A 230,686-nucleotide genomic window follows, 5' to 3' on the forward strand; every position below is an offset into this window, starting at 1 on the left:
TGATGCCGTTCCAGCTGCCGTTGTAGCCCACGCTAAGCGAGGTCATGCTCTGGTCGCTGTGCCAGTAGTTTTCTTTCACCAGACTCAGGGTCAGCGAGCCCAGCGAACCGCCCAGCGACTGATCGACAGTAGCCTCCTGACGGTCGCGGCGCCCGTCGGGGGGCGTCCAGTCGTCATCTTTGGTGTAAGAGTTCATCACATCCGACATCGTGGCGTATCCGTCGCTGTTGTAGCGATAACCGGCCAGCGAAAAGTGGGTGCCGGTGGTGGCGAAGTCTTTGCTGTAACGCACCCGCCAGGCGCGGCCCTGGGTGGACTTTTCCCCCTGCATGCGCAATTTCGCTGCGGTCACATCCACCGAAAACGCCCCGAGGTCGCCGATGTTTTTCCCGGTGCCGAGCGCCAGGGCATCGTAATACTGACTGGTCTGCATGCCGCCATAGAGGGTGATATCGTACGGCAGGCCGTAGATCCCGGTGCCCTGCAGGAACGGCGTTTTCTCCACGCTGTCGTCATAGCTGCGATAGCGTCCGCCGGTCAGGCTGTATTTGAATCGTCCTTCACGCTGCAACACCGGCACCGAGGCGTAAGGCACCACAAAGTGCTGCTCGCTGCCGTCGGTCTCTTTCACGGTGACGTTCAGATCCCCGCTGCCCCCGGTGGGGTAGAGATCGTTAATCTCGAACGCCCCCGGGGCGACATAGTTCTGATAGATCACATACCCGTTCTGGCGAACCACCACCTGTGCATTGCTGTGCGCTACGCCACGAATGCGCGGCGCGAAGCCTTTCATGCTGTCCGGCAGCATATCGTCATCCGAGGCGATCTGCGCCCCGGTGAACGACAGGCTGTCAAACACGTCCGACGGGGTCGAGCTTTGCCCGAAGGTGACGACGCTGCCCAGCGACAGGATGTTGCGCTGGGCATAGCTGTACACCGAGGATAAATCGCGCTGCGTCGAGTCATCGTCCCGGGTCTGGCTCCATGTGGTGTAGTTGCGAAAACGCCAGGCACCCAGATTCACCCCTGGACGCAGGTTCAGGTATTCGTTGCGCTGGTGACTTCCGTCATCCCCCCGGCTGTGGGTATCCCCGGCGGAGTAGCTGTAGTTCAGCAGAAACGCGTTGATGCCGTTGTCCATCTCTTCCGGGGGCACATACCCGTGCGGAACCGGGATGATGGCCGCCTGCGGGATGCTCAGCAGCAGCTGCTGCTGGCCGGGTCGGAAGGTGGCGCTGGCGTCTGGTAACCCAGAGAGATCGACACAGTCATCACCCTTTGTGACGCTGAATTTATCGCTCTGGATATCCAGGCTTTTGAGGGTCTCCACGGACAGGCAGGGCTGGAGGATGCTCTCTCCTTTTGCCGACTTTTGCAGGGCAAAGGTGATTTTCTTGTTGGCGATTTTGTTGTTATTCACATAGACATCCACCTGGTACTCCCCCGGCGCGATACCCGGGCCCGACTCGTACAGCGAGAGGTCGGGTTTGCCCTGGTCGGGGGCGTCGATATCAAGCATTGCCGGGTTGAAGTAGTCCTCCGCCAGCACCTGCTGCACGCCAAGGCCCAGCGCCGCACAGCCCAGCGCAATGCGCAGGGTGCGGGCATGGTTACGTGGCGCTTTGGTTGTATAGTCCCAGGGCATGGCGGTTCCGGCAGTTACTGGAGGCTGGCAGACCAGGCGTGGCTCACCGCGCCATAGTCGTTGATGATTTTCCAGCTGACGCGGGTAGCGCTGATCCCACCCGGCACGGCGAAATGCGCGTCGCTGTCGGGGGCGACCCAGCTGATGTTGTCGACTTTTTTGCCGCCCAGCGTGATCTCCTGGAAATTCATGTAAAACGGCGTCGGGTTGCTGACGATGAGATTGTTGCCCTGTTTATGCCAACGCAGTTTATCCGCCACCTCGTCCGGTTTACCGGCGATCCCCTCCGGGCGGTAGATCAGCTTAATGCGCGTTTTGATGGCAATTTGCAGGGTGTTGGTGTTCTCGTGATGCGCGGTGGACGGAATCGATTTGATGTTCAGCCAGTAGAGCGATTCGCGATCGGTGGGCAGATTGCCGCCGGTATGCACCACGCGCAGGACATTGTCCTGGTGCCCATCCAGACGGAACAGCGGTGGTGTGATCAGGAACGGCGCTTTTTCCCGGGCGTGATCCTGGCTCTCTACCCAGGATTGCACCAGGTAGTCGAGGTTATCGGGGTTAGAAATTCCCAGCGACGCTTCTTTTTTATCTCCCTGATAAATTAAGCGGGTCCCTTCAATAATGACCCCGGCGTGCGCGGCGGTTGTCATTAATAACAGGGAGGCGATCAAAACAGATTTACGCATGACGGGACTCTGAATCAAAAAGAACGGCGCCCGGTCGCATAACCAGGCGCCGCCTTATTAGTTATACATAACGGTAAAGGTGGAGACGGCATTAGCCGGGCCGGCGGTGATGGTGCTGCCGGTCTGGATATAGCGTGCGCCAAAGACCAGATCGTTGGTGGTAGTGCCCGACTGCAGCGTATAGCTGGTGGACGGGCTGTATAAGCTCAGTGGATTCTCGGTTTTGTCCAGCAGCTGGATACCGACACCGGTCGCCGCGCCGGTACCCGGCGTGACGGCCAGTACGTTGGCATTGGTGCTGTCAGCAGAGCCGCCAAAGGTGATGGCGGCGCTGGTGATGGTTTCCGGGCAGTCTTTCAGCTGAATGTCGAAACGGGTGGCCGACGTGGTGGAGCCCGAGCCGGTAAAGGCCGTTTGCGACACTTTGCCCAGGGAAACATCCAGCGGGCTGCTGACGCCGTTGACCACCTGACAGGCGGAATCGATGATTTCGCCGGTGAAGTTAATTTGCCCCTCGCCGCTGTTTGCAGCCCAGGCAGAGACAGAACAACATAACGCAGTGGCAATAAAAGTGCCGGTAACGATTTTACGCATAATAATTCCTGAATAAATGCCGGTGTTAATAACATCCGTTGTGATTAATTGATAAATAAAGGGGCGAAACTTTATTGGCGCTAATTTACGTAAGTTTTGGTTGGCTATTAACTACTGCCCTGGCCACTAATGATTTGAATTGGGGTTGTATTATTATTTTTTCTTTAATTACAGAGTGATGGCTTGAGATGGAGGGGAAAGGGGGCGCAAAATCGATAAGAGAAATGTCTGTCCGCCGTCACCTTATCGACGCTATAGTGTTAATAAGATGTCGCAAGGAGAGTTGTCGTGGATTATCGCAAAATTATCAAAGAGGTTGGGCGAGGCAAAAATCACGCCCGCGACCTGGATCAGGATACCGCCCGGGGTCTTTACACCCGGATGCTGAACGGCGAGGTGCCGGACCTGGAGATGGGCGGCATTTTGATCGCGCTGCGCATTAAGGGCGAAGGCGAAGCCGAGATGCGCGGCTTTTATGAAGCCATGCAGGCGCAAACCCTGCGCCTGACGCCCCCGGTTGCTAAGCCGATGCCGGTAGTGATCCCCAGCTACAACGGCGCGCGCAAGCAGGCCAACCTGACGCCGCTGCTGGCGATCCTGCTGCACAAGCTCGGGTTCCCGGTGGTGGTGCACGGCGTGAGCGAAGATCCGACCCGCGTGCTGAGCGAAACCATCTTCACCCTGCTGGGCATTGAGCCGACCCGTCACGGCGGCCAGGCGCAGGCGAAGCTGGACGGGCATCACCCGGTCTATATTCCGGTGAGCACCCTCTGTCCGCCGCTGGAAAAACAGCTGGCGATGCGCTGGCGCATGGGGGTGCGGAACAGCGCCCACACCCTGGCGAAGCTGGCGACGCCCTTTGCCGAAGATGCCGCGCTGCGCCTTTCCAGCGTCTCGCACCCGGAATATGTCACCCGCGTGGCGACCTTCTTTGCCGATATCGGTGGCAGAGGGCTGCTGATGCACGGCACGGAAGGCGAAGTGTATGCCAACCCGCAGCGCTGTCCGCAGCAAACGCTGATTGATGCGGCGGGTACCCGGGTGGTGCTGGAGCGTGGGGATGAGAACAGCAATGTCTCTCTGCCGCAGGCGAAAGATGCCGAAACCACGGCGCGCTGGATAGAAAGCTGCCTTGCCGGGCGCGAAGCGGTACCGCACTCCCTGAAGCTGCAGATGGCCTGCTGCCTGCTGGCGAGCGGCCAGGTGGAGACGGTCGATGCCGGGCTGGCGCGGGTTAACCAGAGTTTTTAAATAAAAAAAGCCCGTCCAGCGATGGACGGGCCAAAAAAACAACAAAGGGTCAATGAGGGTTGGAGCAGCCCGCCAGCGGACCGGCGAGCGGGGCAGAGATAAGGGTCAGGTTATTTGTAGATAACCGCAGTGCCGCTCAGTTTGTTGTTAGTGTTAGCGGAGGTAATGGTGTAACCAGTCGCGCCAGCTGCTTCTGCTTTCGCCGCCAGGCGTGCTTCCAGACCGTCCAGGGTGGTCGCGCCTTCCGCACTGACCACACCGATTTTGTTCATGCCGCTTGCCTGGGCCGCAGTCACAGATTCCGCAGCGAAAGCACCGAAAGACAGCGTGGTCAGGGCAAGAGCAGCAACAGCATATTTGATGGTTTTCATGGTTAATATCTCGCAGGTTATTCTGTTAAGGGGACGTTGTTCCATCGATGTGATAAGTATCACGCTTTTTTGCGAGAGATAAAATCGAAGAGAATTGACGTCATCCTTCGAAAAATTTGAATGACAAATAAGTTATTGAATATTAATAAATTCAATGAATGGATTTACGTTTCTTGCCGTTGCGCTTTACAGAAGAGGCGATGAGGGCACGTTTCGACAAACCAGGGGCTAAAATTCGTGCGCAAGCAAGTAATCGCTTGCGTGGCCCCGCAGCCGTCATGCCAGTCATCGCAGCTGGCTGTCTTTGGATCCTCTGCGATTATATCCTGCGTGGGATGCATTATGTGAATCTTTCTCCTGCTGACAGGCGATGCACAGCCGCACGCCGGGCACGGCTTTACGCCGCGCTTCGGGGATCGGCTCCTCACACTCTTCGCAGAATTTCAGGCTCTCGCCTCGCGGAATTTCGCCCCGCGCCCGGGCCACTGCGTCTTCAATGGTACTGTTGATCTGTTCGTTAACGGCGTCATCATTCGCCCAACCGGAAGCCATAAACCCCTCCTGACAGGTTATTGCGCTGTACAGTGACTATGGGGTCAAAAAACGTACAATCAAGGCAGGTGACTAGATTTCAGACCATTCGCGCAGCAGGTTGTGATAGAGATTCAGCAGGGAGAGCACTTCGTCACTTTCGCCGTGGCGGGCGCGCAGGGTCTGGATATTGCGGTCGAGGTCGAACAGCATCGCGCGCTTTTTATCGTCGCGGATCATCGACTGGATCCACATAAAAGAAGCCACCCGCACGCCGGCGGTCACCGGGGTCACGCAGTGCAGGCTGCTGGAGGGATAGAGCACCAGATCCCCCGCCGGGAGCTTCACGCTGTGCTGGCCGTAGGTGTCGTTCACCACCAGTTCGCCGCCTTCGTAGCTGTCGGGGTCGCTTAAAAAGAGGGTGGCGGAGAGATCGGTCCGCATCCAGCCGCTTTGCGGGTGGCTACGCACGGCGCCGTCAACGTGAAAGCCGTAGGTCTCCTGCTGCTGGTAGCGGTTAAACAGCGGGCTGGAGATCTGGCGCGGCAGGGCGGCGGCAAAAAAGAGCGGGTGCTGATTCACCGCCTGCAACACGCTGGCCTGCAAGGTGGCGTACAGCGGGCTTTGGGTGTCCACCTGCTGGTTGTTTTTTACCTGTGCGCCCTGGTTGCCCACCGTGGCGCGCCCGTCGATCCACGGGGCTTGCTCCAGCTGGGCGCGGAACTGCGCCACCTCATCGGCGTTCAGCACGCCCGGAATGTGATACATCATAAAGATTCTCCGTAGCGTGGGGCTAACGCCCCACGCGCTAACAGAAGTGCACTGAAACGTGGGGGGCAACCCCCCACGAATGATCAGAAGTGCATGTTCGCCGTTAACATAAAGGTGCGCGGTTCGCCCGGATGGTAGCGGTAACCGCTCTTGTTGATGGAGGCGACATAGTCCTCATCAAACAGGTTGTAGACGTTGAGCTGCATATCGAGGTTGCGGTTGACGCGATAACCCAGTTTGGCATCGGCCACCCAGTAACCTTCGGTAAACGACGGGGTACCCACCGCGCCGTCAGAGCCGCGGTGCATGCTGCCAATATAGCGGGCACCTGCGCCAACGGAGATATCATCCGTTGCCTGGTACTGGCTCCACAGCGTGAAGGCGTGTTCCGGGGTATACGGCAGGGAAGAGGTGCCATCCTGCGCCACGTTGTTGCCGGTGCGCACGCTGGCGCGCTGCTGGGTATAACCGCCGATCACCTGCCAGGCCGGGGTGATGTTACCCGCTGCCGACAGTTCATAACCCTCGACGCGCTTTTTACCGTACTGCGAGTAAGTGCCGTCATCGTTCTGCTCAACTTCGTTTTCGATGTCGGTGCGGAACACCGCCGCGGTCAGCAGGAGACGTTTATCCAGCACTTCCCACTTGGTGCCCAGCTCGCTGGTTTTGGCCTTCTGCGGCTTAAAGTCGGTGCGGTTGGCGCTGCTGCCGGTGCCACCCTGCGCCAGGGCGAAGTTATTACCACCCGGCGGCTGCTGAGAGATGGCGTAGTTCACGTAGATGTTGCCGTGCTCGGTCAGATGATAAAGCGCCCCGGCTTTCCAGTTCACCAGATTGCCCGAGGTGGCCGTATCCACGGTAGTCACCGGGGAACCTTTCGGGGTCCCGGCCGGGCAGGCGACCGCCCCGCGACCGGTGCCGCCGCAGACGCTGGCGCTGTCATATTCGGTGTGGTACGTATCGAGACGAATGCCGCCGTTGAGCTCAACATCACGGGTGATCTGCAGCGTATCAAAGGCGTAAATCCCGAAGGTATCGGTCTGGCCATTGGCATTGGCGCCGTTGTTGTTCAGGCCGCCAATATCGACGTTGCTGTTCGGGTGATAGATATTGACCGGCGGCGGGGTGATGGCGTCCACGCCGTAGTTGGTCTGGTTTTCACGGGTGAACTCCACCCCGGTGCTGATATCGTGGCCGACGCTGCCGGTATAGAATTTGGTCGTCAGGTTGGTCTGGTTAGTGAGGATCTTGTTGCTGACATCTTTGGTATTGGCGAGACGCGACCAGGTCCAGGTGTCCACGTTGTTGCGGTCAGGCTGGGTGATGTTGGTCGCACCACCCATCACGGCGGTCATCAGATAATCCTGCTTCACCCGGGACCAGCGCGTGGTGTTACGCAGGGTGGTGTTGTCGTTGAAGTCGTGCTCAAACCGCATCGTGGCGGTGTCGGACGTGGAATCGTCGTAATCGGAATCGGTGCCGTAAAAGTTGCTGGTGTCCACCTTGCCGGAGTGATTCAGCGCCGCAGTGCCCGCAGAGGGTGCAGAGTAGCCCGGCAGCCCGATGGTCGGAATGCCGCCGTCCGGGGTGTTGTGCTGGGTCACATGCAGGTAGTTCAGATAGAGACGGTTTTCCGTTCCCAGGCCAAAGGCGAGGGAAGGGGCCACGCCGTAGCGTTCGTTCTTGACGTTATCGCGCCCTTCATCGTGGGTCTTTTCACCCATCAGGTTCAGACGAAACGCCGAGGTATCACCCATCACCTGGTTGATATCGACCGTACCGCGGCGCATCCAGGCGCTGCCGATGCTGGCGGAGGCATCAATGCCTGAATCCAGACGCGGCTGTTTGCTGATCATATTGATCGAGCCGCTCGGGGCGCTACGTCCGTAATCGCTGCCGGATGGCCCTTTAATCACTTCCACCTGTTCGGTGTTGAAGGTATCGCGCGTCGTGGTGCTGATATCGCGAATACCATCAACGTAGATGCTGTTCGAGGTGTCCACGCCGCGCATGTAAACCGCATCGCCGGTGGTGGAGTTGCCGTTTTCACCGGCGAAGAACGCGCCCACGCCCGGGACGTTTTTCAGGGCATCGGTCAGGTTAGTGGTGCCCTGATCTTTGAGCACCTGCTCGGAGATTACGGTCATGGTGCGGGTGGTATCGGCCACCGGACGGCTGAATTTGGCGTCGGCGGACTTCTGCGGGGCATACAGCGAAGGCTGTGCCGCTTCGACTATCAGGGTGTCGTCAGCTTTATCGTTATTCTCCGCCGCAACTGCAGAAGCCACGGGAGTAAGACCGATACACAGACCCGCGAAAAAGGTCAGCGAGTTAAAGCTGTTCGGAACGTTGCGATTTTTATCCATATTGTTTAGCGACTTATAATTTTTAGTATTGAGTTTTCATTACGCTGTCAGGCAGGTCTGGGCCTGTTCCTGTGCCACGTGAATAACCGTAATGAACCTACAAATGATAATAATTGTGATAAATATTATCATTTGGCGTGACTTTTTATCACTGTCGCCAACAAAAGGAAATACGTAAATTTACATTGGCTGCTAAAAATCTTCACAAAGTGGAGTTTGGGCAAAAAATGAACTGCACCCCGGGGGATGCAGTATGCAGTGCAGAGAGAGGAACTATTTGTAGATGGTGGCGGTACCAAACATGGTGTTGTCGCCGCTGGCAGAGTTCACAACATAGCCTTTAGCACCCTGTTCACGCGCTTTTTCAGCCAGTTTATCCTGCAGGTCATCGAGATTTCTTGCGCCAGAAGCCTGCACGGTTCCGGCGGGTCTCAGTTGACTGGTATCGCCGCTGCTGAGTGATTCGATCGACCATGCAGCAAACGACGCACCTGCCAGTGAAGCGGCAGCCAGCATTACCAGGTATTTTTTCATAATCACTTCCTCTGATTGACAACGGGTGATGCACACTAAGTGTAGAACGGGTCAGAGTGTGATTTAGTGCAAAAAATTGATGATGATCTGCTTATTTTTTGAACAACATATTTTGACAATTCCATGACAAATCAGATACATACAGGTGACTGATTTTTGGTGGTTTATTCTGTCGCGCAGAGAAATATTTACCGTTGCGCCCGCAACGGGTATCTTACGCCGCTGTTTACAGGAGAACGCCATGACACCCGAAAAGCCGGGGTTGCACCCACGCAACCGCCACCGTAGCCGTTACGACATGAATGCCTTATGCGAAAGCTGTCCGGCGCTGCGCGAATTTATCACCCGGACGCCAGCAGGAGAGCCGACGGTGAACTTCGCCGATCCGCAGGCGGTAAAGACGCTGAACAAAGCGCTGCTGATGCATTTCTACGGTGTGGCCCAGTGGGATATTCCGGACGGCTATCTCTGCCCGCCGGTGCCGGGGCGTGCCGACTACATTCACCATCTCGCCGATCTGTTGGCGGAAGGCAATAACGGTGAGGTGCCGGCTCAGGCGACGATCCTCGATATCGGCACTGGCTCGAATCTGATCTACCCGCTGATTGGCGCGCATGAGTACGGCTGGCGCTTTACCGGCAGCGAAGTGGACACCCAGGCCTTCGCCAACGCCACCGCCATCATTAACGCGAATCCCGGCATGAGCCGCGCCATTCGTCTGCGTCGTCAGAAAGAGGCTTCGGCGATCTTCACGGGCGTGATCCACAAAAACGAACAGTACGATGCTACCCTGTGCAACCCGCCGTTCCATGATTCAGCGGAAACCGCCCGGGCTGGCAGCGAGCGTAAGCGCCGTAACCTTGGCCAGGCGGCCGACGGCGCGCTGAACTTTGGCGGCCAGCAGCAGGAGCTGTGGTGCGAAGGGGGGGAAGTGGCCTTTATCACGAAGATGATTACCGAGAGCGCCCAGTTTGCCCGCCAGGTGAAGTGGTTTACCACTCTGGTCTCCCGCAGCGAGAACCTGCCGCCGCTCTACCGCGCCCTGACCGACGTCGGCGCGGTTAAAGTGGTGAAAAAAGAGATGGCCCAGGGTCAGAAGCAGAGCCGCTTCATCGCCTGGACCTTTATGGATAACGCCAAACGCCGCCAGCGTTAAGCGTCTTTCCCCTCACCCTAACCCTCTCCCCACAGGGGAGAGGGAACAGTCAGGTACGGTTCTGGATCTGGGTGTTCTCCCCCGTCGGCGACGGCAGGAGCTGATACATCTGCACCGGCATCCGCACGTTAGCCAGGTCGAAGTGCTTTTTCACCATGCTGTCGAGGGCGAAGCGCACCGTCCACTGCTTCAGCGGCTGGGTGGTAAAGGACACGCGCAGGGTAAAGGCGGTGCTGGTCAGGCCGACAATCCCGGCAAATGAGGGCTCACCGATAATCAGCCCGCGAATATCTTCCCTTTCCAGCAGTTCATCCACCGCCGCTTTCAGCGCGCCCTGCGCTTTTTCGGCATCTTCATGCCTGTCCACATCGTAGTTCGCCACCACCGACCCGATGCCGCGCACGAAGTTGGCGAAGGTGGTGATCGAGGACCACGGGATGATGTGGTACGCCCCGGTATCCTGCCGCACCCCCACCGAACGAATCGACATCCGTTCCACCGTGCCGGTGAGCGGCCCGATGGTTACCAGATCCCCGGTATTCATCCCGTTTTCAAACTGAATAAAGATCCCGGTGATGATGTCTTTCACCAGCGTCTGGGAGCCAAAGGAGATCGCCAGCCCCAGGGCCCCGGCACCCGCCAGCAGCGGGGCGATATTGACGCCAATTTCCGACAGCACAATCATGATGGTAATGGTGCTAATGATCACCGCCAGTGCGTTGCGAAACAGTGTCAGCAGGGTGCGGGCGCGGGCGCTCGGCAGCGGGCGGCCATGAATATCCGAGGAGAGCCGATTCTCGATCAGGCTCGCCAGGATGGTCCAGCCGATGGCGGAGAAGAAGAGGATCAGCGCGATGCGGATCAGAATATCCACCGTCTTTTCACCCGCGCCGTTGTGCAGCCAGTTCCAGAAGTCGAACAGTCCCCAGGCGCTGAGCAGCAGCATGATGGCGATGCAGACCGTCAGGATCCGCGCCACCTTCAGCGAGACGCCGATCCAGCCGTTAAGCCGCTTCTGCAGCTCGGGGTAACTGCGCTGCACGTGCGGCGACAGGGTGATGGTTTTCGCCAGCCAGCGCGAAAGCAGCCCCGAGACGAACGCGGCAACGCCGACAATTGCCAGGCTGCGGAAGGTAGCTCCCATCATAAACTTCAGGCTGTTGCCCGGATCGAACAGGGAGAAGAAACAGAGTACGATAAAATAGGCGCTCGCCAGCCAGTGCCACACCAGGGCGAAGGCGCGAATAAACAGGCTGAAGAAGGCGAGAGAGCGGTCGGCAAGATGAAGCAACCCCTCGGTGATGGCGCGCTTGTTGTGAAAGATCAGGTACAGCGCCCAGACGGTGATGCAGAGCATAATCAGCACGTTTGCCAGGGCGCCAATCTGCACGTTGACCTGATTGGAGATAATCGGTACCGCCACCAGCAGGCCATAGCCAATGATGCCGCTCAGAAGGCTGAGGCGCAGCGACCAGTAATGCGCGGCGCTGTCGTTAATGGCGAAGGGACGCAGGTCGGGCACGCGGGGGCAAAATATCAGGCGCAGGATCGCCTTAAAGAACTCAATCAGCGCGAAGGCATTGAGGAACAGCGCCTGCTGGAAGGCAATGGTGGGATTGCCGGTGTTAAGGGACTCGCTCAGGATCTGGCCGATAAACAGGGTCAGGGCCAGCAGCAGCAGGTCGATAATAAAGGCCCCGGCGATGGTCAGCGGCAGGTGAATCCAGCTGCTGGTTTCCCGGTTCTTTTTGCGCCCCCAGCTGCCCATTTTGCGGTACAGCGGCCAGGCGCAGAGCCTCACCAGCCAGTAAAAAGCAAAGACCAATCCGGCCAGGATCAGGAACTGCTGTGCGGCGGCGGTGAAGGTTTGCGGGTTAAAGGCTTTATGCGGGGAGCCAATCAGGTTGCGGTAGAGCTGGGCGAAGCGTGTGGCGAGGGCGTCGCCATAATGGCGGCTGATATCGGTGACGTTCTCCAGCACCGTTTTCTCGTCGGCTATCTCCGGCGGGGTGATTTTGGGCACCGGCTCCTGAGGCGGCGTGGCGGCGACGCTGCGCAGCTGGCTTATCAGCTCCTGGCGCGAGGCGTCGTTTTCCAGCACGTCGGCAAGCGCAGAGTAAGCCGCCTTTTTCTGCTCAACGTCCGGTTCAGCCGGTGGGGGTGTTTGCGCCGTTGCGGCAGGCATGCCCGGCAGGCTGACGGCCTGGGCAGGCAGGCAAAACAGGCTTATCAAAAGCAGCAGGATCCAGGGCACGGTGTCCTCCGGTGACAAAAATGTGCAAAGTGATAAGTATAGAAGGCGGGCGGAAGCGGGGGGCTTTTGAGAGAATTCCGGGGGAAATCGTTGGAACCGTAGGCCGGGCAAGCGTCAGCGCCGCCCGGCGTAACATTACGAAACGTGCTGGAGGAACTCCTGCAAACGCTGGCTCGGTGGGTTCTCAATCAACGTCTGCGGATTGCCATCTTCGGCAATACGCCCTTTGTCGATAAAGATCAGACGCGAGGCCACTTTCTCGGCAAAGCCGATTTCGTGGGTCACAATCACCATCGTCATGCCTTCTTCTGCCAGGTCCTGCATAACCTTCAGCACTTCGTGGCGCAGCTCCGGATCGAGGGCAGAAGTTGGCTCATCGAACAGCATCATTTTCGGCTTAACCGCCAGCGCACGGGCAATCGCCACGCGCTGCTGCTGACCGCCGGAGAGCTCGGACGGGTAATGGTGCCCGCGCTCCGCCAGACCGACCTTCGCCAGCAGCTCTTTTGCAAGCCGCTCGGCTGCTGCTTTGTCGGCGCCGCGCACGCGCAGGGGGCCAAACATCACGTTTTCCAGCGCCGTCAGGTGCGGGAAGAGGTAAAACTGCTGGAACACCATGCCCGCTTCCTGACGGATCAGGCGCTCGTCCACTTTCGGGTCGTTAACCTTCAGGCCATCGACAATCAGATCGCCGCTGGTAATCTCTTCCAGCTTGTTGATGCAGCGCAGCAGGGTGGATTTACCGGAGCCGGACGGCCCGATAATTACTACCACTTCCCCGGTCTGGATAGTCAGGTCGATGTTGTGCAGCACCTGGGTCTGACCGAAGTGCTTGGAGACGTTTTTAAATTCAATCACAGGATTTTCATCCTTCTTTCAAGACGACGCAGCACGAAGCTCAGCGCCAGCGTAATAATCAGATAAACCACGGCCACGGCGCTCCAGATCTCCAGCGCGCGGAAGTTACCGGCAATGATCTCCTGGCCCTGACGGGTCAGCTCAGCCACGCCGATAACGATGAACAGCGAGGTGTCTTTGATACTGATGATCCACTGGTTACCCAGCGGTGGCAGCATTCGGCGCAGGGCCAGGGGCAGGATCACGTGGCGGATGGTTTCGCGACGGGAGAGACCCAGCGCCAGACCGGCCTCGCTGAAGCCTTTGTGGATCGACAGTACCGCACCGCGGGTGATCTCGGCGATATAGGCGCCGGAGTTAATCATGATGGTGACCACCGCCGCGCTGAACGGATCGATGCGCAGGTCGGTAAAGGCCATCGGCAGGGCGAAGTAGATAAACATCACCTGCACCACAATCGGCGTGCCGCGAATGACTTCGATGAAGACCAGTGCTACGTGGTTGGCTATCCAGCCGCCGTAGGTGCGGGCAAAACCGGCGACGAGGCCGATAATCAACCCGCCAACCAGACCGAGGACCGAAATCCACAGGGTCATTTTGGCGCCTTCAAGCAAGAGAGGAATGGCAGGCCAGATGGCGCTCCAGTCAAACTGCATGATGTATTCCTGTATACCGTGGTGAAAACAAAAAATGAGTCAGGGAGTTGACTCAAATTGTATGCCCGGTAAGCGCAAGCGCCACCGGGCGGTACAGTTCCTGTTTAACAGGCTGTTTTATTTAGGTTCAGTGCCGAACCATTTTTTATAGATTTCGTTGTAAGTGCCGTTCTCTTTCAGGGTTTTCAGCGCGCCGTTAACCTTAGTACGCAGCTCGTCGCTGCCTTTCGGGAAGGCGATACCGTATTCCTGAGCTTCCAGAGACTCACCGACCGCTTTGAACTTGCCGTTACCTGCGGTTTTAATGAAGTAGAGGATGTTTGGCGTGTCGTGCAGAACCGCGTCAGCACGGTTGGTGCCCAGTTCCATATAAGCGTTGTCGATGTTCGGGAACTGGCGCAGGTCTTTGGTTTTGATGTTTGCTTTCGCGTAATCAACAGAACCGGTACCGCTCTTCACCGCGACCACTTTGCCGTCGAGATCTTTCGCGCTCTTCACGTCGTTGTTGTCGGCTTTAACCATCACCAGCAGGCCGCTTTTGTAGTAGCCGTCAGAGAAGTCGATGGCTTTTTTACGTGCGTCAGTAATGGTGATACCGGCCAGCGCCAGGTCAACGTTTTTGGTTTGCAGTGCCGGAACGATACCGCTGAAGTCCATTGGCTTCAGGGTGTAATCCAGTTTCAGCTCTTTGGCGATAGCCGCCCACAGATCCACGTCAAAACCAACGTACTGGTCGCCCTGTTTAAATTCGAACGGTACGAAGGCGGTGTCGGTAGCAACAATCAGTTTCTTATCAGCAGCCTGCGAAGAGACCGCAAAAGCCAGGGTAAGTGCAGCCAGTGAAACTTTTAATACAGACTTCATAGCATTTCCTTTTATATCCACGGGGCGATCCCCTGCGAGAACGAACGGCTCTATGAAAAAATCGTGCCAACTTTACAAGGTGTTGTTTTTGCAAGGACGGTACGGATTTCATTGCACAAAAAAGGTAGCAAAGGCAGCAAATTGCACCATAACGAAGCACTGTTTTGGTGCAGCGAAACGCCATCACTAACGGTTATGCTATTTAGCGCAAATATTGACGAGAAAACAATCTTTCGTTAACGATTGTGTGAGGTGATTATTACAAACACTTTACTTTTGCGGTGGGGGAGGCGAAATGTCTGCACCATGAAAGTGCAAAACCCCCGCCGAAGGCGAGGGTCTGATAGCAAAATGCTATGGATTACTCGATGTTAGACTCGATGAACCACAGGAACTGATCCAGGTCGCGGGAGGCCGCGGTCAGGATGTCGGCGGTATCTTCGTCTTTAGCGTCGCCAATGGCTTTACGCACGTCGTTCGCGACCACGGCATAACGATCCGCCAGCTCTTTCAGGTGATCCTGAACGCTGTGGATATCCAGCGGGTAGCTTTTCAGTGGGGTTTTGCTGTTAATAACCTGTGTGGTGCCCAGCGCCACGCCGCCCAGCTGTACGGCACGCTCAGCCATGGTGTCCAGGTGAGTAGTCAGTGCGGTGCGGAAGCCATCCAGCATCTCATGCACAGCAATAAAGTTGGCACCGCGCATATTCCAGTGGGCCTGTTTAGTAATCAGGGACAGGTCAATAAACTGGATCACCTGGCGATTCAGCAACTCAATCGTCGCTTTCTTCTCGCTGTCTGACACATCGTTACGGGTATACAGCAGATTAGGTGCTTTTGTTTTTACCAGTTTAGCGGTAGGCATAATCTCATTTCCTCTTGATGTTGGCGTCCAAAGTTATTTCGAAATCAAGTATAGCACCGGCTATAGATAGCGCGACCGGGTGCTGCCTATCGGTTTAATAGTGAAAGCGTGGTTGTGATATGTAACTCATTGAAAAATAGAAAATAGTTATATTTATGCGTAAATTAATCTTATTTTTTAACGAGCTGGCGGGGAGTAAGACGATATTTCAGAATAATGACGGCCATTGCGAATAAGAATATTTCGCCGGAAACCGTTTCCCGGCGAAATAACACCTGCTAGCGGATATCCACCTCTTCGACTTTACTCTCCCGACGCAGGGTGAGGGTCGAACCCATCGAGGCGGCAATGATGGAGCAGAGCGCCAGCGTCTGGGTAAAGGTCAGGGATTCGCCGAGGAACACCATCCCGGACATCGCCGCCAGGGCAGGCTCCATGCTCATCAGCGTGCCGAAAATGCGCGTTGGCAGACGCGTCAGGGCAATCATCTCCAGCGAGTAAGGGAGGGCGGTGGAGAGCACCGCTACCGCCAGCCCCACCGGCAGGATCGACCACTGCCAGATGGACTCGGTGGCCTGGGCCATGCCCAGCGGAACGAAGATGATGGCGGCGATGAGCGAACCCAGCGCCACGGTGGCCGGGCCATGCTCCTCGCCGGCACGCTGTCCGGTGAGAATATAGATAGCCCAGCAGGCACCGGCCCCCAGCGCCAGCGCCGCGCCGGTGAGGTCAACATGCGACACGTCCTGGCCCAGCGGCAGCAGGAACCACAGGCCAAGTACCGCCAGCACCACCCAGATAAAGTCCACCGGACGGCGGGAGGAGAACAGGGCCACTGCCAGCGGACCGGTAAACTCCAGCGCCACGGCGATCCCCAGCGGCACCGTCTGAATCGACAGGTAGAAGAGGTAGTTCATCGCCCCCAGCGACAGCCCGTAAAAAAGCAGGGGCAGGCGCTGCTCTTTTTTGAAGCGCAACCGCCAGGGTTTAAAAATCACAACCAGGATCAGGGTGCCGAGCGCAATACGCAGCGCAGTCACGCCAGGGGCGCCTACCACCGGGAAGAGCGATTTTGCCAGCGAAGCGCCGCTCTGTATGGAGAGCATGGCGATGAGAATGACGATTACGGGCAACCAGACTGGCGCCCTGCGAGACAACCCAGGCATCCTTTCTCCTGTCAATTTCTGTCAAAGGAAGTAAAGAGAGGGAGTGTAAAGGAAATAACGCCGCGCGGTTGAGACTTCGTTGAAAAAAAGTCGTCGTAAATCCGTAAAATGGCGGTCATACGACAGGCTGATTTCTGTAACAGATTAGGAATTGTCTGGATGAATGTATCGTGACTGGCGCGCACTATTAGTGAAATGAAACACAAATGTGGTGTTTTTTGAATAAGATAGCTGCTGGTGGAAATGTTTAGTTACATGAAAACCCGCGTTAGACATCACGAATCACAAAGAGTTTCACAAGTTTTTTTGATATATTTAAAACTTACGGATTTACTTGAAGCACATTTGAGGTGGTTATGAAAAAAATTGCATGTCTTTCAGCACTGGCAGCTGTTCTGGCTGTTTCCGCAGGTTCCGCAGTCGCAGCGACCTCTACCGTAACTGGCGGTTACGCTCAGAGCGATATGCAGGGCGTGATGAATAAAACCAACGGTTTCAACCTGAAATATCGCTACGAGCAGGATAACGATCCACTGGGTGTTATCGGTTCCTTCACCTACACTGAGAAAGATCGTAACGATAACGGTGCTTACAATAAAGCTCAGTACTACGGCATCACTGCAGGTCCAGCTTTACGTCTGAACGACTGGGCAAGCATCTACGGTGTTGTGGGTGTTGGCTACGGTAAATTCCAGCAGACTGAAAACCAGGGCTTCAACCGCTCTGCAACCAACAGCGACTACGGCTTCTCCTATGGCGCAGGTATGCAGTTCAACCCAATGGAAAACGTTGCACTGGATGTCTCCTATGAGCAGAGCCGCATCCGTAACGTTGACGTTGGCACCTGGATCGCGGGCGTCGGTTACCGCTTCTAATCACTTCGGTGAGCCAGTAAAAAAACCCGCTTCGGCGGGTTTTTTTGTTTTTCTCCCTCTCCCTGTGGGCTGAGGGATCCCCACAAAAAAAGTGGCACGATCTGCTCCCTCTCCATTCAGGGAGAGGGCTGGGGTGAGGGGGAATATGCGACTGTGGTGGTGGTTCCGTTCACTGTATGTTTTGCGCTCCTCTGTCAGCCGCGTCACCTGTGAACGTGCTAAGTGGGCTTGCCGCCGCCCCCTTAGCAATCCCGGCTCCCGGCCAGGAAAATCGCCGCTTCGCGGTTCCCTCAGCTTATTCCTTTCGGCTATCGGGTCGGGCGTGATCCTACATCCCTGTAGGTCACGCCCTCTCGGCGCGTCCCTGCGCCTCGCCCCGGCCTGCGGTCAACGCTTCGGCGATTTTCAGCCGGACCAGGGAGTCGCTGTAAGTCGTTTATTATTCTGTGGTTATGTTATTGCTTTGAGAGCAAAAATTTACCGACTCTTCGTCTCAAACACATCCGTTCCCAGATGGTTGTAATCCACTTTCTGCAGCTTAAAGTTGGTCACATACACCGGCGGTGCCTTGTCGTTCGACAGGAAGCGGTACTTGTTGTCGATCTCTCTGGCGCTGATCCCCGTCCACTGCGAGAAGAAGCTTAAGAAATCATTCGCCGAGCGGCGCGCTTTGATAATGCGATGGGCCTTATCATCACTCGACAGCACCATAAACGGCACCTGGAAGTTCTGCTGGAAGGCATCGTCGTGCGCCAGATACTGCACCTCTTTTCCGCGCTCTTTGAACGCCAGCCCGTGATCGGAGAAATAGACCATCGAGAAACTCTCACCGGTATTTTGCAGCTGGGCATAAAGCTTGCTGAGCAGGTCGTCGGTTTGCGTCATGGTATAGAGGTAGCACGAGGTCTCTTTCGACTGCACGAACTCGGCGTATTTCCCCTGGGTGCGATCGCAGGCCTGCGGGTGCGAACCCATCAGATGCAGCACGATCAGCTGCGGCTGGGTACGATGGCTGCTGAAGACCTGTTCGGTCATCTTCAGTAACGCCTCATCCCGGGTGTTTTTATCCGCCTCAAAATCCCCGCTTTTCAGGAAATGCACTTCGTCCGCGCGTTTGGCGATGCTGGCGATGGCGGTATCGTACTCGCCAATCTGCCCCTGGTTGGAGAACCACCAGCTCTGGAAGCCCGCGCGGTTCGCCAGGGTGACAAAGTTATCCTGATACTGCGGCTTATTGTCCACCACCCGGTTAAGGGTCAGACCGAGCGACTTCTGCGTGGAACCGCTGGCGGCGATGTAGTCGGTAAACAGGGTGCCGTTAACCTTGCTGGCAAACGGAGTGTTATCCCAGTGGCCGCCAAAGGCACCCAGCGCGTCGCGGCGGGCGCTTTCACCGATCACCACCATATAGATGTGATACTTCGGCTTCACCGCCAGCACGTTCCAGGTGTCCTTCATCTGCGACAGCTCGGCCATCCGGGTCTGCTCTTCAACCACTTCCTGGTTGTTGACCACCACGTCTTTGACAAAGCGAAACACCGGATAGCCGGTATCTTTCAGCTTGAAGACGCCGCCCCAGGCCAGGTTCTGCACCGGGGCGACAAAAAAGGCCACCACGCTGAACACCAGGCACAGGCTGTCGATTTTGCCCCACGCGTTTTTAGGCTGCGGTTTACGCCGCACGGCAATCACGCCCAGCGCAAAAATAAACAGGGCGACGATATAGCTGTACCACGGGAAGATGGTGAGGATCTCCGTCGACTCTTCCATGTTGGTGGAGTGCATCGCCAGCAGGGTATTAAAGTTTGGCGCGCCGTAGGCCTGACCAAAGGGGAAATACATCGCCGCCACCAGGGAGCAGATCCCGACCACGCCTTTTTGCAGGCGCGGGGCGCAGAGCCACAGCAGATGCAGGACACAGGTGAAGGCGACGGCATACAGCAGGCTGAATTCGTAGCCCAGGGCAAAGTTAATCAGCAGCGACTGTAAAAAATAGAATCCCGTCCACGGGCTTAAGGCCCGGCTGCGGGTAATGAGCGTGTCTTTCAGGGTTAAATTCATAGGTCACTATCGTGAAAACGCCATGTGCTCACCCTGGCGCCAAGGGTCAAAACCTGCCTGAGAATGCGTAGAAGGGGGATTGAGGTCCGCATCTGCGAGCCGCAAAAAGTGCAGGGCTGCAAGAAGATAGAGCCAGCGAGGTATAACGTCAACAGATATAAAGGGGATGTTTTGCGAAGGGGGCTGCAATTCCGTAAAAAAATCGGGGAATAACCTTCCGCCGGAAAGTATAGCGGCGATAAATGACAGAAAAATGAAGCGGCGTACCGCGACGCCGCTTAGTGGGTGGGTTTGTTCTGCTCTGGCTTGCCGTTAATGATGTCGCAAATCATATTCAGCAGCATTAAGCGTACTTTAAAGGGAGAGTGGCTAAACACGCGCATACACCTCTTGAATTCGTTCATGATGACCTCCTGCGGGTTGATCCCTTCGATCCGTGAAGGGTGACTGCATTACATACAGATATAGCACAGGCTATATTATATGGCTATGGCTATATCGTTAATTTTTTGTGCTTGTCTACCGATGGTTTACAATGTCCGCTTATGCATTGATACGCTTGATGTGTCATCGGATTGAGGAAGCACAATGAACCGCCGTGCAGGTAAACCAACAACAAAAAAAATGACGCAACTGGTCAATGTAGAAGAGCATGTCGAAGGGTTTCGCCAGGTTCGCGAGGCGCATCGTCGCGAACTGATTGATGACTATGTGGAGCTGATCTCAGATCTGATCCGCGAGGTGGGGGAGGCCCGTCAGGTGGATATGGCCGCGCGTCTTGGCGTCTCCCAGCCAACGGTGGCAAAAATGCTCAAGCGCCTGGCAACGGTAGGCCTGATCGAAATGATCCCCTGGCGCGGCGTATTTCTGACCCCGGAAGGGGAAAAGCTGGCGCAGGCGAGCCGCGAGCGCCACCAGATTGTCGAAAACTTCCTGCTGGTGCTGGGCGTCAGCCCTGAGATTGCCCGCCGGGACGCCGAAGGGATGGAACATCACGTCAGCGAAGAGACGCTGCAGCAGTTCCAGGCCTTTACGCTGAAATATGGATCCTCCCCAGAATGACCCTGCCTGGCCTGCGGGCGCTGGCCCGCGATCGTTTCTTTCATTTACTGCTGATTGTTGGGGCTGGGCTCAGTTTTCTGGTGCCCTTCGCGCCTGAGCGCTGGCCTGCCGCCATCGACTGGCACACCATTATTACTCTCGCCGGGCTGATGATGCTGACCAAAGGGGTTGAGCAGAGCGGCTTTTTTGACGTGCTGGGGCGCAAGATGGTGCGCCGTTTCGCCACCGAGCGGCGGTTAGCGCTCTTTATGGTCTTCTCTGCCGCGCTGCTGTCGACCTTTCTGACCAATGATGTGGCGCTGTTTATCGTGGTGCCGCTCACCCTTACGCTGCGCAAACTGTGCGAGATCCCGGTTAACCGGCTGATCATCTTTGAAGCCCTGGCGGTGAATGCCGGGTCGCTGCTGACCCCGATTGGTAACCCGCAAAACATTCTCCTGTGGGGGCGCTCCGGGCTGTCGTTTGCCGCCTTTACCTGGCAGATGGCGCCCCTGGCGCTGGTGATGATGCTGACCCTGGCGCTGCTGTGCTGGTTTGCTTTTCCGGCAACGGCGCTGCGCTATCACAGCGGCAGCGCTTTAGCGCAGTCGAAACCGCGGCTGGCGTGGAGCTGTCTGGCGCTCTACCTGGTGTTTCTGGTGGCGCTCGATCTGAAGCAGGAGCTGTGGGGCGTGCTGCTGGTGGCGGGGGGCTTCCTGCTGCTGGCGCGTCGGGTGCTTATCAGCGTCGACTGGACGCTGCTGCTGGTGTTCATGGCGATGTTTATCGACGTGCATCTGCTGATTCAGGTTCCGGCCCTGCACGGCGTGCTGCAGAACGTCACCCATCTGTCGCAGCCGGGGCTGTGGCTGACCGCCATCGGCCTGTCGCAGTTTATCAGTAACGTGCCTTCCACCATTCTGCTGCTTAACTACGTCCCGCCGACGGCGCTGCTGGCATGGGCGGTGAACGTTGGGGGCTTTGGCCTGCTGCCGGGATCGCTCGCCAACCTCATCGCCCTGCGGATGGCAAACGATCGCCGGATCTGGTGGCGCTTCCATCTCTGGTCCCTGCCGATGCTGGTCTGGGCCGCCCTTGTCGGTTTCGGATTATTCCTTCTCATATAGTGCCATATTTGTCAGTTTTTCCTGGCAAATGTATAGCAACGTCCTAACTTTAGTGAGCGGTATAAATTGTGATACCGCTCACTAACAGGACGGATGCTGTTCTATGGCAGAAGAAAATCACTCCTCTGAAAACACCGATAATAAAGAGACTGAACGTAAACGCCCCGGCAAAAAGCCGCTGATCATTCTGGGGATAGTGGTGATCGTGATGGTCATCGTGGCGCTGGTATGGTGGTTTATGACCCGCAATCAGGAGACCACCGACGACGCCTTCACCGAAGGTGACGCTGTCACAATTGCCCCGAAAACCGCAGGCTATGTCACAGAACTGCGGGTACGGGATAACCAGCGGGTGAAAAAAGGCGATCTGCTGGTGACGATCGATCCCCGGGACACCGCTGCCCAGCGCGATCAGGCCAAAGCCCAGCTTGGTCTCGCCGAAGCCCAGCTGCATCAGGCTCAGGCGCAGCTTGCGCTCTCGAAGGTGCAATATCCCGCCCAGCGCGATGAAGCCAGCGCCCAGGTGATCAAAGCCCAGGCCGATCTCGCCAATGCCCAGGCGGAATACCGCCGCCAGCGGGGCGTCGATCCCCGCGCCACCACGCAACAGAGCATCGACGCGGCCAACGCCCAGCTGCGCAGCGCCCAGGCTCAGCTTGCCAGCGCCAAAGCCCAGCTTGAGGTGGCCTCCCAGGTGCAGCTGCAAATCCGCCAGCAGGAGACTAACGTCGAAGCCCGGGAACGCCAGGTCGAGCAGGCGCGCGCCCAGCTTGAGACCGCCGAGCTGAACCTCTCATACACCGAGGTCCGCGCCCCCTTTGACGGTTACGTCACTAAACGCAACGTCCAGACCGGCACCCTGGTGCAGGCGGGCACCGCGCTCTTCTCGCTGGTTTCGACCGATATCTGGGTGGTCGCCAACTTTAAAGAGTCCCAGCTGGAGCGGATGCGCCCTGGCAATAAGGTAACGCTGAGCGTCGACGCCTGGCCGGATCTGGAGCTGGAAGGGCATATCGACTCCATCCAGCAGGGGAGCGGCTCGCGCTTTGCCGCCTTCCCGTCGGAGAACGCCACCGGTAATTTCGTGAAGATCGTCCAGCGCGTGCCGGTGAAAATCGTTATCGATAAAGGACTGGATCCCAACATGCCGCTGCCGCTCGGTCTGTCGGTTGAACCGAAGGTCACCGTGGAATGACCGACCACAGCCACGAAAACTGGCGGCCCGCCAGCAACCCGTGGGCGGTGGCGATTGTCGTCACCCTCGCGGTGTTTATGGAGATCCTCGACACCACCATCGTCAACGTGGCCTTGCCCCACGTGGCGGGGTCGCTTTCGGCCAGCTACGACGAATCCACCTGGGTGCTCACCAGCTATCTGGTGGCCAACGGCGTCGTGTTGCCCATCTCGGCGTTTCTGAGCCGGGTCTTTGGCCGCAAGCAGTTCTTCCTGATCTGCATCGTGATGTTCACCGTCTGCTCCTTCCTGTGCGGGATCGCCACCGAGCTGTGGCAGATCATTCTTTTCCGCATCATGCAGGGCTTCTTCGGCGGCGGGCTCCAGCCTACCCAGCAGTCGGTGCTGCTCGACTACTTTAAGCCGGAAGATCGCGGTAAGGCGTTTGGCCTGTCGTCCATCGCCATCATCGTTGCCCCGGTGCTCGGGCCAACGCTCGGGGGCTGGATCACCGATAACTACTCCTGGCGCTGGGTGTTTTTTATTAACATCCCGGTGGGGATCGTGACGGTGCTGGCCATCTACCAGCTGCTGGAAGATCCGCCCTGGGAGAGCAAATCAAAAGAGAAGATCCCCATCGACTGGACGGGGATCGGGCTTATCGCGCTTGGACTGGGCTGCCTTCAGGTGATGCTCGACCGGGGTGAGGACGAAGACTGGTTTAACTCGAACTTTACCCGCACCTTCGCCGTGCTGACGCTGATCGGCATTATCGGGGCCATCTACTGGCTGCTGTACGCCAAAAAGCCGGTGGTGGATCTGCACTGCATGAAGGATAAAAACTTCGCCGTCTCCAGCCTGCTGATGGCCGGTATGGCGATGATCCTTTACGGCAGTTCGGTGGTGATCCCCCAGCTGGCGCAGCAGGATCTGGGCTATACCGCCACCTGGTCGGGGCTGGTGCTCTCGCCCGGCGCGATCCTCATCGTTCTGACCATTCCGCTGGTGCTGAAGCTGATGCCGATCGTGCAGACGCGCTGGATCATCGCCTTCGGCTTTACCTGCCTGGCGGTGTCATTCTTCTGGTCGCGCACGCTGACGCCGGACATCGACTTCGAGACGCTGGTGCTGTTCCGCAGCGCCCAGTCGATTGGGCTGGGGTTCCTGTTTGTTCCCCTTACCACCATCGCCTTTATCTCGATCCCCCGACAGTTGAACGCCGACGCCGCGGCGCTCTTTACCATGTTCCGCAACGTGGCGGGGTCGGTGGGTATTTCGCTCTCGACGGCGGCCATCACCGAGCGCTCGCAGGCCCACAGCGCCCATCTGGCGACGCACACCTCGGCGTTCGACGAGCCGTTCCAGCAGACGCTGCGCGAGATGGCGCAGGCGGTGCAGAACTTCACCACCCAGGTGGGCGATCCCGCCGGTATCGCTACCGGGCGCATGTACCAGGTGATGATCGAACAGTCGCGTTTCCTGGCCTACGTGGACGTCTTCACCATTCTGAGCGTCGTGGCCCTTTTACTGATCCCGTTTTGTTTGTTGCTCTCGCCGGTTAAGAGCGAGGGGAGTGCAGGAGCACACTGATGATTCGACGTTTAAGTCCCCTGATGTTAATGCTGATGCTGGCGGGCTGCGCCGTAGGGCCTGATTATCAGCAGCCCGTACCCCAGACCCCGACCCACTGGAACGATCCGGGTGACAGGGGCGTGAAATCGCAAGCCGCATCAAGCGCGACCAACCCTCGCTGGTGGAAAACCTTTGCCGATCCGCAGCTCGACAGCCTGATTGAGCGCGCCATCGCCGGTAACCTGTCGCTGCAGCAAACCGTGCTGCGCATCGCCGGCGCGAGGGAGCAGATCAACCAGGCGGGCGGGGCCTTCTTCCCGGCGGTGAACGGCAATCTGCAGGCCACCCGGCAGCAACTGGGGCTGGAAGGTGAGCTGAAATCCCACGGCGTCTACGACCAGCTGGACGACGTCGATCCTGAACTGCGCGGCGCGCTGGGGCCGCTGACCCAGCCGATTAACCTTTATCAGGGCAGCTTTGACGCCCAGTGGGAGCTGGATCTGTGGGGCAAAGTGCGCCGTCAGGTTGAGGCCGCTAACGCCCAGCAGCAGGCGGCCATCGAGCAGCGCAACGACGCCCTGGTGTCGCTGGAGGCGGAAGTCGCCCGCGCCTGGCTCCAGCTGCGCGGGGCCCAGAGCTCTATCGCCACCCTCAACACCCAGATCGAGAGCGCGCAGCAGACGCTGGAGCTGACCGACAGCCGCCAGCGCGGCGGCCTGTCGCCGCAGATGGACGTGGAGAACGCCCGCGCCCAGCTCGGCAACCTGGAGGCGCAGCTTCCGCAATATGAAGCCCAGGCGCGACAGGCGATGAACGGTCTGGCGATCCTGCTCGGCAAACCGCCGGGCGCGCTGGACGGCGAGCTGCAGGCCAGCAAACCGCTGCCCGCGCTGCCGGAGATTGTTCCCACCGGGATCCCTTCCACCCTGGCGCGACGCCGTCCGGACGTGCGGGAAGCCGAAGCCAGGCTTCATGCCGCCACCGCGCAGATCGGCGTCTCGGTGGCGCAGCTGTTCCCCAGCGTCTCGCTCAGCGGCCAGTTTGGCCTGCGTAACAGCGAAGCCAGCTGGCTGACCGACTGGAGCAGCCACTTCTACAGCGTCGGGCCGCAGGTCTCCATCCCCATCTTCCAGGGCGGTCGGCTGGTCTCCAGCGTGAAGGTTGCCCGCGCCCAGCAGGGCGCCGCCGTGCTGGATTACCGCCAGACGGTGCTCACCGCGCTGGGGGATGTGGAAAACGCGCTGGTCAGCTACCGCACCGACCAGAAGCGGGAAGCAGGATTAAGCAAAACCATTGATGCGCTGCAAAACGCCTTCGATCTGGCGAGCAGCAGCTACCGGCAGGGGATCGCCACCTTTATCGACGTGCTGGATGCCCAGCGCCAGCTGGCGCAGGCGCAGCAGCAGCGCGATCAGGCCCGGGTGCAAAGTGCGCTGGATCTGGTGGCGCTGTATAAAGCGCTCGGCGGCGGATGGGAGCCGTATCAGGAGGTGCAGTTGCCGGACTATGCGGTGTTTGGGGATGCGGTGAGGGGATGATTTCGCCCCGTAGGCCCGGCAAGCGTAGCGCCGCCGGGCATTGCCGCACGCAGCACTAACAGACAATAAAAAAGCGGGCTTCGAAGCCCGCTTTTTTGATTTTACATTCCGCAATCAGTTCAAACGAACCGGCATCCCGGAACGATTCTGAATCGCCTGATCCACAATAGTGGCATCCACATCCGGCTGACCGGTGATGGCCTGCACGTTGCTGGTCAGTGTCACTGGCACCGTCACGTTGTTATTGATCTGGTCTTCGCTGGTAGACAGCGGGTTATGCACTTCGAGGTAACGGCTGCCATCCGGCTCGGTGGTGGCTTTTACCGGCTCATTAATGAACTGCACGCGAGTCCCTACCGGCACGTTTTCGAACAGGAATTTGATGTCGTCGTTACGCAGACGCACGCAGCCGTGGCTCACGCGCAGACCGATACCGAAGTTGGCGTTGGTACCGTGGATCGCATACAGACGGCCAATGTACAGCGCATACAGACCCATTGGGTTATCCGGGCCAGCAGGAACAACGGCTGGCAGCGGCTCGCCCGCGGCGATGTATTCCGCGTGCATTTTCGCGGTTGGGGTCCAGGTTGGGCCCGCTTTCTTACGCTCAACTTTGGTGGTCCAGTTCATCGGGGTATCTTTACCCAGCTGGCCGATACCGATAGGCAGCACGATCACGGTATTGGTGCCTTTCGGGTAGTAGTACAGACGCATTTCGGCGCTGTTGATAACGATACCTTCATGCACAGTATCCGGCAGGATCAATTGCTGAGGAATGTTCAGCACGGTACCGCCTTTCGGCAGGTAAGGGTCAACACCCGGGTTGGCTTCCATCATGTTGGAGAGGCCGAGCTGATATTCTGCTGCGAAATATTCCAGCGGCTGGGTGTTGCCTTCTTCAATGGTCACAACCTGGTTCTGACCCACCAGACGGCTACCGTCGGTTGGCAGTGGATAGGTGACAGCAGAAGCGGTCTTGCAAAACCCTACTACGGCAAACGCCGCTGCAAAAAGCGAAGTTAATTTCATATTCATGGTGTGCGAGGTATCTGTGCCACTTGGCAGGTTATTAAAAGTCAGAACGGTTCAGGGAGCGCATTATATGTGCATTCCCCCCCGCATGGAATTCGGATGTGTACTAAATCACACTTTTTTCCGTTTCGTTAAAGTTTAGCGGCATGTTGTTACACGGGATCTCATTTCGGAATTGTGGCATAATGCCGGGTTTATCACACTTCTCGCAGGAATCTCCCGTGTTAGTTACCAGCAACGTCACTATGCAGTTTGGCAGTAAGCCGCTGTTCGAAAACATTTCCGTCAAATTTGGCGGCGGCAACCGTTACGGCCTGATTGGTGCCAACGGTAGCGGAAAATCCACCTTCATGAAGATCCTCGGCGGCGATTTAGAGCCGACCCTGGGTAACGTTTCTCTCGATCCAAACGAGCGCATCGGTAAGCTGCGTCAGGATCAGTTCGCCTTCGAAGCGTTCACCGTTCTTGACACGGTGATCATGGGACACGTTGAGCTGTGGGAAGTGAAGCAGGAGCGCGACCGCATCTACTCACTTGCCGAAATGAGCGAAGAAGACGGCTATAAAGTGGCCGATCTCGAAACCCTGTACGGCGAAATGGACGGCTACTCTGCCGAATCCCGCGCCGGTGAACTGCTGCTCGGCGTCGGTATTCCGGTTGAACAGCATTACGGTCTGATGAGCGAAGTTGCGCCAGGCTGGAAGCTGCGTGTTCTGCTGGCACAGGCGCTGTTCTCTAACCCGGACATCCTGCTGCTCGACGAACCAACGAACAACCTGGACATCGACACCATTCGCTGGCTGGAGCAGACGCTGAACGAGCGTAACAGCACCATGATCATCATCTCGCACGACCGTCACTTCCTGAACATGGTCTGCACCCACATGGCCGATCTGGACTACGGTGAGCTGCGCGTTTATGCGGGCAACTACGACGAGTACATGACCGCCGCGACCCAGGCGCGTGAGCGTCTGCTGGCCGATAACGCCAAGAAAAAGGCGCAGATTGCGGACCTGCAATCCTTCGTCAGCCGCTTTAGCGCCAACGCCTCTAAATCGCGTCAGGCCACCTCGCGTGCCCGTCAGATCGATAAAATCAAGCTGGATGAGGTTAAAGCCTCCAGCCGCCAGAACCCGTTCATCCGCTTCGAGCAGGACAAGAAACTGTTCCGTAACGCGCTGGAAGTGGAAGCCCTCACCAAAGGCTTTGACGATGGTCCGCTGTTTAAAAACTTCAACCTGCTGCTGGAAGTGGGCGAGAAGATTGCGATCATCGGCGCCAACGGCGTGGGTAAATCCACCATGCTGAAAACCCTGGTGGGTGAGCTTCAGCCTGACAACGGCACCGTGAAATGGTCTGAGAATGCGCAGATTGGTTACTACGCGCAGGATCATGCCGAAGATTTCGACAACGACCTGACCGTTTTCGACTGGATGAGCCAGTGGAAATCCGAAGGCGACGACGAGCAGGTGGTGCGCAGCTTCCTGGGGCGTCTGCTGTTCAGCCAGGACGACATCAAAAAGCCGGCGAAGGTGCTCTCCGGTGGTGAGAAGGGCCGTATGCTGTTCGGTAAGCTGATGATGCAGAAACCGAACATTCTGGTGATGGACGAACCGACCAACCACCTGGATATGGAATCGATCGAATCGCTGAACATGGCGCTGGAGATGTATCAGGGCACCCTGATCTTCGTCTCTCACGACCGTGAGTTCGTGAGCTCGCTGGCGACCCGCGTGATTGAAATTACGCCGGAGCGCGTGGTGGACTTCAGCGGTAATTATGAAGATTATCTGCGCAGCAAAGGCATCGACAACTAAAGCATAGCCCGGTGGCGCTACGCTTACCGGGCCTACGAATGTGCGGTCTGCCACGCCGGGCGGCGCATGCGCTTGCCCGGCCTACAATTTCGTGCAGATTTTGTAGGCCGGGTAAGGCGCAGCCGCCACCCGGCATTTTTCAGAGCACCCACTCACCCCCTTCAACCCCATTCACCAGCAGCTTACGTTTTTCCCCTACCGGTAACGACACCTTCAGCGCTTTCCATGCCGGACGATAATCTCCGCGCGCACCGACGTTCAGGTTAATGGTTGTGCCATCGCACACCATCTCCCACTCCACCCACAGCGCGTTGCCGCTCTGGTAGCCCCAGCTTTCGCCGTCGTCTTCAAACAGCAGGCCGGATGTCGTGCCCACGCCTTTCAGCGGGAATAGTTTCAGTTCGCGGGTATCGTCTTTCTCAGCGCTCACATGGGTAATGCGCTCGCTGAGCGGCAGACCGGCACCGGCGCGAACCAGCAGCGGCAGTTTTTCCAGCGGCGCGTCGCGGACGATCCACTGCCCGCCGGAGAACCACTCTTGGGAGTAAAAATCGTACCAGCCGGTTTCGTTATCCGGCAGCCAGACCCGGCGCTCGCGCTGCCCGGCTTCGACGACGCTTGCCACCAGCAGGTCGCGGCCCAGCAGGAAATCGTCGCACTCCTCAAAGGTCTGCGCATCGTGCTCGTGATCGAGGAACGTCGGGCGAAGCATCGGCTCGTCATCGGCGTGCGCCTGCCACAGCAGGGTGTAAAGATAGGGCAGCAGGCGATAGCGCAGCTCAATGGCACCGCGAATGGCCGGCGTGACGCCCGGATACATCCACGGCTCGTTAACGGTGGCATCATCATTCCACGAGTGAATGGTAAAGCGCGGATGCATCACGCCGTTTTGCACCCAGCGGACAAACAGTTCCGCGTCCGGCTTATCACCGGAGAACCCGCCCACGTCATGACCGACGTTAAACAGCCCCGATAAGCTCATCCCCACACCCATGCGGGTGTTGTAGCGCAGGGTGTCCCAGTTGGTGCGGTTATCGCCGCTCCAGGTCTGGACGTAACGCTGCATCCCGGCGCAGCCGGAACGGGAGATCAGGTACGGGCGTTTTTCCGGCGCGAAGCGCTGCTGGGCTTCCATCGAGGCGCGCATCATCAGCAGCGGCATCACCGGGCGAATGTGCTTGATGGCGATCTCCTTGCCGAAGCCAAAGCAGCGCGCTTCCCCGTCCCACACCTCGAACTCGTTGTTGTCGTTCCAGGTGGAGTCGATGCCCATCTCCAGCAGCTGGGTGGTCACCCCTTGCTGCCACCACTGCACGGTCTGCGGGTTGGTAAAGTCGAGGTGCGACCCTTCGTCATCCCAGAAGCTTGAACGTTCTGGCGCATCGGTTTCTGAATCGCGGATGAACAGACCGCTCTCCGCCACTTCGTTATAGCGCGGATGATCCTGTAGCAGGCACGGCTTGATGTTCGCTGCCAGCTTCAGCCCGGCATCGTGGAACGCCTGGCTCATCATCTTCGGCTGCGGCACCTTGTCGTAGTTCCAGTTGAAGACGTAGCGCTTGCCGTTGATGGAGGTATAGCCGGAAGAGAGCTGGAACGAGTCGCAGGGAATGGCGTGCTCTTCGCACAGGCGGATAAAGTTCATCAGCTGGTTTTGCGCGTCCGGGGCGTCGGTGTAGTGCATGGTTGACCCGCTGTAGCCCAGGCTCCATTTCGGTCCGAACAGCGTTTTCCCGGTGAGGCGCACGAAGGCTTTGGTGACGTCCAGCACCCGTTTGCCGGTAAAAATGTAGTAATCGATATCGCCCGCTTCCGCCTGCCAGCGGCGATAGGCGGTGTGGTAGTTGTCGATCTCGTTGCCCAGATCCAGCCAGCAGCTGCTCAGATTGTCGTAAAACAGGCCATAGCTCACGTCGTCCCGGCGGGTGATGGTGAACGGGATGTGCTTATACAGCGGGTCGGTGCTGACCGCGTTATAGCCCATCGCGTCCAGGTTACGCATCTCATAGCGCTTGCCGTTGCGCTGCAGATCGCCCGCTTTTTCGCCCAGACCGTAAAAACGCTCATCCTTGCGGCGGCTCAGGTAGTGCGCCGCGCCGTCGCCGTGGGCGTTCAGCAGATAGGCGCTGGTCGGACGGTCATTCACCAGCGGCTGCCACTCCCCGGCCTCGTTGCGATAGTGCCACTCCAGCCACAGCGGCTGGTGGACGGTGACGCGCAGCTGTTCGGTGGCAACGGTCAGCACATTGTCCTGCTGCGTCAGCGTCCAGGCAGGGCAGGTGAACCCGCTCAGGTCGTCGCGGCGGCGGCCTTCCCACGGCACATCCTGCTCCGGGGCGATGCTCCAGGTGCGGTCCAGCGCCAGTTCGCCTTTGCGTTTAATCAGCACCCGGAACAGATTTTGTTCCAGCACGTACAGGCACAGGCGGTGCTGCTCATCGACCAGCAGTTCCAGATGGTTCGCAGACTGTTTCTCGACGGTCCAGTTTTTCAGGGTTTTCATATGCAATACATCCACTATCAGGCGCGCTTGGCGCGACGTTCAGCAATAAATGCCACCAGGAAGAGAGCGCCAATCAGGTCGAAGAACCCCATGGCAATAAAGAGCGGGTTGAAGCCGATTTTGTCGGCGGTAACACCAATCAAAAGGGAGAAGAGGAAGCTGGCGATCCACGCCGCCGAGCCGCGCATGCCGTTGACGGTTGCCATCTGGCCCTTATCGAACGACTCCACCACCAGGGCGCTCAGCATGCAGGAGATGATCTGATGCCCGAAACCGCCGATGGAGATCAGCACGATGGTGATATAGGGGTCGCGGGTAATGGCCACGATGCCTAAGGAGATCATCAGAAACGCGCCGGTCACCGAGCTTGCCACCACCGAGTTAACGCGGGAGCAGCCGAACAGGCGGGTATAGAGACGGGTCAGGTAGCCGCTCGCCACGCTGCCGAGATCGGCGGCCAGGAACGGCAGCCAGGCAAACATCGCGATCTGCTTCAGATCCATGCCGTGCTCTTTGGCGAGATACAGCGGCACCCAGAAGCTCAGCACCGCCCAGGCCGGTTCCGCCATAAAGGCCGGAATGGCGATACCGTAAAAGCGCTTGTTTTTCGAGACGGTTTTCAGCGCGGTGAGGAAGGGCAGTTTGACCGCAGGCGGCTCGTTATCCTGCTTGATAAAGGCCAGCTCATCCTTGCTCAGGTTCGGGTGCTGCTCCGGGTTGTGGTAAAACGCCCACCAGAGGATCACCCACAGCAGCGCCAGCACGCCGGTAAACATAAACGCGCCCTGCCAGCCAAAGGAGGCGTGGGCAAAGTAGATGATAGGCGGGGCCAGCATCGCGCCGATGGAGAAGCCCACGCCCGCCCAACCGGCGGCCACGGGACGTTCCGCTTTCGGGAACCACTCGCCGATGGTTTTGGCGTTCGCCGGAGTGGCGGCCGCTTCAGAGGCACCCATAAAGAAGCGCAGGATCGCCAGATGCAGCCAGCTTCCGGCGCCCGCATGGAAGATACACATCAGCGCCCAGATCCCGGCACAGACCATAAAGCCAATCTTCAGGCCGATGACGTCAATCAGCCAGCCGCACAGAGGCTGGAAAATGGTGTAGGCAATCTGGAACGCGCCAACGATCCAGGAGTATTGCTCGGTGGTGATCCCGAGACTCTCTTTGAGTTCAGGCGCGAGAATACCCAACGAATTTCGGGTGATGTAGTTAACGGTCACGCCCATTAAGAACAGCACCAGCACGTACCAGCGCAGGTTTTTAATGACGCGACGGGTTTTGCTGGTCGCAACGGTGTTATTGATGCCCTGACTCATTTTACTCTCCACAAGACGGACGGTAGGGGGACGGAGGTTCAGGTGTCACACAGATTTTTTATCTCTTTGATTGTTATCAGTTTTAATGCTTAGTTTGGTATATAACTAGTATGGAAGTTGTGTGACAGGTTCACCTTAAGAGAGAAATCAGGCGGGCAAAAGCGCATTTTGTGCAACTTTTCTCATAATCGGCGTTCATTATTTGGCATTCTGGCTCTAATCCCAGTAACCATCTGTTAACTACGCTATGAAAATTTTTTCATTTCGCAAATGGAGCCAGATCACAAAATGGATAAAAGGCTAAGAATCGCTGAAATTGCCCGCCGGACCGAACTCTCTGTCAGCACCGTTTCCCGGGTGCTGGCGGGGAAGGCGAACACCAGTGAAAAGGCGCGTACCCGGGTGCTGGACGCCGCGCGGGAGCTGGGCGTGCTGGACGGGATGGCGGCGGGGCGTCTGCTGCTCAACAGCCTCGTGGTCTTTGCGCCCCAGCGCGCTTTTGACGAGCGGTCCGACATCTTTTATTACCGGGTGATCCAGAGCGTGAGTAAGGGCCTTGCCTCGCATGACGTGCGTCTTCGCTACTGCGCCCTCGAAGAGAATGACAGCGACGCGCAGCTGTTTCTTGCGCGCATGAACGAGCCGGACACCCAGGCCGCTATCCTGCTGGGTATCGACGATCCGCATATCCACGATCTGGCCATCGATCTGGGTAAACCCTGCATGCTGATTAACTGCCGCGACCGGCATATGCGCCTCCCTGCGGTCACGCCCGATCACCGCGCCATCGGCGAACGCGCGGCGGAATACCTCTTTGAGATGGGGCACCGCGAAGTGATGAACGTGCTGTGCCTGCGCCGCTATACCATGGAGCTGCGTCTGGCGGGGATCCGTGACGCCTGGCAGTCGCATAACCTGAAATTTAACGACAAGCGCGATCTGCTGGTGGCCCCGAGCTTCAGCGCCCGCGAAACCGAACAGCTGGTCAGCCACTGGCTCAGTGAACGCCAGGGAAAAGACCTGCCCACGGCATTTTTAGTCGGCGGGGATTTTATGGCGGCGGGGACCATCAACGCCTTACAAAAGCAGGGATTGCGCGTCCCTCAGGATGTGTCGGTGATGAGCATTGACGGCTTTAATCTGGCGGCGATTCAGGATGTGCCGTTAACGGCGGTGCATGTTCCCCGCGATGAACTGGGAACCGAAGCGGTGCATATGCTCCAGCAACGGCTGATGCGCCCGGACGCGCCGGTGGGGACGCTGCTGCTGAACGGCACGCTGACCGTGCGGGAGTCGGTACGGCGGATACGTCAGGGGAAAAGACGCACCGCCGTCGAACGGGAAGGGTTATACGACAGTTAAGCCATACCCAGCGCGCGCTTGCCGTGAATGTTCAGATCATCAACAGTGAAGCGCGACTGCCAGTCAGACTCATAATCCTCGCGCGGGAAATCGCCCGGCGAGGCGCCGGTTTCCAGCGCCGCTTTCACCTTCTTCGCGTAGGCGAGGTTTTTCTCGCACATCGGCGCCGCCGGAATGTACATCACGTTGCCCCAGCCCTGCTGGTCTTCAACCGGGGCCACCGAGTGGATCACATCGCAGTGCCACCACACGGAATCACCCGCTTCCAGCGCCGGAATGCTGGTCAGGGCTTCAATTAACAGCGGATGCCACTTCTCGGAAATCGGCAGCACGCGCCCCGGGGCCACGCCGCAGAGTTCATCTTCCGGCACATCGTCCAGCAGCGGACGCAGCAGAATGTAAGCCATCGCTTCCGGGATCGGCACCACGTGCAGCAGCCCCTGATTTGGGATCATGTCGGAGAGCGCCGTCCAGCCCTGGAAGGTGCGGAACACCGAGCATTTGGTGGTGTTGTCCACGGTGTACTCTTCCACTTCGGTGCGATGGGCAGCATCCCAGGGATCGTACCTGTCGATATTGCCGTCGAAGACGCGGGCGAAGACCTGCTGATAGGCCGGGAGCAGCCAGCGCTCCAGCGCGCCGGAGTCGGTGTGCGCCCCGAGGCCTTTAGAGGTAGTTCCCGGCGGACGGCGGCGAATGCGATCCGGGTAGATCACGCTCACGTCCGGGTTGAACCACTGCTTGCCGTTGCTCTCGAAAGTCCATAAACGGTTCAGGAACGACTGCACCTGGGCCATCTCTTCGCTCTGACGGGCTTCCATCTGGGCGTGTGACCAGTAGATCGGGTAGATCTCCGGACGGGAGGCGGTGAGGGAGCCAAAGAAGTTATCCCCCGGGCCTTTGTAGACGTCATCAAAACGGTTGAGATCCAGATAGTCGAGCATCGCGTTATCCCACGCCAGCGCCTTCTCGCGCGGGAAATGACCTTTGATCACCGCACAGCCCCGGCGTTTGACCGCCTCGCGCTGTTCCGGGCTGATGTTACCGCTCTGCACGTCCGCAAAGGGGATCACCGGCCAGACAGGATCGCCATTGCGCTTCAGGGTGTTAATTTCCGCCACGCGGCTGGCGATCCTGGCGCTCAGGCGATCGAACACGCCCTGCACGTCGCCAATCTGCGCCCGCAGCTCACGTTTCATTTGGCGGATGGCCGCTTTGTGGTCGGAAGGCAAGGTTTCACTGGTAAAGGTTAAGGTCATAACAGCCTCGCTATCTTTCATTCGAAAGTAAAAGTAATTACAAGTGATACTTTAGGTTAAAAATAAGTTAAAGCAAGTTAAATAACTTGATGAAGTGCACAACACGGAGAGAAAGAGGGGGAGAGCGCCGGAGATGACTCCGGCGGGGAAATCAGTTGCTGAAGGGCGGGGTATTGTCGAGGACGGCCTGAATCACGTTCAGCGCGCCCTGATGGTTGTTGTCATCGGCCTGATAGCGGGTGATGGCTTTGATGCTTTCGCCCGCGTTACCCATGGCGAAGGAGTAGTTCACAAACTTCAGCATTTCGGCGTCGTTACCGCTGTCGCCAATCGCCACGCACTCCTGCGGGGAGATGTGCCAGCGCTTCAGCAGGCGGCTCAGGCCGCTGGCTTTATGCAGGCCGGGGATAATCAGATCCACAAAACCAAAGCCGCTGGTCACCGGCTTCATAATGCCGTCGAGGGAGACGTGCAGGGCGTCGATCAGGTTTGGAATATCGCTGTCCGGCAGGTTCAGGGAGAACTTGAACAGCACGTCGTCGATGTCGCGATAGTCGCTGATGCGCTGCAGGCGGTGATAGTGTTTTGACATCAGCGCGATGAAGTCCTCTGGTGCCTTATCGCTGACGTAAGCACTTTCCAGCCCGCAGGCAACGAAGTTCAGGGAGGTATCCTTCAGCAGCTCGCCGATGACAATCTGCGACTCGTGCTTCGTCAGTTCACCGTGGAAAATCTGCTCGCCGTGATCGAACACCAGCGCGCCGTTTTCCGCCACGAAAGAGATCTGCGATTTCAGTTCCGGGAAAAAGGAGATGAGCTGGTAATACTGGTTGCCGCTGGCGACAACGAACTCAATATTACGGGCCTGAAGTTGCTGGAACTGCGCCTGAAAGCGGTCACGATCGTACTGCTTGGCGTCATCAAGAAAAGTTCCGTCCATATCGGTGACGATAACTTTAACGGTCATACATTGAGCTCCTGAATCACTGCGTTCGAAACATTCTAATAACAAGGTGACGTGGAGCACAAATTTAATTTTCGAATGAAAGTCAGAAAGCCGGGTGGCGGAGGTAAATGCAAAACGGCAACCTGGGTTGCCGTTTTTGATGTTTGCACCCTCTCCCCGTGGGAGAGGGCCGGGGTGAGGGCAACAGCGCGCGCTATTCCCCTCACCCTAACCCTCTCCCTCAAGGGAGAGGGGATCTCATTACAACGTATGCTCAGTACGCGCAATAATATCGTCCTGCGCATCCGGTGACAGGGCGGTAAAGAACGCCGAGTAACCCGCCACGCGCACTACCAGGTCGCGATACTGGTCCGGGTGTTTCTTCGCTTCCAGCAGCGTTTCGCGGGAGACGATGTTGTACTGGATGTGCCAGCCTTTATGCACCTCAAAGAAGGTGCGCAGCAGCACCATCAGCTTCTGACGGTCGCTGTCGTTATCCAGCGTTGCCGGGTTGAGCTTCTGGTTCAGCAGCACGCCGCCGAGGATCGCTTCGGTCGGCAGTTTCCCGACAGAGCCGATCACCGCCGTTGGCCCCAGATGGTCAGTACCGGAGGACGGGCTTGCCCCTTCGGCCAGCGGGGTATGCGCTTTACGGCCGTCCGGCGTTGCCATGGTGGCCGCACCAAACGGCACGTTGGCGGAGATGGACGAGGTCCCGGCGTAGTAGTTGCCGCCAATCGGGCCACGGCCATAGCGTGGGTTGTGGTACTGCTTCAGCTCTTCGATGTAGGTCTGATACGCCCGGGCCAGCAGCAGATCCACGCTGTCATCGTCGTTACCGTACTTCGGCGCGCCGTTGATCAGACGCTGGCGCAGCTGCTCGTGGGTCAGCCCCTCGTAGTCATCCGCCAGGGCCGCCGCCAGCTGCTGCTGACCAATCGCACCCTGTTCAAAGACCAGTTTCTTCACTGCCGCCAGGCTGTTGCCGAGGTTGGCGATGCCTACCTGCAGGCCGGAGACCCAGTCGTACTTCGCGCCGCCCTGCTTGATGCTCTTCGCGCGCTCGATGCAGTCATCCACCAGCGCCGAGCAGAGAATGTCGTGGACGTTCTCTTCCAGCATGGTGTCCACCACGTACTCAATCTCGATGGATTTGCGGGTGTAGTACTTAATCTGGCGATCCCAGGCGGCCATCACTTCGTCGAAATTGTTGAAGTTACCGGCAGAGAGCGCTTTAACCTGCGGCAGGAACACCTTGCCGCTGGTGGCGTCGCGACCGCCTTCCATCGCCGCCAGCATCACGCGGGCGAAGTTGATAAAGCTCATCCCGGTGCAGCGGTAGCCCCACTTGCCGCCAACGGCGGTTTCAATGCAGCCGATGGCGGCGTAGTCGTAGGCGTCGGCTTTTTCGATGCCGAGCTTGATGAACTCAGGGATCACGATCTCATCGTTGTTGAAGGCCGGCATCCCAAAGCCGCAGCGGATCACCTGCACGCAGGCGTCGAGGAAGTCGTTGCTCATGCCCGCGTGATAGCGCACGCTCAGGTTCGGCTGAGTGGAGCGCAGACGGCCGCAGGATTCGAGGATTGCGTAGGAGAGCGGGTTCACCGCGTCCATCGCCACATCGTTCACCAGGATCTGCCCGCCGATGGTGACGTTCTGGTACAGCGGGCTGCCCGCCGAGGCTTTAGAGTGCGAGCCGGAGCGGATCTTGTTTACTTCCAGCAGCTTCAGCCAGCAGCTGTGCAGCAGCTCGATGGCGTGTTCACGATCCAGAGACTGGTTCAGCTCCACGTCGCGGCGGTAGTACGGATAGAGATACTGGTCCATGCGGGCGAAGGAGACGGAGTGGCCGTTGGACTCAATCTGCAGGATCAGCTGGATGAAGTAGCACAGCTGTAATGCCTGCCAGAAGGTTTTTGGCGGTTCGTGGGCTATGACATCGCAGTTTTCCGCCATCGCCAGCAGCTCGTCGCGGCGGCTAACGCGGGTTTCGGTGGTGGCCATCTCACGCGCCAGATCGGCAAAGCGCTCGATATGCAGGCTCACCGCTTCCAGCACGATATCGATCGCTTTCAGGAACTGGTCGCCGTGCAGGTCTTCCAGGCAGGTAAGGTTGATGCGCGAGCGGCGCTCGTCCACCTTGTGGCGCAGGCCGTCGAGCCCTTTTTCCAGCACTAACGGGAAGTTTACCGCCAGGTGCGCGTCGCCGGAGGTCATGTTGCCTTCCGCTTTGATAATCCCGGTTTCCAGCAGGCCTTTCTGCTCGTCGGTGAACATGCCGTAGCAGCGATCCTGCACCGTCTGGCCGCGCCACCACGGGCAGATCTCATGCAGAACGCGTTTGTTCTCTTCGCTGACTGCAAAGCCCGCACCCGGACGGTCGGCCAGATCGTCGATCTCTTTTTCAATCCACGAGACGGTGTATTCCGGGAAGATCGGCGCGGCGCGCACTTCGCTTGCCTGGTTGCCGATAATCAGCTCGTCATGTTTGATCCAGATAGTGCGCTGCGCCAGGTGATGGGCCAGCGCCAGCGCGCGGCGAACCGGGATCGGCTTGTCCATGTGCTGCTGGTACATCTCGGTGTAGTGCTGGGCGCGTTCGGTACAGACCGGCGGCTTAACAATATGGACCAGGGCAGTTTTATGCGCCTTAATGCGATCGCTCAGGGTAGTAAGATTCAGCTGTGTCATAACATTATCCTCGTAAGGTCGCGGTTAACCCTTTCTGGGCGGCGTACTGCCGGGCAAAGTCCAGTAAAGCAGGATTATCGAGCGGTTTATCAGGGGCAGAGTAGGGTTGGCCGAGCAGTGTGTACTTGTTCATGCCCAGCGTGTGGTATGGCAAAAAATGGATGTCGCGGACGTTCAGTTCGTCGGCGGCAAAATTGGTAATGGCGGTAATCGACGCTTCATCGGCGTTAAAGCCCTGGATCAGCGGCACGCGAATGGTGAGCTGTTTTCCGGCGGCGGCCAGGCGCTTGAGATTCTCCAGCACCCGTTTTGCCGAGCCGTCGGTCCACTGCTTAAACACCGCCCCGTCGACGTGTTTCAGGTCGGCCAGGAACAGATCGATGTACGGTAACGATGGTTCGATATAGTGCCACGGCACGTGCAGGCAGGTTTCCACGGCGGTGTGGATCCCATGCTCATGGCTGGCCTGGAACAGCTGGCGCGCCATGTCCGGGTTCATAAAGGGTTCGCCACCGGAGAGGGTGATGCCGCCGCCGCTGCGATCGTAGAAAGGCTTATCGCGCAGGACGGTCGCCATGATCTCCTCCACCTGCTTATCTTCGCCGCAGACGGTGAGGGCCTGGGTTGGGCAGCAGTCGGTGAGGGCATCGAGGTGGGTATCGTCGAGTTTTTCGCGGTGGATCACCAGGCCATTCAGCGTGCGGTCGATCACCGCAGGCGCCACCTGCTGACAGAGGTTGCACCCCTCCAGGCACAGGCGAGCGTCGAACAGCAGATCCCGGGAACGGTCGCGGCTTTCCGGATTCTGACACCAGCGGCAGCCCAGGGAGCAGCCCTTCATAAAGACCACGGTACGAATTCCCGGGCCGTCGTGTGTCGAATAACGCTGAATGTTGAAGATCATAATGTCGCCTCTTGTTGCGTATGAAGATTAAATGACTTTCGAATGAAAGTTATCTTGACGCAAATCAACTCAGAAGCAGGTTTTGCCGTGGTAGGGTTACGGCATAGTCATTTTTGAGGATCTCATCATGGAACTGTATCTCGACACATCCGACGTTATTGCCGTTAAAAAGCTGGCCCGCGTGTTTCCGCTGGCAGGCGTCACCACTAACCCAAGCATCGTCGCCGCAGGCAAAACGCCGCTCGACGTTCTACTGCCTCAGCTGCAGGAGGCGATGGGCGGCCAGGGCCGTCTGTTTGCCCAGGTGATGGCGACCACCGCAGAAGGTATGGTGGAAGACGCGCTCAAGCTGCGCACCATCGTCGCCGATCTGGTAGTAAAAGTGCCGGTAACGGCAGAAGGACTGGCGGCTATTAAGATGCTGAAAGCGCAGGGCGTACCGACCCTGGGGACTGCGGTCTACAGCGCGGCGCAGGGGATGATGGCGGCGCTGGCGGGGGCTGAATATGTCGCGCCATATGTGAACCGGGTGGATGCCCAGGGCGGGGACGGCATTCAGACCGTGGCGGAATTACAGCAGCTGCTGACGCTCCACGTGCCGCAGTCAAAAGTGCTGGCAGCGAGCTTCAAAACCCCGCGACAGGCGCTGGACTGCCTGCTGGCAGGCTGCGAGTCCATCACCCTGCCGCTGGACGTTGCCCAGCAGTTGATCGCTTCTCCGGCGGTGGATGCGGCGATTGCGAAGTTTGAGCAGGACTGGCAGAACGCCTTTGGACGGACGTCGATCTAGTGGTATCGCCGGGCGGCGCTGCGCTTGCCCGGCCTACAAAAGCTGATTCGTGCGCGCTGATTCCCTCACCCCGGCCCTCTCCCAAAGGGAGAGGGAGCAAACACTAAAACGGCAACCTTTGGGTTGCCGTTTGCGTTAACCTCCGCACACCTCACACCCCGGATTACGCATCAGCTTCATCTCGCGGAACTGGCAGGTCATCGCGTCGTACATCACGATTTTCCCCGCCGCTGGCGTGCCGTAATGGGTCAGCACTTTGATGGCCTCCATCGCCTGCATCGAACCGATCACCCCCACCAGCGGAGCCATTACGCCGGCTTCCACACAGGTCAGGGCATTCTCGCCAAACAGACGGCTCAGGCAGCGGTAGCAGGGCTCGCCCTCGGCATAGGTAAAGACGCTGATTTGTCCTTCCATACGGATAGCCGCCCCGGAGACCAGCGGCGTTTTATGGGCGAAACAGCCCGCGTTGAGCTGATTGCGAATGGTGACGTTATCGGTGCAGTCGAGAACCAGATCGTGACGGGCAATCTGTTCAGACAGCGCAGGCTCATCCAGCAGGGCATCGAGCAGGGTGAACTGGACGTTGGGGTTGATGCGCGACAGCGACGCCCGGGCCGACACCACTTTGGGCTCGCCGAGGGTGGCATCGCTGTGCAGCGTCTGGCGTTGCAGGTTGGAGAGCGACACGGTGTCGAAATCAAGCAGCGTCATGCGCCCGACGCCAGCGGCGGCCAGATACTGCGCCGCGGCGCAGCCCAGTCCGCCGAGGCCGACCACCAGCACGTTCGCGGCCTTTAACGCCTCCTGACCGTCGAAATCAAAGCCGCGCAGCACAATCTGGCGATTGTAGCGCAGCATCTCGTTGTCGCTCAGTTCCATGCTCAGCCTCCGAACAGGGCGTTAAACGGCTCAACCTCGACCCATTCACCCGCTTCCACGTTGCCGCGCTCGCGCTCCAGCACGATAAAGCAGTTGCCCTGGCTGAAGGAGCTGAAAATATGCGACCCCTGATGACCGGTGGTGCTCACCTCCAGCTCGCCGTCGGCGTTACGCGTCAGAATACCGCGCTGGAAGTCGAGACGGCCCGGTGATTTTTTCAGCCGGGTGGCGGCGCGAACGCGCTGGCGGGCGGGCAGGCTTTGCGCCCGGTTGCCGGATAGCTTCGCCAGCAGCGGCTGCACCAGCTGATAGAAGGTGAGCGCCGCAGAGACCGGGTTGCCCGGCAGGCCGCAGAACCAGCTGTTCGGCAGCGTGCCGAAAGCGAAAGGTTTGCCCGGCTTGATCGCCAGCTTCCAGAAGCCGATCTCCCCCAGCTCGTCGAGGATGGTTTTGGTGTAATCCGCTTCGCCCACCGACACGCCGCCGGAGCTCAGCACCACGTCGGCCACGCGATCCGCTTCAATAAAGGCGGCGCGCAGCTGCTCTGGATCGTCAGGAATAATGCCGAGGTTAATCACCTCGCAGCCCAGCTGCTCCAGCATCAGATGCACCGCCAGGCGGTTAGTATCGTAGATCTGCCCCTCGGCCAGCGGCAGGCCCGGCAGCTGAAGCTCGTCCCCGGTAGAGAACACCGCCACGCGCACCTGGCGCACCACGGCAATCTCCGGGATACCCAGCGACGCCAGTACCGGCAGCTCGGCGACGGTCAGCTCCGTGCCCGCCGGGAAGACGGTTGCGCCCAGGGTAATGTCTTCCCCGCTGCGACGGATATTCTGCCCCGGCTTAACGCTGGCGGTAAAACGCACGCCGTCGTCGGTCTGCTCGGTCTCTTCCTGCATCACCACCGCATCGCAGCCCGGCGGCACCGGCGCGCCGGTCATAATGCGGATGCAGCTTCCGGCAGGCCATTCACCCTGGAAAGGCTGACCGGCAAAGGCTTTACCCGCTACCGGCAGCGCAGTGCCCGCCGCCAGATCCGCCAGACGCACGGCGTAGCCATCCATCGCTGAGTTATCAAAGCCCGGCACGTTCAGGGGCGAAACGATGTCGGCGGCGGTCACGCGGCCAAAACAGCGCAGCAGCGGCAGGGTTTCCTGCTCTGACAGCGGAGAAATTCGATTGAGCATCTGGGTGAGTGCCGTCTCAAGCGGCATCAGTCCGGCGGTAAAATCCATGGGTCACTCCAGCGGGAGAATAACGAAGGCGGCCATTATGGCAGAAAAGTGCCGTTAACTGTATGACACCATGGGCTTACCCTTTACATCACAGTGTCGTCTTTCTATATTCAAAAATTATATGAATCATAAGCCACGATAATGATATTTATAAAAAAAGCGGCAACTATCGGCCCAAAGGTGAAGTGAATGGGGAATGCAGTCATCGCAATCCACGGCGGCGCCGGGGCAATTACCCGGGCGCAGCTCAGTCAGGAGCAGGAGAAGCGCTACATCGAGGCGCTCTCTTCGATTGTGGAAACCGGCCAGCGAATGCTGGAGGCGGGCGAGAGCGCGCTGGATGTGGTCACCGAGGCGGTGCGCCTGCTGGAGGAGTGTCCGCTGTTTAACGCCGGGATTGGCTCGGTGTTTACCCGAGACGAAACCCACGAGCTGGACGCCTGCGTGATGGACGGCATTACCCTGAAGGCGGGTGCCGTGGCCGGGGTCAGCCATCTGCGCAACCCGGTGCTGGCCGCTCGTCTGGTGATGGAGCAGAGTCCGCACGTGCTGCTGGTGGGCGAGGGAGCCGAGAAATTCGCCTTCGAACAGGGCATGGAGGCGGTCTCGCCAGAAATCTTTTCCACGCCCGAGCGCTATCAGCAGCTGCTGGCGGCGCGCAGTGCGGGGGAAACCCGGCTCGATCATGCCGCCCCGCTGGATGAGTCCACCAAAACGGGCACCGTCGGTGCCGTGGCGCTGGATAAGGCGGGGAATCTGGCCGCCGCCACCTCCACCGGCGGAATGACCAACAAACTGCCCGGTCGGGTAGGCGACAGTCCGTTGCCCGGCGCGGGCTGCTATGCCAATAACGCCAGCGTGGCGGTCTCCTGCACCGGCACCGGGGAAGTGTTTATTCGCACCCTGGCCGCGTATGACATCGCCGCGCTGATGGATTACGGCGGCTTAAGCCTGGCCGAAGCCTGCGAGCGGGTGGTGATGGAAAAACTCCCGGCGCTCGAAGGCAGCGGCGGGCTGATTGCCGTCGATCGCGAGGGTAACGTGGCATTACCCTTTAACAGTGAAGGCATGTACCGTGCCTGGGGATACGCAGGCGATACGCCGAGCACCGGAATTTACCGTGAATAAGGGGAAGAGGGATGCCGCACAGCGATGAACTGGACAGTCAGCAGGTGCTGGCGGTGCACAATCTTAACGTCGCCTTTCCCGAGGAGCGGCAGACGATCCCGGCGGTAAAACAGCTCTCTTTTTCGCTCAAACGCGGCGAAACCCTGGCGATTGTCGGCGAATCCGGCTCCGGTAAATCGGTCACCGCGCTGTCGTTGATGCGCCTGATTGAACAGTCCGGCGGACTGGTCGAGTGCGACCGCCTGCTGCTGCGCCGTCGCAACGGCCAGGTAAGCGATCTCACCACCCTGAGTTCATCCCAGATGCGCAGCGTGCGCGGTGCCGACATCGCCATGATTTTCCAGGAGCCGATGACCTCCCTCAACCCGGTCTTCCCGGTGGGAGAGCAGATCGCCGAGTCGATTCGCCTGCATCAGGGGCTGAGCCGTGAGAATGCCCTGATGGAAGCCCGGCGGATGCTGGAGCAGGTGCGCATTCCCGAGGCGGACACCATTCTGTCGCGCTATCCGCACCAGCTCTCCGGCGGCATGCGCCAGCGGGTGATGATCGCCATGGCGCTCTCCTGTCGCCCGGCGGTGCTGATTGCCGATGAACCCACCACCGCGCTGGACGTCACCGTTCAGGCGCAGATCCTGCAGCTGATTAAAGTGCTGCAGGAGGAGATGGAGATGGGGGTGATCTTTATCACCCACGACATGGGCGTGGTGGCGGATATCGCCGACCGGGTGCTGGTGATGTACCAGGGCGAGGCGGTGGAAACCGGCACCGTGGAGCAGATTTTCCACGCCCCTGAGCACCCATACACAAAAGCGCTGCTGGCGGCGGTGCCGCGCCTGGGGGCGATGAACGGCAGCGATTTGCCGCGGCGTTTTCCGCTGATCTCTCTGGCCGAACCCGGCCATCAGGAGGCCGAAACCGAGCAGGATACCGTAGTGCCCGGCGAGCCCATCTTGCAGGTGCGCGACCTGGTGACCCGCTTCCCGCTGCGCGGCGGCCTGTTGAACCGCGTTAAGCGCGAAGTCCACGCGGTGGAGAACGTCAGCTTCGACTTATGGCCGGGCGAAACGCTCTCCCTGGTGGGTGAATCCGGCAGCGGAAAATCGACCACCGGACGGGCGCTGCTGCGGCTGGTGGAGTCCCAGGAAGGCACCATCACCTTTAACGGGGAACGCATCGACACCCTTCCCGCCGGGAAGCTGCAACACCTGCGGCGGGACATTCAGTTTATTTTCCAGGATCCCTATGCCTCCCTCGATCCCCGCCAGACCGTGGGCTATTCGATTATGGAGCCGCTGCGGGTGCATAACCTGCTGGACGGGGAAGCCGCCCAGCGGCGGGTGGCGTGGCTGCTTGAGCGCGTGGGGCTGAAGCCGGAACACGCATGGCGCTATCCCCATGAATTTTCCGGCGGCCAGCGGCAGCGGATCTGTATTGCCCGCGCCCTGGCGCTGAACCCGAAGGTGGTGATTGCCGATGAGTCCGTCTCGGCGCTGGACGTCTCCATCCGGGCGCAGATCATCAACCTGCTGCTCGATTTGCAGCGGGAGATGGGCATCGCGTTTCTGTTTATTTCGCACGATATGGCGGTGGTGGAGCGCATCAGCCACCGCGTGGCGGTGATGTATCTCGGCCAGATTGTCGAGATAGGCCCGCGTCGGGCGGTATTTGAAAACCCGCAGCATCCCTACACCCGCAAGCTGATGGCGGCGGTGCCGGTGGCCGATCCGGCCCATCGTCAGGCCCGGCGGGTGCTTTTGCAGGATGAACTACCGGGCAACATTCGCAAGCGAGGGGAGTTCACCGAGCGCGTGGAGTTGCGGGAGGTGAGCCCCGGCCATTTCGTTGCGCCGCCGCGGCAGGACAATGCTTTTTCGCGTTTATAACTCAGACAGCAGGGAACAACAGGAGAGTACAATGACAAAATTTGTTGCTCGCAGATGGCTGTTAGCCGCGAGCGTAACGGCAGCCCTGGCGGCCTCGCCGGCTTTCGCAGCAAAAGATGTAGTGGTGGCGGTGGCCTCCAACTTCACCACCCTCGATCCCTATGACGCCAACGACACGCTCTCCCAGCAGGTGGCAAAGTCGTTTTATCAGGGGCTGTTTGGCCTTGATAAAGAGATGCAGGTGAAAAATGTGCTGGCCGAAAGCTACAAGGTCTCTGACGACGGGCTGGTCTACACCATCAAGCTGCGCAGCGGCGTGAAGTTCCAGGACGGGACCGACTTCAACGCAGAGGCGGTGAAGGTCAACCTCGATCGCGCCAGCAATCCGGAAAGCAGCCTTAAGCGTTATAACCTGTATAAAAACATTGCCAGCACCGAGGCAGTCGATCCCACCACGGTGAAAATCACCCTCAAGGAGCCGTTCTCCGCCTTTATCAACATTCTGGCGCACCCGGCCACGGCGATGATCTCCCCCGAGGCGCTGAAAAAGTATGGCAAAGAGATTGGCTTCCATCCGGTGGGCACCGGGCCGTATGAGCTGGTGACCTGGAACCAGACCGATTTTGTGAAGGTGAAGAAGTTCGCCGGATACTGGCAGCAGGGGCTGCCGAAGCTGGACACCATCACCTGGCGTCCGGTAGTGGATAACAACACCCGCGCGGCGATGCTACAGACCGGCGAAGCGCAGTTTGCCTTCCCGATCCCTTACGAGCAGGCGGCGCTGCTGGGCAAAAACAGCAAGCTGGAGCTGGTAGCCAGCCCGTCGATCATGCAGCGCTACATCAGCATGAACGTCACGCAAAAGCCGTTTGATAACCCGAAAGTACGCGAGGCGATCAACTACGCCATCAACCGCGACGCGCTGGTAAAAGTGGCCTTTGCCGGTTACGCGACTCCGGCGACCGGGGTGGTGCCGCCATCCATTGCTTACTCCCAGCAGTATCATCCGTGGGAATACAACCCGACCAAAGCGCGGGCGCTGCTGAAAGAGGCGGGCTTCCCGAACGGCTTCAGCACCACGCTCTGGTCGTCGCACAATCACAGTACCGCCCAGAAGGTGCTGCAGTTTACCCAGCAGCAGCTGGCGCAGGTGGGCATTAAGGTGCAGGTGACGGCGATGGATGCCGGGCAGCGCGCTGCCGAAGTGGAAGGCAAAGGGCAGAAAGAGAGCGGGGTGAGGATGTTCTACACCGGCTGGTCGGCCTCCACCGGCGAAGCCGACTGGGCGCTGTCGCCGCTGTTTGCCTCCCAGAACTGGCCGCCAACCCTGTTCAACACCGCGTTCTACAGCAACCCGCAGGTGGATAAAGATCTGACCGATGCGCTGAAAACCACCCAGCCGGAAGAGAAAGCGAAGCTGTACAAAGATGCGCAGGACACCATCTGGAAGGAGTCGCCATGGGTGCCGCTGGTGGTAGAGAAGCTGGTTTCGGCGCACAACAAGGCGCTGACCGGGTTCTACATCATGCCGGATACCGGCTTTAGCTTTGACGACGCGGATCTGAAATAAAGCACTCATTCCCGCAGGTATCCGCCTGCGGGATGAGAGGAATGTGCATGCTGAATTATGTGATTAAACGCCTGCTGGGCCTGATCCCGACGCTGCTGATTGTCGCGGTGCTGGTCTTTTTATTTGTGCATATGCTGCCAGGCGATCCGGCGCGGCTGATTGCCGGCCCGGAGGCGGATGCCACGGTGATTGAGCTGGTGCGTAAGCAGCTGGGGCTCGATCAACCGCTTTACCGGCAGTTCTGGCACTACATCACCAGTGTCCTGCAGGGGGATTTTGGCACTTCGATGGTCTCCCGGCGGCCCGTGTCCGAAGAGATTGCCAGCCGCTTTATGCCCACCTTCTGGCTGACCCTTGCAAGCATGGCCTGGGCGGTGCTGTTTGGCCTGATGGCGGGTATTGTGGCGGCCGTGTGGCGCAACCGCTGGCCGGACCGGCTGGGGATGGCGCTGGCGGTTACCGGGATCTCCTTCCCGGCCTTTGCGCTGGGGATGCTGCTGATGCAGGTTTTCTCCGTGGAGCTGGGCTGGCTGCCCACCGTGGGGGCGGACAGCTGGCGGCACTATATCCTGCCTTCGCTGACGCTTGGCGCGGCGGTGGCGGCGGTGATGGCGCGCTTCACCCGCGCCTCGTTCGTCGACGTGCTGAACGAAGACTACATGCGTACCGCCCGGGCAAAGGGGGTCAGCGAGAAGTGGGTGATCCTCAAGCACGGCCTGCGCAACGCGATGATCCCGGTAGTGACCATGATGGGGCTGCAGTTCGGCTTTCTGCTCGGCGGCTCAATCGTGGTGGAAAAGGTCTTCAACTGGCCGGGGCTCGGGCGTCTGCTGGTCGATTCTGTCGACATGCGCGACTACCCGGTGATCCAGGCGGAAGTGCTGCTCTTTTCGCTGGAATTTATTCTTATCAACTTAGTGGTGGATGTCCTGTATGCCGCCATTAATCCGGCTATCAGGTACAAGTAAGATGCGACTGTTAAACTGGCGTCGGCAGGCGATGTTAAAGGCCATGCCGGGCCTCAAACCGGATCGGATCCGCACCCCGTGGCATGAGTTCTGGCGACGCTTTCGTAAGCAGCCGGTGGCGATGGCCGCCGGGCTGTTTGTGCTGCTGCTGATCCTGGTGGCGGTGCTGGCGCCCTGGATCGTCCCCTTCGATGCGGAGAACTACTTCGATTACGACCGTCTCAACGAAGGTCCGTCGATGATGCACTGGTTTGGCGTGGACTCGTTAGGGCGCGACATCTTCAGCCGGGTGCTGATGGGGGCGCAGATCTCGCTGGCGGCGGGGGTGTTTGCGGTGCTGATCGGCGCCGCCATCGGCACGGTGCTGGGCCTGCTGGCGGGCTACTACGAGGGCTGGTGGGACCGGATCATCATGCGCATCTGCGACGTGCTGTTTGCCTTCCCCGGCATTCTGCTGGCCATTGCGGTGGTGGCGGTGATGGGCAACGGCATGGCCAACGTGATTATCGCCGTGGCGATCTTCTCTATTCCGGCCTTTGCCCGCCTGGTGCGCGGCAATACCCTGGTGCTGAAGCAGCAGACCTTTATCGAGTCGGCGTGCAGCATTGGCGCCAGCGACACGACAATTCTGTTCAACCATATTCTGCCGGGTACCGTCTCCTCTATCGTGGTCTATTTCACCATGCGTATCGGGGTGTCGATTATCTCGGCGGCCAGCCTGTCGTTCTTAGGGCTTGGCGCGCAGCCTCCGACCCCGGAGTGGGGGGCAATGCTCAACGAGGCGCGGGCGGATATGGTCATCGCCCCGCACGTGGCATTGTTCCCGAGCATGGCAATCTTCCTCACCGTACTGGCGTTTAATTTGCTGGGAGATGGTCTGCGCGACGCGCTGGATCCGAGAATTAAGGGATAACCTACCAAATATTGTAGAACTCAATGTGAAAATGGTTGTTATTCAGTAAGTTATAAAATGCCGTGTAAAAGGTTTGCTGGAGTTAACGATTTGTAAAAATTATAATAATTAATGATTGAATAACGTTAAATATTGTAAGGATTACAATGAAAAAGCTTCTTTTATGCGGCATGGTTTTACTTTCTACCTCTTGCGCCGATTTCCAGAAAAACATGAGTGACGGGATGAAAGCGGTCAATTCGGCCCTGACGCCGAAATCTTCCACCGGCACGCAAACTGCGGCAGCGGCAAAACAGTCCGGTACCATCACCAACGAACAGTGCAAAACCAGCGTGGGGAAATCCCGTGACTATTTTGAACAGATTGTTGGCTTCAAGCTGAACGAGACCAACTCTTCGGGTTATACCTCGTTCTCCGAGACCTACAACCTGCGCATTTCCGATCGTAAAGACCGTTTTGGCGGCAACTTCGCTATCTGCATCATCTCTATCGATCCGCAGACCAACAAGGTCACCACCTTCTCAATGCCAACCTGATTCAGGCGTTGCGCCTGCATTTTGCCGGGTGGCGCTGCGCTTACCCGGCCTACAAAACCTGCAAAAACCTGCGAGCCCGTAGGCCCGTGCAAGCGCAGCGCCGCCGGGTGGAGGGATTAACCCAGGGCAGCGAGCAGCGCTTTTGCCGCGGCTTCGGAGCTGACCGGGTTCTGTCCGGTGATCAGCTTGCCGTCCTCGACAACAAATGAACCCCAGTTCGGGCCTTTCTCGTAGCGCGCACCCAGGGCGCTCAACTCATCTTCTACCAGGAACGGAACCACGTCGGTCAGTTCGACGTCGGCCTCTTCACCGTTGGTAAAGCCCGTCACCTTGCGGCCCTTGACCAGCGGCTCGCCGGATTCACTTTTAACATGGCGCAGCACGCCCGGCGCGTGACAGACGAAGCCGGTGGGTTTGCCCGCGCGGGTGAAGGCTTCAATCAGGGCGATGGAGGTCTGTGACTCCGCCAGATCCCACAGCGGGCCGTGGCCACCGGGATAGAAGACGGTGTCAAAATCGTCCTGACGCACGCTGTCGAGCTTGAGGGTGTTGGCGAGCGCCTGCTGTGCCGCCGGATCGGCTTTGAAGCGATCGGTCATTTCGGTCTGGAAGTCGGGGAGATCGCTTTTCGGATCGAGCGGTGGCTGACCGCCTGCCGGGGAGGCCAGCACCACGTCGGCACCTGCATCCTTGAAGACGTAGTACGGGGCGGCAAACTCCTCCAGCCAGAAGCCGGTTTTCTTGCCGGTATTGCCCAGTTCACTGTGAGAGGTGAGAACCATTAATACTTTCATTGCTATCTCCGGTGATGTGGATAGCTATAAAGGTAGCCTGGTTCAGCGAAGCCATCCCCGGAGGGATGGCTGTTTCGGAATGATTACGGCAGCTTATACGCAATCACGTAGTCGCCGCGATCCGGCGAGTTCCGCGCGCCCCCGGCGGTGATCAGCAGATACTGCTTCCCGTCCACCGGCGATTTGTAGCTGATTGGCGTGCTCTGGCTGCCCACCGGCAGGCGGGCTTTCCACACCTCTTTACCGGTCGAGGTATCGAAGGCGCGCAGGTAGTAATCCTGGGTAGAAGCGATAAACACCAGCCCGCCCTGGGTCGCCATGGTACCGCCGATGGTCGGCATCCCGATCGGGATTGGCAGCCCCATCTTCACGCCAAACGGACCGGTATCCTTCACCGTCCCTACCGGCACCTGCCAGGCAATCTTCTGGGTTTTCAGATCCACCGCAGTCAGCGTGCCAAACGGCGGCTTCTGGCAGGGGATCTCAACCGGCGACATAAAGCGCACTTTGGCGTTGATGGCGTACGGCGTACCGGCCAGCGGCACCGGGCGGCTGATGGCGGCGGCTTCGTTGCCGTCGTTTTTCGCGCCCTGAATGTCCGGGGAGGCCGGGATCAGCTGCACTTCCAGACCCACGCGCATATCGTTGATAAACAGGTACTGATTCACCGGGTCAATCGACAGACCGCCCCAGTTCATGCCGCCTAACGAGCCCGGCAGGTTCAGCGACGGGTCATCACCCGGCGGGGTAAACAGGCCGTTGTAGCGCTTCGATTTAAACTCGATACGGCAGATCAGCTGGTCGAACGGCGTCGCGCCCCACATGTCGGATTCTTTCAGCACGTCCGCGCCAATGGTCGGCATGCCCACCGAGAACGGCTGGGTCGGGGAGTAGATCTCATTCGGGATCTGGCCCTGAGTCACCTTGCGCTCTTCCACTTTGGTCAGCGGCTTGCCGGTGGCGCGATCCAGCACAAACAGCTGGCCGGATTTAGTGCCGAAGATCAGCGCCGGGGTGGTTTTGCCATTGCCGGTCGGGAAATCAGTGAAGGTCGGTTGCATCGGGACGTCAAAGTCCCACAGATCGTTATGAACAGTCTGGTAAACCCATTTCACCTTACCGGTGCTGGCGTCCACGGCCACCATCGAGGCACCAAACTTACGATCGAGATCGTTGTGCTTCACGCCCCACAGGTCCACCGCCGCGCTGCCGGTTGGCATAAACACGGTGTTGGACTGCGGATCGTAAGACATAGGGGCCCACACGTTCGGGGTGGAGCGGGTGAAGTTTTCATTGGCCGGAGGTGCCTGCTGCTCGTCCGGTTTGCCCGGATCGAACGCCCAGCGCAGCTGGCCGGTGATGACGTCGAAGCCACGCACCACGCCGCCGGGCATATCCGTCGCCACGTTATCCGCGACGCGACCGCCGACAACAATGGTCGTACCGGCGAGCGTCGGGGCAGAGGTCGGGTAGTAGAGGCCGGTATCCGCCCCTTTACCCATCTGCGCGCTCAGGCTGACGCGGCCGTGGTTGCCGAAGTCTTCGCAGAACTTACCGGTATCGGCATCCAGGGCCACCAGTTCCGGCGTGACGCTGTTCATGATGATACGGCGTTTGCACTGGGCATCTGCGGGTAGTGAAACGGCTGCCACCGGCGAGGAGCCCGGCAGGTTGGGCTGCTGCAATGGGGCGCTGGCATCAAAGTAAGCCAGGCCGCGACAGCGCATCCACTTTTTCTGCTTCGCGTTGATCTCGGTTTTCCACAGCTCTTTGCCGGTGGTGGCATCGACCGCAATCACATTGTTATGCGGGGTGCAGAGGAAGAGCATATTGCCGATCTGCAGCGGGGTCTGCTGATCTTCCGCGCCGCCGCCGTTCGGGCTGACGGGGATATCGCCGGTGCGATAGGTCCAGGCCACCTGCAGGTCTTTGACGTTATCGCGGGTGATCTGGTCCAGAGCCACAAAGCGCGATGCGCCCGGCGTGTTGCCGTAGTTCGCCCAGTTCTTCTGTTCTTCGCCAGGTTTCACCGGGGTGAGGGGAAGCTGTTCGCCCGACGCCGTCACCGGATCGTGCGGGACAAACATGCCGCCGACGGTAGCGGCAAAGGCCACTGCCAGCACCGCCGCAAGCGCGCCTGCGCCTTTCCAGCACGGGAATTTACCGGCACGACGGAGCAGCGCTGGCAGGGAGAGCGCCACCAGGATCCCGATGCCCGCGAGGGTCAACAGACGCGAGACCAGAGGCCAGAAATCGAAGCCGACATCCCACAGGGCCCACAGCGCAGTGCCCGCCAGAACCACAAAATAGAGGGCCGCGCCACTCAGGCGCTGGCGCAGGATCTGCACGCCCGAGATGATGAGCAGACAGCCGCTGATCAGAAAGTAGGGGCTGCCCTTAACGCTGACCAGCTTTCCACCGTACCAGGCGAAGAATATCCCCATCGCCAGAATTAAGACGCCCAGAATCCCCAGCAGCACTGCTGCGGTTCTGGACAATTTTTGAACGGACATAAATGTTCCCTGATGTTGACTAAAAATGAGTGATATCACTCAAAAGTGACGATTTATAATCTAAGGCGCGCGAGTGTACAACATCCAGGTAACAATATATTTACCAGAAATAGCTTTATTCTCCTGTCCGGGAAGGAGGACAATCCTGGTAAATCTCAGACACATCAAGGAACAGAGCGATGGTTAAGGTACGCGAAGCGCAGGCGGAAGATTTCGAGGCATGGTTACGGCTGTGGAACGGCTATCTCGATTTTTACGGCACCAGGCTGGATGAGGCGGTGACGCTGGCGACCTGGCGTCGGGTGCTCGCGGCGGATTCGGGGCTGTTTTGCCGTCTGGCAGAAACCGAACAGGGCGTGGTGGGATTCGCGATTTGCGTGCTGCATGAAGGGACCTGGGTGACGCAGCCCCTGTGCTATCTGGAAGATCTGTTTGTGGATGACGCGGCGCGCGGCAAGGGCGCGGGCAGGGCGCTGATTGAAGCCGTGATTAGTGAGGCCCGGGAGAAAGGGTGGTCGAAGGTTTACTGGGTCACCCGGGAGGGCAATCCGGCCCGGGCGTTGTATGACAAGCTGGCAACGGTGGATGATTACGTTCGGTACAGGATTACGGTTTAGGTGTTTGCTCCCTCTCCTCTTTGTGGAGAGTTTCGTAGGCCGGGTAAGGCGGAGCCGCCACCCGGCATTGCTGCGCCGGGCGGCACTGCGTTTGCCCGGCCTACGTTCTGAGTCCCTCAGCGCATCAATTGCCATGTGCAGCCAGCGCGGCGCGGTTGTTTCGTAGGCCGGGTAAGGCGAAGCCGCCACCCGGCATTGCTGCGCCGGGCGGCACTGCGTTTGCCCGGCCTACGTTCTGAGTCCCTCAACGCATCAATTGCCATGTGCAGCCTGCGTGGCGCGGTTGTTTCGTAGGCCGGGTAAGGCGGAGCCGCCACCCGGCATTGTTGCGCCGGGAGGGCGCTTTAAGACAAGCTCGCAACGGTGGATGATTACGGTTTAATAATCATCCAGGTTTAAGCTCGATAGCGGAACCTTAGCGGCTTGTGTTTAAAACCTGCAAAATATTCCCGGCCGCGACGGTGCCCATTTTGATATACGAGGCTTCACTCACGCCGCCAATATGAGGGGAAATAATCACATCTTCTCTCCCTTGCCAGATATGGGGGGCCGCCAGCGGCTCGACCGTAAAGCTGTCCAGCGCAGCGCTTCGCAGGATCCCCTCGTCCAGGGCGTGAATCAGGGCGTTATCATCAATCAACCCGCCGCGTGCGGTATTAACCATAATCGCGCCTCGCTTACAGCGGGCGAGCGTTTCAGCGTTAATCATACCGCGATTGTCCGCGGTTAAAGGGCAGTGCAGGGAGATCACGTCCGCGCTGGACATCAGGTCATTTAGCGTCTCTGCACGCTCGCAGGAGGACGGCAGGGTTTTCGCAAAGGGATCGTAGGCCAGCACGCGCATGCCGAACGCGTTGCCCACCGTGGCAACCCGGGAGCCAATCGCCCCCAGACCGATCAGGCCCAGGGTAAGGCCTTCCAGCTCCAGAGATTTATGCGTGGATTTATCCCAGTGGCCGTCGCGCAGACGTTTATCGAGGGAGACAACGGACTTGGCGCAGGCGAGGATCATGGCCCATGTGTGTTCCGCCACGGCGGCGGCGTTGGCACCGGGCGCAGAACAGACGGCAATATTCCGTTCAGCCGCTGCCGCCTGATCGATGACGTCAATGCCGCTGCCATGCTTGGAAATAACCTTCAGCCCCGGGGCTGCATCCATAATACGGGCCGTGATCTTGCCGTAACGCACCAGGATCGCCACAGGATTATACTGCTCGCAGAGCGCGATCAGCTGCGCTTCCGTGGGCTGGCGACCGGCATACACCATCTCATAGTCACCCAGCATCGCGACGGCCTGCTCAGCCAGATCGCTTCCGGTAACCAGAATGACCTTTTTATTGCCCATTACAGCGTCTCCCCGTCGGTTAACATTCCTGCTTTGCGCAACGCGTCATTCAGCCAGTGCGGGCGCAGATCGCCTTTGCGGATGGCCTCAAGGCGGCGGGTTTCGGTCTCCAGCTTCTCTTTGGCCAGAGTGATAACCTGCTGAACTTCATCGAGTGGAATGACCACCACCCCGTCAATATCCGCCACCACCAGGTCCCCGGGACGCACGGTCGCACCGGCAACGGAGATGGCATGGTTCACCCGGCCCGGGATTGATTTGGTGGGGCCACACGGGTTAAGGCCTGCGGAGAACACGGGGTAATTCCCTTTACTCAGGGTGTCGGCATCACGTACGGCACCGTCAATGATGATTCCGGCAATGCCGCTGGCCTCGGCCTGGGTCGCCATGATTTCACCCAACAGGGCGCAGCTGATATCGCCCTTGCCATCCACCACCAGCACATCGCCGGGCTGGGCAACCGCCATTGCGGCATGAATCGCCAGATTGTCACCCGGGCGTACTTCAACAGTAATGGCCGGGCCGGCAACGGCCATATGCGGAGCCAGGGGTTTGATACGTCCGTGCAGCGTCCCGCGGCGCCCGGCAACGTCTGCAAGGATGGCGGCCTGATACTCTGCGGCCTGGCGGACCTCTTCTTCTGACACACGACTGAACTCGCGATTGATCATTGGTTTCTCTGTAGCGGACATGAATGTCTCCATATTGTTTTACTGTGTACAATGCAGGTGTACAATACAAAACAACTATAGCGGTGTTGATTTGCTTTTAGCCAGAGCTACATTGGCGTTTGTGATGTAAACACGAAGTGACTCACAAAATTTGCGGTACACTCTTTGCCGACCAGAACAGGAGAAAATGATGGGTAATGAAGGCGTTGTGGCGGTTGAAAAGGCACTGGCTTTACTGGATTGTTTTCGTCCCGGAGACGAGAGCCTGACGTTGACCGCGCTGGCACAGTTGTCGGGATATCATAAAACCACCGTGTACCGGTTGATGAATTCTCTGGAACGCATGAATTACGTCGTCAGACATGATGATGGGAACTATGCCCTGGGCCCGCGTCTGCTTTATCTGGGTAAGCTCTACGAGCAGTCGTTCCACCTCTCACGCGTGGTGCAGCCGGAGTTACAGGCCTTGTCCATGGCATCACAGGAGAGCGCAAGCTGGTACGTGCTGGAGGGCGGGCAGCGTCTTTGTCTGTTTCGTGCAGAAGCCTCTCACGGGCTGCGCCACAGCAATCTGCCGGGCAGCCAGTTCCCGCTGGATAACTCCGCCATCAGCAAGGTGCTCCGCCACTGGGGGTTGAATGAAGCCTTGCCGGAAGGTGAGCCGTCGGTGCCGCTCTACACCTCAGGGGCGCGCGATCCCCACACCGCCGCCTTTGCAATGCCGGTGTTTGGCGTGCATGACAAACTTATTGCTGCCCTGGCGCTGACCGGGCCGTCGTCAAGGCTGACCGAAGATCGCCGGGATCGGGAAGTAAGCCAGCTGATGAAGGCCACCGCCAGCCGCCTTTCGTTGAAGATGGGAGCCAGCAAGCCATTTTGCATTGCGTTCTACGGCGAAACAGAAGAGCCGGAGAGCTGATGCCTGCACGCGGGACCGGAGTCCCGCGTGGTCATCTTAATGGGTCAGCTGGTTTTCCTGGCTCACGTGACGGCGAGCCTGACGTCCCATCACCAGCACCGCAATGCCCCCGGCAATACACAGACCAGCCAGTGGAAGCATCGCCAGCGTATGGCTGCCGGTGCGTTCATTGATGATGCCGTAAGCGTTCACCATCACCACACCGCCAATCAGGTTAGCAATGGCCCCGATGGCGGCCAGCCCCGCAGCTGCCGACGTGCTGTTCATCCAGCCCGACGCCAGCGCCCAGAATGGACCTTTCATCGAGTACGCCCCAATCAGCATCACGCTGAGGATCGCAATCGTTACCGGCAGAGAGATGCTGACAAACGCCGCGAACACGCCTGCTGCAATTAAGAACAGGGTCAGCGCGGTATGCCAGCGACGCTCGTTGCTGCGGTCTGAGCTGCGTCCCCATACGATCATCAGCACCGATGCCAGACCGTAAGGGATGGCGTTGAGCAGACCGGTGGTCAAGTTATCGAGGTGGAACGATTTCAGAAGCTGCGGTGACCAGACGCTGATGGTGGTACCAGCCGAGGACGCGCCGGTGTAGATCAGCGCCATCAGCCAGATGTGACGGTGTTTCAGCAATTGCCAGGTCGTCTGGTGGCCGATATTTTTTGACTGCTGACGTTCACTTTCTAGGGTGGACTCCAGCCACTCTTTTTGTTCAGTGCTCAGCCAGCTGGCCTGATGCGGGCGGTCGCGGAGAATAAACCAGGCCACAATCCCCAACAGCACGGCCGGTAAGCCTTCAATGATGAACAGCAGATGCCAGCCGCGCAGACCCATCCAGCCATCCAGCGTCAGGATCAGGCCGGAGAGGGGAGAGCCGATAAAGTTGGCCAGCGGGATCGCCACCATAAACGAGGCGATGATCCGTGCCCGGTAGCGGGACGGGATCCACCAGGTGAGATACAGCACCACGCCCGGGAAAAAGCCTGCCTCTGCCGCGCCGAGCAGAAAACGCACGATATAGAGCGATGTTGTACTCTCAACCAGCGACATGCACATTGATACCACGCCCCAGCTAATCATAATGCGCGGGATCCACAGTCGCGCGCCGACCTTCTGCATTGCCAGGTTGCTTGGCACTTCAAACAGGAAATAAGCAACAAAGTAGAGACTGCTGGCGAAGCCAAACGCGGCTTTGCTGAGGCCGAGATCTTCGTTCATCTGCAGCGACGCCATGCCAATGTTTCCGCGATCGATAATCGAGACCAGGTAGCTGACGATCAGAAACGGGAGGATGCGCCAGATAACCTTGCGCATGGTCTCTCTTTCTATGGCTTCAGTGGCCGTAACGGGGTTACGAGTGTGCTCTGTCATTATTTCCTCGCAGGGTTTCATTATGTTTATCAGGAAATTCTCAGCAAAGTAAGCAGCCCTTCTTGTTGTTAACCGGCTTGCTGCTTTTTGTTTGTTGTACTCTGTACAACATGGTTTTATCAAACAAAACCACTATAGCGGTGACGCGTTCTTTTTATCCAGTTAATGGAAGGTTTAAATGATGTAAATAAGAGGTGACTCACAGATGAGAGGGTGTGGGTATACAGAGAGGGGAGGGGCGAAATAATGAAGTTTTGTAGGCCGGGTAAGGCGCAGCCGCCACCCGGCAGTGCATTGTTGCGCCGGGCGGCACTGCGTTTGCCCGGCCTGGGGATTCAGTCCATCAGCGCATCAATTGCCATGTGCAGCCAGCGCGGCGTGGTTGTTTCGTAGGCCGGGTAAGGCGGAGCCGCCACCCGGCAGTGTTGCGTCGGGCGCACAGCGCCAGCTTCTCGGCAGGTTCGTCGGTTTCCAGCAGGGTTTGAGCAAAACGCTCGCAGTGATTCGCCAGCACGGTGAAGTCAGTGTTGTGGGAGAAGGGGACGGTGAAAATTGGGTGAGCATGGTTTGTAGACATAGGGAATCTCCTCAAAATTAAGAAACCCTGTAAATTTCGCGAGAGGCCAATCCCGACGTCTGATTTTGCAGGCGCAGCAGGAAGATACTGCGAAGAGATCGAGGCGACAACCTGGAAAAACCATTCCCGGAATCCGCCTCGCAAAGTTTTAAAGCAACGGAAAATATTACATGGAAACAGCCAGGAACCGCCCGGCGGCGCTACGCTTGCACGGGCCTACAAAACCGGAACGAGCACCAGAACCAGCAAAATCGAATCACCGCCGCATGTACCCCGCAGACATTCTGTGCGCTCCCCCACAAAAGCGCATATTCCCGGCCGTAGCATCCCCTCCGCCCGCGCGTTTGCGGGCATCATACCCCCACGACACACCAGACGTGGGATCCACCATGCGCAACGAAATCCTGAGCTTCCTTGCCAACCAGACCGATTTTTTCGACCCGGAAAACCTGAGCGAGGTCTTTACCGCCAGCTACCTGGCAGAGCGGTTCGACCTCAAGCGCAACACCGCCAGCCACTATCTGAACCAGCTGGTGGCCCAGGGGGAGCTGGTTAAAATCAACACCCGGCCGGTCTACTTCCTGCATAAGAAGGCCTTCAGCCAGCAGTTCTCTCCGTTGTCAGGCAACGAATACGACAGCATTGCCCAGCTGCTGAACGACGGCGACAGCGGGCAGGAAGCGCCGGATCACTTTTCCCTGCTGATCGGCCATGACGGCAGCCTGAAAAAGGCCATTGCCCAGCTGAAAACGGCGCTCTTCTATCCCGATGGCGGTCTGCCGCTGCTGATCACCGGGGACAGCGGCACCGGTAAAAGCTACATGGCGAACCTGATGCACGCTTACGCCATCTCCCAGGGGCTGATGTCGGACGATGCTCCCTTTGTCAGCTTCAACTGTGCCCAGTACGCCAGCAATCCGGAGCTGCTGGCGGCGAACCTGTTTGGCTATGTGAAAGGAGCGTTTACCGGGGCACAGACCGATAAACAGGGGGCATTCGAAGCCGCCGACGGCGGGATGCTGTTTCTCGACGAAGTGCATCGCCTGAACGCCGAGGGCCAGGAAAAACTCTTTACCTGGCTCGATCGCAAGGAGATCTACCGGGTAGGGGAAACCGCACAGGGCAGGGCGATCTCCACCCGGCTGGTCTTTGCCACCACCGAGGATCTGCACAGCACCTTTTTAACCACCTTCCTGCGCCGTATTCCGATCCTGGTGACGCTCCCCGACCTGCAAGCGCGTTCCCGTCAGGAAAAAGAGGCGCTGATCCTGCAGTTCCTGTGGCGGGAGGCGAAGAAGCTGGATGTTCCCCTGACCGTGACACCCCGTCTGCGCCAGGTGCTTCACCACGCCCTCTATCGCGGTAACGTGGGCGAGCTGAAAAACGTCATCAGGTATGCGGTCGCTGCGGCGTGGGCCAGGCAACGGGGGCAGGAGACCATTAACGTTATCCTTCAGGATCTGCCGGAAAAAGTGCTGGCCGCCATCCCGACCCTGAACGACACCCCCGTGGTGGAAGAGCCCCTGACGATAGAGCCGCAGACCAACCTGCAGTGGCTGCTGCGCGCCCACGACCGGACCCAGGGAATGATCCATGATACCCAGTGCCAGGTGCTGGCCCTGCACGAAGAGGCGATCGCCGGTCGGTCGGGCTGGGAGGAGGTGCACCGGCGGATGGGGGAGGAGATCGAAACCCTGTTCGACAGGCTGGTGTTCCACCATCGCGATACCACCGCCTCGCCGCTCCTGCAGCTCACCACCCAGCAGGTGCGGGAGGCGTTTTACCGCCTGGAGCAGCAGTTCAACGTGCAGTTTAACGGCAACGGCATCTACGCCCTGAGCCACTATCTGGTGCATCGCGCCCACAACGGCCTGTCGGCTCTGAGCCAGGCGCGTGTCCGTCTGCTGGATGACTTTCTGGCGCAAAAGTATCCCCTGCTGTACCGCTTCTGCCAGGCGATGATCGCCGCCCTGACGCAAAAGCTCGACATCGAAGCCCAGCGCATCGACGCCGTGCTGCTGGTGCTGTGGCTGCATAAAGCGGGGGCGGTGAGCCAATCCCGGGTGACGCGGGCGGTGATCCTCGCCCACGGCTACGCCACCGCCAGCAGCATCGCCAATGTGGCAAACCGCTTACTGAAGCACACCGTTTTTGAATCCTTCGACATGCCGCTCGACGTCACGCCGGAGGCGATTGCCCAGCAGGTGATGCACTATATCGAAAGCAACGCCGTGACGTCCGGGCTGATGATCCTGGTGGATATGGGGTCGCTGAACGCCATCCACAGCCACTTCCAGCGTCGGCTGGCGACCCCGGTGGCGATTGTGAACAATGTGTCCACCAGCATGGCGCTGTATGTCGGGGAACGGATCCTGCAGGGGCACCACATCGAGGAGATCGCCAGCGAAATCGGCGCGGATTTACCGGTGGAGCACCAGCTGTTCTGGCCGCAGGCCAGTAAACCCCGGGTGATCCTCACCACCTGCATCACCGGCATCGGCGCGGCGGCCAATCTCTGTCATCTGCTGAAGGCCAGTATCCCGGAGACGCTGGGGATTGAGGTTATCGCCTGCGACTACGAGATGCTCAGCGATGCGCAGGAGCGGACGGTGGCCTTTAACCGCTACGACATACTGGCGATTGTCGGCACCTTCGATCCGCAGGTTCCCGGTGTTCCCTGGATCTCGCTGGATTCATTGATTGCCGGGGAGGGGACGCGGCCGCTGATGCGCATCTTTGGCGATATCGCCACACAGGAGCAGGTGGCCGAAATCAACAATCTGCTGCTGAAGAACTTCTCCCTGCGCCGGGTGATTGAGTCGGTGACCATTCTTGATACCACCAAGGTGATCAACCAGGTGGAGCAGTTTGTCCTTCGCTACGAGCATCTGGCCGGTTACCCGGTGGCGAACGAACGCAAGGTGGCGCTGTATGTGCACATCAGCTGTCTGATTGAGAGGCTGATCCGCAACGCGTCGCCCACAACCTATGCCGGACGACAGTGTCCTGAAAGCGAGCTGGGCCTGTTGCGCCAGGCTTTTAGTGTCATTGAGAGCAGTTATAGTGTCAAAATTCCCGTCGTCGAGCTCTGCTACATCCACAATATTCTGACCCTGGATACGGAATTTATTCAGGCAGATCAAGAGTTTTAACTTCTCCCTCTCTCCACCTCGCCCACGCGCCACTTTTTTCTGGCACGTGGGTTGCACTTCTCTGTTCAGCAAATCGCTGCACAGTGGAATGAGCTTTCGAGGACAGGATGAAACGACATTACATTTTTGCCAGTCATGGCACCTTTGCCCGCGGGTTACTCGATTCGGTTGAGCTGATCCTCGGCAAGCAGCAGGACATCCATACGCTTTGCGCCTATGTCGACGAGAACCACGATCTCACCGAGCAGGTTGAGACGTTACTTGCCAGCCTGCCGGCGCAGGATGAGGTGATTGCCATCACCGATATTTTTGCCGGAAGCGTCAACAACGAATTTATCCGCTATCTGCACCGGCCACATTTTCATTTGATCGCCGGTCTTAATCTGCCGCTGGTGATTGACCTGCTTATTTCAGCGGATGAGCAGGACAGCGAAAAATTAATTCACGAAGCGTTATCCAGTTCCAGAGAGAGTATTCAGTATTGCAACCAGTCTATTGCCAGTGCGCTACAGGCGGATAAAGACTTCTGATTAAGAGGAAGAATAATGATTACGTTATTACGCGTTGACCACCGATTATTACACGGACAGGTGGCCTTTTCCTGGACCCAGTACGTGGGGGCAGACTGTATATTAATTGCTAACGACAGCGTGCCCAATGATGAATTACGTAAAACCACCATCAAGCTGGCCAAACCGCCTGCGGTAAAGCTGGTGATTAAAAATATCAACGACTCCATTGAAGCCATTAAAAGCGGCGTCACCGATAAATATCATCTTTTTATCGTGGTGGAGTCCGTGGACGATGCCTGGCGTTTAGCCTCGGCGGTGGAGGGTATTAAAAGCATTAATCTTGGCGGCGTGAAAGCGAAAGAGGGCGCACGCAATATCTCTAAGGCGATTAATTTGCTGCCGGACGAAATCGAAAAGCTCACGCAGCTGGCTGGCAACGGCGTTGAAGTTGAAATACGCCAGGTGCCCAACGATCGCAAACAGCTATTAGCGGAATCGCTGTAATTCCGGAGGACTCACTATGACAGAGGCACTTTTACTCGGGCTGGTGGCGTTTATCGCCCAGTCGGAATATGCCCTGGGCACCTCGCTGCTCTCCCGGCCCATCGTCACCGGATTATTAACCGGGCTGGTGCTCGGCGATGTGCAGACGGGCGTGGTTATGGGCGCGACGCTGGAGCTGGCGTTTATCGGATCGTTTTCGGTGGGGGCGTCGATTCCGCCGGATGTGGTCACCGGCGGGGTACTGGGGGTGGCGTTTGCCATCACCTCCGGGGCGGGAACGGAGACGGCGCTACTGCTCGGCCTGCCGATTGCCACCCTGACGCTGGTACTGAAAAACGTCTATCTCGGCATGTTTATCCCCATGCTCAGCCAGAGGGCCGACAGCTATGCCGAACAGGCGGATACCGGCGGCATTGAGCGGATGCACCTTATCGCCGGGTTTGGTCTGTCCCTGATGCTGGCGACGGTGGTGACCGTATCCTTCCTGGTGGGCAGCAGCGCGGTGAAATCCCTGCTGGATGCCATCCCGGAATTTATTAAGCACGGGCTAAGCGTGGCGACAGGGATCATTCCGGCGCTGGGCTTTGCGATGCTCGCCCGGCTACTGATCAACAAAAAAGTGGCGCCGTTCTTCTTCCTCGGCTTTGCCCTGATGGCGTACCTGAAAATCCCCGTCACCGGTATCGCTATTCTCGGCGCCATTGTGGCGGTGGTGATGGTCAACATGACTGCGCACAACGCCCCCCGAACTACCACCGATCAAGGAGTCAGTGATGACGACGAAGATTTCTGAAGAGACCCTGCCGCAGGTGCAGGATGAGAACGCGATCAACGCACGCGATCTGCGCCGGGTGTTCTGGCGGTCGTTCCAGATGGAGTTTTCCTGGAACTATGAGCGGCAGATGAACCTCGCCTTTGTCTACGCCCTGATCCCGGTGCTGAAAAAGCTCTATCCGCAGAAGGCTGAGCTGGCCGCGGCGTTAAAACGCCACCTGGTGTTCTTCAACACCACGCCGCATATCGTCACCCTGCTGCTGGGCATTACGACGGCGATGGAGGAGAAAAACAGCCAGCAAAACGAGATGGACGGCACGGCAATTGACAACGTGAAGGCGTCTTTGATGGGCCCGCTGGCCGGGCTGGGGGACTCCTTTTTCTGGGGAACGCTGCGCCTGATCGCCACCGGCATCGGCACCAGCCTGGCGCTGCAGGGCAACATCCTGGGGCCGATCCTGTTCCTGCTGGTGTTTAACGTGCCGCACATTCTGGTGCGCTGGCTCTTTACCCGCTGGGGGTACGTGCTGGGCACCGGGGTGCTCCATCGGGTGCAGAAGAGCGGAATGATGGAGAGCCTCACCTACGGGGCGTCGATTATCGGCCTGATGGTGGTGGGGGCGATGGCCGCCTCGATGATTAACATCACTGTCCCCCTCTCCTTTGGGGCGGGGGAGGCGAAAACCGAAGTCCAGGGGATCATCGACAACATCATGCCCTGCCTGCTGCCGCTTATCAGCTTCGGGGTGGTCTACTGGCTGCTGGGGCGCAAGGTAAAACCGCTCACCATTATTGGCGGCATGGCGCTGGTGGGCATTCTGGGATCGTGGATCGGTCTGTTTTAGAGGGAGAAAACGATGCAACCAACAATGATGACCTATATCGAGGAGCAGCCTGCGGCGCTGGAGGCGATCCTCAGGGCCTGGCCGCAGCATCTGGCGTCGGTGGAAACCTTTGCCCGCCAGCACCCGGTGCGCCGCCTGTTGGTGCTGGCGACCGGTTCATCGCTGAATGCGGCGATGTGCGCACGCTACCTGTTTGAGCACCGCTTTGGCGTGCTCCTTGAGATCAAAGAGCCGTACAACTTTGTCCACTACGAGGCCATCGACCCGCATACCGACATGGTGCTGGTGGTTTCCCAGAGCGGAAAAAGCGCCTCGACGCTGGCGGCGATGGAAAAAGTGCAGGCGGCCGGGCTGCCGGTGTTTGCCCTGACCTCGGATCCGGACAGCCCGATAGGCCGCCGCTGCAATCACGTGCTGGATATCCATACCGGGATCGAGAAAGTGGGCTTTGTGACCCGCGGCTTTAGCGCCACGGTGCTCAACCTGATGCTGGTGGCGCTCACCCTTGCCCGGGCGCAACAGCAGATTGATGACAAGGGGACACTGGATTATCTCGAGGCGCTGCACCGGCTTGCGGCCGCCATCCCCGACACCATCGCCCGCACGAAGGCGTTTTTTGAGCGGCATCAGAGCACCCTGCAGGGGGCCACGCGCTTTATCGCCATCGGCGAAGGGGCCCTGACCGGGGTGGCGAAGGAGTTCGAAACCAAGTTCACCGAAACGGTGCGGGTACCGTCCGGCGGGTTTGAACTGGAGGCCTACATGCACGGTCCCTATCTGGAGGCTAACGCAGAGCACGTGATGTTCTTTATTGAGGATGCGCCAAACCCACGCCTGCGGGCGCTGCGGGACTATATGGCCCCAGCGGTGAAGCAGACGTTTCTGGTGACGCTGACGGGCGAGGCGTCGGCTAATACGCTGGCGCTGAACTGCCCCCTTGAGCATCTGCTCTCGCCGCTGCTGTTGATTATCCCCATGCAAATTCTGGCCTGGCGTACCGCCTGCGCCAAAGGCATCGACCTCTCGGTGCGTATCTTCGATGACTTCGATCGGGTTTTAAAAAGCAAAATATAGCAGGAGAATGACTATGTTAGGTTTTAATCAGGACGAGTACCTGACCAGTGCTCGTGAGATTGTTGCTGCGCGTAAACAGGCGGAAAAGGTAGCTGATGACATTATTGAGCAGGGCTTCAGCACGCTATTTTTCGCATCGGTAGGGGGATCGCTCGCGCCAATGATGGCCATTAACGCCTTCGCCCGGGAATTAACCGAACTGCCGGTTTACCTTGAACAGGCGGCGGAATTAATTCATGCCGGACATAAACGGCTGAATAAAGACTCAGTGGTAATTACCCTCTCGAAATCGGGGGATACCAAAGAGTCAGTAGCGATTGCCGAATGGTGTAAGGCGCAGGGGATCCGCGTGGTGGCGATCACCAAAAATAGCGAATCGCCGCTGGCGAACGCCGCCACCTGGCATATTCCGATGCGGCACAAGAACGGCGTGGAATACGAGTATATGCTGCTGTACTGGGTATTCTTCCGCTTGCTTCATCGTAACGGGGAGTTTGCTAACTATAACCAGTTTGCCAGCCAGCTGGAATTGTTGCCTGAGAATCTCCTTAATGCTAAAAAGCAATTTGATCCCCAGGCCGATGCCATCGCGCAAAAATACCATAACGCCGACTATATGATGTGGATTGGTGGGGCCGAAATGTGGGGCGAAGTCTATCTCTTCTCGATGTGTATTCTGGAGGAGATGCAGTGGAAGCGCACCAAATCGGTCTCCTCGGCGGAGTTTTTCCACGGCACCCTGGAGTTGCTGGAGAAAGACGTCCCGCTGTTCCTGGTGAAAGGGGAGGGTAAATGCCGGGCGCTGGATGATCGCGTGGAGCGTTTTGCCGCGAAAATTACCGATAACCTGGTGGTGCTTGATCCGCGTGAGTACACCCTGGCGGGGATCGATGATGAGTTCCGCTGGCTGCTGGCGCCGTGCGTAGTTTCAACCCTGCTGGTGGACCGTCTGGCTGCCCATTTCGAGCATTACACCGGCCACAGTTTGGATATTCGCCGCTATTACCGGCAGTTCGAGTATTAACAGAAATAACGCCCGGCGGCGCAAGCTTGCCGGGCGTATGATTTTCCAGGCTTGATGGCGCAGCGCCATCAGGCGTTAACCGAAATTAAACCCGCGTACCCCAAAGGTCATACTCGTCGGCGTTCTCAACCTTCACGCGCACGATATCACCCGGTTTCACTTTGGTTTCACCGTTCAGGTAGACCGCGCCGTCGATTTCCGGGGCATCGGCCATGCTGCGGCCAATGGCGCCTTCTTCATCCACTTCGTCGATGATGACCATGATTTCGCGGCCCACTTTCTCCTGCAGACGTTCAGCAGAGATCTGCTGTTGCAGCTGCATGAAGCGGTTCCAGCGCTCTTCTTTTACCTCTTCCGGCACCTGATCCGCCAGTTCGTTGGCGGTCGCGCCTTCTACCGGGCTGTACTTGAAGCAGCCCACGCGATCCAGACGGGCTTCTTTCAGGAAGTCGAGCAGCATCTGGAAGTCTTCTTCGGTTTCACCCGGGAAGCCAACGATAAAGGTGGAGCGCAGGGTCAGATCCGGGCAGATTTCACGCCACTGCTTGATGCGGGCCAACTGGCGGTCAACGGAGCCAGGACGCTTCATCAGCTTCAGAATACGTGGGCTGGCGTGCTGCAGCGGGATATCCAGGTACGGCAGGATTTTGCCTTCCGCCATCAGCGGGATCACGTCGTCTACGTGCGGATACGGGTAGACGTAGTGCAGACGGGTCCAGATGCCGAGCTTAGCGAGCTGTTCGCACAGGCCGACCATGCTGGTTTTCACCGGCTCGCCGTTGTGGAAACCGGAGCGGTGCTTCACGTCCACGCCGTAGGCAGAGGTGTCCTGAGAGATCACCAGCAGCTCTTTCACGCCGGCATCTGCCAGACGTTTGGCTTCGGCCAGCACTTCGCCAATCGGACGGCTCACCAGATCGCCGCGCATGGACGGGATAATGCAGAAGGTGCAGCGATGGTTGCAGCCTTCGGAAATTTTTAAGTACGCGTAGTGACGCGGGGTCAGCTTCACGCCCTGTTCCGGCACCAGGCTCAGGAACGGGTTGTGCTTTGGTTTTGGTACATAGTGATGCACATGTTCCAGCACCTGCTCGTAGCTGTGCGGACCGGTGATTTCCAGCACCTTAGGGTGCACTTCGCGGATTTGATCGACTTTGGCGCCCAGACAACCGGTGACAATCACCTTGCCGTTCTCGGTGAGCGCTTCCCCGATGGCTTCCAGAGACTCCTGTACGGCGCTATCGATAAAGCCGCAGGTGTTAACGATCACCATATCGGCGTTGTCGTAGCTTGGCACCACGTCATAGCCTTCGGTGCGAAGTTCGGTCAGGATACGTTCGGAATCCACCAGGTTTTTCGGGCAGCCCAGGGAGACGAAGCCGATTTTCGGCTGGTGGGTAACATTGCTCATAGATTAAAAAGTAGTCAGTTATGGAGTTATCAGGGCAGGGATTGTACAGGGTTCTTGCGGGGATTTATACAGATCCCTGTGCTGTGCAGGCAGCGGCTAAGATTTTCTTATCCCGGCTTTAAGGGGCCCTTATTGGATTGGTTAAACAGATAACTTATCTTTCACCTCGTCGATAACTTAAATGAGGTACGTTATGAGAGATATTTATCTGCAATCTAAATTAGAAATGGCCAAAACCCTCCACACCTACGGCGTCGAACTGTCCTGTATTTCCGTTGCGACAGGTCTGACCCAGTCCAAATTAGTCAATGAATTAAAAATTGCCGATGACAGCGAATTCGGTAAGCACAAAATCAAAAAATACTAACCCGGCTATTATTCTCTGAACATTCAGGTCGGGTTATTTACTGAGAAATCGGCCAGCAGAGAATAGAGCAGTTTATTCATCTCTTTTCTGAAAGAAGAGTAAATACTGAATTGCGGTAGCGTGAAGGGCGTGTCCAGTTTCTTCAGGTTATACATCCCGGCATACGTCGAAAAGACCTTTTCCGGGATAATGCCCAGGCAATCGGTCTGAGAAACAATCAGCAGGATGGACGCGAAAGAGGTCGTCAGCAGGCAGCGCTCGCTGGAACGGAATTTTTTATCAACGATGCTCCGGTGATAAATAATCTTTTCGTTTTTGGTGTTGTAGCCCACAAGGTTGGCCTCCCTGAACATCTCTTCCGTTACCGTATCCCCATAAAGAGGATTATCTTTTGCAGCAATCAACACCAGCGTCATATCACTCATCTTCTGGCAAGAAAGATTACTGCTCTCAACAGAAAAGGTGGAGAACACCGCATCCGCCTGGCGCATATTCAGCAGTTCGGTAATTTTCGCTTCATTTAGTTCAGCGGTGCGGTGCAGCAGGCTGATATCCGAATTCATGCTGACAATTTTTTGCGTGAGATCGGGAATGACCAGCGGTGAAATAAAGGATTCGGTATAAAGCGTCAGTCTTCTCTTTTTAATCTGTGACGAGAGCGGAAGCAGGGTGGCGAGTTTATCGATGAGCGGCAGGATATTATCGTACAGCTCATCCGCATACACCGTGGGCAGCAGAATATTGCCGCTGCGCACAAACAGGTTATCGCCCATCTGCTCGCGCAGTTTTCGCAGCGACTGGCTGACGGCGGAGGGCGATATGTCCAGCATATCGGCCACTCGGGAGATACTGCCCACGCTGTAAATCAGGCAAAAGAGGGTCAGCAGATTCAGGTCGATCCGGGTTAACGAGACGATCTTTTCTGACACCGGCAAGGTTTGCATACGCCCTCTGTATCACCGCGCGACCCTCTGAAAAATAGCAGGTTGCGCGCCCGCTGCTGTGAGGGAGAAGTATGATTTTGAATTTACCCGCGCTGCAGGCCTTCTCGCTGCTGCCTGGACGCGGCGATTTAACATTGTAAATTATGCAAAACAGTCGCGTATTATTGACCTGACGCATTAAATTGTACAAAAAACAGCCATAATCTAAAGATGTTCTTAGCTGACAAGGGGGGAAATAGCATGTCCGTTGACAGACTAAAACGCGATCTTCTGAACAAGATGATCAACGCCCGAATTGATCTCGCGGCCTATCTGCAGTTGAGGAAAGCGAAGGGGTACATGTCAGTCAGCGAAAGCGACCATCTGCGTGACAACTTCTTTGAACTTTGTACTTATATGCGTGAAAAAGCGCCTGAACTGAGAGCCTATTGTAATCCCGAGGAGCAGGCTATGCTCTATCGTGCCGCCGGTTCGCTCACTACCGCAGGCGTCTGTATGATGACCGGCAACCACGATTGCCCGACATTTATCGCCGTCAACGCAGAGAAGCTGGAAAACTGTCTGAACGATCTCACTCTCTGCATCCAGTATCTGAAATCGCATGCACCGCTGATTCGGAGCTGACCCCGGGGGAGGCAACTCCCCCAACTGCTTAAGTTTTTGTAAAAGTAAGAGTGCCCCTGCGCTGAGTGGCTACCTTTAAGGCATACGTCGAAAAGGAGTGCATTATGCGTCGATCCTCGCTTATTTCCCTGCCAATGTTGCTGATATCCGCCTCGCTGTGTGCGGCACCCGCCGACGTGAAGGTCGAAGTGCTGCAAAATAAACTCGATCACCCCTGGTCGCTGGCGTTCCTGCCGGGAGATCAGGGCATGTTGATCACCCTGAAAGGCGGCCAGCTTAAGCGCTGGCAGGCGGGTAAGGGGCTTTCCGATCCCATCGTCGGCGTGCCGAAGGTCTGGGCTAACGGCCAGGGCGGACTGCTCGACGTGGTGCTGGCACCCGACTTCGCGACCTCGCGCCGGGTCTGGCTGAGCTATGCCGAAGCGGGGGATGACGGAAAAGCAGGTACGGCGGTGGGGTATGGCCGTCTGAGCGACGATAATACGCGGCTGGAGGCCTTTAAGGTGGTCTTCCGCCAGCAGCCAAAACTCTCTACCGGTAATCATTTTGGCGGTCGGCTGGTGTTCGACGGCAAAGGCTATCTCTATATCGCGCTGGGCGAGAATAACCAGCGGCCTACCGCCCAGGATCTGGACAAGCTGCAGGGCAAGGTGGTGCGCCTGACCGATCAGGGTGCGGTTCCGGGCGATAACCCCTTCGTAAACCGTAACGATGCGCGGCCGGAAATCTGGTCTTACGGGATCCGCAACCCGCAGGGGATGGCGATGAATCCGTGGAGCGATACCCTGTGGCTTAACGAGCACGGCCCGCGCGGCGGGGATGAAATTAACATCCCGGAAAAAGGCAAAAACTACGGCTGGCCGCTGGCGACGCACGGCATCAACTACAGCGGCTTGCCGATCCCGGAGGCTAAAGGTGAGCATGTGGAAGGCACCGAGCCGCCGCTGTTTGTCTGGAAGCAGTCCCCGGCCCTGAGCGGGATGGCCTTCTATAACAGCGATGTTTTCCCGCAGTGGAAAAACAAACTGTTTATCGGCGCGCTGAAGGACAAGGATGTGATCGTACTGAACGTTAACGACAAAAGGGTAACCGAAGAGGGGCGCATTCTGGGGGATCGCGAGCAACGGGTCCGCGATGTGCGGGTCGGGCCGGATGGCTATTTATACGTGCTGACCGATGAGTCGGACGGGCAGCTGTTAAAAGTCAGCCCGTCCGGGAAATAGCTTAAGTAACCGGGATCATCACCACGTTACGGTAGGCAGGGCGTTCGCTCAGCTTAGCCATCCAGCGCTCGAGATGCGGGCGCGAAGTCCACTCCAGGCCAACGTTGGTAAGGTTCCAGACAAAGGGCGCGACGGCGATGTCGCCCACGCCAAAGTCGTCGCCCGACAGCCATGGCTGTGTCGCCAGGGTTTCATCCAGCATGGCGAGCAGGGATTCGCAGCTCTCTTTTGCGGCATTAATGGCCGGGTAGTTACGCTCGGCTTCCGGGGTTCTCACCAGCCCCATCAGGATCACCCGGTGGGCAGGGGACAGCGTCTGGTTGGCCCAGTCCATCCACTTTTCACCCACGGCACGCTTTGCGGGAGCATCGATCCAGAGTCGGTTCTGGCCGTATTGTGCGGCGAGGTAGCGCACGATGGCGTTGGATTCCCACAGCGTCAGGTCGGTTTCGTCATCGCGCAGCAGCGGAACCAGGCCATTGGGGTTCATCGCCAGATACTCCGCGTCTTTATTCACCCCGAACTCCAGTCCCGCCATGATCTGGTTAAAGGGTAAATCGAGTTCTTCCAGCGTCCAGAGCACCTTTTTGACGTTGGTTGAATTGTTCCTGCCCCACAACGTAATCATAATAACCCCTTATAATTAAAGCCGATCTTAAGATAACATCCGAGTGTATGGCTTCACATGGTGAGATAAACCCAACAAATACGCAACAGAGGCGAAAAAAATCGACGTGGTCAAAGCGTATCGGGTTGTTATTGCATAAACTTTAAAAACTTTACCAGGATTTGGTTTTTTTTAAGGCTTTAGTACGTTATTACTCATCGCTTCTTACGGCACGGTAGTGTGACGTGATTTTTGGAATGGAAATTCGGGTGGCAACATGATGCGAAAAACTTCTTCTTTACGCGGTCTGGTAGCGGGTTCTGCGCTGCTGGTCCTTTTTGCACCTTCGCTGTACGCAGCGGAACAGGCGGCGCCAGAGGCCCCGCCGGTTGATGCGCGCGCCTGGATATTGATGGACTATGCCAGCGGCAAAGTGCTGGCCGAAGGCAATGCGGACGAGAAACTCGACCCTGCAAGCCTGACAAAAATCATGACCAGCTACGTAGTGGGGCAGGCGCTGAAAGCGGGCAAAATCAAACTCACCGACATGGTGACCATCGGCAAAGACGCCTGGGCGACCGGCAACCCGGCGCTCCGTGGCTCCTCGGTGATGTTCCTCAAGCCCGGCGATCAAGTGGCGGTTTCCGATCTGAATAAAGGGGTAATTATTCAGTCGGGGAATGATGCCTGCATCGCGCTGGCCGATTATGTGGCCGGCAGCCAGGATTCGTTTATTGGCTTGATGAATGGGTATGCGCAAAAATTAGGCCTCACTAACACCACCTTTAAAACGGTTCACGGCCTGGATGCGCCGGGTCAGTTCAGTACCGCCCGGGATATGGCGCTGCTCGGTAAGGCGCTGATTCATGACGTGCCGGAAGAGTATGCGATCCACAAAGAGAAAGAGTTCACCTTCAATAAGATCCGCCAGCCGAACCGTAACCGCCTGCTCTGGAGCAGCAACGTGAACGTCGACGGCATGAAAACCGGTACCACGGCGGGAGCCGGCTATAACCTCGTGGCGTCAGCGACCCAGGGCGATATGCGTCTGATCTCGGTGGTGCTGGGCACCAAAACCGACCGCATCCGCTTTAACGAGTCGGAAAAACTGCTGACCTGGGGCTTCCGCTTCTTCGAAACCGTCACGCCGATTAAGCCGGACGCGACCTTTGTCAGCCAGCGCGTCTGGTTTGGCGATAAGAGCGAGGTTAGCCTCGGTGCCGGCGAAAGCGGTTCCGTGACCATTCCGCGCGGCCAGCTTAAAAACCTGAAAGCGAGCTACACCCTGACCGATAAACAGCTCACCGCACCGTTGAAGAAAGGCCAGGTGGTGGGCACCATCGACTTCCAGCTGAACGGCAAATCCATCGAACAGCGTCCGCTGGTGGTGATGGAAGCGGTGGAAGAGGGCGGCTTCTTCGGCCGGATGTGGGATTACGTAATGATGAAATTCCACGAGTGGTTTGGTGGTTGGTTTAAGTAGTTGAAAACAACGCCGGGTGGCGGCTTCGCCTTACCCGGCCTACAAATATCGTAGGCCCGCGCAAGCGCAGCGCCGCCGGGCGTCAGGCCGCTAACCGGCCCAAATCGTAGGCCCGCGCAAGCGCAGCGCCGCCGGGCATCAGGCCACCAATCAGCCCAATACCGTAGGCCCGCGCAAGCGTAGCGCCGCCGGGCACTAGCCCGCACTCAGTACATCAGCTTAATCTGCTGCGCCTTTGCATAAGAAACCAGCTCCTCGTCCGGGCGACAGTCGCTCACGATGGCGTTAAAGCGCGTCAGCTCACCCATTCTTGCCGGGCGCACTTTGCCAATCTTGCTGTGATCCACCACCAGCACATGGTACTGGGCCATATTCATCGCCCACTGTTTTACCGGCAGCTCGTCGAGATTAAAGCAGGTCGCCCCCTGGCGGACATGCACGCCCGCCGCGGAGTAAAAGGCGATATCCGGACACAGGTTATTAAGCGTGTCCTGCAGATTCAGCGGTTTGAAAATCGCATTGCTGGCGTGGAACTCCCCGCCGCAGAGGATCACCCGGCAATCTGGCTTTTCCTGCAACGCGAGGAAGGTGTTCAGAGAGTAGCAGACGCCGGTAAACGGCAGGTCGTTATCAATGGCTTCGATGATCCACGGCGTGGTGGTGCCGCAATCGAAAAACAGCGTCTGGTGGGGCTGCACCAGCGAGGCGGCAAGACGCGCGGCTTTGCGTTTCTCTTCCACCAGGCGGGTCTTTTGATCGCTCAGCAGGTAGTGGCTGGCGCTGCGGGGCTCAAGGACGATATAGCCGCCAAGCAGCACCACAGGGCCACTTTCACTGTTGAGATCGCGACGAATGGTCATCTCGGAGACACCCAGCAGCGCGGCGGCTTCTTTCAGGTGCAATTTGTCGCTGCGCTTGAGCGCATTAATCAGTTGAGCCAGCCGTTCGTCACGTCGTGTTTCCATAGGTCCTCGGAGCCATAAATGAACCCCCGTTACGCCGGGGGGCTCAAGTTTAACTCGCTAAACCCGAATTAGTCACGTATCCAGCCTTTACGGATAGGCAGGGCAAAGCAGAAGCGGTACAGCTGCGAAAGACGTTGATAGATAACGTCCCCGCACAGATTCCACAGGATCTGCGCGCTCAGGCAGCCCAGCATGCCGACCATCAGTCCGCCCAGCATGTCCATCGGCCAGTGCACGCCAAGGTAGACGCGGGACCAGGCGATGGTGCAGGCCACTATCATCAGGACGATGCCCGACCAGACGCGATGCCAGAACAGGAACGCCAGCGCAAAGGTGAAGATGACGGTGCCGTGATCGCTCGGGAAGGAGTCGTCGGCGGCATGATGCAGGAAGTTATAGCCGACACGATCGACAAACGGGCGGTCATGCGGGAACATATGCCCCAGCAGCCAGGACGCCGCCAGGCTAATCAGCAGCGCCATGGCGATCTTAATCACCAGCTGGCGCTGGGCACTTACCTGCTTGCGCGGCCCCCACAGCCAGAGGATCGCAATCAGCGCCGGAACGATGCTAATCATATCTTTCGCCACAAAGGTGGCGAGTTTGATGCTCCACTCCGGTGAAGCAGGTGTGGCGTTGATCAGTTCAAACAGTCCGTAGTTCAGATTTTCTAACATACCCTCGTCACTCTTTTGCAAACCAGGCGGAAACAAGGCCGTAAGCCACCACCTGTGAAAACCACACCCACCAACCTGCCCACAGGTTATGGGAGAAGAAATGTGCCCCGCGCATCACCTGGCCATAGCCCATGACCAGCCCGAGCACAATACCCGCTACCACCATTCCCCAGGCCAGGCGCGGACGCTCGCGCCAGAAGGCGAAGAACAGTCCCATCACCATAAAGCCGCTTGAGGCGTGTCCGCCCGGGAAACAGCGGCCAGGGCCACTGCCGGCGGGGGCGGTATCAAACAGGGGATACGACAGCGCTTTGCCACCGTACTCAACCAGATCCCAGGGACAGCTGTGATGGCTGATGGCTTTCATTACGCCAACCACCGCCGTGCCCAGCCCCATTAACAGAGCCCCGGTTACCAGCCGGGCGTTGCGTCGGTACGCGCCGTAAAGCAGCGTTCCGGCGGCCAGGGCAATGGTCAGGTATTTCGCCAGTCGATGATTGAGCAGATCCAGCAGCGCGTTCTGCTGCAGCGGAAAGTGCTGAGTCGCCGCGTCAAACCAGTAGCCTGTCAGCATCCGGTCAAGGGTCTCATCCCGTGAAAGCCACGTGAAAATCCCGGCCAGAACCAGCAGCGCAATAAGCTGATAACCATAAAAACGTACCGGCAAGCGGTAAAGGGGTTTTGTCTTAGAACTCTTTAACTTAGACAATTCTGAAGCGGAGGAAATCTGTGTCATAATTAAGGTCAATGACTGGAAAAGCCCAAGCATACGGATGCCAACTTAAGGAAACCTTAAACGACGGCGATTTGTGCCTTATTTCTGAACTGCCGCGTGAATCTGCTATCTCTGGCGCGGCCATTTCATTACACTCTGCGCGATTTTTTATCGGATATTGAGACTCCATGTTAAACCGTTCTTCTTCTGGCACTCGCCTGGGGCGTCAGGCGTTGCTGTTCCCCCTGTGCCTGGTGCTTTACGAATTCTCCACCTATATCGGCAACGATATGATCCAGCCCGGCATGCTGGCGGTGGTGGAGCAGTACAACGCCGGGATCGAGTGGGTTCCCACCTCCATGACCGCCTATCTGGCGGGGGGGATGTTTTTACAGTGGCTGCTCGGGCCGCTGTCGGATCGTATTGGCCGTCGTCCGGTGATGCTCACCGGGGTGGCGTGGTTTATCGTCACCTGCCTGGCGACCCTGCTGGCGCAAACCATCGAGCAGTTTATGGTGCTGCGTTTTTTACAGGGGGTCAGCCTGTGCTTTATCGGCGCGGTCGGCTATGCCGCCATCCAGGAGTCGTTTGAAGAGGCGGTGTGCATCAAAATCACCGCCCTGATGGCTAACGTGGCGCTGATTGCGCCCCTGCTGGGCCCGCTGGTGGGGGCGGCCTGGGTCCACGTTGCACCGTGGGAGGGGATGTTTGTGCTGTTTGCCGCGCTGGCGGCGATCTCTTTTTACGGCCTGCACCGGGCGATGCCGGAAACCGCCACCCGTATTGGCGAGAAGCTCTCATTGCAGGAACTGGGGCGCGACTATAAAGAAGTGCTGAAAAATGTCCGCTTCGTGGCGGGAGCGCTGGCCATTGGCTTTGTCTGCCTGCCGCTGCTGGCGTGGATCGCCCAGTCGCCGGTGATCATCATCAGCGGTGAAAATCTCAGCAGCTACGAGTATGGCCTGCTGCAGGTGCCGATTTTTGGCGCGCTGATTGTGGGTAACGTCGTGCTGGCCCGCCTGACCTCGCGTCGTACCGTGCGCTCGCTGATCATTATGGGCGGCTGGCCGATTGTCATTGGTCTGGTGGTGGCAGCGGTAGCGACGGTGGTGTCATCCCATGCCTATCTGTGGATGACCGCCGGGTTGAGCATTTACGCGTTTGGTATTGGACTGGCGAATGCCGGACTGGTGCGCCTGACGCTGTTTGCCAGCGAGGTAAGTAAAGGTACGGTATCGGCGGCGATGGGCATGTTGCAGATGCTGATCTTCACTGTGGGTATCGAAGTGAGCAAACACGCCTTCAGCAGCGGCGGCAACGGGTTGTTCAGCCTGTTCAACCTGGCAAACGGCCTGCTGTGGCTGGCGCTGATGTTTGTGTTCCTGAAAGATAAGCGGGTGGGGAGTTCGTTACAGCCGGAGTAAGCATTCAAGCCGGGTGGCGGCTTCGCCTTACCCGGCCTACAAAAACGGGCGTCGTGTTAACAAACGGCCCGATATCGTAGGCCCGTGCAAGCAACGCGCCGCCGGGCATTACCCTGCTTAGTTGAACGGTGCTTCCCGGCTCAACACGCGGTCGATAACCTCCAGCACCCCTTCTTCATTATTGTGCGGCGCTTCATAGCGGGCGACCGCTTTAATGTGATCCCGGGCGTTGGCCATGGCAAAGCTGAATCCGGCCTGGCTCAGCATCTCCACGTCGTTACCGCTGTCGCCAAAGGCGACCACTTCGCTGTCGTCAATGCCCCACAGCTCCTGGAGCAGGCGCAGGCCGTTGGCCTTGTGGATCCCCGGCAGGATCAGGTCGATGTTGCCGTGCCCGGTGGTGACCGGCACCATAATATCGCTCAGCTTCTGGTGGATCATCGCCTGGATGCGCGGTATCTCTTCGTCCGGCAGATTCAGCCCGAATTTAAAGAAGATATCGTTGAAGTTGTCGAAGTTATCCACCTTTTCCAGGCGATGATAATACTTCGCTGCCACGTCATGGAACGCCTCGCCATAGTGCTTGAGGGTATAAGCGCTGCCTTTGCCACAGGCGATCACTTCTACTTCGGGAATTGAACAGAGAAATTCCGCCACGGTGGCGAACTGCGCCTGGGTCAGCTCGCCGTTATAGACGTCTTCACCGGCATTCACCACCCAGCCGCCGTTTTCGGCGACAAAGGCGATCTCATCGGCTATCTCCGGGAAAAAGGAGATCAGCTGGTAATACTGGTTGCCGCTGGCGACCACAAACCGAATGCCCCGTTCCTTCATCTGCGCATACTGGCGCAGGAAGCGCGCGCGATTGTACTCCTTCGCATCGTTCAGGAAGGTGCCATCCATATCAACCGCAATCATTTTAACGCTCATATCCATTCTCCATGACAGATCCAGCCTGTGCGGCCGGTTTGGCGACCGCCCGGGCAACCAGGGCGGCAATCATCACTAATCCCAGTACCACCATCATGGCGCTGCGTAAGCCATAATGTTCGCCGAGGAAGCCCAGCAGCGGCGGGCCCACCAGGAAGGCGAGGTAGCCGGTGGTGGCAACCACGCTGACGCGGGTCGGCGCATCCGGGCCGGTATCGCTGGCCGCCGAGATGGTGAGCGGGAAGCCGAGCGAAGCGCCAAGTCCCCACAGGATCACCGACACGCCGGCAATCCAGTCGACATCGACAAAAATAATCAGCGCAATGCCCAGCCCGCCGAGCAGGGCGCTGGCGCGAACCACCGTTACGCGGCTGTAGCGGTCAATAAACCAGCCGCCGGTAAAGCGCCCGACGGTCATGCCGAGGGTGAACCCGGCGTAAATCAGCGAGCCGGAGGTGGGGCTGAATCCGTGACCGTCCACCATCAGCAGCGGCAGCCAGTCGTTCGCGGACCCTTCGGCAAAGGCCATCGCCAGCACCACCACACCAATCAGCATCAGCTGCATATCGCGATAGAACGGCAATCCCTTCTCACCGGTTTTGCTCTCGCCCGCCTGGTTTTTGCCGTTGCCGTCCGGGATCGCGGTGATACCCAGCAGGACCGGGGCGATACAGACCAGCGCCGCCAGCAGAATGTGCAGATTCGCGGCGATGCCGGCGGCGGTGAGCGCCATGCCGACACCCGCGCCTGCCAGCGTGCCGAGGCTGTAAAAGCCGTGCATCATCGGCAGCACGGTTTTGTTCATCTCGCGCTCGATGGTGGCGCCTTCCACGTTGATGGCCACTTCGGCGGCGCCAAAGCTGCCGCCAAAGACGGTGAGCCCGAGGGCAAACGCCAGCGGGGAGGCGAACCACAGCGCAACGCTGAGCATAATCATACCCACAATCGCGCAGCACATGGTGGTGCGGATCACTTTCCGGGTACCGAAGCGCTTAACCAGCCAGGCGGAGCAGAGAATGCCGCTCATCGAGCCTATCGACAGGCCAAACAACACGATGCCCATCTCCGCCGTTGAGACCGACAAAATGTCGCGGATAGCGGGGGTGCGGGTAGCCCAGGAGGCCATTAACAGGCCGGGAATAAAGAAGAACATAAACAGCGCCCACAGGCGGCGTTGCAGAATTTTGCGCGATGAGATGACGGTCATGATTTCTGTACCAGAGGGACAACACAGGAGACAACACTAGCAAGGTTGTGTACATTTGTACATAAATTCGCTGAGGTAAATATGAACAGACGACCCAACGATCCGCAACGGCGGGAAAGGATCCTGCAGGCCACCCTGGACACCATTGCCGAACACGGCCTGAACGCCGTCACCCATCGCAAAATCGCCAGCTGCGCCGGGGTGCCGCTGGGGTCGATGACCTACTATTTTGCCGGTATGGACGCGCTGCTCGAGGAGGCCTTCACCTGGTTTACGCAGCAGATGTCGGTGCAGTACCGCGAGTTTTTTGCTGGCGTAACGGGCCCGGAAATGGCCTGTGATTCCATCACCACCCTGATCTACAGCTCTGAAGTCACCACGCCGCACAATATGGAGCTGATGTACCAGCTGTACGCCTTTATGAACCGCAGCCCGTCGTTAAAAACCGTGATGCAGGACTGGATGAAAACCAGCCAGACCGTGCTGGAGCAGTGGTTTGATCCGGTCACCGCCCGCGCGCTGGATGCCTTTATCGAAGGGATGACGCTGCACTTTGTTACCGACCGACAGCCATTATCGCGGGAAGAGCTCAGGGCAATGGTGGGAAGGATTGCAGGGGAGAGTGCAGTCTGAAAGCGCCGTCATGTACCCTGCCAGGGTACATGACGGGCCTGATTTATTTAATGAGGAACGGACCGCGGATAATGTCCGACAGCCATACGCCAATTTTATGCGCGACGTAGATGCAGATGCAGGTATAAATAACAGCCGCCAGCGGGTTTGGAATAGTAAATTGCAGTCCCAGTAAGCCGATGAATAAAGGAATCAGCGATTTAACGATATATTCGAGGCCGCAAATGTTTAATGTATTTTTCCCGACGTTAATAACATACTTTGATTCACAAATCGCTTTTGCAACAAACACGCAGGTCAGTATTAAACACAGCGTTGTGAAGATGTTATTAAACATGCCAACAGCCGCATAACCTGCAAGCGAGGGCTGAATTTTCTGTAAAACAGCTAAGAGCAGTGAACCTGAATTGAACAATTGATACGCAGTGATCAACCCCAAAACGGCAAATAAGACCGCACCGGGAACGGATTTGGAAAATGCCTTACTGTTCTGCAGCGTGCTGAACAAGCATCTCCCGGCGGCAAGTGACCACCAGTACGCTAACGCGGAGTCAACGTTAAAAATCCATTTGGGATCAACCAAAGGGTTATGCCCTAATACAGTTTGTGATAACACATAGGCAATCAACGACAGGATGAGCAGCACGACAGGGTTTGTCGTGATTCTCGAAAAGATAAAGTCGATGATAAAAATAGTGAACAGACAATTAATAAACCAAAGGCTGCCGACCGCAGGCGCGTTTCGGATGCCAAAGATAATCTCAATGACGCTTCCTTTTAATCCTTCAATACCACTGCCCGATCCCAACCCGGTTATCAGCAATGTCATAAAGGCAAAAGCAAAGTAGGGCAGGAGCAGTCGCCTGGCTTTATTGATCGTAAACTGGACGAAATTTGATTTCGCTTTATGGGCTGCAAAGAATCCGGCCGCGAAGAAAAACAGTGGCACATGAAAACTAAAGACAAAAGGATAAAGTTTTCCTGCGTAAGTCCCTAAATGCCCTAAATATATTGCCGATATCCCTAAGAACTTCATGGCATCTACCCAGTCATATCTGGGTTTAATAGTAGACAAATTCATTTATCAGCCTTGAATAAAAACAGTATCGTGAATGGCAGGATTTATATGAAACTTATAAGTTAACTGCATCGCAAGTCTATCATTCATCCTGAATACCGGGAATGGAAAAGTTCTTTCACTATCTGCAGTTGAAATCAATTTAACAGCGGGGCTATCCCCGCCCTGAGTCCTACTCATGGCGCGAACTATAGCCAAAATCAAACCCCAGCAGCACGTTTTCTCGCAGGAACTGGTTAATCGGATAACTGTAGCTTTGCCCGATGCTGACGGCATGAACAACGCGCAGCACTGTCCCGCCGCTCAGGGGCAGGGGTTCATCAGTAATCGAGATCCTGGCTCCTGCTAATCCGTCCTTTAAGTTCTGATAGGCCTGTGATTCGGTGATGTCGTTATTAATGACGCTGAACGTCACCAGCAGGGCTGCAATCAGCCCCACCGGGAACAGCAGCGGGTGATGATTCATAAAGAACAGGGTACGCGAGGTGCGGCGGGTCAACATCGTCGCCGTCAGGGGGACCAGCAGCAAATAGAGCAGCTTAGCCAGATGGGTGAGGGCACCCACCAAAGAGAAGATCAGCGCAACCGGAGGCACAATTACGGCACGCGCCGCATCTTCCCCCAGCTTTTCATTGACGCCGCCCGGACTATAGCTTGTTGCCGCCGCGCGTAGCTCAGGGAGCTGTTGCCTTACTGCCTCGTCAAGATGCGGGGCGTGCAACTCTAAGGCAAAACTTTTTAGCTTGTCGGTAAGCGGATACTCTTCACGCACCCGCGTACCGGCCGGGAGCAGCAGCTTCTGGCGTAATTCTTTCTGCACCACCTCCTGGCGGAAAAAGACGGCCCAGTCGAGTCGTTTAGGCAGGGTGACGCCTTTATAGACCACGGTCCGCTGGGCGAGATATTTCTGTCTGGCGGCTTTCGCCACGGCAGCGTTAAAACCGGCGCGGTCGGACGGCGTCCAGTCACCGGTGACGGGCACGCCCTGTCCGCGAACATGGTTGCGCACGCTGGCGTAGTAACGGCGTGGCACGTTCCAGGTTTTCAGGCGTTTCGCCTCGAGCGAGCGCTCGTAGCGTTGCCAGGCTCTGGACTGCTCCTGGCGCACCGTTTCGCTGATATCCATCTTATCGTTGTAATAGGCAGTGAACTGCTTGTACACCTCTTCACGCGCCTGCTGCCAGGCTTTGTAATAGCCGAGGACGCCGCCCTCCCGGGCGCTGATGTTGTCGCGCAAGTTCTGCTCCATACCGCTTTCCAGCAAATTACGGTAGCGGTCGGAGGCGCTCAGCAGGATCGGCAGCGTTGCCAGAAATGCCTTTCCTGAAGGGCTGGTCCAGGTTTGCACCTGGCTGCCGTTGCTCTCCAGCGGGATGCCCTGCAGCGTCTGCTGTCCTTCAATCAACGCATGCTGGTAAAGCTGCGCCAGGAGCGACATCTGACGAAACTCCCCGGTGCTTTTTGAAACCTGGCGTTCAATCACCCACTCCACGGCATGCCAGGTGACGGTACCGGTCACCAGGCAGATCAGCAGCACCGCGCCGGTACTCGCTTTCGCGCTCGGCAAGCGGCCTTTTTTCTTCAGTCGGACAATGGCCATGAGCGAGAACTGAAACGCCAGCAGCGCTGCGGCGATAGCGGTTAATGTCCGTCCGTAGCGTTCCATATTGTGAACTTCTTCAGCGGTCGACACACTGCCGACCAGGTCCAGCAGGCGGGAGTTGAACGCCAGTTCACAGATGAGATAGGTGAGGGTAATGCCCGTCACCAGCCAGTTTTGCCAGGAGGGGAGGGCCGAACGCTTGATCCGGTCCTGCGGCCAGGTTTTTTGCTGCACCTGCTCAGTCATGACTTAAGCTCCAGGCTGGTCTGGCGGGTTTTGGTCGGGGCATAGATCTCATTTGGCACGGAATTGTCCAGCTCTGGCTGAGCAACTTTAGGCGGGAGAGGTTCCACCGCTTTTGTCGGCGTGCGCTTTACCGGCTTCGCCACGGGCTGTGCTTTGGCTTTGCGGGTCGTACTGGTCTGCTCGCGGGTGTTGCTCTGCACCGTTTTTGCTTTCTGAACCGGCAGGCGACGATGGTAGACCTCGCCATGCTGCCAGTTGAACTGTTCGATACGGTTGCCGGTGGCGAAGTTCAGCTGCAGTTTGTCGGCGCTGGCGGTGATATCCGGGCCGGTATCGCAAACTCCCGTGAAGGCCCACTCCTGCGAACGGGTATTTTGCAGGTCGACCAGACGATACTGCGCCGGGCAGGAGGGCGTCGCCACTTTCAACAGCAGCAGCGTATGCCCTTCGATGTGATACTGATTGACGATCCGCGCCCAGCTCACCCCCTCCAGCGGGCGCTCAATCATCAGATTGCTCCATTTCAGGCTGTAGCGGCCGTTCAGTTCCCTTAACGCCCCCGTTGAACCATCTGCCAGCGTGAACTGACCGACTTCGTTACCCAGCATGCTCGCCAGATCGGTTTTGAAAAGGATTTTGCCGTTTTTGTCGTAACGCATGGAGCAGCCACTTAATGCGATGATGACGGCCAGTACCAGCAAGCTACGCAGAGGGAGGTTATGGAGTGACATACGCATTAAATAATTCCGTTGTGTTCGTTTTTTTATTAAGGGGCAACGCTACCGGTGTGGCACAGGTATTTTGTCGAAGGTGGTTTCGGCGATCGCTATATAGATTTTCCTTAAGGGAAGATCGGCCAGAAAAACGTATTCTGATGGAGGAAAAACAGGGTTGTCCGCTGCGCTGGATATCGCACGGCGCTCGTCCATGAGAAAAAACTCAAAAAATTTAACATCTTAAAAGAATGCGTCAATCTCCAATTCTGGTAGTCACCGGGGATGATTTACGATCGGTTGAAAGCGCTTAGGCGAATATTTGCACAGCAGAATTTTTATCAGGAAAACTGAGATTTTAGTCAGCGCTATTATTTTGCAGATGCGTTAGCCTTAACTTTTCCGCCCGCCACCGTTCTTCTTCAAACGAATATGACGCCCTTAATCTCCCCCGCCAGACCGCGTGAGACATATTTTTACCCGGGTAAAATTGACGAGGAGTAAAGCCTGCTCCAGGCTTTATATTTTTACCCGGATAAAAAGGTAAAACATGCCCGCTATCACGCTTACCGCCTTCTGGCGGAACCAGCAAATCGCGCACGGTAGCCTGAGCGAACTGTTGCAGCAGCTACAATCCGCTAACATCGGCAGTGAAACCGTTTTCATCTTTAACGATCGCAGCGGAAAACGCCTCGATATTCACGTTAATGGGGATATCCCCAGCGCCCTGGCGGTTTACCCGGAGCTGGCGGAAAGCAACGTTGTTAAATCCCGCGGACGGCCAAAACTGGGCGTGTCGGCGAAAGAGGTGACCCTGTTGCCCCGTCACTGGGAGTGGCTGGCCACGCAACCCGGCGGAGCGTCCGCCACGCTGCGCAGGCTTATCGATCAGGCGAGGAAAACTGCCAAACCGGTGGATAGCAAGCGTCAGCGGCACGATCGCGCCTATCACTTTATGTACGAGATGGCGGGGGATCTTCCTGGCTATGAGGAGGGCATTCGCGCGCTGTTTGCCGACGATGAGGCGGCGTTTACCGCGTGTATTGCCGGCTGGCCTGAGGATCTCCGCCGGTACGCGCTGCGGTTAGCCTTTGGGAAAGACGAGGAGAGTCCGGGTAGCTGAAAATCTCTACAAATGTAAATTTTTGTGCAATTTACTGCGAGTTGTTAATTTTAATTAATTGATTTTAATGGGATTGCATTTCATCTTTGGTTTCTCTTCTCCCGCCGGGCAACAAAACGCAGAAGGATACGCTACGCTTTGTAAACCATCCTGCGGCAAGCGTTTTTTACCTCTTCTGCGGACGTCGCCACCAAACACCGGGGAAGCCACTATGACCCTTAGTCATGAAGATGATGTAAAAATGCTGTTGTCTGCGTTTGAGCAACGTCTCGAACACCTTCTGCCTGCGGGGGAGCAGGAAGGGCAGGTCTATGCCGCCATGCGCGATGCCACGCTGGTCGCCGGTAAGCGAATGCGCCCCCTGCTGCTGCTGCTGGCGGCGCGGGATATGGGCTATAAAACCGATTTAACGGGCCTTCTCGATCTGGCCTGCGCCATTGAGATGGTCCACGTCGCCTCCCTGATCCTCGATGACATGCCCTGCATGGACAATGCCACGCTCCGACGCGGGCGGCCGACGATTCACTATCAGTATGGCGAACACGTGGCGATCCTGGCGGCGGTGGCGCTGCTCAGTCACGCTTTTTGCGTTATCTCCCGCGCGCCTTTGCTGACCCATGAAGTTAAAGCGCGCGCGACGGCTGAGCTTTCGTCGTCGGTTGGGCATATGGGGCTGGTGCAGGGGCAGTTTCGCGATCTAAGCGAGAGCCGTCAGAGCCGAAATGCCGATGAGATCCTGCTGACCAACGAGCTCAAAACCAGCAGCCTGTTCAACGCCACCCTGCAGCTGGCAGCCATTGCGGCCGACGCGCCGCCTCAGGTGAGTGAGCGTCTGCGCTTTTTCGCCCGCGACCTCGGCCAGGCCTTCCAGCTGATTGATGACCTGACGGATGGCTCAAACGCCAACGGCAAAGATCCCCATCAGGATAAAGATAAATCGACGCTGGTCGCCGTGCTCGGCGCTGAAAGCGTGTTCCTGCGCCTGCGCGAGCACGTGCGCAGCGCCGATCAGCATATCGCGACCGCCTGTCAGCCGGGAGATACCACCCGGCACTATGTTCACGCCTGGTTTGAAAAACAGCTGACGCTGATCAGCCAGAGCCTGTCGTTATCCCTGTCGGAGTGTCAATGAGCAGCCTGTCGCAACGTAAAAGCGATCATCTCGATATCGTACTGAACGGCACGCCCGGCACAAAAAAGTGTACCAGCGGCTTCGAAAAATGGCGTTTCGGGCACTGCGCCCTGCCCGAACTGCATCTTGATGAGATTGACCTTTCGACCTCGCTGTTTGGCCGCACCCTGAACGCACCGCTGCTGATAAGCTCCATGACCGGCGGCACCCGGCGGGCAAGCCAGATCAACCAGCATCTGGCCACCGCCGCGCAGGCGCTGGGCCTGGCGATGGGGGTGGGCTCCCAGCGCGTGGCGCTTGAGAGCGAGGCCAGGCACGGCCTGACGCGCGAGCTGCGCGCCTTTGCCCCGGATATTGTGCTGATGGCGAACCTCGGCGCGGCGCAAATCGCCGGGCGACAGGGGCTCGACTATGCCCAGCGCGCCGTCGAGACCCTCGCGGCGGATGCGCTGATTATCCACCTCAACCCGCTGCAGGAGGCGCTGCAGCACGGCGGGGATCGCAACTGGTGCGGGGTTATCGACGCTATCCATCGCACCGTGGAGGCGCTGCATGTCCCGGTGGTGGTCAAAGAGGTGGGCAGCGGGCTTTCGGTGCCGGTAGCCCGCCAACTGGCTGCGGCGGGCGTGGCGATGCTGGACGTTGCCGGTGCCGGGGGCACCAGCTGGGCGGCGGTGGAGGGCGAACGCGCCGTCACCGCGCATGCCCGGGAAGTGGCGATGGCCTTTGCCGACTGGGGCATTCCCACCGCGACGGCGCTGCAGGATCTGCATCAGGCGCTGCCCGACATGCCGCTGGTGGCCTCTGGCGGGATCGCCAACGGCATTGAGGTGGCAAAAGCGATCCGCTTAGGCGCAAGCGTGGTGGGCCAGGCGGCGGGGGTGTTGCACAGCGCGCTAACCTCCAGCGAGGCGGTTATCGACCATTTTCAGGTGATCATCGACCAGCTGCGCGTCGCCTGTTTCTGCACCGGGAGCGCAAACCTCGCCCAGCTGCGTCAGGCCACCCTGGTGGCCCAGACCTGATGGCGCCAGCGTGGGACATCATCCTGGCAGGGGGCGGGCTGGCAAACGGGCTGATTGCCTTACGCTTGCGACAGCAGCGCCCGGAGCTGCGCGTGCTGCTCCTCGAGGCCGACAGTAAGCCTGGGGGGAATCACACCTGGTCCTTTCATGAGGCCGACCTTACTCCGGAACAGCATCAGTGGGTGGCCCCGCTGGTGGCGCACCGCTGGCAGGGCTACGACGTCCGCTTTCCCGGACTCAGCCGTACCCTTGCCGGAGAGTATCTCAGCATCACCTCCACGCGTTTTGCCGATGTGCTGACCGGCACCTGTGGCGACACTCTGCATACCCACGCCGTTATCACCGCGCTCACCCCGACGTCGGTGACGCTTGCCGACGGCACAACACCGCAGGCCCGGGCGGTCATCGATGGCCGGGGCTACAGGCCGGACAGGCATCTCCACACCGGCAGCCAGTCCTTTCTCGGGCAAGAGTGGCGTCTGAGCCAGCCTCACGGCCTGACGCGACCGATCCTGATGGACGCCACGGTCAACCAGCAGGGCGGGTATCGCTTTGTCTACACGCTGCCGCTTTCCGCCACTGAACTCTTAATCGAAGACACCCACTACGTTGATGCCGCTCGCCTGGATCTGGACGTCGCCCGGCAAAACATCGCTGACTATGCCCGTCAGCAGGGCTGGGCGCTGGAGCGCCTCAACCGTGAAGAGCAGGGCCATCTGCCGATTATGCTGGCGGGGGATTTCCCGGCCAGCTGGCAGGAGAAGGCTAAACAGCCGTGCAGCGGCCTGCGCGCCGGGCTGTTTCATGCCACCACCGGCTATTCGCTGCCCCACGCGGTGGCGCTGGCCGAGGCCATTGCCGCAAGCGCGGAGATCGACGCGGCGACACTTTTTTCCGTTATCCATCGCTACGCCCTGCGCCAGTGGCGCGAGCAGCGCTTTTTCCGCACCCTTAACCGCATGCTGTTCCTGGCGGGGGATGCCGATAAACGCTGGCAGGTGATGCAGCGGTTTTACTCTCTTAACGAAGGGCTGATCGCCCGCTTTTACGCCGGGCAGTTAACCCTGGCCGATAAAGCGCGGATCCTGGCAGGTAAGCCCCCGGTTCCCGTCGGCGAAGCGATGCTCGCCATACTGAAACTCACTCCCCGGATGCGAGCGTTTCACCATGAATAAAACAGTGATTATTGGCGCCGGTTTCGGCGGATTAGCGCTGGCCATTCGGCTGCAGGCGCAGGGCATCGACACCCTTCTGCTGGAGCAGCGGGATAAGCCCGGCGGGCGCGCCTACGTTTATCAGGATAACGGCTTCACCTTTGACGCCGGGCCGACGGTGATTACCGATCCCAGCGCCATCGAAGAGCTATTCACCCTGGCCGGCAAACGCATGGCGGATTATGTCGAGCTGCTGCCGGTCACGCCTTTCTATCGCCTGTGCTGGGAGACGGGCGAAGTGTTTGATTACGACAACGTGCAGACCCGGCTGGAAGAGCAAATCCGCCGTTTCAATCCGCGCGACGTGGAGGGCTATCGCAAGTTTCACGCCTACTCCCGGGAGGTGTTTAACGAGGGGTATCTCAAACTCGGCACGGTGCCGTTCCTCTCATTTCGCGACATGCTCCGCGCCGGGCCGCAGCTTACCCGTCTGCAGGCCTGGCGCAGCGTCTACAGCATGGTCTCGCGTTTTATCGAGAACGAACAGCTGCGCCAGGCGTTCTCCTTTCACTCCCTGCTGGTGGGGGGCAATCCGTTTGCCACCTCGTCGATTTATACCCTGATCCACGCCCTTGAGCGTGAGTGGGGCGTCTGGTTTGCCCGCGGCGGGACCGGGGCGCTGGTGCAGGGGCTGGTGAAGCTCTATCAGGATCTGGGCGGCGAACTTCAACTGAATGCAGAGGTGACCCGGCTGGAGGCCGAGGGGGATCGCATTAGCGCCGTCATGCTGAAAGATGGCCGGACGATCCCGACCGCGGCGGTGGCCTCCAATGCCGACGTGGTGCATACCTATGAAAAGCTGCTGGGGCATCATCCGACGGGGGCGGCTCGCGCGGCGTCCCTTAAGCGCAAACGCATGAGTAATTCGCTGTTTGTGCTCTATTTTGGCCTGAACAAGCAGCACGATCTGGCCCATCATACGGTCTGTTTCGGGCCGCGCTACAAAGCGCTGATCGACGAAATTTTCAATAAAAACGCCCTGGCGGAGGATTTTTCCCTCTACCTTCACGCCCCCTGCGTCACCGATCCCTCCCTGGCCCCGCCGGGCTGCGGCAGCTATTACGTGCTGGCCCCGGTGCCCCATTTAGGCACGGCGGATCTCGACTGGGCCGTTGAGGGGCCGCGCCTGCGCGACAGGATTTTTGGTTATCTCGAAGCTCACTACATGCCGGGGCTGCGCAGCCAGCTGGTGACCCACCGCATGTTTACCCCGTTTGATTTTCGCGACCAGCTGGGTGCGCATCTGGGATCCGCCTTTTCGGTCGAACCGATCCTGCGCCAGAGCGCCTGGTTCCGGCCGCACAATCGCGACAGCCGGATCCCCAATCTGTACCTGGTCGGCGCCGGTACGCATCCGGGAGCCGGTATCCCCGGGGTGATCGGCTCGGCAAAAGCGACGGCAGGACTGATGCTGGAGGCGCTCTCCCGATGAACACGACCCTGATGGATCACGCCACCGACACCATCGCCGTGGGCTCGAAAAGTTTTGCCACCGCGGCGAAGCTTTTTGATCCCGCCACCCGACGCAGCGTGCTAATGCTCTACGCCTGGTGCCGGTACTGCGACGACGTGATTGACGGGCAGGAGTTGGGGTTCAACGCCGCGCCTGTGGACAGCGCTCTGGCAGAAGAGCGTATGGCGATGCTTAAAAACCAGACCCGGCGCGCCTGGGAAGGGGCGGAGATGAGCGAGCCCGCCTTTGCTGCTTTTCAGGAGGTGGCGCTGGGCCACAACATCCCGCTCCAGCTGGCGTACGATCATCTCGACGGCTTTGCCATGGACGTGCGCGAGACCCCTTACGAGACGTTAGACGACACCCTGCAGTACTGCTATCGCGTGGCGGGCGTGGTCGGATTGATGATGGCGAGGGTGATGGGCGTGCGCGACGAGGCGGTGCTCGATCGCGCCTGTGATTTAGGCCTGGCGTTCCAGTTGACCAATATCGCAAGGGATATTGTCGATGATGCCCGGGTTGGCCGCTGCTATCTGCCCGCTCAATGGCTGGCAGAGGCGAAAATCGACCCGCAGGCGCTTGCTGCATCGCAGACCCGCGAGGCGCTGGCGGCTCTTGCCCAAAGGCTGGTGGCAGAGGCCGAGCCTTATTATGCCTCTGCCCGGCAAGGGCTGGCCGGGCTGCCTCTGCGATCCGCATGGGCGATTGCCTCGGCGCACGGGGTGTACCGCGAAATTGGCGTGAAGGTGAGCGCGGCGGGGCCCCGCGCCTGGGATACAAGGCAGGGCACCAGCGACCTTGAAAAAGCAGGCTTACTGCTGAAAGGCGCCGGGCTGGCGCTTACTTCTCGTTTTGCGACGCCGACGCCGCGCCCGTCCGGGCTCTGGCAGCGCCCTCGCTAGTCGCGCGACGCGCCTTGCGCTGGCGTAAGGTGGCCTGCAGTTTGTCTATCGGCGGCGCATACAGAAATCCAAAGGAGACGCACTCCTCCTTGCCCCGTACCGCGTGGTGCAGACGGTGCGCCAGATAAAGACGCTTGAGATAACCCTTGCGCGGAATATAGCGAAACGGCCAGCGCTGATGCACCAGCCCGTCATGCACTATAAAGTAGAGCGCGCCGTAAGCCGTCATCCCGGCCCCAATCCACTGCAGCGGCCATATGCCCCAGGTCCCCAACGCAATCAGCACAATCGCCAGCACGGCAAACACCACGGCGTAGAGGTCGTTCACCTCAAACCAGCCCGTGCGCGGCTCGTGATGCGATTCATGCCATCCCCAGCCCCAGCCGTGCATGATGTACTTGTGGGCAAGGGCAGCGATTAACTCCATGGCGGCAACGGTTAAAAGCACAATCACTGTGTTGTACAACGCGAGCATTGGGGCTCCTTGGGCTCGGGATGAATTTAGCTGACAGTTAAGCGTAACACCTAATTGGGGAAAGGGTGGGAAGGCAAGCGGGAAGCGACGTTGTGAATGTTGAGATGGCGAATTTCACCCAACAAAAAACCCATCAACCTTGAACCAAAACGGCGGGGTTGATGGGCTCCACAAATTGGGGACATCAAAGAAAAGCAGTGGCAATAGTTATGACTGACGTCTGGGGGAAAAGTTCTGCGCATAGCGAAAATTTTTTCGCCATTGCGCAAATTTTTTTTATCCCAGCCCCGGCCAGATGATGATGATGAGCGTGCCCGCGAGGGTTAACAGCACGTTAGCGATGGCATAGGTGCCAGCGTACCCCAGCGCGGGAATGTTGCTCCGCGCGGTATCGCTGATGATTTCCATTGCCGGGGCGCAGGTACGGGCCCCCATCATCGCGCCAAACAGCATGGCGCGGTTCATGCGCAGCACATAGGCGCCGAACAGGAAACAGATAACCACCGGCACCAGGCTGACGATCAACCCGGCCACCAGCATCTGCCAGCCTACCGCGCCCAGGCTGTGGCCAATGCCGCTGCCCGCGCTTAAGCCGACGCCCGCCATAAACACCATCAGGCCGAACTCTTTCACCATGTTCAGCGCGCCCTGGGGGATATAGCCGAAGGTCGGGTGGTTGGCACGCAGGAAGCCGAGCATGATCCCGGCGAACAGCAGACCGGCGGCGTTGCCGATACCAAAGCTAAAGTTGCTGAACTGGAAGGTGATCATCCCAATCATCAGGCCGACGATAAAGAAGGCGCAGAAGGCGAGCAGATCGGTCACCTGGCTGTGAATGGAGATGAAGCCGATGCGGTCGGCAACGGTCTTCACGCGGCGCGTGTCGCCGCTCACCTGCAGCACATCGCCTTTGTTCAGGACGATATTGTCATCGATAGGCATCTCAATCTGGCTGCGGATCACCCGGTTAAGGAAGCAGCCGTGGTCGGTCAGCTTAAGCTGTGCCAGGCGGCGGCCAACGGCGTTGTGGTTTTTAACCACGATCTCTTCGGTGACGATGCGCATGTCGAGCAGGTCGCGGTCGAACACCTCTTTGCCGTTACGGAAGCTGGGGTCGAGACGGGCGTGGGCATCCGGGTAGCCGACCAGGGCGATGTCGTCGCCCATCTGCAGTACCGCGTCGCCGTCCGGGTTTGCCAGAATACCGTTGCGGCGGATGCGTTCGATATAGCAGCCGGTCTGGCGATAAATGCCCAGCTCGCGCAGGTTTTTGCCGTCCGCCCAGGCTACCAGCTCCGGGCCGACGCGGTAGGCGCGGATCACCGGCAGGTAGACTTTGCGTTTGCTGTCGGTATCCAGACCGCGCTCGCGGGCGATTTGCTGGGCGCTGGTCTGCAGATCCTGGTGCTGTAGTTTAGGCAGATAGCGTGCGCCAACGATCAGGCTCACCAGGCCGATCAGATAGGTCAGGGCATAGCCGAGGCTGAGGTGATCCAGCGCCAGCGACAGCTGGGCGTTATCCAGGCCGAGATGACGCAGCGTATCCCCTGCGCCAACCAGCACCGGCGTGGAGGTCATCGAACCGGCCAGCATCCCCGCCGTCAGGCCGATATCCCAGCCAAACACTTTGCCTAAGCCTAAGGCGATCAGCAGGGCGCTGCCGACCATCACCAGCGCCAGCATCAGGTAATTTTTGCCGTCGCGGAAGAAAATAGAAAAAAAGTTGGGTCCGGCTTCAACACCGACGCAAAAAATAAACAGCATAAAGCCCAAATTAAGCGCATCAGTGTTAATACTGAAATGCTGCTGGCCTAATAATAATGAGACGACTAAAACGCCAATAGAATTACCCAGTTGGATTGATCCCAGACGTAATTTACCCAGGCAGAGGCCCTGCGCCAGCACCACAAATAACAGCAGGATGTAATTGCCGTTTAACAATTCTGCGACGTTTATGTTCACGAAGGATAACTTCTTGTTTACCAGTAAGTGGTTGAAGGGACAGGTGATTTAGGCTACTGTTTGCCCAGCGTTGAGGAGCACCTGGCTCCTGACCGCACACTATAATATATATCGCAAAATAATACCAAACTATTACTTTATTTATAACAGACAGCAACAACTGACAGCGATTGCGTTTCGACGCGCCGTTCAGGCAGGGAATGCCATATAACTCATCTGACTGTGTGTCCATCGGACGATAAATGAATTTGCCCGCGAAGTAGGGGGACGATTTGAATATTAAACGTAATTGGTTTGGGGTGGCCTGCTGTTTTTTGCTTTTTACCGGGGTATGCGTCTGCCTGAGGTTTAACGTCAGAGGGGCATTTATTGCCGCCGGGCGTCCTGAGCTGGGATTATTGTTCTTTACCCTGCCGGGCGCTGCCGCCAGTTTTCTTTCCCGTGGAGGGGAGGTCATCCGGCCGCTGGTGGGGGCGATGCTCGCCGCGCCAATCTGTCTGGTGGTGCTGCGCCTGCTGTTTATCCCGTCGCGCACGATAGTGCAGGAGATGGCCTGGTTGCTGAGTGGAATTTTCTGGTGTGCGTTGGGGGCGTTGTTCTTTATGTTTGTGCGTCGGGCGCTGGAGAACCGCCGCCTGAGACTAAAAGCGCCCTCAGAGTGAGGGCGCGAAAGGCTTACTGGGCAGCGAACAGCCCCAGGTGCTCTTTGGCGTAGGCTTCAAAATCGGTAAAGCCGCCGATGTGGTTCTGATCGAGGAAGATCTGCGGTACGGTTTCAACCGGCTTACCGACGGTTTTTTCCAGATCGGCTTTAGTGATGCCTTCCGCATGAATGTCCACGTAGCGGTAGTTAAAGTCTTCACGCTCGGCGGTCAGTTTTTCTGCCAGATCTTTTGCGCGCACGCAGTATGGGCAACCCGGACGTCCAAAAATTACTGCAAACATGTTCTCTCTCCTGAAACTAAGCCTGACGGCGAATGACGCTATATTGCCGATAACTATCGGTAATGAAAAGCAGGTTCTGCCTCTCAGATTGATATCTTCAGGCTATGTTTGGCCAATTACAGCCTCCGGTTCTTTGCCTATACTGGCGATATTGTCAGTAACGCCCAACAAAGAGACCGCATGACGCCAGTAATTGATCTTCTTCGTTCCCACCGCTCCATTCGCCATTTTACCGACCAACCCATCAGCGATGCCCAGCGCGAGGCGATTATTGCCGGTGCGCAGGGAACCTCCAGCTCCAGTTTCCTGCAGTGCAGCTCCATCATCCGCATTACCGACCCGGCGATGCGCGAACAGCTGGTGACCCTCACCGGCGGGCAGAAGCACGTGGCTCAGGCGGCGGAGTTCTGGGTGTTCTGCGCCGACTTTAACCGCCATCTGCAAATTTGCCCTGAGGCGCAGCTCGGCCTCGCTGAGCAACTGCTGCTGGGCGTGGTGGATACCGCCATGCTGGCGCAAAACGCCATGACGGCGGCAGAGTCGCTGGGGCTGGGTGGGGTTTACATTGGCGGCATCCGTAACAGCATTGAGGCGGTGACCGAGCTGCTGCAACTGCCGAAGCACGTTCTGCCGCTGTTTGGCCTGTGCCTGGGCTGGCCTAACAAGTCAATACCCCAATATGAAGAAATTACAAAACCACGTTTACCCGCTGATCTAGTCGTGCATGAAAACAGCTACCAGCCAGTGAACATGGAACTGTTACACGAGTACGATGAACAACTAGCCGAATACTACATGACACGCGCAACGAACAACCGGCGTGATACGTGGAGTGATCACATCCGTCGAACAATCATCAAAGAGAGTCGACCGTTCATCTTGGACTATCTGCATAAACAAGGATGGGCTACACGCTAAACGTTCTAGGGCGGTGATGATCTCGCCGCCTTAGAACCTCCTTCGGGAATCTAAGAGTTAGTATCTAAAAGATCCATAAAATCCTGGTGCAGCAGGTAATTATTAGTTGGATAATTGCGCAGCGGCATATCTTCTAATGACATGGGAATCCTTCCCAGTTCAAAAGAATCATTGCATAACACCATCTCGTAAAATGCTAAATCACCGCCTCTACCTGATAACGCTTGCATCACTGAATATTTTGCAGAATCTTTGAATCGCAAACCGAAAGTAACATCACTCAGCCTGAACGGATTATCTTGTAATCCTTGCTCAAGGATCACACGATGTTCTTTTTCATAACACCATTGCGGGGCTTTACTCAATAACACAACTTCATCAATTGTTTTCTTCGCGCTTTTCCTAATTGATTCGGTTGAACCAAACAGCATATCGTAAATCTGTTGTGTAGTAATAAAACGAGAACCGCCATAGTTCAAAGCATAAATATCATAAAAACCATTGTCAGATACATCGTACCCAATACAGAATCCTTTATGTTGATCTGCATAGTGCGACCACATCAACGGACAATCATAATTTTGTGCTAATGATAGAACACCACTAGTATAATTAGTCATTAAGTTTATTTTGATTAGTTCGAGCATATCATTAAGCACGAAAACTATATCTTCATCGAAGATCAACAAGAAATCATCAATACCTGATAATACTTGTGCTGCTTCGTGTTTGCCTAATAATTCTATCTTTTCAAGTGTTCGCGGCCCAGTGTATTTTATTTTAGATGCCGCTTCAGTCAGCTCTTTTTTCGTGTTGTCGGTTATCAATCTCTTTAGAATTTCTTTCAACACGTCAACATCATGAATGTTGTCTTTAATTGATGGGTTGCAATCTAAAGGATCATTGAAGCTGTTAGGGTTGGCGAAATATAGTTTATCACTAACAAGCAAATCTAAGCTGTCAACACTGAAGCTTTTATACTTGTAAAGATGTGTTGGAATATCAAGATTCATCATTATTAACTCAGTATAAATCGTGATTCATTTTTATATGATTTTTATCTACAGGCAACTGTTCCGATGATTATTCTCGATTCATAGCGTGATGAAGATCAACAAAAGATGTTGTCGAGCTCTGATTTTTGTACTGCTCCGATCAAAAAGGGTGCTATAGAGCATACTGAACCAAATGCAGTATCAATAATGGAGAAAATAATGATTAAAAAGCCTTGGGAAAGAAGATTAAAAGATCTCGCACATGTGCTTACTAGTTGTACGCAAACTTACTTTGATCCTGAACTTTTCCGGTTAAATCTGAATCAATTCCTTACCACATCCAGAACAGTAACTTTTATCATTCAAAAAAATAAAAAGGAAATTTCTGGGTACGATTTATGGTACAAACAAAATGTTATTGATGAATGGCGCGATGATAAATTGATGACATGGGCTAAAGACTCCCGTAATGTTATTGAAAAGGAGGGAGATTTAGACATGTTTAGTGAGGCTAAAGCAACTCTTATCTTTTCGTATATTGAAGAGCAGGATATTGGCATATCGACAAGACATGAATTACTCGGAATCGGAGTCAAAAAACTTATTCGTTTAGCTCAAAAAAAATTTCCTTCTGCCGTGTCTGATTCTGCTGTAGTAAAATCAGAACGCCGATGGGTAGCAAATACCCTCGAAGACTATGAACTGCTACATGCCTTGAATATTATCTATAGCCGAGTGTATGAATGTTGTAAATCTCTTGGTGATTTAATAGGTAATCCAATCGGTGATGATATTACCACACCTTCATCATTTGATTCACTTCGCAACGAAAAACGGCATGTAACGTATTTGAAATTGAATGACTATTCAACGGGTAAAATAAAAATAAATTCCACGCGTTATGATAGCAGTCTAATCCCAGATACTGTTAAAGACGAAGTTGCCTTAATTGAAGATACTGGCAATGTCAATTCTTTAGATGATCTTGTGAAACTTATTTCGAAACTCGTTGAGATCAATTTTCGCACATATGGTCATCTTGTACAGGTGATGTTCCTTTTCGACAAAAAGTACCGTGTAATTGATATTTTAAGCACACGTTTTGATGATCAATCTGATAAATATATCTTTTGGCGTGTCGCAGCGGATAGGGCTAAAATGATGGATGCATTTGGATTGGTGTGGGCATCAGAAGTGTGGCTGAGAGATCCAGACAGAAGATATAAAGGTTTAATCCGTAATATGCCCATAATCGGAGAAAGATTACAGGTTGTTGGGGTTGACGCTAAAAATAATCAGAAAAATATTAGTTGGGAAATTTTAAGAGAAAGTGAAGATAGCCAACCATCATTAGAACTTGTTGAAAAAGATATAGATAATGAAGGAAGGAGCTATTATATGCGTCCGGTTTTAAAAGCAATAGGTGGCGATATTAGTATGTTAAACTAGTATAACATGATTGATTAACCGTATATTATCGTTAGTTAATAGATTTATCACTTAATAAGGTGCATCTATAATCGAAAAGAGGCAGGCTCTGAACTGGAACTGCCTCGATTAAAAAGGTACTCTGCTCAAAAAAATTTTTTTGCGATGTTTCGAGCGCTCTATGTTTTACGTGTATATAAAGTTTTGAATCCAGTCGTGTCGTGTTTCATCGCTGGAACCTATCAATAAAAATTTCTGTGATATTATAACACTTGGTTTACATCTGCTTCGATTGTTCAGAATTCCCGCAAATATTTTCCTCGATAAATACCAGTACAGAATTACGTAAAAAAGAGAGAGAAAATTACGGTGGAATACTCAACGAAAAGCCAGATTGCGAAGCGCTACGGGTTCGACATGAAAAGCGTTACTACGTGGCTGAACGAACGGGGCGCGGATTCATGCTGGTGTTCTGACAAGCGGAAGTTTCGCGAACCAGAGATCACAGAATGGGTGGTTAAGAACATCATCACCCCGTTACGCGAAGTAGATAACAAAGAGGCGATGGATCAGGCACGATTGCGAAAGCTGGATGCAGAAGCGCGGATCATGGAAATGAAAGCCCGTGAGACAGCCGGATCGTTAATCCCGGTTCAACTTGTCGAATCCTCTATTAGTAAGTTTTCCTCATTAGTTCGAACTTCAATGCTTCAAATCGCAACTACACATGCTCAAGCCATTATCGAGGCTGCAACCGATACCCGTTCGATCAAAGTGTTTATGAACAAGACTATTTCCTAACGGCTAGATGAATTTTTAAAATAGATGAGTACTAATGAATTTATCAACGATGAACAATTTACCTAGTATTCCGAAGAGTTTCTGGTGAAAGCCGAACTTTTTCTCTATGCCTAAGGACTATAAATGATTCTCTTTAAATATTTTATATACTTTAGCATGTCACAACAGGTTACTAACAGGTCACAACATGCATCGTTAAGACCTTCATTCTCCTCGCGAAAATAGAAACATAGGGTCAATTTATCCTCATGATATTTGCTCAAAAACATCAGGAATTTAGTTACGGGTTTTAAATTTCACCCCTGCATTCTCAGTCATGACCATGTCACCAAACGTCAAGTGGTCGATTTTTTTATTTCAATAATGAGTGAATTTCAGTCCAACTAAAGTTAATATCGTTCCCCTAACCAGAACTAACTGCAAATCAAAAAATTTCCAGATAAGGAGTATCAATGAGTCATGGGAAATCAGAACCAACTAACCCCAACGCAGCAGATTACAAAATTTATTCGCGTCTTGATTCTGGGGAGTCACTTGAAAGCATTTTAAAGAATCCACCAACGACCAAACATGGTGTTGTAACAACTGCTTCAAACATTAAGCAAGAATACGGATTCTGGAAAAGGTGGCGTGTAAGCAATCCAAAACCTTATAGTGATTGATCGAACCTCTACCAGCCGAAAAAACAAACCTACCAACCTCAAAACAGTTAGTAGGGGATTAGTGCTAACACTGGTGTGAAGATGAGAGTAAGGATAAAATCGCGTTAAACAACTAAGGATAACGCCATGAAACCTTTCGACCCTTACTCGATTGTGATTGCTTTAAACCAACTTAAGGACGTGGTAAACGAAGCCAATCAGACAAATATTTTCAAAGACTATGCGATGCCGATCATCGTAGTCGCACTTTCCGCCTTAACTGCATATTTCATCGCTATTCGCGGATATCAATATCAAGAGGCGTACAAAAACGAAAAAGCGAAAGCGGATACACTCAATCAAATCATACTCAAAATGCTTGCAATGCAAGCTAACCTAGTTGCTACCAAACAAAATTACTTTGATCAGTTAGAAACTAATCCTGTGCAAAGGGCTGTTAACGTTCCTCCTATGTCTGTATCATTTGAATTTGAGTCGTTAAATTTGAGCGAATTAACTCAATTACTGTATGCGAAGAAGAGGGATATCAATAAACACCCTTGGTTCAACATGGCTTCTTTCGCTGCAACTATCGGCAATTACAATCAGTTTATTGAGTTGGTGAAATACAGAAATGAGATAGATAAAGAGATCAAACCGTTACTTGCGCCGTTAATGGTAGAAGGTGGAAAGATTCATGTTACAAAAATTGCCCTTGCGATGGGGCCAATGCTAACCATGAGATACGTTGACATAACAGAAAAATTAATAACAATGGTTGATGATCTCTTAATCACCATTGATGATTTTATGTTTAACTTCTCTGAAGTCGCTGCGGAATCCCTTAACAAAAAATATTTGAAAAACTACATCTACCTACAAGGCTATCAAAATAACTCTGAAAACTTCAAAGCACTACTTAAACGGTGTATTGATGTCAACTTGGTTGATTTGGCAAATATAATGCATATTGATATTGATGAAGCAGTGAAGGTTTATAAGCAAAATTCAGTAGTAATAACTACACCTAAGGTTTGACCCTAAACTCGTATGATGATTTAGAGTGCTGCACGGATACCTTTAGAATTTTTCATTTTGAATCCCTTGTTCTGTTAGGCTTACGGTGTGTTCGCCTTTGATAGGATTCATTATGATTAGGCTGGCCCGCGGATAACCCGGACGTCAAGCCGCGCCTGCCTGCGGCGATGGTGGTGCATGAAAATCACTACCAGCCTGTGGACCCGGAGGTGCTGGCGGAGTACGACGAAGAGCTGGCGAATTACTACCTCAGCCGCGCCACCAACAACCGTCGCGACACCTGGAGCGACCATATCCGTCGCACCATCATCAAAGAGAATCGTCCGTTTATTCTCGACTATTTGCACAAACAGGGCTGGGCTACGCGATAAGTCCATTCATCCCGCGCCTGCCTGCGTGTATGATACGCAGGCTTTTACCAGGTAATGTCTGAGAGGTGCAGGGTGAAAATTGCCATATTGTCCCGGGATGGAACGCTCTGGTCGTGTAAACGCCTGCGTGAAGCGGCGCAGCAGCGCGGCCATCTGGTGGAAATCCTCGATCCGCTGTCCTGCTATATGAATATCAGCCCGGCGGCATCTTCAATTCACTATAAAGGGCGCCAGCTGCCGCATTTCGACGCGGTTATTCCGCGCATTGGCTCGGCAATCACCTTTTACGGCACCGCCGCGCTGCGCCAGTTTGAGCTGCTCGGCAGCTATCCCCTGAATGAATCCGTGGCGATCACCCGGGCGCGCGACAAGCTCCGCTCCCTGCAACTGCTGGCCCGCCAGGGGATCGACCTGCCAATCACCGGCATTGCCCACTCCCCCGACGACACGCACGATCTGATCGAGATGGTCGGCGGCGCGCCTTTGGTGGTCAAGCTGGTTGAGGGCACCCAGGGGATTGGGGTGGTGCTGGCCGAAACCCGCCAGGCGGCAGAGAGCGTGGTGGATGCGTTTCGCGGTCTGAATGCGCACATTCTGGTGCAGGAGTACATCCAGGAGGCGAAAGGGCGCGATATTCGCTGCCTGGTGGTGGGCGATGAAGTAGTCGCCGCCATCGAGCGTCAGGCGAAAGAGGGCGATTTTCGTTCAAACCTGCATCGGGGCGGGGTTGCCCGCGTAGCGGAGATCACCCCGCGCGAGCGTGAGATGGCCCTGCTGGCCGCCAGAACGCTGGGGCTCGACGTTGCCGGGGTCGATATCCTGCGCGCCGACCGGGGTCCGCTGGTGATGGAAGTGAACGCCTCGCCAGGGCTGGAAGGCATTGAGAAAACCACCGGGATTGATATCGCCGGGAAGATGATCGGCTGGATTGAACGCCATGCCACGCCGGAGTTTTGCCTGAAAACGGGCGGATAACTGGCCTGCCGTGCATTGATGCCTGGGCCAGGCACTATTTTTTTAAAGGGGTTCCACCGTTATGGATTCACTCGTAGTACCGACACTTGATACGTTACGCCAGTGGCTGGATAACATGGGCGTCAGCTTTTTTGAATGCGACACCTGCCAGGCGCTACATCTGCCGCATATGCAAAACTTTGACGGCGTGTTCGATGCCAAGCTCGATCTGATTAATGACGTCATTCTTTTTTCCGCGCTGGCAGAGGTCAAACCCTCGGCGCTGCTGGCGTTAGCATCGGATTTGTCCGCCATCAATGCCAGTTCTTTGACGGTGAAGGCATTTCTCGATATTCAGGATGATAATCTGCCAAAGCTGGTGGTTTGCCAGTCTTTCTCCGCATCCGTGGGGCTGACCTTCCCGCAGTTCGCGGCGTTTATCCAGCAGAGCGAAGAGCAGATATCGATGGTAATGCTTGAAGCCAGCGCCCATCATCTGCTCTACAACGCGGAAGAGGGTGCAGAGCCGCCTGAATCGGCGGGCAATTTTCTGCACTAAACCTGTCTGACATTTAGGCAGTCGCTGTCGTGGCGGCTGCATAATACCCTCTTTTCTGCTGGATTTAACCTTTCTTTAAAGAATTATTCACCGCCATCCCGCCAATTCGGCTTATCACATAGATACTTCTTGCATAAAAAATTGTTAAAAGGCGTTTTTTAATCTGAGCTATAGCTACGGAGACAAGCTACAGTTTATTCTTGCGATGCCGTTAAACGCGAGCAGATACAGCCACCTGAGTAACATCTTCTGCTGCTGGCGGAGTGATAAATCATGCACGTTTCTTGCATAGACTAAGAGTGTTCATTTTTGGTGCGTTTGTTAACGCGCTTTCAGAAGGATTAACGCTATGATCGCTTTAAATAAAAAATGGTTATCGGGTCTGGTTGCGGGCGCGCTGATGGCGGTCTCCGCAGGTACGCTGGCGGCAGAGCAAAAAACGCTGCATATCTACAACTGGTCTGATTATATTGCCCCGGATACGGTGGCCAATTTTGAAAAAGAGACCGGGATTAAAGTCGTCTACGACGTCTTCGATTCTAACGAAGTTCTGGAAGGCAAACTGATGGCGGGCAGCACCGGCTTTGACCTGGTCGTGCCTTCAGCCAGCTTCCTGGAACGTCAACTCTCCGCCGGCGTGTTCCAGCCGCTGGATAAAAGCAAACTACCGGACTGGAAAAACCTCGATCCTGAGCTGCTGAAGCTTATCGCTAAACACGATCCTGACAACAAATACGCCATGCCGTATATGTGGGCCACCACCGGTATCGGCTATAACGTCGAAAAAGTGAAGCAGGTGCTGGGTGCCGATGCGCCGGTCAACAGCTGGGATCTGGTGCTGAAGCCAGAGAATCTGGAAAAACTGAAAAGCTGCGGCGTCTCCTTCCTCGATGCTCCGGAAGAGATTTTTGCCACCGTGCTGAACTACCTCGGCAAAGATCCGAACAGCACCAAAGCGGATGATTACACCGGCCCGGCCACCGATCTGCTGCTGAAGCTGCGTCCAAATATCCGTTACTTCCACTCCTCCCAGTACATCAACGACCTGGCGAACGGCGATATCTGCGTCGCTATCGGCTGGGCAGGGGACGTATGGCAGGCGGCTAACCGCGCTAAAGAAGCGAAAAACGGCGTGAATATCGCCTATTCAATTCCGAAAGAGGGGGCGATGGCCTTCTTCGACGTTTTCGCGATGCCGGCTGATGCGAAAAACAAAGACGAAGCCTATCAGTTCCTGAACTATCTCCTGCGTCCGGAGGTTATCGCCCACATCTCTGACCACGTCTTCTATGCCAACGGCAACAAAGAGGCCACCAAACTGGTCAGCGCCGAAGTACGTGATAACCCGGGCATCTACCCACCGGCTGACGTGCGCGCCAAGATGTTTACCCTGAGCGTGCAGGAGCCGAAGATCGACCGCGTGCGTACCCGCGCGTGGACCAAAGTGAAAAGCGGTAAATAACCGTTTGTCCCAGGCCGGGAAAGCCCAGCGCCCCCGGCAACAGGCGCACCGTTCTGGTGCGCCTGCACCATTTTGATTGATGCCGGAGAGCACCCCGTGAACGACGCGATCCCCCGCCCGCAGGCGAAAACCCGTAAAGCGCTGACCCCGCTGCTGGAAATCCGTAACCTGACCAAATCATTCGACGGTCAGAACGCCGTGGATGATGTCAGCCTGACTATCTACAAAGGTGAAATTTTTGCTCTGCTTGGCGCATCCGGTTGCGGGAAATCGACGTTGCTGCGCATGCTCGCCGGGTTTGAACAGCCCAGCGCCGGGCAGATTATGCTGGACGGCGTTGACCTCTCCCGGGTGCCGCCGTATCAGCGCCCGATCAATATGATGTTCCAGTCTTATGCCCTGTTCCCGCACATGACCGTGGAGCAGAACATCGCCTTTGGCCTGAAGCAGGACAAACTGCCAAAAGCCGAAATCACCGCCCGCGTGGCCGAAATGCTGAGCCTGGTGCACATGCAGGAGTTTGCGAAGCGCAAGCCGCATCAGCTCTCTGGCGGTCAGCGTCAGCGCGTGGCCCTGGCCCGCAGTCTGGCGAAGCGGCCAAAACTGCTCCTGCTTGATGAACCGATGGGAGCGCTGGATAAAAAACTGCGCGACCGTATGCAGCTGGAAGTGGTGGATATTCTTGAGCGCGTGGGCGTGACCTGCGTGATGGTAACCCATGACCAGGAAGAGGCGATGACCATGGCCGGTCGTATTGCCATCATGAACCGCGGCAAGTTCGTGCAGATTGGCGAGCCGGAAGAGATCTACGAGCACCCGACCACCCGCTACAGCGCCGAATTTATCGGCTCCATGAACGTGTTCGAAGGGCTGCTGAAAACGCGTGAGGAAGACGGGCTGGTGCTCGACTCCCCGGGGCTGATCCACCCGCTGAAAGTGGCGGTGGACAACTCGGTGGTGGATAACGTGCCGGTCTACGTGGCGCTGCGTCCGGAAAAAATTACCCTCTGCGATGCCCCGCCCGCCGATGGCTACAACTTTGCCGTGGGGGAGGTGGTGCATATCGCCTACCTCGGCGATCTCTCCATCTACCACGTCCGCCTGAAGAGCGGCCAGATGATTAGCGCCCAGCTGCAGAACACGTATCGTTACCGCAAAGGGCTGCCGACCTGGGGTGACGAGGTGCGTCTGTGCTGGGAAGCCGATAGCTGCGTTGTGCTGACGGTATAAGGAAGGGCCATGAACAAACCTGAACCTGCGACCCGCGCTGCGGCAGGCATTGATACCAGCTGGCTGACCCGCCTGCAGATGGCCCACGGCCGCAAGCTGGTCATCGCTATGCCCTATCTGTGGCTGATCCTGCTGTTCCTGCTGCCGTTCCTGATTGTGTTCAAAATCAGCCTGGCGGAGATGGCGCGGGCGATCCCGCCTTACACCGATCTGGTGGAGTGGGCGGACAGCCAGCTGGCGATCACCCTCAACCTGGGCAATTTCCTGCAGCTGACCGACGATCCGCTCTACTTCGACGCCTATCTGCAGTCGTTGCAGGTGGCGGCCGTCTCGACACTCTGCTGTCTGCTGCTGGCCTATCCTCTGGCGTGGGCGGTGGCCCACAGCAAACCCTCGACGCGCAACATCCTGCTGCTGCTGGTGATTCTACCTTCGTGGACCTCGTTCCTGATCCGCGTCTATGCCTGGATGGGGATCCTGAAGAACAACGGCGTGCTGAATAACGTCCTGATGTGGCTGGGGGTTATCGATCAGCCGTTGACCATCCTGCACACCAACCTGGCGGTCTATATCGGGATTGTGTACGCCTATCTGCCGTTTATGGTGCTGCCGATCTACACCGCCCTGACGCGCATCGACTATTCGCTGGTGGAAGCGGCGCTGGATCTCGGCGCCCGTCCGCTGAAAACCTTCTTCAGCGTCATTGTGCCGCTGACCAAGGGCGGAATTATCGCCGGGTCGATGCTGGTGTTCATTCCGGCGGTGGGGGAGTTCGTGATCCCGGAACTGCTCGGCGGCCCGGACAGCATCATGATTGGCCGCGTGCTATGGCAGGAGTTCTTCAATAACCGCGACTGGCCGGTGGCCTCGGCGGTGGCGATTGTGATGTTGCTGCTGCTGATCGTGCCGATCATGTGGTTCCACAAGTATCAGCAGAAACAGATGGGAGACCACGGATGAACAACTTACCGGTAGTGCGCTCTCCGTGGCGGATCCTGATCCTGGTGCTCGGCTTTACGTTCCTGTATGCGCCGATGCTGATGCTGGTGATCTACTCCTTCAACAGCTCCAAGCTGGTGACGGTGTGGGCGGGCTGGTCAACGCGCTGGTACGGCGAGCTGTTCCACGACCAGGCGATGATGAGCGCCGTGGGGTTAAGCCTGACCATTGCCGCCTGCGCGGCAACGATGGCAGCCATTCTCGGCACCATTGCCGCAGTGGTGATGGTGCGTTTCGGTCGTTTTCGCGGGGCCAACGGCTTTGCCTTTATGATCACCGCGCCACTGGTAATGCCGGACGTGATCACCGGCCTGTCGCTGCTGCTGCTGTTTGTGGCGATGGGGCACGCCATTGGCTGGCCGTCCGATCGCGGTATGCTCACCATCTGGCTGGCCCACGTCACCTTCTGTACCGCCTATGTGGCGGTGGTGATCTCCTCGCGTCTGCGCGAGCTGGACCACTCCATTGAAGAGGCGGCAATGGATCTTGGGGCGACGCCGCTGAAGGTGTTTTTCATCATCACCCTGCCGATGATCATGCCAGCGGTGATCTCCGGCTGGCTGCTGGCGTTTACCCTGTCGCTGGACGATCTGGTGATCGCCAGCTTCGTCTCCGGCCCGGGGGCCACCACGCTGCCGATGCTGGTCTTTTCCAGCGTGCGCATGGGGGTAAACCCGGAGATCAACGCCCTGGCGACGCTGATTCTGGGCGTGGTCGGCATCATCGGCCTGATCGCCTGGTATCTGATGGCGCGGTCTGAAAAACAGCGTCAGCGCGATATCCAGCGTGCAAGACGCGGCTGAAGCTCCTAAAATCTGCAGAGAAGCGTAATTGGATGCCGCGTTAACGCGGCATCGTTTCATGGAAGACATCACGTTGGGATTTTTCACGAAAACAAGCCGGTCACATGCCCGTCTGAACGTTCCTGCCCTGGTGCAGGTGGCGGCGCTCGCCATTATCATGATCCGCTGTCTCGATGTATTTATGATTTTCAACACTTTGGGCATGCGCGGGCTGAGCGAGTTTATCCACCGCAGCGTGCAGACGTGGAACCTGACCCTGGTCTTTTTCGCCAGCCTGATGCTGGTGTTTATCGAAATCTACTGCGCCTTTTCGCTGGTCAAAGGGCGTAACTGGGCGCGGATCCTCTACCTGCTGACCCAGATTGTCGCCACCGGCTACCTGTGGGCCGCGTCGCTGGGCTACGGCTATCCCGAGCTGTTCAGCATTCCCGGCGAGTCCAGAGGCGAGATCTTCCGCACCCTGGTGATGCAAAAACTGCCCGACCTGCTGGTGCTCGGCCTGCTGTTTGTGCCTGCGGCCAGCCGACGGTTTTTCAATCTGCAATAACGTGTATAATCGCTGCCCCCAGACGTATTAAGGTTTCGTTATGCAGTGCGCACTCTATGACGCCGGTCGCTGTCGCTCCTGTCAGTGGATTGAACAGCCGGTCTCTTCTCAGCTTTCCGCCAAAATGGCCGACCTCCGGACCTTGCTGTCCGGGATGCCGGTGGCGGAGTGGTGCGCGCCGGTCAGCGGGCCGGAGCAGGCGTTTCGCAATAAAGCCAAAATGGTGGTCAGCGGCAGCGTCGAAAAACCGCTGTTCGGCATGCTGCACCGGGACGGTACTCCTGTCGATCTCACCGACTGCCCGCTCTATCCGGCCTCGTTTGCCCCCATCTTTGCCGTCCTGAAACCCTTTATCGCCCGCGCGGGTCTTACGCCCTACAACGTCGAACGTAAGCGCGGCGAGCTGAAATACCTGCTGCTCACTGAGAGCCAGCTTGATGGCGGGATGATGCTGCGCTTCGTCCTGCGCTCAGAGGCCAAACTGCCCCAGCTCCGCGCGGCCCTGCCGTGGCTGCAACAGCAGTTGCCGCAGCTGAAGGTGATCGCTGCCAATATTCAGCCGGTGCATATGGCGATTATGGAAGGCGAGGAGGAGATCTTCCTCACCGACGCCGAGGCGCTGGCGGAGCGTTTTAACGATGTGCCGCTGTGGATCCGCCCGAAGAGCTTCTTCCAGACTAACCCGACCGTCGCCAGCCAGCTGTACGCCACGGCGCGCGACTGGGTACGTCAGTTACCGGTTAACCATATGTGGGATCTCTTCTGCGGCGTCGGCGGCTTTGGCCTGCACTGCGCCACCCCGCAGATGCAGCTTACCGGGATCGAAATCTCCGCCGAGGCGATCGCCTGCGCCACCCAGTCGGCCACAGAGCTGGGGTTAACGAACTTGCACTTCCAGGCGCTCGACTCCACGCAGTTCGCCACCGGGCAGGGCAGCGTACCGGAGCTGGTGCTGGTCAACCCGCCGCGTCGCGGCATCGGCAAGGCGCTCTGCGACTACCTGAGCCAGATGGCGCCGCAGTTTATTATCTACTCCAGCTGCAATGCCCGGACGATGGCGAAAGACATTGGCGATCTGCCCGGTTATCGGGTTGAACGGGTGCAGCTGTTCGATATGTTCCCGCATACCGCCCACTATGAAGTACTCACGTTATTAGTGAAGTCCTGAGGAACCGCCCGGCGGCGCTACGGGTTTTGTAGGCCGGGTAAGGCGCAGCCGCCACCCGGCAAACCCCCGCACAATGTTAAACAAAATGTGAACGTTTCCCGCCGTAGAAATCAGGTAAGCTTTAGCTGTTAAGATTCAATAAGGCTGACCGATGAAGCAGATCCTGCTGGTAGAAGATGACGGCGATATCGCCGCGTTACTGCGTCTCAATTTAGAAGACGAAGGTTACGTGATTACCCACGAGGCGGACGGGGGCAGGGCGCAGCAGCTGCTCGGACAATCCCACTGGGACGCGGTGATCCTCGATCTGATGCTGCCCAACGTTGATGGGCTGACCCTCTGCCGGGCGATCCGCGCCCGGGACCACTATCTGCCGGTGATTATCATCAGCGCCCGCAGCAGCGAAACCGAGCGCATTCTGGGCCTCGAAACCGGGGCCGATGACTATCTGGCGAAACCCTTCTCGGTGCAGGAGCTGGTGGCGCGCATCAGGGCGCTGTTCCGCCGTCAGCAGGCGATGGGGCAGCAAACTTCCGGGCTTATCAACGCCCACGGGCTGACCATCGACCCGCTGGCCCGCAGCGTGCTGCTGCGTGGCGAGGTGATAGACCTCACGCCGCGGGAATTCGATCTCCTCTACTTTTTCGCCCGTCATCCCGGGGAGGTCTTCTCCCGCCTGGCCCTGCTTGAGCAGGTGTGGGGATACCAGCACGAAGGGTACGAGCACACCGTCAACACCCACATCAATCGCCTGCGGGTAAAAATCGAGAGAGACGCCGCCGAGCCGGAGATCATCCGCACCGTCTGGGGCAAAGGCTATCTGTTTGCGGAACGTCCGCTATGATCCGCCGCCTCACTCTGCTGTTTATTCTTCTGCTGACGGGCTGTGCGGCGGTGGCCTGCGCGGTGCAGCTCTGGACCAGCATGCAGTACGGCAACGCCATGGTGCAGCGCCTCTCCGGCGGGCTGGCACAGCATATCGCCCAGCGGGAAACGCTGCTGGATGCCAACGGCCAGGTCGACCGCACCCGGCTCAAGCCGCTGTTTGACCGCCTGATGACTTACAACCCAAGCGTGGAGCTCTACGTCCTCTCACCGGACGGGCAGATCCTCGCCGATGCTGCGCCGCCGGGGCACATCAAACGGCAGAAGCTCGCCGTTGCGCCGGTACAGCAGTTCCTGAGCGGCGGGATGATGCCGGTCTACGGGGACGATCCGCGCAGCCTGACCGGGGAGAAGGTCTTCAGCGCCGTGCCGCTGCATCAGGACGGCGTGCTGCGCGGCTATCTGTATATCGTTTTGCAGGGGGAAGAGCTGAACGCTCTGGCGGAGCAGGCGTGGCAGAAAACGCTCTGGAGCACGGTGCTCTGGTCGCTGCTGCTGGTGGCGCTCTTTGGCGCGCTGGCGGGCGGGCTGGTCTGGTACTGGGTGACCCGGCCCGTGAAGCAGTTAACCGACGAGGTGAGCGGCCTGGATCGCGAAAGTATGCACGTTATCAAGCAGCTCGCCACCCAGCCCCTGCAGGCCGCGCCCTCTGACGAAGTGGCCCTGCTGCGCAATACCTTTATCGAGCTGGCGCAGCAGATTGCCAGCCAGTGGGATCAGCTGGCCGACAGCGACCGGCAGCGCCGGGAGTTTATCGCCAATATCTCCCACGACCTGCGCACACCCCTGACCTCACTGCTGGGGTATCTGGAAACCCTGTCGCTGAAATCCGGCACCCTGTCCGCGCAGGAGACGCAGCACTATCTCTCCATTGCCCTGCGTCAGGGCCATAAGGTTCGCCATCTGTCGCAGCAGCTGTTTGAGCTGGCGCGCCTTGAGCACGGCAGCATCAAGCCTCAGCGCGAACGCTTTGCCATTGGGGAGCTTATCTCCGACGTGGCGCAAAAGTTTGACCTGGCGGTGGAGACGCGCCAGCTTCGGCTGCATATCGACGTGCCGCGCCAGCTGCCGATGATCAATGCCGATCTGTCGATGATCGAACGGGTGGTCACCAATCTGCTGGATAACGCGATTCGCCATACGCCGCCGGGGGGCGAAATCGGGCTTAAAGTGTGGCTGGAGGGTGAGCAGTTGCAGGTTGAAGTCAACGACAGCGGACCGGGGGTGGAGGAACACCTGCGCGATGCGCTCTTTATGCGGCCGTCAGCGCTGAGCCAGCAGGCGTCGAGGGATAATCGCGGCGGGCTGGGGCTGTTGATTGTCAAAAGAATGCTGGAGCTACACGGCGGGGGGATCAGGCTGATGGAGGCGGCGAAAGGGGCGCGTTTTCGCTTCTATGTGCCGCTTTGAGTAATGCCGGGTGGCGCTACGCTTACCCGGCCTACAAAACCGCACCGTACGTAGGCCGGGTAAGGCGTAGCCGCCACCCGGAAATCAATCTTACTGCGGGAACCACTGGTCGCTGATTTTCTGATACGTGCCGTCGGCTTTAATCGCTTTCAGTGCGCCGTTCAGTTTCTCCACCAGGGCTTTATTGTCCGGACGCACAGCGATGCCCAGACCGGTGCCGAAGTACTGCGGATCGGTCACTTTATCGGTAGCGGTACCCAGCTGCGGGTTGGTTTTCAGCCACTCATTCACCACAGCGGTGTCACCGAACACGCCATCGATACGGCCATTTTTCAGGTCGATAATTGCGTTCTGGTAGCTGTCATAGGCCACGGTTTTCACTTCCGGGTGCTTATCCTGCAGGTATTTCTGGTGCGTGGTGCCGTTTTCCATGCCGATGCGCTTGCCTTTCAGCTGCTCAAAGGAGGTGTACTGGCCTTTTTTGGCGATCACCACCGCATAGTTGGCGTAGTATGGTTCGGTAAAGGCAACCTGCTTGCTACGCTCCGGAGTGATGTCCATACCGGAGATCACCGCGTCATATTTTTTGAATTTCAGGGCCGGGATCAGGCTGTCAAAGGCGTGGTTAGTAAAGGTGCACTCGGCCTGCATCTGGGTACAGAGCGCTTTTGCCAGGTCGATATCAAAACCGACGATCTGGTTGCTGGCATCCAGCGATTCAAACGGTGGATACGTCGCAGAAACACCGAAGCTGATCTTGTCGGCGGCAGAGGCGCCAGCGGCGAAGGTAGCGAGTAAAGCGGCCAGAACTAACTTTTTCATTATGAAGCTCCCGTCTGTCAATCTTGTCATTATATGCCGTGTCTGCGGCTGAACGTCACAATGCCATTTAATGAATTTATATGCAATAAAAATGATTAAATATTTTTTGAGGAATAAAAAAAGACGGACAGTGGTTAGACTTGTCCGTCTTTCTTAAATCAAACTTATGCAGTTTTAATTGCGGCGTTCGAAGGCCAGCGCCCGGCGTTCGACTAAACGCATCAGCAGGGTCAGCAGGCCGTTGACGATGAGATAGATAATGCCGGCAGCGCCAAACACCATCACATCGTATGTCCGTCCGTACAGCAGCTGTCCGTGACCCATCACCTCCATCAGGGTGATGGTATAGGCCAGCGACGTGCTCTTGAACACCAGCACCACTTCGTTGGAGTACGAAGAGAGCGCGCGTTTGAACGCGTACGGCAGCAGGATCGCCAGCGTGTCTTTCTTGCTCATCCCCAGCGCGCCGCAGGACTGCCACTGTCCGTCCGGAATAGCGCGGATCGCGCCGTAGAACAGCTGCGTGGTATAGGCGGCGCTGTTCAGCGACAGGGCGAGCAGGGCGCACAGCCACGGCTCGGAGAGCAGATGCCACAGCACCGGATATTCCTGCAGCGTCGGGAACTGGCCCGGGCCGTAGTAAATCAGGAAGATCTGCACCAGCAGCGGCGTGCCGGTAAACAGGGTGATGTAGCCGCGCACGATCCACACCAGCACCGGCGTTTTCAGCGTCAGGATGATGGTGAAAATCAGCGCCAGGATCAGCGCCACGATAATCGAGGCCACCGTCAGCGTCAGGCTGGTGTGCAGCCCTTTCATCAGTTCGGGTAAATACTCAAGCATCAGCCTGGTCTCCGTTCAAAACGCGTCGCACGCAGGTCAATACGCTTGAGGATGTACTGACTGAGCAACGTGATCACCAGGTAGATGGCCGCCGCCACGATGTACCAGGTAAAGGGCTCCTGGGTACGGGTGGCAATGCTTTTGGTCTGCAGCATCAGGTCGTTAACGCTGATTAAGCTCACCAGCGCGGTATCTTTCAGCAGCACCAGCCACTGGTTGCCGAGCCCCGGCAGGGCATGACGCCACATCTGCGGCATCACCAGACGGAAGAAAATCGCGGTTTTCGACAGCCCCAGCGCCTGACCGGACTCCCACTGTCCCACCGGCACCGCTTTCAGCGCACCGCGCAGGGTTTGCGAGGCGTAGGCGGAATAGAGCAGGGAGAGGGCGATCACGCCGCACAGGAACGGGCTGACGTCGAAGTTTTCGATCTGCATCTGAATCGGGATTTGCACCACGCCCAGGTTGAGCGTAAAGCCGTCCGACAGCATCAGCAGCAGCTGCGAAGAACCAAAGTAGATAAACAGCACCACCAGGATTTCCGGCAGGCCGCGCAGCAGGGTCACCAGTGCTGAGCCGGTCCAGGCGACAGGTCGCCACTTAGCCGACTCCCACACGGCAAAGATCATCGCCAGCACCAGGCCGATAATCAGCGCACAAACGGCAAGGCCGACGGTCATCCCGGCGGCGCTTGCTAATGGAAAAATTTCGTTCATCAGATCTTACTTCTGGAACCATTTGTTGTAGATGGAATCGTAGGTCCCATCTTTCTTCACTTTTTCCAGCGCAGTGTTGAATTTCTGCTGCAGCTCGGTGTTGCCCTGACGGACAGCAATGCCGAGACCGGTGCCGAAGTAGTCTTTATCCGTCACTTTATCGCCCACCGCGGCCAGCTTGTCGTTCGCTTTCAGCCATTCGGTCACTACAGCGTTGTCACCAAAGACGGCATCAATACGGCCATTCTGCAGATCCAGACGGGCGTTCTGATAGCTGTCGTAAGGCACGGTAGTGATTTCCGGGTGCTTATCCATGATGAATTTCTGGTGCGTAGTGCCGTTCTGCACGCCCACTTTCTTGCCTTTCAGCGCGTCGATAGAGGCGTATTTACCCTTCTGGCCGATGAACAGCGCGGAGTTTTCATAGTAAGGGGTGCTGAACAGAACCTGCTTTTCACGTTCCGGGGTGATGTCCATACCGGCCATGACCGCGTCGATACGGCGGAATTTCAGGCTTGGGATCAGGCTGTCGAAAGACTGGTTAGCGAAAGTACAGGTGGCGTCGATCTCTTTACACAGGGCGTTAGCCAGATCCACATCAAAGCCGACAATCTTGTTATTCGCATCCATAGATTCAAACGGAGGGTAGGAGGCTTCGGTTGCAAAACGAATGGTCTGAGCTGCGGTGGCAGAGAGGCTAACGCTTGCAAGCAGCGCGGCAATCACTATTTTTTTCATTGTCGTTCTCTCGATTCGATTAGTGAGACAGATAATTTCTGAATGCGTCGGTCTGCGGCTCGGCAAAGCAGCGCGCATCCCCTTGCTCCACGATATGACCGTTTTCCATATAGACCACACGGCTGGCGGTTTTACGCGCCACTTCCACTTCGTGGGTCACGATCACCTGGGTAATGTTGGTCTCCGCCAGTTCGCGAATAATGCTGACGATCTGGGCGGTGATTTCCGGGTCCAGCGCGGCGGTCGGTTCGTCAAACAGCAGAACCTGCGGCTCCATCATCAGGGCGCGGGCGATGGCCACACGCTGCTGCTGACCGCCGGAGAGGTGCAGCGGATAACGGTCGCTGTAGGGCTTCAGGCGCAGACGCTCCAGCAGCTTCTCGGCACGCGCCAGCGCCTGCTCTTTTGACAGGCCCAGCACGCGGCAAGGCGCTTCAATCAGGTTTTGCTGCACGGTGAGGTGCGGCCAGAGATTATATTGCTGAAACACCATGCCGACGTTCTGGCGCAGATCGCGGATCGCTTTCTCAGAGGGCGCTTTAGCAAAATTAAAGTGATTACCCGCGATATCCAGGGTTCCGGAGCGGGGCATTTCAAGCAGATTGAGGACGCGAAGCAGCGAACTTTTACCCGCGCCGCTTGGGCCTAACAGCACCAGCGTCTCGCCCTCAGGGCAATTGAGTGTGATGTCGAACAGCGCCTGGTGTGCGCCGTAGAAGCAGTTAATGCCGTTTAGTTGAATACTCATCGGGGCAGTCTTTACTCATCCAGGCAATCTATAGCAATTGAGGCCGCAAATAGTACCGTTGACAGAATAGTTATGCAATATAACTGCGTTAAAAGTTAAATATAAACCGTATCTATCCCTAAACATAGCACAAAATAGCGGAAGGCAATGTCGGCGAGAATAAATGTCGGCATTCCTCACGAAATGCCAGACATTTTACGGGGTTTTACCGGCTTAACGGGTTGAAGCGCGCCCGTTTAGCGGTTTTCAATCGACTGGCGCAGCGTGCCGGCCGGGGCATGGACGCTGCCGCCGAGGTAGCGCACGTCGTCGATCGCCCAGCACTGCCCTTCGCGGATCATCAGCACTTCATCCTGCCAGGTCTGGCTGCCCTGCGTCAGCTTGACGCGCAGGGGAATATTGCGCGCATCGGTATTCGGGATGGTCGAGGCGCTGGAGACTTCGGCCTTTTCAGGGGCGGTGGTGCGGCTGGAGAACGGATCGTCTTTCAGCAGGCTGCTGTGCTGCGGATCGCGGCTGGCATCGCTCAGCAGCTGGGCCAGATTATCGCTCAGGTACGGGCGCAGGGCGGTGAAGTCGTTGCTGCGGTGCGTAATGCGGTAGTCATAGAATTGTTGAGCCACGGCATCCGGCCCGCCGGTAATGCAGCTGCCGCTGCGGGTACCGATGTCCTTAAAGGCCGGGGTGACTGGCGTAGTGCAGGCGCTGAGCAGCAGCGCGCAAGGCACTAAAAGCGTCAAAGCAGAATAGCGCATGATGATTTCCTTATGAGGCTGCAATAATTAACTAACCTTTAAATGATAGCGTAACGAGCAGATAATGGTTTTGTTCTTAAACGGTTAGGTAGGTAACACGGAGACGAAAATGCAATTTTCAACCACCCCCACTCTGGAAGGACAACCCATCAGCGAATACTGCGGCGTGGTAACCGGTGAAGCGATTCTCGGCGCCAACGTCTTCCGCGATTTTTTTGCCGGGATCCGCGATATCGTCGGCGGCCGCTCCGGCGCATATGAAAAAGAACTGCGTAAAGCCCGTGAAATCGCCTTTAAGGAGATGGGTGAGCAGGCGAAAGCCATGGGTGCCGACGCCGTTGTGGGCATCGATATCGACTACGAAACCGTCGGCAAAGACGCCAGCATGCTGATGGTCAGCGTCAGCGGTACGGCGGTGAAAACGCGCCGATGAAGCAGGCATTTGCGCCCGTCCTGCTGGCCCTGCTGCTGGCAGGCTGTGCGGCAGAAAAAGGGATTGTTGAAAAAGGGGCCTATGAGCTGGATACCCGGCGACAGGCCCAGGCGGCCTATCCGCGCATCAAGGTGCTGGTTATTCACTACACCGCCGACGATTTTGACAGCTCTCTGGCGACGTTGACCGATAAAAACGTCAGCTCCCACTATCTGATCCCGGCGATCCCGCCTCTGTATAAAGGAAAGCCGCGGATCTGGCAGCTGGTGCCGGAGGGCTCCCTGGCCTGGCATGCCGGGGTCAGCTTCTGGCGTGGCGCCACGCGTGTTAATGACACCTCTATTGGCATTGAGCTGGAGAACCGCGGCTGGCAAAAAATTGACGGGCAGAAACGCTTTGTGCCCTTCGAACCGGCGCAAATCGCCGCCCTGATCCCGCTGGCGAAGGATATTATTCAGCGTTACGACATCAAACCGCAGAACGTGGTGGCCCATGCGGACATCGCCCCGCAGCGCAAAGACGATCCGGGGCCGCTGTTCCCCTGGCAGGCGCTGGCGCAGCAGGGGATTGGCGCCTGGCCGGATCCCGCCCGGGTGGCGTTTTACCTGAACGGGCAACCGCCTTACCAGCCCGCGGACAGTGCTGCGCTGCTGAGTTTATTATCCCGCTATGGCTATGATGTGCCAGATAATATTTCACAAGCACAGCAGAAGCGGATAATTATGGCCTTTCAAATGCACTTCAGACCGCAATTATGGAATGGTGTAGCTGATATAGAAACAATTGCCATCGCTGAAGCATTATTAGAGAAATACGGACAGGGTTAATCCTTCAAAAAACCGCTTCTTGCGTATTTTTATCTTATTTTTCTTGAGATTAATCTTAAGTTCAATCTCGATTCATTTTTAGTTAATTGACTTAAATTTACCCGAATATAATATGTACACATAGCTTGCTAAGCAATTTGGCAAAGTAAATATTATTTGAGAGTAAATCTCACCCAAAAAACTTCTAAGAATTTATCCGGTGTGACTTTTCTGGCGCAGCGGTTCGCTTTATCCATAAAAATTGAAACAGGCATAATAATGTTAAACGTATATTGTAAAAATAGTCGCCCGGAAAAGGCGATTGACGCAATTATTGCTGCTACAGCAGATTACCCCGATAAAACGTTAAAGAAATGGCAGAAGATTATTACCGCCGATTCTGAATACGTGCACGTTATGATCAGCGGCGAAATAGAAATTCGCCGACGCTCTGATGAATTGAGCATGTTTACCATGCGCAAAGCCGGTTTTTTAGGGATCTCCACTATCTATAACAGAGCATCACACATGTACGGCCTGGTCCGCGACACCACCGTTATCCGCACCATCAAACGTGAAGAGTTTGAACGTATTATCAGCGAGAAAAACCTGTGGCCAGAGTTCAGCCAGCTCCTCATCTGGTATATCGACGTGCTGAGTAAGCGCGATGACATCCTGGTTGCCCGCAGTGCGTATTCCGTGGTTCGTGAGTTCCTTATCGAAATAAATGAACTCATTGTTCACCAGAATCGCGATATTAACGTTTACGATTACATTCAGGAATACACCAGCCTGGCACGCAGCACCATTATTAAAATTCTCTCAGACCTGAAAAAAGGTCACTATATTGTGGTCGAGAAAGGTAAATTGAAAAATATTACCAGCCTGCCAGAACGCTACTGATTATCTGCTAAGAATCTCCATTGGGTAACGCCGGTGGGGATTTTTTTAGCATATGAGTATCTATATTTTCGTTTTTAACGCTGCCGTCTGGTTTATCACCCGATTATCCGTCTCTGTGTCGGATTGCGTCTCATCCACCGGTTCATCCGGCACTTTCCCCTGCGAAATATCCTGCTGCTGTTCTTTTAACGCTTCCATAAACCGCTCTTTTAACGACACGGAATCTGTCTCTTGTTCAGCACCATGGACATCGGGCAAGGGTTCACTGGAAATATCACTGTCCGGGGCTTGCTGCCAGTCTGAAGATTTATCCATGTCAGGATCGTCTGATGGCATCGGCGGCGCGGTATATTTTTCTGGTACAGGTTTCGGCTCAGGGAACGGTTTTGAAACATACACATAATGCATATCGGAAAGCTGCGTATCCGGCTGCACGACGTTAACCGGTTTTGGCTCTGGTGCCGGATGCCGCAGATTCCAGTAAATATGGGCGTACAGCCCGGCGATCAAAATCGCCCCCAGGCAGCACAGGCAGGCCAGGGTTCTGAGCAGTATTTTATTGATTGAGGGGAGGCGGTAGGAGAACCATACCGCCTCGCCGGTATTAAAGCTGCGCTGTGCAGCGAGGCAAATAGTAGACATTATTGCGTTTTTCCTTTCGCCAGGGTGTGGGTCGCGGTGTCTGCGGTCGGCGTCAGTATCGTCGGCGTCGTGTTATTCACCCGCATCAGCTGCATCAGGGTCTCTTCACCCGGCATGCCGTCAACGTTCAGCTGGGTCTGCGCCTGGAATTCGCGGGTGCGCTTCACCAGCGCCTGCGTCCAGGATTGGGCATGGGTTTCAGGCTCATGCAGCGCCTGGCTGAGTTGCGTATCGATCCAGGCCAGATCCTTGCTGCTGCTGGCGGCTCCGACTTCATCCTGTCCTGCCGGCGTCAGTCGGTGCAATAAGGTGTAATTCCCGGTGGCGTGGGCGTTAAACCAGCTGCGCTTCACCTGCCAGGTACGATTGTTCATCAGGAGATCAAGGGAATCCGCGCCTACTCGCGCGACGACCGCATAGTTGAGGTGATCCCCGGTTCGCAGCTCGCTCACCCACGGATACCCCTCTTTTTCCAGCGCCGTCAGCGCGGCGTTCCCCTGTTTACAGGCGAGATTCACCCGGGCGGCATTCTGGCAGAGCGCCTCTTCTGAGGAAGGATCGTAGCCCCACATGGTGTAGAGCTGATGCATGGCGTCCGGTGAATTGACCACCTCTTTCTCAAGCGTCGGCACGACCGGCGCTTTTTGCGTATGGACAGGCTGTTTCCAGCTCACGGGCACCGGCAGGTGCACAGGGAGTTTTGCCGTGATGGCGGATGAGAAGTACCAGCCGCTGGCGGCAAACAGCACGCTGGCGAACAGGCCAACCGTCGCCAGGGTTTTGCCGTGCGTCTTACGCGGCAGCACTTCGCCCGCCGCCAGACGTAAATGACGGGCTCCCACCGCAGGGGCGCGCTCGGTCCAGGCCGCCAGCAGCGACAGGTGTGCCAGCGCGTTCAGCTTGCTCATCGACCCTTTGGTCAGGGCATGCATCCGGCGCACGCGGGCAGGAATAAAGGGCGAGGTTTCGGCCCCGTGCTCCTCGGCCTGCGCCTGAACATAGCTCAGCACTTCGCGGCAGGTAAGCGGGCGCAGGGTATGGCGGGTATGCACCCGGGACGCGAGGCCAGAGTTGTTCATCAGGCGCGCTTCCTGGTCCGGGGTACCGGTCAGGACCAGCGTCAGCGACAGACCAGACTCCTGCGCCCGGGAGAGCAGCATGCCCAGCGCTTCCCAGCAGTTATCCCTCATCGCCTGTACCGCCGCGACAGTCAGGACCAGACCGGATTTTTTACAGGACGGATATTTCTCCTGCCACTGGCGCAGCACACCGTCAATGGCGTGAATTTTGTTGCTGGCATCTTTTGCCTGGGCGCTGAGTTTATACAGCAGGCCTTTCGCGTTCAGTTTCGGAAAAGCATTAACCGCCACCCCGGCGGCGCTTTTCGCCAGCAGGTGAGCGGTGAAGGTGTTCAGCAGCTCCTCGTCATCGCCAAACAGCGCCACAATGCCAGGCACGGTCGATTTCTCTGCCAGCATGCCGAAGACATCCTGATGATAAGGCGCAAAGAATGTGCCGCAGGGGCGGGCTGCGCTCCTGAAGGGGTGGCGGGTAAATTTAAAATGACTGAGGAACATAACGCTTCACCGTTGTATTTCATTGACCAAATGTCAGGCAGGAAAGTAAGGGAAGGGGAGAAGGGGGTCAATTTTGCCCGAGGAGAAAAATAACCTGTGCTGATTGGCTAACATCGGTTATTTGCTGGGTCAATAATTTTCTTTATTAAAGTTAACGGCGAACCCGATGGAGCGGGAGGCACATCATTATTACTATTTCCGGGTTTTCAGGTGCAGCGCCAGGCTGCTGATCCCTGCATTGACTAAAAGGTCAGTTTTAAAATGAAAATGCAGTTCTATTCCCGATATATTGCGCCCTGCGTGATGTTTGTCCTGCTGATATTCAGCGGCCAGCAGGGGTATGTCGTTTTTAAAGAGTATAAAAAGGTGGCTGATTCCGATCCGGATAACGCGTCCGCGCAGTCCCGTACGCAGCAGGCAGAGCAGGCCTTTGCTCTTTTCCAGCCTGCGGTTAACCAGGCGGTGACGCAGCAGGTGGCGAAAAAGAGCCTTTCGGCTGAGGTCGACGGCATTATCAGCAGCGACGAGGCGTGGCTTTCTTTCGCCGTCATCAAAACGCCTGGCGGACAGAAGAGTCTGCGTGAAGGCGACCCCCTTCCGGGCTACAGCGATGCGTTTATAGAAGAGATTAATAGCGACAACGTGGTGGTGAATTACGAAGGCGACCGGCAGGTGCTGGCGTTAAAACGCCCGGACTATTTTAAAGGCGATATTAATCCCTCTCCGGCAATAAAGCCGAAAATCGATGCCGGGGCCGATAATTTACATCTCGACGATTATTTAGTGCTGAAGCCTTATATCGAAAAGGGTCAGCTCGAGGGCTATCAAATAAAGCCCAAAAATGCCTCCTCCTTTTTTAGCCATAGCGGGCTGGAAAAGGGCGATGTGGTAGTGAAAGTGAACGCCGTCGATATGACGCGAGCGGAGCAGGCGAAAAGTATTATCGCCAGCTGGTCGAAAATGAGAGAAGCGGAAGTCGTAGTCAGACGCCACGCTCACCTTGAAAATATTCGGGTTAATGTTTTAACCAATTAACAAGTGTAATGAGATGAAGAAATTTCCCTGGGCATGTATTGCGCTGACAGCCGCCTCTTTTATTTCCAGTTCCGTGATGGCGGCGAACTTTAGCGCCAGTTTTAAGAACACCGATATTCGCGAATTTATCGATACGGTAGGCCGTAACCTGAATAAAACGATCCTCGTCGATCCGTCCGTTCAGGGCAACGTCTCGGTGAAGACCTATAACGTGCTGACGGAGGATGAGTATTATCAATTCTTCCTGAGCGTGCTGGATCTGTATGGCCTGTCGGTGATCCCGATGGATAACGGCATGGTGAAAGTGGTGCGCTCCACGGTGGCGCGCACTGCGGGCGTACCGCTGGCGGACAGTAAAAACCCCGGCAAAGGGGATGAGATCATCACCCGCGTGGTGCGGATGGAAAACGTGCCGGTGCGTGAGCTGGCGCCGCTGCTGCGCCAGCTGAACGACGCTTCCGGCATTGGTAACGTGGTCCATTTTGAGCCCTCCAACGTGCTGCTGCTGACCGGTAAAGCCTCGGTGGTGAACCGGCTGGTGGATCTGGTGGAGCGCGTGGATCGCTCCGGCATGCAGCGTCGCGAGATTGTCCCGCTGCGCTATGCCTCGGCCAAAGAGCTCTCCGACATGTTGAATAACCTCAACAACGAAGAGCAGAAAGGCCAGAACGCGCCGCAGCTGGCGACGAAAGTGGTGGCCGATGACGAGACCAACAGCCTGGTGATCAGCGGCTCGGAAGATGCCCGCTCGCGAACCCGCTCGCTGGTGAATCAGCTCGATCGCGAGCAGAACAACGAAGGCAATACCCGCGTCTTCTACCTGAAATATGCCAGCGCCAGCAAAGTGGTGCCGGTACTGACCGGGATTGGCGAGCAGCTGAAAGACAAAGCCCCGGCGGCGAAAAGCAAAACGGCGAGCACCAACAGCGATCTGAATATTACCGCCGACGAAGCCACCAACTCACTGGTGATCACCGCCCAGCCTAACGTGATGAACTCGCTGGAAAAAGTGATCGACAAGCTCGATATCCGCCGTCCGCAGGTGCTGGTGGAAGCGATCATTGCCGAAGTGCAGGACGGCAACGGCCTCGACCTGGGCGTGCAGTGGACCGGCAAACATGGCGGCGTGCAGTTTGGCGCCACCGGTATGCCAATCAGCCAGATCAAGAGCGGCGCCATCAAAGGGGCCAGCTTTACTGGCCTGGCGACCGGCTTCTTTAACGGTGACTTTGGCGCGCTGATGACCGCTCTTGCTACCGACGGTAAAAACGACATTCTCTCCACCCCGAGCGTGGTCACCCTGGATAACAAAGAGGCGTCGTTTAACGTCGGTCAGGACGTGCCGGTGCTGTCCGGTTCCCAGACCACCAGCGGCGATAACGTCTTTAACTCGGTGGAGCGTAAAACGGTCGGTACCAAGCTGAAAATCGTTCCCCAGATCAACGACGGCGACATTATTCATCTGAAGATCGAGCAGGAAGTCTCCAGCGTTGACGCCAGCGCGACGGAAGACGCCAGCCTCGGCCCAACCTTCAACACCCGTACCATCAACAACGAAGTGATGGTGCACAGCGGGCAGACGGTGGTTCTCGGCGGATTAATGGAGAACGTCACCAAGCAAAACGTTTCGAAAGTGCCGCTGCTGGGGGATATTCCGCTGGTGGGGCAGCTGTTCCGCTACACCTCACAGGATACGTCGAAACGTAACCTGATGGTCTTTATCCATACCACCGTCCTGCGTGACGACGACAGCTACAGCGCGTCGTCGAAAGAGAAATATGACCAGATCCGCGCGCGCCAACAGCAGCGTATGGAAGAGAAAAAGCTGGGCATTATTTCCAATAATGATAACGCGGTGCTGCCGGCCTACCCGTCTAAGGGCTCCGCCACCACGGCGGCCACACGCAATCCGTTTAAAGAGTAAGGGGGTGGCAGATGGATGAACTCAGCAACGCCTTATGCACCAGCAGCTTTGCCAAGGATAACGGCGTCCTGTTTTATCAGGATCAGGTCTATGTCCGGGACGATGCCCCGGCGTTTGCCCTGCTGGAGATGCGCCGGGTGCTGGCACGCTCCTTTACGCCGGTCATCCTGACGCCGGAGGCCTTTGACGAGATGCTGGCCAAAATCTGGCAGCAGAACAGCGGCGTCTCCCAGCAGCTGGTGGATGATATGGACGCCGATATCGATCTGATGGCGCTCACCGAGGAGATCCCCGACAACGAGGATCTGCTGGATAACGACGAAAACTCGCCGGTGATCCGCCTGATCAACGCCATTCTGGGCGAGGCGGTGAAAGAGGGCGCGTCGGATATTCATATTGAAACCTTCGAGCGCACGCTGAGCATCCGTTTTCGCGTCGACGGCGTGCTGCGCCCGGTGCTGCAACCGGCGCGCAAACTTGCGCCGCTGCTGGTGTCGCGCATCAAGGTGATGTCGAAGCTCGATATCGCCGAAAAGCGTCTGCCGCAGGATGGGCGTATTTCGCTGCGTATCGGGCGTAAAGCCATCGACGTGCGTGTCTCCACTATTCCCTCGCAGTACGGCGAGCGGGTGGTGATGCGTCTGCTCGATAAAAGTAATCTTAAGCCGGACATTAACAAGCTGGGTCTGATAGACGAAGAGCTACAGCAGCTGAAGGGACTGATTGGCCGTCCGCACGGCATTATCCTGGTCACCGGCCCGACCGGTTCCGGGAAAAGTACCACCCTGTACGCCATTCTGTCGGCGCTGAACGGGCATGAGCGCAATATCCTCACCGTTGAAGATCCCATCGAGTATGAACTGGAAGGGGTGGGGCAGACCCAGGTCAACCCGCGCGTGGACATGACCTTTGCCCGCGGGCTGCGCGCGATCCTGCGCCAGGACCCGGACGTGGTGATGATCGGTGAAATCCGTGACGGCGAAACCGCGCAAATTGCGGTGCAGGCCTCGCTCACCGGCCACCTGGTGATGTCCACGCTGCACACCAACAGCGCGGCAGGGGCCATCACCCGTCTGCGCGACATGGGGCTGGAGTCATTTTTGATCGGTTCATCGTTGCTCGGTGTCATTGCCCAGCGTCTGGTGCGTCGGCTGTGCGTGCACTGCCGGACCACCAGTCCGCTGGACGCCAATGAGAAAGCGCTGTTCAGCTTTATGGACGCGCCGCCAAAAGCGATTTACCGCGCCGTGGGCTGCGAGCACTGCCGCCAGAGCGGGTATCAGGGCCGCGCCGGGATCCACGAGTTCCTGGTGGTAGACAGCACTATGCGCCGGGCGATTCATGAAGATAAAGATGAAATGGCCATCGAGACCGAGCTGTTCAGACAGGCCTACAGCCTGCGCGAAAACGGCCTGCTGAAGGTCATCTACGGCGTTACCTCGCTGGAAGAGGTGATGCGCGTCACCGCCGAGCGCGGGGGAGATGAATAATGGCGTGGTATGCGTGGACGGCCACCAGTGCGGCGGGGAAAACCCAGCGCGGCACCCTGCAGGCCGAGGGGCCAAAGCAGGTTCGCCAGATCTTGCGCGAGCAAAAGCTGATGCCGGTGAGCATCACGCCAACCCGGGAGCCCTCCACTGCCGGGAGCGCGCAGAAGGGGATCAAACTCTCCACCCCGGTGCTGTCGATGTTTACCCGCCAGCTGGCGACGCTGGTGAACGCCGCCTTGCCGCTGGAGAGCGCCCTGAAGGCAATTGCGAAGCAGTCGGAAGATAAAAAGCTGGCGGCGATGGTGAGCGAGATCCGCGACAAAGTGGTGGAAGGGCATACGCTGTTCGACGCCTTCAGCCAGTTTCCGCGCACCTTCGACAAACTCTACTGCACCCTGGTGATGGCCGGGGAGAAAACCGGTCATCTCGGCGACGTGCTGGAAAAACTGGCGGAGTACAACGAGCAGCGTCAGAAGATGAAAAGCAAGCTCAGCCAGGCGATGGTCTACCCCATCACCCTGACGGTGGTGGCGGTGGCGGTGATCTGCATCCTGCTGGTGGCGGTGGTACCGCAGGTGATCGAGCAGTTTACCCATATGAAACAGCAGCTGCCGATCACCACCCGCACGCTGATCGCGGTGAGTGATTTTCTGCAGGCATACGGCATCTACATTGGCGGCGGGCTTGTCGCCGGATTTATCGGCTTTAAAAGCTGGCTGAAGAACGCGAAAAATCGCTTTCTCTGGCACCGCTGGCTGGTTAACGCCTCGCCAATCAAAAAACTGGTATGCGCCATCAACAGCGCGCGCTACATCCGCACCCTGAGCATCCTGCAGGCCAGCAGCGTGCCGCTGCTGGAGGGGATGTATATCGCCATGGACGGGATTGAAAACCTCCATGCCCGTCAGGTGCTGGAGCAGGCGGCGGACACCGTGCGCCAGGGAGCATCGTTATATGCCGCGCTGGAGCAGGCGAAATTATTCCCGCCCACCATGCTGTACATGATCGCCTCTGGCGAAGAGAGCGGCGAGCTGGGCAACCTGATGGACAGGGCAGCTGAAAACCAGGAGTCCGCATTACAGCATCGAATTACCTTAACGCTGTCGGTATTTGAACCGGCGCTGGTGGTCTCTATGGCGACCATTGTTCTGTTTATTGTGATGTCAATATTACAACCGCTTCTGCAACTTAATAATATGGTAGGTTAATCATGGCGATGAAACGTAAAAACCTGGCACGCCAGGCGGGCTTTACTTTGCTCGAATTAATGGTGGTGATTGTTATTCTCGGCGTGCTGGCCAGTATGGTGGTGCCCAATTTAATGGGGAATAAAGAGAAAGCCGATACCCAGAAAGCCACCAGCGATATTGTCGCCCTGGAAGGTTCGCTGGATATGTACAAGCTGGATAACCACCGTTATCCCACCACGGAACAGGGCCTGCAGGCGCTGGTCACCAAACCTGAAATCGCGCCAATCCCGAACGGCTACCGCGCCGATGGCTATATTCGCCGTCTGCCGCAGGATCCCTGGGGCAGCGATTATATTCTGGTGAGCCCGGGCGAGCATGGCGCCATCGACGTATTTTCCGCAGGGCCGGATGGCGAAGCCAATACCGCAGACGATATTACCAACTGGTCATTTGATAAAAAATAATGAACAGGCAACGCGGCTTTACCCTGCTGGAAATTATTCTCGCGCTGGTGATATTCGCCAGCTGCGCCATGATGGTGGTTTCCACAATACCGTCGCGCAGCGGTGCGGATATATTTGGCCAGCAATTAAAAGCCGTTGTTGAATATGGTTCCGATCGTGCGGTAATGGACGGAAATATCCTGGGGCTGGTCATCACGACGGATAAATATCAGCTGATGACGCTGGAAGAAAAAAACGGCGAACGCCGCTGGGTTCCGCTGGCGCAACGACGTATCAACACTGGGGGTGATTTCCCGGAGGAGATGCACGTTTCGCTCACCCCGCAGCGTCTGGCCGCGACCCCTGATGCCGAACCGCAGATCGTCTTTTTACCGGACGGCGAGATGAGCCGTTTCACCCTGACGTTACAGAGCGCCGATAAAGAGCACCACTTCCGGGTGGTGTCCCAGGGCGCGCCACCGGTTACGGTAGAAAACGATGGCTAAACCTGATGCATCGCAGCGCGGCATGACGCTGCTGGAGGTGATGGTCGCTCTGGTGATCTTCTCCACCGCCGCGCTGGCGCTCATGAACTCGGTCTCCCTGAACGTGCGTTTTACTCACGGTCTTGCCGATACCCTGCAGGCCAGCTGGGTCGCCGAGAATCAGCTCGCCGAAGCGCAGCTCACCAAAAGCGAGTTTCCCGATGCAGAGCAGAAGGGGACCGAGCTGATGGGCGGGCGCAACTGGACCTGGCACATGCAGCGGGTTAAAACCGCCGATAAGCGCTGGGCGGATGAGATCCTGGTCTATGCCGAAGGGGATGAGAGCCAGCCGGTTGTGGCGATGCGGGTTCTGCCGCCGGGAGAGGAAAAGTGAAAAAACGGCAGAATCAGCGCGGGTTTACGCTGCTGGAGATCATGATTGCCCTGACCATTTTTGCGGTGATCAGCACGCTCGCCTGGCAGATCCTCGATGGCGCAATGCGCACCAGCAACGCCACCGATCGCAGCGCGACCCGGCTCAATCAGATCCAGCGCGCCTGGAGCCTGCTGGAGCGTGATTTTTTTCAGCTGCAGGCCCGGGCACCGCGCAATGAACCCGAAGTATTTCGCCAGGACGATAACGCGATTGAGCTGACCACCCTCAACGGCGTCAGCGGCAACGTTCAGTTAGAGCGGGTGCGCTGGCGCTTTGAAGATCACCGGCTGTGGCGTGACGTATGGCCGACGATAGACAGCCCGGCGGGCGTCAAACCGGAAGAGGTGCCGATTGTCTCTGAGGTGAAAGCCGTTCAGTGGCGGTTTTTCAGCGAATCATGGCAAAAGCGCTGGAGTGAAAGCGCGCATCAGCCGGATGGCGTTGAGCTGACGCTGACCATGGAGAGCGGTGATACCTGGCGCTGGGTCTTTACCACCCCGGGCGACATGCCGCAGCCGCAGGTCGCCGTAAAAGAAGCAGAGAAACCTGCTGATAAACCAGAAGGCGCACCGCCTGAGGCCGCGCCAGAACAGGCCGCAGAACCCGCGCCGGGGAGCCAGCCATGAGTCAAAACACGCTGAAACAGCAGCGGGGTGTCGCCCTGCTGGTGGTGCTGATCCTGCTGGTGCTGATGTCGGCGCTGGCATCGAAAATCAGCCAGCAGTTCAGCCGTAATCTGCAGAAAACTCACTATCAGGTGAGTCAGCAGCAGCTGCGCTGGGCAATTCAGCGCCAGGAGCAGGCGGTGAAAGAGCGGTTGCAGACCGCCGCCAGCGGCGAGAATCCTCTGGAGCCGGACGGCGAATGGCATCAGCCCCTTGAGACACAGGGGGAGTTTTACACGGTGGTGAGCCAGGTTGAGGATGCCCAGGACTGCTTTAACGTCAATAACCTGCTTACCGAGGAGAAGATGGCGAAAGAGCAGGCTGCGTCACCCTTGCCGGAGAAATCGTCTGAACAGCTGACGGTCGAGCAGCTGCTGGCCGACGCCGGACTGGATCAGACCACCGCGGAGCAGGTTTATCAGCAGCTGGTGGACTATCTGGATGGCGACAGCGTCACGGCGAAAGAGGCACAGGAGACCGACGCCTGGGCTGGCGTTCAGCCCGCGCGCCTACCGGCCAACCAGATGATGCGCAACATCAGTGAAATCAGGCTGCTGCCGGCATTCCCGGCGGCGGCCTATGCCAAAGTCAGCGCGCTGCTGTGTGCCCTGCCGGACGCCAGCAGCAAAATTAACGTCAACACCCTCAAGCCGGAGCAGGCGAAGCTGCTGGCGGCGCTGTTTGCGGGAAAACTGACGGAGGACGACGCTACCCGGCTGCTCGCCGCACGCCCGGAAGCGGGGTGGGAAAACATGGAGGCCTTCAGCAAGGCGCTGGAGCAAAACTTCCCGCAGCTGAAGGATGATTTAACTCAGGTTGCCGAACGGGTGGCCGTTAACAGTCGCTACTTCCGGGTCAACTACACCGGCAACACCGACGATTTAACGCTGCGCGTGGTCAGCCAGCTTCAGGTAAACACTGAAGCGGGCGAGATCGTCACGTGGCAGCGTCGTTACCGAATGATTGAATAACAAAAGCCGATACCGATGAAAAAGATACTTTTTATTCGTCCCGATAGCCGTGAGGACGGGACGATTGCGTGGTGCGAATCCGGAAGCCAGCAGGTGAATACGCTCAGCGGCATGGCAGCGCTGGCGACCCTCGCAGACCATCCCCTGGCCTCGCGCGTCTGTCTGCTGCTGCCCGCCAGCGAGACGATCTTCCGCCACTTCTCCCTGCCAAAGAAAGGACTCGGCTCCCAGGCGACGCCGTTTTCGTGGATGGCGGAAGAGACGCTGATCGGTGACGTCGACGACCTGCACTGGACGGTGTTAAGCAAAAAAGGGTGTGAAGTGGACGCCGTTGCCATCGATGCCCGGCGCCTGCGCGGCTGGCTCGCCTGCTTTGAGCAGGCCGGGCTGAAGGTGGTCCAGGCGCTGCCTGACGCCTGGCTGCTGCCGGTTGCGGACGGGGGAACCAGCCTGGTGTCGCTGGAAGATAGCTACTGGCTGCGCTTTGCCACCGGGGAGGCGTGCGAAGCCGACGCCGCGCTGCTGCCGCTGCTGTTGCAGAAAACCGCAGGCGGAGAGGTACGCTGTTATGGCGACGCCCCTGCCGGCGTGGCGGTGGATGAAACCCTGCCCTGGCAGCATCCGCTTGCGCTGATCCAGCCCCAGTGGCAGGGCTGTCGGGCCAACGTGCTGCACGGCGAGTTTAGCCCCAATGGTGCCCGGAACGGCACGCCCAAAGGGCTGAAAGGGGCGATGGTGGCGCTGGCGCTGCTCAGCGTCGGGCTGCTGCTGGGGCCGAGACTGGCGATGGCCCTGATGCTGGTGCAGCAGGAAAACCATCTCCAGCAGGAGATCGCCACGGTCTATCAGTACCATTTCCCCAGCCTGCGTCAGCAAACCAATATTAAGTATCACTTTGGTCAGAACCTGAAGAAGGTCAGTAAAGGCGTCTTCCTGCAAATGGACGACCTGAATACGGCGAAACAGCGCGTGCCGGGTATGGAAGTGAACCTGCTGGATTATGACAGCGCGCAAAACAGCTGGACGCTCAGCGCCAGCAGTCAGGACAGCGCCTCGCTACAGGCGTTTATTTCACAGACCAGTGCGGATTTTGATTTCTCGCTCCAGCCGGTTTCAACGGCAGCGCCCTTTACCGCCATGATCACGGGGAAACATAAATGAAAGCACGTGTCGCTCAATTCAAAGCGCGGTATCAGAATTATTCTGCCCGTGAAAAGCAGCTGATTAAATTCGGCGCCGCGGCGCTGTGTTGTGCCGTCGTCTATTACGGCGGCATGGTGCCGCTGGATAATATGATTAAAAATAGCCAGGCAACGTTAAAGCGCCAGACAGAAACCCTGACCTGGATGCGCAGCGAAATAGATAAAAATCACCTCCAGGTGCAGCAATTAAAAACCGATAATCCGCGCAGCGTGGTAGAAAACAGCGCGCAGGAAATTAAGCTGCCGTTAAATGACGTGCGCCAGGAAGGGCAGGGATTATCATTTGTTGTACCCCGGGTGGATATTAATGAGCTGAAAAACTGGCTGCGTGAAATTAATGCCGCCGCGGGTATCCGGCTGGAGAAAATGAAGCTGACGCCTGTCGACCACCAGCGTGACGTTAAAGCGGAGATCCAGCTTAGCTGGAAAAAAGCCTCATGATCGCCTTTGCCCTGTTCCGGGAGAGCAGCCCGGCGCTTTTCAGCCTGATGAGCGCCGTGTTCGGCGCGATTATCGGCAGCTTTCTTGGGGTAGTGGCAGAGCGTATTCCGCCGATGCTGCTCGATGATGAAACGCGGATTAACTTACTTTTTCCGGCCTCGCACTGCCCGGCGTGCCAGCACGATTTAGCCTGGTGGGAGAATATCCCCCTTGTAAGCTGGCTGGCGCTGCGTGGGCGCTGCCACCACTGCGCCAGCGCTATCCCGCTGCGCTTATGGTTACTTGAACTCTTTTCCTTTCTGTTTTTTGGCGCCACCGCCTGGTGTATACCGGATATCCCGGCGCTGTTTTCACTCTGGCTGTTAAGCGCCTTTTTGCTGCCGCTGGCCATCATTGACGGGCGGCACATGCTGCTGCCGGACTGCCTGACCCAGCCCCTGCTGTGGGCCGGGCTGCTGGTTCACCTTGTTCACCCGACGCTGCCCCTTCGCGATGCTATCACAGGCGCGATGGTGGGCTATCTCTCGCTCTGGCTACTTTACTGGGCGTTTCGCCTGACGACCGGCCGCGAAGGTCTTGGCTACGGAGATTTTAAGCTGCTGGCGGCGCTGGGTGCCTGGTGCGGCTGGCAGGCGCTGCCCACGGTGATATTGCTGGCGTCGTTAACGGGGCTGATGGGGTATTTCATTTTTTTTAAATCCGGCAATAAAACCGCGCAAATTCCCTTTGGTCCCGCGCTGGCCTTTGCGGGTCTTATTACCTTTATTCTGCAAATTTTCTCGCTCATTGCCTGAGTAATCCTGTCAATTCTTTTTTGAAATTTTTTCGACAAGGTAATCGCGTGAATCATCATTTTTTTGCGAATACCATTTACGCTATGAACTGCATGCATTGCTAATTTCTTTCGAGATTACAAAGAAACTTAAAAACATTACAAGTGGCGATGTATTTAAGCTTTTTACAATCCATGCTGGTTTTATTTCATGTTTACGGAAGACATGACTTTTACGTTCACAAATAAGTTATCGGGAAATGAGAATGAAATTTTTGAAGCCTAAATACCTGGCACTTTTTGTTGCGGCGGCAGCCAGCCCTGTATTTGCAGCAATTCCAGGTGTGCCGTCGTTGACCAGTGGAAATGATAAATTTTCCATTATTGAAGTGGATCAATCCGCTCAGGATTATAATAACCTGGTAAAAGTTCACGACGGTGCCGATGTTAAGGTTGAGTGGAACGTCTGGAGCGGCGATGCGCCAACCTCAGCGAAAGTACTGCTGGACGGCCAGGAAGTCTGGTCTGGTGCGAGCAGCACCTCTGGCTCCGCAACTTTTAAAGTCAAGAAAGGCGGCCGTTATCAGGAGCAGGTTCAGGTATGTAACAGCAGCGGCTGCAACACCAGCGCCAGCAAACTGATCATCGTGGCGGATACTGACGGTAGCCACCTGCAGCCGTTAACCACTACCCTTCACGAGAACAACAAAGCGTTCGCCAAACACACTGATAAAGTGGTTGCGGCCTATTTCCCTGAGTGGGGCGTGTACGACCGTAACTTCACCGTCGATAAAATCCCGGTTGCCAACCTGAACCACATCCTCTACGGCTTCATTCCAATTTGCGGTGGCGATGGCATCAACGACAGCGCCAAATCCTCCGGCGCGCTGGAATCCCTGAAACGCGCCTGTGCTGGCCGTCAGGATTACACCGTGGCCATTCATGACCCGTGGGCGGCTCTGCAAAAACCTCAGCAGGGCGTGACCGGCTGGGACGAGCCGTACAAAGGCAACTACGGCCAGCTGATGGCAATGAAAAAAGCCAACCCGAACCTGAAGGTTCTGCCTTCCGTTGGCGGCTGGACCCTCTCCGACCCGTTCTACCAGATGGACAACAAAGTGCTGCGCGACCGCTTCGTCGGCTCAGTGAAAGAGTTCCTGAAAACCTGGAAAGTGTTTGACGGTGTGGATATCGACTGGGAATTCCCGGGCGGCGGCGGTGAAAACGCTAATCTCGGCGATCCGCAGAAAGATAAGGCGACCTACACCGCGCTGATGCACGATCTGCGCACCATGCTGAACGAGCTGTCAGCCGAAACGGGCCGTACCTACGAACTGACCACCGCTATCGGTGCCGGTAAAGATAAGATCGAAGATGTCGATTACACCACGGCCCAGCAGTATATCGACCACATCTTCCTGATGAGCTATGACTTCTACGGCGGGTGGAGCAACACCGATCTGGGTCACCAGACTGCGCTGTACGGTGCTTCCTGGAAACCGGACACCAACTACACCACCGATAACGCGGTGAAAGCGATGCTCGACCAGAACGTACAGCCGGGCAAAATCGTGGTGGGTGCGGCGATGTACGGTCGCGGCTGGACTGGCGTCCATGGCTACACAGGCGACAATCCGTTTACCGGTACTGCCACAGGTAAAATCCCAGGCACCTGGGAAGCCGGGATCGTTGACTATCGCGTGATTGCCAACCAGATGAAAGGCAAGCCAGGCTGGGAGTACAAATACGACACCGCGGCAGAAGCGCCATACCTCTTCAACAAGGCGACCGGCGAGCTACTGAGCTATGACGATGCCCGTTCCGTTGAAGCCAAAGGTAAGTACGTTCTGAACAAAAACCTCGGCGGTCTGTTCGCATGGTCTATCGAATCCGATAACGGCGACATCCTGAACGCCATGAACGAAAGCCTGCTGGGCGGCTCCTCCTCTGATGAGCCAGCGGACACCAACCATGCGCCGGTTGCTACCGCCGCTGACCAGACCGTCACCGGCCCGGTTACCGTGACCCTGGATGGCTCTGCTTCTTCTGACCAGGACGGCGATGCGCTGACCTACAAGTGGACGCAGATTGCCGGGACGACGGTTAGTATCGCCAACAGCACCTCCGCTAAAGCCTCCTTTAGCGTGCCGGCTGTGACCAGCGACCAGACTCTGGCCTTCCGCCTGACCGTTACCGACGCTAAAGGCCTGTTCAGCACCGCGAATGTCCAGGTTGTGAACAAAGCGCCAAAAGCGAACCAGGCACCTGTGGTTAACCCAATGCAGGACGTCACCCTGGAAGCGGGCCAGACCCAGTCCCTGCACGCTCAGGCATCCGATCCGGATGGCGATGCACTGACCTACAGCTGGAGCGTACCGGCAGAGCTGAACGCGACCGGTGCTAACACCGACAGCGTACGCATCACCGCGCCAGAAGTGACCTCTGAAACCAGCTACACCCTGAGCGTGATGGTGGGTGACGGTAAAGACAGCGTGCACTCAAGCGTACAGGTTAACGTTACGCCGAAAGCCGCCGATCCAGCGGATGACGTAACCCCACCGGCAGACGACGTAACGCCGCCAGCCGATGAAGACACCACGCCGTCTGACGAAGGCGCGGCAGGTAGCTGCGATAACCCTGTTGATGCCAACGCCAGCAAATATGCCGCGTGGAGCAGCAGCAAGGTCTACAACGGTGGCGACACCGTCAGCTTCGACAACCTGGTCTGGAAAGCGAAGTACTGGACGCAGGGCAACCAGCCTGGCTTCGGTGTGGATGCATGGGAACTGGTCAGCCAGGTGAAATTCGGCTGGAAATCTGATGTGGTTTACAACGGTGGCGACACCACGACTTATCAGGGTTCCGTATACCGTGCCAAGTGGTGGACCCGTGGTGACAACCCGGCCAACAGCGATGTATGGGTGAAAGAAGGCGCAGCAACAGACTGCAAATAATCATCCTTCTCTGAGAGTGCGGAGGGGCTTCTCGTCCGCACTCACTGACCGCGCCTCTCCGGGCGGTCAGTACACCAGCGGCAGGCGGTTGAGGAAATGAAACGTTTTATTTTTCTGTTGTTATTAATCAGCCTGGGCGCATTAGCCAACTGCTGGAATTCTGCCGGGCAATATTACCATGTCGACCCCTGGTTATTATTTGCCATTGCGGACGTAGAGTCCGGATTAAATCCCAATGCGGTCGGTTATAACCATGATGGTTCACGTGATGTTGGGTTGATGCAAATAAACAGTTCGCATTTTTCAGAGCTGGAAAGAAAAGGCATTGATGAGTACCGGTTAATGGCTGAGCCCTGCACCTCTATTATGGTCGGTGCATCCATTCTCTCCGGCATGATTAAAGTCTACGGCTATAACTGGGAAGCGGTAGGGGCATATAACGCCGGGCTGAAACCCGAAAATTTCCCCCAGCGCAGAATATACGCCAGAAAGGTCTGGGCTAAATACCAAAGAATAAAAAGGATGTCGCAGTACCATTAATCAGGCTGCTTTTTTTGAAGAATATCTGACAGGTGTTCTTCACAAAAAATGTTGCCGTCCCGGATTTATTTATTAATGGATTAATACATAAATCGAGACCGTACTGGTTATTATCGTTTTTAACAGGAACAACGTAAATGAATAAAAGGACATTACTGAGCATTCTGGTCGCGGGCGCGTGCGTGGCACCTGTCATGGCGCAGGCAACCATGCTCAAAGCGGAAAGCAGCGAACCCTATACCATGAAAGCCAGCGACCTGGCCAAAAAGGAAAAGGCGTTAACGGATTTCCCGCTGATGAAGTCGGTCAAGGCGACTATCCGTACTCTGGATAATGCCCAGGTGGAGCTGATTGAGCCGGGTAAAGCGACCAACCCGGATAACGTGAAGCGTGTTGAAAGCATTCTGAAGGAAAGCGACTGGGAGTATCTCTTCCCGCTGCGCGCCAAAGATTACAGCTACAGCAACTTCCTGAAGGCGGTAGGTAAATTCCCGGCGCTGTGCGACAACTACACCGATGGTCGCGACAGCCTGGCCATTTGCCGCAAAGAGCTGGCAACCATGTTTGCCCACTTCGCGCAGGAGACCGGCGGGCATGAGTCCTGGCGTCCTGAAGCTGAATGGCGCCAGGCGCTGGTTTACGTCCGCGAGATGGGCTGGAGCGAAGGTCAGAAGGGCGGCTATAACGGCGAATGTAACCCAAGCGTGTGGCAGGGCCAGACCTGGCCGTGCGGCAAAGACAAAGACGGCGATTTCCTGAGCTACTTTGGCCGCGGTGCAAAACAGCTCTCCTACAACTACAACTACGGTCCGTTCTCGGAAGCGATGTTTGGTGATGTCCGCACGCTGCTGGACAAGCCGGAGCTGGTGGCCGACACCTGGCTGAACCTGGCGAGCGCCATCTTCTTCTTCGCCTACCCGCAGCCGCCGAAACCGAGCATGCTGCAGGTTATCGACGGTACCTGGCAGCCTAACGATCGCGATAAAGCTAACGGCCTGGTGCCGGGCTTCGGCGTGACCACCCAGATCATCAACGGCGGCGTGGAGTGCGGCGGTCCGACTGAAATTGCCCAGTCTCAGAACCGTATCAAGTACTACAAAGAGTTCGCCAACTACCTGAAGGTTCCGGTGGCGGAAAACGAAGTGCTGGGCTGTGCCAACATGAAGCAGTTCGATGAAGGCGGCGCGGGCGCACTGAAAGTGTACTGGGAACAGGACTGGGGATGGAGCGCGGATACGCCGAGCGGTAAGACCTACTCCTGCCAGCTGGTGGGTTATCAGACGCCATTCAGCGCATTTAAAGACGGCGACTACACCAAATGCGTGCAGAAGTTCTTTAACGTCAATATCGTTAATGACGACGGCACTCCGGTAACGCCGGGCGATGATACGCCAGCGGACAACACCCCGGCTGACAATACTCCGGCAGACAACACGCCAGCAGATAACACCCCGGCAGATGAGACCCCGGCAGATAACACGCCAGCGGTCGTCAACCATACGCCGGTAGCGGTCATTTCCGGCCCGATTGGGGCAGTTGATGCAGGTGCGCAGGTCTCCCTGAGCGCAGAAAACTCCACCGACGAAGACGGTAACAAGCTGACCTACACCTGGCGCTCCCAGGACGGCCAGACCGTAAGCGGTGAAGACAAAGCGGTGGTCACTTTCACTGCGCCAGAGTCCGCGACGGCTCAGCAGTATGAGATCAGCCTGGACGTTAACGACGGCGAGCTGAGCAACACCACTACCTATCTGCTGAACGTCAAAGCGAAAGCGCAGACGCCAGCGGGGGATGAAGGCAGTTCCGACGCTTATGCGGCGTGGAGCGCCAACAGCAAGTACAACGCAGGCGATATCGTGAACAACCACGGTAAACTGTTCCAGTGCAAGCCGTTCCCGTACAGCGGATGGTGTAACAGCGCTCCGGCATACTATGAACCAGGCGCAGGCCTGGCATGGGCAGACGCCTGGACCGCACTGTAAAAGCAAAACGGCAACCGAAAGGTTGCCGTTTTAGTTTCGCCGGGTGGCGGCTTCGCCTTACCCGGCCTACAAAACCAGGCCTTGTAGGCCGGGCAAGCGAAGCGCCCCCGGCACCGCGAGTGAGGGAACCAGACCCCGTAGGTCGGGCAAGCGAAGCGCCCCCGACGCCCCGCAGCAGATTGATTAACGATGTAACTTCCCGTGATCCCGCAGCCATGCCGCGGTACGCACAATCCCCTCATCCAGCGTCACCAGCGGCTTATAGCCCAGCTCACTCTCCGCGCGCTGCGTGTCGAGGGTAAAATCAAAGTTCAGCTTCGACACCCCGTAGTGCGTCAGCGCAGGCTCTTTGGCGGCTTTATTCCCCAGCCGTTCCATGCTGCGGGCAATAATGTCCAGCATCGGGTAGGGCACGGAGCGGATCCGGCAGTGAATATTCAGCTCGTCAATCAGCTTCTGCACAATGCTGCGCAGCGAGCGCGGCTCACCGTTGGTGATGTTGTACGCCCGGCCAGACGGCAGACCGTCGCAGGCGCTCTGGCTCGCCAGCCACATGGCATGAATGGCGTTGTCGTAATAGGTCATGTCCACCAGCGCATCTCCGCCGCGCGGCAGCAGCACGCTGCCGTAGTGGTGCATCATCTGCGCCAGGCGCGGGATAAACACTTTGTCGTGGGGGCCAAACAGGCTCTGTGGACGCAAAATGGTAAAGCGGGTGTGCGGGTTGGACTGCGCCAGCAGATCGATCACCTCTTCGCTGGCGGCCTTGCTGCGGGCAAATTCGCAGGCGAAGCGCGCCGGACGAAAATCTTCCTGGATATCGCGATGGTGGTGATAGTCGAAATAGAGCGACGGGGAGGAGATATGCACGAAGTTGCGCACGCCCCAGGCCACGGCCCACTCGCCGAGACGGCGGGTAGCGCGCACGTTGGCCAGGTCAAAGGCTTCCTGGGTTCCCCAGGGCGAGGTAAAGCTGGAGCAGTGCCACAGCGTATCGATACCGGCCAGCATCACTTTTGCCTGGGAAGAGACCAGTTCCGTCAGGTCGGCATGGACAAACTCTGCGCCCATTTTTTGCAGCAATTTACCCATCGCTTCATTACGGCCGGTGGCCCGGACGCTGACGCCTTTATTGCGCAAAAACTCCACCGCATTGCGGCCTAAACCGCTGGTGGCGCCGGTAACCAGTACCTTCATATCGATCCACTGTATTGAAAGAATTTCGTGCGCATTCTTCCGTGAATTACGGCGGTATGCAATGGGAAACGTGAAAGATTCGGAGTTTTAATTACTCTTTTTCTGAGTTTTGTTCTGCCAGAACGGCAATGCGCCGCGCCATTCCCCGGAAGATAAACAGGTGGGCCGGGATCATCAGCAGCCAGTAGAACAGACCCGGCATCCCGTGCGGATGCCACCAGGCACGCACGTCCAGTTCGCGGTGGTCGCCCTTGTCCTTCAGGGTAAAACAGAGCCGCCCGAGGCCGGGGGCTTTCATGCCAAACAGCAGCGCCAGCTGCTTCTCTGGCTCAACGATAATCACCTTCCAGCTGTCGACGCTATCGCCGGTTTGCAGCCAGGGCGCGGCCGGACGGCCTTTCGTAAGCTTATGCCCGACCAGCAGGTCCATCATCCCCCGGGTCTGCCAGAGGATATTGCCAAAGAAGTAGCGCTCTTTGCCGCCGATCTGGTTTACCACCTGCCACAGGGCGCTCAGGCTGGCAGAGGTTTTCACCGTATAACCGGCCTGTTTCGGGTAGTAGCCATATTCCGGACGCCAGCGGGCGAAGGCCTGGGCGTCGTAGCCCCAGTCGCTGGAATTCACCAGCTTCTCCTCCTCCTTCAGCGTGTTGCGCACCGCATCATCAAAAGGGATCAGCGTTTGCGGGATCAGCGTGCGCAGCTCGCGGTCATCCGCCAGCAGATCGTGCTTCAGCCCCTGGATTAAGGCTTTGGCAGTGGTCGGCGGCACGGAAGTGATGACGTTTAAAAACCACACCGAAATCCAGCGGGTCGGGAAGGGGATGGGGATCAGCGGACGGCGGCGGCCGCTCACCCGCATAAAATGCTCAAACTGCTGCTGGTAGCTCAGCACCTCGGGTCCGGCGGCCTCCAGCACCCGGTGCTCAGATGCCGGATGTTCCAGCAGCTCAACCAGATAGTGCAGCAGGTTCTCCAGCGCAATCGGCGTGGTGCGCGAGCGCACCCAGCGCGGTGGCGTCAACACCGGCAGGTTGTAGACCATATCGCGCATCACTTCGAAGGCGGCTGAGCCCGCGCCGACGATGATCCCCGCCCGCAGCTCGGTGAGCGGTATTCCCGCGCTGCGCAGGGTGTCGGCGGTCACTTGCCGGGCGCGCAGATGGTCGGACTGCTCATGCGCCGGGGCCTGCAACGAACTGAGGAAGATTATCTGTTTAACCGGATGTTCCACCAGCAGGTCGCGGACGTTCATCGCCACCTGGCGCTCGTGGGCAATAAAATCGCCCCCTTCGCCCATGCTGTGGACCAGATAGTAAAGGGTATCGACCCCCTCCAGCAGCGACGCCAGCGTCTGCGGCCAGTTGAGGTCGATAGTATGGCAGGTGACGCCAGGCAGGTTTTGCTTCTGCAGGCGCTCAATGCTGCGCGCCGCCGCCCGTACCTGATGCCCGCGTGCGCTCAGGGCGGTCACCAGATGTTGACCGATATACCCGCTGGCACCCAGGACCAGAATACGTTGCGTCACCTGAGTTCCTTAGCGCTGCAAAAACGCCTGCCAGTGGGCAACCACGTCTGCCAATTGCTCGCGGTTGACATCGAGGTGCATCACCAGACGCACCACCGGGGAAGCGTTAATCAGCACGCCGCGCGCCTTCATAAACTCACCCAGCGCCGCCGCGTGTTCATCGCCGACGCGGACAAACAGCATGTTGGTGTCGTGACGCATCACGTCAGCGCCGATCTCGCGCAGCTGCGTCGCCATCCATGCCGCGTTATCGTGATCGTCCTTCAGGCGGGCGACGTTATTTTTCAGGGCGTACAGACCCGCTGCGGCGAGGATCCCGGCCTGGCGCATGCCGCCGCCGGTCATTTTACGCCAGCGGTTGGCGCGCTTAATGTAGTCGGCATTGCCCACCAGCAGAGAGCCCACCGGCGTACCCAGCCCTTTGGAGAGACAAATGGTGAACGAGTCGCAATATTGCGTAATCTCTTTCAGCTCGCAGCCATACTCCACCACGGCGTTAAAGATGCGCGCGCCATCGACGTGCAGCCCCAGCCCGCGCTCGCGGGTAAATTCCCACGCCGCTTTCAGGTACCCACGCGGCAGCACTTTGCCGTTATGGGTGTTTTCGAGGCTGAGCAGTCTGGTGCGGGCGAAGTGGATGTCGTCGGCTTTGATTTTGGCGGCGACCTTGTCCAGCGGCAGGGAGCCGTCAGGGGCGGCATCAATGGGCTGCGGCTGAATGCTGCCGAGCACCGCCGCGCCACCGGCTTCGTAGAGGTAGTTATGCGCCCCCTGGCCGACGATATACTCTTCGCCGCGCTCGCAGTGGCTGAGCAGGGCCACCAGGTTGGCCTGGGTGCCGGTCGGCAGGAACAGAGCGGCCTCGTGGCCGCTCAGCTCTGCGGCATAGCGCTGAAGCTCGTTAACGGTGGGGTCATCGCCGTAGACGTCATCCCCGACCGGCGCGGCCAGCATCTCTTCCAGCATGGCACGGCTCGGTCGGGTGACGGTATCACTGCGTAAATCAATCATGGCATTTCCTTATTATTTTAAAGGCGATGCCGATTGTTTTACCTGAGCCAGTTGGTTTTGGCTAGCTCCAAAACTTCGTCGCCGCGGCCGCTGATAATGGCGCGCAGCATGTACAGGCTAAAGCCCTTCGCCTGCTCCAGTTTGATCTGCGGCGGAATGGCCAGCTCCTCTTTGGCGACCACCACGTCCACCAGCACCGGACCGTCGGTGGCGAAGGCGCGCTGGAGCGCATCATCCACTTCCGAGGCCTTCTCCACGCGAATGCCGGTGATGCCGCAGGCTTCGGCGATGGCGGCGAAATTGGTGTCGTGCAGATCTGTTCCGTCGGTCAGGTAGCCGCCCGCTTTCATCTCCATCGCCACAAAACCCAGCACGCTGTTGTTAAAGACGACGATCTTGATCGGCATCTTCATCTGCGCCACCGACAGAAAATCCCCCATCAGCATGCTGAACCCGCCGTCGCCGCACATCGCCACCACCTGACGCTCCGGCGCGGTGGCTTTCGCCCCCAGCGCCTGCGGCATGGCGTTGGCCATCGAGCCGTGGTTAAACGAGCCCAGCAGTCGGCGCTTGCCGTTCATTTTCAGGTAGCGCGCCGCCCAGACGGTGGGGGTGCCCACGTCGCAGGTGAAGATGGCATCGTCGGCGGCGTAGTGGCTGATCTGCTGCGCCAGATACTGCGGGTGCAGCGCTTTATCGCCGGGCTTCGCCAGATCGTCCAGCCCTTTGCGGGCGTCGCGATAATCACTCAGGGCCTTATCCAGGAACTTACGGTCGGTTTTCTCCTCCAGCAGCGGCATCAGCGCGCTCAGCGTGGCCTTAATATCGCCCACCAGCGCCATATCCACCTTGCTGTGCGCCCCGATAGCGGCCGGGTTTATGTCGATCTGGATGATCTTGGCATCGTTGGGGTAAAACGCGCGGTAGGGGAACTGGGTGCCGAGAAGCACCAGGGTATCGGCGTTCATCATGGTGTGGAACCCGGAGGAGAAGCCGATCAGCCCGGTCATCCCCACGTCATAGGGGTTATCGTACTCCACGTGCTCTTTCCCGCGCAGGGCGTGCACAATAGGTGCTTTGAGGGTGCCGGCAAATTCCAGCAGCTCCTCATGGGCTCCGGCGCAGCCGCTGCCGCACATCAGGGCGATATTGCTGGAGTAGCGCAGCAGCTGGGCCAGTTTTTTCAGCTCGCCCTGAGCAGGGGTCACCACCGGTTGCGGGGCCGGATACCAGTGGGTGCTGGCCTGTTCCGGCGCCGGTTTCAGCGCCACGTCACCCGGCAGCACAATCACCGAGACGCCGCGCTTGAGAATAGCGTTGCGCAGGGCCAGAGCCAGCACCTGGGGGATCTGTTCCGGGGATGAGACCAGTTCACAATAATGGCTGCATTCCCGGAACAGCTCCTGAGGGTGCGTCTCCTGAAAATAGCCGCTGCCGATTTCGCTCGACGGAATATGCGCGGCGATGGCGAGGACCGGGACATGGTTGCGATGGCAGTCAAACAGGCCGTTAATCAGGTGCAGGTTACCCGGCCCGCAGGATCCGGCGCAGACCGCCAGCTCGCCGGTAAGCTGCGCCTCGGCCCCGGCGGCGAACGCGGCGACCTCCTCATGACGGGTCGGCATCCATTCGATGGTGCCCATCCGGTTCAGGCTGTCGCTCAGACCGTTAAGGGAATCACCGGTCACGCCCCAGATCCGTTTAACCCCGGCCTGCTCCAGCATTTTCGCAATATAGTTCGCCACGGTTTGTTTCATGGTAGTCCGTCTCCTGAATGTGATAACGCTTTCAAGCTTAGATGAAACTGACCGGTGTGCCCGCGAAATCCCCCTCATTAATAGTTGCTTTCAATGTGCAATATTTCGTCATATTCTGACGGCAGTTAACTTAAAAAATGGAGTAAATTCAGATGGTTAAATCATTGTTAATTGCTGTTAATAAAACGCTAACGCATGACGATTTTGGCAGACTGTTGCTGCGCCTGGCCGTAGGTGGATTGATGCTGTTTCACGGGATGCATAAAGCGATCGATGGGGTGGGGGGGATTGCAGGCATGCTGGTGGCAAAAGGGCTGCCGGGCTTTATCGCTTATGGGGTGTTGATTGGCGAAGTGGTGGCGCCGATCCTGATTATTCTCGGCATTCTCACCCGTCCGGCGGCGCTGGTGCTGGCTTTTACCATGGTGGTGGCCTGGCTGATGGTGGGCACCGGGAAAACCTTCGCGCTGGATGCGGTAGGCGCCTGGGCGATTGAGAGTCTGGTCTATTTCTTTGTTGGTGCGCTGGCCGTGGCATTTTTAGGGGCAGGGCGGTATTCGGTGGTGAGCGATCCGGCGTGGAAGTAGCTCCTCTGCAGCGGTAACGCCGGGCGGCACTGCGTTTGCCCGGCCTACAAAACCCGTAGGCCCGGTAAGCGCAGCGCCACCGGGCATTTGTCGTTGTAGGCCCGGTAAGCGCAGCGCCACCGGGCGTTTTTCATCAAGCCAGAACCAAATCTCCCTGCGGATGACAGGAGCAGGCCAGCACATAGCCTTCTGCCACTTCGGCATCCGTCAGCGTCATGGTGCTGGTGACGGTATAATTCCCGTCCACCACCTTTGTTTTACAGCACCCGCAGACGCCCGCACGACAGGCGGCCACCACCGGCACGTTATTGCTCTCCAGCGCGTCCAGCAGCGTGCTGCCCACGCGGCCAAAGAAGGTTTTTGCTGGCTGTAGTTTAGTAAACTTCAGCCCGCTGGTGGCGGCCTCTGCCACCGGCGTAAAGAACTGCTCTTTGAAGAAGCGGGTCACGCCCAGGGCTTTCACCTCTTCTTCAACGATGTCCATGTACGGTGCCGGACCACAGGTCATGACGGTGCGGGAGGCGATGTCCGGTACGCTTTGCAGCAGCTCATGGCTGAGACGACCGGCGACAAATCCCTCGGTGGCGTTGTTTTCCGCCACCAGCGTGACCGGATAATTCCGCCATTCGTCGGCAAAAATCACATCCTGCGGCGAGCGGACGCTGAAGATCACCTCCACGTCAGCCTGCGGACGGTTCTTCGCCAGCCAGCGACGCATCGACATCACCGGCGTGACGCCGCATCCGGCGGCCAGCAGCAGGAATTTATCTTCCGGCTTATCGTCGCAGGTAAAATCACCCTGCGCGTCAGACAGCCAGATGTAATCCCCACGCTTCACGTCATGCGTCAGCCACTGCGAGCCTGCCCCCTCATCAATGCGGCGGACGGTCAGCGTGATGTACTCGCTGATGCCAGGCGTTGAGGAGATCGTGTACGCCCGCAGCGTATCCGCCGAGTTACGCACGCTGACCAGCGCATACTGCCCGGCACGGTATGGATAATAGTCGTGGCACAGCAACGAAATCGTCCAGACATCCGGCGTTTCCTGATGGATGTGGTGAACCTGCATCCGCCATGGGCACTGATGGGTTGGCATAGTCATTCTTTTACTCCTTACGCGCTCAGCAGCTGCTTCATGTCTTCTTCAACGGTGGTCACGGAACGCAGACCAAACTTCTCGTTGAGCACCGCCAGCAGATCCGGGGTAAAGAAGCCAGGTGCGGTCGGGCCGGTGACGATGTTTTTCACGCCCAGCGACAGCAGGGTCAGCAGGATCACAATCGCTTTCTGTTCGAACCAGGAGAGTACCAGCGACAGCGGCAGGTCGTTCACGCCACAGCCCAGTTTTTCTGCCAGGGTGACGGCCAGGATGATGGCAGAGTAAGCATCGTTACACTGACCGGCATCGATCAGGCGCGGCAGGCCTTCGATATCGCCGAACTCCAGCTTGTTGAAGCGGTATTTACCACACGCCAGGGTCAGGATCAGGCAGTCGTCCGGAACGCTGGTGGCGAAATCGGTGAAGTAGTTACGTTCGCCGCGCGCGCCGTCACAGCCGCCGACCAGGAAGATGTGGCGCAGTTTTTCGCGGCTCACCAGGTCGATCAGGGAATCCGCCGCGCCCAGCAGGGTCTGACGACCGAAACCAACGGTGATCAGGTGAGGAATTTCGCTGTACGGGAAGCCCGCCATCTGCTGCGCCTGGGCAATCACCGGACCAAAGTCGTCGCCTTCGAGGTGGCTCACGCCCGGCCAGCCGACGATGCTGCGGGTCCAGATACGATCGTCGTACCCCCCCACGGTTGGGTCGATGATGCAGTTAGAGGTCATCACGATGGGGCCAGGGAAGCGGGCGAACTCCACCTGCTGGTTTTGCCAGCCGCTGCCGTAGTTACCGATCAGATGTTTGAATTTACGCAGCTCCGGGTAGCCGTGGGCGGGCAGCATCTCACCATGGGTGTAGACGTTGACGCCGGTGCCGTCGGTCTGCTCCAGCAGGTTGTAGAGATCTTTCAGGTCGTGGCCGGAAATCAGGATGCATTTACCTTCGGTCGCTTTGACGTTGACCTGAGTCGGGGTCGGGTGGCCGTATTTGGTGGTTTCACCGGCGTCCAGAATGCTCATCACTTTGAAGTTCATCTGGCCGATTTCCATGGAGCACTCCAGCAGAGCGTTCATGTCGGAAGGCCAGGTGCCCAGCCACGCCATGATTTTGTGGTACTGGGCGTAGATGTCGTTGTCGTACTGATCCAGAACGTGGGCGTGTTCCATATAGGCTGCTGCACCTTTCAGACCGTACAGGCACAGCAGGCGCAGGCCGAGGATGTTTTCGCCAATCGCGGCTTTGTCTTTGTTCGGGGTAAATTCTGCCGCCTGGCGCTGCAGGTCACCCAGGTCATCGCTCACCAGCTGCAGGTCGGCCATTGGGTTATCCACGCGGGCACCGGCATCGGCACTCAGGCACTGCGCTTTCAGGGCTTCGCGCAGGGCGATGGCTTCGCGGGCGTAGCCCACAATGCGCGGGGAGTCGAAGTTAACGTTAGTCAGGGTTGAGAAGAACGCGCGCGGGGCGAAGTTATCCACGTAGTGGTCGATGATGCCATATTCCCGGGCTTTCAGCGCCCAAGCGGATAAACCCTGCAGGGAGGCAATCAGCAGATCCTGCAGATCGGAAGTTTCTGCGGTTTTACCGCACATGCCCTGTGCGTAAGAGCAGCCGTTGCCAGCTGGAGTACGGATAGTTTGTTCACATTGCACACAAAACATAATCACACCTGTTAAAGTTATATTTAATATACATGTTTAAGGTTATGCCTGAGGCGATACGGAGAAAAGGGCTTTCTACTACAAACTGGAGGGAGATTGATTTAGCGCAATTTTGGCGGCAGCAGGCTACCGCCAAAGAAGTATCAGGCGGAGAAGAACGCCATCATGACGGGCACCAGCAGGCTTAAAATAAAGCCGTGTACGATGGCGGCAGGCACCATCTCCAGCCCGCCCGAGCGTTGCAGAACCGGCAGGGTAAAGTCCATGGAGGTGGCACCGCACAGCCCCAGCGCCGTGGAGCGACTGCGGCGAACAAGACCCGGGATCAGCATAATGGCGATCAGCTCCCGCGCGAGATCGTTAAAGAAGGCGGCGCTGCCAATCACCGGCCCAAAGGATTCGGTTAACAGAATGCCGGAAAGTGAATACCAGCCAAACCCGGAGGCCATCGCCAGGGCGGTATTGAGCGGCAGGTCGAGAATAAAGGCGTTAATGACGCCGCCCACCAGCGAACTGCCCACCACAATGACCGCCACCATCATGCCGCGGCGGTTGAGCACGATCTGCTTCAGGGTCATGCCATTATTTCGCAGCTGAATACCAATAAGGAACAGCAGGAAGATCAGCGTATATTCACTGGCCTCGGTGGCGTGCTGTAAAAAAGCATATCCGGTGAGCCCCAGCAGAAAACCGAGCAATACCACGCCGCATAATTTTAATGACTCCAGCGCCATCGCAATACGTGAGGGTAATTTTTCCTGATGGTGATGGTTTTTCCAGGGAATGACGCGCTCCAGCCAGAAAAGCGCCGCAATATTGCAGGCCAGGATAACCACCATGGTAATAACAGAATAGTGAAGAATAGAGAGCAGATTGGTTGCCAGATTATCGAGGAAGGCGAGGCTGATCCCCATAAAAAAGAGAATGACGTAGACAATCCAGCTCAGTAAACGGTTGATCAGTTTTAGCGCTGACAGATGACGAAGAGGAATGAGATAGCCCACGATCAGCGGGAGGAGAATGATTAAGAGTCCTGAAAACATGAACAACCGGTCCTTTATTTGAGTGGCGCTGAGACACTACCCAATTAAGGCTGTTCAGTAAAGATGAAAACAGTGCCGGGCGGCGCTTCGCTTGCCCGGCCTACGAAATACTGTCCTGTAGGCCGGGTAAGGCGTAGCCGCCACCCGGCACCATAACGCGCGAAATGCCCTGTCTGTAGGCCGGGTAAGGCGAAGCCGCCACCCGGCACCACAACGCGCAATATTAATCGCGTTTTTCCAGCAGGGTACGGTACAGCACGCCGCCGAGGATACCGCCAACAATCGGCATCACCCAGAACAGCCACAGCTGCTGCAGCGCCCAGCCACCCTGGAAGATAGCTACCGCGGTGCTGCGCGCCGGGTTAACGGAGGTATTGGTCACCGGAATGCTGATCAGGTGGATCAGGGTCAGCGCCAGGCCAATTGCAATCGGCGCGAAACCGGCCGGGGCATGTTTGTCGGTTGCGCCGTGGATCACCAGCAGGAAGCCCGCCGTCAGCACGATTTCAATCACGATGGCAGAGAGCATAGAGAAGCCGCCAGGGGAGTGCTCGCCAAAGCCGTTGGAGGCAAAACCGCTGGCCGCAGCGTCAAAGCCTGCTTTACCGCTGGCCACCACATACAGAATAGCGGCCGCGATAATCCCGCCAATTACCTGGGCAATAATATAGCCAAGAACCTCTTTCGCCGGAAAACGACCGCCAGCCCATAAACCTAATGTTACCGCCGGGTTAAAGTGACCGCCGGAAATATGCCCTACAGCATAGGCCATGGTTAAAACCGTTAATCCGAAGGCCAGTGAAACCCCGACAAAACCAATTCCCAGTTCCGGGAACCCTGCTGCCAGCACGGCGCTGCCGCATCCACCAAATACCAACCAGAATGTACCAAAGCATTCAGCTGCTAATTTTCTGAACATAACCACCTCAAAGAAAAATGAGCGCAATCCTGCGCCATTGTTATTTATCGCCAAAATTAGCGATGATTTTTAAAGCGCCACTATTCTAAAAATGAATATTCACTCTCACCAGTCATATAAATACGGTAAGTTTGATGTAGGGCAATGTGTTGCGCTTCCTTGCTAAATTAAGGCGTGTAAAGCAGAGTTGAATTTTCGGCAGCAAGAGTATTCCGCCGAAATCGTTATTTCAAATGAAAGTTACTGGTTAAATTCTTAATTTTCGATCCTGCCGGTCTTTATTCCGCCGACGACCGGGTGTCCGTCCGGGCCCGCTGGCGTTATACTCCTGATAACTTAAAGGAAAAAGTTTATCTCTCCCGGAGGGTACATGTTACTTGAACGTGTGGAAATCGTGGGGTTTCGCGGCATTAACCGCCTGTCGCTGATGCTTGAGCACAATAACGTGCTGATCGGGGAAAACGCCTGGGGTAAATCCAGCCTGCTGGATGCCCTGACGCTGCTATTGTCGCCGGAAACGGACCTGTACCACTTTGTCCGGGAAGATTTCTGGTTCCCGCCCGGAGATGTGCTGGGACGCGAACATCATCTGCATATCATCCTCACCTTTCGTGAAGCCGAGCCGGGCCGCCATCGCGTCCGCCGCTATCGCCCCTTAGCCGACTGCTGGGTGCCTTGTGATGACGGCTACCAGCGCATTTTTTACCGTCTGGAGGGCGAACTGGCCGACGATGACAGCGTTCTGACCCTGCGCGGTTTTCTCGGTACCGACGGCCATGTCCTGCCGCTTGATGACATCGACGAGCGGGCGCGCCATCTGGTTCGCCTGATGCCGGTGCTGCGCCTGCGCGACGCCCGCTTTATGCGCCGTATCCGCAACGGTACTGTGCCGAATATGCCCGATGTGGAGGTCACCGCCCGGGAGCTGGACTACCTGGCCCGGGAACTGGTGGCCCGTCCGCAGAACCTGACCGACGGCCAGATCCGCCAGGGGCTGTCGGCGATGGTGCAGCTGCTGGAACACTACTTCTCCGAACAAGGTACTTCGCCGGTGCGCAACCGGCTGATGCGGCGGCGCTCCCATGACGAGCAGCGCAGCTGGCGTTATCTCGACATCATCAACCGGATGATTGACCGGCCCGGCGGCCGCTCGCACCGGGTGATCCTGCTGGGGCTCTTCTCGACGCTGCTGCAGGCGAAAGGCACCGTCCGGCTGGACCGGGATGCCCGCCCGCTGCTGCTGGTGGAAGATCCCGAGACGCGCCTGCACCCCATCATGCTCTCGGTGGCGTGGCACCTGCTGAACCTGCTGCCGCTCCAGCGCATTGCCACCACTAACTCCGGAGAGCTGCTGTCGTTGACCCCGGTGGAACATGTCTGTCGGCTGGTGCGTGAGTCGTCGCGGGTCACGGCTTACCGCCTTGGACCGGGGGGGATGAACGCCGAAGACAGCCGTCGCATCGCCTTCCACATTCGCTTCAACCGCGCCTCCTCGCTGTTTGCCCGCTGCTGGCTGCTGGTGGAAGGGGAGACCGAAACCTGGGTGATAAACGAGCTGGCCCGTCAGTGCGGCCACCACTTCGATGCCGAGGGCATCAAGGTGATTGAGTTTGCCCAGTCGGGCTTGAAACCGCTGATTAAATTTGCCCGCCGGATGGGTATCGAATGGCACGTGCTGGTGGACGGCGACGAGGCGGGCAAGAAATATGCCGCTACCGTGCGCGGGCTTATCAATAACGACAGGGAAGAGGAGCGCGAGCACCTGACGGCGCTGCCCGCCATGGACATGGAGCATTTCATGTACCGGCAGGGCTTTTCCGACGTCTTTCACCGGGTGGCGATGATCCCCGATGATATCCCGATGAACATGCGGCGGGTGATCATGAAGGCCATTCACCGTTCGTCGAAGCCCGATCTGGCGATTGAAGTGGCGATGGAGGCGGGACGGCGGGGCGTCGAGGCGGTGCCCACGCTGCTGCGGAAAATGTTCTCCCGCGTGCTGTGGCTGGCACGCGGGAGAGCGGATTAACGGCGGGTCGCCTCGTTTACCTGGTCAACCAGGCTGTCCAGCAGGGCAAAGCGGCGGCGGTATTCGGCGCGTTTTTTGCTGGCGATCTCCTCCATCGGCTTGCGCGGCATGGCGAGTGGCAGCCTGAAGTTGCCGCCGCTGTCGCGCTCCCCGCCAAGGGAGAGCCAGAAGCTGTCGTAGTCGGCCAGCAGTTTTCCCTCTTTTTTCTTGCGATAGCGCCAACTGCGATAAATATGGGTGCTGTTGCTGACGGCAATAATCTGATCTACGGCCAGGGCGCTGCCCAGCGTCATGGCGGCCTCCACCAGCAGGCGTTTCGGGAACAGGCCGTGGCAGGCTTTGGTGGCGCTCTGGATCGCCTCGTGCGGCACAAAGGCTTTTGCCCCCTGCATCCCGCCGATAAACAGCATGGAGGTGCCGTTAATCTGACACAGCGTAAAGGTCATCTCTGCCAGCACCGTCAGCTGCGCGTCGCAAAACGCCAGCGTCGCCTCGCCCTCTTTATCGAGAAACGCATCGGCGCACAGGCGCACGGTAAAGGGCTGGTCGTCTTTTCCGGTGAGGGTCAGCAAGGTGATCCCCTCCCGGGAGAGATAGCCGTTCATCAGCGCAGCCGGGAGCCGCTTCTGCATGGTCTGATAGTGCCAGTTCAGCGCCTGAAGCGTTTTCTGGCGGTTCATTGCCACCGAGAGCCACGGGCGGTGCAGGCGGCAGGGCAGCCCAGGCTGAACCTGCAACATTTGCAGTAATTGCGGCTGTTTTGAAAGGTGCGACAGCAGACGCGCGGTGCTGAACGGCGTCATCAGCGAGCGCAGCATGAACTTGCGGCGATAGGCCGGGTTGCGCCAGGCGAGGCCGGGGGTTAATGTCCCGGATGCCAGATGCTGGAATAGCTGCCAGGCTGATTTAGGTTGCGGCTGATGTGTATAAGATGACTCTGCGATGGACGACATGATAGATACCGGTCTTGTTGCCAGGTCTTTATTTCAGCAGGGACTTTATCAACCTCTCCTCAACGATTTTTATCCATCCGGAAAAGCAGGGGTTTCGTTGAGGAATGGTTTAGTTAGAATCAACAGTTATGTAAGCCGGAATAGCTATTTGGAATATTTATGAAATTAAAGGGAAAGCGCAGGAAGCTGTTTCTGCTGCTGGTGCTGGTTGTACTGGTGGGTGGATTCTGGCTGTGGCGGGTGCTTAACGCACCGGTGCCGCAATATCAGACACTGATTGTCCGTCCGGGCGAGCTGCAGCAGAGCGTGCTGGCTACCGGCAAGCTGGACGCGCTGCGCAAGGTTGACGTGGGCGCCCAGGTCAGCGGCCAGCTGAAGACGCTGTCGGTGGAGATTGGCGACAAGGTGAAAAAAGGGCAGCTGCTGGGGGTTATCGATCCGGAGCAGGCTGAGAACCAGATCAAAGAGGTGGAAGCGACCCTGATGGAGCTGCGCGCCCAGCGTAGCCAGGCAGAGGCGGAGCGGAAGCTGGCCCAGGTAACCCTGAACCGCCAGCGGCAGCTGGCCACCACTCAGGCCATCTCGCAGCAGGATCTGGATACCTCGACGACAGAACTGGCGGTGAAGCAGGCGCAGATTGGCACCATCGACGCCCAGATCAAACGCAACCAGGCCTCGCTGGACAGCGCGAAAACTAACCTCGATTACACCCGCATCGTTGCGCCGATGGCCGGGGAAGTGACGCAAATCACCACCCTGCAGGGGCAGACGGTGATTGCCGCCCAGCAGGCGCCCAACATCCTGACCCTCGCGGATATGGGCACCATGCTGGTGAAGGCTCAGGTTTCTGAAGCGGATGTGATCCACCTTAAACCGGGGCAAAAGGCCTGGTTTACCGTGCTCGGCGATCCGCAAACCCGCTACGAAGGGGTGCTGAAAGATATTCTTCCGACCCCGGAGAAGGTTAACGACGCCATCTTCTATCACGCCCGTTTTGAAGTGCCTAACCCGCAGGGGGTGCTGCGCCTGGACATGACCGCTCAGGTGCATATTCAGCTGTCCGGGGTGAAAAACGTGCTGACCATTCCGCTGGCGGCGCTGGGCGCCCCGGTGGGAGACAACCGCTATAACGTGAAGGTGCTGCGTAACGGCGAAACGCGCGAGCGTGAGGTGAGCCTCGGCTCGCGTAACGACACCGATGTGGTGGTGGTTAAAGGGCTGGAAGAGGGTGAAGAGGTGGTCATCAGCGAGAGCCAGCCGGGGGCGGCTAAATGACGGCCCTGCTGGAGCTGAATGATATCCGCCGCAGCTACCCGTCCGGCGACGGGCCGGTGGAGGTGCTGAAGGGCATCACTATGCGGGTAGAGGCTGGGGAAATGGTGGCGATTGTCGGGGCCTCGGGTTCCGGTAAATCGACGCTGATGAACATCCTCGGCTGCCTGGATAAGCCCACCAGCGGCACCTACCGCGTGGCGGGGACCGACGTCGCCACCCTGGACAGCGACGCGCTGGCTAAACTGCGCCGGGAACATTTCGGCTTTATCTTCCAGCGTTACCATCTGCTCTCGCACCTGAGCGCGGCGCAAAACGTTGAGGTGCCGGCGGTCTATGCGGGCGTCGAGCGTAAAAAACGCCTTGAGCGAGCCCAGGCGCTGCTCACCCGGCTCGGGCTGGGGGAGCGGGTGGATTATCAGCCCTCGCAGCTCTCTGGCGGCCAGCAGCAGCGGGTCAGTATCGCCCGGGCGTTGATGAACGGCGGGCAGGTGATCCTGGCCGATGAACCGACCGGGGCGCTGGACAGCCACTCCGGGGAAGAGGTGATGGCGATCCTGCACCAACTGCGGGATCAGGGGCATACGGTGATTATCGTCACCCACGATCCGCAGGTGGCCTCCCAGGCCGGGCGCATCGTCGAGATCCACGACGGCGAACTGGTCAGCAATCCACCCCCCGGGCTCAACGCCACCCGGCGTCAGGAGGTGGCGCTCCCGCCCCCGTCCGGCTGGCGGCAGTTTGCCAGCAGTTTCCGCGAAGCGCTGACCATGGCCTGGCTGGCGATGGCCGCCAACAAGATGCGTACCCTGCTGACCATGCTCGGGATCATCATCGGTATCGCCTCGGTGGTGTCGATCGTGGTGGTGGGGGACGCCGCCAAACAGCTAGTGCTGTCGGATATCCGCTCCATCGGCACCAACACCATCGACGTCTATCCCGGTAAAGACTTTGGCGATGACGAGCCGCAGTACCAGCAGGCACTGAAATATGACGATCTGGCGGCGATCCAGAAGCAGCCGTGGGTCAACTCCGCTACGCCAGCGGTATCGCAGAACCTGCGTCTGCGCTACGGCAATATCGATGTGGCAGCCAGCGCCAACGGCGTCAGCGGGGACTACTTTAACGTCTACGGCATGACCTTCAGCGAAGGGGGCACCTTCAATGCGGAGCAGCTCGCAGGGCGGGCCCAGGTGGTGGTGCTGGATACCAACTCCCGGCGGCAGCTGTTTCCCAATAAAGCGAAGGTGGTGGGCGAGATCGTGCTGGTGGGCAACATGCCTGCGACGGTGATCGGCGTGGCGGAGGAGAAACAGTCGATGTTTGGCAGCAGCAAGATTTTGCGCGTCTGGCTGCCTTACACCACCATCTCCGGGCGCATTATGGGGCAGTCGTGGCTCAACTCGATCACCGTGCGGGTGAAAGACGGCTACGACAGCGCCCAGGCGGAGCAGCAGCTTGAGCGCCTGCTCTCTTTGCGCCACGGGAAGAAAGATTTCTTCACCTGGAACATGGACGGGCTCTTGAAAACGGCTGAAAAGACCACACGTACTTTACAGCTCTTTCTCACCCTGGTGGCGATCATCTCCCTGCTGGTAGGGGGGATTGGGGTGATGAATATTATGCTGGTGTCGGTGACGGAGCGGACGCGCGAAATCGGCATTCGCATGGCGGTAGGTGCCCGGGCCAGCGACGTGCTGCAACAGTTTTTAATTGAGGCGGTGCTGGTCTGTCTGGTGGGCGGGGCGCTGGGGATCACGCTCTCGTTGTTAATCGCCTTCACGCTGCAGCTGTTTTTACCCGGCTGGGAGATCGGTTTTTCACCGATGGCGCTGCTAACCGCCTTCCTTTGTTCTACCTTTACCGGGGTGCTGTTTGGCTGGTTGCCGGCAAGAAACGCCGCGCGGCTGGATCCGGTGGATGCGTTAGCCCGGGAGTAAGTGCGTTGGCCCACAATAATTTGTAGGCCCGTGCAAGCGCAGCGCCGCCGGGCATCAGGCCGCACAACCGCACACAAATAAAAATGCCAGCGCATCGGGCTGGCATTTTGAGTGCGGGGTGTACACAATGAAACAGAGGGCTATGCCACCACTTCTGCTTCGATGGGCACAATAACGCTGGCATGATTGCCTTTTGGCCCGAGGTGTACATCGAACCGGACGGCCTGCCCGGCTTTCAGCGTTCTGTAACCATCCATCTGAATGGTGGAGTAATGCGCGAAGATGTCTTCGCCGCCGCCTTCAGGGCAGATAAAACCAAACCCTTTGGCGTTGTTAAACCACTTAACTGTACCCGTTTCCATGCTTCGACATCCTTCGTAAATCTTATTGAGTTAGATGTAATGAACCGGTGGTGAAGTGGGGGCTGTTCAAAACCTCGCCAACTCACGCTTGTACAATTTAGATAAACCAAAGGCAGCGTCAAGCATTTGGCGGGGAAGGGAGGGGAAAAATGCGTCAAAATTTGAAGCAGTTAACGCTATTGCCAGGTATTGTGACAGACATCGCGGATGGCAATAATAGATGTGAGTTATCTGACATCTGAGGTAGATTCAGGTTATGTATAGCCTCCTGTCAGCTTCAGAAAGACGCGACCGGAGACCGTAAACGAAGATGACGACTGACAATGGGTAAGACGAACGACTGGCTCGATTTCGACAAGCTGGCGGAAGATAAAGTGCGCGACGCGCTAAAACCGCCATCTATGTATAAAGTTATGTTAATGAACGATGATTACACGCCGATGGAATTTGTTATTGACGTGCTACAAAAGTTCTTTTCTTATGATGTTGAACGTGCAACGCAACTGATGCTTACGGTTCACTATCATGGCAAAGCCATCTGCGGTGTTTTTACTGCAGAAGTCGCCGAAACCAAGGTGGCAATGGTGAACCAGTATGCAAGGGAGAACGAGCATCCGTTGCTGTGTACGCTGGAAAAAGCCTGAATAAGGCAATGAAAATTGGGGGAGGTGCCTATGCTCAATCAAGAACTGGAACTCAGTTTAAACATGGCTTTCGCCAGAGCGCGTGAGCACCGACATGAGTTTATGACGGTCGAGCACCTGCTGCTTGCACTGCTCAGTAACCCATCCGCCCGCGAAGCGCTTGAAGCCTGCTCCGTGGACCTGGTGGCGCTGCGTCAGGAACTTGAAGCCTTCATCGAACAGACCACACCTGTACTGCCCGTTAGTGAAGAGGAGCGCGATACACAACCCACGCTCAGCTTCCAGCGCGTACTCCAGCGTGCGGTATTCCACGTCCAGTCCTCCGGACGTAGCGAAGTCACCGGTGCAAACGTGCTGGTTGCCATCTTCAGCGAGCAGGAGTCGCAAGCCGCGTACCTGCTGCGCAAACACGAAGTCAGCCGCCTTGATGTGGTGAACTTCATCTCTCACGGAACGCGAAAAGACGAGCCGAATCAGGCATCGGATTCCGGCCATCAGGCCAACAGCGAAGAGCAGGCAGGCGGGGAGGAACGTATGGAAAACTTCACCACCAATCTTAACCAGCTTGCCCGCGTCGGCGGTATCGACCCGCTGATTGGCCGCGACAAAGAGCTGGAACGAGCGATTCAGGTACTGTGCCGCCGCCGTAAGAACAACCCGCTGCTGGTGGGTGAATCTGGCGTGGGTAAAACCGCTATCGCCGAAGGGCTGGCCTGGCGCATTGTGCAGGGCGACGTCCCGGAAGTGATTGCCGACTGCACCATCTATTCGCTGGATATCGGTTCCCTGCTGGCCGGCACCAAATACCGCGGTGATTTTGAGAAACGTTTCAAAGCGCTGCTGAAACAGCTGGAGCAGGATACCAACAGCATCCTGTTTATCGACGAGATCCATACCATCATCGGCGCCGGTGCGGCATCGGGTGGCCAGGTGGATGCCGCCAACCTGATCAAACCGCTGCTCTCCAGCGGCAAAATCCGGGTGATTGGCTCAACCACCTACCAGGAGTTCAGCAATATTTTCGAAAAAGACCGCGCCCTGGCGCGTCGCTTCCAGAAAATCGACATTACTGAACCGTCGATTGAAGAAACGGTGCAGATCATCAACGGCCTGAAGCCGAAGTACGAAGCGCACCACGACGTGCGTTATACCGCGAAAGCGGTGCGTGCGGCGGTGGAGCTGGCGGTGAAATACATCAACGACCGTCATCTGCCGGATAAAGCGATTGACGTGATCGACGAAGCAGGCGCGCGTGCGCGTCTGATGCCGGTCAGCAAACGTAAGAAAACGGTCAACGTGGCGGATATCGAATCCGTGGTGGCCCGCATCGCGCGTATCCCTGAGAAGAGCGTTTCTCAGAGCGACCGCGATACGCTGAAAAACCTCGGCGATCGCCTGAAAATGCTGGTCTTTGGGCAGGACAAAGCCATTGAGGCCTTAACCGAAGCCATCAAGATGGCCCGCGCCGGACTGGGGCACGATCATAAGCCTGTCGGTTCCTTCCTGTTCGCCGGTCCGACCGGGGTGGGGAAAACCGAGGTGACGGTTCAGCTCTCCAAAGCGCTGGGCATTGAGCTGCTGCGCTTTGATATGTCCGAGTATATGGAGCGTCACACCGTCAGCCGTCTGATCGGTGCGCCTCCGGGATACGTGGGCTTTGACCAGGGCGGCCTGCTCACCGATGCGGTGATCAAGCATCCGCACGCGGTTCTGCTCCTCGATGAAATCGAGAAAGCGCACCCGGACGTCTTTAACCTGCTGCTGCAGGTGATGGACAACGGGACGCTGACCGACAACAACGGGCGCAAGGCGGACTTCCGCAACGTAGTGATGGTGATGACCACCAACGCCGGGGTGCGCGAGACCGAGCGTAAGTCCATCGGCCTGATCCACCAGGATAACAGCACCGATGCGATGGAAGAGATCAAAAAGGTCTTTACGCCGGAGTTCCGTAACCGTCTGGACAACATTATCTGGTTCGATCATCTGTCTACTGAGGTGATCCATCAGGTGGTGGATAAGTTCATCGTCGAGCTGCAGGTTCAGCTGGATCAGAAAGGGGTCTCCCTGGAAGTGAGTCAGGAAGCCCGCAACTGGCTGGCAGAGAAAGGCTACGATCGTGCGATGGGTGCACGTCCGATGGCGCGTGTGATTCAGGACAACCTGAAAAAACCGTTGGCTAACGAGCTGCTGTTTGGTTCGCTTGTGGATGGTGGGCAGGTGACGGTGGCCCTGGATCAGGCGAAGAATGAGCTGACGTATGATTTCCAGAGTGCGGCGAAGCATAAGCCGGAAGCGGCTCACTAACGCTAAGTTTTGACACTTCTTTTCAAAGCCAGCCATTTTTAATGGCTGGCTTTTTTTACATAAATTGATTTTAAAATTTTGATATCAACATCATGTTTTTTTCTTGAAAAAATTAACATGTGTCATGATTTGCTTATATGCAAATCATGACATTTTTGACATTATTTTCATATAATGTGATACACTACTTGAACTAACAAGTCGGAGATCAATATGATTTTAAATTTTGGCGCTAGGAACTTTTTTAGTTTTAAAGAGGGCTTTGACATTTCCTTTGAGTTGGGAACTAAATGTCCTGCTGAGATTTCCAGAGGAAAAGGAGTTTCTAATATTCTATGTGTAAAAGGAGCTAATGGATCTGGAAAAACTAACATTTTGAAAGCAATAAATTTTATATCAAATTTTGTTACACATTCATTTGATAATAAAACTGATAGTTATCTTCAATTTGATCCCTATTTTACAAGTTCATCTGATTCTGATTTTTATGTGACTTTTTCACTTGGACAAGTTATTTATAGATATGAAGCAACATTGACCGAAACTGAAATAAAAAGAGAAGCTTTATTTAGGAAAAGTAAGAGAGAAACAAAAATAATCGAAAGAATTATTGATACGGTTGTTTTTACGACAAAAGAGTATGCCGAATTAACAAAAATAAAAATGCGAAAAAATGTTTCATTATTTAGCATGGCTGCTCAATATGAGATTGAAAGCACTAAGAATATCTATAATTCATTTAAAAAAATAATTTCGAATGTAAGTTATACAGGCCTGCAAGCGCAAACACATGAACTGGAATTTATAAATGAATTTTTCTATCATAATGATGAGGTGTTCAATTTCACGAAAGATATAATTAAAAAATTCGATCCTTCAATTAACGACATTTATATGGCGAAAAGTACTGATGAGGAAGGGAAGGCTATTTACAGGCCTTGGTTTGTTTTTAAATTCGATGATCAAGAAGATATTCTTAGTTTAAATTTGCAATCGAGCGGAACAAAGTCATTGTACAGGCAACTAGGAAATTATAAGGCGGTGCTATCTATCGGTGGATTATTGGTGCTAGATGAGTTTGATATTAATCTTCATCCTCACATATTGCCGCATCTACTTGAGATTTTTCTTGATGAACAAACAAATCCGTTTAATGCCCAGTTAATCTTTACAACCCATAACACTGAAATACTTGATTTTTTAGGGAAACATAGAACTTATCTTGTAAACAAAAATAATACAGAGAGTTATTGTTATCGATTAGATGAGATACCAAGTGATATATTACGTAATGATCGGACAATTATACCTGCATATAATCAAGGGAAAATAGGTGGGGTGCCAAATTTATGAAAAACAAATTTGGGAACTCAAAAGCTAAAGCTTTTTTAAAGACATTTGAAGATCTTGCTAGTTTGGATTCATTAGAATGTAATCTTTCATCGAGAAGTAAGTTTAATTTTTCCTATTTCGATAAGAGCCAAAAGCATTCAGGTCAAATATCTGACTGGAGTAAAGAAATAATATGTGACTTTTTTGAAAAACTTATTGATTATTCATCAAAGTCCTTGGGCCAACTACAACAAATAGGAATTGGTAAAAGAAGACATGGGTTACTCTCTTTATATGATTCCTTCCCAAAAAACAGTGGGTTTGTTCAACCAAAAAGTATTCCTCATCAAGTCCGATGGGGACGATTTAGACTTGATCAAAATAAAAGATTGATAGGTTTTGTTATACCAGATGAATATCATGGGCTAATACATAAAGGTACTGGCATAGTATATGATAAAAATACTTTTTATATTGTTTTCATCGATAATGATCATGCCTTTTATCCATTAAGTGGATCATAATAATCTTATAATACTCATTTTTGTATGAGTTTAAGGGGGTTTGAACTCACATTATATTTTAAGACATAGGTTGTATGATTTGTTTTGCTAAAATATTATTTATTTCTATTTTTAAGGGTAATGTCATATGATCTGATTCAAATATAATCCTTACTTGTTATTTTATTTGTAAAACACACATAGTGTAGTGAATGGGTAAATAAATGCTATTTTTCGCATGAATCTTTTAATCAGCTTACAAAATGAATAACAGGATTAAAAATAAATATTTGCGAGGCTTTACGCAAAAATAAAAGGCGGATATTGCTGGATAAAACCACAGTAATAGAATGGCGATGCACCTGCAAAATCTGGTGCCAGGATTGGCGTCCTGAAAGTGTGTAAGCAGCATGATGAGCTGCAGGCTTCGTTCGCCCTAAGGAAAAGGGTATATTCTGCATCTGGCGGGCGAATCGGAAGCTTCTTTTGAAGCGCCAGTACACACACGCTGGTACGCCAATTCCTTTTCGTCCGCCGCCAGCGAATCTGGCGTTTCCTGCGGTGGTAAATTCAACGTGTGTGAAGGAATTACCTAGTGAATACAGAAAATCATATCACCCAGCTTTACAGTGAACTCGAACACAGCTCCCCCGATCTCTCCACTCTCGCCGCGCGCTGCAACCTGCTCACCGAAATCCTCGTCGATTGCGACTCACTACCGCAAACGCAGCCTGTCTGCCGCTGCCTTGCGGCATACCTGGACGCATTCAAAAATGAGCTGGAAAATTCGATGACAGATTTTCGCGTGCTGGATGAGACGGAGATCCCGCCCACGCACAAGCAAGAATGGCTGCTGGACAGCACCGAAGCCCAGTGCGATTACTGCCGGGCCTTAAACCATGTACTGCTGGTGTCGCACTTCGATCGCGAAATGCTCCCGCATCTCACCGGGTTACTGCACGAGATTTCCCATGCGATGCTGGCCGATCTGACCGTGGTGCATATCCACTGAGTCAATATATGCGCCTGGCGAATTCGGGCGCATTAACTGGCCATTTCAGCCCGTTTACGCTCTTCGCTCGGGGTAATGGCAAAGACCTTTTTATACAGGGTGCTGAAATGGCTGCTGTTGGCGAAACCGCACAGGAAGGCAATCTCGGTAATGGTCATGTCGGTTTCGCGCACTTTTACCCGAGCAGAGACCAGTCGCAGGTGCTTAATATAATTTTCCGGCGTCATGCCCGTCGCGGCTTTAATATGGCGGAATGCTGTGCGCGGGGTTAAATGAAACTGCTTAGCCAGATCGTTCCAGTCATACTCTTCAAAACAGTTTTCCTGGAGATGATTAAGCAGCTTATGCAGTTTATAGCGGGTGTTATTGTGGTTAACGTCCGACTGCGCCTGGAGCAGCGTATTCACCAGCTGGAAAAAGAGTGACTCCCGCTGTTCAACCTGCAGCGGCTGGGCACTGAATATTTTATCGATCAGGGAATTGCACTGCATGCGGATCTCCGGCGCCAGCCAGGTGTAGCAGCTGGCATCGCGTACCGAGAAACGTTCTAACAGGGATCCGGTGTGCTGTAAAAATACAAATTCAGCCACAGGGTTTATCAGGATATTAATCAGTTTGAGTGTACCCAGCTCATCATAAAAATGGTGGTCGCCACGCTGGACGTAAAAAATATCCCCTTGCTGAATATAGAGAGGGCGTCCATTAATAATGTGCAGGCCATGTCCTTGCTCAACAATAACCAGTTCATCAAATTCATGACAATGTTCGCAGCTGTTATCTTCCGGGTCGCTTTTATAAAGGGCGAGTTTGTCGTCTGTGGATTTGAAATAATGCGCAACGGTTAAAGTGTTCATAAATTATCCTGCCACATGAAAAGCTGCGAGCACGATAATTGATTTCTCACCGCTTAAGAAGCCCTGTTTTTCAAAATGTGAACATACTCGGGCTGACCTCACTGACACTGCCAAACTGCGTTTGGAGTTGGCAATCTGAGAGTGGCTCCCAACTCCCCATCGCCTCTATTCTGCCTGAAATCTTACAGAGGGCGCAGTATGTCTCAGGCACTTCAGCAACACCATAATCTCACCATGTATCGCGACGAACAGCTCCTGGCCACCGCCAGTGCATTGATGCCAACGCTCCATTCGCAGGCGATTTCTCCCGTCAGCGTGATCAACACCGTTCCCGACAGTCATGCCCTCCACGGCTGGCGTGCGGAAAAGGTGGCCGATGCCTGCACCTGGCTGAAGCAACCCTTTTCCCCGGGAGATTCCTTTATTCTGGATTTTGGCACCCACGGTGTCGGCTGGTTAAATTTCATCTGCGAAGCCGCGGGCAGCCCACCGGATGCCCCCGCCCATCTGGAGTTTATTTTTGGCGAAACGTTGTGCGAAATGGCAGAGCCTTTCAGCGACTATCAGGGATGGTTAAGCAGCAGCTGGTTGCAACAACACCATGAATATATTGACGTCCTGCCAGCGGATATTACCCTCGCACGTCGCTACTGTTTTCGTTATCTGAAGGTGCGGGTTGTAGCGCTTTCGCCCAAATATCAGCTGCGCTTTAAGCAAATCACGTTAAATAGCGTCAGCTCGGCGCCAGATGAATATCCACCCTGCAACGCCACCGATCCACAGCTGCTGAAAATTGATGAAGTGGCTGTCAGAACCCTGCGTAACTGCATGCAGGAGGTGTTTGAGGACGGGCCGAAGCGGGATCGGCGTTTATGGCTGGGTGACCTCCGGTTACAGGCCCTGGTGAATGACGTCACTTTTGCCAATCACGATCTGGTGCGCCGCTGCCTGTACCTGTTTGCCGGTCATCGCCGGGAGGACGGGATGGTCTCGGCCAATATTTTTGTCCGTCCCGAGGTGAGGGCGGATGATACCTTCCTGTTTGATTATTCTCTCTTTTTTGTCGATACGCTCTACAACTACCTGCAGGTGACCGGGGATATCTCCACCGCCCGTGAGCTGTGGCCGATTGCCTTCCGTCAGGCCGAGCTGGCGTTGGCGCGTTGCGAAGCAGGCCTGGTAACAGACAGCGATGAATGGTGGTCGTTTATCGACTGGCACGATCGGCTCAATAAGCAGGCGGCCTCCCAGGGAGTGCTGATCTACTGCATCGATAAAGCTGTGCGGCTGGCGGAAGTCTGCGCTCCTGAACAGGTTGCTTTCCTGCACGATCAACTGACGTGGGTGAAACGTGCTGCGCATCAACTCTGGGATGAAGCAAGCGGCTTCTACATCAGCGGTTCCGCGCGCCAGATCAGCGCCGCCTCGCAAATCTGGCTGGTGCTGGCCGATGTGGGCAATGCTGCACACCAGCTAAATGTTATGACGAATTTACTACAGTCGCCGCCGTCCATCGGCATGAACACCCCCTATCTACGCCACCACTTTATCGCCGCGCTGTTGAAATGCGGCTTGCGTGAGCGTGCCGTGGCCGAGATAAAAGCTTACTGGGGGGCGATGGTAGATGACGGGGCGGACACCTTTTGGGAATTATTTGATCCGCAAAGACCTGACTTCTCCCCGTATGGCAGTAAGCTCATCAACAGTTACTGCCATGCATGGAGCTGTACCCCGGCCTGGTTTATTCGCCAGTTCGGCCTCTGATAACACAACAATAAAGTGAACAAAATGGCTAAAACCTTCTTTACCCTATGGCGGCAACGGTTAGGTTACGGGATTGCCGATCTCTCCTGTAACCTGGTCTGGCAGTTAATTTCGCTATACCTGATGTTTTTCTATACCGACGTAATGAACCTCCCGGCCTACTGGGTGGGGATCATGTTCCTGGTGACACGGCTGGTGGACGGGGTGGCGGATGTGTTGATGGGTCTTATGATCGACAACACCACCACCCGCTGGGGGCGTTGCCGTCCGTGGCTGCTGTTTGGTGCGGTACCCTTCGGGCTGATGTGTATTCTGGCATTTTACGTGCCTGATTTTGGCACCACCGGCAAGCTGGTGTATGCATTTATCACCTACCTGTGCCTCTCGTTCCTCTACACCATCGTCAACATTCCCTTCTGCGCGATGCTGCCGTTCCTGACGGCGGATTCCCAGGAGCGCACCACCTTATCCGCAGTGCGTATTCTGCTCGGCTCGCTGGGATCCACTATTGTGGCGGTGGCCACGCTGCCACTGGTCGGGGCGTTAGGACAGGGCAATCAGGCCCAGGGTTTCCTCTATACCGCCGTGGTATTCGGGGTAATCGCCACTTTCTTCCTGCTGATCAGCTTCCGCAACGTGGAGGAGAAAATCAGTATTACCCAAGAGCGCATGACGTTGAAACGTGCCTGGACCGGCCTGAAATCCAACACCCCGTGGAAGGTGTTCGCGCTGAATATCTTCCTGATGTGGGGGGCATTCTTCTTCCAGACGGGGGCGCTGGTCTATTTCTTCCACTACTACGTGGGCAGCAGCGAACTGACCGCCCTGGTGGCCGGGATCTCCTCCTTCGTGCCGCTGCTCGGAACGCTGACGGTGCCGTTCCTCGCAGGCTTAATGAAAAAACGCCATGTCTATCTGGTCGCCAGTACGGTTAACCTTGTCGGGATGGGGATCATGATGGCGGCGGGCATCAACTACTGGGGGCTGGTTATCGGGGCTATCGTCCTGTCGCTCGGCGCAGGGCAACGCACCGCGATCTACTTCTCCATGCAGGCCGATCCGGTGGATTACGGCGTCTGGAAAACCGGGATTAACACCGCAGGCATTCTGACCTCCATCAACGGCTTCCTCGGTAAAGTGGCGATGGCGGGGGCAGGGGCGATCACCGGTTTCTTGCTCTCCTCGGGCGGCTATGTGGCAAACGCGGCGCAGACCTCGTCAGCCCTGCTGGCGATCCAGGCCTGCTACCTGTGGATCCCCGCCGGGCTCATCGTGGCGTCGATGATCTGGATCGGGCGCTTCTACCGGCTTGACGACAGCTTCGCGGCGATCCGCGCTGACCTTGATGCTGGCATCTACGCCCCGGAAGGCGCACCAGAACTCAAAAAATCCGCCGTTATTTAATCTGACCTCTTTCTGATAACAGGACATCTATGCGTATCTCTGTGATTAGCGCAGCGGTTTGCTGCGCCCTTTTTTCGCCCTCATATGTCTTTGCCGACGCGCAAAGTGTGGAACAACGCCTGGCTCTGCTGGAGCAGCGCCTGAACGCAGCGGAACAACGAACTGCCGAGGCTGAACAGCGTGCCTCACAGGCGGAGGCAAAATTAGCCACACTAAGCCAGCAAACTCAGGCTACCGAAAAGAAAGTGGAGACCGTCAGCCAGAAGCAGAAGCAAAACGCGCTCAGCGATGGATTCGAATTTAATGCATACGCCCGTTCCGGTCTGCTAATCAATAACCACGGCAAAGGCGCGCGCGGCGGTCCTGGCGTGTCACCGGCCAGCTCGCTTAATGGCGACGCGCACGTCGGGCGTTTGGGTAATGAGGAAGACAATTACATCGAGCTTAGTTTTGGCAAGCGCATGACTTTTGACGATGGCTCCTGGGCTCACTTTAAAACCATGATTGCCGATGGGGCTACCAACCCCGATCCCTGGGTGCAGGACAACGACAGCCACCATATCAACGTGCGCCAGATGTATGTGGAGATGGGCAACTTCGCCGAATTTTCAGGGCCGGCGAAAAACGCTTATCTGTGGGCCGGGAAGCGTTTCGATCGCGATAACTTTGATATTCACTTTACCGACAGCGACATCATGTTCCTCGGTGGCACCGGGGCCGGGATCTACGACGTGCAGTGGACCAATAACCTGAAAGGTGATTACTCCCTGTATGGCCGCAATTTCGGCGATCTTGGTAGCTCGCACTATGAAGACAACGACATCCAGAACCTGATGCTGACCGCCAACCACTTCTACGGTAACTGGCAGCTGATGCTCACCGGGATGACGGCCCAGGGCAACGACGATCTCAAGGACAACACCTCCTCGACCGGAAGCTATGCCCTGCGCAGCGACAACACTGCGCAAAACGGTTATTACGTGATGCTGGCTTATCACGACAAACAGCAGTTTTATGGCCTGACGAAGGGGTTATCGGAAACAGCGCTGCAGTTTGGCGGCGGGTTAGGAGCCGAAGCGCGCCAGCCGGGCAGCGACGGCGATCTCACGGATAATGCCACCTCTCTGCGCTTCGCCTCTTACGGTATTCTGCCGGTGGCGAAAAACTGGGAAATCGCGCCGTCAGTCATCGCTCAGCACAGCGAAGATCGTTATCGTGACGGCGACCGTTATGACTGGGCGACCTTTAACCTTCGTGCCTCACAGGCGCTAACCCCGCATTTTGCCCTGCTGTATGAGGCGTCCTGGCAGTATATGGATCTGGATCCCAACGGGCGCACCTATCGATCGGATGGGGACGTACACCAGTATCAGGCGGTGAAAGGGGACTTTTACAAGCTGACCTTTGCCCCGACGTTCAAAGTAGGCAACGTGTTTGATATCAAAGCGCGTCCGGAGATCCGCCTGTTTGCCACATATATGAACTGGGATAAAGAGCTGGATCGGTATGCTATTAACGACGACTTTGGTAGCGCAGGGTTCACTGCGGGCGGGACATGGAATTTTGGTGTGCAGACCGAAATCTGGTTTTAACGTCGCGTAACAGCCAACAAAAAGGCCGGGATATCCCGGCCTTGATTATTTTTACTACACTACGCCATTCGCGGCGAAAAACTCTTAGCGACTACGGAAGACAATGCGGCCTTTGCTCAGGTCGTACGGGGTCAGCTCAACAGTCACTTTGTCGCCCGTCAGAATACGGATATAGTTCTTACGCATTTTACCGGAGATATGCGCGGTAACGACGTGACCGTTTTCCAGTTCTACGCGAAACATGGTGTTAGGCAACGTTTCGAGAACGGTACCCTGCATTTCAATATTGTCTTCTTTGGCCATCTAATCCTCTGGGGTATCACTACCAAGTTTTGAACCGGCAAGATAATGCCGAAATTCATCAATTAAGTAAAGATTTGCGCGTTTAAAACGCAGCAAAGCAGTTTCAGCGTATTACCCGGACGTCACGGATGAACCGTACGAAAAGCGCATACGTAAAGGGGAGGTGGCAGGATAAACGATAGGGCGTTATCGGATGCGAACTATTCCCAAACGGCGGCGGGGCAACAGGCAGAACCTACTCTGCGGCAGAATTATAGCACCTTGAGGAAAAATATGCGGAAAACATTTATCTTTGGGGCATAAATAACGTCGCTGGTACCCAGAAGTTCTGCGGTAATTTTTGCATGCGCAGGGTTGCCAGCTGTGCCAGATATTCATGGCGGGAGATCTCGACCGCGCCCAGAGAGGCGGTATGTTCGTTCAGCACCTGGCAATCAACTAATTTCCCGCCGCTGCGGGCAAAACGCTCGCAGAAAACCAGCAGTGCGGTTTTCGAGGCGTTAACCGCCCGGCTGAACATCGATTCGCCGCAGAACAGCGTACCCTGCGCCACACCGTACATTCCGCCCACCAGCTCGTTTTTATCATCCCACACCTCAATTGAATGGGCATAACCCAGCTCATGCAGGCGATGATAGGCGGCGATCACCTCGGGTGTGATCCAGGTTCCTTCGAAGCGATCGTTGGCGCACCCCTGGATCACCTGGCCAAATGCGTGGTTGAGGGTGACGCGATAAGGGGAGCGCGCGTGAAAGCGTTTCATGCTGCGGCTGATATGAAATTCCGCAGGCCACATAACGGCGCGGGGGTCGGGCGACCACCATAAGATCGGATCGCCGGGAGAAAACCACGGAAAAATCCCGCGCTGGTACGCCATCAGTAAACGCGACGGGCTCAGATCGCCGCCCAGGGCCAGCAAACCATTGGGTTCGCGCAGCGCCCCTTCCGGAGAAGGGAACGCAAGAGAGTGACGAGAAAGCTGGACCAGGCGCATGACAACAAAACTCCAGTACGCAAAGTGGGGATCGGTTCAAATATAGACTACAGACGTTGTTTAAACTGGTAGTAGCGGCCCTGTTTTGCCAACAGTTCAGCGTGATTACCTTGCTCAATAATGTGTCCGTTGTCCATCACAATAATTTGATCGAAATCCGCCAGGCCGCGCAGGCGGTGCGTCACCATCAGCACCGTTTTGCCTTGCATCTCTTCTTTCAGTAAATCAAGGATTTGCCGCTCGGTTGTGGCATCCAGCCCCTCGGTCGGTTCATCCAGCAACATCAGCGGCGCATTGTGCAGCAGCGCGCGGGCAATCGCCAGACGGCGCAGCTCGCCACCGGAAAGCTGACGGCCGCCTTCGCCGAGCCAGCTGTTGAGCCCTTCGTCTTCCAGCAGCTTGTGCAGACCCACTTTTTCCAGCATCGCACCCAAAACTTCATCGGCGGTGCCGGGAGCCGCTAACAGCAGGTTGTCCCGCAGGGTGGCGCTGAAAAGATGGACCCGCTGCGGCACCACGCTTATCGTTTTGCGCAGGGCTGGCTCGCTCATCTGCATCAGGGGCGTGTCGTTGAACAGGATCTCTCCCTGCGCCGGATCCCAGGCGCGGGTCAGGAGCTGCAGCAACGTGGATTTACCGCAGCCCGTGCGTCCCAGCACCGCAACGCGAGCGCCTGCGGGGATCGTCAGATTAATGTGGTCCAGCGCGGGCTGGGCCTGACCGTCGTAGGCAAAGCTCACATCCGCAAGACGCAGGGCCAGTTGCTCAGGCACCTCAGTCGCGGTGGCGCTGAACTGGACCTCAGGCTCCTGACCGGTGATTTGCGTGATGCGCAGCGCCGAGGCTACCACCTGTCCCAGGTGCTGAAACGCACCGGTCACAGGAGCTAGAGCTTCGAACGCCGCCAGCGCACAGAAGACAAACAGCGCAATGAGCGGGCCCGGCTGGGTGTTATCGCCCACGCCGCCAGATGCCATCCACAGCATCGCCATTACTGCGCCTCCGCCAATCAACAGCATCAACGCCTGTGACAGGGCCGTTAACTCGGACTGCTTGCGCTGGGCTTCGTGCCAGTTCAGCTCGGTATTTTCCATCTGCGCGCGATAGCGGCGGCTGGCGCCAAAGATCGTCAGCTCCGCCTGACCCTGCAGCCAGCCGGTCAGCTGCTGGCGATACTCGCCGCGCAGACGGGTCAGGTTTTCGCCGGTCGGTTTCCCGGCGCGGTAAAACAGGGGCGGTAATACAAAGAGCGTCGCGAGCATGATCCCGCCGAGCACCAGCGCAATGTGAACATCCAGCAGGCACAGCCCGAGGGTGACAACCACAATCACCACCAGCGCACCCACCAGCGGGGAGATCACGCGCAGGTAGAGGTGATCGAGAGTATCCACGTCCGCGACAACGCGGTTAAGCAGTTCGCCCTGGCGATAGCGCGCCAGTCCGGCAGGGGAGAGGGGGAGCAACTTGCTGAAGGTGGTTACGCGCAGGTGTTGCAGGACGCGGAAGGTCGCGTCATGGCTGACCAGACGTTCAAAGTAGCGCCCGGCGGTACGGGTGATGGCCGTGCCGCGCACCCCGGCGGCAGGCAGCATATAGTTGAAGCTGTACAGTCCGGCAAACCCGGCTACCGCCGAGGCAGAGAGGAACCAGCCGGAGAGCGTTAACAGGCCGATGCTGGCCAGCAGGGTGACAATCGCCAGCACTACGCCCAGCGTCAGCATCCATTTGTGGCGCATATACAGCGCCAGATAAGGCAGTAAAGCGCGCATCAGATCTCCTCCTGACGGTTTGCCAGCAGGGCCGCAAACGGGCCCTGTGCCGCTGAGAGCGTAGCGTAATCGCCCTGCTCAACAAGCTGGCCGTTTTCCATGACCCAAATCTGATCCCACTGAGCAATGCCCTCCAGCTGGTGGGTCACCATCAGCGTGGTCTGCTGCTGCGATGCGGCATCAAGGGCCAGCATCACGCGCTGTTCACTGTGCGCATCCAGGCTGGCGGCGGGCTCATCCAGCAGTAAAAGCTGGCACGGGTTGAGCAGGGCGCGGGCCACGGCAATACGCTGTGCCTGGCCGACGGAGAGCCCCGCCGACTGATCGCCCACCACCGTGTCCACGCCATTCGGAAGAAGGGGGAGAAACTCGCTGACCCACGCCCGATCGAGCACCGACTGCAACTCTTCTTCGCTGGCGTCCGGGCGCGCCAGCAGCACGTTTTCCCGCAGCGTGGCTGCCGGAAGCTGCGGGTTCTGACCCACCCAGCTTAAGTGGGTGCGCCACTCGTCAGGATCGAGCGCAGAGAGCTCAACCTGGTTGATTCGCAACGTGCCGCTGTAGGCCATAAAGCCGGATAACGCATTCAGCAGCGAGCTTTTGCCCGAGCCGCTGGTACCCACCAGCACCACCCGCTGGCCTGCCGCCAGGGTGAAGTTTAATGGCCCTGCCAGCACTTTGCCCTCCGGCGAGAGGACGCAGAAATCTTCGGCCTCCACGCTGACCGGTTTGCTGGTGCTCAGGGTCACGTCGCCGCGCTGCGGATGGGCAAGCGGCGTTTCAAGGAAGGTTTTCAGACTGTCGGCCGCGCCCACTGCCTGGGCCTTCGCGTGATAAAAAGTGCCCAGATCGCGCAATGGCTGGAAAAACTCCGGCGCCAGAATCAGTGCCAGGAAGCCTGCGGAGAGGGTCACAGCGGTACCGTAATGACCGAAATCGAGGGCGCCGAGGTAGGAGAAACCAAAATAGACGGCAACCAGCGCAATCGACAGGGAGGTAAAGAACTCCAGCACCCCTGAGGAGAGAAACGCCAGGCGTAACACTTCCATGGTGCGCTGGCGGAAATCCTGGGAGGCGTGGCGAATGTTTTCGGTTTCGGCTTCGCCACGACCAAAAATACGCAGCGTTTCCATACCGCGCAGGCGATCAAGGAAATGGCCGCTGAGACGGCCGAGCGCCAGGAAGTTGCGGCGGTTGGCGTCGGCGGCCCCCATACCGACCATCGCCATAAACAGCGGGATCAGGGGGGCGGTACCCAGCAGGATCAGCGCGGCGACCCAGTTATAAGGGAAAATGGCGAGCACAATCAGCAGGGGAACAAAAGCGGCCAGCGCCATCTGGGGCAGATAGCGGGCATAGTAGTCGTGCATATCATCGATTTGCTCGAGGATGAGCGTCGCCCAGCTTCCGGCAGGCTTGCCCTGGATCCAGGCGGGCCCGGCCTCCTGCAGCCTGTCGAGCACCTGGCGGCGAATTTCATAGCGGATATTCTGTCCGGCGTGAAAACCCACGCGCTCACGCAGCCATACCACCCAGGCACGCAGGATAAAAACAAGGATCAGCACAATGAAAGGCAGTAACAGAGCCTCCCGCGGGATATTTTCCATGATCATATGGTTAAGAATGCGGGCCAGCAGCCATGCCTGGCCAACAATCAACAGTCCGCTGATAAACCCTAAAAGACGGGAAATATTCAGCCAGCGGCGGGAAAGAACGCTTTGCTGTTTAAGCCAGCGTGTTAACTCTTGTTGACGGGTTTTTTCCATTGCGTGCTTTGCAGGTGATGTTATTAGGTATTGGGCACGGCAATGTTACATCGCAGAGACAATAAAGGCGACTTATCGCCGCCTTTTTTACGTTTGTTGCTGATTTGTAAAAATTATTTACTCTGATCGGCCAGTCCGTCGAGATATCGTTCTGCATCCAGCGCGGCCATACAACCGGTGCCCGCAGAGGTGATTGCCTGACGATAAATGTGGTCCATCACGTCGCCCGCGGCGAACACGCCCGGGATGCTGGTCTGGGTGGCATTGCCATGAATACCGGACTGCACTTTGATGTAGCCGTTCTCCAGTTCCAGCTGACCGTCGAAGATCGCCGTGTTCGGGCTGTGGCCGATGGCCACGAACAGACCCGCCACTTCCAGCGTTTCGACGTTGTCGGTGTTCTGCGTATCACGGATGCGCAGACCTGCAACGCCCATCTGATCGCCGGTCACTTCTTCAAGGGTGCGGTGGGTATGCAGCACGATATTGCCGCTGGCCACTTTGTCCATCAGACGCTTGATCAGGATCTTTTCCGCGCGGAAAGTATCACGGCGGTGAATGAGGTGCACTTCAGAGGCGATATTCGCCAGATACAGTGCCTCTTCAACCGCGGTGTTGCCGCCGCCGATGACCGCGACCTTCTGGTTGCGATAGAAGAAACCGTCGCAGGTTGCGCAGGCAGAAACGCCACGGCCTTTAAACGCCTCTTCAGACGGGAGGCCCAGATAGCGGGCAGAAGCACCGGTCGCGACGATCAGCGCGTCGCAGGTATATTCCGCGTTATCACCGATCAGGCGGAACGGACGGTTTTGCAGATCGACCTTGTTGATGTGGTCAAAAATGATTTCGGTATCAAATTTGGCGGCATGCTCGTGCATGCGTTCCATCAGCAACGGCCCGGTCAGGCCTTCAGGATCGCCTGGCCAGTTTTCTACTTCGGTCGTGGTGGTCAGCTGACCGCCTTTTTCCATGCCCGTGATCAGTACCGGTTGCAGGTTAGCGCGTGCAGCGTAGACCGCTGCGGTGTATCCCGCAGGTCCAGAACCAAGAATTAGAAGTTTGCTGTGTTTGGCCGTGCCCATGAGATCCCCATTGTTGTTGGCAGACATTTTCCCGGATTGTAGGGAATTTGTTGCCGTAAAAAAAGGGCGCAGCGATTTTGTTAACGATGTGTGTAATAGAAAGCGCCAATCAACCGCCGCGCGGGAAAGGTGATTTTATAACAATAATGGTAGGTAATCGGTCGAAACTGCGGCGATAAAATGAGGATTAATCGCCGGACGTAATGAATATCCGGCATGTTGTACTAAAAATCGATGTTTTGCTTTGACAATCCCCTGCGCTTTTGCGAAAACATTCAAGGAAGAAAAAAAACGGTCTTTGTGTTTCGCATAGTCATGCACAAAATCACCATTTTTACCGGGTCAGCGAAATCTACGCATGGTGTGGACAGATGCCATACGTGATGTTGATGGCCGCCTCTGGGCAACGGTCTTCATACCACATAACCCCAATCAGCATCGCGTAAACTAAAAAACAGGCGATGCGGTTAACCGCGGGGAAAGACTCTGAACAGTGAAGTGCACAGGGTCCTGGCAGGAGTTAGGGAAGGAATACAGAGAGACAATAATAATGGTAGATAGCAAGAAGCGCCCTGGCAAAGATCTCGACCGTATCGATCGTAACATTCTTAATGAATTGCAAAAGGATGGGCGTATTTCCAACGTCGAGCTTTCAAAACGTGTGGGACTTTCCCCGACGCCATGCCTTGAGCGTGTGCGCCGACTGGAAAGACAGGGTTTTATTCAGGGCTATACAGCACTGCTGAACCCGCATTATCTGGATGCCTCACTTCTGGTATTTGTTGAGATTACTCTGAATCGTGGTGCGCCGGATGTGTTTGAGCAATTCAATGCCGCCGTACAAAAACTTGAAGAAATTCAAGAGTGTCATCTGGTTTCCGGTGATTTCGACTACCTGTTGAAAACCCGCGTACCTGATATGTCCGCATACCGTAAGCTGCTTGGCGAAACCCTGCTGCGACTGCCTGGTGTGAACGACACCCGTACCTACGTGGTAATGGAAGAAGTCAAACAGAGCAATCGTCTGGTTATTAAGACGCGCTAACACGGAACAGGTGCAATATCAGCGTACTTTGATTACACTCCTGGTAATCCATACAGCAACAGTGTCGGGCCTCCCGGCACTGTTGTCCGTTTAGCACTCAGGCAGGAATTGCCTGATACCTGGAGAGCCTGTTTTGAGCCAGGAATATACCGAAGACAAAGAAGTCAATTTAACCAAGCTCAGCAGTGGACGCCGACTCCTTGAGGCGTTACTGATCCTTGTTGCTCTTTTTGCCGTCTGGTTGATGGCAGCCTTACTCAGTTTCAACCCCTCCGATCCCAGTTGGTCACAGACCGCATGGCACGAGCCTATTCATAATTTAGGCGGCGTACCGGGCGCATGGCTGGCGGATACGCTGTTCTTTATCTTTGGCGTGATGGCGTACACCCTCCCCGTCATTATTATTGGCGGCTGCTGGTTCGCCTGGCGCCATCGCCAGAACGATGACTACATCGACTATTTTGCCGTCTCGCTGCGTCTGATAGGCGCGCTGGCGCTGATCCTCACCTCCTGCGGTCTGGCGGCGATTAACGCCGACGACATCTGGTATTTTGCCTCCGGTGGCGTGATTGGCAGCCTGCTGAGCACCGCGCTGCAGCCGATGCTGCACAGCAGCGGTGGCACGCTGGCGCTGCTCTGCGTCTGGGGCGCGGGGCTGACCCTCTTTACCGGCTGGTCCTGGGTCAGCATCGCCGAGAAAATCGGCAGTGTGATCCTCAACGTCCTGACCTTTGCCAGCAACCGCACCCGTCGTGACGACACCTGGGTCAACGACGAAGAGTATGAAGACGACTACGAAGATGCCGAGCCGAGCGCCGAGCGTCGGGAGTCTCGCCGCGCCCGCATTATGCGCGGGGCGCTGGCGCGTCGTAAGCGTGTGGCTGAGAAATTCGCCAATCCATTAGGCCGCAAAACCGATGCGGCGTTGTTCTCCGGCAAACGGATGGACGACGAGGAAGAGGTGGCTTACAGCGCCCGTGGCGTAGCCGCCGATCCGGATGATGTGCTGTTCTCCGGTAATCGTGCCCTGACATCCGATTATGATGAGTACGATCCGCTGCTCAACGGCCACTCAGTGGCTGAGCCGCTTGCCGCCGCCGCTGCCGCCACCACGGCAACCCAGGCTTTTGCTGCGCCGGTGGATCCGGTGACCCCGACTCCTTCTGTACCAGAGATGCCGTTACAGCCGCCTGCGGTTGACTGGCAGGCTGAGCCAGGCGCGCCTGCCGCCCCGGCGTATGCTCCTGAGCCAGACCTTTATGCCGCCACTGCGCCGCAGGATCAGTGGCAGCCGCCTTATCAACCAGAGCCGGTCTATGCCCAGCCGCAGTACGAGCCGCAGCAGCCCGTGTATCAGCCGGAACCGGTGTATCAGTCCGAGCCGGTCTATCAACCTGAACCTGTTTATCAGCCTGAGCCTGTTTATCAGCCTGAGCCGGTTATCGCTCAACCGATTATTGAAGAGCCGCCGGTCGAAGAGGTGAAACCGTCCCGTCCGCCGCTTTACTATTTCGAAGAGGTGGAAGAGAAACGTGCCCGCGAGCGTGAGCAGCTCGCGGCCTGGTATCAACCGGTGCCTGAGGCGGCACAAGAGCCAGCCCCGGTTAAAGCTGCTGAAACTCCAGCTGTTCCAGTTGTGGAGCCAGTCTCTACCGTCGCACCTGTTGCCGCCAGCGTACAGCAGGCGACAAGCGCAGGCGCCGCTGCGGCCAGCGCTGCAGCACCGTTATTCAGCCTGGCAACCGGTGGCGCACCGCGTCCACAGGTGAAAGAGGGGATTGGTCCTCAGCTGCCGCGCCCTAACCGCGTGCGTGTTCCTACCCGCCGTGAGCTGGCCTCGTATGGCATCAAGCTGCCTTCCCAGCGGATAGCGGAAGAGAAAGCGCGTGAGGCCGGACGTCAGCATTACGAAGATGAACAGTACGAAGAGGATGCCGATGAAATGCAGCAGGAGGAGCTGGCCCGCCAGTTCGCTCAGCAGCAACATCAGCGGTATGGTGGTGAGGATTATCAGGCTGAGCCGCAGCACTTTGACACTCAAAATGACGAAGATGATGCCGCCGAGGCGGAGCTGGCTCGCCAGTTCGCCGCCACGCAGCAGCAGCGTTATTCCGGGGAGCAGCCGACGGGGGCTAACCCGTTCTCGCTGGCGGACTTTGAATTCTCGCCAATGAAAGATTTGGTGGATGATACGCCGAGCGAACCGCTGTTCACGCCGGGCGTGATGCCGGAAGCCGAGCCGCCGCGTCAGGCATTCACGCCGCCGCAATCACAGCCGTATGCACAGCCTCAACAGCCTGTTCAGCAGCCGCCGCAGCAGTATGCACAGCCTCAACAGCCTGTTCAGCAGCCGCCGCAGCAGTACGCACAGCCTCAACAGCCTGTTCAGCAGCCGCCGCAGCATTATGCACAGCCTCAACAGCCTGTGCAGCCGCAGCAGCCAGCGCCTCAGTCTCAACAGAGCCTGATCCACCCGCTGCTGATGCGTAACGGTGACAGCCGTCCGCTGCAAAGACCGACCACGCCGCTGCCGTCATTTGACCTGCTGACACCGCCGCCAACGGAAGTTGAACCGGTCGATACCTTCGCCCTCGATCAAATGGCGCGCCTGGTAGAACTGCGTCTGGCTGATTTCCGTATTAAAGCGGATGTGGTGAACTATTCGCCTGGCCCGGTGATCACTCGTTTCGAGCTGAACCTGGCGCCGGGCGTGAAAGCCGCGCGTATTTCCAACCTCTCTCGTGACCTGGCGCGTTCGCTCTCCACCGTGGCCGTGCGCGTGGTTGAGGTCATTCCGGGCAAACCTTATGTTGGCCTGGAGCTGCCGAATAAAAAACGTCAGACCGTTTACCTGCGCGAAGTCCTGGATAACGCCAAATTCCGCGATAACCCGTCGCCGCTGAGCGTGGTGCTGGGTAAAGACATTGCCGGCGAGCCTGTGGTGGCCGATCTGGCGAAAATGCCACACCTGCTGGTGGCGGGTACGACCGGTTCCGGTAAGTCTGTTGGGGTGAACGCCATGATCCTCAGCATTCTGTATAAAGCGCAGCCGGAAGATGTGCGTTTCATCATGATCGACCCGAAAATGCTGGAGCTCTCGGTTTACGAAGGTATTCCGCATCTGCTGACCGAAGTGGTGACCGACATGAAGGACGCCGCCAACGCCCTGCGCTGGAGCGTCAACGAGATGGAGCGTCGCTACAAGCTGATGTCTGCGCTCGGCGTGCGTAACCTCGCCGGATATAACGAGATCATCGCAGAAGCGGCGAAGATGGGCCGTCCAATTCCGGATCCGTACTGGAAACCGGGCGACAGCATGGATGCTGAGCATCCGGTGCTTGAAAAACTGCCGTACATCGTGGTGCTGGTGGATGAATTTGCCGACCTGATGATGACCGTCGGCAAGAAAGTGGAAGAGCTGATCGCTCGCCTGGCGCAGAAAGCGCGTGCGGCAGGTATTCACCTGGTGCTGGCGACCCAGCGTCCGTCGGTGGATGTCATCACCGGCCTGATTAAAGCCAATATCCCGACCCGTATCGCCTTTACCGTGTCGAGCAAAATCGACTCCCGTACCATTCTCGACCAGGGCGGCGCAGAGTCGCTGCTCGGCATGGGTGATATGCTCTATTCCGGGCCTAACTCGACCTCGCCGGTGCGTGTCCACGGCGCGTTTGTTCGCGACCAGGAAGTGCATGCCGTGGTGCAAGACTGGAAGGCGCGCGGTCGTCCGCAATATATCGAAGGCATCACCTCTGACAGCGAAAGCGAAGGCGGCGGTGGCGGCGGCTTTGACGGCGGTGAAGAGCTGGATCCGCTGTTCGATCAGGCGGTCAACTTCGTCACTGAAAAACGTAAAGCCTCGATTTCCGGGGTTCAGCGCCAGTTCCGCATCGGCTACAACCGCGCAGCGCGCATCATCGAGCAGATGGAAGCCCAGGGCATCGTGAGCGAGCAGGGCCACAACGGCAACCGTGAAGTGCTGGCACCGCCGCCGTTCGAGTAATGCCCCCGATTGCAAAGATGGGTAAAGCAGCAAAATTTAAGCATTTTCTTCTGTCGCCTGCCTGCGGGCAGGTCCAGAATAGTGACAGAAACCCCCATTTCGGGAAGACGCTTTGTAAGGATGAACAATGAAAAAAATCGCAATCACCTGTGCATTACTGACTGGCTTTGTGGCAAGCAGCGTCTGGGCTGATGCCGCCAGCGACCTGAAAAGCCGCCTCGATAAAGTGAGCAGCTTCCACGCCAGCTTCACGCAGAAAGTGACCGATGGCAGCGGCAACGCGGTGCAGGAAGGTCAGGGTGACTTGTGGGTTAAACGTCCGAATCTGTTCAACTGGCATATGACCCAGCCGGATGAGAGCATCCTGGTTTCCGACGGGAAAACCCTGTGGTTCTTCAACCCGTTTGTTGAGCAGGCGACCGCTACCTGGCTTAAGGATGCCGCCAGCAACACGCCGTTTATGCTGATCGCCCGTAACCAGAGCAGCGACTGGCAGCAGTACAACATCAAACAGAACGGCGATGACTTTGTGCTGACCCCGAAAAGTGGCAGCGGTAATCTGAAGCAGTTCACCATTAACGTGAGCAGCAACGGGACCATCAATCAGTTCGGTGCGGTTGAGCAGGACGATCAGCGCAGCAGCTATCAGCTGAAATCCCAGCAGAACGGGGCGGTTGATGCATCTAAATTCACCTTTACCCCGCCGAAGGGCGTCACGGTGGACGATCAACGTAATAAGTAAGAGGCGTGCGTGAGCAACCTGTCGCTCGATTTTTCAGATAATGCGTTTCAACCTCTGGCCGCCCGTATGCGGCCAGAAAATTTAGCGCAGTATATCGGCCAGCAGCATCTGCTGGCTGCGGGCAAGCCGTTGCCGCGCGCTATTGAAGCCGGGCATCTGCATTCGATGATCCTCTGGGGGCCGCCAGGCACAGGTAAAACCACGCTGGCCGAGGTCATTGCCCGCTATGCCGATGCGGACGTCGAGCGTATTTCCGCCGTCACCTCCGGGGTGAAAGAGATCCGCGAAGCCATCGAACGGGCGCGACAGAACCGCAATGCCGGGCGCCGCACCATTTTGTTTGTCGACGAGGTGCACCGCTTCAACAAGAGCCAGCAGGATGCTTTCCTGCCGCACATCGAAGATGGCACCATCACCTTTATCGGCGCCACCACCGAAAACCCCTCGTTTGAGCTGAACTCCGCGCTGCTGTCCCGCGCCCGCGTCTATCTGCTGAAGTCATTAACCACCGAAGACATCGAGCAGGTGCTGACCCAGGCAATGACCGATAAGGCCCGGGGCTACGGCGGCCAGGATATCGTCCTGCCGGACGAAACCCGTCTTGCCATTGCTGAGCTGGTAAACGGCGATGCACGCCGGGCGCTGAATACGCTCGAGATGATGGCCGATATGGCCGAGGCCGACGACAGCGGTAAGCGGGTTCTGCTCCCGGCGCTGCTGACCGAAATTGCCGGCGAACGCAGCGCGCGTTTCGATAATAAAGGCGATCGTTTTTACGACCTGATCTCGGCACTACACAAGTCGGTACGCGGCAGCGCCCCCGATGCCGCGCTCTACTGGTATGCGCGCATTATCACCGCCGGGGGCGATCCGCTGTACGTGGCCCGTCGCTGCCTGGCGATTGCCTCGGAAGATGTGGGTAACGCCGATCCGCGCGCCATGCAGGTGGCACTCTCCGCATGGGACTGCTTCACCCGCGTCGGGCCTGCCGAAGGCGAGCGTGCCATTGCGCAGGCGATTGTCTATCTGGCCTGTGCGCCGAAAAGTAATGCCGTCTATACCGCCTTCAAAGCGGCGATGTCCGATGCCCGCGAGCGTCCTGATTACGATGTCCCTGTACATCTGCGTAACGCCCCGACCAAACTGATGAAAGAGATGGGTTACGGTCAGGAGTATCGCTATGCCCACGACGAGCCCAACGCTTATGCCGCCGGGGAGGAGTACTTCCCGCAGGAAATGGCACAAACACGCTACTATCACCCCACAAACAGAGGCCTTGAGGGCAAGATTGGCGAAAAGCTCGCCTGGCTTACCGGACAGGATCAAAATAGCCCTATAAAACGCTATCGTTAGGGCTATCGTTGCGGTAATGTTGGCAATGTATCTGATGACCGCAGGCTGCGGTCATTTCCTCCTATTTTTTAATTCGATAAGCACAGGATAAGCATGCTCGATCCCAATCTGCTGCGTAACGAGCCAGACGCAGTCGCTGAAAAACTGGCACGCCGGGGCTTTAAACTGGATGTAGATAAGCTGCGCGCTCTTGAAGAGCGTCGTAAAGTTCTGCAGGTACAAACAGAAAACTTGCAGGCAGAGCGTAACTCTCGATCGAAATCCATCGGCCAGGCGAAAGCGCGCGGGGAAGACATCGAGCCATTACGCCTGGAAGTGAACAAGCTGGGTGAAGAACTGGATCAGGCAAAAGCTGAGCTGGACGTTCTTCAGGCCGAAATTCGTGATATCGCCCTGGCGATCCCAAATACCCCTGACGACAGCGTCCCTGTCGGCAAAGACGAAAACGACAACGTCGAAGTGAAACGCTGGGGCACGCCTCGCGAGTTCGACTTCGAGGTTCGCGATCACGTGACGCTGGGCGAAATGCACGCGGGCCTGGACTTTGCCGCTGCGGTTAAGCTGACCGGCTCCCGTTTCGTGGTGATGAAAGGTCAGATTGCCCATCTGCATCGTGCGCTGGCCCAGTTCATGCTGGATCTGCACACCGAGCAGCACGGCTACAGCGAAACCTACGTACCCTACCTGGTTAACCACGATACGCTGTACGGCACGGGCCAGCTGCCGAAATTTGCCGGCGATCTGTTCCATACCCGTCCACTGGACGAAGAAGCAGACAGCAGCAACTACGCGCTGATCCCAACGGCAGAAGTGCCGCTGACCAACCTCGTGCGTGACGAAATCATCGACGAAGATGACCTGCCGATCAAACTGACTGCACACTCTCCGTGCTTCCGTTCTGAAGCGGGCTCTTATGGTCGTGATACCCGCGGTCTGATCCGTATGCACCAGTTCGACAAAGTTGAAATGGTTCAGATCGTTCGCCCGGAAGAGTCCATGGCGGCGCTGGAAGAGATGACCGGTCACGCAGAGAAAGTGCTGGAGCTGCTGGGTCTGCCGTACCGTCGTGTGGCGCTGTGTACCGGGGATATGGGCTTTGGCGCCTGCAAAACCTTCGACCTCGAAGTGTGGGTTCCGGCGCAGAACACCTACCGCGAAATTTCCTCTTGTTCCAACGTAGGTGATTTCCAGGCTCGCCGCATGCAGGCTCGTTGCCGCACCAAATCCGACAAGAAAACCCGCCTGGTGCATACCCTGAACGGTTCCGGCCTGGCAGTGGGTCGTACCCTGGTGGCGGTGCTGGAAAACTATCAGCAGGCTGACGGTCGTATTGAAATCCCTGAAGTGCTACGTCCGTACATGAAAGGCCAGCAGTACATCGGTTAACATGTTTTTAAGTAAAAAAGCGCCTCAGGGCGCTTTTTTTATGTCCCGCTTTTGATGTCAGGCAATATCCCCTCCCTCTAAAGTAGTAATACTTGCCAAACAGTTGGTTAGCGAAAACGTCTGCTAACGCATGCTTTCCTTATATAAAAAACTATATAGCGACTTTGTCGCACCTTTGAACTTTGTGAGCAATCAAAGTGAGAGTCTATGAAAATGAAAACGCCTGAAGCTCTGCTGGCTGCCGAGGTGAGTCGACGTGGGTTGATGAAAACCACGGCGATTGGCGGCCTGGCTGTTGCCAGTAGCGCATTCACATTGCCTTTTTCACGTCTGGCATCGGCGGCTGAAGCCGCAACTGCAGTAAAATCCGATGAGAAAGTGGTCTGGAGCGCCTGTACGGTAAACTGCGGCAGTCGCTGTCCGCTGCGCATGCATGTCGTGGACGATGTGATTAAATACGTTGAAACCGACAATACCGGGGATGATAACTACGAGGGGTTACATCAGGTTCGCGCCTGCCTGCGTGGCCGCTCGATGCGCCGTCGCGTCTATAACCCGGATCGCCTGAAACAGCCGATGAAGCGAGTGGGTAAACGCGGCGAAGGCAAATTCGAACCCATTAGCTGGGAAGAGGCCTTTGACACTATCGCCGGGACGATGCAGCGTCTGATTAAGGATTACGGTAACGAATCCATCTATCTGAACTACGGCACCGGCACTCTGGGTGGAACCATGACCCGCTCCTGGCCGCCGGGTAAAACCCTCATTGCCCGCCTGATGAACTGCTGCGGGGGCTATCTCAATCATTACGGTGACTACTCCACCGCGCAGATTGCCGCTGGCCTGAATTACACCTATGGCGGCTGGGCCGATGGCAACAGCCCATCGGACATTGAGAACAGCCAGCTGGTAGTGCTGTTCGGCAATAACCCTGGCGAAACACGTATGAGCGGCGGGGGAGTAACTTATTACATTGAACAGGCGCGGCAAAAATCGAACGCCCGGATGATCGTCATTGACCCACGTTATACCGATACCGGGGCAGGGCGCGAAGATGAGTGGATCCCGATCCGCCCGGGAACCGATGCGGCGCTGATCTCCGCCCTGGCGTGGGTGATGATCGATGAGAACCTCGTCGATCAGCCTTTCCTCGACAAATATTGCGTCGGCTACGACGAAAAAACGCTGCCGGAAGGGGCGCCGGCAAACGGCCACTACAAAGCCTACATTCTCGGCCAGGGTAATGACGGTATTGCCAAAACCCCTGCCTGGGCCGCGGCTATCACCGGCATTCCCGAGGCGCGCATCGTCAAACTGGCGCGTGAAATCGCTGGGGCGAGGCCTGCATTTATCTCTCAGGGCTGGGGCCCGCAGCGCCATGCCAACGGCGAACTTGTCTCCCGCGCCATCGCCATGCTGGCAATTTTAACCGGCAACGTGGGGATCCACGGCGGCAACAGCGGCGCGCGTGAAGGCTCGTATTCGCTGCCGTTTGTGCGTATGCCTACCCTGGAAAACCCGGTTCAGACCAGTATCTCGATGTTTATGTGGACCGATGCCATTGAGCGTGGCCCGGAGATGACCGCCACCCGCGACGGGGTACGTGGCAAAGATAAACTCGACGTGCCAATCAAGATGGTCTGGAACTATGCCGGTAACTGCCTGATCAACCAGCATTCGCAGATCAACCGCACCCACGAGATCCTGCAGGATGATAAGAAGTGCGAGCTGATTGTGGTGGTGGATTGCCATATGACCTCTTCGGCGACGTATGCCGATATTCTGCTGCCGGACTGCACCGCATCTGAACAGATGGACTTCGCCCTGGACGCCTCCTGCGGCAACATGTCGTACGTGATTTTTGCCGACCAGGCGATCAAACCGCGCTTCGGCTGCAAAACCATCTATGAGATGACGACCGAACTTGCGAAACGCATGGGCGTTGAGCAGCAGTTCACCGAAGGGCGTACCCAGGAAGGGTGGATGCGCCACCTGTATGAGCAGTCCCGCGAAGCTATTCCGGAGCTGCCGTCGTTTGATGAATTCCGCCAGCAGGGCATGTTTAAAAAGCGTGACCCGGAAGGGCATCACGTGGCCTATAAAGCTTTCCGCGCCGATCCTGTCGCCAATCCGCTGACCACGCCGTCAGGCAAGATTGAGATCTACTCCGCCCAGTTGGCGCAGATCGCCGCAACGTGGGAGCTGGAGAAAGACGACGTGATCGATCCGCTGCCGGTTTACAGCCCTGGCTTTGAAAACTACGACGATCCGCAGAGCAAAGCGTTCCCGCTACAGCTGACCGGATTCCACTATAAGGCGCGTACCCACTCCACCTACGGCAACGTTGACGTCCTGAAGGCGGCCTGTCGTCAGGAGATGTGGATCAATCCGCTGGATGCAAAATCGCGCGGGATCGCCAACGGCGACCGGGTGCGGATCTTTAACGGACGCGGCGAAGTGCATATCGAAGCCAAAGTGACGCCCCGTATCCTGCCGGGTGTGGTCGCGTTAGGTGAGGGCGCCTGGTACAACCCGGACGCCAACCGCGTCGATCAGGCTGGCTGCATTAATGTGCTCACCACACAACGCCCGTCGCCGCTGGCGAAAGGTAATCCGTCTCACAGTAACCTCGTTCAGGTTGAAAAGGCGTAAGGAGTAGCCGATGACCACTCAGTATGGATTTTTTATTGATTCCAGCCGCTGCACCGGGTGTAAAACCTGCGAGCTGGCCTGCAAGGACTACAAGGACCTGACGCCGGATGTCAGCTTCCGCCGTATCTACGAATACGCGGGCGGCGACTGGCAGGAGGACAACGGCGTCTGGCACCAGAACGTCTTCGCCTACTATCTGTCCATTGCCTGTAATCACTGCGAAGATCCCGCCTGCACCAAAGTGTGTCCGAGCGGCGCGATGCACAAGCGCGACGACGGCTTTGTGGTGGTGAATGAAGATGTCTGCATCGGCTGTCGCTACTGCCATATGGCCTGCCCGTACGGTGCGCCGCAGTACAACGCCGCCAAAGGGCATATGACCAAGTGCGACGGTTGCCACGATCGCGTAGCCGAAGGCCATAAGCCGATTTGCGTTGAATCCTGCCCGCTGCGCGCGCTGGATTTCGGTCCGATTGCCGAATTGCGCCAGAAATACGGCAAGCTGGCTGCCGTCGCACCGCTGCCGTCGGCGCACTTTACGAAGCCGAGTATCGTCATTAAACCCAATGCCAACAGCCGACCAACGGGTGACACCACCGGCTACCTGGCCAATCCAAAGGAGGTGTGAGATGGGAAGCGGATGGCATGAATGGCCGTTGATGATTTTTACCGTCTTCGGACAGTGCGTGGCGGGCGGGTTTATTGTGCTCGCGCTGGCGCTGTTAAAAGGCAATCTGAATGCCGGACAACAGCAGCGTCTGGTGCTCAGCATGTTTGGCCTGTGGGTGCTCATGGGGATCGGTTTTATCGCCTCTACGCTGCACCTGGGTTCACCGATGCGCGCATTCAACTCCCTGAACCGCGTGGGAGCCTCTTCCCTCAGCAATGAGATCGCCAGCGGGGCGCTCTTCTTTGCTGTCGGTGGTCTGGGCTGGCTGCTGGCTGCGCTGAAAAAGCTGCCTGCCGGTCTGCGTAGCCTGTGGCTGATTGTCACTATGGTGCTGGGCGTGGTGTTCGTCTGGATGATGGTTCGGGTCTATAACACTATCGATACCGTGCCGACCTGGTACAGCGTCTGGACGCCGATGAGTTTCTTCCTGACGATGTTTATCGGCGGGCCGCTGCTGGGCTTCCTGTTGCTGCGCGTTGCGGGTGTAGACGGTTGGGCGATGCGTTTACTGCCCGCCGTGTCGCTGCTGGCGCTGGTGGTGAGCGCGGTTGTTGCTTTGATGCAGGGCGCAGAGCTGGCAACAATTAGCAGCTCCATTCAGCAGGCTTCTGCCCTCGTGCCGGATTACGGTTCGCTGATGGCCTGGCGCGTGGTGCTCCTGGCGGCGGCGCTGGTCTGTTGGGTAGTGCCGCAGCTCAAAGGCTATCAGCCTGCGATCCCGCTGTTGTCACTGGCATTTGTGCTGGTGCTGGCGGGTGAACTGATTGGCCGCGGGGTGTTCTATGGCCTGCATATGACGGTTGGAATGGCTGTCGCCAGTTAATTTTGATTTTCGTTATATAAAGCCGGGACTTAGTGCCCGGCTTTTTTATTTTCAATCATGAAATTTTTCAACTGTCGTTTGGTTTCAATTTTAGTCAGACATAAATAGAAACAAATACATAATTAATATTGATAGCAGGCATTGCATTAGCAGGATGAGTTTTTTCAATCGACAAGGAACATATCGTGCGTGCGGCCTAAACAGGTGGATTGACTTTGTTTTTGCCAGTGGCATGATGCGCACGAAATCTGAACTTCCTCACGGTTTTTAATCCATGTCGACCTATACCCGGCCAGTGCTCCTGTTGCTCTGTGGCCTGCTTTTGCTGACCCTGGCGATTGCGGTGTTAAATACGCTCGTCCCGCTGTGGCTCGCCCATGAAAACTTACCGACCTGGCAGGTGGGTATGGTCAGCTCGTCCTTTTTTACCGGCAACCTGCTGGGAACATTGCTGACAGGAAGCCTGATCAAACGCTTCGGTTTTAACCGCAGCTACTATCTGGCATCGCTTATTTTTGCCGTCGGATGTGCGGGGCTGGGGCTGATGGTTGGCTTCTGGAGCTGGATGGTCTGGCGCTTTATCGCCGGCGTCGGCTGCGCCATGATCTGGGTGGTGGTGGAAAGCGCCCTGATGTGCAGCGGCACCTCCCGCAACCGCGGTCGCCTGCTGGCGGCCTATATGATGGTCTATTACGTGGGTACCGTGCTTGGCCAGCTGATGGTCAGCAAACTCCCGACCGACCTGATGAGCGTACTGCCGTGGGTAACGGGCATGGTGCTGGCGGCGATCCTGCCGCTGCTCTTTACGCGCATTGTGAACCAGAGCAGCGAGCATCAGGAAGCGACTCACGTCTGGCCAATGCTGAGATTGCGTCAGGCGCGTCTGGGCGTTAACGGCTGCATCATCTCCGGGATTGTGCTGGGCTCACTGTATGGCCTGATGCCGCTCTACCTGAATCATCAGGGGGTGAGTGATTCCGGGATTGGTTTCTGGATGGCGGTGATGGTCAGCGCGGGGATTGTCGGCCAGTGGCCGGTGGGGCGTCTTGCCGATCGCTTCGGGCGTCTGCTGGTGCTGCGCGTCCAGGTCTTCGTGGTGATCATGGGTTGTCTTGCCATGCTCAGCAACGCCGCGATGGCACCGGCTCTGTTTATTCTCGGCGCTGCTGGCTTCACGCTCTATCCGGTTGCAATGGCCTGGGCCTGTGAAAAGGTGGAGCACCATCAGCTGGTGGCCATGAACCAGGCGCTGCTGCTGAGCTATACTATCGGCAGCCTGCTGGGACCAACCTTTACCGCCATGCTGATGCAGAACTATTCCGACAATCTGCTGTTTATCATGATCGCCAGCGTGTCGTTTATTTACCTCTTAATGTTGCTGCGTAAAGCGGGCGAACATCCTACCCCAGTGGCACATGCCTGAATAAATAAAAGCCTGTCGATGACAGGCTTTTTTGTCTTTGTCACATCTAAGAGTTTTACGCATTGTTTGTTTATCGCGCCAGGCGATAATTCAGATGCGTTCTACCACAAAAAGGCAGCGATCATGTCTACTCGTCGTTTTACCACTACCGCGCTGGCCGTAGTGTTATCTTTATCATTTGCAACTGCACCTGTTATGGCTAATCCAGGCAATGGAAATGGCCATGGCAATGGCGGTGGGCAAGGTAATAGCGGCAATCATGGTAACGGGAATTCAGGTAAAGGGAATTCCGATAACCATGGTAATAAACAGAATAATGGCAACCAAAATCCGGGCAAATCAAATAAAAGCGTCAGTGATGATGTGAATGCCCGCGTTAGTTACGATCATGCTCGTCATCTGGCGCTGAACTATGGCTTAACAGGCTATGATTCGCTTCCGCCGGGGATTGCGAAAAACCTGGCACGCGGTAAACCACTGCCTCCGGGTATTGCGAAAAAAACCGTTCCGGCCTCGATGCTGGGTCAATTGCCTTCTTACCCTGGCTATGAATGGCGGGTAGTGGGGAAAGATCTGGTATTAATTGCGCTGAGTACTGCGATTGTGACAACCATTATTAATGGTGTCTTCGACTAATAAATAAAACGCCCGGTGAAAACCGGGCGTTTTGTTAATACATGACCTTGTGACCGTACTGCTCCAGAATACCTTTTACGCGCTCCATGGTCTCTTTTTTCGGTGGCTTCACGCCATCCAGTTTGTACTCTTCGCCCATTGCCACCCATTTATGTTTGCCCAGCTCGTGATACGGCAGCAATTCAATTTTTTCGACGTTACCCATATCACGTGTGAACTCACCCAGGCGGTGGGCAGAGTCGTCATCATCTGACCAGCCCGGCACCACCACATAACGGATCCAGGTTTTGATGCCTTTGGCGGCAATGTATTTCGCGAACTCTAACGTGCGGTGGTTGGAAACACCCACCAGGTTCTGGTGGATCTCGTCATTCATCTGCTTGAGATCGAGCATCACCAGGTCGGTGACTTCCAGCAGTTCGTCGATCACCGGATCGTAGCGGCGAACAAAGCCGTTGGTATCCAGGCAGGTATGAATGCTCTCTTTATGACAGGCACGGAACCAGTCACGCACAAACTCGGCCTGCAGGATTGCTTCCCCGCCGGATGCGGTCACGCCGCCGCCGGAGGCGTTCATGAAGTGGCGATAGGTCACCACCTCTTTCATTAATTCTTCAACGGTGACTTCTTTGCCGCCGTGGGTATCCCATGTATCACGGTTATGGCAATACATGCAGCGCATCAGGCAGCCCTGGAAGAAGGTAATAAAGCGGATGCCCGGGCCATCGACGGTGCCACAGGACTCAAAGGAGTGAATGCGACCAATAGTTGACATTGCGGTGATATCTCCAGGTTCGGCCCGTCCAGGGCCTGTTTATGTGCACAGCTCAGGCGGCTGTGTCGAGTCTGTTTTGGCTGTTATCCATTCATTATAGATAGCGGGCAAAAGAGACTGCGGAGCGGGAGGTGTTAAAAAGGCCCCACTTGCGTGGAGCCTTTATTGTACGCCTTTTACCGCGCGATTTCAGTCAAATCCACTTACATGGACTGAGTGAAAGTACGGGTAATAACGTCTTTCTGCTGCTCTTTAGTCAGTGAGTTGAAACGCACTGCGTAGCCAGATACACGGATGGTCAGCTGAGGATATTTCTCAGGGTGTTCCATCGCGTCGAGCAGCATTTCACGGTTCATGACGTTCACGTTCAGGTGCTGACCACCTTCGATGGACGCTTCGTGATGGAAGTAACCGTCCATCAGACCCGCGAGGTTAGTTTTACGCACTTCGTCGTCTTTACCCAGCGCATTTGGCACGATAGAGAAGGTGTAAGAGATACCATCTTTAGCGTAAGCAAACGGCAGTTTTGCAACGGAGGTCAGAGAGGCAACAGCACCTTTCTGGTCACGGCCGTGCATTGGGTTAGCACCTGGTCCGAATGGCGCGCCAGCACGACGTCCGTCTGGGGTGTTACCGGTTTTCTTACCATACACAACGTTAGAGGTGATGGTCAGAACAGACTGAGTCGGGATAGCGTTACGGTAGGTATTCAGTTTCTGAATTTTCTTCATGAAACGTTCTACCAGGTCAACCGCCATGTCATCAACGCGAGCGTCGTTGTTACCAAACTGCGGATATTCGCCTTCGATTTCGAAGTCAATAGCCAGACCGTCTTCGTCACGAATCGGTTTAACTTTCGCATATTTGATAGCGGACAGTGAGTCAGCTGCCACGGACAGACCTGCGATACCACATGCCATGGTGCGAACCACGTCACGGTCGTGCAGCGCCATCAGAGAAGCTTCGTAGCTGTATTTGTCGTGCATGTAGTGGATGACGTTCAGCGCGGTGACGTACTGTTTAGCCAGCCAGTCCATGAAGTGATCCATACGATCCATGACTTCGTCATAGTTCAGCACGTCGCCTTTGATTGGCTCAGACTTAGGACCCACCTGCATTTTCAGTTTTTCATCAACGCCGCCGTTGATTGCGTACAGCATGGTTTTCGCCAGGTTTGCACGCGCACCGAAGAACTGCATTTGTTTACCAACGACCATTGGGCTTACGCAGCAAGCGATAGCGTAGTCATCGTTGTTAAAGTCAGGGCGCATCAGGTCATCGTTCTCGTACTGCAGAGAAGAGGTGTCGATGGACACTTTAGCGGCATATTTTTTGAAGTTCAGTGGCAGTTTTTCAGACCACAGAACGGTGATGTTCGGCTCCGGAGACGGCCCCATGGTGTACAGAGTGTTCAGGAAACGGAAGCTGTTTTTGGTTACCAGGGTACGGCCATCAACGCCCATACCGGCGATGGATTCAGTTGCCCAGATTGGGTCACCAGAGAACAGTTCATCATACTCAGGGGTACGCAGGAAGCGAACCATACGCAGTTTCATGACCAGGTGGTCAATCATTTCCTGAGCGTCTTGTTCAGTGATTTTGCCTGCTTTCAGGTCACGTTCGATGTATGCATCCAGGAAGGTGGATACGCGACCAAAGGACATTGCTGCGCCGTTCTGAGACTTAACGGCGGCCAGGTAGCCGAAGTAGGTCCACTGGATAGCTTCCTGAGCGTTGGTCGCAGGACCAGAGATATCGCAACCGTATTTCGCTGCCATCTCTTTGATCTGACCCAGCGCACGGTGCTGTTCAGCGATCTCTTCACGCAGACGGATAGTGGCTTCCAGGTTTACGCCATTTTCCAGATCGGACTGCAGAGACAGGAACTGGGAGTATTTGTCTTTCAGCAGGAAGTCGATACCGTACAGCGCAACGCGACGGTAGTCACCGATGATACGGCCACGGCCATACGCATCTGGCAGACCGGTCAGAACGCCAGATTTACGGCAGTTCAGAATGTCTTTGGTATAAACATCGAATACACCCTGGTTATGGGTTTTGCGGTATTCGGTGAAGATTTTTTTCAGCATTGGGTCCAGCTCGCGATCGTACGCTTTGCATGAACCTTCAACCATTTTGATACCACCGAACGGAATAATCGCACGTTTCAGTGGCGCTTCAGTCTGCAGACCAACGATCTTCTCGAGGGACTTGTTGATATAGCCCGCGTCGTGTGAAGTGATGGTGGACGCGATGGAGGTGTCGAAATCAACAGGCGCGTGAGTGCGGTTTTCCTGCTTAACGCCTTCCATAACGCTGTCCCACAGGGCAGTGGTCGCGTCGGTAGCACCGGCCAGGAAGGATTCGTCACCTTCATATGGGGTGTAGTTCTTCTGGATGAAGTCACGAACGTTGACTTCATTCTGCCAATCACCTTTGGCAAAACCTTCCCATGCTGTGGCTAACTTTTCATTAAGTTCGGACATGTAACACCTACCTTCTTAAGTGGATTTTTTATTTACTGCCTGAGAAAACCATTAATGATGGTTATCGCCACGCAGGTAAATGACCCAGTATGTCAACCCAACCAGCAGACCACCGCCGATAATGTTCCCGATTGTGACTGGGATCAGGTTATCAGTAATGAAGTTCATAACGGTCAGGTGAGAGAAATTGTCCGGGCTGGAACCAATTGCGGTCCAGAACTCCGGGCTGGCAAAGTCACGGATTACGATACCGAAAGGGATCATAAACATGTTTGCAATGCTGTGCTCAAAGCCGCTGGCGACGAACATCGCGACAGGCAGAACCATGATCATGGCTTTATCCATCAGGCTGCGTCCGGAGTAGCTCATCCAGACCGCCAGGCAGACCATCAGGTTTGCGAGGATGCCAAGGGCAACGGCTTCAATAAATGTATGGTGGACTTTGTGGTCGGCGGTTTGCAGGACGTTTAGCCCCCACGCGCCGTTGGCGGTCATGTATTCTCCCGACAACCACATCAACAGAACAAAGAGCAAACAGCCAACCAGGTTACCAACGTAAACGTTGAGCCAGTTTTTGGCCAGTTGACCCCAGGTGATCCTGCCGCTGGCCTTCGCCACGACGATAAGTACCGTCGAGGTAAAGAGATCGGCGCCGCAAATCACGCACAGAATCAGACCCAGTGAAAAACAGATGCCGCCAATCAGCTTAGAAATACCGAAAGGCATCGCGGCTGTACCGGTGGTCGCAGTAATATAGAAAACAAAGGCGATGGAGATGAACACCCCAGCGGTAATCGCCAGGAAGAACGTCGTCAGCGGTTGTTTCGTTGCTTTATAGACACCCGCTTCTTCGGCAACTTTCGCCATAGCAGCTGGGAGTAATAGATCAAAAGGGTTGTCAGCTTTCACACTAACTCTCTCTTTATTAAGTCGGCGACGAGATACTAACAAAGCATTATAGAAGAGAAATTGATGTAGATCATATCTCGCCTGGCTTATAGGCCCGCAAAGTGCGTGGTTTTACAGCAAATGCGGAGTAAGTGTTTGATTATCCAAATGAAAATAAATTTTAAAAGTTACAAAATGATTTGATTTTTTTCTCCTGACCCTGTCGATGACAGTTAATTAGAATGGAGTATTTCATATTAAAAGTAACAATAACCGTCAGGCCGCTATTATTATAGCTACCAATATTTAACTTAATTATTACAATTAAAAATTTATTACCGCACATAAAAAACGGGGCAATAAAATTGCCCCGTAATATAACGTAGGTGATTGTATTCGCCTACTGTTTGTAATGGTATGTAACCTTATTTAGCCCAGTATGCGCTTTTGGCCTTTTGCAATTTCTCATAGGCTTTCAGTAACGACTGGTGGGCAGGGAAGGCTTTCAGATCGCTGTCCACGGCCTGCAGGCCATAGAATGGCGCTTCACCGCTCAGGGCTGCGCTGGCGTTCTCTACCGCCTCGGCACCGTACATGCGGGTAAAGGCGTTCAGGTACTGCAGCGGCTGACGATCTTCTTCCTGCGCCAGCAACAGCAGGGTCTGCAGGCAACGGTAGTAGTTCGCACGCTCTGCGCTGAACACCGAGGCGTTGAACTCGATGGTCCACTCGGTCCAGATCAGCGCCTGTTCCAGGTCGCCGCCCGCCAGCGCCAGCATCGCTTTCAGTTCGCCGATACGCAGGGTGTACCAGCCATTGTCTTTGCCCGTCGCCAGACCCAGCAGCTCACGCACGCGGGTAAAGTCGTCGTGACCTTCGTCGTCCAGTTGGGTAATGAGGTTCAGATAGTCCTCTTTCTCCCATGCGCTCTCCGGCAACGCCAGCAGAGTTTCGCGCAGGTGCGCACCCATGCTGTTGTTCGCCAGCCACAGATCTTCCACCGGATAGATGTCGGACATGCCCGGCACCAGAATACGGCAGGCGTAAACGCCCAGGTGCTCGTAATCGGCGATATACACTTCCTGATTTTCAGCAGTGAAGATGGCCATCAGCGTGGCGAACTCTTCTTCTGTGCTGCCTGAGAAGCTCCAGTCAACAAACGGATAATCCGCGTCCTGCTTGAACATATCCCAGGAGATAGAGCCGCTGGAGTCGATGAAGTGCGTTTCCAGGTTGGCATGTTCCGCCACTTCTTCATCATCGAACGTCGGCGGTGTAAACACGTCGAGATCTTTCAGGCTGCGGCCCTGCAGAAGTTCGGTAACGGTACGCTCCAGCGCCACGCCGAAGTCCGGGTGAGCACCGAAGGAGGCGAAGCAGGTGCCGTTCGCCGGGTTGAACAGTACCACGCAGATGACCGGGTACTTACCGCCCAGTGAGCCGTCGTAAGCGAAGATCGGGAAGCCTTCTGCTTCCAGTTTGGCGATGGACTCCACCACGCCCGGGTAGCGGGCCAGCACGTCAGCCGGGATCTCCGGCAGGCTGATGGATTCGGCGATAATGCGGTTTTTAATGTGGCGCTCAAAGACCTCTGACAGACCCTGAACACGCGCTTCGTTGCGGGTGTTACCGGCTGACATGCCGTTGGAGACATACAGGTTGCCGACGATGTTCATCGGAATATAGACGGTTTGCTCGTCAGACTGACGGGTAAACGGCAGGGCGCAGATCCCGCGATCTTCATTACCTGACTGCAGATCGACCAGCATGCTGGCGGTCAATTGATTATCCAGATCGTAGAACGCACGCAGACGATCGTCGAGGATCCCTTCCGGCAGTTCATCGTCTTCGGTCAGCGGGAACCATTTCTCATTTGGGTAGTGAACAAACGGGCCATTAGCCACGGTTTCGCCCAGCCAGAAATCGGCAAAGAAGTAGTTAGTAGACAGACGTTCAAAATACTCACCCAGCGCAGAGGCCAGCGCCGCTTTTTTGGTCGCGCCTTTACCGTTGGTAAAGCACAACGCACACTCTTTATCGCGAATATGCACAGACCAGACGTGGGGAACCGGATTAAGCCAGGAGGCCTCTTCGATGTTAAAGCCCAGGTCGGTCAGTTTTTGCTGGAAGCGAGCAATGGAGTCTTCCAGAGCGGCGTCTTTGCCGGGGATAAACGTTTGAGTCATGGGGATCACTTATATCGTACGGAAAGCGCGCAATGATACGGGTTTTACATGACTGGCGCTATCCTCCCGGCGGTTTCGGCGAAAATAAAAGGCTGAGCTATGCTTACCTTCAGTAACCTACTGTAAAGGAATATAAAAATGAAAGCATTCGATCTTCACCGAATGGCCTTTGATAAAGTTCCACTCGAGTTTTTAGGCGAGGTCGCGCTGCGAAGTCTCTATACCTTTGTACTGGTATTCCTGTTCCTCAAGCTTACCGGGCGACGCGGCGTGCGTCAGATGTCACTCTTCGAAGTGTTAATTATCCTGACGCTGGGGTCGGCAGCAGGGGACGTGGCGTTTTATGACGATGTGCCGATGGTTCCCGTCTTTGTCGTTTTCGTCACCCTGGCGTTGCTCTACCGGCTCGTGATGTGGCTGATGTCGAAAAGTGAAAAGCTGGAAGATCTGCTGGAGGGAAAACCGGTAGCCATTGTCGAAGAGGGCCAGCTGGCCTGGGAAAAAGTAAAGCGCGCCAACATGACCGAGTTTGAGTTCTTTATGGAACTACGGGTGAGCAGCGTTGAGCAGCTTGGACAGGTTAAGCTGGCCATCATGGAGACTAACGGACAGATAAGCGTCTACTTTTACGACGATGACGAGGTCAAGCCCGGGCTGTGCATATTGCCGGATGAATTTGTGGAACGTTTTATGACGATACCGGAAGTCGGCGAGTATGCCTGCCGCCGTTGTGGCCATGTTCAGACTCTCCAGGCCGGGGCGCATCAATTATGCCCACGCTGCACGAATCCGGAATGGACGAAGGTTAGCCGGGCCAGACGCATCACCTGACAGCCATTTTGTCGGTTTTGTGACAGCCCGCTGGCAGAATGTATTGTGTGACGGCGGGCACATTTTCCTGGTCATAAGTTTTAGACATTGCGGCGCGTGTCACTGAATGATAAAACCGATATCCACAGTTATAACTTATGGCTTTTAGCGTGGTGAGGGGAAATGGCTCAGGTCTTTAATTTTAGTTCAGGTCCGGCAATGTTACCGGCGGATGTGCTCAAACAGGCTCAACAGGAGCTGTGTGACTGGAACGGTCTTGGCACGTCGGTGATGGAAGTCAGCCACCGTGGTAAAGAGTTTATTCAGGTGGCGGAAGAGGCAGAAGCAGATTTTCGTTTCCTGCTGAATATCCCCTCAAACTACAAAGTATTATTCTGCCACGGCGGGGGGCGCGGTCAGTTTGCGGGCATCCCGCTGAACCTGCTGGGTGACAAAACCAAGGCAGACTACGTAGATGCCGGTTACTGGGCGGCGAGCGCGGTAAAAGAAGCGCACAAATACTGCACCCCGAACGTCATTGATGCCAAAGTCATCGTTGACGGTTTGCGCGCGGTGAAACCGATGAGCGAATGGCAACTTTCTCGTGATGCGGCCTATCTGCATTACTGCCCGAATGAAACTATCGACGGTATTGCCATCCACGAAGAGCCTGCCTTTGGCGATGACGTGGTCGTGACCGCCGACTTCTCCTCTACTATTCTCTCTTCCCCGCTGGATGTCAGCCGTTACGGCGTGATCTACGCAGGCGCACAGAAAAACATCGGCCCGGCCGGTCTGACGCTGGTGATCGTGCGTGAAGATTTGCTGGGTAAAGCCCACAAATCCTGCCCGTCAATTCTGGATTACAGCGTGCTGAACGATAACGACTCCATGTTCAACACCCCGCCGACCTTCGCCTGGTACCTTTCTGGCCTGGTTTTCAAGTGGCTGAGAAACAACGGCGGCGTGGCGCACATGGATAAGATCAACCAGCAGAAAGCTGAGCTGCTCTACAGCGTCATCGACGGCAGCGACTTCTACCGCAACGACGTGGCCAAAGCGAACCGTTCCCGCATGAACGTGCCGTTCCAGCTCGCCGACAGCAATCTCGATAAGCTGTTCCTGGAAGAGTCTTTCGCTGCCGGTCTGCATGCGCTGAAAGGCCACCGCGTGGTTGGCGGAATGCGTGCGTCTATCTATAACGCCATGCCGCTCGAAGGGGTTAAGGCCCTGACCGACTTCATGACCGACTTCGAACGTCGTCACGGTTAATCGCGCCAGTGTTCACCCCCGCGGCCTGGCTGCGGGGTTTTTATTATGTTGAATTGAGAATTAAATTTCATGGAATCCCTGACGTTACAACCTATTGCCCGGGTAGATGGCACCATCAATCTGCCTGGTTCAAAAAGTGTCTCGAACCGCGCCTTGCTGCTGGCAGCGCTGGCAAACGGCACCACTGTTCTCACTAACCTGCTGGACAGCGATGACGTTCGCCATATGCTCAATGCGCTGAAAGCGTTGGGAGTCCACTATACTCTGTCCGCCGATCGCACCCGTTGCGAAGTCACCGGTAACGCCGGTGCGCTGCACTCCGCCGACGCGCTGGAACTTTTCCTTGGCAATGCCGGCACGGCAATGCGCCCGCTGGCTGCGGCCCTGTGTCTAGGCAGCAATGACATCGTGCTGACCGGCGAACCGCGTATGAAAGAGCGCCCTATTGGCCATCTGGTGGATGCGCTGCGTCAGGGCGGCGCGCAGATCGATTATCTGGAGCAGGAAAACTATCCGCCGCTGCGTCTGCGCGGTGGCTTTACCGGCGGCGAAGTGGTGGTGGACGGCAGCGTATCCAGCCAGTTCCTGACCGCACTGCTGATGACCGCGCCGCTGGCGCCGCAGGACACCACCATCGCCATTAAAGGTGAGCTGGTTTCTAAACCCTATATCGATATCACGCTGCATCTGATGAAGACCTTTGGCGTTGAAGTCGAAAACCAGAACTACCAGCGTTTCGTGGTGCGCGGGGCTCAGCAGTACCAGACGCCGGGCAATTACCTGGTGGAAGGCGATGCTTCATCGGCCTCCTACTTCCTGGCGGCAGGCGCCATTAAAGGCGGTACCGTTAAAGTGACCGGTATTGGCCGCAACAGCGTGCAGGGTGATATTCGCTTTGCCGATGTGCTGGAGAAGATGGGCGCGGTGGTCACCTGGGGCGATGACTACATCTCCTGCACCCGCGGTGAACTGAACGCCATTGATATGGACATGAACCATATCCCCGATGCGGCGATGACCATTGCCACCGCGGCACTGTTTGCCAAAGGCACCACCACGCTGCGCAACATTTATAACTGGCGTGTGAAAGAGACCGATCGCCTGTTTGCCATGGCGACCGAGCTGCGTAAAGTGGGTGCCGAAGTGGAAGAGGGCGAAGACTACATTCGCGTGACCCCTCCGGCGAAACTGCAGGTTGCGGAGATTGGCACCTATAACGATCACCGCATGGCGATGTGCTTCTCGCTGGTGGCGCTGTCGGATACGCCGGTCACCATTCTGGATCCGAAATGCACCGCGAAAACCTTCCCGGACTATTTCGAGCAGCTGGCGCGCATCAGCACCCTGGCCTGATAAACCCATGCCGCACCGCCCGGTGCGGCATTTCCTTACGCTTCCTGACGTTGCCATCGCCCATTTCTTCTACACTCAGCTTCAATCATTCCGTAATTTGCACGCAAAGGTAACAGTTGTGCACATTGGCGCGTATAATGCGCGGCGTTCACACAACGGTATGCCTAATTTAAGGAGAAAAAGATGACGGCAATTGCCCCGGTTATCACCATTGACGGGCCAAGTGGCGCAGGTAAAGGCACGCTGTGCAAAGCGATGGCGGAAGCACTGCAATGGCATCTTTTAGATTCGGGCGCAATCTATCGTGTGCTGGCGCTGGCTGCGTTGCACCATCATGTTGATGTCGCTTCTGAAGAGGCTCTGGTGCCGCTGGCCGCCCATCTGGATGTGCGTTTTGTCTCCACCAACGGCAATCTGGAAGTGATTCTTGAAGGGGAAGACGTGAGCGGTGAGATCCGCACTCAGGAAGTGGCGAACGCCGCCTCTCAGGTCGCTGCTTTCCCACGCGTTCGCGAGGCGCTTTTACGCCGCCAGCGCGCGTTCCGCGATGCCCCTGGCCTGATCGCTGACGGACGCGACATGGGAACTGTGGTTTTCCCTGACGCGCCGGTGAAAATTTTCCTTGACGCTTCCTCGGAAGAGCGTGCGCAGCGCCGCATGCTACAGTTGCAGGAAAAGGGCTTTAGTGTTAACTTTGAACGTCTTTTGTCTGAGATAAAAGAGCGCGACGATCGCGACCGTAATCGCGCCGTTGCACCGCTTGTTCCCGCAGATGATGCATTAGTTCTGGATTCTACCAGTTTAACTATTGAGCAAGTGATTGAAAAAGCGCTACAATATGCGCGCCAAAAACTGGCAATCGCGTAATCGCGACCGATTTAGCAGTACCCCCGCTGCAATGGATTGACGGCGGGTATGTGAAACAACCCCATCCGGCACGGAGCCAGGTGGACGTTAATATTAACCTGAAGATTAAACATGACTGAATCTTTTGCTCAACTGTTTGAAGAATCCTTAAAAGAAATCGAAACCCGTCCGGGTTCCATCGTTCGTGGTGTTGTTGTTGCTATCGACAAAGATATCGTACTGGTTGACGCCGGTCTGAAATCTGAGTCTGCCATTCCGGCAGAGCAGTTCAAAAACGCCCAGGGCGAGCTGGAAATCCAGGTTGGTGACGAAGTTGACGTTGCTCTGGATGCAGTAGAAGACGGCTTCGGTGAAACCCTGCTGTCCCGTGAGAAAGCTAAACGTCACGAAGCTTGGATCACGCTGGAAAAAGCTTACGAAGAAGCTGAAACTGTAGTCGGTGTTATCAACGGCAAAGTCAAAGGCGGCTTCACTGTTGAGCTGAATGGTATTCGTGCGTTCCTGCCAGGTTCACTGGTAGACGTTCGTCCAGTTCGTGACACCCTGCACCTGGAAGGCAAAGAGCTTGAGTTCAAAGTAATCAAGCTGGACCAGAAGCGTAACAACGTTGTTGTTTCCCGTCGTGCCGTTATCGAATCCGAAAACAGCGCAGAACGCGATCAGCTGCTGGAAAACCTGCAGGAAGGCATGGAAGTCAAAGGTATCGTTAAGAACCTCACTGACTACGGCGCATTCGTTGACCTGGGCGGCGTTGATGGCCTGCTGCACATCACCGACATGGCGTGGAAACGCGTTAAGCACCCAAGCGAAATCGTGAACGTGGGCGACGAAATCACTGTTAAAGTGCTGAAGTTCGACCGCGAACGTACTCGTGTATCCCTCGGCCTGAAACAGCTGGGCGAAGATCCATGGGTTGCTATCGCTAAACGTTACCCAGAAGGTACTAAACTGACTGGTCGCGTTACCAACCTGACCGACTACGGCTGCTTCGTCGAAATCGAAGAAGGCGTTGAAGGCCTGGTTCACGTTTCCGAAATGGACTGGACCAACAAAAACATCCACCCATCCAAAGTTGTTAACGTTGGTGATGTAGTGGAAGTTATGGTTCTGGATATCGACGAAGAACGTCGTCGTATCTCCTTGGGCCTGAAGCAGTGCAAAAACAACCCATGGCAGCAGTTCGCGGAAACCCACAACAAGGGCGACCGTGTTGAAGGTAAAATCAAGTCTATCACTGACTTCGGTATCTTCATCGGCCTGGACGGCGGCATCGACGGCCTGGTTCACCTGTCTGACATCTCCTGGAACGTTGCAGGCGAAGAAGCAGTACGTGAATACAAAAAAGGCGACGAAATCGCAGCAGTTGTTCTGCAGGTTGACGCAGAGCGTGAGCGTATCTCCCTGGGCGTTAAACAGCTCGCAGAAGATCCGTTCAACAACTGGGTTGCACTGAACAAGAAAGGCGCAATCGTAAACGGTAAAGTGACTGCAGTTGACGCTAAAGGCGCAACCGTAGAACTGGCTGACGGCGTTGAAGGTTACCTGCGCGCTTCTGAAGCTTCACGTGACCGCGTTGAAGATGCAACTCTGGTTCTGAGCGTAGGCGACGACGTTGAAGCTAAATTCACCGGCGTTGATCGTAAGAACCGTGCAATCAGCCTGTCTGTTCGTGCTAAAGACGAAGCTGATGAGAAAGATGCAATCGCAACTGTTAACAAACAGGAAGATGCAAACTTCTCCAACAACGCAATGGCTGAAGCTTTCAAAGCAGCTAAAGGCGAATAAGTTACTCGTAGAGTGACTTGACAGATTGCAGGATTCGTCCTGTAATCAATAACAAAGGGCGGCTACGGCCGCCCTTGTTTAAGCTGTTTAGCTAATTGGTTTGAAGGAACCGGAGGAATCATGACCAAGTCAGAATTGATTGAAAGACTTGCCAGCCAGCAATCGCATATTCCTGCGAAAGCAGTGGAAGACGCTGTAAAAGAGATGCTGGAGCATATGGCTACCACTCTTGCACAGGGTGAGCGCATTGAAATCCGCGGTTTCGGTAGTTTTTCTCTGCACTATCGTGCTCCACGTACCGGGCGTAACCCGAAGACTGGCGACAAAGTAGAGCTGGAAGGTAAATACGTTCCGCACTTCAAGCCGGGTAAAGAACTGCGCGATCGCGCCAATATTTACGGCAACTGAGTTTAGCCTGCGGGCGAAACTGAGTGACCATCAGAAAAGCACCTGCGGGTGCTTTTTTCGTTTCTCAACTCCGGATCCGGAACCCGCGCCGCAAATCTTGCAGCTCTTTGCTGCAAACCGTTGATTTACGCCAGCCTGCCTCGCAATCGCGCAATTTCACACCTGACATATCCACTCTGTGACCGCACACTGCCCTGACACAGGGAGGTGTAAATGCGTTTAACTGCATTAGCGACATGTCTGATCCTGGCTATCCTGCCACTGCTCTGGCTGCCCGCGCTGCCTGCACTACCGTTAATACAGGCCATAGCGATTGCCGGATGTCTGCTCGCCTTAATTCGCCATGACATTACCCGCTACAGTGGCTTCTGGCTGCTGTTTTTTGCCTGGGGGGCGCTTGCCGCACAAAGTACGGTCTGGCCGATGCAGAATCTGACCGGAGGTCCGCAGAAAGCCGGAGTAGAGATCGTCGCGGTTGAGAGCGATACGGCGTATCGGGCCCGCATTATCCAGCTTGATGGTAAAGCAGTGGTGCCTGCGGTGGGCGTTACGTTGTATGGCAATACATTGCCGCAGCCGAGATGTGCCGGACAGCGCTGGAGCATGACTTTGTCGTTACGCGCCGTTCACGGGCAACTCAACGATGGCGGGTTCGATTCTCAACGCTATGCCCTGGCGCAGCATCAACCCCTGACCGGGCGTTTTACCCACGCTGAAGTGAAAGATGCCCGCTGTAGCTTACGCGCCCGCTATCTCGCCTCGCTGACAACCACGCTCTCAGCGTATAGCTGGGGGCCGGTTCTTATGGGGCTGGGCATGGGGGAGCGGCTGGCAGTCTCGGCAGACGTCAAAGACCTGATGCGGGAAACCGGTACCGCGCATCTGATGGCGATTTCGGGTTTGCACATTGCGCTGGCAGCGTCGGTTATCTGGCTTCTGGTGCGGGGTATGCAATTTTTTATCCCGGTACGCTGGATGAGCTGGCGAGCCCCGTTGGTGGCAGGGTTCTGCTTTGCCGCCTTTTACGCCTGGCTTACCGGAATGCAGCCACCCGCGTTGCGCACCGTCGTCTCACTGGGAGCTTGCCTGGCACTGCAGTTGAGCGGCCGCCTCTGGTCTCCCTGGCAGATCTGGCGAGTCTGCATCGCCGCCATTTTGCTGGCCGATCCGCTGGCCGTACTGTCGCACAGCCTGTTGTTGTCTGCCTTTGCGGTAGCGGTGCTGATTTTCTGGTATCAGTGGGTGCCTGCGCCACGCTTGTCTGCCCCATGGGCAGTCCGGGCCGGGGTTAACCTGCTGCACCTGCAGCTCGGCATGCTTTTACTGTTGCTGCCGGTGCAGATCGTCGTGTTTCATGGTTTTAGCCTTTCGTCCCTGGTCGCGAATCTGGTGGCGGTGCCGCTGGTGACCTTTATCTCGGTGCCGCTGATTTTACTGGGGATGGGGCTGCATCTCCTGCCCTGGCCAAATGTGGAAAACATGGTCTGGGCTCTGGCGGATGGCTCACTGTCGCTACTGTTTCGATTTTTAACCACGCTGCCCGACGGCTGGATCACGGTCGATAAACGCTGGCTGTGGCTGACCCTGCTGCCGTGGGGGGCCATCGTCGCCTGGCGAATGCGCGGCGCACGAACGTATCCAGTTGTGTGTGTATCAGTACTGGTGCTGGCGACCAGTCCGCTATGGCGAGAGAACAAAACAGAGGGCTGGGCCGTGCATATGCTGGATGTCGGCCAAGGGCTGGCAATGGCGATCGAGCGTCAGGGGAGGGTGATTCTCTATGACACCGGTCCTGCATGGCCGGGTGGAGACAGCGCGCAACAGCTGATTATTCCCTGGCTACGGTGGCACCATTTGCGCCCGGAGGGGGTGATTGTCAGCCATGAGCACCTCGACCACATCGGTGGTCTGGTATCGCTACGCAAGGCGTGGCCTGAAATGTGGATAAGAAGTCCGCTGGGCTGGGCCGGGCATGACCCCTGCGTGCGCGGGGAACGCTGGCAGTGGCGGGGTTTGACCTTCAGCGCACACTGGCCCATTGCCAGCACACCGCAGCGTGGTAACAACGGTTCCTGCGTGGTTAAGGTTGAGGACGGGACGCATAGCCTGTTGTTAACAGGGGATATTGAGGCGCAGGGAGAAAAAGCGATGCTCAGTCGTCACTGGCAATATCTTGCGTCTACACTTATCCAGGTGCCGCACCATGGCAGCAATACCTCTTCGTCGCTTCCTCTGGTGCAGCGGGTTGGTGGGCAGATCGCCCTGGTGTCTGCATCCCGCTATAACGCGTGGCGACTGCCTTCAGTCAAAGTGGCTCGCCGTTACAGAAAGGAGGGGTATATGTGGTTAACAACCCCCCGTTCAGGACAACTTACCGTCTCGTTTTCGCAACATGGCTGGCAAATCCATAGCTTACGGGATCAAATTTTGCCCCGTTGGTATCATCAGTGGTTTGGCGCGCCCGGAGATAACGGGTAGAATATGCGGCTATTTCAACAAATGCTGGTTTTTTGAATGCATAACGACAAAGATCTCTCCACGTGGCAGACCTTCCGCCGACTCTGGCCGGTGATTGCACCCTTCAGAACGGGCCTTATCGTGGCGGGCGTAGCGTTAATCCTCAACGCAGCCAGCGATACCTTCATGTTATCGCTCCTCAAACCGTTACTGGACGACGGTTTTGGTAAAACGGATCGCTCAGTGTTGCTATGGATGCCGCTGGTGGTTATCGGCCTGATGATTTTACGCGGCATCACCAGCTATATCTCCAGCTACTGCCTCTCCTGGGTATCGGGCAAAGTGGTGATGACCATGCGCCGCCGCCTGTTCAGCCACATGATGGGCATGCCGGTAGCGTTCTTTGACAAGCAGTCGACCGGTACCCTGCTGTCCCGCATTACCTACGATTCCGAGCAGGTGGCTTCCTCCTCCTCCAGCGCGCTGATCACCGTGGTGCGTGAAGGGGCCTCGATCATTGGCCTGTTCGCCCTGATGTTCTGGTACAGCTGGCAGCTGTCGCTGATCCTTATCGTGCTGGCGCCGATTGTGTCGATTGCCATCCGCGTCGTCTCGAAGCGTTTTCGCAGCATCAGTAAGAACATGCAAAACACGATGGGGCAGGTGACCACCAGCGCAGAGCAGATGCTGAAAGGCCATAAAGAGGTACTGATCTTTGGCGGCCAGGACGTTGAAACCAAGCGCTTCGATAAGGTCAGCAATAAAATGCGTCTGCAGGGGATGAAGATGGTTTCTGCCTCTTCCATTTCCGATCCGATCATTCAGTTGATTGCCTCCCTGGCGCTGGCATTCGTGCTGTATGCCGCCAGCTTCCCGAGCGTAATGGAAACCCTGACCGCCGGTACCATCACCGTGGTCTTCTCATCGATGATTGCCCTGATGCGCCCGCTGAAATCGTTAACCAACGTTAACGCCCAGTTCCAGCGCGGGATGGCAGCCTGTCAGACACTGTTCGCCATCCTTGATTCCGAACAGGAAAAAGACGAAGGCAAACGCGTGATCGAACGCTCAACCGGGGATGTGGAATTCCGCAACGTGACCTTTACCTATCCGGGTCGCGATACGCCTGCGCTGCGCAACATCAATCTGAAGATCCCGGCAGGTAAGACCGTGGCGCTGGTGGGCCGCTCTGGCTCGGGTAAATCAACCATCGCCAGCCTGATCACCCGCTTCTACGATATTGATGAAGGTGAGATCCTGATTGATGGCCACGACCTGCGCGAATATACCCTGCAGTCGCTGCGTAATCAGGTCGCGCTGGTCTCCCAGAATGTGCATCTGTTCAACGACACCGTAGCCAATAACATCGCTTACGCCCGTACTGAAGAGTACAGCCGCGAGCAGATCGAAGCGGCGGCGCGGATGGCCTATGCCATGGACTTTATCAATAAGATGGATAACGGTCTGGATACCATTATCGGCGAAAACGGCGTGCTGCTCTCCGGCGGTCAGCGCCAGCGTATCGCCATTGCGCGTGCGCTGCTGCGTGACAGCCCAATACTGATCCTCGATGAAGCTACCTCGGCGCTGGATACCGAGTCCGAACGCGCCATCCAGTCTGCGCTGGATGAGTTGCAGAAGAACCGTACCTCGCTGGTGATCGCTCACCGCCTGTCGACCATCGAAAAAGCCGATGAAATCGTGGTGGTGGAAGATGGCTACATCGTCGAGCGGGGCAGTCATGCCGACCTGCTGGCCCATCAGGGCGTATATGCTCAGCTTCATAAGATGCAGTTTGGCGCATGATTGCTCGCATCTGGTCCGGTGAGTCTCTACTCTGGCTGCTGCTGTTGCCGCTCTCCTGGCTGTATGGCCTGGTCAGCGGCCTCATCCGCCTGAGTTATAAAGTGGGGCTCAAAAGGGCCTGGCGTGCGCCGGTGCCGGTGGTGGTGGTGGGGAACCTCACCGCTGGTGGCAACGGTAAAACGCCGGTAGTGATCTGGCTGGTGGAAGAGCTTACTAAGCGCGGAATTCACGTGGGCGTTGTCTCCCGGGGATACGGCGGCAAGGCGGAGCGCTATCCGCTGCTGCTGACCGCGCAAACAACCACGGCGCAAGCGGGCGATGAGCCGGTGCTGATCTTTCAGCGCACCGGCGCGCCCGTCGCGGTTTCGCCGGTGCGCAGCGAAGCGGTGCAGGCTCTGCTGGCTCATGAAAATATCCAGATCGTCATTACCGACGATGGCCTGCAGCACTACGCCCTGGCCCGGGATAAAGAGATTGTGGTCATCGATGGCGTGCGCCGCTTTGGTAACGGCTGGTGGCTACCTGCCGGGCCAATGCGCGAGCGCGCGTCGCGTTTACAAACGGTGGATGCGGTTATCGTTAACGGCGGCACGGCGCAGGCGGGCGAGATCCCCATGCAGCTGCGCCCGGGGCTTGCCGTGAACCTGCAGACCGGTGAGCGGCGCGATGTAGCTGAGCTTAACAATCTGGTTGCGATGGCCGGTATCGGGCATCCCCCGCGCTTTTTCTCCACCCTGGAAGCCTGCGGCGCGACGCTTCAGAGTACGGTGCCGCTGGCCGACCACCAGGCGCTGAGCCTGGAGCAGGTTGCGGCCTTTACCGCGCCCGGCCAGACGCTGATCATGACCGAAAAAGATGCGGTGAAATGCCGCGCCTTTGCCCGGGATAACTGGTGGTATTTACCGGTTGATGCACAACTGCAGGGCGAAAAGCCTGAGCGACTGCTTCAGGAACTGATTGCCCTCGCAGGGCAGACAAATGAGGTTTCGCCCGTGCACTAACTGACAGGAAAAAGCATGGCTTTACCGCAACTCACGCTTTCAGCCGCACGTCATCTCCATCTTGCCGCCCAGGGGCTTTTGAAAAAGCCCCGTCGCCGCGCCCGGCCCGCCGATATTCTTACTACCATCCAGCGCATGTCGCTCCTGCAGATCGACACCATCAATATCGTCGCTCGCAGCCCTTATCTGGTGCTGTTCAGCCGCCTCGGCCGTTATTCACCCGACTGGCTGGATAACGCCCTGCGTCAGGGAGAGTTGATGGAGTACTGGGCGCATGAGGCGTGCTTCCTGCCGCGCAGTGACTTTGCGCTGGTGCGTCACAGAATGCTCGCCCCCGATAAAATGGGCTGGAAATACCGTCAGGCCTGGATGCAGGAACATGCGGATGAAATTGAACAACTGATCGCGCATATTCAGGAGAAGGGCCCGGTTCGTTCCGCCGATTTTGAACATCCCCGCAAAGGGACGAGCGGATGGTGGGAGTGGAAACCGCACAAGCGCCATCTTGAAGGCTTGTTTACCGCCGGAAAGGTGATGGTGGTCGAAAGGCGCAACTTCCAGCGCGTTTACGATCTCACCCACCGGGTGATGCCACAGTGGGATGACCGCCGGGATATGCTGACCCAGGCAGCGGCAGAAGCCGTGATGCTGGAAAACAGCGCCCGTAGCTTAGGTCTTTTCCGCGCTCAGTGGTTAGCCGACTATTACCGCCTGCGCCAGCCGGTGCTGGCGCCACTGCTTGAGCGCTGGCAGGCGCAGCAGCAGGTCGTTCGCGTCGAGGTTGAGACCCTGGGCGAGATGTGGCTGCATAGCGATCTGCTGCCGCTGCTTCCCCTCGCCCTGGAGGGGAAACTCACCGCGACCCACAGCGCTGTCCTGTCGCCGTTTGATCCGGTGGTCTGGGATCGCAAGCGCGCGGAGCAGCTGTTTAATTTCAGCTATCGGCTGGAGTGCTACACCCCGGCTCCGAAACGTCAGTATGGATATTTCGTCCTGCCGCTGCTGCATAAAGGGCAACTGGTGGGACGGATGGATGCCAAAATGCACCGCAAAGCCAGCGAGCTTGAGGTCATCGCGCTTTATCTGGAAGAGGGCGTTAGGATCAGCGCTGGGCTGGAAAAAGGGCTCATCACGGCAATCAGTGATTTTGCGGGCTGGCAGGGGGCAACACGCATCGTGACAGGCCATCTTCCTGACGGCCTTTTTCAGGCCTGTCGAAGTGGCTGGGAAATAGACGCGGTCTGAAAAAGGAATATGGTAAGCTTTACCGATTATTGATACGGAGGAACTATGGATCACCGTTTACTGGAAATTATTGCCTGCCCGGTGTGCAACGGCAAACTCTACTACAGCCAGGATAAGCAGGAGTTAATCTGCAAACTGGATAACCTGGCCTTTCCCCTGCGCGACGGCATTCCCGTCCTGCTGGAAACCGAAGCCCGTTCGCTGGCGGCTGAAGAGAGCAAACCATGAGTTTTGTTGTCATTATTCCGGCTCGCTTTGCCTCCACGCGTCTGCCGGGTAAACCGCTGGTCGATATCAACGGCAAGCCGATGATCGTGCATGTGCTTGAACGTGCGCGTGAGTCCGGCGCGGAGCGGATCATTGTCGCCACCGATCATGAAGACGTGGCGCGTGCGGTGGAAGCCGCGGGCGGCGAAGTGTGCATGACCCGCGCCGATCACCAGTCCGGTACCGAGCGTCTGGCTGAAGTGGTTGAAAAATGCGGCTTCAGCGACGACACGGTGATTGTTAACGTGCAGGGCGATGAGCCGATGATCCCGGCGGTCATTATTCGTCAGGTAGCTGAAAACCTGGCCCAGCGTCAGGTGGGTATGGCGACGCTGGCCGTGCGGGTTCACAGTGCGGAAGAAGCTTTCAACCCGAACGCCGTGAAGGTGGTGCTGGACGCCGAAGGCTATGCGCTCTATTTCTCCCGCGCCACCATTCCCTGGGATCGCGATCGTTTTGCTGAATCCCGGGATAACATTGGCGACACTATCCTGCGTCATCTGGGCATTTATGGCTATCGTGCCGGCTTTATCCGCCGATACGTCACCTGGCAGCCGAGCCCGCTGGAAAACATCGAAATGCTCGAGCAGCTGCGTGTGCTGTGGTACGGCGAGAAGATCCACGTCGCCGTCGCGCACGAAGTGCCGGGTACAGGCGTTGATACGCCGGAAGATCTGGCCCGCGTTCGCGCTGAGCTGCGTTAATCCCCGCTATCCCCTCTTCTGAGGGGATTTTTTTGCCTCGTTTTTCTGAATTTCTGCTACAGAATCGTCTCATAAGAGTGACATCCGCCCGTCAGGCGCTCATTATAAAAGCAGTAGTCTTAATGGGGGTAATCTCAAAATGGAACAGCTGCGAGCCGAACTCAGCCATCTGCTGGGTGAAAAACTGAGCCGTGTGGAATGCGTGCATGAAAAGGCGGATACCACGCTGTGGTCGTTGTACGACAGTCAGGGAAACCCCATGCCGCTTCTGGCGCGAAGCTTCTCTACGCCGGACGTTGCCCGCCAGCTGGCATGGAAAATCTCCATGCTGGCCCGCAGCGGCACGGTCAGAATGCCAACGGTGTATGGCGTGATGACCCATGAGGAGCATCCCGGTCCTGACGTCCTGCTGATTGAACGCCTGCGCGGCGTTCCGGTAGAAGCCCCCGCGCGCACGCCGCAACGCTGGGAGCAGCTTAAGGATCAGATTGTCGAAGCGCTGCTTGCCTGGCACCGGATGGACAGCGGCGGGCTGGTCGGTGCGGTGGACAGCACCCAGGAAAACCTCTGGCCGCTCTGGTATCGCCAGCGGGTCGAGGTGCTGTGGGGAACGCTGAATCAGTACCACAACACCGGACTGACCATGCAGGATAAACGGATCCTGTTTCGCACCCGGGAGTGCCTGCCCGCCCTGTTTGAGGGGTTCAACGACAACAGCGTGCTGATCCACGGTAATTTTACCCTGCGCAGCATGCTCAAGGATCCGCGCAGCGATCAGCTGCTGGCGATGGTCGGCCCCGGGGTGATGCTGTGGGCCCCCCGGGAGTATGAGCTGTTTCGCCTGAGCGAGAGCGGACAGGCGGAGGATTTACTCTGGCACTATCTGCAGCGCGCGCCGGTATCAGAGGCGTTCGTCTGGCGGCGCTGGCTGTATATGCTGTGGGACGAAGTGGCGCAACTGGTGAATACCGGGCGCTTTAGCCGCGCCAGCTTCGACCTGGCCTCGAAATCACTGCTCCCCTGGCTCGCCTGACGCGCCTTTCAGCCACTGCCAGACGCGCCCGAGGGTCTCATAGCCCACGCGATCGCTGTGCATCAGCCATACCGGGGACGGAATAATCCGTTCCCACGGGTTGAGCGGGGCGCTGATGGCCAGCTGGTTCGCGGGCGCGGGCAGCGGATGCAGTCCCTGACGCTCAAAGAAGATCATCGCCCGCGGCAGATGGGAGGCCGACGTCACCAGCAGGAACGGGGCATCGCCAATCGCTTGCTTAACCGCCGCGGCCTCCTCCTCGGTATCTTTCGGGCTGTCGAGGGTGATAATCGCCTCGCGCGGCACGCCCAGCGACTGCGCCACGCGCGCCCCCGCTTCGGCGGTACTCACCGGATTGCTCTGCGCCGCTGCCCCGGTAAAGATCATCTTCGACCCCGGATTAGCCAGCCACAGCCGCATCCCCTCGTTGAGGCGCGGCAGGCTGTTGTTGATCAGATTCGAGCTCGGGGCCCAGTCAGGATCCCAGGTATAGCCCCCGCCGAGCACCACGATGTACTTAACTTTTTGATCTCCCTGCCATGTAGGGTATTTGTCTTCCACCGGACGTAACAGCCCGTCAGCCACCGGCTGCAGGCTCAGCAGCGTGAGCACCAGCCAGCCTGCCGTAATCAAAATTTTGCCGGTTTTTTGATAGCGGCTGACCCACAGCAACCCCAGGCCCAGCGCGATGCACAGCAGAAGAAGAGGGAGGGGAAGCATCATGCCGCCAATATATTTTTTTAGGGTAAAAAGCATCCTTTCTGGCTCCTTTTTTGACCATATAGCCGATGATTGTCAGCGATATTACACCAGAGAGGTTCATTCTCCGCCCGGCTGTGACAAAATAGCGGTTTTGCAGTTAGCGGGTGGAGCTCTCCCAATGCGGGATCGCAATTTTGATGACATCGCGGAAAAGTTTGCCCGCAACATATACGGCACGACCAAAGGCCGGCTGCGGCAGACGATCCTCTGGCAGGATCTGGACATCCTGCTGGCCAGTTTTGGCGAGAAGAAACTGCGTGTCCTCGACGCCGGAGGTGGTGAAGGCCAGACGGCGATAAAGATGGCTGAACGTGGACATCACGTCATCCTTTGCGATCTCTCGGCGGAGATGATCGCCCGCGCCGAAAGCGCCGCGGCGGAAAAAGGTGTGAGCGATAACATGCAATTTATACATTGCGCCGCTCAGGACATCGCACAACATTTGGAAACCCCGGTTGATCTGATATTGTCTCATGCGGTGCTGGAATGGGTCGCCGACCCCCAGGCGCTGCTGAAGACGCTGTGGTCGATACTGCGCCCCGGCGGCGCGCTGTCGTTGATGTTCTACAACGCCAACGGCCTGTTGATGCGTAACGTGCTGGTGGGTAATTTCGGTTATGTGCAGCAGGGCATGTACAAAAAGAAACGCCGCACGCTGTCACCGGACTTTCCGCGCGACCCGCAGCAGGTTTATAGCTGGCTGGAAACCGCCGGCTGGCAGATTACCGGGAAAACCGGCATAAGGGTGTTTCATGATTATCTTCGCGATAAACAGAAGCAGCATGACTGTTTCGACGCCCTGACAGAATTAGAGACGCGGTACTGTCGCCAGGAGCCTTACCTTAGCCTTGGCCGTTATATACATGTCACCGCGCACAAGCCGCAGAGCAAGGATAACTTATGAGTGAATTTTCCCAGACAGTCCCCGAACTGGTTGCCTGGGCCCGAAAAAACGATTTCTCCCTCTCGCTGCCGGTAGACAGACTCTCTTTTCTGCTGGCGGTCGCCACGCTGAACAGCGAACGGCTGGATGGAGAAATGAGCGAGGGCGAACTGGTGGACGCGTTCCGCCACGTCAGTGATGCGTTTGAGCAAACCAGCGAAACCATTAATGTGCGTGCCAATAACGCGATTAACGATATGGTGCGTCAACGTCTGCTGAACCGCTTTACCAGCGAACTGGCGGAAGGGAATGCCATTTATCGCCTGACGCCACTGGGCATCGGCATTACCGACTACTACATTCGCCAGCGCGAATTCTCGACCCTGCGCCTCTCGATGCAGCTCTCCATCGTGGCGGGCGAACTGAAGCGTGCGGCCGATGCCGCCGACGAAGACGGCGACGAGTTCCACTGGCACCGCAACGTCTACGCGCCGCTGAAATATTCCGTGGCCGAGATTTTCGACAGCATCGATCTGACCCAGCGCATCATGGACGAACAGCAGCAGCTGGTGAAAGACGATATCGCCCAACTGCTGAACAAAGACTGGCGCGCGGCGATATCCAGCTGTGAAATGCTGCTGTCAGAAACCTCCGGCACCCTGCGTGAACTGCAGGATACGCTGGAGGCGGCGGGCGACAAGCTGCAGGCCAACCTGCTGCGCATCCAGGACGCCACCCTGGCCCATGACAACCTGCATTTTGTTGATCGTCTGGTCTTCGACCTGCAAAGCAAGCTGGACCGCATCATCAGCTGGGGCCAGCAGGCGATTGACCTGTGGATCGGCTACGACCGTCACGTGCATAAATTTATCCGTACCGCTATCGATATGGATAAAAACCGCGTGTTCGCCCAGCGTCTTCGTCAGTCGGTACAGACCTATTTCGATGCGCCGTGGGCATTGACCTACGCCAGCGCCGACCGTCTGCTCGATATGCGTGACGAAGAGATGAGCCTGCGCGACGAAGAGGTTACCGGCGAGCTGCCAGCCGATCTGGAATATGAAGAATTTAACGAAATTCGGGAACAACTTGCGGCAATGATCGAGGAGCAGCTGGCGATCTTCAAAGCCAAAAACACACCGCTGGATCTCGGTCTGGTGGTGCGTGACTACCTCGCACAATACCCGCGCGCCCGCCATTTCGATATCGCCCGCATCGTGGTCGATCAGGCGGTTCGCCTGGGCGTCGCGCAAGCAGATTTCACCGGCCTGCCGCCGAAGTGGCAGCCGATTAACGATTACGGAGCCAAGGTACAGGCGCATGTCATTGACAAATATTGAACACGTGATGCCAGTTAAACTGGCCCAGGCGCTGGCAAATCCGATCTTTCCGGCGCTGGACAGCCAGCTGCGTGCCGGTCGTCACATTGGTCTCGACGAGCTGGATAATCACGCTTTTTTGATGGATTTTCAGGAATACCTGGAAGAGTTTTACGCCCGCTATAACGTGGAGCTGATCCGCGCCCCGGAAGGGTTCTTCTATCTGCGCCCACGCTCCACCACGCTGATTCCGCGCTCGGTGCTTTCCGAGCTGGACATGATGGTCGGGAAGATCCTCTGCTACCTCTATCTCAGCCCTGAGCGTCTGGCTAACGAAGGCATCTTCACCCAGCAGGAGCTCTATGACGAGCTGTTGACCCTGGCTGACGAAGGCAAGCTGCTGAAGCTGGTGAACAACCGCTCCACCGGCTCTGACGTAGACCGTCAGAAATTACAGGAAAAAGTGCGCTCCTCCCTGAACCGTCTGCGCCGTCTGGGGATGGTGTGGTTTATGGGCCATGACAGCAGCAAATTCCGCATCACCGAATCGGTGTTCCGCTTCGGTGCCGACGTACGTGCAGGCGATGACGCCCGTGAAGCCCAGCTGCGCATGATCCGTGATGGCGAAGCGATGCCGGTGGAAAACCATCTGCAGCTCAATGACGAGCATGAAGACACTCAGCCGGATAGCGGGGAGGAAGAGTAATGATTGAACGCGGTAAATTTCGCTCACTGACGCTGGTTAACTGGAACGGTTTCTTTGCCCGCACCTTTGATCTCGATGAGCTGGTGACCACGCTCTCGGGCGGTAACGGGGCAGGGAAATCCACCACCATGGCGGCATTCGTCACGGCGCTGATCCCTGACTTAACCCTGCTGCACTTCCGTAACACCACCGAGGCCGGTGCCACCAGCGGTTCGCGCGATAAGGGTCTGCACGGTAAGCTGAAAGCGGGTGTCTGTTATTCCGTGCTGGACGTGATCAACTCCCGTCATCAGCGCGTGGTGGTTGGCGTCCGTTTACAGCAGGTCGCCGGTCGCGACCGTAAAGTGGACATCAAACCCTTTGCCATTCAGGGGCTGCCAACCTCCGTCCAGCCAACCGCGCTGCTGACGGAAACCCTGAACGAACGCCAGGCGCGCGTGCTCACGCTCCAGGAGCTGAAAGACAAGCTGGAAGCCATAGAGGGCGTACAGTTCAAGCAGTTCAACTCCATTACCGATTACCACTCGCTGATGTTCGATCTGGGCATCGTCGCGCGCCGTCTGCGCTCCGCATCGGACCGCAGCAAATACTATCGCCTGATTGAGGCCTCGCTCTACGGCGGGATCTCCAGCGCCATTACCCGCTCCCTGCGTGACTACCTGTTACCGGAAAACAGCGGCGTGCGTAAGGCCTTCCAGGATATGGAAGCGGCGCTGCGTGAGAACCGCATGACGCTGGAAGCGATCCGCGTGACCCAGTCGGACCGCGATCTGTTCAAGCACCTGATCAGCGAAGCCACCAACTACGTGGCCGCCGACTATATGCGCCACGCCAACGAGCGCCGCATTCATCTCGATCAGGCCCTTGAGTATCGCCGCGAGCTGTTTACCTCACGTCAGCAGCTGGCGTCCGAGCAGTACAAACACGTTGAGATGGCCCGTGAGCTCTCCGAGCATAACGGGGCGGAAGGGGATCTGGAGGCCGATTACCAGGCCGCCAGCGATCACCTGAACCTGGTCCAGACCGCGCTGCGTCAGCAGGAAAAAATCGAGCGCTATGAAGCGGACCTCGATGAGCTGCAAATTCGTCTCGAAGAGCAGAACGAAGTGGTGGCGGAAGCTGCCGACAAGCAGGAAGAGAACGAAGCCCGGGCCGAAGCCGCCGAGCTGGAAGTGGATGAGCTGAAAAGCCAGCTCGCCGACTATCAGCAGGCGCTGGACGTCCAGCAAACCCGCGCCATTCAGTACAACCAGGCGCTGCAGGCGCTGGAGCGCGCGAAAGCGCTCTGTCATCTGCCGGATCTGACGCCTGAGAGCGCGGATCAGTGGCTGGAAACTTTCCAGGCCAAAGAGCAGGAAGCAACTGAAAAGCTGCTGAATCTCGATCAGAAAATGAGCGTGGCGCAAACCGCGCACAGCCAGTTTGAACAGGCTTACCAGCTGGTGGCGGCGATTAACGGTCCGCTGGCGCGCGCTGAGGCGTGGGAAGTGGCCCGCGAGCTGCTGCGTGATGGCGTGAACCAGCGTCACCAGGCTGAGCAGGTTCAGCCGCTGCGTATGCGTCTGAACGAGCTGGAACAACGTCTGCGTGAACAGCAGGAGGCGGAACGCCTGCTGGCCGAGTTCTGTAAGCGTCACGGCAAACGGGTCGATATTGACGATCTGGAAGGCTTACATCAGGAGCTGGAAGCCCGCATCGCGTCGCTGTCCGACAGCGTCTCCAGCGCCAGCGAACAGCGCATGGCGCTGCGTCAGGAGCTGGAGCAGCTGCAGTCGCGTATTCAGACGCTGATGCAGCGCGCCCCAGTCTGGCTGGCGGCCCAGAGCAGCCTCAGCCAGCTGAGCGAGCAGTGCGGCGAAGAGTTCGAATCCAGCCAGGACGTGACGGAATATCTGCAGCAGTTGCTGGAGCGCGAGCGCGAAGCCATTGTTGAACGTGATGAAGTGGGCGCGCGCAAGCGGGCGGTCGATGAAGAGATCGAACGTTTAAGCCAGCCGGGCGGGGCAGAAGACGCCCGTCTGAACACCCTGGCAGAACGCTTTGGCGGCGTGCTGCTGTCAGAAATTTATGACGACGTCAGCCTGGAAGATGCGCCGTATTACTCTGCGCTCTACGGTCCGTCCCGCCACGCTATCGTGGTGCCGGATCTGTCGCTGATCGCCGACCAGCTTGAAGGGCTGGAAGATTGTCCGGAAGATCTCTATCTGATCGAAGGGGATCCGCAGTCGTTCGATGACAGTGTGTTTGGCGTCGATGAGCTGGAAAAAGCGGTGGTGGTGAAAATCGCCGATCGCCAGTGGCGTTACTCGCGCTTCCCGTCGCTGCCGCTGTTTGGCCGCGCCGCGCGTGAAAGCCGCATTGAGAGCCTGCACACCGAGCGTGAAGCGCTGTCTGAACGCTTTGCCACGCTCTCGTTTGACGTCCAGAAAACCCAGCGTCTGCACCAGGCGTTCAGCCGCTTTATCGGCAGCCATCTTGCCGTGGCCTTTGAAGCCGATCCGGAAGCCGAAATCCGCAAGTTCACCACGCGCCGTAGCGAGCTTGAACGCGCGATTTCAGCCCACGAAAACGACAACCAGCAGAGCCGCGTCCAGTTCGAGCAGGCCAAAGAGGGCGTCGCTGCCCTGAACCGCATTCTGCCGCGCCTCAATCTGCTGGCGGACGACACCCTCGCCGATCGCGTGGATGAGATCCAGGAGCGTCTCGACGAAGCCCAGGAAGCCGCGCGCTTTGTGCAGCAGTACGGCAACCAGCTGGCGAAGCTCGAGCCGATGCTCTCCGTTCTGCAGAGTGACCCGGAACAGTTCGAACAGTTGAAAGAAGATTACGCCTGGTCACAGCAGGTTCAGCGCGAAGCCCGTCAGCAGGCCTTTGCCCTGACCGAAGTTTCCCAGCGCCGGGCGCACTTCAGCTACTCCGATTCGGCTGAGATGCTCAACGGCAACAGCGATCTGAACGAGAAGCTGCGCCAGCGTCTGGAGCAGGCGGAAACGGAACGTACCCGCGCCCGTGAGGCGATGCGTAGCCATGCCGCCCAGCTGAGCCAGTACAACCAGGTACTGGCGTCGCTGAAAAGCTCCTATGACACCAAGAAAGAGCTGCTGACCGACCTGCATAAAGAGCTGCAGGATATTGGCGTGCGTGCCGACAGCGGGGCAGAGGAGCGGGCGCGCATTCGTCGTGACGAACTGCATGCCCAGCTCAGCAATAACCGCGCGCGTCGCAATCAGCTGGAAAAAGCGCTCACCTTCTGCGAAGCGGAGATGGACAACCTGACCCGTCGTCTGCGCAAGCTGGAGCGTGACTATCACGAGAAGCGCGAGCAGGTCGTGACCGCCAAAGCGGGCTGGTGTGCCGTGATGCGGATGGTGAAAGACAACGGAGTTGAACGTCGTCTGCACCGTCGCGAGCTGGCCTATCTCTCCGGCGATGAGCTGCGTTCCATGTCGGATAAGGCGCTGGGCGCGCTGCGTCTGGCGGTGGCGGATAACGAACACCTGCGCGATGTGCTGCGCATGTCCGAAGATCCGAAGCGTCCTGAACGTAAAATTCAGTTCTTCGTGGCGGTGTATCAGCATCTGCGCGAGCGCATTCGCCAGGATATCATCCGCACCGATGACCCGGTTGAAGCCATTGAACAGATGGAGATCGAGCTGGGCCGTCTGACGGAAGAGCTCACCTCCCGCGAGCAGAAGCTGGCCATCAGCTCCCGCAGCGTGGCGAATATCATCCGTAAAACGATCCAGCGCGAACAGAACCGTATCCGCCAGCTCAACCAGGGCCTGCAGAGCGTGTCGTTCGGCCAGGTTAACAGCGTGCGACTGAACGTTAACGTGCGTGAAGCCCACGCCACGCTGCTGGACGTGCTGGCCGAGCAGCACGAGCAGCACCAGGATCTGTTCAACAGCAACCGCCTGACCTTCTCCGAAGCGCTGGCGAAGCTGTATCAGCGTCTGAATCCGCAGATCGACATGGGCCAGCGCACGCCGCAAACCATCGGTGAGGAGCTGCTGGACTACCGTAACTATCTCGAGATGGAAGTGGAAGTTAACCGTGGCTCCGACGGCTGGCTGCGCGCAGAATCCGGGGCCCTTTCCACCGGGGAAGCGATCGGTACCGGGATGTCGATTCTGGTGATGGTGGTCCAGAGCTGGGAAGATGAATCCCGCCGTCTGCGCGGCAAGGATATCTCGCCGTGCCGCCTGTTGTTCCTCGATGAGGCAGCGCGTCTGGATGCCCGCTCTATCGCCACGCTGTTTGAGCTGTGCGATCGTCTGGATATGCAGCTGATTATCGCGGCGCCGGAAAACATTAGCCCGGAGAAAGGGACCACCTACAAACTGGTGCGTAAGGTCTACCAGAACAGCGAGCACGTGCACGTTGTTGGTCTGCGCGGTTTTGCCCCGCAGCCCCCGGAATCCCTTCCCGGCACGGCTGATGCCATTTGAGGATTCTGAAAGTTAACCATGGCGGCCCCGGGGCCGCCCTTTTTTTATCCCTTGAGCTTGTACTGGCGGCTGCGTTAACTTTAAACTTCTTTACATAAGGTAAGGCTGGTGCCGTTCTGCCTTCCTATAATGAAGTGAAGCCCCGGTGATGAGGGCGTGACGTACAGCAAACAGGGGGCAAGGGATGTTGCTGAATAAAATGTATGGTCGTCGGCTGTCGGCGCTGAGTTTGTGCCTGACGGTTTTAGTTGCTCCACTGTTTAATGCCCGGGCCGATGAGCCCGAACTGGTTCCTGTCGACAGCTCCGCCACTATGGGCGCACAGCCTACGTCGCTGTCGCAGCCGCTGGAACAATCGCCTGCTACCGCCATGATGGCCGGTATCCAGCCGCTGCCAGCGGATGTTAACGCGGAACAGCGCCGCCAGGAGCTGATCGCGGCCCTGCCTGCCGGTTACACTCCGGCTTATCTCAATCAACTGACGCTGCTGTATGCTGCACGCGACATGAAGCCCATGTGGGACGATCGTGAAGCCGTGCGTGCGTTCCAGCAGCAGCTTGCCGAAGTCGCTATCGCCGGTTTTCAGCCGCAGTTTACCGCCTGGGTTGAGCTGCTGACCCAGCCTGCCGTCACCGGGATGGCGCGTGACGTGGTGCTCTCCGATGCGATGATGGGCTACCTGCAGTTTGTGGCAGGGATCCCGGTCAACGGTAACCGCTGGCTCTACAGCAATAAACCTTACAAGCTGGCGACGCCGCCGCTGTCGGTGATCAACCAGTGGCAGCTGGCGCTGGATAACGGCACGGTGCCGCATTTCATTGCCGGGCTTGCCCCGTCGCACCCGCAGTATGCGATTATGCACCAGTCGCTGCTGCAGCTGGTGGCTGACACGCAGCCCTGGCCACAGCTACAGAGCACGGCCAAACTGAGCCCCGGGCAGTGGAGCAGCGACGTGCCGGCATTGCGTGAAATCCTCAAACGCTCAGGCGTGATTGACGGCGGGCCAAAAATTGCCCTGCCGGGTGACGATCCCCAGAGTGTGGTCGTCAGTCCGTCGGCTCCGGCGGTCGAGAAGAAAAAGAAATCTCTCTCCAGCAAGCCGGCCGCCTACGACCGGAGTCTGGTTGAGGCGGTAAAAGCCTTCCAGACCAGCCAGGGGCTGGGGGCTGATGGCGTTATTGGTCAGGGAACGCGCGATGCGCTGAATATGACCCCAGCACAGCGTGCCGGGGTGCTGGCGCTGAATATCCAGCGTCTGCGTCTGCTGCCGGGAACCTTGTCTACCGGCATCATGGTAAATATTCCGGCCTTTTCGCTGGTCTATTATCAGAACGGCAGCGAGGTGCTGGCCTCACGGGTGATTGTCGGTCGTCCGGATCGCAAAACGCCAATGATGAGCAGCGCCCTGAATAATGTGGTGGTTAACCCGCCGTGGAACGTGCCGCCTACGCTGGCGCGCAAAGATATCCTGCCGAAGGTGTGGAACGATCCGGGTTATCTTGAACGCCACAACTATACGGTACTGCGCGGCTGGAACAGTAAAGAGGCGATTGATCCGTGGCGCGTAGACTGGGCGACCATCACGCCTGCGAATCTGCCTTTCCGCTTCCAGCAGGCACCCGGGGCGCACAACTCCCTGGGCCGGTATAAGTTCAATATGCCCAGCTCGGATGCGATCTATCTGCACGATACCCCTAACCACAACCTGTTCCAGAAGGATGTTCGCGCGCTGAGTTCCGGCTGCGTGCGCGTCAATAAGGCGTCAGAGCTGGCAAATATGTTGTTACAGGATGCGGGCTGGAACGACACACGTATCTCCGACGCGCTGAAGCAGGGCGACACGCGATATGTGAATATCCGCCAGAATATTCCGGTTAATCTGTACTATCTGACCGCCTTCGTCGGCAAGGATGGCCGGACCCAGTATCGTACAGATATTTACAATTATGATGAGACTGCCCGGTCTAACACACAAATCCTGACCAAAGCAGAACAATTAATCAGGTAAATGAAGAAGTTCGGACAATTCTGGTAGCCTGAGTGAAAAAATAAACGGGGCATTGCGGCTGCAAGCCCCGTATTTCCTGGGTTGTGGTGCCTTGACGATGACAGGTTTGCCCGGTAATGTGCCCTTCGTGCGCTGTAAAGCATCTATACGATAACATTGACCTGTAGACCTGATTACCATGGACAAATTCGACGCAAATCGCCGTAAGTTATTGGCGTTAGGTGGCCTTGCGCTGGGCGCGGCCATCTTACCCACGCCATCATTTGCCACGCTCTCTACCCCTCGACCACGCATTTTGACGCTAAATAACCTGCATACAGGTGAGTCAATAAAAGCCGAGTTTTTTGATGGTCGGGGCTATATTCAGGACGAATTAGCCAAGCTGAATCATTTCTTCCGTGATTTCCGCGCTAATAAAGTCAAAGCCATCGATCCAGGATTATTCGATCAGCTTTACCGCCTGCAGGGTTTGCTGGGCACCCGCAAACCCGTACAGCTCATTTCCGGTTATCGCTCTCTTGATACCAATAATGAATTACGCGCCCACAGCCGCGGTGTAGCGAAAAAAAGCTATCACACCAAAGGGCAGGCGATGGATTTTCATATTGAAGGCGTTTCGTTAGCCAATGTTCGCAAAGCTGCGTTATCTATGCGCGCAGGTGGTGTAGGATATTACCCACGTAGCAACTTTGTGCATATTGATACCGGGCCATTGCGGCACTGGTAATAACAAATCAGGAGCAGTATGAACTATCGTATTATTCCGGTCACCGCGTTTTCCCAGAACTGTTCGCTTATCTGGTGTGAACAAACCAAACTGGCAGCCCTGGTCGATCCCGGTGGCGATGCAGAGAAGATCAAACAGGAAGTCGCTGCCGCTGGCGTGACTTTAATGCAGATCCTGCTGACCCACGGCCATCTCGATCACGTAGGCGCAGCGGCTGAACTGGCGCAGCACTATGGCGTGCCGGTGATTGGCCCGGAAAAAGAAGATGAGTTCTGGCTGCAGGGATTACCGGCCCAAAGCCGCATGTTTGGTCTTGATGAATGTCTGCCGCTGACCCCGGATCGCTGGCTGAATGAAGGCGAGAGCGTAAACGTAGGTAATGTGACGCTACAGGTCTTGCATTGCCCGGGCCATACGCCTGGCCACATCGTCTTCTTTGATGACCAGTCGCGTCTGCTGATTTCCGGCGACGTGATCTTCAAAGGCGGTGTAGGGCGCAGTGATTTCCCGCGTGGGGATCATGGTCAGCTGATTCGCTCAATTAAAGAGAAATTATTACCGCTGGGCGATGATGTCACCTTTATCTCCGGCCACGGCCCAATGTCGACGCTGGGCTACGAACGGCTGCACAACCCGTTCCTGCAGGATGAAATGCCGGTCTGGTAAAGAAGAATTGAAAAAGCCTGCTTTGAGCAGGCTTTTTTTTCCCGGCGGCGCTAACTTTTGCACGGGCCAGGGTGATCTTTTGTAGGTCGGGTAAGCGATAGCGCCACCCGACACAGTTTTTACAGCACCGCGACAATCGCTTCGCACAGTGGCGCCATGTTATCTGGCGTCATACCCGCCACGTTCACACGACCTGATGCCACCGCGTACACGCCAAACTCTTCGCGCAGACGCAGAACCTGCTCTTTGGTCAGGCCGCTGAATGAGAACATGCCGTTCTGCTTGATGATAAAGCTGAAGTCGCGATCCGCGCCTTTTTCCGCCAGGGTGTTCACGAACAGCTGACGCATGCGCTGGATGCGCTGACGCATATCGTTCAGTTCCTGTTCCCAGATGGCGCGCAGGGCGTCATTGCTGAGGATGGTCGCAACCACAGACGCACCGTGAGCTGGTGGGTTAGAGTAGTTGGCACGAATAACGGATTTCATCTGGCTGAACGCACGGTCAACGGTCTGCTCATCGGAAGCGACCAGCGTACAGGCGCCTACACGTTCGTTGTACAGACCGAAGTTCTTGGAGTAGGAGCTGGCAACAATCAGCTCTTTATGGACTGCTGCAAAGGCGCGCAGACCTTCAGCATCCTCTTCCAGACCACGGGCAAAGCCCTGGTAAGCGAAGTCGAACAGCGGCAGCCAGCCTTTTTCAACGGAGAGTTTCGCCAGCTGTTCCCACTGCTCAAGCGTAGGATCGATGCCGGTTGGGTTATGGCAGCAGCCGTGGAACAGAACCACATCGCCCGCCTGGGCTTCGCTCAGGCTGGACAGCAGGCCGTCGAAATCCAGGGAGTGGTTCGCCGCATCGTAATAAGCATATTCACGCACTTCCAGACCCGCAGAGTTAAAGACGCTCTTGTGGTTCGGCCAGCTCGGGTTGCTCACCCACACGGTTTTAACACCGGTATTTTTAGCGAGGAAATCCGCCGCCACACGCAGTGCGCCAGTACCGCCAGGGGTCTGCGCCGTGCGGGCACGTTTATCGCTGACAATCGCACTGCCTTTGCCGAACAGCAGTTCCTGCGTGCAACGGCCAAATTCCGGAATACCATCGATGCCGAGGTAGTTTTTGGTATTTTCATTTTCCAGCAGATACTGCTCAGCCTTTTTAACGCTGGTCAGTACCGGGGTCTTGCCGGTCTCATCTTTATAGACACCAATACCCAGGTTAATTTTTCCAGGGCGGTCATCGGCACGAAACAGATCGGCCAGGCCCAGAATAGGGTCGGCAGGGGCGGCGGTAATGTTCTCAAACATGACGAAGTTCCATTGTGGTTACGGAAGTGAAATCCGCTATCAGGTTAACGATAGTTCTACAAAATGCCAACCGTTTGCTACAAAAAGCGTGCGGCTTTTCAAAAGTCGCCATTTTTAGCTTTCAGGCATAAAAAAACAGGGCCGAAGCCCTGTTTTTTAGACATATAACAAAGTGGTGTACTGATTAGAACTGGTAAACGATACCTACACCCGCCTGGTCGTCGGTAGACAGGCCAGTTGCTTCAGCGTAGTTGTTGCCATCCAGCAGGTTGAAGCGGTACGCAGCGTACACGTTCATGTTCTTGTTGAAGTAGTACCAGGTACCCACTTCTACGTATTTAACCAGGTCAGCATCGCCGCCGCTGAAACCGTTACGAGCGGTCAGATCTTTACCTTTGGACTGTACGTAGCCCACGGATGGACGCAGACCGAAGTCGAACTGGTACTGAACCACAGCTTCGAAGTTCTGAGTTTTGTTAGCGAATTCGCCGTCATTTTCACGGGTCATGTTCTGAGATTCGCCGTACATTACCGCTGCGTACAGGTTGTTTGCATCATACTTCAGGGAGGTTGCCCAGCCTTCAGCACGTTCGCCTTTACCGTCTGCACTCTGCGCAGTAGAGCGGTCTGAGTTAGAGTAGGCTGCGGTTACGTTGAAACCTTCAGCGAAGTCATAGCCCAGAGAGTAGCTGCCGCCGTCGCCGTTCTGACGGCTGGTGGTGTGGCCAGATTCGTTTTTACCCTGGTACTGCAGACCCAGCGCCAGGCCATCAACCAGACCGAAGAAGTCAGAGTTACGGTAGGTAGCCAGACCGGTGCTACGTCCAGTCATGAAGTTGTCGGTTGCAGCCAGGGAGTCGCCGCCCCAGATAACGAACATATCGGTTGAAGCCAGCGCATCATAGAACACGCCGTAGTTACGACCATAATCGAATGAACCAATCTCACCGGCTTTCAGGCCTGCGAATGCCAGACGGGTTTTAGTACCCTGAGCGCCTTCCTGAGCGGAAGCGTCCATGTTGTATTCCCACTGACCATAACCGGCCAGTTGGTCATTAATCTGAGTTTCACCTTTGAAGCCGATACGCGCATAGGTGGTGTCACCGTTATCGGAATCACCGTTGGTGGTCCACTGGTGTTCGCCTACTGCTTTACCATAGAAGTCCAGCTTGTTACCGTTTTTGTTATAGATTTCTGCTGCGTTAGCTGCACCGGCTACCAGCAGGGCAGGGATAACCACTGCCAGGATATTGCGCTTCATCATTATTTATTACCCTCATTGGTTTTTTTATGACACTCGCCACTGCCGTCAATAAATTCTGTCAATAAATATTTCCGGAACTATTGATGAGAGTTTGGTGTCTTTATGTATCTGACAGGCATCTTTCCATTCAAATAAACGTTTCGCTACTCTGAAAGTGCTACAAACATCAAGAATCGGTTACAATAAGAAAATATGTGTAACTAAATGTGAATTTTAAGGAACTTTGTGAGGGACCTCAAAGTTCAGAGTTGAATGGCTAAAATTAAAGCTTCACTAATTCTATCTATATGAATTGCTTATCTTAATTTTAGATAATGACTTTTTTTATGATCCGAAGCATTAGCGCACTATTTTTCTTATCTTTGGAAATAGACATCTGGATAGCCGGGATTTTGCACAAAAAGTGTGCTAATGCTTGAGATAAGTATTAGGCGCAATAAGAATAGGGTTTATTTTGTGTTCAAAGATGTTTCATGGAAATATAGCGTAACACTGGAGAGGATCTGGCGGGGTTGCACTTTAAAGACGCTGACTTTTAACTGACATAAGTTGACAGTGCAGAATAAAATAATGGCCAGCATTAGCTGGCCATTGTGTAGTGAGGGATTAGAACGTTGCGTTGCGCGGGGTGCGCGGGAATGGAATCACATCACGCACGTTCTGAACACCGGTAACATAGGCAATCAGACGCTCAAAGCCGAGCCCGAAACCGGAGTGCGGCACGGTGCCGTAACGACGTAAGTCGCGATACCACCAGTAGTCCTCTTTGTTGAGGCCCATTTCAGCCATACGCGCATCCAGTACGTCCAGACGCTCTTCACGCTGAGAACCACCGATGATTTCACCGATGCCCGGGGCGAGCACGTCCATCGCGGCAACGGTTTTGCCGTCTTCGTTAAGGCGCATGTAGAACGCCTTAATGTCTTTCGGATAGTTTTTCACCACAACCGGTGCCTTGAAGTGCTTCTCGGCCAGGTAGCGTTCGTGCTCGGAGGAGAGATCAACGCCCCAGTAAACCGGGTTCTCGAACTGCTGACCGCAGTTTTCGAGGATGGTCACCGCATCGGTGTAATCCACCTGAGCAAAATCAGCAGAGACGAAACGTTCCAGACGGGCGATAGCATCGCTGTCGACGCGCTCGGCGAAGAATTTCATGTCATCGGCGCGTTCGGTCAGTACGGCGTTAAAGACGTACTTCAGCATCGCTTCTGCCAGACCAGCAACGTCATCGAGGTCAGCGAAAGCCACTTCCGGCTCCAGCATCCAGAATTCCGCCAGGTGGCGGCTGGTGTTGGAGTTCTCGGCGCGGAAGGTCGGACCAAAGGTGTAGATTTTGGACAGCGCGCAGGCGTAGGTTTCGCCGTTCAGCTGGCCAGATACGGTCAGGAAGGACTCTTTACCAAAGAAGTCTTTGTCGTAGTCCACTTTGCCTTCCGGCGTGCGCGGCAGGTTTTCCATGTCCAGCGTCGAAACGCGGAACATCTCGCCTGCGCCTTCGGTATCGGAGGCGGTGATCAGCGGCGTGGAAACCCAGAAGTAACCCTGCTCGTCAAAGAAACGGTGCAGCGCCTGCGCCAGGGTGTGACGTACACGGGCGACGGCCCCAATCATGTTGGTACGCGGACGCAGGTGAGCTACTTCACGCAGATACTCGATGCTGTGGCGTTTTGCCGCCATCGGGTAGGTGTCTGGATCTTCAACCCAGCCGGTCACTTCAATTGAGGTGGCCTGCAGTTCATAGCTCTGACCCTGGCCCTGAGAGGCCACGATTTTACCGGTGACAACAACGGAGCAACCCGTGGTCAGACGCAGCACTTCCTGATTGTAATTGGGCAGAGAATTATTAATAACGGCCTGTACAGGATCAAAGCAGGAACCGTCATAGACGGCGAGGAATGAAAAGCCAGCTTTTGAATCTCGGCGGGTACGCACCCATCCGCGCACGGTGACTTCGCTGTCAACGGCTACGCGGCCCTGGAGTACGTCGGCTACAGGCACAACGCTCATAATAGTCTCTCTATGTTGTCCAAAAATAAAATCTGTATCCCCTTCAATGGGGGGATATCTATGTTACCTGTCATCTTCCATCAGACAAGTAGAATTCGCATATGAAAGGGGGGATTTCGGAAATAATAATGGCCCAGACTGATTCCTAACCTTTCGCCATTGTCTTACGGGTGAACTACTCAATCACCACCGTCATCTCTTGCTTGGCATTTTGCATCGAAACAATAGTACGGAAGGACTTAATATTCCCCGAAGCGAAGAACAGCTCGCGCGTCAGCAGCTCATATTCCGCCATATCACGCACGTTAACTACCAGCAGAAAATCGAAATCGCCCGTGACGTAATAGACCTGCTGCACCTGCGGACAATTCACGAACCGCTGCTTATCTTCCTCCAGCAGGTCCAGGCGTTCGTTCTCAATCGTGACCTGAACCATGATGGTTATCGGGCGACCCACCTTACTGGCGTCAACCAGGCTGACGTTGCCCTTGATAATGCCAGCCTCCTCCAGCGCGGCGATCCGGCGATTGACCGCCGAGGCTGACAGGCTGACGCGATCGGCGATTTCCCGCTGCGAAAGGCGACTTGTCTGCTGCAAAAGCGTGAGGATTTTTTTATCCCAGGTATCCATTTTCATCGTGTCGACGGCCTTTAAACAGTGTGATCGGCCTCACTTATGCAACTTTGTTGCGTTACAGAGGCAAATAAGGGTGGAAGTTGCGTATTCATGGTCAATTTTGCGCCATTTTCGCATCGGGCCAAGTGTACCATCACAGTCATCAGGAAAGCGTTAACTCGCTTTCAAGAGTCAGCCCTCGCGAATTCACAGGATAAAGGTGCACGTATGACGGACAGGATTAATTATCAATTTAACGCCCGACGCAAAGGGTATGAGCAGGGGGGGAACCTCAGCCTACTCAATAAGCAGGTCAGCGATGAAGTGCTGGCTTTCCATCAAAAATTCCCGGCATACCAGGTGACGCCGCTGCGCAGGTTAAACCATTTAAGCCAGCGTCTGGGGCTGGGGTCGTTACATATTAAGGATGAAGCCCGGCGATTCGGCCTCAATGCCTTTAAAGGTCTTGGTGGCTCGTATGCGATGGGGAAATATCTCGCCAGCCTGCTTGGTCGCGACATTAATACCCTGAGTTTCACCGACCTTAATTCTGCAGAAATTAAAGCGCGTATCAAAGATATTGTCTTTGTCACCGCTACCGATGGCAATCACGGACGCGGCGTCGCATGGGCTGCAGAGCAGCTCGGATTGCGGGCGGTGGTCTACATGCCGAAAGGCTCATCGCCGGTGCGGGCGCAGAATATTCGCCAGCACGGCGCCGAGTGCTCCATCACCGATCTCAACTACGACGATACCGTGCGGCTGGCCGACAAAATGGCCCGCGAGCAGGGCTGGGTGCTGCTGCAGGATACGGCCTGGCAGGGCTATGAGCAGATCCCCACCTGGATTATGCAGGGCTATATGACCCTTGCCGTTGAAATCTGGGAACAGCTGCGGCAAAGCGGGGCGCCGTTGCCGACACATCTCTTTTTACAGGCCGGGGTCGGGTCATTCGCGGGCAGCATCATGGGCTATTTTGTCGGGAAGATGCAGCACCAGGCGCCGACGATTGTCATTGTGGAACCGCATAAAGCGAACTGCCTGTACCGCTCGGCGGTCGTCAATGACGGCCAGCCGCACAGCGTAGGTGGCGACATGTCCACCCTGATGGCCGGGCTGGCCTGTGGCGAACCCAATATTACCAGCTGGCCGATGCTGCGCGACTACGCCACCTGTTTTATCTCCGCCGATGACCAGCTTGCCGCCAACGGCATGCGCCTGCTTGCCGCGCCGCGCCCCGGTACCGATGAGCCCTTTATCTCCGGTGAATCTGGCGCAATCGGCGCCGGGGTGCTTCATGCGCTGATGACGCAACCAGAGTACCGCGAACTCGCCGAATCACTACGCCTTAATGCCGAAGCTCACGTCCTGTTAATCAGCACCGAAGGGGACACCTCCCCGGATATCTATGAGGAGATCGTCTGGTTTGGCCGTAACGGTTAATTTCCCACGGTAATCACAAGAGGGCCATCTTACCTACCCTCCAGGCTCTCGGTATGGCACGCGTTCTGACAATAAAACATACGCGGTATCGCGTAATGCACAGAGAGAACATGACCAATGAATAGTGAAAATGCTGTTACAGAAAGAGGATGCTGCAATCCTGCAAAATGGCATAGCGAAGATACCGTCTGGGTACTTGGCCTGTTCGGGACGGCGATTGGCGCCGGGGTGCTGTTTTTGCCGATAAACGCCGGGATCGGCGGCTTCTGGCCGCTGCTAATCGTTTTTGTCCTGGCCTTTCCCATTACCTATCTGGCGCACCGCGGGCTGGCGCGCTTTATTTATTCGTCCAATACGCCAGAAAGCACCATTACCGATGCGATCGGTGAACATTTCGGCGCACTGGCGGGAAAAGTGTTCACCCTTATCTATTTTTTCGCCGTCTATACCATTCTGATTATGTACGCGGTGGCGATCACCAATACCGCCCAGAGCTTTATCACTCACCAACTCGGGATGGTGGAGCCGCCGCGGGCGCTGGTGGCTATCGTGCTGATCCTCGGGCTGATGTTTATCGTCCGCTTCGGGCAGCGGCTGATCATGAGGGTGATGAGCGCCCTGGTCTATCCCTTTATTCTCTCACTTGTTTTTATGGCGCTGTTTCTGATCCCACACTGGAACGTGGCGATTCTGCACATTCTGAATCCCGACGCGGCGGATAACGGACATGGCATGTTATTGACGCTGTGGATGACGTTTCCGGTGCTGGTGATGTCCTTTAACCACTATCCGATTATCTCCCCGATGGTGGTGCGTCAGAAGCAGCGCTATGGCCTGGCGCTCGCCGAGCGTAAATGCGAACAGATTCAGCGGTATGGCATCCTGCTGATGACCCTGGTGGTGCTCTTTTTCGTGCTCAGCTGCGTGTTAAGCCTGTCACCGCAGCAGTTGGCAGAGGCGAAGGCGCAGAATCTTTCTATTCTGTCGTATCTTGCCAACCAGTTCGATACGCCAGTTATCGCCTGGTTGTCGCCGATTATCGCCTTTGTTGCCATTACCAAGTCCTTCCTGGGCCACTATATCGGCGCCTATGAATCGTTGCGCGATCTGATCCTTGAAGCGGCCGCCGCGCGGGGGAAGACATTCGCCATCCGCTCGGTTGACGTGGCGATCCTGATTTTTATGGTCCTGACCTGCTGGTTCGCCGCCTACAAAAACCCCAGTATCCTCGGCATTATCGAATACATCAGCGGCCCCACCGGGGCGGTGATCCTGCTGCTGTTACCCATGTACGCCATCCATAAATTACCCGCGCTGGCACCATATCGCGGCAAAGCCAGCAACGTTTTTGTCACCCTGATTGGGCTGATTACCGTATCTGCCATTTTTTACGGCATGTTCCAGTAACCACGATCAATAGCGAGATCTTTATGCATCACTATCTACAGATTAACGGCCAGCGGCTTATCGGTTCTTTGTTCGCTCTCGGCGAGCTCGGCGCGCTGGAGGGCGGGGGAGTCTGTCGCCTCGCGGCCACCGCAGAGGACAAAGCGGGCAGGGATTTTGTTCTCGCCAGAATGAAGGCCCTGGGGCTGGATATCACTATTGATGCGATCGGCAACGTCACCGGCGTGTATGCCGGAGAAGAGGCTCTCCCCATGGTGATGATGGGTTCACATATCGATACCGTCGGCACCGGCGGCCTGTACGACGGCAACTACGGCGTCATGGCCGGGCTGGAAGTGATTGCCACGCTACAGGAGGCGGGGATCCGTCCCCGCCGTCCGCTGGCGGTTACCTTCTTTACCAATGAAGAGGGGGTGCGCTTCCAGCCCGACATGATGGGCAGCGTGGTGTTTGCCGGGGAGTATCCCCTGGAGACAGCGCTGGCAGCGAAAGACAGCAATGGCATTACCCTTGACGAGGCGCTGCGGGCGATTGGCTACAAAGGTGAACGCAGTCCTGGCGATATGCCGGTGGACAGCTACGTCGAACTGCATATTGAACAGGGACCGATCCTCGATAAAGAGGGAACCAATATCGGAGTCGTCACCGGTGTTCAGGGGATCTCCTGGCAGGAGCTGACCCTGACCGGTGTCTCCAATCATGCCGGTACCACGCCGATGTCGATGCGTCACGACGCCGGTCTGGCGGCGGCCAGAATCGCCGTCTTCGCCCGTGAACTGGCGCTGAGCCTCGGCGGCGATCAGGTCTCAACGGTGGGGCACATCAGCGTCAAACCCAATCTGATTAACGTCATCCCCAACCAGGTGGTGATGTCGGTGGATCTACGCAATACCGATAATGCAGTCTTAAAACTGGCAGAACAACGGCTGGCGGATTTTGTCGCCACAACTGCGCAGGAAGAAGGGGTGGCGATCACCAGCCGTTCGCTGGTGCGTTTTAATCCGGTCATTTTTGCCGATGAGATCGTCAACGCCGTAGAGGAAGAAGCGAAGCGTCAGAGCCTGAGCTTCCGGCGGCTGCCGAGTGGCGCAGGCCACGATGCGCAATTTATGGCCTCGGTGTGCCCGGCCGGGATGATCTTCGTCCCCTGCGTCGACGGCGTCAGCCATAACGTCAACGAACACAGCGATCCCAAAGACCTGGTTGCCGGAGCCAACGTGCTGCTGCAGGTGGTCTTACAGCGCGCTCAGCGTCCGGCTTAACTTTACGGGAGATTATGATGGATCAGGAACAGCTCAAACAGCAGCTTATCGCATGGCGTCACCACCTGCATGCCAACCCGGAAAGCGCCTTTGAAGAGGTGAAAACCGCGCAGTTTATTGCCGAAAAACTCGAGAGTATGGGGGTTGAGGTGCATCGTGACATCGGCAAAACCGGGCTGGTAGGGGTGCTGAAATGCGGGGAAGGTAAAGGTGTTATCGCGATCCGCGCCGATATCGACGCCATACAACTGACGGAACAGGGCGAGATGTCTTATCGCTCAGACACGCCAGAACGCATGCACGGCTGCGGGCATGACGGTCACACCTGCATTGCGCTGGGAGCGGCGCAGCTACTGTTACAGCGCCAGAACTTCAACGGCACCGTCTGCTTTGTCTTCCAGCCAGCCGAGGAGCCGGGTTACGGAGCGAAGGCGATGATGGCGGACGGGGTTATCGAACGCTTTGGTATTGAAGAGATGTATGGCTTGCACAATATGCCGGGCATGAAGGCCGGGACGATAGCCACCCGGGTTGGCGGCATTATGGCCAGCGAAGATAACTTTATCATTCGTATCACAGGCCAGGGGGCGCATGCCGCAAGACCGCATATGGCCAAAGATCCGCTGGTGATTGCGGCGGAGATTATTCTGGCGCTGCAAACCATCGTCTCACGCAACGTCGATCCAAACGTACCGGCGGTGATCTCCTGTACGGAGCTGCACACCGATGGCATCCGCAATGCCATTCCGACCCATGTCATCATCAAAGGCGATACCCGCAGCGACGCCCCGGCGGTGCAGGCCCTGCTTGAGGAGCGGATGCGCACCCTCAGCGAAGCGATTTGCGCCATGCACGGGGCACAGTGCGAGTTCACTTACACCCATGAGTTCGCGCCGACCGTCAACTGGCCACAGTGCGTGGAGGTGGCGGTGAATGCGGCGATAAACGTTGTAGGGGCGGAGAGGGTGGATGGCAATATCGCGCCGATGATGATCTCAGAAGATTTCGGCGCTTTTCTGCAGCAGGTTCCCGGCTGCTTTGTCTTTTTAGGCAATGGCGATGCGTCGGACCCTCAGGGCAATACGCCGCTGCACAATGCCCGCTATGACTTTAACGATGAGATTTTACTGACCGGAGCGGAGTATTTTGCGGAGGTCGTCAGAACCCGTCTGCCGCTGTAATCTGAGAGAAAAAATGGGCCCCTGCAGCGCTGCAGGGGCCCTTTTTACTGTGCGTTAGCTGGCGATTTTTACCTGCGGCAGGTCGAACGCTTTGCGCAGCGCCCGGACGAAGGCTTTGTCATGGCAGATGGTTTTGCCCGGGCTGTCGGAGAGCTTCGCCACCGGCTTGCCGTTACATTCCACCAGTTTAATAACGATATTCAGCGGTTTTACCTGGGGAATATCGCAGGTTAACCGGGTGCCAATCCCAAAACTCAGGTTCACCCGCGAGGAGAAATGACGGTACAGGTCTACCGCTTTTGGCAGGTCGAGGTTATCGGAGAAGACCAGCACTTTGCTCATCGGATCGATACCCAGCTTTTGGTAGTGGGCGATCGCTTTCTCACCCCACTCCAGCGGATCCCCGGAGTCATGGCGCAGCCCCTGATAGACGGACGCGAACTCTGGCCCGAAATCGCGCAGGAAAGCGTCCATGGTAATGCAGTCGGTTAAGGCAATGCCGAGCTGGTCCGGGTATTCAGTTAGCCAGGCCGCCAGCGCCGCACGTTGGCTGGTCGCCAGCTCGGGGCTGATCTGCTGATGTGCCTGGAACCACTCGTGTGCCTGGGTGCCCATCGGCGTCAGATTCAGGCGGCGGGCGAGATCGTAATTGCTGGTGCCGACAAACCACGGCTCCTGCTGCAGGCGCTCAACGATGGCCTGCTGCACCTCGCGGGAGAAACGGCGACGGGTACCAAAATCCATCAGGCGGAAACGCGACATATCCAGCGAGTCGGTGAGTTCAGCGAACCCAACCAGCTTCTGCTCCAGTGTCGCCAGAGCCTGTTCAACGCTGGCCTCCGGCGAGCGATAGCGGTGTACCAGCTCGCTGATCACGGCCAGCAGCGGCACTTCCCACATGATCACTTCCCGCCAGGGACCTTCAAGGCGAATATGCAGTTTGCCATTGTCGTTGCTGATGTTGACCTGTTTCGGGTCGTAGCGGAAATCGCGCAGCCACTGAAGGTAATCTTGTTTAAAGAAGGGCAGGCCGGAAAGCCACTGGAATTCATCATCCTGCAGACGAAGATGCTGCATTGCGTCGACTTGCTCACGAATGGCGTCAGCATAGATCCCCAGCAAATCGTCACCGCGGCAGCGGAATTCAGCCGCGACCTGTACGTCGTAGTATTGGTGGAAAACGGCTTGCTGCATATGGAGTTTGTACGCATCGGTATCCAGCAGCGTATGCAGAACAGGTGAAGCGAATTGAGTCATAGGTGCGCAGTAGCATCCTCTCACGGGAGCGTTTAGTACAATAAACGACTAATGAAACCGCTGGAGTATACCTTGTTTAGCGATTTATTGAACCCCGATCACACCATAAGCCTGGTTCAGGGTCGAGTGCATTTCGTGCCGCATGTTATATAAATGTAGCAAATAGAGTGTTTGTGACTGAAAAGATGAACATTCTGCATAGCGCGATTTCCACAACAGGAATAGACTGACTCGTTATTCGACAAACGATGCAAAAGGTTTTCTATGACACAACAGCCTCAAGCCAAATACCGCCACGACTACCGTGCGCCGGATTACCTGATTAGCGATATCGATCTGACTTTTGACCTGGATGCCACAAAAACCGTTGTCACGGCGGTCAGCCAGGTAACGCGCCATAACGCCACGGCGGTGCCGCTGCGTCTTGATGGTGAAGACCTGACCTTAGTGTCGGTGCATGTGAACGACGCTCCATGGACCGACTATAAAGAAGAAGATAACCAGCTGGTGCTGGATAATCTGCCGGAGCGTTTTACCTTACGCATCGTTAACGAGATCAGTCCGGCGTCCAACACCGCGCTGGAAGGTCTGTACCAGTCGGGCGTAGCGCTCTGTACCCAGTGTGAAGCCGAAGGTTTCCGTCACATCACCTGGTATCTCGACCGCCCTGACGTGCTGGCCCGCTTCACCACTAAAATCATCGCCGATAAAGCTACCTATCCGTTCCTGCTTTCCAACGGCAACCGGGTGGGTGAGGGCGAGCTGGAGAATGGCCGTCACTGGGTGCAGTGGCAGGATCCGTTCCCGAAACCCTGCTACCTGTTTGCGCTGGTGGCGGGTGATTTTGACGTTCTGCGCGACACCTTCACCACCCGTTCAGGCCGCGAAGTGGCGCTGGAACTGTTTGTCGACCGCGGCAACCTCGACCGTGCCCCATGGGCGATGACCTCGCTTATCAACTCCATGAAATGGGATGAAGAGCGTTTCGGTCTCGAGTACGACCTCGACATCTATATGATCGTCGCCGTCGACTTCTTCAATATGGGCGCGATGGAAAACAAAGGCCTCAACGTCTTTAACTCCAAATACGTGCTGGCGCGTACCGATACCGCCACCGATAAAGACTACCTCGATATCGAGCGCGTCATCGGTCACGAATATTTCCATAACTGGACCGGCAACCGCGTGACCTGCCGCGACTGGTTCCAGTTAAGCCTGAAAGAGGGCCTGACCGTCTTCCGCGATCAGGAGTTCAGCTCCGACCTCGGCTCGCGGGCGGTTAACCGCATCAACAACGTACGCACCATGCGTGGCCTGCAGTTTGCTGAGGACGCCAGCCCGATGGCGCACCCGATCCGTCCGGACAAAGTGATCGAGATGAACAACTTCTACACCCTGACGGTGTATGAAAAGGGTTCTGAAATCATCCGCATGATCCACACCCTGCTGGGCGAGGTGAA

200 protein-coding genes and 1 pseudogene (2 of these 201 cut by a window edge) are annotated in these 230,686 nt (G+C 56.6%); 121 read left to right on the plus strand and 80 right to left on the minus strand.

Annotated elements, in window-relative coordinates:
• The 3 genes in view from ACOYA6_RS02675 to ACOYA6_RS02685 are tightly spaced (at most 57 nt apart) and all read right to left on the minus strand, a layout consistent with a single transcriptional unit that may run on beyond the window.
• A protein-coding gene (locus tag ACOYA6_RS02675) for a fimbria/pilus outer membrane usher protein (protein WP_422653981.1) crosses the window boundary here: on the minus strand, positions 1-1,645 show its 5' portion. 896 nt of this gene lie to the left of the window's left edge; 1,645 of the gene's 2,541 nt are visible here — the first part of the coding sequence; the start codon lies at positions 1,643-1,645; its stop codon lies beyond the left edge, outside the window.
• Between the two features lie 14 nt (positions 1,646-1,659).
• On the minus strand, positions 1,660-2,334 hold the full coding sequence (locus ACOYA6_RS02680; RefSeq protein WP_139564596.1) for a fimbrial biogenesis chaperone: 675 nt from the start codon (positions 2,332-2,334) through the stop codon (positions 1,660-1,662).
• A 57-nt stretch (positions 2,335-2,391) separates the two neighbouring features.
• A complete protein-coding gene (locus ACOYA6_RS02685; protein WP_039029398.1) occupies positions 2,392-2,928 on the minus strand; it encodes a fimbrial protein in 537 nt (178 codons plus the stop codon).
• Between the two features lie 288 nt (positions 2,929-3,216).
• On the opposite strand from ACOYA6_RS02685, the gene ybiB reads away from it, so the two are divergent.
• Positions 3,217-4,179 carry a DNA-binding protein YbiB gene (gene ybiB, locus ACOYA6_RS02690; protein ID WP_422653982.1) on the plus strand — a complete coding sequence of 321 codons (963 nt, stop codon included), beginning with the start codon at positions 3,217-3,219 and terminating at the stop codon, positions 4,177-4,179.
• Between the two features lie 110 nt (positions 4,180-4,289).
• Here the strand turns inward: ybiB and ybiJ are convergent, their stop codons facing one another.
• The 5 genes from ybiJ to mcbA all read right to left on the minus strand — a co-directional run bounded on the left by ybiJ (position 4,290) and on the right by mcbA (position 8,752).
• The gene (ybiJ, locus tag ACOYA6_RS02695) at positions 4,290-4,550 is read right to left on the minus strand and encodes a DUF1471 family protein YbiJ (protein WP_039029400.1); all 261 of its coding nucleotides are present in this window, start codon (positions 4,548-4,550) and stop codon (positions 4,290-4,292) included.
• 285 nt (positions 4,551-4,835) lie between these two features.
• On the minus strand, positions 4,836-5,102 hold the full coding sequence (locus ACOYA6_RS02700) for a DksA/TraR family C4-type zinc finger protein (RefSeq protein WP_039029401.1): 267 nt from the start codon (positions 5,100-5,102) through the stop codon (positions 4,836-4,838).
• 72 nt (positions 5,103-5,174) lie between these two features.
• Positions 5,175-5,852 carry a PKHD-type hydroxylase YbiX gene (ybiX, locus tag ACOYA6_RS02705; RefSeq protein WP_139564598.1) on the minus strand — a complete coding sequence of 226 codons (678 nt, stop codon included), beginning with the start codon at positions 5,850-5,852 and terminating at the stop codon, positions 5,175-5,177.
• An 83-nt stretch (positions 5,853-5,935) separates the two neighbouring features.
• On the minus strand, positions 5,936-8,218 hold the full coding sequence (locus ACOYA6_RS02710; protein WP_039029403.1) for a catecholate siderophore receptor Fiu: 2,283 nt from the start codon (positions 8,216-8,218) through the stop codon (positions 5,936-5,938).
• A gap of 273 nt (positions 8,219-8,491) precedes the next feature.
• Positions 8,492-8,752 (minus strand): DUF1471 family periplasmic protein McbA, encoded by a 261-nt coding sequence (mcbA, locus tag ACOYA6_RS02715; protein ID WP_039029404.1) that lies wholly within the window; start codon positions 8,750-8,752, stop codon positions 8,492-8,494.
• A 241-nt stretch (positions 8,753-8,993) separates the two neighbouring features.
• On the opposite strand from mcbA, the gene rlmF reads away from it, so the two are divergent.
• The gene (gene rlmF / locus ACOYA6_RS02720) at positions 8,994-9,908 is read left to right on the plus strand and encodes a 23S rRNA (adenine(1618)-N(6))-methyltransferase RlmF (protein WP_039029405.1); all 915 of its coding nucleotides are present in this window, start codon (positions 8,994-8,996) and stop codon (positions 9,906-9,908) included.
• A gap of 49 nt (positions 9,909-9,957) precedes the next feature.
• On the opposite strand, the gene ybiO is transcribed toward rlmF, so the two are convergent.
• The 6 genes from ybiO to rhtA all read right to left on the minus strand — a co-directional run bounded on the left by ybiO (position 9,958) and on the right by rhtA (position 16,571).
• Entirely contained in the window at positions 9,958-12,162 is a 2,205-nt protein-coding gene (gene ybiO, locus ACOYA6_RS02725) for a mechanosensitive channel protein (RefSeq protein WP_422653983.1), read from the minus strand.
• 135 nt (positions 12,163-12,297) lie between these two features.
• Positions 12,298-13,020, minus strand: a complete 723-nt coding sequence (gene glnQ / locus ACOYA6_RS02730) for a glutamine ABC transporter ATP-binding protein GlnQ (RefSeq protein WP_039029407.1) — start codon at positions 13,018-13,020, stop codon at positions 12,298-12,300.
• On the minus strand, positions 13,017-13,676 hold the full coding sequence (glnP, locus tag ACOYA6_RS02735; RefSeq protein WP_039029408.1) for a glutamine ABC transporter permease GlnP: 660 nt from the start codon (positions 13,674-13,676) through the stop codon (positions 13,017-13,019). Before glnP ends, glnQ begins: the two co-directional genes overlap by 4 nt.
• Before the next feature lie 117 nt (positions 13,677-13,793).
• Positions 13,794-14,540 (minus strand): glutamine ABC transporter substrate-binding protein GlnH, encoded by a 747-nt coding sequence (glnH, locus tag ACOYA6_RS02740; protein ID WP_039029409.1) that lies wholly within the window; start codon positions 14,538-14,540, stop codon positions 13,794-13,796.
• Between the two features lie 361 nt (positions 14,541-14,901).
• Positions 14,902-15,405, minus strand: a complete 504-nt coding sequence (gene dps, locus ACOYA6_RS02745; RefSeq protein WP_039029410.1) for a DNA starvation/stationary phase protection protein Dps — start codon at positions 15,403-15,405, stop codon at positions 14,902-14,904.
• A 278-nt stretch (positions 15,406-15,683) separates the two neighbouring features.
• Positions 15,684-16,571, minus strand: a complete 888-nt coding sequence (gene rhtA / locus ACOYA6_RS02750) for a threonine/homoserine exporter RhtA (RefSeq protein WP_138369532.1) — start codon at positions 16,569-16,571, stop codon at positions 15,684-15,686.
• Positions 16,572-16,927: 356 nt separating this feature from the next.
• Between rhtA and ompX the strand changes: the two genes are divergently transcribed.
• The gene (gene ompX / locus ACOYA6_RS02755) at positions 16,928-17,446 is read left to right on the plus strand and encodes an outer membrane protein OmpX (protein ID WP_039029412.1); all 519 of its coding nucleotides are present in this window, start codon (positions 16,928-16,930) and stop codon (positions 17,444-17,446) included.
• A gap of 477 nt (positions 17,447-17,923) precedes the next feature.
• Here the strand turns inward: ompX and ACOYA6_RS02760 are convergent, their stop codons facing one another.
• Positions 17,924-19,507 (minus strand): phosphoethanolamine transferase, encoded by a 1,584-nt coding sequence (locus ACOYA6_RS02760; protein WP_223074837.1) that lies wholly within the window; start codon positions 19,505-19,507, stop codon positions 17,924-17,926.
• Positions 19,508-19,785: 278 nt separating this feature from the next.
• Positions 19,786-19,911, minus strand: coding sequence for a manganase accumulation protein MntS (gene mntS / locus ACOYA6_RS02765; RefSeq protein WP_039032705.1), 126 nt, complete (start codon positions 19,909-19,911; stop codon positions 19,786-19,788).
• A 184-nt stretch (positions 19,912-20,095) separates the two neighbouring features.
• Here mntS and mntR point away from each other — a divergent pair, with 184 nt between their 5' ends.
• From mntR to ACOYA6_RS02790, 5 genes are all read left to right on the plus strand, one after another.
• Positions 20,096-20,569, plus strand: coding sequence for a manganese-binding transcriptional regulator MntR (gene mntR, locus ACOYA6_RS02770; protein WP_138369530.1), 474 nt, complete (start codon positions 20,096-20,098; stop codon positions 20,567-20,569).
• On the plus strand, positions 20,566-21,675 hold the full coding sequence (locus ACOYA6_RS02775) for an anion transporter (protein WP_039032703.1): 1,110 nt from the start codon (positions 20,566-20,568) through the stop codon (positions 21,673-21,675). The genes mntR and ACOYA6_RS02775 overlap by 4 nt, the downstream gene beginning before the upstream one ends.
• A gap of 103 nt (positions 21,676-21,778) precedes the next feature.
• Positions 21,779-22,870 (plus strand): HlyD family secretion protein, encoded by a 1,092-nt coding sequence (locus ACOYA6_RS02780; protein ID WP_039032702.1) that lies wholly within the window; start codon positions 21,779-21,781, stop codon positions 22,868-22,870.
• Entirely contained in the window at positions 22,867-24,438 is a 1,572-nt protein-coding gene (locus tag ACOYA6_RS02785; protein ID WP_422653984.1) for a DHA2 family efflux MFS transporter permease subunit, read from the plus strand. Before ACOYA6_RS02780 ends, ACOYA6_RS02785 begins: the two co-directional genes overlap by 4 nt.
• Complete coding sequence (locus ACOYA6_RS02790) at positions 24,435-25,958, plus strand: efflux transporter outer membrane subunit (protein WP_176556543.1); 1,524 nt, start codon at positions 24,435-24,437, stop codon at positions 25,956-25,958. Before ACOYA6_RS02785 ends, ACOYA6_RS02790 begins: the two co-directional genes overlap by 4 nt.
• A 114-nt stretch (positions 25,959-26,072) precedes the next feature.
• Here the strand turns inward: ACOYA6_RS02790 and ldtB are convergent, their stop codons facing one another.
• Positions 26,073-26,993: a L,D-transpeptidase gene (gene ldtB, locus ACOYA6_RS02795; RefSeq protein WP_039032699.1), complete on the minus strand. Its 921-nt coding sequence runs from the start codon at positions 26,991-26,993 to the stop codon at positions 26,073-26,075.
• Between the two features lie 218 nt (positions 26,994-27,211).
• Here ldtB and ACOYA6_RS02800 point away from each other — a divergent pair, with 218 nt between their 5' ends.
• Positions 27,212-28,807 carry an ABC-F family ATPase gene (locus tag ACOYA6_RS02800; RefSeq protein ID WP_039032698.1) on the plus strand — a complete coding sequence of 532 codons (1,596 nt, stop codon included), beginning with the start codon at positions 27,212-27,214 and terminating at the stop codon, positions 28,805-28,807.
• 139 nt (positions 28,808-28,946) lie between these two features.
• On the opposite strand, the gene ACOYA6_RS02805 is transcribed toward ACOYA6_RS02800, so the two are convergent.
• Entirely contained in the window at positions 28,947-31,310 is a 2,364-nt protein-coding gene (locus ACOYA6_RS02805; RefSeq protein ID WP_422653985.1) for a glycoside hydrolase family 31 protein, read from the minus strand.
• 17 nt (positions 31,311-31,327) lie between these two features.
• Positions 31,328-32,629 carry an MFS transporter gene (locus ACOYA6_RS02810; protein ID WP_422653986.1) on the minus strand — a complete coding sequence of 434 codons (1,302 nt, stop codon included), beginning with the start codon at positions 32,627-32,629 and terminating at the stop codon, positions 31,328-31,330.
• A gap of 288 nt (positions 32,630-32,917) precedes the next feature.
• Between ACOYA6_RS02810 and ACOYA6_RS02815 the strand changes: the two genes are divergently transcribed.
• Complete coding sequence (locus ACOYA6_RS02815) at positions 32,918-33,991, plus strand: LacI family DNA-binding transcriptional regulator (protein ID WP_139564606.1); 1,074 nt, start codon at positions 32,918-32,920, stop codon at positions 33,989-33,991.
• Here ACOYA6_RS02815 and ACOYA6_RS02820 read toward each other — a convergent pair.
• The 4 genes from ACOYA6_RS02820 to ACOYA6_RS02835 form a co-directional block, all read right to left on the minus strand.
• Positions 33,988-35,250: a DUF1479 domain-containing protein gene (locus ACOYA6_RS02820; RefSeq protein WP_039032694.1), complete on the minus strand. Its 1,263-nt coding sequence runs from the start codon at positions 35,248-35,250 to the stop codon at positions 33,988-33,990. The two genes, ACOYA6_RS02815 and ACOYA6_RS02820, sit on opposite strands and share 4 nt — an antisense overlap.
• Positions 35,251-35,401: 151 nt before the next feature.
• Entirely contained in the window at positions 35,402-36,217 is an 816-nt protein-coding gene (locus ACOYA6_RS02825; protein WP_138369524.1) for a Cof-type HAD-IIB family hydrolase, read from the minus strand.
• A gap of 240 nt (positions 36,218-36,457) precedes the next feature.
• Complete coding sequence (locus tag ACOYA6_RS02830; RefSeq protein ID WP_138369523.1) at positions 36,458-38,890, minus strand: formate C-acetyltransferase/glycerol dehydratase family glycyl radical enzyme; 2,433 nt, start codon at positions 38,888-38,890, stop codon at positions 36,458-36,460.
• A 4-nt stretch (positions 38,891-38,894) separates the two neighbouring features.
• Positions 38,895-39,794 carry a glycyl-radical enzyme activating protein gene (locus ACOYA6_RS02835; RefSeq protein WP_422653987.1) on the minus strand — a complete coding sequence of 300 codons (900 nt, stop codon included), beginning with the start codon at positions 39,792-39,794 and terminating at the stop codon, positions 38,895-38,897.
• A 127-nt stretch (positions 39,795-39,921) separates the two neighbouring features.
• Here ACOYA6_RS02835 and fsa point away from each other — a divergent pair, with 127 nt between their 5' ends.
• Positions 39,922-40,584 (plus strand): fructose-6-phosphate aldolase, encoded by a 663-nt coding sequence (gene fsa, locus ACOYA6_RS02840; RefSeq protein WP_139564611.1) that lies wholly within the window; start codon positions 39,922-39,924, stop codon positions 40,582-40,584.
• Between the two features lie 135 nt (positions 40,585-40,719).
• On the opposite strand, the gene moeB is transcribed toward fsa, so the two are convergent.
• Both moeB and moeA read right to left on the minus strand, forming a co-directional pair.
• Positions 40,720-41,472, minus strand: a complete 753-nt coding sequence (gene moeB / locus ACOYA6_RS02845) for a molybdopterin-synthase adenylyltransferase MoeB (RefSeq protein ID WP_138369520.1) — start codon at positions 41,470-41,472, stop codon at positions 40,720-40,722.
• Positions 41,469-42,701, minus strand: coding sequence for a molybdopterin molybdotransferase MoeA (moeA, locus tag ACOYA6_RS02850; protein ID WP_422653988.1), 1,233 nt, complete (start codon positions 42,699-42,701; stop codon positions 41,469-41,471). The genes moeB and moeA overlap by 4 nt, the downstream gene beginning before the upstream one ends.
• A 189-nt stretch (positions 42,702-42,890) precedes the next feature.
• Here moeA and iaaA point away from each other — a divergent pair, with 189 nt between their 5' ends.
• The 6 genes from iaaA (at position 42,891) to ACOYA6_RS02880 (ending at position 49,699) form a co-directional block, all read left to right on the plus strand.
• Positions 42,891-43,829, plus strand: a complete 939-nt coding sequence (iaaA, locus tag ACOYA6_RS02855) for a beta-aspartyl-peptidase (RefSeq protein ID WP_039032687.1) — start codon at positions 42,891-42,893, stop codon at positions 43,827-43,829.
• A gap of 11 nt (positions 43,830-43,840) precedes the next feature.
• Positions 43,841-45,712: a glutathione ABC transporter ATP-binding protein GsiA gene (gene gsiA, locus ACOYA6_RS02860; RefSeq protein ID WP_422653989.1), complete on the plus strand. Its 1,872-nt coding sequence runs from the start codon at positions 43,841-43,843 to the stop codon at positions 45,710-45,712.
• Between the two features lie 31 nt (positions 45,713-45,743).
• On the plus strand, positions 45,744-47,282 hold the full coding sequence (gene gsiB / locus ACOYA6_RS02865; protein ID WP_039032685.1) for a glutathione ABC transporter substrate-binding protein GsiB: 1,539 nt from the start codon (positions 45,744-45,746) through the stop codon (positions 47,280-47,282).
• Positions 47,283-47,329: 47 nt separating this feature from the next.
• Entirely contained in the window at positions 47,330-48,250 is a 921-nt protein-coding gene (gene gsiC / locus ACOYA6_RS02870) for a glutathione ABC transporter permease GsiC (protein ID WP_039032684.1), read from the plus strand.
• 1 nt (position 48,251) lies between these two features.
• Positions 48,252-49,163 (plus strand): glutathione ABC transporter permease GsiD, encoded by a 912-nt coding sequence (gene gsiD, locus ACOYA6_RS02875; RefSeq protein ID WP_422653990.1) that lies wholly within the window; start codon positions 48,252-48,254, stop codon positions 49,161-49,163.
• Positions 49,164-49,309: 146 nt separating this feature from the next.
• Positions 49,310-49,699 carry a hypothetical protein gene (locus ACOYA6_RS02880; RefSeq protein WP_138369515.1) on the plus strand — a complete coding sequence of 130 codons (390 nt, stop codon included), beginning with the start codon at positions 49,310-49,312 and terminating at the stop codon, positions 49,697-49,699.
• Between the two features lie 116 nt (positions 49,700-49,815).
• On the opposite strand, the gene ACOYA6_RS02885 is transcribed toward ACOYA6_RS02880, so the two are convergent.
• Positions 49,816-50,493 carry a type 1 glutamine amidotransferase domain-containing protein gene (locus tag ACOYA6_RS02885; protein WP_422653991.1) on the minus strand — a complete coding sequence of 226 codons (678 nt, stop codon included), beginning with the start codon at positions 50,491-50,493 and terminating at the stop codon, positions 49,816-49,818.
• A gap of 83 nt (positions 50,494-50,576) precedes the next feature.
• Positions 50,577-53,006, minus strand: coding sequence for a membrane-bound PQQ-dependent dehydrogenase, glucose/quinate/shikimate family (locus ACOYA6_RS02890; protein WP_422653992.1), 2,430 nt, complete (start codon positions 53,004-53,006; stop codon positions 50,577-50,579).
• A gap of 179 nt (positions 53,007-53,185) precedes the next feature.
• On the opposite strand from ACOYA6_RS02890, the gene ACOYA6_RS02895 reads away from it, so the two are divergent.
• Complete coding sequence (locus tag ACOYA6_RS02895) at positions 53,186-53,623, plus strand: GNAT family N-acetyltransferase (protein WP_422653993.1); 438 nt, start codon at positions 53,186-53,188, stop codon at positions 53,621-53,623.
• Positions 53,624-54,038: 415 nt separating this feature from the next.
• Here ACOYA6_RS02895 and ACOYA6_RS02900 read toward each other — a convergent pair whose 3' ends face one another.
• The gene (locus ACOYA6_RS02900; RefSeq protein WP_422653994.1) at positions 54,039-54,968 is read right to left on the minus strand and encodes an NAD(P)-dependent oxidoreductase; all 930 of its coding nucleotides are present in this window, start codon (positions 54,966-54,968) and stop codon (positions 54,039-54,041) included.
• Positions 54,968-55,660, minus strand: a complete 693-nt coding sequence (locus ACOYA6_RS02905) for an RraA family protein (RefSeq protein WP_422653995.1) — start codon at positions 55,658-55,660, stop codon at positions 54,968-54,970. Before ACOYA6_RS02905 ends, ACOYA6_RS02900 begins: the two co-directional genes overlap by 1 nt.
• 169 nt (positions 55,661-55,829) lie before the next feature.
• On the opposite strand from ACOYA6_RS02905, the gene ACOYA6_RS02910 reads away from it, so the two are divergent.
• A complete protein-coding gene (locus tag ACOYA6_RS02910; RefSeq protein ID WP_139565462.1) occupies positions 55,830-56,558 on the plus strand; it encodes an IclR family transcriptional regulator in 729 nt (242 codons plus the stop codon).
• Positions 56,559-56,594: 36 nt separating this feature from the next.
• Here the strand turns inward: ACOYA6_RS02910 and ACOYA6_RS02915 are convergent, their stop codons facing one another.
• Positions 56,595-57,929, minus strand: a complete 1,335-nt coding sequence (locus tag ACOYA6_RS02915; protein ID WP_039029628.1) for an MFS transporter — start codon at positions 57,927-57,929, stop codon at positions 56,595-56,597.
• A gap of 343 nt (positions 57,930-58,272) precedes the next feature.
• Positions 58,273-58,506, minus strand: a complete 234-nt coding sequence (locus ACOYA6_RS02920) for a hypothetical protein (RefSeq protein ID WP_422653996.1) — start codon at positions 58,504-58,506, stop codon at positions 58,273-58,275.
• Between the two features lie 389 nt (positions 58,507-58,895).
• Here ACOYA6_RS02920 and ACOYA6_RS02925 point away from each other — a divergent pair, with 389 nt between their 5' ends.
• The 7 genes from ACOYA6_RS02925 (at position 58,896) to ACOYA6_RS02955 (ending at position 66,391) form a co-directional block, all read left to right on the plus strand.
• Positions 58,896-61,658 carry a sigma-54-dependent transcriptional regulator gene (locus ACOYA6_RS02925; protein ID WP_422653997.1) on the plus strand — a complete coding sequence of 921 codons (2,763 nt, stop codon included), beginning with the start codon at positions 58,896-58,898 and terminating at the stop codon, positions 61,656-61,658.
• Positions 61,659-61,765: 107 nt separating this feature from the next.
• Positions 61,766-62,188, plus strand: a complete 423-nt coding sequence (locus ACOYA6_RS02930; protein ID WP_422653998.1) for a PTS sugar transporter subunit IIA — start codon at positions 61,766-61,768, stop codon at positions 62,186-62,188.
• A gap of 15 nt (positions 62,189-62,203) precedes the next feature.
• On the plus strand, positions 62,204-62,674 hold the full coding sequence (locus ACOYA6_RS02935; protein WP_422653999.1) for a PTS sugar transporter subunit IIB: 471 nt from the start codon (positions 62,204-62,206) through the stop codon (positions 62,672-62,674).
• A 16-nt stretch (positions 62,675-62,690) separates the two neighbouring features.
• On the plus strand, positions 62,691-63,467 hold the full coding sequence (locus ACOYA6_RS02940) for a PTS mannose/fructose/sorbose/N-acetylgalactosamine transporter subunit IIC (RefSeq protein WP_422654000.1): 777 nt from the start codon (positions 62,691-62,693) through the stop codon (positions 63,465-63,467).
• Positions 63,448-64,293 carry a PTS system mannose/fructose/sorbose family transporter subunit IID gene (locus ACOYA6_RS02945; protein ID WP_422654001.1) on the plus strand — a complete coding sequence of 282 codons (846 nt, stop codon included), beginning with the start codon at positions 63,448-63,450 and terminating at the stop codon, positions 64,291-64,293. The genes ACOYA6_RS02940 and ACOYA6_RS02945 overlap by 20 nt, the downstream gene beginning before the upstream one ends.
• 12 nt (positions 64,294-64,305) lie before the next feature.
• Positions 64,306-65,367: an SIS domain-containing protein gene (locus ACOYA6_RS02950; RefSeq protein WP_422654002.1), complete on the plus strand. Its 1,062-nt coding sequence runs from the start codon at positions 64,306-64,308 to the stop codon at positions 65,365-65,367.
• Between the two features lie 13 nt (positions 65,368-65,380).
• Positions 65,381-66,391, plus strand: a complete 1,011-nt coding sequence (locus ACOYA6_RS02955; RefSeq protein WP_422654003.1) for an SIS domain-containing protein — start codon at positions 65,381-65,383, stop codon at positions 66,389-66,391.
• 85 nt (positions 66,392-66,476) lie between these two features.
• Here ACOYA6_RS02955 and rimO read toward each other — a convergent pair whose 3' ends face one another.
• Positions 66,477-67,802 carry a 30S ribosomal protein S12 methylthiotransferase RimO gene (gene rimO / locus ACOYA6_RS02960; RefSeq protein WP_039029618.1) on the minus strand — a complete coding sequence of 442 codons (1,326 nt, stop codon included), beginning with the start codon at positions 67,800-67,802 and terminating at the stop codon, positions 66,477-66,479.
• 193 nt (positions 67,803-67,995) lie between these two features.
• On the opposite strand from rimO, the gene ACOYA6_RS02965 reads away from it, so the two are divergent.
• A complete protein-coding gene (locus ACOYA6_RS02965; protein WP_138369502.1) occupies positions 67,996-68,169 on the plus strand; it encodes a glycine cleavage system protein T in 174 nt (57 codons plus the stop codon).
• A 23-nt stretch (positions 68,170-68,192) separates the two neighbouring features.
• Here the strand turns inward: ACOYA6_RS02965 and ACOYA6_RS02970 are convergent, their stop codons facing one another.
• A complete protein-coding gene (locus tag ACOYA6_RS02970) occupies positions 68,193-69,113 on the minus strand; it encodes a LysR family transcriptional regulator (RefSeq protein ID WP_422654004.1) in 921 nt (306 codons plus the stop codon).
• 240 nt (positions 69,114-69,353) lie between these two features.
• On the opposite strand from ACOYA6_RS02970, the gene bssR reads away from it, so the two are divergent.
• Positions 69,354-69,737 (plus strand): biofilm formation regulator BssR, encoded by a 384-nt coding sequence (gene bssR, locus ACOYA6_RS02975; protein WP_039029610.1) that lies wholly within the window; start codon positions 69,354-69,356, stop codon positions 69,735-69,737.
• 104 nt (positions 69,738-69,841) lie between these two features.
• A complete protein-coding gene (locus ACOYA6_RS02980; RefSeq protein ID WP_223075025.1) occupies positions 69,842-70,960 on the plus strand; it encodes a PQQ-dependent sugar dehydrogenase in 1,119 nt (372 codons plus the stop codon).
• 1 nt (position 70,961) lies between these two features.
• Here the strand turns inward: ACOYA6_RS02980 and ACOYA6_RS02985 are convergent, their stop codons facing one another.
• A complete protein-coding gene (locus tag ACOYA6_RS02985) occupies positions 70,962-71,588 on the minus strand; it encodes a glutathione S-transferase family protein (protein ID WP_223075026.1) in 627 nt (208 codons plus the stop codon).
• Positions 71,589-71,844: 256 nt separating this feature from the next.
• Between ACOYA6_RS02985 and dacC the strand changes: the two genes are divergently transcribed.
• Positions 71,845-73,050, plus strand: a complete 1,206-nt coding sequence (gene dacC, locus ACOYA6_RS02990) for a serine-type D-Ala-D-Ala carboxypeptidase (protein ID WP_039029607.1) — start codon at positions 71,845-71,847, stop codon at positions 73,048-73,050.
• 206 nt (positions 73,051-73,256) lie between these two features.
• On the opposite strand, the gene deoR is transcribed toward dacC, so the two are convergent.
• The 3 genes from deoR to ACOYA6_RS03005 all read right to left on the minus strand — a co-directional run bounded on the left by deoR (position 73,257) and on the right by ACOYA6_RS03005 (position 75,428).
• A complete protein-coding gene (deoR, locus tag ACOYA6_RS02995; protein WP_422654005.1) occupies positions 73,257-74,015 on the minus strand; it encodes a DNA-binding transcriptional repressor DeoR in 759 nt (252 codons plus the stop codon).
• A gap of 68 nt (positions 74,016-74,083) precedes the next feature.
• On the minus strand, positions 74,084-74,692 hold the full coding sequence (gene ybjG, locus ACOYA6_RS03000) for an undecaprenyl-diphosphate phosphatase (protein WP_223075027.1): 609 nt from the start codon (positions 74,690-74,692) through the stop codon (positions 74,084-74,086).
• Positions 74,693-74,699: 7 nt separating this feature from the next.
• Positions 74,700-75,428 (minus strand): phosphatase PAP2 family protein, encoded by a 729-nt coding sequence (locus ACOYA6_RS03005; RefSeq protein WP_223075028.1) that lies wholly within the window; start codon positions 75,426-75,428, stop codon positions 74,700-74,702.
• A gap of 167 nt (positions 75,429-75,595) precedes the next feature.
• On the opposite strand from ACOYA6_RS03005, the gene ACOYA6_RS03010 reads away from it, so the two are divergent.
• Positions 75,596-76,831 carry an MFS transporter gene (locus tag ACOYA6_RS03010; RefSeq protein WP_039029604.1) on the plus strand — a complete coding sequence of 412 codons (1,236 nt, stop codon included), beginning with the start codon at positions 75,596-75,598 and terminating at the stop codon, positions 76,829-76,831.
• 117 nt (positions 76,832-76,948) lie between these two features.
• Here ACOYA6_RS03010 and ACOYA6_RS03015 read toward each other — a convergent pair whose 3' ends face one another.
• Positions 76,949-77,761, minus strand: a complete 813-nt coding sequence (locus ACOYA6_RS03015; RefSeq protein ID WP_223075030.1) for a Cof-type HAD-IIB family hydrolase — start codon at positions 77,759-77,761, stop codon at positions 76,949-76,951.
• Positions 77,751-78,968 (minus strand): MFS transporter, encoded by a 1,218-nt coding sequence (locus ACOYA6_RS03020; RefSeq protein WP_138369493.1) that lies wholly within the window; start codon positions 78,966-78,968, stop codon positions 77,751-77,753. The genes ACOYA6_RS03015 and ACOYA6_RS03020 overlap by 11 nt, the downstream gene beginning before the upstream one ends.
• Positions 78,969-79,049: 81 nt before the next feature.
• Here ACOYA6_RS03020 and ACOYA6_RS03025 point away from each other — a divergent pair, with 81 nt between their 5' ends.
• Positions 79,050-79,601 carry a TetR/AcrR family transcriptional regulator gene (locus ACOYA6_RS03025; RefSeq protein ID WP_039029601.1) on the plus strand — a complete coding sequence of 184 codons (552 nt, stop codon included), beginning with the start codon at positions 79,050-79,052 and terminating at the stop codon, positions 79,599-79,601.
• Between the two features lie 43 nt (positions 79,602-79,644).
• On the opposite strand, the gene ACOYA6_RS03030 is transcribed toward ACOYA6_RS03025, so the two are convergent.
• From ACOYA6_RS03030 to ACOYA6_RS03040, 3 genes are all read right to left on the minus strand, one after another.
• Positions 79,645-80,682 (minus strand): acyltransferase family protein, encoded by a 1,038-nt coding sequence (locus ACOYA6_RS03030; RefSeq protein ID WP_039029600.1) that lies wholly within the window; start codon positions 80,680-80,682, stop codon positions 79,645-79,647.
• A gap of 169 nt (positions 80,683-80,851) precedes the next feature.
• A complete protein-coding gene (locus tag ACOYA6_RS03035; RefSeq protein ID WP_422654006.1) occupies positions 80,852-82,528 on the minus strand; it encodes a hypothetical protein in 1,677 nt (558 codons plus the stop codon).
• Complete coding sequence (locus ACOYA6_RS03040; RefSeq protein ID WP_422654007.1) at positions 82,525-83,265, minus strand: hypothetical protein; 741 nt, start codon at positions 83,263-83,265, stop codon at positions 82,525-82,527. The genes ACOYA6_RS03035 and ACOYA6_RS03040 overlap by 4 nt, the downstream gene beginning before the upstream one ends.
• A 526-nt stretch (positions 83,266-83,791) precedes the next feature.
• On the opposite strand from ACOYA6_RS03040, the gene ACOYA6_RS03045 reads away from it, so the two are divergent.
• The 6 genes from ACOYA6_RS03045 (at position 83,792) to crtB (ending at position 90,090) form a co-directional block, all read left to right on the plus strand.
• Positions 83,792-84,364 carry a DUF2239 family protein gene (locus tag ACOYA6_RS03045; RefSeq protein WP_422654008.1) on the plus strand — a complete coding sequence of 191 codons (573 nt, stop codon included), beginning with the start codon at positions 83,792-83,794 and terminating at the stop codon, positions 84,362-84,364.
• A gap of 211 nt (positions 84,365-84,575) precedes the next feature.
• Positions 84,576-85,496: a polyprenyl synthetase family protein gene (locus ACOYA6_RS03050; RefSeq protein WP_422654009.1), complete on the plus strand. Its 921-nt coding sequence runs from the start codon at positions 84,576-84,578 to the stop codon at positions 85,494-85,496.
• Positions 85,493-86,521 carry a type 2 isopentenyl-diphosphate Delta-isomerase gene (gene fni / locus ACOYA6_RS03055; RefSeq protein WP_422654010.1) on the plus strand — a complete coding sequence of 343 codons (1,029 nt, stop codon included), beginning with the start codon at positions 85,493-85,495 and terminating at the stop codon, positions 86,519-86,521. The genes ACOYA6_RS03050 and fni overlap by 4 nt, the downstream gene beginning before the upstream one ends.
• Positions 86,521-87,696 (plus strand): lycopene beta-cyclase CrtY, encoded by a 1,176-nt coding sequence (gene crtY, locus ACOYA6_RS03060; protein WP_422654011.1) that lies wholly within the window; start codon positions 86,521-86,523, stop codon positions 87,694-87,696. The genes fni and crtY overlap by 1 nt, the downstream gene beginning before the upstream one ends.
• Entirely contained in the window at positions 87,689-89,167 is a 1,479-nt protein-coding gene (locus tag ACOYA6_RS03065) for a phytoene desaturase (protein ID WP_422654012.1), read from the plus strand. Before crtY ends, ACOYA6_RS03065 begins: the two co-directional genes overlap by 8 nt.
• Positions 89,164-90,090, plus strand: a complete 927-nt coding sequence (gene crtB / locus ACOYA6_RS03070) for a 15-cis-phytoene synthase CrtB (protein WP_422654013.1) — start codon at positions 89,164-89,166, stop codon at positions 90,088-90,090. Before ACOYA6_RS03065 ends, crtB begins: the two co-directional genes overlap by 4 nt.
• Here crtB and ACOYA6_RS03075 read toward each other — a convergent pair.
• A complete protein-coding gene (locus ACOYA6_RS03075; RefSeq protein ID WP_039029591.1) occupies positions 90,029-90,565 on the minus strand; it encodes a sterol desaturase family protein in 537 nt (178 codons plus the stop codon). The two genes, crtB and ACOYA6_RS03075, sit on opposite strands and share 62 nt — an antisense overlap.
• Before the next feature lie 276 nt (positions 90,566-90,841).
• Positions 90,842-92,527, minus strand: coding sequence for an aspartate:alanine antiporter (locus tag ACOYA6_RS03080; protein WP_422654014.1), 1,686 nt, complete (start codon positions 92,525-92,527; stop codon positions 90,842-90,844).
• 272 nt (positions 92,528-92,799) lie between these two features.
• Between ACOYA6_RS03080 and ACOYA6_RS03085 the strand changes: the two genes are divergently transcribed.
• Positions 92,800-93,189, plus strand: coding sequence for an inner membrane protein YbjM (locus tag ACOYA6_RS03085; RefSeq protein ID WP_039029553.1), 390 nt, complete (start codon positions 92,800-92,802; stop codon positions 93,187-93,189).
• Between the two features lie 13 nt (positions 93,190-93,202).
• On the opposite strand, the gene ACOYA6_RS03090 is transcribed toward ACOYA6_RS03085, so the two are convergent.
• The gene (locus ACOYA6_RS03090) at positions 93,203-93,472 is read right to left on the minus strand and encodes a GrxA family glutaredoxin (protein WP_138369484.1); all 270 of its coding nucleotides are present in this window, start codon (positions 93,470-93,472) and stop codon (positions 93,203-93,205) included.
• Positions 93,473-93,652: 180 nt separating this feature from the next.
• Between ACOYA6_RS03090 and nfsA the strand changes: the two genes are divergently transcribed.
• Positions 93,653-94,390 (plus strand): oxygen-insensitive NADPH nitroreductase, encoded by a 738-nt coding sequence (nfsA, locus tag ACOYA6_RS03095; RefSeq protein ID WP_422654015.1) that lies wholly within the window; start codon positions 93,653-93,655, stop codon positions 94,388-94,390.
• A gap of 50 nt (positions 94,391-94,440) precedes the next feature.
• Here the strand turns inward: nfsA and ACOYA6_RS03100 are convergent, their stop codons facing one another.
• On the minus strand, positions 94,441-95,406 hold the full coding sequence (locus ACOYA6_RS03100; protein WP_422654016.1) for a DUF2971 domain-containing protein: 966 nt from the start codon (positions 95,404-95,406) through the stop codon (positions 94,441-94,443).
• A 198-nt stretch (positions 95,407-95,604) separates the two neighbouring features.
• Between ACOYA6_RS03100 and ACOYA6_RS03105 the strand changes: the two genes are divergently transcribed.
• From ACOYA6_RS03105 to ACOYA6_RS03175, 15 genes and pseudogenes are all read left to right on the plus strand, one after another.
• Positions 95,605-96,834, plus strand: coding sequence for a hypothetical protein (locus ACOYA6_RS03105; protein ID WP_422654017.1), 1,230 nt, complete (start codon positions 95,605-95,607; stop codon positions 96,832-96,834).
• 396 nt (positions 96,835-97,230) lie between these two features.
• Entirely contained in the window at positions 97,231-97,614 is a 384-nt protein-coding gene (locus ACOYA6_RS03110) for a hypothetical protein (RefSeq protein WP_422654018.1), read from the plus strand.
• Between the two features lie 452 nt (positions 97,615-98,066).
• A complete protein-coding gene (locus ACOYA6_RS03115) occupies positions 98,067-98,276 on the plus strand; it encodes a hypothetical protein (protein ID WP_422654019.1) in 210 nt (69 codons plus the stop codon).
• Positions 98,277-98,402: 126 nt separating this feature from the next.
• Complete coding sequence (locus tag ACOYA6_RS03120) at positions 98,403-99,293, plus strand: hypothetical protein (protein ID WP_422654020.1); 891 nt, start codon at positions 98,403-98,405, stop codon at positions 99,291-99,293.
• Positions 99,294-99,409: 116 nt separating this feature from the next.
• Positions 99,410-99,664: pseudogene (locus ACOYA6_RS03125) on the plus strand (oxygen-insensitive NADPH nitroreductase); the annotation flags it as partial.
• A 72-nt stretch (positions 99,665-99,736) separates the two neighbouring features.
• The gene (gene rimK, locus ACOYA6_RS03130; RefSeq protein WP_138369482.1) at positions 99,737-100,639 is read left to right on the plus strand and encodes a 30S ribosomal protein S6--L-glutamate ligase; all 903 of its coding nucleotides are present in this window, start codon (positions 99,737-99,739) and stop codon (positions 100,637-100,639) included.
• A gap of 61 nt (positions 100,640-100,700) precedes the next feature.
• On the plus strand, positions 100,701-101,177 hold the full coding sequence (locus ACOYA6_RS03135) for a type III secretion system chaperone family protein (protein WP_138369481.1): 477 nt from the start codon (positions 100,701-100,703) through the stop codon (positions 101,175-101,177).
• Between the two features lie 349 nt (positions 101,178-101,526).
• A complete protein-coding gene (potF, locus tag ACOYA6_RS03140; protein ID WP_039029548.1) occupies positions 101,527-102,639 on the plus strand; it encodes a spermidine/putrescine ABC transporter substrate-binding protein PotF in 1,113 nt (370 codons plus the stop codon).
• A 96-nt stretch (positions 102,640-102,735) separates the two neighbouring features.
• A complete protein-coding gene (potG, locus tag ACOYA6_RS03145) occupies positions 102,736-103,869 on the plus strand; it encodes a putrescine ABC transporter ATP-binding subunit PotG (RefSeq protein ID WP_422654021.1) in 1,134 nt (377 codons plus the stop codon).
• A 9-nt stretch (positions 103,870-103,878) separates the two neighbouring features.
• Entirely contained in the window at positions 103,879-104,829 is a 951-nt protein-coding gene (gene potH / locus ACOYA6_RS03150) for a putrescine ABC transporter permease PotH (protein ID WP_138369480.1), read from the plus strand.
• Entirely contained in the window at positions 104,826-105,671 is an 846-nt protein-coding gene (potI, locus tag ACOYA6_RS03155; protein WP_039029545.1) for a putrescine ABC transporter permease PotI, read from the plus strand. Before potH ends, potI begins: the two co-directional genes overlap by 4 nt.
• A 58-nt stretch (positions 105,672-105,729) precedes the next feature.
• Entirely contained in the window at positions 105,730-106,218 is a 489-nt protein-coding gene (locus ACOYA6_RS03160; RefSeq protein WP_138369478.1) for a YbjO family protein, read from the plus strand.
• Positions 106,219-106,258: 40 nt separating this feature from the next.
• Positions 106,259-107,386 (plus strand): 23S rRNA (uracil(747)-C(5))-methyltransferase RlmC, encoded by a 1,128-nt coding sequence (gene rlmC, locus ACOYA6_RS03165; protein WP_422654022.1) that lies wholly within the window; start codon positions 106,259-106,261, stop codon positions 107,384-107,386.
• Positions 107,387-107,537: 151 nt separating this feature from the next.
• Entirely contained in the window at positions 107,538-108,230 is a 693-nt protein-coding gene (locus ACOYA6_RS03170) for a response regulator transcription factor (RefSeq protein ID WP_422654023.1), read from the plus strand.
• The gene (locus ACOYA6_RS03175; protein WP_139564638.1) at positions 108,227-109,681 is read left to right on the plus strand and encodes a sensor histidine kinase; all 1,455 of its coding nucleotides are present in this window, start codon (positions 108,227-108,229) and stop codon (positions 109,679-109,681) included. Before ACOYA6_RS03170 ends, ACOYA6_RS03175 begins: the two co-directional genes overlap by 4 nt.
• Positions 109,682-109,771: 90 nt before the next feature.
• Here the strand turns inward: ACOYA6_RS03175 and artJ are convergent, their stop codons facing one another.
• From artJ to ACOYA6_RS03205, 6 genes are all read right to left on the minus strand, one after another.
• Positions 109,772-110,503 (minus strand): arginine ABC transporter substrate-binding protein ArtJ, encoded by a 732-nt coding sequence (gene artJ / locus ACOYA6_RS03180; RefSeq protein ID WP_422654024.1) that lies wholly within the window; start codon positions 110,501-110,503, stop codon positions 109,772-109,774.
• A 174-nt stretch (positions 110,504-110,677) separates the two neighbouring features.
• A complete protein-coding gene (gene artM / locus ACOYA6_RS03185; RefSeq protein WP_039029540.1) occupies positions 110,678-111,346 on the minus strand; it encodes an arginine ABC transporter permease ArtM in 669 nt (222 codons plus the stop codon).
• Positions 111,346-112,062, minus strand: a complete 717-nt coding sequence (gene artQ, locus ACOYA6_RS03190) for an arginine ABC transporter permease ArtQ (protein ID WP_032617286.1) — start codon at positions 112,060-112,062, stop codon at positions 111,346-111,348. Before artQ ends, artM begins: the two co-directional genes overlap by 1 nt.
• A gap of 6 nt (positions 112,063-112,068) precedes the next feature.
• Positions 112,069-112,800, minus strand: coding sequence for an arginine ABC transporter substrate-binding protein ArtI (gene artI / locus ACOYA6_RS03195; RefSeq protein WP_139564642.1), 732 nt, complete (start codon positions 112,798-112,800; stop codon positions 112,069-112,071).
• Positions 112,801-112,819: 19 nt separating this feature from the next.
• Positions 112,820-113,548 (minus strand): arginine ABC transporter ATP-binding protein ArtP, encoded by a 729-nt coding sequence (artP, locus tag ACOYA6_RS03200; protein WP_039029538.1) that lies wholly within the window; start codon positions 113,546-113,548, stop codon positions 112,820-112,822.
• Positions 113,549-113,784: 236 nt separating this feature from the next.
• Positions 113,785-114,303 (minus strand): lipoprotein, encoded by a 519-nt coding sequence (locus ACOYA6_RS03205; protein WP_039029537.1) that lies wholly within the window; start codon positions 114,301-114,303, stop codon positions 113,785-113,787.
• Between the two features lie 109 nt (positions 114,304-114,412).
• On the opposite strand from ACOYA6_RS03205, the gene ACOYA6_RS03210 reads away from it, so the two are divergent.
• The 3 genes from ACOYA6_RS03210 (at position 114,413) to ACOYA6_RS03220 (ending at position 116,445) form a co-directional block, all read left to right on the plus strand.
• Positions 114,413-114,736 carry a heavy metal-binding domain-containing protein gene (locus ACOYA6_RS03210; protein WP_039029536.1) on the plus strand — a complete coding sequence of 108 codons (324 nt, stop codon included), beginning with the start codon at positions 114,413-114,415 and terminating at the stop codon, positions 114,734-114,736.
• Positions 114,733-115,563, plus strand: coding sequence for an N-acetylmuramoyl-L-alanine amidase (locus tag ACOYA6_RS03215; protein WP_422654025.1), 831 nt, complete (start codon positions 114,733-114,735; stop codon positions 115,561-115,563). Before ACOYA6_RS03210 ends, ACOYA6_RS03215 begins: the two co-directional genes overlap by 4 nt.
• A gap of 258 nt (positions 115,564-115,821) precedes the next feature.
• Entirely contained in the window at positions 115,822-116,445 is a 624-nt protein-coding gene (locus tag ACOYA6_RS03220; protein ID WP_039029534.1) for a helix-turn-helix domain-containing protein, read from the plus strand.
• A gap of 60 nt (positions 116,446-116,505) precedes the next feature.
• Here ACOYA6_RS03220 and ACOYA6_RS03225 read toward each other — a convergent pair whose 3' ends face one another.
• Both ACOYA6_RS03225 and ACOYA6_RS03230 read right to left on the minus strand, forming a co-directional pair.
• On the minus strand, positions 116,506-116,955 hold the full coding sequence (locus ACOYA6_RS03225; RefSeq protein ID WP_422654026.1) for a hypothetical protein: 450 nt from the start codon (positions 116,953-116,955) through the stop codon (positions 116,506-116,508).
• 131 nt (positions 116,956-117,086) lie between these two features.
• Positions 117,087-118,664 carry a peptidoglycan-binding protein gene (locus ACOYA6_RS03230; RefSeq protein WP_422654027.1) on the minus strand — a complete coding sequence of 526 codons (1,578 nt, stop codon included), beginning with the start codon at positions 118,662-118,664 and terminating at the stop codon, positions 117,087-117,089.
• Positions 118,665-118,967: 303 nt separating this feature from the next.
• Here ACOYA6_RS03230 and gspC point away from each other — a divergent pair, with 303 nt between their 5' ends.
• From gspC to ACOYA6_RS03305, 15 genes are all read left to right on the plus strand, one after another.
• Positions 118,968-119,699 (plus strand): type II secretion system protein GspC, encoded by a 732-nt coding sequence (gene gspC / locus ACOYA6_RS03235; protein WP_039029635.1) that lies wholly within the window; start codon positions 118,968-118,970, stop codon positions 119,697-119,699.
• Between the two features lie 13 nt (positions 119,700-119,712).
• Positions 119,713-121,623, plus strand: a complete 1,911-nt coding sequence (gspD, locus tag ACOYA6_RS03240) for a type II secretion system secretin GspD (protein WP_422654028.1) — start codon at positions 119,713-119,715, stop codon at positions 121,621-121,623.
• Between the two features lie 11 nt (positions 121,624-121,634).
• Positions 121,635-123,113, plus strand: a complete 1,479-nt coding sequence (gspE, locus tag ACOYA6_RS03245; protein ID WP_422654029.1) for a type II secretion system ATPase GspE — start codon at positions 121,635-121,637, stop codon at positions 123,111-123,113.
• Complete coding sequence (gspF, locus tag ACOYA6_RS03250) at positions 123,113-124,321, plus strand: type II secretion system inner membrane protein GspF (protein ID WP_422654030.1); 1,209 nt, start codon at positions 123,113-123,115, stop codon at positions 124,319-124,321. The genes gspE and gspF overlap by 1 nt, the downstream gene beginning before the upstream one ends.
• Positions 124,322-124,323: 2 nt before the next feature.
• Positions 124,324-124,767, plus strand: coding sequence for a type II secretion system major pseudopilin GspG (gene gspG / locus ACOYA6_RS03255; protein ID WP_032617298.1), 444 nt, complete (start codon positions 124,324-124,326; stop codon positions 124,765-124,767).
• Positions 124,767-125,252 (plus strand): type II secretion system minor pseudopilin GspH, encoded by a 486-nt coding sequence (gene gspH, locus ACOYA6_RS03260; RefSeq protein ID WP_138369469.1) that lies wholly within the window; start codon positions 124,767-124,769, stop codon positions 125,250-125,252. The genes gspG and gspH overlap by 1 nt, the downstream gene beginning before the upstream one ends.
• Positions 125,245-125,625: a type II secretion system minor pseudopilin GspI gene (gene gspI / locus ACOYA6_RS03265; protein WP_039029528.1), complete on the plus strand. Its 381-nt coding sequence runs from the start codon at positions 125,245-125,247 to the stop codon at positions 125,623-125,625. Before gspH ends, gspI begins: the two co-directional genes overlap by 8 nt.
• A complete protein-coding gene (gene gspJ, locus ACOYA6_RS03270; RefSeq protein WP_138369468.1) occupies positions 125,622-126,293 on the plus strand; it encodes a type II secretion system minor pseudopilin GspJ in 672 nt (223 codons plus the stop codon). The genes gspI and gspJ overlap by 4 nt, the downstream gene beginning before the upstream one ends.
• Entirely contained in the window at positions 126,290-127,303 is a 1,014-nt protein-coding gene (gene gspK, locus ACOYA6_RS03275) for a type II secretion system minor pseudopilin GspK (protein WP_039029526.1), read from the plus strand. Before gspJ ends, gspK begins: the two co-directional genes overlap by 4 nt.
• Before the next feature lie 15 nt (positions 127,304-127,318).
• Positions 127,319-128,464 carry a type II secretion system protein GspL gene (gene gspL, locus ACOYA6_RS03280; RefSeq protein ID WP_422654031.1) on the plus strand — a complete coding sequence of 382 codons (1,146 nt, stop codon included), beginning with the start codon at positions 127,319-127,321 and terminating at the stop codon, positions 128,462-128,464.
• Entirely contained in the window at positions 128,461-128,946 is a 486-nt protein-coding gene (locus ACOYA6_RS03285) for a type II secretion system protein M (protein ID WP_139564655.1), read from the plus strand. Before gspL ends, ACOYA6_RS03285 begins: the two co-directional genes overlap by 4 nt.
• Positions 128,943-129,740 (plus strand): prepilin peptidase, encoded by a 798-nt coding sequence (locus ACOYA6_RS03290; protein WP_422654032.1) that lies wholly within the window; start codon positions 128,943-128,945, stop codon positions 129,738-129,740. The genes ACOYA6_RS03285 and ACOYA6_RS03290 overlap by 4 nt, the downstream gene beginning before the upstream one ends.
• Before the next feature lie 244 nt (positions 129,741-129,984).
• Entirely contained in the window at positions 129,985-132,672 is a 2,688-nt protein-coding gene (locus ACOYA6_RS03295) for a glycosyl hydrolase family 18 protein (protein ID WP_422654033.1), read from the plus strand.
• A gap of 96 nt (positions 132,673-132,768) precedes the next feature.
• Positions 132,769-133,212: a type III secretion system invasion protein IagB gene (iagB, locus tag ACOYA6_RS03300; protein ID WP_422654034.1), complete on the plus strand. Its 444-nt coding sequence runs from the start codon at positions 132,769-132,771 to the stop codon at positions 133,210-133,212.
• 137 nt (positions 133,213-133,349) lie between these two features.
• Positions 133,350-135,194 carry a chitinase gene (locus ACOYA6_RS03305; RefSeq protein ID WP_039029520.1) on the plus strand — a complete coding sequence of 615 codons (1,845 nt, stop codon included), beginning with the start codon at positions 133,350-133,352 and terminating at the stop codon, positions 135,192-135,194.
• A gap of 183 nt (positions 135,195-135,377) precedes the next feature.
• Here ACOYA6_RS03305 and ACOYA6_RS03310 read toward each other — a convergent pair whose 3' ends face one another.
• The 4 genes from ACOYA6_RS03310 to poxB all read right to left on the minus strand — a co-directional run bounded on the left by ACOYA6_RS03310 (position 135,378) and on the right by poxB (position 140,687).
• The gene (locus ACOYA6_RS03310) at positions 135,378-136,391 is read right to left on the minus strand and encodes an NAD-dependent epimerase/dehydratase family protein (protein ID WP_039029519.1); all 1,014 of its coding nucleotides are present in this window, start codon (positions 136,389-136,391) and stop codon (positions 135,378-135,380) included.
• Between the two features lie 91 nt (positions 136,392-136,482).
• Positions 136,483-137,919 (minus strand): SDR family oxidoreductase, encoded by a 1,437-nt coding sequence (locus tag ACOYA6_RS03315; protein ID WP_422654035.1) that lies wholly within the window; start codon positions 137,917-137,919, stop codon positions 136,483-136,485.
• 9 nt (positions 137,920-137,928) lie between these two features.
• Entirely contained in the window at positions 137,929-138,930 is a 1,002-nt protein-coding gene (gene ltaE / locus ACOYA6_RS03320; RefSeq protein ID WP_422654036.1) for a low-specificity L-threonine aldolase, read from the minus strand.
• 38 nt (positions 138,931-138,968) lie between these two features.
• Complete coding sequence (poxB, locus tag ACOYA6_RS03325) at positions 138,969-140,687, minus strand: ubiquinone-dependent pyruvate dehydrogenase (protein WP_422654037.1); 1,719 nt, start codon at positions 140,685-140,687, stop codon at positions 138,969-138,971.
• A 152-nt stretch (positions 140,688-140,839) separates the two neighbouring features.
• On the opposite strand from poxB, the gene ACOYA6_RS03330 reads away from it, so the two are divergent.
• A complete protein-coding gene (locus ACOYA6_RS03330) occupies positions 140,840-141,274 on the plus strand; it encodes a DoxX family protein (protein ID WP_139564663.1) in 435 nt (144 codons plus the stop codon).
• Positions 141,275-141,407: 133 nt separating this feature from the next.
• Here ACOYA6_RS03330 and hcr read toward each other — a convergent pair whose 3' ends face one another.
• The 4 genes from hcr to aqpZ form a co-directional block, all read right to left on the minus strand.
• Positions 141,408-142,376 carry an NADH oxidoreductase gene (gene hcr / locus ACOYA6_RS03335; RefSeq protein ID WP_422654038.1) on the minus strand — a complete coding sequence of 323 codons (969 nt, stop codon included), beginning with the start codon at positions 142,374-142,376 and terminating at the stop codon, positions 141,408-141,410.
• A gap of 11 nt (positions 142,377-142,387) precedes the next feature.
• Positions 142,388-144,040, minus strand: coding sequence for a hydroxylamine reductase (gene hcp, locus ACOYA6_RS03340; RefSeq protein WP_422654039.1), 1,653 nt, complete (start codon positions 144,038-144,040; stop codon positions 142,388-142,390).
• 143 nt (positions 144,041-144,183) lie between these two features.
• Positions 144,184-145,083, minus strand: a complete 900-nt coding sequence (locus ACOYA6_RS03345; protein ID WP_139564665.1) for a LysO family transporter — start codon at positions 145,081-145,083, stop codon at positions 144,184-144,186.
• A 223-nt stretch (positions 145,084-145,306) separates the two neighbouring features.
• On the minus strand, positions 145,307-145,960 hold the full coding sequence (gene aqpZ, locus ACOYA6_RS03350) for an aquaporin Z (protein ID WP_286172628.1): 654 nt from the start codon (positions 145,958-145,960) through the stop codon (positions 145,307-145,309).
• Between aqpZ and ACOYA6_RS03355 the strand changes: the two genes are divergently transcribed.
• Together ACOYA6_RS03355 and ACOYA6_RS03360 are read left to right on the plus strand one after the other, a co-directional pair.
• On the plus strand, positions 145,854-146,075 hold the full coding sequence (locus ACOYA6_RS03355; RefSeq protein WP_286172629.1) for a hypothetical protein: 222 nt from the start codon (positions 145,854-145,856) through the stop codon (positions 146,073-146,075). The genes aqpZ and ACOYA6_RS03355 overlap by 107 nt on opposite strands.
• Before the next feature lie 297 nt (positions 146,076-146,372).
• On the plus strand, positions 146,373-148,031 hold the full coding sequence (locus ACOYA6_RS03360; RefSeq protein WP_422654040.1) for an ATP-dependent endonuclease: 1,659 nt from the start codon (positions 146,373-146,375) through the stop codon (positions 148,029-148,031).
• Here ACOYA6_RS03360 and ACOYA6_RS03365 read toward each other — a convergent pair.
• Positions 148,028-148,984: a VirK/YbjX family protein gene (locus ACOYA6_RS03365; protein WP_422654041.1), complete on the minus strand. Its 957-nt coding sequence runs from the start codon at positions 148,982-148,984 to the stop codon at positions 148,028-148,030. The two genes, ACOYA6_RS03360 and ACOYA6_RS03365, sit on opposite strands and share 4 nt — an antisense overlap.
• A gap of 159 nt (positions 148,985-149,143) precedes the next feature.
• Between ACOYA6_RS03365 and macA the strand changes: the two genes are divergently transcribed.
• Positions 149,144-150,259, plus strand: a complete 1,116-nt coding sequence (gene macA, locus ACOYA6_RS03370) for a macrolide transporter subunit MacA (protein ID WP_039029509.1) — start codon at positions 149,144-149,146, stop codon at positions 150,257-150,259.
• Positions 150,256-152,196, plus strand: coding sequence for a macrolide ABC transporter ATP-binding protein/permease MacB (gene macB / locus ACOYA6_RS03375; protein WP_422654042.1), 1,941 nt, complete (start codon positions 150,256-150,258; stop codon positions 152,194-152,196). The genes macA and macB overlap by 4 nt, the downstream gene beginning before the upstream one ends.
• A gap of 140 nt (positions 152,197-152,336) precedes the next feature.
• On the opposite strand, the gene cspD is transcribed toward macB, so the two are convergent.
• Positions 152,337-152,558 (minus strand): cold shock-like protein CspD, encoded by a 222-nt coding sequence (gene cspD / locus ACOYA6_RS03380; RefSeq protein WP_032617324.1) that lies wholly within the window; start codon positions 152,556-152,558, stop codon positions 152,337-152,339.
• 323 nt (positions 152,559-152,881) lie between these two features.
• Between cspD and clpS the strand changes: the two genes are divergently transcribed.
• The 5 genes from clpS to ACOYA6_RS03405 all read left to right on the plus strand — a co-directional run bounded on the left by clpS (position 152,882) and on the right by ACOYA6_RS03405 (position 158,356).
• The gene (gene clpS, locus ACOYA6_RS03385; protein WP_032617325.1) at positions 152,882-153,202 is read left to right on the plus strand and encodes an ATP-dependent Clp protease adapter ClpS; all 321 of its coding nucleotides are present in this window, start codon (positions 152,882-152,884) and stop codon (positions 153,200-153,202) included.
• 30 nt (positions 153,203-153,232) lie between these two features.
• Positions 153,233-155,509: an ATP-dependent Clp protease ATP-binding subunit ClpA gene (gene clpA / locus ACOYA6_RS03390; protein WP_422654043.1), complete on the plus strand. Its 2,277-nt coding sequence runs from the start codon at positions 153,233-153,235 to the stop codon at positions 155,507-155,509.
• Positions 155,510-155,722: 213 nt separating this feature from the next.
• Entirely contained in the window at positions 155,723-156,862 is a 1,140-nt protein-coding gene (locus ACOYA6_RS03395) for an AAA family ATPase (protein WP_422654044.1), read from the plus strand.
• The gene (locus ACOYA6_RS03400) at positions 156,859-157,365 is read left to right on the plus strand and encodes a hypothetical protein (protein ID WP_422654045.1); all 507 of its coding nucleotides are present in this window, start codon (positions 156,859-156,861) and stop codon (positions 157,363-157,365) included. The genes ACOYA6_RS03395 and ACOYA6_RS03400 overlap by 4 nt, the downstream gene beginning before the upstream one ends.
• 574 nt (positions 157,366-157,939) lie before the next feature.
• Positions 157,940-158,356, plus strand: a complete 417-nt coding sequence (locus ACOYA6_RS03405; RefSeq protein ID WP_422654046.1) for a hypothetical protein — start codon at positions 157,940-157,942, stop codon at positions 158,354-158,356.
• Between the two features lie 32 nt (positions 158,357-158,388).
• Here ACOYA6_RS03405 and ACOYA6_RS03410 read toward each other — a convergent pair whose 3' ends face one another.
• Entirely contained in the window at positions 158,389-159,210 is an 822-nt protein-coding gene (locus ACOYA6_RS03410) for a helix-turn-helix domain-containing protein (RefSeq protein ID WP_223075071.1), read from the minus strand.
• A 198-nt stretch (positions 159,211-159,408) separates the two neighbouring features.
• On the opposite strand from ACOYA6_RS03410, the gene ACOYA6_RS03415 reads away from it, so the two are divergent.
• Genes ACOYA6_RS03415 through ACOYA6_RS03425 form a run of 3 tightly spaced genes read left to right on the plus strand, consistent with a single transcriptional unit; the run spans position 159,409 to position 163,970 of the window.
• Positions 159,409-160,974 carry an alpha-L-rhamnosidase-related protein gene (locus ACOYA6_RS03415; RefSeq protein ID WP_422654047.1) on the plus strand — a complete coding sequence of 522 codons (1,566 nt, stop codon included), beginning with the start codon at positions 159,409-159,411 and terminating at the stop codon, positions 160,972-160,974.
• Between the two features lie 24 nt (positions 160,975-160,998).
• The gene (locus tag ACOYA6_RS03420; protein WP_422654048.1) at positions 160,999-162,378 is read left to right on the plus strand and encodes a glycoside-pentoside-hexuronide (GPH):cation symporter; all 1,380 of its coding nucleotides are present in this window, start codon (positions 160,999-161,001) and stop codon (positions 162,376-162,378) included.
• 29 nt (positions 162,379-162,407) lie between these two features.
• Positions 162,408-163,970: a carbohydrate porin gene (locus ACOYA6_RS03425; RefSeq protein WP_139564675.1), complete on the plus strand. Its 1,563-nt coding sequence runs from the start codon at positions 162,408-162,410 to the stop codon at positions 163,968-163,970.
• A gap of 84 nt (positions 163,971-164,054) precedes the next feature.
• Here ACOYA6_RS03425 and infA read toward each other — a convergent pair whose 3' ends face one another.
• From infA to trxB, 5 genes are all read right to left on the minus strand, one after another.
• A complete protein-coding gene (gene infA, locus ACOYA6_RS03430) occupies positions 164,055-164,273 on the minus strand; it encodes a translation initiation factor IF-1 (protein WP_001040187.1) in 219 nt (72 codons plus the stop codon).
• A 286-nt stretch (positions 164,274-164,559) separates the two neighbouring features.
• A complete protein-coding gene (gene aat / locus ACOYA6_RS03435; protein ID WP_139564676.1) occupies positions 164,560-165,267 on the minus strand; it encodes a leucyl/phenylalanyl-tRNA--protein transferase in 708 nt (235 codons plus the stop codon).
• A gap of 47 nt (positions 165,268-165,314) precedes the next feature.
• Complete coding sequence (cydC, locus tag ACOYA6_RS03440; protein ID WP_422654049.1) at positions 165,315-167,036, minus strand: heme ABC transporter ATP-binding protein/permease CydC; 1,722 nt, start codon at positions 167,034-167,036, stop codon at positions 165,315-165,317.
• A complete protein-coding gene (cydD, locus tag ACOYA6_RS03445) occupies positions 167,036-168,802 on the minus strand; it encodes a heme ABC transporter permease/ATP-binding protein CydD (protein WP_422654050.1) in 1,767 nt (588 codons plus the stop codon). The genes cydC and cydD overlap by 1 nt, the downstream gene beginning before the upstream one ends.
• Positions 168,803-168,915: 113 nt before the next feature.
• A complete protein-coding gene (trxB, locus tag ACOYA6_RS03450) occupies positions 168,916-169,884 on the minus strand; it encodes a thioredoxin-disulfide reductase (RefSeq protein ID WP_039029502.1) in 969 nt (322 codons plus the stop codon).
• Between the two features lie 550 nt (positions 169,885-170,434).
• Between trxB and lrp the strand changes: the two genes are divergently transcribed.
• From lrp to ACOYA6_RS03500, 10 genes are all read left to right on the plus strand, one after another.
• The gene (gene lrp / locus ACOYA6_RS03455; RefSeq protein ID WP_000228469.1) at positions 170,435-170,929 is read left to right on the plus strand and encodes a leucine-responsive transcriptional regulator Lrp; all 495 of its coding nucleotides are present in this window, start codon (positions 170,435-170,437) and stop codon (positions 170,927-170,929) included.
• 133 nt (positions 170,930-171,062) lie between these two features.
• A complete protein-coding gene (gene ftsK, locus ACOYA6_RS03460) occupies positions 171,063-174,932 on the plus strand; it encodes a DNA translocase FtsK (RefSeq protein ID WP_422654051.1) in 3,870 nt (1,289 codons plus the stop codon).
• Between the two features lie 127 nt (positions 174,933-175,059).
• Positions 175,060-175,674 carry an outer membrane lipoprotein periplasmic chaperone LolA gene (gene lolA / locus ACOYA6_RS03465; protein WP_039029500.1) on the plus strand — a complete coding sequence of 205 codons (615 nt, stop codon included), beginning with the start codon at positions 175,060-175,062 and terminating at the stop codon, positions 175,672-175,674.
• Between the two features lie 9 nt (positions 175,675-175,683).
• Positions 175,684-177,027 carry a replication-associated recombination protein RarA gene (rarA, locus tag ACOYA6_RS03470; RefSeq protein WP_039029499.1) on the plus strand — a complete coding sequence of 448 codons (1,344 nt, stop codon included), beginning with the start codon at positions 175,684-175,686 and terminating at the stop codon, positions 177,025-177,027.
• A 93-nt stretch (positions 177,028-177,120) separates the two neighbouring features.
• Positions 177,121-178,413 (plus strand): serine--tRNA ligase, encoded by a 1,293-nt coding sequence (gene serS / locus ACOYA6_RS03475; protein WP_138369445.1) that lies wholly within the window; start codon positions 177,121-177,123, stop codon positions 178,411-178,413.
• Between the two features lie 207 nt (positions 178,414-178,620).
• Positions 178,621-181,065, plus strand: a complete 2,445-nt coding sequence (dmsA, locus tag ACOYA6_RS03480) for a dimethylsulfoxide reductase subunit A (RefSeq protein ID WP_422654052.1) — start codon at positions 178,621-178,623, stop codon at positions 181,063-181,065.
• A 10-nt stretch (positions 181,066-181,075) separates the two neighbouring features.
• Positions 181,076-181,693 carry a DMSO/selenate family reductase complex B subunit gene (locus ACOYA6_RS03485; protein WP_039029496.1) on the plus strand — a complete coding sequence of 206 codons (618 nt, stop codon included), beginning with the start codon at positions 181,076-181,078 and terminating at the stop codon, positions 181,691-181,693.
• Between the two features lies 1 nt (position 181,694).
• Positions 181,695-182,558 (plus strand): dimethyl sulfoxide reductase anchor subunit family protein, encoded by an 864-nt coding sequence (locus ACOYA6_RS03490; RefSeq protein WP_138369443.1) that lies wholly within the window; start codon positions 181,695-181,697, stop codon positions 182,556-182,558.
• 274 nt (positions 182,559-182,832) lie between these two features.
• On the plus strand, positions 182,833-183,981 hold the full coding sequence (locus ACOYA6_RS03495) for an MFS transporter (protein WP_039029494.1): 1,149 nt from the start codon (positions 182,833-182,835) through the stop codon (positions 183,979-183,981).
• Between the two features lie 123 nt (positions 183,982-184,104).
• A complete protein-coding gene (locus tag ACOYA6_RS03500; RefSeq protein ID WP_039029493.1) occupies positions 184,105-184,617 on the plus strand; it encodes an anti-virulence regulator CigR family protein in 513 nt (170 codons plus the stop codon).
• Positions 184,618-184,651: 34 nt separating this feature from the next.
• Here the strand turns inward: ACOYA6_RS03500 and pflA are convergent, their stop codons facing one another.
• From pflA to ycaO, 4 genes are all read right to left on the minus strand, one after another.
• Positions 184,652-185,392, minus strand: a complete 741-nt coding sequence (gene pflA / locus ACOYA6_RS03505; RefSeq protein ID WP_039029492.1) for a pyruvate formate lyase 1-activating protein — start codon at positions 185,390-185,392, stop codon at positions 184,652-184,654.
• Between the two features lie 203 nt (positions 185,393-185,595).
• Positions 185,596-187,878, minus strand: coding sequence for a formate C-acetyltransferase (gene pflB, locus ACOYA6_RS03510; RefSeq protein ID WP_422654053.1), 2,283 nt, complete (start codon positions 187,876-187,878; stop codon positions 185,596-185,598).
• 51 nt (positions 187,879-187,929) lie between these two features.
• On the minus strand, positions 187,930-188,787 hold the full coding sequence (gene focA / locus ACOYA6_RS03515) for a formate transporter FocA (protein ID WP_039029490.1): 858 nt from the start codon (positions 188,785-188,787) through the stop codon (positions 187,930-187,932).
• A 404-nt stretch (positions 188,788-189,191) separates the two neighbouring features.
• A complete protein-coding gene (gene ycaO, locus ACOYA6_RS03520; protein WP_039029489.1) occupies positions 189,192-190,952 on the minus strand; it encodes a 30S ribosomal protein S12 methylthiotransferase accessory factor YcaO in 1,761 nt (586 codons plus the stop codon).
• Positions 190,953-191,090: 138 nt separating this feature from the next.
• Between ycaO and ACOYA6_RS03525 the strand changes: the two genes are divergently transcribed.
• From ACOYA6_RS03525 to ACOYA6_RS03585, 13 genes are all read left to right on the plus strand, one after another.
• Entirely contained in the window at positions 191,091-191,783 is a 693-nt protein-coding gene (locus tag ACOYA6_RS03525; RefSeq protein WP_422654054.1) for a DUF421 domain-containing protein, read from the plus strand.
• Positions 191,784-191,945: 162 nt separating this feature from the next.
• A complete protein-coding gene (gene serC, locus ACOYA6_RS03530) occupies positions 191,946-193,034 on the plus strand; it encodes a 3-phosphoserine/phosphohydroxythreonine transaminase (RefSeq protein ID WP_422654055.1) in 1,089 nt (362 codons plus the stop codon).
• Positions 193,035-193,103: 69 nt separating this feature from the next.
• Positions 193,104-194,387 carry a 3-phosphoshikimate 1-carboxyvinyltransferase gene (gene aroA, locus ACOYA6_RS03535; RefSeq protein WP_422654056.1) on the plus strand — a complete coding sequence of 428 codons (1,284 nt, stop codon included), beginning with the start codon at positions 193,104-193,106 and terminating at the stop codon, positions 194,385-194,387.
• A 183-nt stretch (positions 194,388-194,570) separates the two neighbouring features.
• Entirely contained in the window at positions 194,571-195,254 is a 684-nt protein-coding gene (gene cmk / locus ACOYA6_RS03540) for a (d)CMP kinase (RefSeq protein ID WP_039029485.1), read from the plus strand.
• Between the two features lie 111 nt (positions 195,255-195,365).
• Complete coding sequence (gene rpsA, locus ACOYA6_RS03545; RefSeq protein ID WP_032617357.1) at positions 195,366-197,039, plus strand: 30S ribosomal protein S1; 1,674 nt, start codon at positions 195,366-195,368, stop codon at positions 197,037-197,039.
• A 120-nt stretch (positions 197,040-197,159) separates the two neighbouring features.
• Complete coding sequence (gene ihfB / locus ACOYA6_RS03550) at positions 197,160-197,447, plus strand: integration host factor subunit beta (protein WP_039029484.1); 288 nt, start codon at positions 197,160-197,162, stop codon at positions 197,445-197,447.
• Between the two features lie 213 nt (positions 197,448-197,660).
• Complete coding sequence (locus tag ACOYA6_RS03555; protein ID WP_422654057.1) at positions 197,661-199,925, plus strand: ComEC family protein; 2,265 nt, start codon at positions 197,661-197,663, stop codon at positions 199,923-199,925.
• A gap of 36 nt (positions 199,926-199,961) precedes the next feature.
• Positions 199,962-201,710 carry a lipid A ABC transporter ATP-binding protein/permease MsbA gene (gene msbA, locus ACOYA6_RS03560; protein WP_039029482.1) on the plus strand — a complete coding sequence of 583 codons (1,749 nt, stop codon included), beginning with the start codon at positions 199,962-199,964 and terminating at the stop codon, positions 201,708-201,710.
• On the plus strand, positions 201,707-202,711 hold the full coding sequence (gene lpxK / locus ACOYA6_RS03565; RefSeq protein WP_422654058.1) for a tetraacyldisaccharide 4'-kinase: 1,005 nt from the start codon (positions 201,707-201,709) through the stop codon (positions 202,709-202,711). Before msbA ends, lpxK begins: the two co-directional genes overlap by 4 nt.
• 15 nt (positions 202,712-202,726) lie before the next feature.
• Positions 202,727-203,956 (plus strand): winged helix-turn-helix domain-containing protein, encoded by a 1,230-nt coding sequence (locus ACOYA6_RS03570; protein WP_039029480.1) that lies wholly within the window; start codon positions 202,727-202,729, stop codon positions 203,954-203,956.
• A 45-nt stretch (positions 203,957-204,001) separates the two neighbouring features.
• A complete protein-coding gene (ycaR, locus tag ACOYA6_RS03575; protein ID WP_106992589.1) occupies positions 204,002-204,184 on the plus strand; it encodes a protein YcaR in 183 nt (60 codons plus the stop codon).
• Positions 204,181-204,927, plus strand: a complete 747-nt coding sequence (gene kdsB, locus ACOYA6_RS03580) for a 3-deoxy-manno-octulosonate cytidylyltransferase (RefSeq protein ID WP_139564689.1) — start codon at positions 204,181-204,183, stop codon at positions 204,925-204,927. Before ycaR ends, kdsB begins: the two co-directional genes overlap by 4 nt.
• A 139-nt stretch (positions 204,928-205,066) precedes the next feature.
• Positions 205,067-205,960: a YcbJ family phosphotransferase gene (locus tag ACOYA6_RS03585; RefSeq protein WP_039029477.1), complete on the plus strand. Its 894-nt coding sequence runs from the start codon at positions 205,067-205,069 to the stop codon at positions 205,958-205,960.
• On the opposite strand, the gene elyC is transcribed toward ACOYA6_RS03585, so the two are convergent.
• On the minus strand, positions 205,937-206,716 hold the full coding sequence (gene elyC, locus ACOYA6_RS03590) for an envelope biogenesis factor ElyC (protein WP_422654059.1): 780 nt from the start codon (positions 206,714-206,716) through the stop codon (positions 205,937-205,939). The two genes, ACOYA6_RS03585 and elyC, sit on opposite strands and share 24 nt — an antisense overlap.
• 124 nt (positions 206,717-206,840) lie before the next feature.
• Here elyC and cmoM point away from each other — a divergent pair, with 124 nt between their 5' ends.
• The 7 genes from cmoM (at position 206,841) to ACOYA6_RS03625 (ending at position 217,479) form a co-directional block, all read left to right on the plus strand.
• A complete protein-coding gene (cmoM, locus tag ACOYA6_RS03595) occupies positions 206,841-207,626 on the plus strand; it encodes a tRNA uridine 5-oxyacetic acid(34) methyltransferase CmoM (RefSeq protein ID WP_422654060.1) in 786 nt (261 codons plus the stop codon).
• Positions 207,623-208,945 (plus strand): chromosome partition protein MukF, encoded by a 1,323-nt coding sequence (gene mukF / locus ACOYA6_RS03600; protein ID WP_039029474.1) that lies wholly within the window; start codon positions 207,623-207,625, stop codon positions 208,943-208,945. Before cmoM ends, mukF begins: the two co-directional genes overlap by 4 nt.
• Positions 208,926-209,630, plus strand: coding sequence for a chromosome partition protein MukE (gene mukE, locus ACOYA6_RS03605; protein WP_039029473.1), 705 nt, complete (start codon positions 208,926-208,928; stop codon positions 209,628-209,630). The genes mukF and mukE overlap by 20 nt, the downstream gene beginning before the upstream one ends.
• Complete coding sequence (mukB, locus tag ACOYA6_RS03610; RefSeq protein WP_039029472.1) at positions 209,630-214,078, plus strand: chromosome partition protein MukB; 4,449 nt, start codon at positions 209,630-209,632, stop codon at positions 214,076-214,078. The genes mukE and mukB overlap by 1 nt, the downstream gene beginning before the upstream one ends.
• A 184-nt stretch (positions 214,079-214,262) precedes the next feature.
• A complete protein-coding gene (gene ldtD / locus ACOYA6_RS03615) occupies positions 214,263-216,086 on the plus strand; it encodes a L,D-transpeptidase (RefSeq protein WP_138369436.1) in 1,824 nt (607 codons plus the stop codon).
• 178 nt (positions 216,087-216,264) lie between these two features.
• Positions 216,265-216,813 carry a peptidoglycan L,D-endopeptidase MepK gene (gene mepK, locus ACOYA6_RS03620; protein ID WP_039029470.1) on the plus strand — a complete coding sequence of 183 codons (549 nt, stop codon included), beginning with the start codon at positions 216,265-216,267 and terminating at the stop codon, positions 216,811-216,813.
• An 18-nt stretch (positions 216,814-216,831) separates the two neighbouring features.
• Entirely contained in the window at positions 216,832-217,479 is a 648-nt protein-coding gene (locus tag ACOYA6_RS03625; RefSeq protein WP_039029469.1) for an MBL fold metallo-hydrolase, read from the plus strand.
• Positions 217,480-217,598: 119 nt separating this feature from the next.
• Here ACOYA6_RS03625 and ACOYA6_RS03630 read toward each other — a convergent pair whose 3' ends face one another.
• The 4 genes from ACOYA6_RS03630 to ACOYA6_RS03645 form a co-directional block, all read right to left on the minus strand.
• Complete coding sequence (locus tag ACOYA6_RS03630; protein ID WP_039029468.1) at positions 217,599-218,789, minus strand: amino acid aminotransferase; 1,191 nt, start codon at positions 218,787-218,789, stop codon at positions 217,599-217,601.
• A 184-nt stretch (positions 218,790-218,973) separates the two neighbouring features.
• Entirely contained in the window at positions 218,974-220,053 is a 1,080-nt protein-coding gene (locus ACOYA6_RS03635; protein WP_422654061.1) for a porin, read from the minus strand.
• Positions 220,054-220,659: 606 nt separating this feature from the next.
• Positions 220,660-222,060, minus strand: a complete 1,401-nt coding sequence (asnS, locus tag ACOYA6_RS03640) for an asparagine--tRNA ligase (protein ID WP_039029466.1) — start codon at positions 222,058-222,060, stop codon at positions 220,660-220,662.
• A 175-nt stretch (positions 222,061-222,235) separates the two neighbouring features.
• Positions 222,236-222,697 carry an Lrp/AsnC family transcriptional regulator gene (locus ACOYA6_RS03645; protein ID WP_138369435.1) on the minus strand — a complete coding sequence of 154 codons (462 nt, stop codon included), beginning with the start codon at positions 222,695-222,697 and terminating at the stop codon, positions 222,236-222,238.
• A gap of 207 nt (positions 222,698-222,904) precedes the next feature.
• Here ACOYA6_RS03645 and dpaL point away from each other — a divergent pair, with 207 nt between their 5' ends.
• The 4 genes from dpaL (at position 222,905) to ACOYA6_RS03665 (ending at position 227,969) form a co-directional block, all read left to right on the plus strand.
• Positions 222,905-224,119 (plus strand): diaminopropionate ammonia-lyase, encoded by a 1,215-nt coding sequence (gene dpaL / locus ACOYA6_RS03650; protein ID WP_223075085.1) that lies wholly within the window; start codon positions 222,905-222,907, stop codon positions 224,117-224,119.
• Positions 224,120-224,236: 117 nt separating this feature from the next.
• On the plus strand, positions 224,237-225,526 hold the full coding sequence (locus tag ACOYA6_RS03655; protein WP_422654062.1) for an aromatic amino acid transport family protein: 1,290 nt from the start codon (positions 224,237-224,239) through the stop codon (positions 225,524-225,526).
• Between the two features lie 23 nt (positions 225,527-225,549).
• Entirely contained in the window at positions 225,550-226,788 is a 1,239-nt protein-coding gene (locus tag ACOYA6_RS03660) for a Zn-dependent hydrolase (RefSeq protein ID WP_422654063.1), read from the plus strand.
• Positions 226,789-226,805: 17 nt separating this feature from the next.
• Complete coding sequence (locus tag ACOYA6_RS03665) at positions 226,806-227,969, plus strand: M20 aminoacylase family protein (protein WP_138369431.1); 1,164 nt, start codon at positions 226,806-226,808, stop codon at positions 227,967-227,969.
• A 54-nt stretch (positions 227,970-228,023) separates the two neighbouring features.
• Here the strand turns inward: ACOYA6_RS03665 and pncB are convergent, their stop codons facing one another.
• Positions 228,024-229,226 carry a nicotinate phosphoribosyltransferase gene (gene pncB, locus ACOYA6_RS03670; RefSeq protein WP_223075088.1) on the minus strand — a complete coding sequence of 401 codons (1,203 nt, stop codon included), beginning with the start codon at positions 229,224-229,226 and terminating at the stop codon, positions 228,024-228,026.
• Between the two features lie 264 nt (positions 229,227-229,490).
• On the opposite strand from pncB, the gene pepN reads away from it, so the two are divergent.
• Positions 229,491-230,686, plus strand: partial view of an aminopeptidase N gene (gene pepN, locus ACOYA6_RS03675; RefSeq protein WP_422654064.1) — the 5' end (the start) only. Its footprint extends 1,417 nt past the window's final position; 1,196 of the gene's 2,613 nt are visible here — the first part of the coding sequence; its start codon is at positions 229,491-229,493; its stop codon lies beyond the right edge, outside the window.

Source organism: Leclercia barmai (assembly GCF_049312895.1).
GTDB classification, from domain to species: Bacteria; Pseudomonadota; Gammaproteobacteria; order Enterobacterales; family Enterobacteriaceae; genus Enterobacter; species Enterobacter barmai.

Excerpts from the sequence above, each read along its gene's own strand:
- moeA (WP_422653988.1), bottom strand. The coding sequence starts at position 42,701 with ATGGATTTTACCGCCGGACTGATGCCGCTTGAGACGGCACTCACCCAG.
- ACOYA6_RS03355 (WP_286172629.1), top strand. The coding sequence starts at position 145,854 with ATGGTTAAAACCGTTAATCCGAAGGCCAGTGAAACCCCGACAAAACCA.
- ACOYA6_RS03090 (WP_138369484.1), bottom strand. The coding sequence starts at position 93,472 with ATGTTTGCAGTAATTTTTGGACGTCCGGGTTGCCCATACTGCGTGCGC.
- ACOYA6_RS02880 (WP_138369515.1), top strand. The coding sequence starts at position 49,310 with ATGAAAAAGCTTCTTTTATGCGGCATGGTTTTACTTTCTACCTCTTGC.
- rimO (WP_039029618.1), bottom strand. The coding sequence starts at position 67,802 with ATGAGCAATGTTACCCACCAGCCGAAAATCGGCTTCGTCTCCCTGGGC.
- ACOYA6_RS02885 (WP_422653991.1), bottom strand. The coding sequence starts at position 50,493 with ATGAAAGTATTAATGGTTCTCACCTCTCACAGTGAACTGGGCAATACC.
- rhtA (WP_138369532.1), bottom strand. The coding sequence starts at position 16,571 with ATGCCTGGGTTGTCTCGCAGGGCGCCAGTCTGGTTGCCCGTAATCGTC.
- lrp (WP_000228469.1), top strand. The coding sequence starts at position 170,435 with ATGGTAGATAGCAAGAAGCGCCCTGGCAAAGATCTCGACCGTATCGAT.
- gspH (WP_138369469.1), top strand. The coding sequence starts at position 124,767 with ATGAACAGGCAACGCGGCTTTACCCTGCTGGAAATTATTCTCGCGCTG.
- ltaE (WP_422654036.1), bottom strand. The coding sequence starts at position 138,930 with ATGATTGATTTACGCAGTGATACCGTCACCCGACCGAGCCGTGCCATG.
- aroA (WP_422654056.1), top strand. The coding sequence starts at position 193,104 with ATGGAATCCCTGACGTTACAACCTATTGCCCGGGTAGATGGCACCATC.
- dacC (WP_039029607.1), top strand. The coding sequence starts at position 71,845 with ATGATGCGAAAAACTTCTTCTTTACGCGGTCTGGTAGCGGGTTCTGCG.
- ACOYA6_RS02835 (WP_422653987.1), bottom strand. The coding sequence starts at position 39,794 with ATGATCTTCAACATTCAGCGTTATTCGACACACGACGGCCCGGGAATT.
- glnH (WP_039029409.1), bottom strand. The coding sequence starts at position 14,540 with ATGAAGTCTGTATTAAAAGTTTCACTGGCTGCACTTACCCTGGCTTTT.
- ACOYA6_RS02775 (WP_039032703.1), top strand. The coding sequence starts at position 20,566 with ATGACCCTGCCTGGCCTGCGGGCGCTGGCCCGCGATCGTTTCTTTCAT.
- mntR (WP_138369530.1), top strand. The coding sequence starts at position 20,096 with ATGAACCGCCGTGCAGGTAAACCAACAACAAAAAAAATGACGCAACTG.
- ACOYA6_RS03365 (WP_422654041.1), bottom strand. The coding sequence starts at position 148,984 with ATGTCGTCCATCGCAGAGTCATCTTATACACATCAGCCGCAACCTAAA.
- ACOYA6_RS02925 (WP_422653997.1), top strand. The coding sequence starts at position 58,896 with ATGCGCAACGAAATCCTGAGCTTCCTTGCCAACCAGACCGATTTTTTC.
- aat (WP_139564676.1), bottom strand. The coding sequence starts at position 165,267 with ATGCGCCTGGTCCAGCTTTCTCGTCACTCTCTTGCGTTCCCTTCTCCG.
- dps (WP_039029410.1), bottom strand. The coding sequence starts at position 15,405 with ATGCCTACCGCTAAACTGGTAAAAACAAAAGCACCTAATCTGCTGTAT.
- ACOYA6_RS03330 (WP_139564663.1), top strand. The coding sequence starts at position 140,840 with ATGGTTAAATCATTGTTAATTGCTGTTAATAAAACGCTAACGCATGAC.
- ybiJ (WP_039029400.1), bottom strand. The coding sequence starts at position 4,550 with ATGAAAACCATCAAATATGCTGTTGCTGCTCTTGCCCTGACCACGCTG.
- ACOYA6_RS03555 (WP_422654057.1), top strand. The coding sequence starts at position 197,661 with ATGCGTTTAACTGCATTAGCGACATGTCTGATCCTGGCTATCCTGCCA.
- ACOYA6_RS02955 (WP_422654003.1), top strand. The coding sequence starts at position 65,381 with ATGTTAGGTTTTAATCAGGACGAGTACCTGACCAGTGCTCGTGAGATT.
- pflA (WP_039029492.1), bottom strand. The coding sequence starts at position 185,392 with ATGTCAACTATTGGTCGCATTCACTCCTTTGAGTCCTGTGGCACCGTC.
- ACOYA6_RS02780 (WP_039032702.1), top strand. The coding sequence starts at position 21,779 with ATGGCAGAAGAAAATCACTCCTCTGAAAACACCGATAATAAAGAGACT.
- ACOYA6_RS03655 (WP_422654062.1), top strand. The coding sequence starts at position 224,237 with ATGAATAGTGAAAATGCTGTTACAGAAAGAGGATGCTGCAATCCTGCA.
- ACOYA6_RS03485 (WP_039029496.1), top strand. The coding sequence starts at position 181,076 with ATGACCACTCAGTATGGATTTTTTATTGATTCCAGCCGCTGCACCGGG.
- dmsA (WP_422654052.1), top strand. The coding sequence starts at position 178,621 with ATGAAAATGAAAACGCCTGAAGCTCTGCTGGCTGCCGAGGTGAGTCGA.
- ACOYA6_RS03310 (WP_039029519.1), bottom strand. The coding sequence starts at position 136,391 with ATGAAGGTACTGGTTACCGGCGCCACCAGCGGTTTAGGCCGCAATGCG.
- nfsA (WP_422654015.1), top strand. The coding sequence starts at position 93,653 with ATGACGCCAGTAATTGATCTTCTTCGTTCCCACCGCTCCATTCGCCAT.
- ACOYA6_RS03630 (WP_039029468.1), bottom strand. The coding sequence starts at position 218,789 with ATGTTTGAGAACATTACCGCCGCCCCTGCCGACCCTATTCTGGGCCTG.
- dpaL (WP_223075085.1), top strand. The coding sequence starts at position 222,905 with ATGACGGACAGGATTAATTATCAATTTAACGCCCGACGCAAAGGGTAT.
- potI (WP_039029545.1), top strand. The coding sequence starts at position 104,826 with ATGAACAACTTACCGGTAGTGCGCTCTCCGTGGCGGATCCTGATCCTG.
- ACOYA6_RS03210 (WP_039029536.1), top strand. The coding sequence starts at position 114,413 with ATGCAATTTTCAACCACCCCCACTCTGGAAGGACAACCCATCAGCGAA.
- ACOYA6_RS02950 (WP_422654002.1), top strand. The coding sequence starts at position 64,306 with ATGCAACCAACAATGATGACCTATATCGAGGAGCAGCCTGCGGCGCTG.
- artM (WP_039029540.1), bottom strand. The coding sequence starts at position 111,346 with ATGCTTGAGTATTTACCCGAACTGATGAAAGGGCTGCACACCAGCCTG.
- ACOYA6_RS03570 (WP_039029480.1), top strand. The coding sequence starts at position 202,727 with ATGGCTTTACCGCAACTCACGCTTTCAGCCGCACGTCATCTCCATCTT.
- ACOYA6_RS02980 (WP_223075025.1), top strand. The coding sequence starts at position 69,842 with ATGCGTCGATCCTCGCTTATTTCCCTGCCAATGTTGCTGATATCCGCC.
- ACOYA6_RS03400 (WP_422654045.1), top strand. The coding sequence starts at position 156,859 with ATGAAAAACAAATTTGGGAACTCAAAAGCTAAAGCTTTTTTAAAGACA.
- crtB (WP_422654013.1), top strand. The coding sequence starts at position 89,164 with ATGAACACGACCCTGATGGATCACGCCACCGACACCATCGCCGTGGGC.
- mukF (WP_039029474.1), top strand. The coding sequence starts at position 207,623 with ATGAGTGAATTTTCCCAGACAGTCCCCGAACTGGTTGCCTGGGCCCGA.
- serC (WP_422654055.1), top strand. The coding sequence starts at position 191,946 with ATGGCTCAGGTCTTTAATTTTAGTTCAGGTCCGGCAATGTTACCGGCG.
- gspI (WP_039029528.1), top strand. The coding sequence starts at position 125,245 with ATGGCTAAACCTGATGCATCGCAGCGCGGCATGACGCTGCTGGAGGTG.
- ycaO (WP_039029489.1), bottom strand. The coding sequence starts at position 190,952 with ATGACTCAAACGTTTATCCCCGGCAAAGACGCCGCTCTGGAAGACTCC.
- ACOYA6_RS03285 (WP_139564655.1), top strand. The coding sequence starts at position 128,461 with ATGAAAGCACGTGTCGCTCAATTCAAAGCGCGGTATCAGAATTATTCT.
- pflB (WP_422654053.1), bottom strand. The coding sequence starts at position 187,878 with ATGTCCGAACTTAATGAAAAGTTAGCCACAGCATGGGAAGGTTTTGCC.
- lolA (WP_039029500.1), top strand. The coding sequence starts at position 175,060 with ATGAAAAAAATCGCAATCACCTGTGCATTACTGACTGGCTTTGTGGCA.
- gsiC (WP_039032684.1), top strand. The coding sequence starts at position 47,330 with ATGCTGAATTATGTGATTAAACGCCTGCTGGGCCTGATCCCGACGCTG.
- ldtB (WP_039032699.1), bottom strand. The coding sequence starts at position 26,993 with ATGAATATGAAATTAACTTCGCTTTTTGCAGCGGCGTTTGCCGTAGTA.
- ACOYA6_RS03415 (WP_422654047.1), top strand. The coding sequence starts at position 159,409 with ATGTCTCAGGCACTTCAGCAACACCATAATCTCACCATGTATCGCGAC.
- ACOYA6_RS03660 (WP_422654063.1), top strand. The coding sequence starts at position 225,550 with ATGCATCACTATCTACAGATTAACGGCCAGCGGCTTATCGGTTCTTTG.
- ACOYA6_RS03290 (WP_422654032.1), top strand. The coding sequence starts at position 128,943 with ATGATCGCCTTTGCCCTGTTCCGGGAGAGCAGCCCGGCGCTTTTCAGC.
- ACOYA6_RS02895 (WP_422653993.1), top strand. The coding sequence starts at position 53,186 with ATGGTTAAGGTACGCGAAGCGCAGGCGGAAGATTTCGAGGCATGGTTA.
- hcp (WP_422654039.1), bottom strand. The coding sequence starts at position 144,040 with ATGTTTTGTGTGCAATGTGAACAAACTATCCGTACTCCAGCTGGCAAC.
- serS (WP_138369445.1), top strand. The coding sequence starts at position 177,121 with ATGCTCGATCCCAATCTGCTGCGTAACGAGCCAGACGCAGTCGCTGAA.
- ACOYA6_RS03120 (WP_422654020.1), top strand. The coding sequence starts at position 98,403 with ATGAAACCTTTCGACCCTTACTCGATTGTGATTGCTTTAAACCAACTT.
- ACOYA6_RS02905 (WP_422653995.1), bottom strand. The coding sequence starts at position 55,660 with ATGTCCGCTACAGAGAAACCAATGATCAATCGCGAGTTCAGTCGTGTG.
- potH (WP_138369480.1), top strand. The coding sequence starts at position 103,879 with ATGAACAAACCTGAACCTGCGACCCGCGCTGCGGCAGGCATTGATACC.
- ACOYA6_RS03420 (WP_422654048.1), top strand. The coding sequence starts at position 160,999 with ATGGCTAAAACCTTCTTTACCCTATGGCGGCAACGGTTAGGTTACGGG.
- gspG (WP_032617298.1), top strand. The coding sequence starts at position 124,324 with ATGGCGATGAAACGTAAAAACCTGGCACGCCAGGCGGGCTTTACTTTG.
- ACOYA6_RS03025 (WP_039029601.1), top strand. The coding sequence starts at position 79,050 with ATGAACAGACGACCCAACGATCCGCAACGGCGGGAAAGGATCCTGCAG.
- ybiX (WP_139564598.1), bottom strand. The coding sequence starts at position 5,852 with ATGATGTATCACATTCCGGGCGTGCTGAACGCCGATGAGGTGGCGCAG.
- ACOYA6_RS02785 (WP_422653984.1), top strand. The coding sequence starts at position 22,867 with ATGACCGACCACAGCCACGAAAACTGGCGGCCCGCCAGCAACCCGTGG.
- gspE (WP_422654029.1), top strand. The coding sequence starts at position 121,635 with ATGGATGAACTCAGCAACGCCTTATGCACCAGCAGCTTTGCCAAGGAT.
- ACOYA6_RS03410 (WP_223075071.1), bottom strand. The coding sequence starts at position 159,210 with ATGAACACTTTAACCGTTGCGCATTATTTCAAATCCACAGACGACAAA.
- ACOYA6_RS02830 (WP_138369523.1), bottom strand. The coding sequence starts at position 38,890 with ATGACACAGCTGAATCTTACTACCCTGAGCGATCGCATTAAGGCGCAT.
- crtY (WP_422654011.1), top strand. The coding sequence starts at position 86,521 with ATGGCGCCAGCGTGGGACATCATCCTGGCAGGGGGCGGGCTGGCAAAC.
- msbA (WP_039029482.1), top strand. The coding sequence starts at position 199,962 with ATGCATAACGACAAAGATCTCTCCACGTGGCAGACCTTCCGCCGACTC.
- ACOYA6_RS03395 (WP_422654044.1), top strand. The coding sequence starts at position 155,723 with ATGATTTTAAATTTTGGCGCTAGGAACTTTTTTAGTTTTAAAGAGGGC.
- ACOYA6_RS03230 (WP_422654027.1), bottom strand. The coding sequence starts at position 118,664 with ATGTTCCTCAGTCATTTTAAATTTACCCGCCACCCCTTCAGGAGCGCA.
- ACOYA6_RS02915 (WP_039029628.1), bottom strand. The coding sequence starts at position 57,929 with ATGACAGAGCACACTCGTAACCCCGTTACGGCCACTGAAGCCATAGAA.
- artP (WP_039029538.1), bottom strand. The coding sequence starts at position 113,548 with ATGAGTATTCAACTAAACGGCATTAACTGCTTCTACGGCGCACACCAG.
- lpxK (WP_422654058.1), top strand. The coding sequence starts at position 201,707 with ATGATTGCTCGCATCTGGTCCGGTGAGTCTCTACTCTGGCTGCTGCTG.
- artI (WP_139564642.1), bottom strand. The coding sequence starts at position 112,800 with ATGAAAAAAATAGTGATTGCCGCGCTGCTTGCAAGCGTTAGCCTCTCT.
- ACOYA6_RS03490 (WP_138369443.1), top strand. The coding sequence starts at position 181,695 with ATGGGAAGCGGATGGCATGAATGGCCGTTGATGATTTTTACCGTCTTC.
- macA (WP_039029509.1), top strand. The coding sequence starts at position 149,144 with ATGAAATTAAAGGGAAAGCGCAGGAAGCTGTTTCTGCTGCTGGTGCTG.
- ACOYA6_RS02890 (WP_422653992.1), bottom strand. The coding sequence starts at position 53,006 with ATGTCCGTTCAAAAATTGTCCAGAACCGCAGCAGTGCTGCTGGGGATT.
- ACOYA6_RS02825 (WP_138369524.1), bottom strand. The coding sequence starts at position 36,217 with ATGACCGTTAAAGTTATCGTCACCGATATGGACGGAACTTTTCTTGAT.
- ACOYA6_RS03215 (WP_422654025.1), top strand. The coding sequence starts at position 114,733 with ATGAAGCAGGCATTTGCGCCCGTCCTGCTGGCCCTGCTGCTGGCAGGC.
- clpA (WP_422654043.1), top strand. The coding sequence starts at position 153,233 with ATGCTCAATCAAGAACTGGAACTCAGTTTAAACATGGCTTTCGCCAGA.
- ACOYA6_RS03345 (WP_139564665.1), bottom strand. The coding sequence starts at position 145,083 with ATGTTTTCAGGACTCTTAATCATTCTCCTCCCGCTGATCGTGGGCTAT.
- ACOYA6_RS03635 (WP_422654061.1), bottom strand. The coding sequence starts at position 220,053 with ATGATGAAGCGCAATATCCTGGCAGTGGTTATCCCTGCCCTGCTGGTA.
- pncB (WP_223075088.1), bottom strand. The coding sequence starts at position 229,226 with ATGACTCAATTCGCTTCACCTGTTCTGCATACGCTGCTGGATACCGAT.
- ACOYA6_RS03295 (WP_422654033.1), top strand. The coding sequence starts at position 129,985 with ATGAAATTTTTGAAGCCTAAATACCTGGCACTTTTTGTTGCGGCGGCA.
- ACOYA6_RS03075 (WP_039029591.1), bottom strand. The coding sequence starts at position 90,565 with ATGCTCGCGTTGTACAACACAGTGATTGTGCTTTTAACCGTTGCCGCC.
- gsiD (WP_422653990.1), top strand. The coding sequence starts at position 48,252 with ATGCGACTGTTAAACTGGCGTCGGCAGGCGATGTTAAAGGCCATGCCG.
- ACOYA6_RS02970 (WP_422654004.1), bottom strand. The coding sequence starts at position 69,113 with ATGCAAACCTTGCCGGTGTCAGAAAAGATCGTCTCGTTAACCCGGATC.
- ACOYA6_RS03050 (WP_422654009.1), top strand. The coding sequence starts at position 84,576 with ATGACCCTTAGTCATGAAGATGATGTAAAAATGCTGTTGTCTGCGTTT.
- ACOYA6_RS03135 (WP_138369481.1), top strand. The coding sequence starts at position 100,701 with ATGGATTCACTCGTAGTACCGACACTTGATACGTTACGCCAGTGGCTG.
- ldtD (WP_138369436.1), top strand. The coding sequence starts at position 214,263 with ATGTTGCTGAATAAAATGTATGGTCGTCGGCTGTCGGCGCTGAGTTTG.
- cmoM (WP_422654060.1), top strand. The coding sequence starts at position 206,841 with ATGCGGGATCGCAATTTTGATGACATCGCGGAAAAGTTTGCCCGCAAC.
- fni (WP_422654010.1), top strand. The coding sequence starts at position 85,493 with ATGAGCAGCCTGTCGCAACGTAAAAGCGATCATCTCGATATCGTACTG.
- mepK (WP_039029470.1), top strand. The coding sequence starts at position 216,265 with ATGGACAAATTCGACGCAAATCGCCGTAAGTTATTGGCGTTAGGTGGC.
- ACOYA6_RS03500 (WP_039029493.1), top strand. The coding sequence starts at position 184,105 with ATGTCTACTCGTCGTTTTACCACTACCGCGCTGGCCGTAGTGTTATCT.
- ACOYA6_RS02680 (WP_139564596.1), bottom strand. The coding sequence starts at position 2,334 with ATGCGTAAATCTGTTTTGATCGCCTCCCTGTTATTAATGACAACCGCC.
- ACOYA6_RS03525 (WP_422654054.1), top strand. The coding sequence starts at position 191,091 with ATGAAAGCATTCGATCTTCACCGAATGGCCTTTGATAAAGTTCCACTC.
- ACOYA6_RS03220 (WP_039029534.1), top strand. The coding sequence starts at position 115,822 with ATGTTAAACGTATATTGTAAAAATAGTCGCCCGGAAAAGGCGATTGAC.
- ACOYA6_RS03010 (WP_039029604.1), top strand. The coding sequence starts at position 75,596 with ATGTTAAACCGTTCTTCTTCTGGCACTCGCCTGGGGCGTCAGGCGTTG.
- ACOYA6_RS03495 (WP_039029494.1), top strand. The coding sequence starts at position 182,833 with ATGTCGACCTATACCCGGCCAGTGCTCCTGTTGCTCTGTGGCCTGCTT.
- gspK (WP_039029526.1), top strand. The coding sequence starts at position 126,290 with ATGAGTCAAAACACGCTGAAACAGCAGCGGGGTGTCGCCCTGCTGGTG.
- hcr (WP_422654038.1), bottom strand. The coding sequence starts at position 142,376 with ATGACTATGCCAACCCATCAGTGCCCATGGCGGATGCAGGTTCACCAC.
- gsiB (WP_039032685.1), top strand. The coding sequence starts at position 45,744 with ATGACAAAATTTGTTGCTCGCAGATGGCTGTTAGCCGCGAGCGTAACG.
- mukB (WP_039029472.1), top strand. The coding sequence starts at position 209,630 with ATGATTGAACGCGGTAAATTTCGCTCACTGACGCTGGTTAACTGGAAC.
- macB (WP_422654042.1), top strand. The coding sequence starts at position 150,256 with ATGACGGCCCTGCTGGAGCTGAATGATATCCGCCGCAGCTACCCGTCC.
- ACOYA6_RS03015 (WP_223075030.1), bottom strand. The coding sequence starts at position 77,761 with ATGAGCGTTAAAATGATTGCGGTTGATATGGATGGCACCTTCCTGAAC.
- ACOYA6_RS03040 (WP_422654007.1), bottom strand. The coding sequence starts at position 83,265 with ATGCGTATGTCACTCCATAACCTCCCTCTGCGTAGCTTGCTGGTACTG.
- elyC (WP_422654059.1), bottom strand. The coding sequence starts at position 206,716 with ATGCTTTTTACCCTAAAAAAATATATTGGCGGCATGATGCTTCCCCTC.
- ACOYA6_RS03205 (WP_039029537.1), bottom strand. The coding sequence starts at position 114,303 with ATGCGCTATTCTGCTTTGACGCTTTTAGTGCCTTGCGCGCTGCTGCTC.
- glnP (WP_039029408.1), bottom strand. The coding sequence starts at position 13,676 with ATGCAGTTTGACTGGAGCGCCATCTGGCCTGCCATTCCTCTCTTGCTT.
- ACOYA6_RS03665 (WP_138369431.1), top strand. The coding sequence starts at position 226,806 with ATGGATCAGGAACAGCTCAAACAGCAGCTTATCGCATGGCGTCACCAC.
- ACOYA6_RS02810 (WP_422653986.1), bottom strand. The coding sequence starts at position 32,629 with ATGAGTCAGGGCATCAATAACACCGTTGCGACCAGCAAAACCCGTCGC.
- fsa (WP_139564611.1), top strand. The coding sequence starts at position 39,922 with ATGGAACTGTATCTCGACACATCCGACGTTATTGCCGTTAAAAAGCTG.
- ACOYA6_RS03305 (WP_039029520.1), top strand. The coding sequence starts at position 133,350 with ATGAATAAAAGGACATTACTGAGCATTCTGGTCGCGGGCGCGTGCGTG.
- ACOYA6_RS03425 (WP_139564675.1), top strand. The coding sequence starts at position 162,408 with ATGCGTATCTCTGTGATTAGCGCAGCGGTTTGCTGCGCCCTTTTTTCG.
- ACOYA6_RS03035 (WP_422654006.1), bottom strand. The coding sequence starts at position 82,528 with ATGACTGAGCAGGTGCAGCAAAAAACCTGGCCGCAGGACCGGATCAAG.
- ACOYA6_RS03160 (WP_138369478.1), top strand. The coding sequence starts at position 105,730 with ATGGAAGACATCACGTTGGGATTTTTCACGAAAACAAGCCGGTCACAT.
- cydC (WP_422654049.1), bottom strand. The coding sequence starts at position 167,036 with ATGCGCGCTTTACTGCCTTATCTGGCGCTGTATATGCGCCACAAATGG.
- mukE (WP_039029473.1), top strand. The coding sequence starts at position 208,926 with ATGTCATTGACAAATATTGAACACGTGATGCCAGTTAAACTGGCCCAG.
- ACOYA6_RS03585 (WP_039029477.1), top strand. The coding sequence starts at position 205,067 with ATGGAACAGCTGCGAGCCGAACTCAGCCATCTGCTGGGTGAAAAACTG.
- ACOYA6_RS02940 (WP_422654000.1), top strand. The coding sequence starts at position 62,691 with ATGACAGAGGCACTTTTACTCGGGCTGGTGGCGTTTATCGCCCAGTCG.
- rlmC (WP_422654022.1), top strand. The coding sequence starts at position 106,259 with ATGCAGTGCGCACTCTATGACGCCGGTCGCTGTCGCTCCTGTCAGTGG.
- kdsB (WP_139564689.1), top strand. The coding sequence starts at position 204,181 with ATGAGTTTTGTTGTCATTATTCCGGCTCGCTTTGCCTCCACGCGTCTG.
- cmk (WP_039029485.1), top strand. The coding sequence starts at position 194,571 with ATGACGGCAATTGCCCCGGTTATCACCATTGACGGGCCAAGTGGCGCA.
- rlmF (WP_039029405.1), top strand. The coding sequence starts at position 8,994 with ATGACACCCGAAAAGCCGGGGTTGCACCCACGCAACCGCCACCGTAGC.
- cydD (WP_422654050.1), bottom strand. The coding sequence starts at position 168,802 with ATGGAAAAAACCCGTCAACAAGAGTTAACACGCTGGCTTAAACAGCAA.
- ACOYA6_RS02935 (WP_422653999.1), top strand. The coding sequence starts at position 62,204 with ATGATTACGTTATTACGCGTTGACCACCGATTATTACACGGACAGGTG.
- gsiA (WP_422653989.1), top strand. The coding sequence starts at position 43,841 with ATGCCGCACAGCGATGAACTGGACAGTCAGCAGGTGCTGGCGGTGCAC.
- ACOYA6_RS03625 (WP_039029469.1), top strand. The coding sequence starts at position 216,832 with ATGAACTATCGTATTATTCCGGTCACCGCGTTTTCCCAGAACTGTTCG.
- potF (WP_039029548.1), top strand. The coding sequence starts at position 101,527 with ATGATCGCTTTAAATAAAAAATGGTTATCGGGTCTGGTTGCGGGCGCG.
- ACOYA6_RS03065 (WP_422654012.1), top strand. The coding sequence starts at position 87,689 with ATGAATAAAACAGTGATTATTGGCGCCGGTTTCGGCGGATTAGCGCTG.
- clpS (WP_032617325.1), top strand. The coding sequence starts at position 152,882 with ATGGGTAAGACGAACGACTGGCTCGATTTCGACAAGCTGGCGGAAGAT.
- ACOYA6_RS03115 (WP_422654019.1), top strand. The coding sequence starts at position 98,067 with ATGAGTCATGGGAAATCAGAACCAACTAACCCCAACGCAGCAGATTAC.
- ycaR (WP_106992589.1), top strand. The coding sequence starts at position 204,002 with ATGGATCACCGTTTACTGGAAATTATTGCCTGCCCGGTGTGCAACGGC.
- iaaA (WP_039032687.1), top strand. The coding sequence starts at position 42,891 with ATGGGGAATGCAGTCATCGCAATCCACGGCGGCGCCGGGGCAATTACC.
- mntS (WP_039032705.1), bottom strand. The coding sequence starts at position 19,911 with ATGAACGAATTCAAGAGGTGTATGCGCGTGTTTAGCCACTCTCCCTTT.
- ACOYA6_RS03170 (WP_422654023.1), top strand. The coding sequence starts at position 107,538 with ATGAAGCAGATCCTGCTGGTAGAAGATGACGGCGATATCGCCGCGTTA.
- ACOYA6_RS02685 (WP_039029398.1), bottom strand. The coding sequence starts at position 2,928 with ATGCGTAAAATCGTTACCGGCACTTTTATTGCCACTGCGTTATGTTGT.
- ACOYA6_RS03020 (WP_138369493.1), bottom strand. The coding sequence starts at position 78,968 with ATGACCGTCATCTCATCGCGCAAAATTCTGCAACGCCGCCTGTGGGCG.
- poxB (WP_422654037.1), bottom strand. The coding sequence starts at position 140,687 with ATGAAACAAACCGTGGCGAACTATATTGCGAAAATGCTGGAGCAGGCC.
- gspL (WP_422654031.1), top strand. The coding sequence starts at position 127,319 with ATGAAAAAGATACTTTTTATTCGTCCCGATAGCCGTGAGGACGGGACG.
- ACOYA6_RS03105 (WP_422654017.1), top strand. The coding sequence starts at position 95,605 with ATGATTAAAAAGCCTTGGGAAAGAAGATTAAAAGATCTCGCACATGTG.
- ACOYA6_RS02805 (WP_422653985.1), bottom strand. The coding sequence starts at position 31,310 with ATGAAAACCCTGAAAAACTGGACCGTCGAGAAACAGTCTGCGAACCAT.
- ihfB (WP_039029484.1), top strand. The coding sequence starts at position 197,160 with ATGACCAAGTCAGAATTGATTGAAAGACTTGCCAGCCAGCAATCGCAT.
- infA (WP_001040187.1), bottom strand. The coding sequence starts at position 164,273 with ATGGCCAAAGAAGACAATATTGAAATGCAGGGTACCGTTCTCGAAACG.
- ACOYA6_RS03030 (WP_039029600.1), bottom strand. The coding sequence starts at position 80,682 with ATGAATTTGTCTACTATTAAACCCAGATATGACTGGGTAGATGCCATG.
- asnS (WP_039029466.1), bottom strand. The coding sequence starts at position 222,060 with ATGAGCGTTGTGCCTGTAGCCGACGTACTCCAGGGCCGCGTAGCCGTT.
- ACOYA6_RS03045 (WP_422654008.1), top strand. The coding sequence starts at position 83,792 with ATGCCCGCTATCACGCTTACCGCCTTCTGGCGGAACCAGCAAATCGCG.
- cspD (WP_032617324.1), bottom strand. The coding sequence starts at position 152,558 with ATGGAAACGGGTACAGTTAAGTGGTTTAACAACGCCAAAGGGTTTGGT.
- ACOYA6_RS02920 (WP_422653996.1), bottom strand. The coding sequence starts at position 58,506 with ATGTCTACAAACCATGCTCACCCAATTTTCACCGTCCCCTTCTCCCAC.
- ACOYA6_RS02945 (WP_422654001.1), top strand. The coding sequence starts at position 63,448 with ATGACGACGAAGATTTCTGAAGAGACCCTGCCGCAGGTGCAGGATGAG.
- ACOYA6_RS02985 (WP_223075026.1), bottom strand. The coding sequence starts at position 71,588 with ATGATTACGTTGTGGGGCAGGAACAATTCAACCAACGTCAAAAAGGTG.
- artJ (WP_422654024.1), bottom strand. The coding sequence starts at position 110,503 with ATGAAAAAGTTAGTTCTGGCCGCTTTACTCGCTACCTTCGCCGCTGGC.
- ACOYA6_RS03110 (WP_422654018.1), top strand. The coding sequence starts at position 97,231 with ATGAAAAGCGTTACTACGTGGCTGAACGAACGGGGCGCGGATTCATGC.
- deoR (WP_422654005.1), bottom strand. The coding sequence starts at position 74,015 with ATGGAAACACGACGTGACGAACGGCTGGCTCAACTGATTAATGCGCTC.
- ACOYA6_RS02910 (WP_139565462.1), top strand. The coding sequence starts at position 55,830 with ATGGGTAATGAAGGCGTTGTGGCGGTTGAAAAGGCACTGGCTTTACTG.
- iagB (WP_422654034.1), top strand. The coding sequence starts at position 132,769 with ATGAAACGTTTTATTTTTCTGTTGTTATTAATCAGCCTGGGCGCATTA.
- mcbA (WP_039029404.1), bottom strand. The coding sequence starts at position 8,752 with ATGAAAAAATACCTGGTAATGCTGGCTGCCGCTTCACTGGCAGGTGCG.
- rpsA (WP_032617357.1), top strand. The coding sequence starts at position 195,366 with ATGACTGAATCTTTTGCTCAACTGTTTGAAGAATCCTTAAAAGAAATC.
- ACOYA6_RS02760 (WP_223074837.1), bottom strand. The coding sequence starts at position 19,507 with ATGAATTTAACCCTGAAAGACACGCTCATTACCCGCAGCCGGGCCTTA.
- ACOYA6_RS02820 (WP_039032694.1), bottom strand. The coding sequence starts at position 35,250 with ATGACCTTAACCTTTACCAGTGAAACCTTGCCTTCCGACCACAAAGCG.
- ACOYA6_RS02815 (WP_139564606.1), top strand. The coding sequence starts at position 32,918 with ATGGATAAAAGGCTAAGAATCGCTGAAATTGCCCGCCGGACCGAACTC.
- ACOYA6_RS03100 (WP_422654016.1), bottom strand. The coding sequence starts at position 95,406 with ATGATGAATCTTGATATTCCAACACATCTTTACAAGTATAAAAGCTTC.
- trxB (WP_039029502.1), bottom strand. The coding sequence starts at position 169,884 with ATGGGCACGGCCAAACACAGCAAACTTCTAATTCTTGGTTCTGGACCT.
- ybjG (WP_223075027.1), bottom strand. The coding sequence starts at position 74,692 with ATGTTAGAAAATCTGAACTACGGACTGTTTGAACTGATCAACGCCACA.
- ACOYA6_RS03645 (WP_138369435.1), bottom strand. The coding sequence starts at position 222,697 with ATGAAAATGGATACCTGGGATAAAAAAATCCTCACGCTTTTGCAGCAG.
- bssR (WP_039029610.1), top strand. The coding sequence starts at position 69,354 with ATGTCCGTTGACAGACTAAAACGCGATCTTCTGAACAAGATGATCAAC.
- ACOYA6_RS02900 (WP_422653994.1), bottom strand. The coding sequence starts at position 54,968 with ATGGGCAATAAAAAGGTCATTCTGGTTACCGGAAGCGATCTGGCTGAG.
- ACOYA6_RS02710 (WP_039029403.1), bottom strand. The coding sequence starts at position 8,218 with ATGGATAAAAATCGCAACGTTCCGAACAGCTTTAACTCGCTGACCTTT.
- artQ (WP_032617286.1), bottom strand. The coding sequence starts at position 112,062 with ATGAACGAAATTTTTCCATTAGCAAGCGCCGCCGGGATGACCGTCGGC.
- ompX (WP_039029412.1), top strand. The coding sequence starts at position 16,928 with ATGAAAAAAATTGCATGTCTTTCAGCACTGGCAGCTGTTCTGGCTGTT.
- gspC (WP_039029635.1), top strand. The coding sequence starts at position 118,968 with ATGTTTGTCCTGCTGATATTCAGCGGCCAGCAGGGGTATGTCGTTTTT.
- ACOYA6_RS02700 (WP_039029401.1), bottom strand. The coding sequence starts at position 5,102 with ATGGCTTCCGGTTGGGCGAATGATGACGCCGTTAACGAACAGATCAAC.
- ACOYA6_RS03360 (WP_422654040.1), top strand. The coding sequence starts at position 146,373 with ATGTTACTTGAACGTGTGGAAATCGTGGGGTTTCGCGGCATTAACCGC.
- ACOYA6_RS03175 (WP_139564638.1), top strand. The coding sequence starts at position 108,227 with ATGATCCGCCGCCTCACTCTGCTGTTTATTCTTCTGCTGACGGGCTGT.
- gspD (WP_422654028.1), top strand. The coding sequence starts at position 119,713 with ATGAAGAAATTTCCCTGGGCATGTATTGCGCTGACAGCCGCCTCTTTT.
- ACOYA6_RS02965 (WP_138369502.1), top strand. The coding sequence starts at position 67,996 with ATGAGAGATATTTATCTGCAATCTAAATTAGAAATGGCCAAAACCCTC.
- ACOYA6_RS02930 (WP_422653998.1), top strand. The coding sequence starts at position 61,766 with ATGAAACGACATTACATTTTTGCCAGTCATGGCACCTTTGCCCGCGGG.
- ACOYA6_RS03005 (WP_223075028.1), bottom strand. The coding sequence starts at position 75,428 with ATGACACAGATTTCCTCCGCTTCAGAATTGTCTAAGTTAAAGAGTTCT.
- gspF (WP_422654030.1), top strand. The coding sequence starts at position 123,113 with ATGGCGTGGTATGCGTGGACGGCCACCAGTGCGGCGGGGAAAACCCAG.